This window comes from Streptomyces sp. NPDC052682 (genome assembly GCF_040678435.1).
Classification (GTDB): Bacteria; Actinomycetota; Actinomycetes; order Streptomycetales; family Streptomycetaceae; genus Streptomyces.
Genome location: NZ_JBFATS010000007.1, coordinates 114,781 through 341,350, shown reverse-complemented (window position 1 = coordinate 341,350; position 226,570 = coordinate 114,781). Strand labels below are relative to the sequence as shown.

The 226,570-nt window shown below is 72.5% G+C and carries 195 protein-coding genes, 2 tRNA genes, 6 pseudogenes and 1 riboswitch (2 of these 204 running past the window's edge); of the genes and pseudogenes, 88 read left to right on the top strand and 115 right to left on the bottom strand.

Annotation, left to right across the window (positions count from 1 at the left end; all coding sequences use genetic code 11):
• From AB0K80_RS13860 to AB0K80_RS13850, 3 genes and pseudogenes are all read left to right on the top strand, one after another.
• Positions 1 to 730, top strand: partial view of an SDR family oxidoreductase gene (locus AB0K80_RS13860; RefSeq protein ID WP_365669088.1) — the 3' portion only. 71 nt of this gene lie to the left of the window's left edge; the window shows 730 of its 801 coding nt (coding positions 72-801); its start codon lies off the left edge, out of view; the stop codon is at positions 728 to 730.
• A gap of 44 nt (positions 731 to 774) precedes the next feature.
• Positions 775 to 1,779, top strand: a complete 1,005-nt coding sequence (locus tag AB0K80_RS13855) for a Gfo/Idh/MocA family oxidoreductase (RefSeq protein WP_365669087.1) — start codon at positions 775 to 777, stop codon at positions 1,777 to 1,779.
• Positions 1,776 to 2,698 (top strand): annotated as a pseudogene (locus AB0K80_RS13850) (Gfo/Idh/MocA family oxidoreductase). The gene AB0K80_RS13855 and the pseudogene AB0K80_RS13850 overlap by 4 nt, the downstream one beginning before the upstream one ends.
• A 4-nt stretch (positions 2,699 to 2,702) precedes the next feature.
• Here AB0K80_RS13850 and AB0K80_RS13845 read toward each other — a convergent pair.
• The 6 genes from AB0K80_RS13845 to AB0K80_RS13820 form a co-directional block, all read right to left on the bottom strand.
• The gene (locus tag AB0K80_RS13845) at positions 2,703 to 3,116 is read right to left on the bottom strand and encodes a VOC family protein (RefSeq protein WP_365669085.1); all 414 of its coding nucleotides are present in this window, start codon (positions 3,114 to 3,116) and stop codon (positions 2,703 to 2,705) included.
• Between the two features lie 95 nt (positions 3,117 to 3,211).
• The gene (locus AB0K80_RS13840) at positions 3,212 to 4,231 is read right to left on the bottom strand and encodes a Gfo/Idh/MocA family oxidoreductase (protein WP_365669083.1); all 1,020 of its coding nucleotides are present in this window, start codon (positions 4,229 to 4,231) and stop codon (positions 3,212 to 3,214) included.
• Positions 4,232 to 4,567: 336 nt separating this feature from the next.
• Complete coding sequence (locus AB0K80_RS13835) at positions 4,568 to 5,470, bottom strand: sugar phosphate isomerase/epimerase (protein ID WP_365669081.1); 903 nt, start codon at positions 5,468 to 5,470, stop codon at positions 4,568 to 4,570.
• Position 5,471: 1 nt separating this feature from the next.
• Positions 5,472 to 6,383, bottom strand: a complete 912-nt coding sequence (locus AB0K80_RS13830) for an ATP-binding cassette domain-containing protein (protein WP_365669080.1) — start codon at positions 6,381 to 6,383, stop codon at positions 5,472 to 5,474.
• A gap of 5 nt (positions 6,384 to 6,388) precedes the next feature.
• Positions 6,389 to 7,465 carry an ABC transporter permease gene (locus AB0K80_RS13825; RefSeq protein WP_365669078.1) on the bottom strand — a complete coding sequence of 359 codons (1,077 nt, stop codon included), beginning with the start codon at positions 7,463 to 7,465 and terminating at the stop codon, positions 6,389 to 6,391.
• A complete protein-coding gene (locus AB0K80_RS13820; protein ID WP_365669076.1) occupies positions 7,465 to 8,484 on the bottom strand; it encodes a sugar ABC transporter substrate-binding protein in 1,020 nt (339 codons plus the stop codon). Before AB0K80_RS13820 ends, AB0K80_RS13825 begins: the two co-directional genes overlap by 1 nt.
• A gap of 328 nt (positions 8,485 to 8,812) precedes the next feature.
• On the opposite strand from AB0K80_RS13820, the gene iolC reads away from it, so the two are divergent.
• The 8 genes from iolC (at position 8,813) to AB0K80_RS13780 (ending at position 21,051) form a co-directional block, all read left to right on the top strand.
• Positions 8,813 to 9,790, top strand: coding sequence for a 5-dehydro-2-deoxygluconokinase (iolC, locus tag AB0K80_RS13815; protein ID WP_365669074.1), 978 nt, complete (start codon positions 8,813 to 8,815; stop codon positions 9,788 to 9,790).
• Positions 9,791 to 10,518: 728 nt separating this feature from the next.
• Positions 10,519 to 11,397, top strand: a complete 879-nt coding sequence (locus AB0K80_RS13810) for a deoxyribose-phosphate aldolase (RefSeq protein ID WP_365669073.1) — start codon at positions 10,519 to 10,521, stop codon at positions 11,395 to 11,397.
• Between the two features lie 14 nt (positions 11,398 to 11,411).
• Positions 11,412 to 12,305, top strand: a complete 894-nt coding sequence (iolB, locus tag AB0K80_RS13805; protein WP_365669071.1) for a 5-deoxy-glucuronate isomerase — start codon at positions 11,412 to 11,414, stop codon at positions 12,303 to 12,305.
• On the top strand, positions 12,302 to 14,173 hold the full coding sequence (gene iolD, locus AB0K80_RS13800) for a 3D-(3,5/4)-trihydroxycyclohexane-1,2-dione acylhydrolase (decyclizing) (protein WP_365669069.1): 1,872 nt from the start codon (positions 12,302 to 12,304) through the stop codon (positions 14,171 to 14,173). The genes iolB and iolD overlap by 4 nt, the downstream gene beginning before the upstream one ends.
• A gap of 36 nt (positions 14,174 to 14,209) precedes the next feature.
• Positions 14,210 to 15,703, top strand: coding sequence for a CoA-acylating methylmalonate-semialdehyde dehydrogenase (locus AB0K80_RS13795; protein ID WP_365669068.1), 1,494 nt, complete (start codon positions 14,210 to 14,212; stop codon positions 15,701 to 15,703).
• 29 nt (positions 15,704 to 15,732) lie between these two features.
• Positions 15,733 to 16,518 carry a GntR family transcriptional regulator gene (locus tag AB0K80_RS13790; protein ID WP_365669066.1) on the top strand — a complete coding sequence of 262 codons (786 nt, stop codon included), beginning with the start codon at positions 15,733 to 15,735 and terminating at the stop codon, positions 16,516 to 16,518.
• A 126-nt stretch (positions 16,519 to 16,644) separates the two neighbouring features.
• Positions 16,645 to 17,745, top strand: a complete 1,101-nt coding sequence (gene galE, locus AB0K80_RS13785) for a UDP-glucose 4-epimerase GalE (protein ID WP_365669064.1) — start codon at positions 16,645 to 16,647, stop codon at positions 17,743 to 17,745.
• Between the two features lie 126 nt (positions 17,746 to 17,871).
• Positions 17,872 to 21,051 carry a bifunctional diguanylate cyclase/phosphodiesterase gene (locus AB0K80_RS13780; RefSeq protein ID WP_365669063.1) on the top strand — a complete coding sequence of 1,060 codons (3,180 nt, stop codon included), beginning with the start codon at positions 17,872 to 17,874 and terminating at the stop codon, positions 21,049 to 21,051.
• Positions 21,052 to 21,067: 16 nt separating this feature from the next.
• Here the strand turns inward: AB0K80_RS13780 and AB0K80_RS13775 are convergent, their stop codons facing one another.
• From AB0K80_RS13775 to AB0K80_RS13760, 4 genes are all read right to left on the bottom strand, one after another.
• Positions 21,068 to 21,856, bottom strand: a complete 789-nt coding sequence (locus AB0K80_RS13775; protein WP_365669061.1) for a leucyl/phenylalanyl-tRNA--protein transferase — start codon at positions 21,854 to 21,856, stop codon at positions 21,068 to 21,070.
• A complete protein-coding gene (locus AB0K80_RS13770) occupies positions 21,853 to 25,125 on the bottom strand; it encodes an amino acid adenylation domain-containing protein (RefSeq protein ID WP_365669060.1) in 3,273 nt (1,090 codons plus the stop codon). Before AB0K80_RS13770 ends, AB0K80_RS13775 begins: the two co-directional genes overlap by 4 nt.
• Positions 25,126 to 25,191: 66 nt before the next feature.
• The gene (locus AB0K80_RS13765) at positions 25,192 to 28,368 is read right to left on the bottom strand and encodes an EAL domain-containing protein (RefSeq protein WP_365669057.1); all 3,177 of its coding nucleotides are present in this window, start codon (positions 28,366 to 28,368) and stop codon (positions 25,192 to 25,194) included.
• 259 nt (positions 28,369 to 28,627) lie between these two features.
• Entirely contained in the window at positions 28,628 to 30,451 is a 1,824-nt protein-coding gene (locus tag AB0K80_RS13760; RefSeq protein WP_365669055.1) for a glycoside hydrolase family 15 protein, read from the bottom strand.
• A 238-nt stretch (positions 30,452 to 30,689) separates the two neighbouring features.
• Here AB0K80_RS13760 and AB0K80_RS13755 point away from each other — a divergent pair, with 238 nt between their 5' ends.
• The 5 genes from AB0K80_RS13755 (at position 30,690) to AB0K80_RS13735 (ending at position 36,025) form a co-directional block, all read left to right on the top strand.
• Entirely contained in the window at positions 30,690 to 31,529 is an 840-nt protein-coding gene (locus tag AB0K80_RS13755; protein ID WP_365669054.1) for a glycosyltransferase family 2 protein, read from the top strand.
• Entirely contained in the window at positions 31,526 to 32,833 is a 1,308-nt protein-coding gene (locus AB0K80_RS13750) for a glycosyltransferase (RefSeq protein ID WP_365669052.1), read from the top strand. Before AB0K80_RS13755 ends, AB0K80_RS13750 begins: the two co-directional genes overlap by 4 nt.
• Before the next feature lie 8 nt (positions 32,834 to 32,841).
• Complete coding sequence (locus AB0K80_RS13745; protein WP_365669050.1) at positions 32,842 to 34,191, top strand: hypothetical protein; 1,350 nt, start codon at positions 32,842 to 32,844, stop codon at positions 34,189 to 34,191.
• A gap of 11 nt (positions 34,192 to 34,202) precedes the next feature.
• Positions 34,203 to 35,195, top strand: coding sequence for a glycosyltransferase family 2 protein (locus AB0K80_RS13740; protein WP_365669048.1), 993 nt, complete (start codon positions 34,203 to 34,205; stop codon positions 35,193 to 35,195).
• Positions 35,196 to 35,269: 74 nt separating this feature from the next.
• Positions 35,270 to 36,025, top strand: coding sequence for a polysaccharide deacetylase family protein (locus AB0K80_RS13735; protein WP_365669047.1), 756 nt, complete (start codon positions 35,270 to 35,272; stop codon positions 36,023 to 36,025).
• A gap of 10 nt (positions 36,026 to 36,035) precedes the next feature.
• Here AB0K80_RS13735 and AB0K80_RS13730 read toward each other — a convergent pair whose 3' ends face one another.
• Genes AB0K80_RS13730 through AB0K80_RS13720 form a run of 3 tightly spaced genes read right to left on the bottom strand, consistent with a single transcriptional unit; the run spans position 36,036 to position 40,422 of the window.
• Complete coding sequence (locus AB0K80_RS13730) at positions 36,036 to 36,812, bottom strand: glycoside hydrolase family 16 protein (RefSeq protein ID WP_365669045.1); 777 nt, start codon at positions 36,810 to 36,812, stop codon at positions 36,036 to 36,038.
• A 38-nt stretch (positions 36,813 to 36,850) separates the two neighbouring features.
• Entirely contained in the window at positions 36,851 to 38,533 is a 1,683-nt protein-coding gene (locus AB0K80_RS13725) for an NAD(P)-binding domain-containing protein (RefSeq protein ID WP_365669043.1), read from the bottom strand.
• A gap of 59 nt (positions 38,534 to 38,592) precedes the next feature.
• Positions 38,593 to 40,422, bottom strand: coding sequence for a glycosyltransferase (locus AB0K80_RS13720; protein WP_365669041.1), 1,830 nt, complete (start codon positions 40,420 to 40,422; stop codon positions 38,593 to 38,595).
• A 266-nt stretch (positions 40,423 to 40,688) separates the two neighbouring features.
• On the opposite strand from AB0K80_RS13720, the gene AB0K80_RS13715 reads away from it, so the two are divergent.
• Entirely contained in the window at positions 40,689 to 41,567 is an 879-nt protein-coding gene (locus AB0K80_RS13715) for an alkaline phosphatase family protein (RefSeq protein ID WP_365669040.1), read from the top strand.
• Positions 41,568 to 41,612: 45 nt separating this feature from the next.
• On the opposite strand, the gene AB0K80_RS13710 is transcribed toward AB0K80_RS13715, so the two are convergent.
• Together AB0K80_RS13710 and AB0K80_RS13705 are read right to left on the bottom strand one after the other, a co-directional pair.
• Positions 41,613 to 42,698 (bottom strand): GNAT family N-acetyltransferase, encoded by a 1,086-nt coding sequence (locus AB0K80_RS13710; RefSeq protein WP_365669038.1) that lies wholly within the window; start codon positions 42,696 to 42,698, stop codon positions 41,613 to 41,615.
• A 178-nt stretch (positions 42,699 to 42,876) separates the two neighbouring features.
• A complete protein-coding gene (locus AB0K80_RS13705; RefSeq protein WP_365669036.1) occupies positions 42,877 to 43,758 on the bottom strand; it encodes an aminoglycoside phosphotransferase family protein in 882 nt (293 codons plus the stop codon).
• 386 nt (positions 43,759 to 44,144) lie between these two features.
• Here AB0K80_RS13705 and AB0K80_RS13700 point away from each other — a divergent pair, with 386 nt between their 5' ends.
• Complete coding sequence (locus AB0K80_RS13700; RefSeq protein WP_365669035.1) at positions 44,145 to 44,867, top strand: TetR family transcriptional regulator; 723 nt, start codon at positions 44,145 to 44,147, stop codon at positions 44,865 to 44,867.
• A gap of 256 nt (positions 44,868 to 45,123) precedes the next feature.
• On the opposite strand, the gene AB0K80_RS13695 is transcribed toward AB0K80_RS13700, so the two are convergent.
• A tRNA-Pro gene (locus AB0K80_RS13695) sits at positions 45,124 to 45,197 on the bottom strand.
• Positions 45,198 to 45,298: 101 nt separating this feature from the next.
• Between AB0K80_RS13695 and AB0K80_RS13690 the strand changes: the two genes are divergently transcribed.
• Complete coding sequence (locus AB0K80_RS13690; RefSeq protein ID WP_365669034.1) at positions 45,299 to 45,826, top strand: DUF309 domain-containing protein; 528 nt, start codon at positions 45,299 to 45,301, stop codon at positions 45,824 to 45,826.
• 134 nt (positions 45,827 to 45,960) lie between these two features.
• On the top strand, positions 45,961 to 46,734 hold the full coding sequence (gene cobF / locus AB0K80_RS13685) for a precorrin-6A synthase (deacetylating) (protein WP_365669032.1): 774 nt from the start codon (positions 45,961 to 45,963) through the stop codon (positions 46,732 to 46,734).
• Positions 46,735 to 46,752: 18 nt separating this feature from the next.
• Here the strand turns inward: cobF and AB0K80_RS13680 are convergent, their stop codons facing one another.
• Complete coding sequence (locus AB0K80_RS13680; protein ID WP_365669030.1) at positions 46,753 to 47,505, bottom strand: cobalt-precorrin-6A reductase; 753 nt, start codon at positions 47,503 to 47,505, stop codon at positions 46,753 to 46,755.
• A gap of 140 nt (positions 47,506 to 47,645) precedes the next feature.
• Here AB0K80_RS13680 and AB0K80_RS13675 point away from each other — a divergent pair, with 140 nt between their 5' ends.
• Positions 47,646 to 48,446, top strand: a complete 801-nt coding sequence (locus tag AB0K80_RS13675; protein ID WP_365669170.1) for an HAD-IIA family hydrolase — start codon at positions 47,646 to 47,648, stop codon at positions 48,444 to 48,446.
• Here AB0K80_RS13675 and AB0K80_RS13670 read toward each other — a convergent pair.
• Entirely contained in the window at positions 48,432 to 49,205 is a 774-nt protein-coding gene (locus tag AB0K80_RS13670; RefSeq protein ID WP_365669029.1) for a sulfite exporter TauE/SafE family protein, read from the bottom strand. The genes AB0K80_RS13675 and AB0K80_RS13670 overlap by 15 nt on opposite strands.
• 98 nt (positions 49,206 to 49,303) lie before the next feature.
• Positions 49,304 to 50,491: a thiolase family protein gene (locus AB0K80_RS13665; RefSeq protein WP_365669027.1), complete on the bottom strand. Its 1,188-nt coding sequence runs from the start codon at positions 50,489 to 50,491 to the stop codon at positions 49,304 to 49,306.
• A gap of 137 nt (positions 50,492 to 50,628) precedes the next feature.
• Between AB0K80_RS13665 and AB0K80_RS13660 the strand changes: the two genes are divergently transcribed.
• From AB0K80_RS13660 to AB0K80_RS13610, 11 genes are all read left to right on the top strand, one after another.
• Positions 50,629 to 51,450 carry a lysophospholipase gene (locus AB0K80_RS13660; protein WP_365669026.1) on the top strand — a complete coding sequence of 274 codons (822 nt, stop codon included), beginning with the start codon at positions 50,629 to 50,631 and terminating at the stop codon, positions 51,448 to 51,450.
• A gap of 79 nt (positions 51,451 to 51,529) precedes the next feature.
• Positions 51,530 to 51,802 carry a WhiB family transcriptional regulator gene (locus AB0K80_RS13655; protein ID WP_365669024.1) on the top strand — a complete coding sequence of 91 codons (273 nt, stop codon included), beginning with the start codon at positions 51,530 to 51,532 and terminating at the stop codon, positions 51,800 to 51,802.
• Positions 51,799 to 52,284, top strand: coding sequence for a DNA starvation/stationary phase protection protein (locus AB0K80_RS13650; protein WP_365669023.1), 486 nt, complete (start codon positions 51,799 to 51,801; stop codon positions 52,282 to 52,284). Before AB0K80_RS13655 ends, AB0K80_RS13650 begins: the two co-directional genes overlap by 4 nt.
• Positions 52,285 to 52,354: 70 nt before the next feature.
• Positions 52,355 to 52,699 carry a DUF3140 domain-containing protein gene (locus AB0K80_RS13645; RefSeq protein ID WP_365669021.1) on the top strand — a complete coding sequence of 115 codons (345 nt, stop codon included), beginning with the start codon at positions 52,355 to 52,357 and terminating at the stop codon, positions 52,697 to 52,699.
• Between the two features lie 255 nt (positions 52,700 to 52,954).
• The gene (locus AB0K80_RS13640) at positions 52,955 to 53,602 is read left to right on the top strand and encodes an endonuclease (RefSeq protein ID WP_365669019.1); all 648 of its coding nucleotides are present in this window, start codon (positions 52,955 to 52,957) and stop codon (positions 53,600 to 53,602) included.
• A gap of 71 nt (positions 53,603 to 53,673) precedes the next feature.
• Positions 53,674 to 54,483, top strand: coding sequence for an SAM-dependent methyltransferase (locus AB0K80_RS13635; protein ID WP_365669017.1), 810 nt, complete (start codon positions 53,674 to 53,676; stop codon positions 54,481 to 54,483).
• A gap of 210 nt (positions 54,484 to 54,693) precedes the next feature.
• The gene (locus AB0K80_RS13630) at positions 54,694 to 55,509 is read left to right on the top strand and encodes a hypothetical protein (RefSeq protein WP_365669015.1); all 816 of its coding nucleotides are present in this window, start codon (positions 54,694 to 54,696) and stop codon (positions 55,507 to 55,509) included.
• A 125-nt stretch (positions 55,510 to 55,634) separates the two neighbouring features.
• Positions 55,635 to 56,444: an SAM-dependent methyltransferase gene (locus AB0K80_RS13625; protein WP_365669013.1), complete on the top strand. Its 810-nt coding sequence runs from the start codon at positions 55,635 to 55,637 to the stop codon at positions 56,442 to 56,444.
• A gap of 61 nt (positions 56,445 to 56,505) precedes the next feature.
• Positions 56,506 to 57,906 (top strand): glutamine synthetase family protein, encoded by a 1,401-nt coding sequence (locus tag AB0K80_RS13620; RefSeq protein WP_365669011.1) that lies wholly within the window; start codon positions 56,506 to 56,508, stop codon positions 57,904 to 57,906.
• 1 nt (position 57,907) lies between these two features.
• Positions 57,908 to 59,038 (top strand): amidohydrolase family protein, encoded by a 1,131-nt coding sequence (locus tag AB0K80_RS13615; protein ID WP_365669009.1) that lies wholly within the window; start codon positions 57,908 to 57,910, stop codon positions 59,036 to 59,038.
• 83 nt (positions 59,039 to 59,121) lie between these two features.
• Positions 59,122 to 59,649, top strand: a complete 528-nt coding sequence (locus tag AB0K80_RS13610; protein WP_365669169.1) for an NUDIX hydrolase family protein — start codon at positions 59,122 to 59,124, stop codon at positions 59,647 to 59,649.
• Between the two features lie 111 nt (positions 59,650 to 59,760).
• On the opposite strand, the gene katG is transcribed toward AB0K80_RS13610, so the two are convergent.
• The 4 genes from katG to efeU form a co-directional block, all read right to left on the bottom strand.
• The gene (gene katG, locus AB0K80_RS13605; RefSeq protein ID WP_365669007.1) at positions 59,761 to 61,983 is read right to left on the bottom strand and encodes a catalase/peroxidase HPI; all 2,223 of its coding nucleotides are present in this window, start codon (positions 61,981 to 61,983) and stop codon (positions 59,761 to 59,763) included.
• Positions 61,984 to 62,017: 34 nt separating this feature from the next.
• Complete coding sequence (locus tag AB0K80_RS13600; RefSeq protein ID WP_365669005.1) at positions 62,018 to 62,455, bottom strand: Fur family transcriptional regulator; 438 nt, start codon at positions 62,453 to 62,455, stop codon at positions 62,018 to 62,020.
• Positions 62,456 to 62,671: 216 nt separating this feature from the next.
• Positions 62,672 to 63,964, bottom strand: a complete 1,293-nt coding sequence (efeB, locus tag AB0K80_RS13595) for an iron uptake transporter deferrochelatase/peroxidase subunit (RefSeq protein WP_365669004.1) — start codon at positions 63,962 to 63,964, stop codon at positions 62,672 to 62,674.
• A gap of 70 nt (positions 63,965 to 64,034) precedes the next feature.
• Positions 64,035 to 66,080, bottom strand: a complete 2,046-nt coding sequence (gene efeU, locus AB0K80_RS13590) for an iron uptake transporter permease EfeU (RefSeq protein WP_365669002.1) — start codon at positions 66,078 to 66,080, stop codon at positions 64,035 to 64,037.
• Between the two features lie 295 nt (positions 66,081 to 66,375).
• On the opposite strand from efeU, the gene AB0K80_RS13585 reads away from it, so the two are divergent.
• The 6 genes from AB0K80_RS13585 (at position 66,376) to AB0K80_RS13560 (ending at position 75,126) form a co-directional block, all read left to right on the top strand.
• Positions 66,376 to 68,796, top strand: a complete 2,421-nt coding sequence (locus tag AB0K80_RS13585; protein WP_365669001.1) for a SpoIIE family protein phosphatase — start codon at positions 66,376 to 66,378, stop codon at positions 68,794 to 68,796.
• Between the two features lie 2 nt (positions 68,797 to 68,798).
• Positions 68,799 to 69,743, top strand: a complete 945-nt coding sequence (locus AB0K80_RS13580; RefSeq protein WP_365669000.1) for a substrate-binding domain-containing protein — start codon at positions 68,799 to 68,801, stop codon at positions 69,741 to 69,743.
• A gap of 76 nt (positions 69,744 to 69,819) precedes the next feature.
• Positions 69,820 to 71,076 carry a sugar ABC transporter substrate-binding protein gene (locus AB0K80_RS13575; RefSeq protein ID WP_365668999.1) on the top strand — a complete coding sequence of 419 codons (1,257 nt, stop codon included), beginning with the start codon at positions 69,820 to 69,822 and terminating at the stop codon, positions 71,074 to 71,076.
• Between the two features lie 62 nt (positions 71,077 to 71,138).
• Positions 71,139 to 71,987, top strand: a complete 849-nt coding sequence (locus tag AB0K80_RS13570; RefSeq protein WP_365668997.1) for a sugar ABC transporter permease — start codon at positions 71,139 to 71,141, stop codon at positions 71,985 to 71,987.
• Entirely contained in the window at positions 71,984 to 72,808 is an 825-nt protein-coding gene (locus AB0K80_RS13565) for a carbohydrate ABC transporter permease (protein WP_365668996.1), read from the top strand. The genes AB0K80_RS13570 and AB0K80_RS13565 overlap by 4 nt, the downstream gene beginning before the upstream one ends.
• Before the next feature lie 5 nt (positions 72,809 to 72,813).
• A complete protein-coding gene (locus AB0K80_RS13560; protein ID WP_365668994.1) occupies positions 72,814 to 75,126 on the top strand; it encodes a TIM-barrel domain-containing protein in 2,313 nt (770 codons plus the stop codon).
• Positions 75,127 to 75,227: 101 nt separating this feature from the next.
• Here AB0K80_RS13560 and AB0K80_RS13555 read toward each other — a convergent pair.
• Positions 75,228 to 75,301: transfer RNA gene (locus tag AB0K80_RS13555), tRNA-Pro, on the bottom strand.
• 133 nt (positions 75,302 to 75,434) lie between these two features.
• Here AB0K80_RS13555 and AB0K80_RS13550 point away from each other — a divergent pair.
• A complete protein-coding gene (locus AB0K80_RS13550) occupies positions 75,435 to 76,142 on the top strand; it encodes a transketolase (protein WP_365668992.1) in 708 nt (235 codons plus the stop codon).
• Positions 76,143 to 76,183: 41 nt separating this feature from the next.
• Entirely contained in the window at positions 76,184 to 77,086 is a 903-nt protein-coding gene (locus AB0K80_RS13545; RefSeq protein WP_365668990.1) for a transketolase, read from the top strand.
• Between the two features lie 83 nt (positions 77,087 to 77,169).
• Here the strand turns inward: AB0K80_RS13545 and AB0K80_RS13540 are convergent, their stop codons facing one another.
• The 17 genes from AB0K80_RS13540 to AB0K80_RS13460 all read right to left on the bottom strand — a co-directional run bounded on the left by AB0K80_RS13540 (position 77,170) and on the right by AB0K80_RS13460 (position 94,545).
• A complete protein-coding gene (locus AB0K80_RS13540) occupies positions 77,170 to 77,529 on the bottom strand; it encodes an MmcQ/YjbR family DNA-binding protein (RefSeq protein WP_365668988.1) in 360 nt (119 codons plus the stop codon).
• Positions 77,530 to 77,559: 30 nt separating this feature from the next.
• Complete coding sequence (locus tag AB0K80_RS13535) at positions 77,560 to 78,093, bottom strand: GNAT family N-acetyltransferase (RefSeq protein WP_365668986.1); 534 nt, start codon at positions 78,091 to 78,093, stop codon at positions 77,560 to 77,562.
• Positions 78,090 to 78,668 (bottom strand): XRE family transcriptional regulator, encoded by a 579-nt coding sequence (locus tag AB0K80_RS13530; protein ID WP_365668984.1) that lies wholly within the window; start codon positions 78,666 to 78,668, stop codon positions 78,090 to 78,092. Before AB0K80_RS13530 ends, AB0K80_RS13535 begins: the two co-directional genes overlap by 4 nt.
• 10 nt (positions 78,669 to 78,678) lie before the next feature.
• Positions 78,679 to 79,611 (bottom strand): LysR substrate-binding domain-containing protein, encoded by a 933-nt coding sequence (locus AB0K80_RS13525; RefSeq protein ID WP_365668982.1) that lies wholly within the window; start codon positions 79,609 to 79,611, stop codon positions 78,679 to 78,681.
• A 13-nt stretch (positions 79,612 to 79,624) separates the two neighbouring features.
• Complete coding sequence (locus tag AB0K80_RS13520) at positions 79,625 to 80,836, bottom strand: glycine C-acetyltransferase (protein WP_365668980.1); 1,212 nt, start codon at positions 80,834 to 80,836, stop codon at positions 79,625 to 79,627.
• A 65-nt stretch (positions 80,837 to 80,901) separates the two neighbouring features.
• A complete protein-coding gene (gene tdh / locus AB0K80_RS13515; RefSeq protein ID WP_365668979.1) occupies positions 80,902 to 81,930 on the bottom strand; it encodes an L-threonine 3-dehydrogenase in 1,029 nt (342 codons plus the stop codon).
• Between the two features lie 191 nt (positions 81,931 to 82,121).
• On the bottom strand, positions 82,122 to 82,697 hold the full coding sequence (locus AB0K80_RS13510) for a GAF domain-containing protein (RefSeq protein WP_365668977.1): 576 nt from the start codon (positions 82,695 to 82,697) through the stop codon (positions 82,122 to 82,124).
• A 61-nt stretch (positions 82,698 to 82,758) separates the two neighbouring features.
• Entirely contained in the window at positions 82,759 to 83,376 is a 618-nt protein-coding gene (locus AB0K80_RS13505) for an ATP/GTP-binding protein (RefSeq protein ID WP_365668975.1), read from the bottom strand.
• A complete protein-coding gene (locus AB0K80_RS13500; RefSeq protein ID WP_365668973.1) occupies positions 83,354 to 83,725 on the bottom strand; it encodes a DUF742 domain-containing protein in 372 nt (123 codons plus the stop codon). The genes AB0K80_RS13505 and AB0K80_RS13500 overlap by 23 nt, the downstream gene beginning before the upstream one ends.
• Before the next feature lie 2 nt (positions 83,726 to 83,727).
• Complete coding sequence (locus tag AB0K80_RS13495) at positions 83,728 to 84,162, bottom strand: roadblock/LC7 domain-containing protein (RefSeq protein WP_365668971.1); 435 nt, start codon at positions 84,160 to 84,162, stop codon at positions 83,728 to 83,730.
• An 86-nt stretch (positions 84,163 to 84,248) separates the two neighbouring features.
• Entirely contained in the window at positions 84,249 to 86,240 is a 1,992-nt protein-coding gene (locus AB0K80_RS13490) for an ATP-binding protein (protein ID WP_365668969.1), read from the bottom strand.
• A 591-nt stretch (positions 86,241 to 86,831) separates the two neighbouring features.
• A complete protein-coding gene (locus tag AB0K80_RS13485; RefSeq protein WP_365668967.1) occupies positions 86,832 to 87,509 on the bottom strand; it encodes a hemerythrin domain-containing protein in 678 nt (225 codons plus the stop codon).
• 85 nt (positions 87,510 to 87,594) lie between these two features.
• Complete coding sequence (locus AB0K80_RS13480; RefSeq protein ID WP_365668965.1) at positions 87,595 to 88,821, bottom strand: MBL fold metallo-hydrolase; 1,227 nt, start codon at positions 88,819 to 88,821, stop codon at positions 87,595 to 87,597.
• A 375-nt stretch (positions 88,822 to 89,196) separates the two neighbouring features.
• Positions 89,197 to 89,982: an SGNH/GDSL hydrolase family protein gene (locus tag AB0K80_RS13475; protein WP_365669167.1), complete on the bottom strand. Its 786-nt coding sequence runs from the start codon at positions 89,980 to 89,982 to the stop codon at positions 89,197 to 89,199.
• 145 nt (positions 89,983 to 90,127) lie between these two features.
• Positions 90,128 to 90,856 (bottom strand): DUF6250 domain-containing protein, encoded by a 729-nt coding sequence (locus tag AB0K80_RS13470; protein WP_365668963.1) that lies wholly within the window; start codon positions 90,854 to 90,856, stop codon positions 90,128 to 90,130.
• A gap of 201 nt (positions 90,857 to 91,057) precedes the next feature.
• Entirely contained in the window at positions 91,058 to 91,996 is a 939-nt protein-coding gene (locus AB0K80_RS13465; RefSeq protein ID WP_365668961.1) for a LysM peptidoglycan-binding domain-containing M23 family metallopeptidase, read from the bottom strand.
• A 4-nt stretch (positions 91,997 to 92,000) separates the two neighbouring features.
• Positions 92,001 to 92,162: riboswitch (cyclic di-AMP (ydaO/yuaA leader) on the bottom strand.
• Positions 92,163 to 92,472: 310 nt separating this feature from the next.
• Positions 92,473 to 94,545 carry an alpha-galactosidase gene (locus tag AB0K80_RS13460; protein WP_365668959.1) on the bottom strand — a complete coding sequence of 691 codons (2,073 nt, stop codon included), beginning with the start codon at positions 94,543 to 94,545 and terminating at the stop codon, positions 92,473 to 92,475.
• A gap of 167 nt (positions 94,546 to 94,712) precedes the next feature.
• Here AB0K80_RS13460 and AB0K80_RS13455 point away from each other — a divergent pair, with 167 nt between their 5' ends.
• Positions 94,713 to 95,510, top strand: a complete 798-nt coding sequence (locus AB0K80_RS13455; RefSeq protein ID WP_365668957.1) for a tyrosine-protein phosphatase — start codon at positions 94,713 to 94,715, stop codon at positions 95,508 to 95,510.
• Positions 95,511 to 95,526: 16 nt separating this feature from the next.
• Here the strand turns inward: AB0K80_RS13455 and AB0K80_RS13450 are convergent, their stop codons facing one another.
• The 20 genes from AB0K80_RS13450 to AB0K80_RS13355 form a co-directional block, all read right to left on the bottom strand.
• On the bottom strand, positions 95,527 to 95,646 hold the full coding sequence (locus tag AB0K80_RS13450; protein ID WP_365668955.1) for a DUF6126 family protein: 120 nt from the start codon (positions 95,644 to 95,646) through the stop codon (positions 95,527 to 95,529).
• Positions 95,643 to 96,266 carry an XRE family transcriptional regulator gene (locus tag AB0K80_RS13445; protein WP_365668953.1) on the bottom strand — a complete coding sequence of 208 codons (624 nt, stop codon included), beginning with the start codon at positions 96,264 to 96,266 and terminating at the stop codon, positions 95,643 to 95,645. The genes AB0K80_RS13450 and AB0K80_RS13445 overlap by 4 nt, the downstream gene beginning before the upstream one ends.
• A gap of 64 nt (positions 96,267 to 96,330) precedes the next feature.
• Positions 96,331 to 97,737, bottom strand: coding sequence for an aspartate aminotransferase family protein (locus AB0K80_RS13440; protein WP_365668951.1), 1,407 nt, complete (start codon positions 97,735 to 97,737; stop codon positions 96,331 to 96,333).
• A complete protein-coding gene (gene dxs, locus AB0K80_RS13435) occupies positions 97,734 to 99,629 on the bottom strand; it encodes a 1-deoxy-D-xylulose-5-phosphate synthase (protein WP_365668949.1) in 1,896 nt (631 codons plus the stop codon). The genes AB0K80_RS13440 and dxs overlap by 4 nt, the downstream gene beginning before the upstream one ends.
• Positions 99,630 to 99,657: 28 nt before the next feature.
• Positions 99,658 to 100,815 (bottom strand): flavodoxin-dependent (E)-4-hydroxy-3-methylbut-2-enyl-diphosphate synthase, encoded by a 1,158-nt coding sequence (gene ispG / locus AB0K80_RS13430; RefSeq protein ID WP_365668947.1) that lies wholly within the window; start codon positions 100,813 to 100,815, stop codon positions 99,658 to 99,660.
• A gap of 55 nt (positions 100,816 to 100,870) precedes the next feature.
• Positions 100,871 to 101,896, bottom strand: coding sequence for an adenosyl-hopene transferase HpnH (hpnH, locus tag AB0K80_RS13425; RefSeq protein WP_365668945.1), 1,026 nt, complete (start codon positions 101,894 to 101,896; stop codon positions 100,871 to 100,873).
• A 5-nt stretch (positions 101,897 to 101,901) separates the two neighbouring features.
• Positions 101,902 to 102,591: a 1-hydroxy-2-methyl-2-butenyl 4-diphosphate reductase gene (locus AB0K80_RS13420; protein WP_365668943.1), complete on the bottom strand. Its 690-nt coding sequence runs from the start codon at positions 102,589 to 102,591 to the stop codon at positions 101,902 to 101,904.
• Entirely contained in the window at positions 102,591 to 104,588 is a 1,998-nt protein-coding gene (gene shc / locus AB0K80_RS13415; protein ID WP_365668941.1) for a squalene--hopene cyclase, read from the bottom strand. The genes AB0K80_RS13420 and shc overlap by 1 nt, the downstream gene beginning before the upstream one ends.
• Before the next feature lie 143 nt (positions 104,589 to 104,731).
• The gene (locus tag AB0K80_RS13410; protein ID WP_365669165.1) at positions 104,732 to 105,796 is read right to left on the bottom strand and encodes a polyprenyl synthetase family protein; all 1,065 of its coding nucleotides are present in this window, start codon (positions 105,794 to 105,796) and stop codon (positions 104,732 to 104,734) included.
• Positions 105,797 to 105,870: 74 nt separating this feature from the next.
• On the bottom strand, positions 105,871 to 107,283 hold the full coding sequence (hpnE, locus tag AB0K80_RS13405) for a hydroxysqualene dehydroxylase HpnE (protein WP_365668940.1): 1,413 nt from the start codon (positions 107,281 to 107,283) through the stop codon (positions 105,871 to 105,873).
• Entirely contained in the window at positions 107,280 to 107,429 is a 150-nt protein-coding gene (locus AB0K80_RS13400) for a DUF6380 family protein (protein WP_365668938.1), read from the bottom strand. The genes hpnE and AB0K80_RS13400 overlap by 4 nt, the downstream gene beginning before the upstream one ends.
• Entirely contained in the window at positions 107,429 to 108,379 is a 951-nt protein-coding gene (hpnD, locus tag AB0K80_RS13395; RefSeq protein ID WP_365668936.1) for a presqualene diphosphate synthase HpnD, read from the bottom strand. The genes AB0K80_RS13400 and hpnD overlap by 1 nt, the downstream gene beginning before the upstream one ends.
• Entirely contained in the window at positions 108,376 to 109,278 is a 903-nt protein-coding gene (hpnC, locus tag AB0K80_RS13390; protein ID WP_365668934.1) for a squalene synthase HpnC, read from the bottom strand. The genes hpnD and hpnC overlap by 4 nt, the downstream gene beginning before the upstream one ends.
• A gap of 373 nt (positions 109,279 to 109,651) precedes the next feature.
• Positions 109,652 to 110,431, bottom strand: a complete 780-nt coding sequence (locus AB0K80_RS13385; protein WP_365668932.1) for an ABC transporter ATP-binding protein — start codon at positions 110,429 to 110,431, stop codon at positions 109,652 to 109,654.
• A complete protein-coding gene (locus AB0K80_RS13380) occupies positions 110,424 to 111,353 on the bottom strand; it encodes an ABC transporter permease (RefSeq protein ID WP_365668930.1) in 930 nt (309 codons plus the stop codon). Before AB0K80_RS13380 ends, AB0K80_RS13385 begins: the two co-directional genes overlap by 8 nt.
• A 101-nt stretch (positions 111,354 to 111,454) precedes the next feature.
• A complete protein-coding gene (locus AB0K80_RS13375; RefSeq protein ID WP_365668928.1) occupies positions 111,455 to 112,339 on the bottom strand; it encodes a glycosyltransferase family 2 protein in 885 nt (294 codons plus the stop codon).
• Positions 112,336 to 113,115: a CDP-alcohol phosphatidyltransferase family protein gene (locus AB0K80_RS13370; RefSeq protein WP_365668926.1), complete on the bottom strand. Its 780-nt coding sequence runs from the start codon at positions 113,113 to 113,115 to the stop codon at positions 112,336 to 112,338. The genes AB0K80_RS13375 and AB0K80_RS13370 overlap by 4 nt, the downstream gene beginning before the upstream one ends.
• Complete coding sequence (locus AB0K80_RS13365; RefSeq protein ID WP_365668924.1) at positions 113,093 to 114,154, bottom strand: iron-containing alcohol dehydrogenase family protein; 1,062 nt, start codon at positions 114,152 to 114,154, stop codon at positions 113,093 to 113,095. The genes AB0K80_RS13370 and AB0K80_RS13365 overlap by 23 nt, the downstream gene beginning before the upstream one ends.
• Positions 114,142 to 114,894, bottom strand: coding sequence for a phosphocholine cytidylyltransferase family protein (locus tag AB0K80_RS13360; RefSeq protein ID WP_365668919.1), 753 nt, complete (start codon positions 114,892 to 114,894; stop codon positions 114,142 to 114,144). The genes AB0K80_RS13365 and AB0K80_RS13360 overlap by 13 nt, the downstream gene beginning before the upstream one ends.
• Positions 114,891 to 116,705 carry a DUF5941 domain-containing protein gene (locus tag AB0K80_RS13355; RefSeq protein ID WP_365668917.1) on the bottom strand — a complete coding sequence of 605 codons (1,815 nt, stop codon included), beginning with the start codon at positions 116,703 to 116,705 and terminating at the stop codon, positions 114,891 to 114,893. Before AB0K80_RS13355 ends, AB0K80_RS13360 begins: the two co-directional genes overlap by 4 nt.
• Before the next feature lie 278 nt (positions 116,706 to 116,983).
• Here AB0K80_RS13355 and galE (AB0K80_RS13350) point away from each other — a divergent pair, with 278 nt between their 5' ends.
• The 3 genes from galE (AB0K80_RS13350) to idi all read left to right on the top strand — a co-directional run bounded on the left by galE (AB0K80_RS13350) (position 116,984) and on the right by idi (position 119,920).
• A complete protein-coding gene (gene galE / locus AB0K80_RS13350; RefSeq protein WP_365668915.1) occupies positions 116,984 to 117,955 on the top strand; it encodes a UDP-glucose 4-epimerase GalE in 972 nt (323 codons plus the stop codon).
• Between the two features lie 145 nt (positions 117,956 to 118,100).
• Positions 118,101 to 119,036: a cation diffusion facilitator family transporter gene (locus AB0K80_RS13345; protein WP_365668913.1), complete on the top strand. Its 936-nt coding sequence runs from the start codon at positions 118,101 to 118,103 to the stop codon at positions 119,034 to 119,036.
• 290 nt (positions 119,037 to 119,326) lie between these two features.
• Positions 119,327 to 119,920, top strand: coding sequence for an isopentenyl-diphosphate Delta-isomerase (gene idi / locus AB0K80_RS13340; RefSeq protein WP_365668911.1), 594 nt, complete (start codon positions 119,327 to 119,329; stop codon positions 119,918 to 119,920).
• A 33-nt stretch (positions 119,921 to 119,953) separates the two neighbouring features.
• On the opposite strand, the gene AB0K80_RS13335 is transcribed toward idi, so the two are convergent.
• The gene (locus AB0K80_RS13335) at positions 119,954 to 120,460 is read right to left on the bottom strand and encodes an ATP-binding protein (protein WP_365669164.1); all 507 of its coding nucleotides are present in this window, start codon (positions 120,458 to 120,460) and stop codon (positions 119,954 to 119,956) included.
• A gap of 291 nt (positions 120,461 to 120,751) precedes the next feature.
• Here AB0K80_RS13335 and AB0K80_RS13330 point away from each other — a divergent pair, with 291 nt between their 5' ends.
• Positions 120,752 to 121,501: an enoyl-CoA hydratase-related protein gene (locus AB0K80_RS13330; protein WP_365668909.1), complete on the top strand. Its 750-nt coding sequence runs from the start codon at positions 120,752 to 120,754 to the stop codon at positions 121,499 to 121,501.
• Here the strand turns inward: AB0K80_RS13330 and AB0K80_RS13325 are convergent.
• Together AB0K80_RS13325 and AB0K80_RS13320 are read right to left on the bottom strand one after the other, a co-directional pair.
• Complete coding sequence (locus AB0K80_RS13325) at positions 121,479 to 122,123, bottom strand: DJ-1/PfpI family protein (protein WP_365668907.1); 645 nt, start codon at positions 122,121 to 122,123, stop codon at positions 121,479 to 121,481. The two genes, AB0K80_RS13330 and AB0K80_RS13325, sit on opposite strands and share 23 nt — an antisense overlap.
• 20 nt (positions 122,124 to 122,143) lie before the next feature.
• Complete coding sequence (locus AB0K80_RS13320) at positions 122,144 to 123,103, bottom strand: GlxA family transcriptional regulator (RefSeq protein ID WP_365668905.1); 960 nt, start codon at positions 123,101 to 123,103, stop codon at positions 122,144 to 122,146.
• 159 nt (positions 123,104 to 123,262) lie between these two features.
• Between AB0K80_RS13320 and AB0K80_RS13315 the strand changes: the two genes are divergently transcribed.
• The 4 genes from AB0K80_RS13315 (at position 123,263) to AB0K80_RS13300 (ending at position 127,537) form a co-directional block, all read left to right on the top strand.
• On the top strand, positions 123,263 to 124,132 hold the full coding sequence (locus tag AB0K80_RS13315; RefSeq protein WP_365668903.1) for a hypothetical protein: 870 nt from the start codon (positions 123,263 to 123,265) through the stop codon (positions 124,130 to 124,132).
• Between the two features lie 199 nt (positions 124,133 to 124,331).
• Entirely contained in the window at positions 124,332 to 124,463 is a 132-nt protein-coding gene (locus AB0K80_RS13310; RefSeq protein WP_258958054.1) for an LPFR motif small protein, read from the top strand.
• 68 nt (positions 124,464 to 124,531) lie between these two features.
• Complete coding sequence (locus AB0K80_RS13305; RefSeq protein ID WP_365668902.1) at positions 124,532 to 126,904, top strand: Tex family protein; 2,373 nt, start codon at positions 124,532 to 124,534, stop codon at positions 126,902 to 126,904.
• A gap of 63 nt (positions 126,905 to 126,967) precedes the next feature.
• Positions 126,968 to 127,537 (top strand): putative glycolipid-binding domain-containing protein, encoded by a 570-nt coding sequence (locus AB0K80_RS13300; RefSeq protein WP_365668900.1) that lies wholly within the window; start codon positions 126,968 to 126,970, stop codon positions 127,535 to 127,537.
• On the opposite strand, the gene AB0K80_RS13295 is transcribed toward AB0K80_RS13300, so the two are convergent.
• Both AB0K80_RS13295 and AB0K80_RS13290 read right to left on the bottom strand, forming a co-directional pair.
• The gene (locus AB0K80_RS13295; RefSeq protein WP_365668898.1) at positions 127,534 to 129,171 is read right to left on the bottom strand and encodes an ABC-F family ATP-binding cassette domain-containing protein; all 1,638 of its coding nucleotides are present in this window, start codon (positions 129,169 to 129,171) and stop codon (positions 127,534 to 127,536) included. The genes AB0K80_RS13300 and AB0K80_RS13295 overlap by 4 nt on opposite strands.
• Positions 129,172 to 129,252: 81 nt before the next feature.
• Positions 129,253 to 130,274: pseudogene (locus AB0K80_RS13290) on the bottom strand (oxidoreductase).
• Positions 130,275 to 130,340: 66 nt separating this feature from the next.
• Between AB0K80_RS13290 and AB0K80_RS13285 the strand changes: the two are divergent.
• Positions 130,341 to 131,291 carry an FAD-dependent oxidoreductase gene (locus AB0K80_RS13285; RefSeq protein WP_365668896.1) on the top strand — a complete coding sequence of 317 codons (951 nt, stop codon included), beginning with the start codon at positions 130,341 to 130,343 and terminating at the stop codon, positions 131,289 to 131,291.
• 154 nt (positions 131,292 to 131,445) lie between these two features.
• Here AB0K80_RS13285 and AB0K80_RS13280 read toward each other — a convergent pair whose 3' ends face one another.
• Positions 131,446 to 133,185, bottom strand: a complete 1,740-nt coding sequence (locus tag AB0K80_RS13280) for a BCCT family transporter (protein ID WP_365668894.1) — start codon at positions 133,183 to 133,185, stop codon at positions 131,446 to 131,448.
• A gap of 307 nt (positions 133,186 to 133,492) precedes the next feature.
• The gene (locus AB0K80_RS13275) at positions 133,493 to 135,448 is read right to left on the bottom strand and encodes a Xaa-Pro dipeptidyl-peptidase (protein WP_365668892.1); all 1,956 of its coding nucleotides are present in this window, start codon (positions 135,446 to 135,448) and stop codon (positions 133,493 to 133,495) included.
• 81 nt (positions 135,449 to 135,529) lie between these two features.
• Between AB0K80_RS13275 and AB0K80_RS13270 the strand changes: the two are divergent.
• A pseudogene (locus tag AB0K80_RS13270) lies at positions 135,530 to 135,695 on the top strand (M1 family peptidase); the annotation flags it as partial.
• Positions 135,696 to 135,704: 9 nt separating this feature from the next.
• Here the strand turns inward: AB0K80_RS13270 and AB0K80_RS13265 are convergent.
• Positions 135,705 to 137,171, bottom strand: coding sequence for an amino acid permease (locus AB0K80_RS13265; protein ID WP_365668891.1), 1,467 nt, complete (start codon positions 137,169 to 137,171; stop codon positions 135,705 to 135,707).
• Between the two features lie 268 nt (positions 137,172 to 137,439).
• On the opposite strand from AB0K80_RS13265, the gene AB0K80_RS13260 reads away from it, so the two are divergent.
• A complete protein-coding gene (locus tag AB0K80_RS13260; RefSeq protein ID WP_365668889.1) occupies positions 137,440 to 138,144 on the top strand; it encodes a MerR family transcriptional regulator in 705 nt (234 codons plus the stop codon).
• Here the strand turns inward: AB0K80_RS13260 and AB0K80_RS13255 are convergent.
• The 4 genes from AB0K80_RS13255 to AB0K80_RS13240 all read right to left on the bottom strand — a co-directional run bounded on the left by AB0K80_RS13255 (position 138,130) and on the right by AB0K80_RS13240 (position 143,239).
• Positions 138,130 to 140,316, bottom strand: coding sequence for a 3-hydroxyacyl-CoA dehydrogenase NAD-binding domain-containing protein (locus tag AB0K80_RS13255; protein WP_365668887.1), 2,187 nt, complete (start codon positions 140,314 to 140,316; stop codon positions 138,130 to 138,132). The genes AB0K80_RS13260 and AB0K80_RS13255 overlap by 15 nt on opposite strands.
• Positions 140,317 to 140,351: 35 nt before the next feature.
• A complete protein-coding gene (locus AB0K80_RS13250; protein ID WP_365668885.1) occupies positions 140,352 to 141,566 on the bottom strand; it encodes an acetyl-CoA C-acetyltransferase in 1,215 nt (404 codons plus the stop codon).
• Positions 141,563 to 142,738, bottom strand: coding sequence for a CaiB/BaiF CoA-transferase family protein (locus AB0K80_RS13245; protein ID WP_365668883.1), 1,176 nt, complete (start codon positions 142,736 to 142,738; stop codon positions 141,563 to 141,565). The genes AB0K80_RS13250 and AB0K80_RS13245 overlap by 4 nt, the downstream gene beginning before the upstream one ends.
• A gap of 90 nt (positions 142,739 to 142,828) precedes the next feature.
• Positions 142,829 to 143,239, bottom strand: coding sequence for an MmcQ/YjbR family DNA-binding protein (locus AB0K80_RS13240; RefSeq protein ID WP_365668881.1), 411 nt, complete (start codon positions 143,237 to 143,239; stop codon positions 142,829 to 142,831).
• A gap of 92 nt (positions 143,240 to 143,331) precedes the next feature.
• Between AB0K80_RS13240 and AB0K80_RS13235 the strand changes: the two genes are divergently transcribed.
• A complete protein-coding gene (locus tag AB0K80_RS13235) occupies positions 143,332 to 144,510 on the top strand; it encodes a saccharopine dehydrogenase NADP-binding domain-containing protein (protein WP_365668879.1) in 1,179 nt (392 codons plus the stop codon).
• A 44-nt stretch (positions 144,511 to 144,554) separates the two neighbouring features.
• On the opposite strand, the gene AB0K80_RS13230 is transcribed toward AB0K80_RS13235, so the two are convergent.
• Complete coding sequence (locus AB0K80_RS13230) at positions 144,555 to 144,701, bottom strand: hypothetical protein (protein ID WP_365668877.1); 147 nt, start codon at positions 144,699 to 144,701, stop codon at positions 144,555 to 144,557.
• Positions 144,702 to 144,763: 62 nt separating this feature from the next.
• Positions 144,764 to 145,468 carry an endonuclease V gene (locus tag AB0K80_RS13225; RefSeq protein WP_365668875.1) on the bottom strand — a complete coding sequence of 235 codons (705 nt, stop codon included), beginning with the start codon at positions 145,466 to 145,468 and terminating at the stop codon, positions 144,764 to 144,766.
• Positions 145,469 to 145,501: 33 nt separating this feature from the next.
• Here AB0K80_RS13225 and AB0K80_RS13220 point away from each other — a divergent pair.
• Positions 145,502 to 145,744: pseudogene (locus AB0K80_RS13220) on the top strand (YciI family protein); the annotation flags it as partial.
• A 19-nt stretch (positions 145,745 to 145,763) separates the two neighbouring features.
• Here the strand turns inward: AB0K80_RS13220 and AB0K80_RS13215 are convergent.
• A complete protein-coding gene (locus AB0K80_RS13215; RefSeq protein ID WP_365668873.1) occupies positions 145,764 to 146,090 on the bottom strand; it encodes a plasmid stabilization protein in 327 nt (108 codons plus the stop codon).
• 70 nt (positions 146,091 to 146,160) lie between these two features.
• On the bottom strand, positions 146,161 to 147,348 hold the full coding sequence (locus tag AB0K80_RS13210; protein WP_365668871.1) for an oxidoreductase: 1,188 nt from the start codon (positions 147,346 to 147,348) through the stop codon (positions 146,161 to 146,163).
• A 322-nt stretch (positions 147,349 to 147,670) separates the two neighbouring features.
• Here AB0K80_RS13210 and AB0K80_RS13205 point away from each other — a divergent pair, with 322 nt between their 5' ends.
• The 4 genes from AB0K80_RS13205 (at position 147,671) to AB0K80_RS13190 (ending at position 153,347) form a co-directional block, all read left to right on the top strand.
• Positions 147,671 to 148,087 (top strand): SsgA family sporulation/cell division regulator, encoded by a 417-nt coding sequence (locus tag AB0K80_RS13205; protein WP_365668869.1) that lies wholly within the window; start codon positions 147,671 to 147,673, stop codon positions 148,085 to 148,087.
• A gap of 588 nt (positions 148,088 to 148,675) precedes the next feature.
• The gene (locus AB0K80_RS13200; protein WP_365668867.1) at positions 148,676 to 150,301 is read left to right on the top strand and encodes an ABC-F family ATP-binding cassette domain-containing protein; all 1,626 of its coding nucleotides are present in this window, start codon (positions 148,676 to 148,678) and stop codon (positions 150,299 to 150,301) included.
• 1,078 nt (positions 150,302 to 151,379) lie between these two features.
• Positions 151,380 to 152,156: a dimethylargininase gene (gene ddaH / locus AB0K80_RS13195; protein ID WP_365668865.1), complete on the top strand. Its 777-nt coding sequence runs from the start codon at positions 151,380 to 151,382 to the stop codon at positions 152,154 to 152,156.
• Positions 152,157 to 152,372: 216 nt separating this feature from the next.
• Positions 152,373 to 153,347 carry an acyl-ACP desaturase gene (locus tag AB0K80_RS13190; RefSeq protein ID WP_365668863.1) on the top strand — a complete coding sequence of 325 codons (975 nt, stop codon included), beginning with the start codon at positions 152,373 to 152,375 and terminating at the stop codon, positions 153,345 to 153,347.
• A 93-nt stretch (positions 153,348 to 153,440) separates the two neighbouring features.
• Here AB0K80_RS13190 and AB0K80_RS13185 read toward each other — a convergent pair whose 3' ends face one another.
• The 4 genes from AB0K80_RS13185 to AB0K80_RS13170 all read right to left on the bottom strand — a co-directional run bounded on the left by AB0K80_RS13185 (position 153,441) and on the right by AB0K80_RS13170 (position 156,784).
• Positions 153,441 to 153,686 (bottom strand): WhiB family transcriptional regulator, encoded by a 246-nt coding sequence (locus AB0K80_RS13185; protein ID WP_365668861.1) that lies wholly within the window; start codon positions 153,684 to 153,686, stop codon positions 153,441 to 153,443.
• 115 nt (positions 153,687 to 153,801) lie between these two features.
• Complete coding sequence (locus AB0K80_RS13180) at positions 153,802 to 154,593, bottom strand: VOC family protein (RefSeq protein ID WP_365668859.1); 792 nt, start codon at positions 154,591 to 154,593, stop codon at positions 153,802 to 153,804.
• 121 nt (positions 154,594 to 154,714) lie between these two features.
• Positions 154,715 to 155,752 carry a LacI family DNA-binding transcriptional regulator gene (locus tag AB0K80_RS13175; protein WP_365668857.1) on the bottom strand — a complete coding sequence of 346 codons (1,038 nt, stop codon included), beginning with the start codon at positions 155,750 to 155,752 and terminating at the stop codon, positions 154,715 to 154,717.
• A gap of 87 nt (positions 155,753 to 155,839) precedes the next feature.
• Complete coding sequence (locus tag AB0K80_RS13170) at positions 155,840 to 156,784, bottom strand: multicopper oxidase domain-containing protein (protein ID WP_365668855.1); 945 nt, start codon at positions 156,782 to 156,784, stop codon at positions 155,840 to 155,842.
• Positions 156,785 to 156,947: 163 nt separating this feature from the next.
• On the opposite strand from AB0K80_RS13170, the gene AB0K80_RS13165 reads away from it, so the two are divergent.
• Both AB0K80_RS13165 and AB0K80_RS13160 read left to right on the top strand, forming a co-directional pair.
• A complete protein-coding gene (locus AB0K80_RS13165; RefSeq protein WP_365668853.1) occupies positions 156,948 to 159,425 on the top strand; it encodes a ThuA domain-containing protein in 2,478 nt (825 codons plus the stop codon).
• A 44-nt stretch (positions 159,426 to 159,469) separates the two neighbouring features.
• Positions 159,470 to 161,623 carry a family 16 glycoside hydrolase gene (locus AB0K80_RS13160; protein WP_365669162.1) on the top strand — a complete coding sequence of 718 codons (2,154 nt, stop codon included), beginning with the start codon at positions 159,470 to 159,472 and terminating at the stop codon, positions 161,621 to 161,623.
• Here the strand turns inward: AB0K80_RS13160 and ligD are convergent.
• Entirely contained in the window at positions 161,610 to 162,668 is a 1,059-nt protein-coding gene (gene ligD, locus AB0K80_RS13155) for a non-homologous end-joining DNA ligase (RefSeq protein WP_365668852.1), read from the bottom strand. The two genes, AB0K80_RS13160 and ligD, sit on opposite strands and share 14 nt — an antisense overlap.
• A gap of 74 nt (positions 162,669 to 162,742) precedes the next feature.
• Here ligD and AB0K80_RS13150 point away from each other — a divergent pair, with 74 nt between their 5' ends.
• A complete protein-coding gene (locus AB0K80_RS13150) occupies positions 162,743 to 163,807 on the top strand; it encodes an ATP-dependent DNA ligase (RefSeq protein WP_365668850.1) in 1,065 nt (354 codons plus the stop codon).
• Positions 163,808 to 163,833: 26 nt separating this feature from the next.
• On the opposite strand, the gene AB0K80_RS13145 is transcribed toward AB0K80_RS13150, so the two are convergent.
• A complete protein-coding gene (locus AB0K80_RS13145; RefSeq protein WP_365668849.1) occupies positions 163,834 to 165,024 on the bottom strand; it encodes a zinc-dependent alcohol dehydrogenase in 1,191 nt (396 codons plus the stop codon).
• 204 nt (positions 165,025 to 165,228) lie between these two features.
• Here AB0K80_RS13145 and AB0K80_RS13140 point away from each other — a divergent pair, with 204 nt between their 5' ends.
• A complete protein-coding gene (locus AB0K80_RS13140) occupies positions 165,229 to 166,224 on the top strand; it encodes a DUF3048 domain-containing protein (RefSeq protein ID WP_365668847.1) in 996 nt (331 codons plus the stop codon).
• Between the two features lie 15 nt (positions 166,225 to 166,239).
• Here the strand turns inward: AB0K80_RS13140 and AB0K80_RS13135 are convergent, their stop codons facing one another.
• Entirely contained in the window at positions 166,240 to 166,707 is a 468-nt protein-coding gene (locus AB0K80_RS13135) for a MarR family transcriptional regulator (RefSeq protein WP_365668845.1), read from the bottom strand.
• 208 nt (positions 166,708 to 166,915) lie between these two features.
• On the opposite strand from AB0K80_RS13135, the gene AB0K80_RS13130 reads away from it, so the two are divergent.
• Genes AB0K80_RS13130 through pcaD form a run of 7 tightly spaced genes read left to right on the top strand, consistent with a single transcriptional unit; the run spans position 166,916 to position 173,395 of the window.
• Positions 166,916 to 167,671, top strand: coding sequence for a CoA transferase subunit A (locus tag AB0K80_RS13130; RefSeq protein WP_365668843.1), 756 nt, complete (start codon positions 166,916 to 166,918; stop codon positions 167,669 to 167,671).
• A complete protein-coding gene (locus AB0K80_RS13125; RefSeq protein ID WP_365668841.1) occupies positions 167,671 to 168,315 on the top strand; it encodes a CoA transferase subunit B in 645 nt (214 codons plus the stop codon). Before AB0K80_RS13130 ends, AB0K80_RS13125 begins: the two co-directional genes overlap by 1 nt.
• Positions 168,316 to 168,334: 19 nt before the next feature.
• On the top strand, positions 168,335 to 169,537 hold the full coding sequence (locus AB0K80_RS13120; RefSeq protein WP_365668839.1) for a thiolase family protein: 1,203 nt from the start codon (positions 168,335 to 168,337) through the stop codon (positions 169,535 to 169,537).
• 33 nt (positions 169,538 to 169,570) lie between these two features.
• Positions 169,571 to 170,344, top strand: coding sequence for a protocatechuate 3,4-dioxygenase subunit beta (gene pcaH / locus AB0K80_RS13115; protein ID WP_365668837.1), 774 nt, complete (start codon positions 169,571 to 169,573; stop codon positions 170,342 to 170,344).
• A gap of 5 nt (positions 170,345 to 170,349) precedes the next feature.
• A complete protein-coding gene (gene pcaG / locus AB0K80_RS13110; RefSeq protein WP_365668835.1) occupies positions 170,350 to 170,955 on the top strand; it encodes a protocatechuate 3,4-dioxygenase subunit alpha in 606 nt (201 codons plus the stop codon).
• Complete coding sequence (gene pcaB, locus AB0K80_RS13105) at positions 170,952 to 172,280, top strand: 3-carboxy-cis,cis-muconate cycloisomerase (protein ID WP_365668833.1); 1,329 nt, start codon at positions 170,952 to 170,954, stop codon at positions 172,278 to 172,280. The genes pcaG and pcaB overlap by 4 nt, the downstream gene beginning before the upstream one ends.
• Positions 172,274 to 173,395: a 3-oxoadipate enol-lactonase gene (gene pcaD, locus AB0K80_RS13100; RefSeq protein ID WP_365669161.1), complete on the top strand. Its 1,122-nt coding sequence runs from the start codon at positions 172,274 to 172,276 to the stop codon at positions 173,393 to 173,395. The genes pcaB and pcaD overlap by 7 nt, the downstream gene beginning before the upstream one ends.
• A 270-nt stretch (positions 173,396 to 173,665) precedes the next feature.
• On the opposite strand, the gene AB0K80_RS13095 is transcribed toward pcaD, so the two are convergent.
• Entirely contained in the window at positions 173,666 to 176,344 is a 2,679-nt protein-coding gene (locus tag AB0K80_RS13095; RefSeq protein WP_365668832.1) for an AAA family ATPase, read from the bottom strand.
• Between the two features lie 193 nt (positions 176,345 to 176,537).
• Here AB0K80_RS13095 and AB0K80_RS13090 point away from each other — a divergent pair, with 193 nt between their 5' ends.
• Entirely contained in the window at positions 176,538 to 177,512 is a 975-nt protein-coding gene (locus tag AB0K80_RS13090) for a DUF2510 domain-containing protein (RefSeq protein ID WP_365668830.1), read from the top strand.
• Between the two features lie 189 nt (positions 177,513 to 177,701).
• On the opposite strand, the gene AB0K80_RS13085 is transcribed toward AB0K80_RS13090, so the two are convergent.
• The gene (locus AB0K80_RS13085) at positions 177,702 to 178,316 is read right to left on the bottom strand and encodes a TetR/AcrR family transcriptional regulator (RefSeq protein ID WP_365668828.1); all 615 of its coding nucleotides are present in this window, start codon (positions 178,314 to 178,316) and stop codon (positions 177,702 to 177,704) included.
• A 217-nt stretch (positions 178,317 to 178,533) separates the two neighbouring features.
• Between AB0K80_RS13085 and AB0K80_RS13080 the strand changes: the two genes are divergently transcribed.
• Together AB0K80_RS13080 and AB0K80_RS13075 are read left to right on the top strand one after the other, a co-directional pair.
• Complete coding sequence (locus tag AB0K80_RS13080; RefSeq protein WP_365668826.1) at positions 178,534 to 179,337, top strand: phosphatase PAP2 family protein; 804 nt, start codon at positions 178,534 to 178,536, stop codon at positions 179,335 to 179,337.
• Entirely contained in the window at positions 179,334 to 180,263 is a 930-nt protein-coding gene (locus AB0K80_RS13075) for a hypothetical protein (protein WP_365668824.1), read from the top strand. Before AB0K80_RS13080 ends, AB0K80_RS13075 begins: the two co-directional genes overlap by 4 nt.
• On the opposite strand, the gene AB0K80_RS13070 is transcribed toward AB0K80_RS13075, so the two are convergent.
• A complete protein-coding gene (locus AB0K80_RS13070) occupies positions 180,253 to 182,304 on the bottom strand; it encodes a phosphocholine-specific phospholipase C (protein WP_365668822.1) in 2,052 nt (683 codons plus the stop codon). The two genes, AB0K80_RS13075 and AB0K80_RS13070, sit on opposite strands and share 11 nt — an antisense overlap.
• 170 nt (positions 182,305 to 182,474) lie before the next feature.
• On the opposite strand from AB0K80_RS13070, the gene AB0K80_RS13065 reads away from it, so the two are divergent.
• The gene (locus AB0K80_RS13065) at positions 182,475 to 183,758 is read left to right on the top strand and encodes an MFS transporter (protein ID WP_365668820.1); all 1,284 of its coding nucleotides are present in this window, start codon (positions 182,475 to 182,477) and stop codon (positions 183,756 to 183,758) included.
• A gap of 21 nt (positions 183,759 to 183,779) precedes the next feature.
• Here the strand turns inward: AB0K80_RS13065 and AB0K80_RS13060 are convergent, their stop codons facing one another.
• Complete coding sequence (locus tag AB0K80_RS13060; protein ID WP_365668818.1) at positions 183,780 to 184,823, bottom strand: LacI family DNA-binding transcriptional regulator; 1,044 nt, start codon at positions 184,821 to 184,823, stop codon at positions 183,780 to 183,782.
• 196 nt (positions 184,824 to 185,019) lie between these two features.
• Entirely contained in the window at positions 185,020 to 185,634 is a 615-nt protein-coding gene (locus AB0K80_RS13055) for a TetR/AcrR family transcriptional regulator C-terminal domain-containing protein (RefSeq protein WP_365668816.1), read from the bottom strand.
• A gap of 182 nt (positions 185,635 to 185,816) precedes the next feature.
• Here AB0K80_RS13055 and AB0K80_RS13050 point away from each other — a divergent pair, with 182 nt between their 5' ends.
• Together AB0K80_RS13050 and AB0K80_RS13045 are read left to right on the top strand one after the other, a co-directional pair.
• Positions 185,817 to 187,472 (top strand): amidohydrolase, encoded by a 1,656-nt coding sequence (locus AB0K80_RS13050; RefSeq protein WP_365668814.1) that lies wholly within the window; start codon positions 185,817 to 185,819, stop codon positions 187,470 to 187,472.
• Positions 187,473 to 187,556: 84 nt separating this feature from the next.
• Positions 187,557 to 189,044 (top strand): APC family permease, encoded by a 1,488-nt coding sequence (locus tag AB0K80_RS13045; RefSeq protein WP_365668813.1) that lies wholly within the window; start codon positions 187,557 to 187,559, stop codon positions 189,042 to 189,044.
• A gap of 166 nt (positions 189,045 to 189,210) precedes the next feature.
• Here AB0K80_RS13045 and trpC read toward each other — a convergent pair whose 3' ends face one another.
• The 11 genes from trpC to AB0K80_RS12990 form a co-directional block, all read right to left on the bottom strand.
• Complete coding sequence (gene trpC / locus AB0K80_RS13040) at positions 189,211 to 189,996, bottom strand: indole-3-glycerol phosphate synthase TrpC (protein WP_365668811.1); 786 nt, start codon at positions 189,994 to 189,996, stop codon at positions 189,211 to 189,213.
• A gap of 51 nt (positions 189,997 to 190,047) precedes the next feature.
• Positions 190,048 to 191,373: a ferredoxin reductase family protein gene (locus tag AB0K80_RS13035; protein ID WP_365669160.1), complete on the bottom strand. Its 1,326-nt coding sequence runs from the start codon at positions 191,371 to 191,373 to the stop codon at positions 190,048 to 190,050.
• A gap of 188 nt (positions 191,374 to 191,561) precedes the next feature.
• Positions 191,562 to 192,689, bottom strand: a complete 1,128-nt coding sequence (locus tag AB0K80_RS13030; protein ID WP_365668809.1) for an LLM class flavin-dependent oxidoreductase — start codon at positions 192,687 to 192,689, stop codon at positions 191,562 to 191,564.
• 96 nt (positions 192,690 to 192,785) lie between these two features.
• Positions 192,786 to 194,159 (bottom strand): NtaA/DmoA family FMN-dependent monooxygenase, encoded by a 1,374-nt coding sequence (locus tag AB0K80_RS13025; protein ID WP_365668806.1) that lies wholly within the window; start codon positions 194,157 to 194,159, stop codon positions 192,786 to 192,788.
• Between the two features lie 23 nt (positions 194,160 to 194,182).
• Positions 194,183 to 195,385 (bottom strand): LLM class flavin-dependent oxidoreductase, encoded by a 1,203-nt coding sequence (locus AB0K80_RS13020; RefSeq protein ID WP_365668804.1) that lies wholly within the window; start codon positions 195,383 to 195,385, stop codon positions 194,183 to 194,185.
• Positions 195,386 to 195,450: 65 nt separating this feature from the next.
• Positions 195,451 to 196,434, bottom strand: a complete 984-nt coding sequence (locus AB0K80_RS13015; RefSeq protein WP_365668802.1) for an ABC transporter substrate-binding protein — start codon at positions 196,432 to 196,434, stop codon at positions 195,451 to 195,453.
• A 50-nt stretch (positions 196,435 to 196,484) separates the two neighbouring features.
• Positions 196,485 to 197,291, bottom strand: coding sequence for an amino acid ABC transporter ATP-binding protein (locus AB0K80_RS13010; RefSeq protein ID WP_365668800.1), 807 nt, complete (start codon positions 197,289 to 197,291; stop codon positions 196,485 to 196,487).
• A complete protein-coding gene (locus tag AB0K80_RS13005) occupies positions 197,288 to 198,313 on the bottom strand; it encodes an amino acid ABC transporter permease (RefSeq protein WP_365668799.1) in 1,026 nt (341 codons plus the stop codon). The genes AB0K80_RS13010 and AB0K80_RS13005 overlap by 4 nt, the downstream gene beginning before the upstream one ends.
• Before the next feature lie 21 nt (positions 198,314 to 198,334).
• Positions 198,335 to 199,282 (bottom strand): ABC transporter substrate-binding protein, encoded by a 948-nt coding sequence (locus AB0K80_RS13000; protein ID WP_365669158.1) that lies wholly within the window; start codon positions 199,280 to 199,282, stop codon positions 198,335 to 198,337.
• 2 nt (positions 199,283 to 199,284) lie between these two features.
• Positions 199,285 to 199,800 carry a GNAT family N-acetyltransferase gene (locus AB0K80_RS12995; RefSeq protein ID WP_365668797.1) on the bottom strand — a complete coding sequence of 172 codons (516 nt, stop codon included), beginning with the start codon at positions 199,798 to 199,800 and terminating at the stop codon, positions 199,285 to 199,287.
• Positions 199,797 to 199,940, bottom strand: coding sequence for a hypothetical protein (locus tag AB0K80_RS12990; protein ID WP_365668795.1), 144 nt, complete (start codon positions 199,938 to 199,940; stop codon positions 199,797 to 199,799). The genes AB0K80_RS12995 and AB0K80_RS12990 overlap by 4 nt, the downstream gene beginning before the upstream one ends.
• 556 nt (positions 199,941 to 200,496) lie before the next feature.
• Here AB0K80_RS12990 and AB0K80_RS12985 point away from each other — a divergent pair.
• Genes AB0K80_RS12985 through AB0K80_RS12975 form a run of 3 tightly spaced genes read left to right on the top strand, consistent with a single transcriptional unit; the run spans position 200,497 to position 202,693 of the window.
• Positions 200,497 to 201,567, top strand: a complete 1,071-nt coding sequence (locus tag AB0K80_RS12985) for an aromatic ring-hydroxylating dioxygenase subunit alpha (RefSeq protein ID WP_365668793.1) — start codon at positions 200,497 to 200,499, stop codon at positions 201,565 to 201,567.
• Positions 201,564 to 201,761 carry a hypothetical protein gene (locus AB0K80_RS12980; protein ID WP_365668792.1) on the top strand — a complete coding sequence of 66 codons (198 nt, stop codon included), beginning with the start codon at positions 201,564 to 201,566 and terminating at the stop codon, positions 201,759 to 201,761. The genes AB0K80_RS12985 and AB0K80_RS12980 overlap by 4 nt, the downstream gene beginning before the upstream one ends.
• A complete protein-coding gene (locus AB0K80_RS12975; RefSeq protein WP_365668790.1) occupies positions 201,758 to 202,693 on the top strand; it encodes a PDR/VanB family oxidoreductase in 936 nt (311 codons plus the stop codon). Before AB0K80_RS12980 ends, AB0K80_RS12975 begins: the two co-directional genes overlap by 4 nt.
• Here AB0K80_RS12975 and AB0K80_RS12970 read toward each other — a convergent pair.
• Positions 202,608 to 203,459, bottom strand: a complete 852-nt coding sequence (locus tag AB0K80_RS12970; RefSeq protein WP_365668788.1) for an IclR family transcriptional regulator C-terminal domain-containing protein — start codon at positions 203,457 to 203,459, stop codon at positions 202,608 to 202,610. The genes AB0K80_RS12975 and AB0K80_RS12970 overlap by 86 nt on opposite strands.
• Before the next feature lie 213 nt (positions 203,460 to 203,672).
• On the opposite strand from AB0K80_RS12970, the gene AB0K80_RS12965 reads away from it, so the two are divergent.
• The 4 genes from AB0K80_RS12965 to AB0K80_RS12950 are packed head-to-tail and all read left to right on the top strand — an operon-like array spanning position 203,673 to position 207,002.
• Positions 203,673 to 204,647, top strand: a complete 975-nt coding sequence (locus AB0K80_RS12965) for an ABC transporter substrate-binding protein (protein WP_365668786.1) — start codon at positions 203,673 to 203,675, stop codon at positions 204,645 to 204,647.
• Complete coding sequence (locus AB0K80_RS12960; protein WP_365668785.1) at positions 204,644 to 205,417, top strand: ABC transporter permease; 774 nt, start codon at positions 204,644 to 204,646, stop codon at positions 205,415 to 205,417. The genes AB0K80_RS12965 and AB0K80_RS12960 overlap by 4 nt, the downstream gene beginning before the upstream one ends.
• Positions 205,414 to 206,193 (top strand): ABC transporter permease subunit, encoded by a 780-nt coding sequence (locus tag AB0K80_RS12955; protein ID WP_365668783.1) that lies wholly within the window; start codon positions 205,414 to 205,416, stop codon positions 206,191 to 206,193. Before AB0K80_RS12960 ends, AB0K80_RS12955 begins: the two co-directional genes overlap by 4 nt.
• Complete coding sequence (locus AB0K80_RS12950) at positions 206,190 to 207,002, top strand: ABC transporter ATP-binding protein (protein ID WP_365668781.1); 813 nt, start codon at positions 206,190 to 206,192, stop codon at positions 207,000 to 207,002. Before AB0K80_RS12955 ends, AB0K80_RS12950 begins: the two co-directional genes overlap by 4 nt.
• Here the strand turns inward: AB0K80_RS12950 and AB0K80_RS12945 are convergent.
• The 7 genes from AB0K80_RS12945 to AB0K80_RS12915 form a co-directional block, all read right to left on the bottom strand.
• Complete coding sequence (locus AB0K80_RS12945) at positions 206,996 to 207,667, bottom strand: GntR family transcriptional regulator (RefSeq protein ID WP_365668779.1); 672 nt, start codon at positions 207,665 to 207,667, stop codon at positions 206,996 to 206,998. The two genes, AB0K80_RS12950 and AB0K80_RS12945, sit on opposite strands and share 7 nt — an antisense overlap.
• 30 nt (positions 207,668 to 207,697) lie before the next feature.
• Entirely contained in the window at positions 207,698 to 208,699 is a 1,002-nt protein-coding gene (locus AB0K80_RS12940; RefSeq protein ID WP_365668778.1) for a proline racemase family protein, read from the bottom strand.
• Between the two features lie 13 nt (positions 208,700 to 208,712).
• Positions 208,713 to 209,603, bottom strand: a complete 891-nt coding sequence (locus AB0K80_RS12935) for a dihydrodipicolinate synthase family protein (RefSeq protein WP_365668776.1) — start codon at positions 209,601 to 209,603, stop codon at positions 208,713 to 208,715.
• Positions 209,600 to 211,018 (bottom strand): NAD(P)/FAD-dependent oxidoreductase, encoded by a 1,419-nt coding sequence (locus AB0K80_RS12930; RefSeq protein ID WP_365668775.1) that lies wholly within the window; start codon positions 211,016 to 211,018, stop codon positions 209,600 to 209,602. Before AB0K80_RS12930 ends, AB0K80_RS12935 begins: the two co-directional genes overlap by 4 nt.
• Positions 211,008 to 211,307, bottom strand: a complete 300-nt coding sequence (locus AB0K80_RS12925) for a (2Fe-2S)-binding protein (protein ID WP_365668774.1) — start codon at positions 211,305 to 211,307, stop codon at positions 211,008 to 211,010. The genes AB0K80_RS12930 and AB0K80_RS12925 overlap by 11 nt, the downstream gene beginning before the upstream one ends.
• Entirely contained in the window at positions 211,304 to 212,455 is a 1,152-nt protein-coding gene (locus tag AB0K80_RS12920; RefSeq protein ID WP_365668773.1) for an FAD-binding oxidoreductase, read from the bottom strand. Before AB0K80_RS12920 ends, AB0K80_RS12925 begins: the two co-directional genes overlap by 4 nt.
• 87 nt (positions 212,456 to 212,542) lie before the next feature.
• Positions 212,543 to 213,202 (bottom strand): hypothetical protein, encoded by a 660-nt coding sequence (locus AB0K80_RS12915; protein ID WP_365668771.1) that lies wholly within the window; start codon positions 213,200 to 213,202, stop codon positions 212,543 to 212,545.
• Positions 213,203 to 213,439: 237 nt separating this feature from the next.
• On the opposite strand from AB0K80_RS12915, the gene AB0K80_RS12910 reads away from it, so the two are divergent.
• The 3 genes from AB0K80_RS12910 (at position 213,440) to AB0K80_RS12900 (ending at position 215,104) form a co-directional block, all read left to right on the top strand.
• A complete protein-coding gene (locus AB0K80_RS12910) occupies positions 213,440 to 214,096 on the top strand; it encodes a helix-turn-helix transcriptional regulator (protein ID WP_365668770.1) in 657 nt (218 codons plus the stop codon).
• 32 nt (positions 214,097 to 214,128) lie between these two features.
• Positions 214,129 to 214,659 carry a toxin-antitoxin system, toxin component gene (locus tag AB0K80_RS12905; RefSeq protein ID WP_365669156.1) on the top strand — a complete coding sequence of 177 codons (531 nt, stop codon included), beginning with the start codon at positions 214,129 to 214,131 and terminating at the stop codon, positions 214,657 to 214,659.
• A gap of 208 nt (positions 214,660 to 214,867) precedes the next feature.
• Positions 214,868 to 215,104 carry a hypothetical protein gene (locus tag AB0K80_RS12900; protein WP_365668769.1) on the top strand — a complete coding sequence of 79 codons (237 nt, stop codon included), beginning with the start codon at positions 214,868 to 214,870 and terminating at the stop codon, positions 215,102 to 215,104.
• A 431-nt stretch (positions 215,105 to 215,535) separates the two neighbouring features.
• On the opposite strand, the gene AB0K80_RS12895 is transcribed toward AB0K80_RS12900, so the two are convergent.
• The gene (locus tag AB0K80_RS12895) at positions 215,536 to 216,213 is read right to left on the bottom strand and encodes a 4'-phosphopantetheinyl transferase superfamily protein (protein ID WP_365668767.1); all 678 of its coding nucleotides are present in this window, start codon (positions 216,211 to 216,213) and stop codon (positions 215,536 to 215,538) included.
• A complete protein-coding gene (locus tag AB0K80_RS12890; protein ID WP_365668765.1) occupies positions 216,210 to 217,067 on the bottom strand; it encodes a metallophosphoesterase in 858 nt (285 codons plus the stop codon). The genes AB0K80_RS12895 and AB0K80_RS12890 overlap by 4 nt, the downstream gene beginning before the upstream one ends.
• Before the next feature lie 266 nt (positions 217,068 to 217,333).
• Between AB0K80_RS12890 and AB0K80_RS12885 the strand changes: the two genes are divergently transcribed.
• Positions 217,334 to 218,476 carry an ATP-grasp domain-containing protein gene (locus AB0K80_RS12885; RefSeq protein WP_365668763.1) on the top strand — a complete coding sequence of 381 codons (1,143 nt, stop codon included), beginning with the start codon at positions 217,334 to 217,336 and terminating at the stop codon, positions 218,474 to 218,476.
• A 15-nt stretch (positions 218,477 to 218,491) separates the two neighbouring features.
• On the opposite strand, the gene AB0K80_RS12880 is transcribed toward AB0K80_RS12885, so the two are convergent.
• The 4 genes from AB0K80_RS12880 to AB0K80_RS12865 all read right to left on the bottom strand — a co-directional run bounded on the left by AB0K80_RS12880 (position 218,492) and on the right by AB0K80_RS12865 (position 224,265).
• Positions 218,492 to 219,010: a cupin domain-containing protein gene (locus AB0K80_RS12880; protein WP_365668761.1), complete on the bottom strand. Its 519-nt coding sequence runs from the start codon at positions 219,008 to 219,010 to the stop codon at positions 218,492 to 218,494.
• Between the two features lie 85 nt (positions 219,011 to 219,095).
• A complete protein-coding gene (locus tag AB0K80_RS12875; protein ID WP_365668759.1) occupies positions 219,096 to 222,143 on the bottom strand; it encodes a glycoside hydrolase family 38 C-terminal domain-containing protein in 3,048 nt (1,015 codons plus the stop codon).
• A gap of 20 nt (positions 222,144 to 222,163) precedes the next feature.
• Positions 222,164 to 223,504: a 6-phospho-beta-glucosidase gene (locus tag AB0K80_RS12870; protein WP_365668758.1), complete on the bottom strand. Its 1,341-nt coding sequence runs from the start codon at positions 223,502 to 223,504 to the stop codon at positions 222,164 to 222,166.
• Entirely contained in the window at positions 223,501 to 224,265 is a 765-nt protein-coding gene (locus tag AB0K80_RS12865) for a DeoR/GlpR family DNA-binding transcription regulator (RefSeq protein WP_365669154.1), read from the bottom strand. The genes AB0K80_RS12870 and AB0K80_RS12865 overlap by 4 nt, the downstream gene beginning before the upstream one ends.
• A 224-nt stretch (positions 224,266 to 224,489) precedes the next feature.
• On the opposite strand from AB0K80_RS12865, the pseudogene AB0K80_RS12860 reads away from it, so the two are divergent.
• A pseudogene (locus tag AB0K80_RS12860) lies at positions 224,490 to 225,542 on the top strand (transposase).
• Positions 225,543 to 225,562: 20 nt separating this feature from the next.
• On the opposite strand, the gene AB0K80_RS12855 reads toward AB0K80_RS12860, so the two are convergent.
• Positions 225,563 to 225,970, bottom strand: coding sequence for a HEAT repeat domain-containing protein (locus AB0K80_RS12855; RefSeq protein ID WP_365669152.1), 408 nt, complete (start codon positions 225,968 to 225,970; stop codon positions 225,563 to 225,565).
• A gap of 109 nt (positions 225,971 to 226,079) precedes the next feature.
• On the opposite strand from AB0K80_RS12855, the pseudogene AB0K80_RS12850 reads away from it, so the two are divergent.
• Positions 226,080 to 226,570 (top strand): annotated as a pseudogene (locus tag AB0K80_RS12850) (transposase) (its annotated part continues 85 nt past the right edge of the window); the annotation flags it as partial.

The following is a 226,570-nucleotide window of genomic DNA, read 5'->3' as shown; positions in this document are numbered from 1 at the left end:
GGGCGTCGGCGCCGCCATCGCCCGGGCCGCCGTCCGCGAGGGCGCGGTCGTCGCCGTCACCGGGCGGCGCCCGGAGCCCGGCGAGGCACTGGTGGCGGAGCTGGCCGCCGCGGGCGGCAAGGCGCTGTTCGTACGGGCCGACCTCGCGGACGCCGAGCAGGCGAAGGGCAGCGTGGCCCGGGTCGTGGAGGCGTACGGCCGGATCGACTGCCTGGTGAACTCGGCCGGGCTGACCTCGCGCGGCACGCTGCTGGACACCACGCCCGAGCTGTTCGACCAGCACATCGCGATCAACCTCAAGGGACCGTTCTTCGCGATGCAGGCGGCGGTCGCGGACATGGTGGCGCGGCAGGCGCCCGGCACGATCGTCAACATCATCACCTCGTCGGCGCACGGCGGGCAGCCGTTCCTCGCGCCGTACGTGGCGGCGAAGGCCGGGCTCGCCGGGCTGACCCGCAACGCCGCGCACGCCCACCGCTGGGACCGGATCCGGATCAACGGCCTGAACATCGGCTGGACCGCGACCGAGGGCGAGGACGCCACCCAGAAGACCTTCCACGGCGCCGGGGACGACTGGCGCGAGCAGGCCGCCGCGAAGCTGCCGATGGGCCGGCTCGGCCAGCCGGACGAGATCGCCGACTTCGTGGTCTTCCTGCTGTCGGACCGGTCCGGGGTGGTCACCGGCTCCGTGATCGACTGGGACCAGAACGTGCTCGGCGGACTCGACTAGACCTCCTCCCCCCGCAAACCGCACTTCAAGGAGCAAGCACCCCCATGCGTATCGGAATCCTCGGCCTCGGCCGTATCGGCGCGTTCCACGCCGAGACCCTGTCCGGGCTCGACGCCGTCGAGTCCCTCGTCGTCTCCGACCCGTTCGCGAGCGCCGCGAAGGCCGCCGCCGAGCGGTTCGGTGCCGAGGTCGCGGACTCCCCCGAGGCCCTGCTGGCCTCCGGGGTGGACGGCCTCGTCGTCGCCGCGGCCACCGACGCCCACCCCGCCCTGATCCTCGCCGGGGTCGAGGCGGGTGTGCCGGTCTTCTGCGAGAAGCCCGTCGCCAGGACCATGAGCGAGGGCGTCCAGGTGCTCAAGGCCGTCCAGGGCAGGGACGTGCCCATCCAGATCGGCTACAACCGGCGCTTCGACGCCGGGTTCGTCGCCGCCCGGGCCGCCGTGCAGGCCGGTGAGCTGGGGCAGCTGCACACCGTACGGTCCACCACCCTGGACCCGGCGCCGCCGCCCGCCGCGTACATCGCCGCCTCCGGCGGCATCTTCCGCGACTGCTCGGTGCACGACTTCGACATCATCCGCTGGGTGACCGGCCGCGAGGTGCGCGAGGTGTACGCCGTCGGCGGCAACAAGGGCGCCGGCTACATCAAGGAGGCGGGCGACGCCGACACCACCGGAGCCGTCCTCACCCTGGACGACGGCACCATCGCGGTGGTCTCCAACAGCCGTCACAACGCCCGCGGTTACGACGTCCGCATGGAGCTGCACGGCTTCAAGGACTCCATCGCCGTCGGCCTGGAGGACAAGCTGCCGCTGCGCTCGGTGGAGCCGGGCGTGACCTTCCCCGCCGGCACCCCGCACGACTTCTTCATGGACCGCTTCACGGAGGCCTACCGCGCCGAACTCACCGCGTTCACCGAGGTCGTGGCCGGCACCCGGCCCTCCCCCTGCACGATCGAGGACGCCCTGGAGGCCGGCTGGATCGCGGAGGCGTGCACACTGTCCCTCCACGAGCACCGCCCCGTGACGATCGAGGAGGTACGGCAGGCATGAGCGGACCGGGCCGGGAACCCCTGCGCATCGGTGTGCTGGGAGCAGCACGGATCACCGAGCGCGCCCTGATCGGCCCGGCCCGGGCGACGGGCCACCGCGTCGTCGCGGTGGCCGCCCGCGACCGCGCCCGGGCGGAGGCGTTCGCCGCCGCGCACACCTGGCCGCCCTCGCGGCGGGCAAGCATGTGCTGAGCGAGAAGCCGTCGGCGAGCAACGCCGAGGAGGCGGCCGAGGTGCTGGGGGCCGCCGAGAAGGCCGGGACGGTGTTCATGGAGGCCTTCCACTACCTGTTCCACCCGGTCACCCGCCGTCTGCACGCGCTGCTGGAGTCGGGTGAGCTGGGCGAGCTGCGGCACGTCGAGGCCCTGGTCGCCATCCCCGCGCCCGAGGACTGCGACCCGCGCTGGTCGCTGCCGCTGGCCGGCGGCGCCCTGATGGACCTGGGCTGCTACAGCCTGCACGCGCTGCGGATGCTCGCGCCCTGGACGGGCGGCGCACCCCGGCTGGTGGCCGCCCGGGGCGGGGAGCGTACGGGCGCGCCCGGCGTCGACGAGTGGCTGGACGCCGACCTGGAGTTCCCCGGCGGCGCCACCGGCTCCGCCCGCTGCCACATGGCGTACGGCGGGCTGGAGATGAGCATCCGGCTGGTCGGTTCCCGGGGCGAGGCGAGCGCGCCGAACTTCGTGCTGCCGCAGCTGGACGACCGGGTCGTCGTCCGCACGCCCGAGGGCGAGCGCACCGAACACCTGGGCACCCGGTCGTCGTACACGTACCAGCTGGAGGCGTTCGCCGCCCGGGTGCGTGACGGTGCCGCGCTGCCGCTGGACGCGCGGGACGCGGTGACGACCATGGAGCTGATCGACGCCTGCTACCGCGCGGCCGGCTTCGCCCCCCGGCCGCGCACCACGCTCCCCGGCTGAGCGGTCAGGCCTCGCCCGCGCTGATGTTGACCATCCAGGGGACGCCGAAGCGGTCCGTGCACATGCCGAAGACGTCGCCCCACATCTGCTTCTCCATCGGCACGGTCACCGAGCCGCCGTCGGACAGCTTCTCCCAGTAGCCGCGCAGTTCGGCGTCGTCGTCGCCGCTGAGGCTCACGGCGAAGTTGCTGCCGCGCTGGTACTCCATGCCGGGCGGGGTGTCGGAGGCCATGAGCGTGAAGCCGTTTTGGGTCTCCAGCATGGCGTGCATGATCTTGTCGCCGCCGGGGGTGTCCTCGTGGCCGAACTCGCCGAAGGTGCTGAGGGTCAGGGTGCCGCCGAAGACGTCCTTGTAGAACTCCATCGCCTGGCGGGCGTCGCCGTCGAAGCTGAGGTAGGGGTTGAGACGCGAAGCCATGAGGAACCTCCCGGAGACGGGATGAGGAGCCGATGCTGTGCACGCTAGCGCGCGGCACTGACATCGGCCTGCCGAGTCCGTGCGGGGCAGGTCTCTCAGCGGTACAGCGCCGGCTTGTCCACCAGCTCGACCGTCACGCGTCCGCCCTCTTCCAGCGCCCGCACTCCCGCCTCGCACACGGCGGCCGCGGCGTAGCCGTCCCAGGTGCCCGGGCCGGTGACCTCGCCGCGACGGGTGGCGTCGACCCAGGCCTGGACCTCCCGGTCGTAGGCGTCGGCGAAGCGCTCGGTGTAGTCCTGGGCGATGGTGCCGCCCCAGCGGGCGGCCATGTGGGTGACCAGGGCGTGGCCGTCGCCGATGCGGGCGGTGCCGCGTTCGCAGACCACCTCGGCCTGCACCTGGTAGCCGAAGCCGCAGTTGACGAAGATCTCGACGTCGGACAGGGCGCCGCCGTCGGTCTCCAGGACGACGAACTGGGGGTCCAGGAGGTGGTCGGGGGCGTTGGCGGACGGGGCGGGGCGCAGCACGGTGACGGCGGTGATCTCGTGCCCGAGGAGCCAGCGGGTGGCGTCCACCTCGTGCGCGACCGAGTCGCTGATCAGCATGGCGCTGGTGAAGAAGGGCGGGCTCGCCACGTTGCGGTGCCGGTTGTGCACCATCAGCGGGCGGCCCAGCTGCCCGGTCCGGAGCAGCGCCTTCAGCCTGACGTACTCGGCGTCGTAGCGGCGCATGAAGCCGACCTGGATGCGGCGGTGGCCGAGGGCCTGTTCGGCTTCGAGGACGCGCAGGGCGGAGGCCGCGTCGGGGGTGAGCGGCTTCTCGCACAGCACGGGCAGGTCACGCTCGAGCGCGGCGAGCAGCGTGGCCTCGTGGGCCGGGCCTGGAGAGGCGATGAGCACGGCGTCGACGTCGTCCGCCGCCAGCGCGGCGAGCGGGTCGGTGGAGACCGTACAGCCGTCGATGGGGGCGGCCACGCGCTTGGCGCGTTCGGCGTCCACGTCCACGACGGCCGTCACCCGGGCGCCCTTGATCGTCTGCTGGATGCGGCGTACGTGGTCGGCGCCCATCCGGCCGCTGCCGATGACGGCAACCCGCAGGTCCGCCCGCTGCGTCATGGCTGTGCCCTCCCCTTGCCTCGTCCGGCCCTCGTTCACGTCTCGCGTAGGCAGCGCGCGGATCGTTGCCGCTGCCCGGCGCCGACGGGGCGCCGTCCGCGCCCGGCCCGGACACGCGTGCGCAGCGGTGGCGGAACCGTCCGCGGCCGGTCGCATGACGGCGTCGGTGCCGAGGCCGACGCAGCCGTCGGCCGGCACACCCCGATCCGCCCGGGCCACCGGCTCCGCGGACGCGACCGGCCCTGGCGACAGGCGTCGCCCCCGGCCGAGGCGCCGGCGGCACGGCACGGGACGGGCGGTGCCGCCCGGGTCGGCGAGCGGCATGGCCCGTACGGTTCAGGCTCCGCAGCTCCTGAGGAACTTGCGGGTGCGCACCGCGATGGGCAGCGGCTTGTCCGGCTCGCAGGGGTACATGTCCTGCTCGACGATCGCGAACAGGTCCACGCCCAGCTTCTGCGCGGCCTCCAGCACGGGCCCCAGTTCGGGGACTCCCGCCGGGGGCTCGCACATCACACCGCGCTGCACGGCCGGGCCGAACGGGATGCCGTTTGCCTGCACGTCGGCGAGGATCTCCGGGTCGACCTGCTTGAGGTGCAGGTAGCCGATGCGCTCGCCGTAGGTCTCGATCAGCTTGACGCTGTCGCCGCCGCAGTAGGCGTAGTGCCCGGTGTCCAGGCACAGGTTGACCAGGCTGGAGTCGGTGGAGTCGAGGAACTGCTCGACGTGCTCCTCGGTGTCGATGTGGGTGTCGGCGTGCGGGTGGACGACGATGTCCAGGCCGTACGTCTCCTTCACCTGCCTGCCGAGCCGCTCCATGCCCGAGGTGAGGTGGCCCCACTGTTCGCGGGTGAGCTCCGGCGGCTCGAGGATCTCGGCGGTCTTGTCGTCCCGCCAGAAGGACGGGATGACCACCAGGTGCCCCGCGTCCATCGCCTGAGTCAGGGCGGCGACCCGGCTGACCTGCTCCCAGGTGGAGTCCCACTCGGACGGGCCGCGGTGCAGGCCGCAGAAGATCGTGCCGGCGGAGACCTTGAGGCCCCGCTTGGTCACCTCGTCGGTGAGCCGGGCCGGGTCGGTCGGCAGGTAGCCGTACGGGCCGAGTTCGATCCAGGAGTAGCCGGCCTCGGCGACCTCGTCGAGGAAGCGTTCCCAGGGCACCTGCAGCGGGTCGTCGGCGAACCAGACGCCCCAGGAGTCGGGGGCGGAGCCGACCCGGATGCGGTCGAGCACGGGGGCCATGTCAGGACTTTCCTTCCTCAGATGCCGCTACGGAGGCGGTGAGGTCCCCCTCCTCGGGGAGCTCCTCGACGTCGACGCCGCGGACCTGCGCCAACTCGTGCTTCAGGGCGGCCAGTTCGGCGCCGCCGGCCATGTGGTTGGTCAGCTCTTCGAGGCTGACCCGGTCGCGCGAGGCGGACAGTTCCATGGTGCCCAGGCGCAGCACGCTGAAGTGGTCGCCGACCATGTAGGCGTGGTGCGGGTTGTGGGTGATGAAGATGACGCCGAGGCCGCGGTCGCGGGCGGCGGCGATGTACTTCAGCACCACGCCGGACTGCTTGACGCCGAGTGCGGCGGTCGGCTCGTCCAGGATGAGGACGCGGGCGCCGAAGTAGACGGCGCGGGCGATGGCGACACACTGGCGCTGGCCGCCGGAGAGCGTGCCGATGGGCTGCTCCAGGTCGTCCAGGACGATGCCCATGTTGCGCAGTTCCTCGTCCGCGGTCTCCTTCATCCGCTCGATGTCGAGGCGGCGGACCGGCCAGGGCCCCTTGGTCATCTCGGAGCCGAGGAAGAAGTTCCGCCACACCGGCATCAGCGGGACGACCGCCAGGTCCTGGTAGACGGTGGCGATGCCCTTGTCCAGGGCTTCACGCGGGGTGGAGAAGCGCACCGGTTCGCCGTCGACGAGGAACTCGCCCTCGGTGTGCTGGTGCAGCCCGGAAATGATCTTGATGAGGGTGGACTTGCCGGCGCCGTTGTCGCCGAGCACACAGGTCACCTTGCCGGGGTGCACGGCCAGGTCGACGCCGTGCAGGGCGCGGATGTTGCCGTAGGACTTGCCCGCCCCGCGCAGCTCGACCAGGGGCCGGTCGCCGGCCGCGGGCCGGTCTTCGAGCACGGCCCCGTGGGTGCCGGTTTCCTTGCTTGTCATGTCGGTCACCTCCGGGTCGCGGTGCGCTGGACCCACAGATTGATCAGGACGGCGCCGAGCAGCATCACGCCGAGGAAGGCCTTGAACCAGTCGGGGTTCCAGCCGGCGTACACGATGCCCTGCTGGACCATGCCGAACATGAAGGCACCGAAGACCGGGCCGATCGCGGAGCCGTAGCCGCCGGTCAGCAGGCAGCCGCCGATGACCGCCGCGGCGATGTAGATCAGCTCCTGGCCGACGCCCTCGCCGGACTGCACCGTGTTGAAGGAGAACAGCTGGTGCATGCCGACGAACCAGGCGCCGAAGCCGACCAGCATGAACAGCGAGATCTTGGTGAAGGTCACCGGGACACCGACCGCGCGGGCGCTGTCCTTGTTGCCGCCGACCGCGAAGATCCAGTTGCCGTACCGGGTGCGCAGCAGCACCCAGGTGGCCAGGGCCGCGAAGACCAGCCACCACACGACGGTGATCTTCACGGAGACCCCGCCGACCTCGAAGGTCGAGGCGAAGAGCGCCTTGGCCTGGCTGAAGCCGTCCATGTCGCTGATGTCGTCGGTCGCCACGTTGCCGGTGACCAGCTTGGTGACGGCCAGGTTCACGCCCTGGAGGATCAGGAAGGTGCCGAGGGTGACCAGGAAGCTCGGCAGGCCGGTCTTGATCAGCATCCAGCCGTTGAACGCGCCGATGCCGAGCGACACGATCAGGGCGATGATCACGCCGACCCACACGTTCAGGGTCAGCTGGTAGCTGAGCATCGACGCGGTGAGCGCCGAGGTGATCACGGCGACACCGGACGACAGGTCGAACTCGCCGCCGATCATCAGCAGGGCCACGGGCAGGGCCATGATCCCGATGGTCGACGACTGGTACAGGATGTTGGCCATCGAGCTGCCGTCGCGCACGGGCGGCGCGGCGAACAGGAAGAAGACCAGAACCGCGACGGCGCCGAGGAAGACGCCGACCTCCGGCCGGGCCAGCAGGCGCAGCGCCAGGGGGCGCTGCCGGGTCCGGCCGTCGGTCTGCCTCGGGCCGGAGGCCGGCGGTGAGGTCACCGCCGGCGCAGCCTGTTGGGTCATGCTCATCACCGGGTTCCGTTGGCGGCGAACTTGGCGATCTGCTCGACATTGGACTTGTCGACGAAGGCCGGGCCGGTCAGCACCGGCTGCTCACCGCCGCCGCTGTAGTTGCCGTTGTTCTTGTACAGCCACAGGCCGTCGACGGCCAGGTAGCCCTGGAGGTAGGGCTGCTGGTCGACGGCGAACTGGATGCTGTTGTTCTGGATGGCCTTGATCAGGTCCTTGTTGAGGTCGAAGGTGGCGACCTTCGCCTTGCTGCCGGCGTCGCCGACCGACTGCACCGCGGTCAGCGCGAAGGGGGCGCCGAGCGTGACGACGTAGTCGATGGACGGGTCCTGCTTCAGCTTGGCGGTGATCGTCGACTTCACCGACGGCATGTCGGTGCCGTTGACGTTCTGGACGTCGAGCTTGCCGTCGAAGGTCTTGTCCACACCGTCGCAGCGCTGGGTCAGGCCGATGTTGCCCTGCTCCTGGATGACACACAGGGCGTGCTTGGCGCCGACCTGGTTCAGCTTCTTGCCGAACGCCTCACCGGCCACGTTCTCGTCCTGGCCGAAGAACTCCATGAGGTTGAGCTTCTTCCAGTCGCTCAGGCCGGAGTTCAGGCCCACGACGGGTATCCCGGCCTGCTCGGCCTTGCCGATGACGCTCTTGAGGGCGTCCGGCTTGGCGAGGGTGACCGCGATGCCGTCGACCTTCTGGTCGATCGCGTTCTGCACGAGGTTGGCCTGGTTGCCCGCGTTCGGGTCGGCCGAGTAGATCAGCTTGATGTTGTCCTTGGCGGCCGCGGCCTCGGCACCCTTGCGGACGGTGTCCCAGAAGGTGTCGCCGGGCGCCTGGTGGGTGACGAGCGCGACCGTCATACGCGGGGTGGTCGCCTTGCCGGCGGAGGCGTTCGCTCCGCCTTCCTCCGACTTCTTGCCCCCGGAGCTGCTGGAGCAGCCGGCAAGGGTCAGGGCAGCTGCCGCGGCCACGGCGACGACGGGCGCGAGTCTGCGGGAGCGGGCGTGAGAAGAGCGGTCCATCTTTCCTGGCACCTCACTGTGCTACTGCGGGGGAAAGGAGAGGGGATCACGAGGATCTGAGATCTGTGGTCCCGGAGCCTTATGGAGTCCGGATCATGATGCCGCACGACGTCTGTTGCGATGCCACGGGATCCAAGTCCGTGACGGGCCCGCTGTCAATACTTTGTTAAGACATCATTTCACTCTCAGGTCCGAATGTAAGTACAAAGTATTGACAGGGCCGCCCTCCGAGACCTACACCTGAGAGGCGGCAGACCCGGAGAGTCCCCGCCCCCACCGTGGCAGGGCGTCCCGGCACCCGCATCCCGAGCCCCGAGGAGCATCGCGCATGGCCGAGTCAGCCCAGTATTTCGACTTGATCACGATGGGCCGTATCGGGGTCGACCTGTACCCCCTGCAGACCGGTGTCCCCCTGCCCCAGGTGGAGACGTTCGGGAAGTTCCTCGGCGGTTCGGCCGCGAACGTGGCGGTGGCGGCCGCCCGCCTCGGCCGCTCCACCGCGGTGATCACCCGCACCGGCAACGACCCGTTCGGGACCTTCCTGCACGAGGCGCTGAAGGACTTCGGCGTGGACGACCGCTGGGTCACCCCCGTCGACGCCTACGCCACCCCCATCACGTTCTGCGAGATCTTCCCGCCGGACGACTTCCCGCTGTACTTCTACCGCCGCCCCAAGGCCCCCGACCTGGAGATCCACACCGACGAGCTGGACTTCTTCGCGATCCGCGGGGCGCGCATCTTCTGGATCACCGGCACGGGCCTGAGCGAGGAGCCGAGCCGCTCCGCGACGCTGGCCGCGCTCAAGGCCCGCGACAAGGCGGGCATCACGGTCTTCGACCTCGACTGGCGCCCGATGTTCTGGCGCGACCCGGAGGAGGCCCGCCCGTACTACCGCGAGGCCCTGCGGCACGCCACCGTCGCGGTCGGCAACCTCGAGGAGTGCGAGGTCGCCACCGGTGTCCGCGAACCGCAGGCGTGCGCCGAGGCCCTGCTGGAGGCGGGCGTGGAACTGGCCGTCGTCAAGCAGGGGCCCAAGGGCGTCCTGGCCGTGCACCGCGACGGCACCCGGGCCGAGGTGCCGCCGGTGCCGGTCGAGGTGGTCAACGGCCTCGGCGCCGGCGACGCCTTCGGCGGCTCCCTCTGCCACGGGCTGCTGGCCGGCTGGGAGCTGGAGAGGACCATGCGGTACGCCAACGCCGCCGGCGCCCTCGTCGCCTCCCGCCTCGCCTGCTCTTCGGCGATGCCGACGGAGCCGGAGGTCGAGGACCTCCTGGCACGGGCGTCGTCACCGAGCGCTGCGAGCTGACATGAACGGGTCCTGTACCCGGGGAGGCGCCCGGGCGTGTGAGGTGGTTCAGGCCTGTGTCTCGGGCGAGGCGAGCCGGGTCTGCACCCGGGCTGAGGCGAGCTGGGGCCGTACCCGAGGCGAGGTGGGCCGGGCCCACGCCCGGTGGGGCAAGGCGGGCGAGGCACACACCTGGGGCCCGGCGAGTCAGGCCCGTCCCCGAGCCGACGCGAGCTGGGCCCACGCCCGGAGCGAGGCAAGCCGGGCCGGTGCCATAGGTGAGGCGAGCCGGGCCCATGCGCGGGCCGAGGCAAGCCGGGCCTGCGCCCGAGCCGACGGGAGCTGGGCTCCCAGCCTGGCCGAGATGAGCTGGGCCCGTCCCCGAGCCGACGTGAGCTGGGCCCACACCGGGAGCCAGGCAAGCCGGGCCCATGCCCGGGGCGAGGTGAGCCGGACCCCTGCGCGCGGCCAGGCGAGCCGGCCCCGTACCCCGGTCGAGGTGACCGGGCCCCCCGCGCCCAACGCCCCGGTCCTGGGCCGGTGCGGCGCGCGGACCCGCTGCCGGGGCCACCGCCACCCGCTGCGCCCCCAGGCCGGCGCGCCCACCCGCCCCGCTGCCGGTCCGGCGCGGACCGATCCGCCCCGGGCCGACGTGATCCGTCGCCGTGCCGGGGCCGCCGAGTGCCACGGGCCGACGCCGGTCCGCCCCGCACCCGGGCCGACGAAGCCAATCCCGAACGGAGCCTGACTTGAACCTCAGCATCCCCGACCTGACCACGGTCCGGGCCCGCACCCCCGAGGCGATCGCCGAGGCGGCCGCGCGCCGGGCGCGCCGGCCGCTGCTCGGCGACAGCGGGCGCCTGATGATCGTGGCCGCCGACCACCCGGCCCGCGGCGCCCTCGGCGTCGGCGACCGGCGTCTGGCGATGGCCAACCGCGCCGATCTGCTGGAGCGGCTGTGCGTGGCGCTGTCCCGGCCCGGCGTGGACGGGGTGCTCGCCACCGCCGACATCCTGGAGGACCTGCTCCTGCTCGGCGTGCTGGACGGCAAGGTCGTCATGGGGTCGATGAACCGCGGGGGCCTGGCCGGTGCGGCCTTCGAGATGGACGACCGCTTCACCGGCCACCGCGCCGAGGACATCGAACGGCTCGGCTTCGACGCGGGCAAACTGCTGCTGCGCATCGACTACGACGACCCGGGCTCGCTGACCACCCTGGAGTCCACCGCCCGGGCGATCGACGACATGGCGGCGCGCCGGCTGCCGGTGTTCGTCGAGCCGTTCATCTCCCGCCGCGTCGACGGCCGGGTCCGCAACGACCTGTCCGCCGAGGCCGTCACCCGCTCCATAGCGATCGCCTCGGGACTCGGCGGCACCTCCGCCTACACCTGGCTCAAGCTCCCCGTCACCGACGACCCGGACGACATGGCCGAGGTCCTGGAGACCTCCACGCTGCCGGTCGTCCTGCTGGGCGGCGAGGTCGGCGAGGACCAGGAGGGCGCGTACGAACGCTGGCGCAAGGCGCTGCGGCTGCCCACCGTGCAGGGCATGGTGGTCGGCCGGTCGCTGCTCTACCCGGCCGAGGGCAGCGTGGAGCAGGCAGTGGACACGGCCGTCGGCCTGTTGTGACCGAAAGGCAGACCATGACGTATCACCTCCCCCGGGGCAAGGCTCTCGGCGGCCCCTACCTCGTCGACGTCACGCCGGAGAAGGCCGGCTGGGGCTACTCCAGCCTGCGTGTCCTGGAGCTGCCGCCGGGCGGCACGCACTCCTTCGACACCGGCGACAGCGAGTGGATCGTCCTGTCCCTCAGCGGGGCGTGCACGGTCGGCGCCGCCGACGACTTCGGCCAGAAGACCTTCGAGCTGCACGGCCGCCCGGACGTCTTCAGCGCCGTCAGCGACTTCGCGTACGTACCCCGTGACGCCCGCGCGACCGTGACCTCCGCCGGCGGCGGCCGGTTCGCGCTCACCGGCGCCCGCTGCACCCGCCGTCTGCCGGCCCGCTACGGCCCGGCCTCCTCCGTCCCGGTGGAACTGCGCGGCACCGGCACCTGCTCCCGCCAGGTCAACAACTTCGGCGCGGCCGGGGTGTTCGAGTGCGACAAGCTCATCGCCGTGGAGGTGATCACGCCCGGCGGCAACTGGTCGTCGTTCCCGCCGCACAAGCACGACGAGCACCGCCCGGGCGAGGAGTCGGTCCTGGAGGAGATCTACTACTTCGAGTTCGCCGCGCACGACGGCACCCCCGGCCTCGGCTACCAGCGGGTCTCCCCCTCCGGCCCCGGCCGGGACACGGACGTGCTGGCCGAGGTCCGCGACGGCGACGTGGTGCTGATCCCCGACGGCTGGCACGGTCCGTCCATGGCCACGCCCGGCCACCACATGTACTACCTCAACGTCATGGCGGGCCCGGAGGCCGAGCGGGCCTGGCTGATCTGCGACCACCCCGACCACGCCTGGATCCGCGACACCTGGCCGGACCAGCCCGTCGACCCCCGACTCCCCCTCTACACCGCCCCGGAGACCTCCGTATGACCGCCACGACCCGCCGACTGACGACCGCCCAGGCGCTGGTGCGGTTCCTGTCCGCCCAGTACACCGAGCGGGACGGCGTACGGCACCGGCTGATCTCCGGCACCTGGGGCATCTTCGGCCACGGCAACGTGGCGGGGATCGGCCAGGCGCTGGTCGAGCACGCCGACGTGATGCCGTACCACCAGGGCCGCAACGAGCAGTCCATGGTGCACGCGGCGGTCGGCTACGCCCGCCAGCTCAACCGCCTGTCCGCGCAGGCCGTGACGACCTCCATCGGCCCGGGCGCCACCAACCTGGTCACCGGCGCGGCGCTGGCCACCATCAACCGCCTGCCGGTGCTGCTGCTGCCCGGCGACTACTTCGCCACCCACTGCGCCGACCCGCTGCTGCAGCAGCTGGAGCACCCGGTGGAGGCGGACGTCTCCGTCAACGACACCCTGCGCCCGGTCTCCCGCTACTTCGACCGGATCACCCGCCCCGAGGCCCTGATCCCCTCGGCGCTCAACGCCATGCGCGTGCTGGCCGACCCGGCGGAGACCGGCGCCGTCACCCTCGCCCTGCCGCAGGACGTGCAGGCGGAGGCGTACGACTGGCCGGAGGAGTTCTTCGCCGAGCGCGTCTGGTACGTACGGCGTCCCGCGCCGGACCCGGTGGAACTGGCCGCGGCCGTGGAGGCCATCAGGTCCGCCGAACGGCCCCTGATCATCGCGGGCGGGGGCGTCCATCACAGCGAGGCCGAGCAGGCCCTGCGGGCGTTCGTGGAGGCCACCGGCATCCCGGTCTCCTCCACCCAGGCCGGCAAGGGCGCGCTGCGCCACGACCACCCCGCCGACCTCGGCGGCATCGGCCACACCGGCACGGCGGTCAGCGACGGCATCGCCCGCACCGCCGACCTGGTCATCGGCGTCGGCACCCGCTACACCGACTTCACCACCGCCTCCGGCACCCTGTTCCAGAACCCGGACGTGCGGTTCCTGAACCTCAACATCACCTCCTTCGACGCGCACAAGCTGTCCGCGCGGACCCTGGTGTGCGACGCGAGGGCCGGCCTGGAGCAGCTCACCGAGGCCCTGGCGGGGCACCGGGTGGCGGAGGCGTACGAGGCCGAGTACCGCGTCGGCAAGGAGCGCTGGGAGCGGGTCGTCGAGGCCGCCTACCGCGCCGCGGACGAGAACGCGGTGCCCACCCAGACCCAGGTGCTCGGCGCGCTCGACGCGGTCGTGGGCGAGACGGACGTGGTGATCAACGCGGCCGGTTCGCTCCCGGGCGACCTGCACAAACTGTGGCGCTCCCGCTCGCCGCGCCAGTACCACCTGGAGTACGGCTACTCCTGCATGGGCTACGAGATCCCGGCCGGGATCGGCGTGCAGCAGGCGGCGCCCGGCACCACCGTGTGGTCCCTGGTCGGCGACGGCACGTACCTGATGATGCCGACGGAGATCGTCACCGCCGTGCAGGAGGGCCTGCCGCTGAAGATCGTGCTGATCCAGAACCACGGCTACGCCTCCATCGGCGGCCTGTCCGAGGAGACCGGCGGCGAGCGGTTCGGCACGGCCTACCGCTACCGGGCCGCCGACGGCACCTTCACCGGCGCCCCGCTCCCCGTCGACCTGGCCGCCAACGCGGCCAGCCTCGGCATGGACGTGCTGCGCGCCAAGACGGTGCGCGAGCTGCGCGAGGCGCTGGCCACCGCCCGGGCCTCGGACCGCCCGACGTGCGTGTACGTCGAGACCGACCCGACGCCCACCGCTCCCCCGGCCGAGGCCTGGTGGGACGTGCCGGTGGCCGAGGTCGCCTCCCGCGAGGCGGCCGTCGAGGCCCGCCTGCGCTACGACCGGCAGGTCGCCGGCCGCCGCCGCCACCTCTGAGACCCCCGCTCCTTCTCCGAAAGGCCCTTGCACCCCATGAAGACCATCAACCACTGGATCGGCGGCAAGCCCGTCGAGGGCACCTCCGGCCGCTTCGGCCCGGTCTACAACCCGGCCACCGGCGCCCAGGAGAAGCAGGTCGCGTTCGCCACCGTCGACGAGGTGGACGCCGCCGTCGCCGCCGCGAAGCAGGCGTTCGAGAGCTGGGGCGAGTCCTCGCTGGCCAAGCGCACGGCGATCCTGTTCAAGTACCGCGAGCTGCTGGACGCCCACCGCGACGAGATCGCGGAGCTGATCACCGCCGAGCACGGCAAGGTGCACTCCGACGCGCTCGGCGAGGTCGCGCGCGGCATGGAGATCGTGGAGCTGGCCTGCGGCATCTCCGTCCAGCTCAAGGGCGAGCTGTCCACCCAGGTCTCCACCCGGGTCGACGTCGCCTCGATCCGCCAGCCGCTGGGCGTGGTCGCGGGCATCACGCCGTTCAACTTCCCGGCGATGGTGCCGATGTGGATGTTCCCGCTGGCCATCGCGTGCGGCAACACCTTCGTCCTCAAGCCCAGCGAGAAGGATCCGTCGGCTTCCTTCCGCCTGGCGGAGCTGGCCGCCGAGGCCGGTCTGCCGGACGGTGTCCTGAACATCGTGCAGGGCGACAAGGTGGCCGTGGACCGCATCCTGGAGCACCCGGACATCGAGGCGGTCTCCTTCGTCGGCTCCACCCCGATCGCCAAGTACATCCAGCTCAAGGCGGTCGAGCACGGCAAGCGCGTGCAGGCTCTGGGCGGCGCCAAGAACCACATGCTGGTGCTGCCCGACGCCGACCTGGACTTCGCCGCGGACCAGGCGATCAACGCGGCGTACGGCTCGGCCGGCGAGCGCTGCATGGCCGTGTCGGTCGTGGTCGCGGTCGGCGACACCGGCGACGAGCTGGTCGCCAAGATCGCCGAGCGGGCGAAGAACCTGAGGATCGGCCCCGGCAACGACCCGTCCTCCGAGATGGGCCCGCTGATCACCCGCGAGCACCGCGACAAGGTGGCCTCCTACGTCCACTCGGCGGCCGAGCAGGGCGCCCAGGTCGTCGTCGACGGCACCGGCTACACGGTGGAGGGCCACGAGGACGGCTTCTACCTCGGTGTCTCGCTGCTCGACAAGGTGCCGGTCACGGCGGACGCGTACCGGGACGAGATCTTCGGCCCGGTGCTGTGCGTGGTCCGCGCGGACACCTACGACGACGCGATCCAGCTGATCAACTCCTCCCGCTGGGGCAACGGCACCGCGATCTTCACGCGCGACGGCGGCGCCGCCCGCCGCTTCCAGCTGGAGGTCAAGGCCGGCATGGTCGGCGTCAACGTCCCGATCCCGGTCCCCGTCGGCTACCACTCCTTCGGCGGCTGGAAGGACTCCCTCTTCGGCGACCTGCACATCTACGGCAACGACGGCATCGCCTTCTACACGCAGGGCAAGGTCATCACCACCCGCTGGCCGGACCCGGCCGACGCGGGCATCAACCTCGGTTTCCCGAGCAACTCCTGACGCCCGCGTCCCCAAAGGGAGGTACGTCCATGGCGAAGACCGGTGACCGGGCCCGCACCGCGACCGCCCCCGCGCTCAGCGCGCTGGACTTCGCCCTGGACCGGGGCAGCCCGGTGCCGCTGTACTACCAGCTCGCCCAGCAGCTGGAGGCGGCGATCGAGCAGGGCGTGCTCGCGCCGGGCAACCTCCTGGGCAACGAGGTGGACCTGTCGGTCCGCCTCGGCCTGTCCCGTCCCACCGTCCGCCAGGCCATCCAGTCCCTCGTCGACAAGGGGCTGCTGGTCCGGCGGCGCGGGGTGGGCACCCAGGTGGTGCACAGCCAGGTCAAGCGCCCCCTGGAGCTGAGCAGCCTCTACGACGACCTGGAGGCGGCCGGGCAGGGACCGACCACGCAGGTGGTGCGCAACGAGGTGGTCCCGGCGGCCGCGGACGTCGCGGCGGCGCTGGGCGTGGCGAAGGGCGGCGAGGTGGTCGTCCTGGAGCGGCTGCGCCGCACCCACGGCCAGCCGGTCGCCCTGCTGTGCAACTACCTGCCGGCGGGCCTGCTGGACCTCGACACCGCCCGCCTGGAGTCGACGGGCCTGTACCGCATGATGCGTGCGGCCGGCATCACCCTGCACAGCGCCCGCCAGACGGTGGGCGCCCGCTCGGCCACCGCCGAGGAGGCGGCCCGCCTGGACGAGCAGGCGGGCGCGGCACTGCTGACCATGCAGCGCACGGCGTACGACGACACGGGCCGGGCGGTGGAGTACGGAACGCACATCTACCGGGGCTCGCGGTACGCGTTCGACTTCCAGCTGCTGGTCAGGCCGTGACGAGCGCGGCCGCCGCAGGGAGCCGCCCACGCACTTGACCAGCGGCGGACCGACGACCCATAGTGGTACATATACGGCGTAAACGTACGACGTTCGGGCATGTGACGGTGGGGCGGGTGAGGCGCGGTGGAGACAGAGCGGCGCCCGCGTGCGGCCGCCCGGACAGCGCCCGGGTGGCCTCCGTCGACCGTTCTCCTCACGGGCGGAGCCGGGTTCCTCGGCAGCCACACCTGCGTGGAACTCCTCGATCACGGCTACGAGGTGATCGCGGTCGACAACTACGTCAACAGCAGCCCGCAGGTCTTCGCCCGTGTGGAACGGATCGCAGGCCGGTTCGTCGGCGCCGTGTACGAGCTGGACATCCGTGACCGGCACGCCCTGTCGGCCGTCTTCGACCGGCACTCCGTGGACGCCGTCGTGCACTTTGCCGCGCACAAGGCCGCAGGGACGTCGGCACGGATGCCCGTAGAGCTGCACGACACCAACGTCGGCGGGACGACGACCCTGCTGCGGACCATGGGTGAGCACGGGGTGCACCGGCTCGTGTTCCCGTCGTCCTGCTCCGTCTACGGCGACGCCGGGCGCGGGCCGCTCGACGAGGCCACACCCGTCCGGCCCGCCACCTCGTACGCGACCTCCAAGTGGATCGGCGAACAGATCCTCAGGGACGTCTGCCGCTGGGAGGCCGAGTACACCGTGGTGTGTCTGCGCTACTCCAGCCCGGCGGGGGCCCACCCCAGCGGACTGCTCGGTGAGGCCCCCCGTTCCATGTCCGGCAATCTGATGCAGCGCGTGGCGGAGGTGGCCGCGGGCCGCGCCGAGCGGCTCGGGGTCTTCGGTGACGACTACCCGACCCGGGACGGCACCCCCGTACGGGACTACCTCCACGTCATGGACGCCGTCGAGGCGCACCGCCTGGCCCTCGACCACCTTGCCGACGGACCGGGCATGCACGTCTACAACCTGGGCACCGGCCGGGGCAGCTCGGTCCTCGACGTCATCGCCGCCTTCTCCAGCGCCAGCGGCCGGCCCATCCCGTACGACATCGAGCCCCGCCGCCCCGGCGATGCCGCCGAACTCGTCACCGACCCGTCCGCCATGCGGCGCGCCTGGGGCTGGCGGCCCGTCCGGGATCTCGCCGACATGTGCGCGGACGCCTGGCGCTTCCACCGGCTGAACCCCGACGGCTACGCCCACTCCGCCCGGCGACCGACGGCGAAGGACTAGCGGTCGCCGCCCACGGCCCCGCGACAACATGCGGCGCGGCAACGGTCGTGCCTACGATCGAACGAGATTCCCATCGGCGCGTACCGCGCATTTCGGTGTCCACCGCTTTCGGGGTGTTTGCCCTTGTTGCCGGTCCATCGCCTGAGGGCCGCCCTGGTCGCCCTGGCGGCAGCCCTCACCGGCGTCTACCTCGCCGTCCCCGGCCTGCGTGGGCCGGTGTGGGCCGTGATCGGCCTGGCGGGCGCCGCCGCCGTCCTGGCCGGTGTGCGGCTCCACCGGCCCGCGCACCGCCGGCCCTGGTGGGTGATCGCCGCGGGGCTGCTCGCCTTCGCGGCGGGCGACACCGGCTACCTGGTGCAGGAGACGTACTTCCACGCCTCTGGCCCGATGTGGTCCCTGACCTGCGCCTGGTACCTCGCTGCCTACCCGCTCCTGGCCGCAGGGCTGTTCGGTCTGGTGCGGCAGCGCTGGACGGGCCGTGATCCCTCCGGGGTGCTGGACGCGCTGATCGTCACGGCGGGCCTGGCCCTGCCGGTGTGGATCTATCTGGTGCGTCCTCTGGCCCGGCTCGAGGGCCCCTCCTGGCAGGGCACCATCAGCGCGGCCTACGTGCTGGGTGACCTGCTGGTGCTGGCGATGCTGGTGCCGCTGCTCATCTCCCGGCCCCAGATCCGGCCGAACCGGGCCGTCCAGCTGCTCGCCCTGGGCACGGGTGCGCTGGTCTGCTTCGACTTCGCCTACGGAGTCCTGGAACTCAACGACCTGGAACGAGCCGGCACCCTGCTGTACTGCGGCGGCATCGTCTTCTACACGGCCTGGGGGCTGGCCGCGCTGCACCCCTCCATGGCCGGGCTCACCGCCGCGCAGTCCCCGTCGCAGTCCCTGCTGCCGCCCTGGCGCCGGCTCCTGCTGCTCACCCTGGCCACCCTGGTACCGCCGGCCGTGCTGGTCCACCAGGAGATCACGGGAGTGGTCCACGACGCGACCGTGCTGGGCATCTTCTCCGGTGTGCTGTTCGTGCTGGTCATCCTGCGACTCGCGGTCCTGGTCGCGGCGTACCGCAAGGCCCTGACGCGGGAGCAGGCCCTGCGCACGGCGGCCGCCGCGCTGGTGCGGGCCTTCTGGCCGGAGGAGGTCGCTCAGGCCTGCAGGACGGCGGTAACGGCGCTGTGCGGACCGAATGTGCGGCACGCGACCCTGGTGCTGCGGGACCGGACCGCCCAGGACCTGTACGTCCGTCTGAACAGCGAGGGGGCCGCCCACAGCGGCCGGGAGGGCGTCGCCCGGCACCGCGCCCTGATGGTGCCCGTCGATGCGCTGGGGCCGGACATCACCGCGCAGCTCGCGGACATGCCGACGGCCCTGGTCTGCCCCATCGTTCCCCCCGACCGTCCGGCCGGCGGCGCGGCCTCGGGGCTGCTGGTGGCGGCGGGCCCCGAGCAGCGACTCGCCGAGATACGCGGCTCGCTCGAGATCCTGGCCTCGCACGCGGGGCTGGCGTCGGAACGGATCGCGCTGCGCCAGGAGGTCACCCGCCGGGAGAGCGAGGCGTATTTCCGCACTCTGGTGCACAACGCCTCGGACGTCACCCTGATCGTCGACGACGACATGACCGTCCGGTACGCCAGCCCGTCCGCGCGTGCCGTCTTCGGCAGCTCCGACCTGGCCGGATATCAACTCCAGGCACTGGTGGACCCACGGGACCGGGTGATCCGGACCCTGACGACCCTGCTGAAGGACGGGCGGGGAGATGCGCACGACCACTGGTGGGTGGTACGCGACTCGGACCGTATCGAAGTGGAGGTGCGCTGTCGCGATCTGCGGCAGGACCGGACCGTGAACGGTCTGGTCGTCACCCTGCGCGACGTCACGGAGCAGCGCCGGCTGGAGCACGAGCTGACGCAGCGCGCCTTCCACGACTCCCTGACCGGCCTGCCCAACCGGACGCTGCTGCTGGAGAGGACGCAGCGCGCGCTGCTGCGTGGCCGGCGCGAGTCGTCGATCACCTGTCTGCTCTTCATCGACCTGGACGACTTCAAGATCGTCAACGATACGCGCGGGCACGCCGTCGGTGACCAGTTGCTGCGTGCCGTGGCGGAACGGCTGTCGGGGGCGCTGCGCCGCACCGACACGGCGGCGCGGCTCGGCGGCGACGAGTTCGCCGTGCTCATGGAGGACGCCAAGCAGCCCCTCGACGCGGAGTTGCTGGCCGCGCAGGTGATCCAGACTCTGAACCGGCCCTTCCAGCTGTCGGAGGACTCGGTGAGCGTCTCCGCCAGTGTGGGGGTGGCCACGGCCCGGGACACCACGGACGCCGAGGAACTCCTGGCCCTCGCCGATCTGGCTCTGTACGCCGCGAAGGCCGCCGGAAAGCGGCAGTGGCGGCGCTTCCAGCCCCAGCAGCGCGTCCGTCTCGCCGAACGCCACGACCTTCAGGCGCAGTTGGACGGAGCCCTCGCCAGAGAGGAGTTCTCCCTGCGCTACCAGCCGGTCGTGGGCATCGCCGCGGGCGAGGTCGTGGGCTTCGAGGCACTGGCCCGCTGGCCCCGCCTGTCCAACGGACCGGTCCCGCCCGGGCAGTTCATCCCGCCGGGGCAGTTCATCCCGCCGGGGCAGTTCATCCCGCTGGCCGAGGAGTCCGGGCACATCTCCGTGCTGGGAGCGTGGGTGCTGCGCCGCGCCACGGCCGACATGGCCCGGCTGCAGCGATGTGCCCGCCTGCGGACGCCGCCGTACCTGAGCGTCAACGTCTCCGCCCGGCAGTGGCAGGACATGGCCTTCCTCGACGAGGTGCGCGCGGCCCTCGACGCCACCGGCCTGGCTCCGGGCACGCTGCAGCTGGAACTCACCGAGTCCGTGCTCATGAAGCGGACCGACCAGATCGACGCGCTGATCCGTGAGCTGAAGGACACCGGCGTGCGGATAGCGATCGACGACTTCGGCACCGGCTACGCCTCGCTGCGCTATCTGAGGGACTTCCCCATCGACGTGCTCAAGATCGACAAGACGTTCATCGACGGTATCCCGCGGGACACGCAGAAGCTGGCCCTGGTCGAGGGCATCGTACGGCTCGCCGACACCCTCGGGCTCGACGTGATCGCCGAGGGGATCGAGGAGCGGGAGCAGCGGGAGTTGCTGGCGAGCATCGGCTGCCGGTTCGGGCAGGGCTACCTGTTCGCCCGGCCGATGACGGCGGAGCAGGGCGAAAGGCTCCTGCTGCAGACGTTCCGGTACCGCACCGATGGGGCCGGCTCACCGGACACCCCTGACCGGTACCGCGGCCGCCCCTCCGGCGAGAGCTCCTGAAGGCCGCGGTCCGGGGTCAGTGCGCTCGCGCGGGCGGGGCGAGGCGGTGAGCGGGCAGGGTGCCGGTGGGCATCGGGGCGCTGTCGCCCGCGGCGCGGCGCAGATGTCGTACGTACTGCTCCCGTGGCAGGAGAACGGCACCCAGGCCGCGCACGTGCGGGCTGTCGCGCTGTGCGTCGAGCAGCTCGCCGGCGGCCTCGGCGAAGCGCGCCGCGAGGTCGGCCACCGCGACCTTCGAGGCGCCGGGACGGCGGAAGAACATCGAGTCCATGCTGAACACCGGCCCGACCCGCAGGCCGAAGACCCCGCCGATCAGCTCGCCGTCCTCCCACACCTCGACACTGTGCGCCTGTCCCTGTTCATGGAGGTGGACCAGGCTCGCGATCAGCTCTTCGGTGAGCCACAGGGGGGTGCGGCCGGCCCGGCACGCGCGGACGACCTGTTCGAACCGCCGGTCCATGCTGGTGGACCAGGGCAGCCGGTTGCGCAGCCGCCGGGCGAGGCTCCGGCCGAGGCGCACGCCCGTGACTGGCAGCACCGGTCTGGGGTCGGGCGACCACCAGGACACGCTGTAGGGATCGGCCGATTCCCCGCCCATGAGCCGGATTCGGCCCTTCTGCACCTGGTCGGCGAAGATCACTTCGTTGAGGGCGGCGGTGTACTCGTCGGACGCCGGGAACGGATAGGCCCCGGCGCGGTACGCCGCCAGCAGGCCGGCCGGACTGAGGTCGGGGCAGAAGGCCACCGGACCGTCGGGCGGCGCCCGAAGCACATCCAGCTCCTCCCAGCCGGCGCCGCGGCTCACCACCGTGCCGCTCCGGGCTCGCGGCTGCCTGCGGGCCGGTCGCATCCGCCTTGCTGGAGGAAATCGATCTGACGATCCATCATATCCGTGTCCACCGGCGGGACAAAGATCCCGGCGTCCCTCAGCGCCCGTTGGGCGTTGTCGCGGGTGAACTCGGGAAAGACGCCCTGGAAGTACATCTCGCTCACGGTCATGTCGGCGCCGCTGCACCGGTCGACGAAGAGCGGGACGAACGGGGTGATCGGGTCGGTGGGATGTCCGGCCGCGTACGCCACCAGCGCGGTGATCCACTCGGGGTAGGGGATCTCGCGCACCGGGTGGCCCCGCTCGCGCAGGCGCTCGGCGAGCGCGTGCAGCAGCGCGGGACGAGGATTGGTGAGGTGATAGACCTCGCCGCGAGCGGGACGGCGCGTGGAGAGGTGACCGATCACGCGGACGAGACAGTCGGCCGGCAGGAAGTCCAGCGGCAGCGGGACGTCGGGGCACAGCCCGGTGCGCATGATGAAGCGGAGCAGGGCGGCCATCTCGCTGCCGGGATTCATCCCGCCCGTCCCGCTCTCACCCGAGACGTCCATCAGCCGGTAGACGGCGACCGGCAGCCCCGCGTCGGACGCCTTCTTCAACAGCGCCTCGGCGACCCACTTGGTCTCCACGTAGCCCACCGAGAGGTACTCCGCGAAATCCAGCGGCATGGTCTCCGTCACCTCACGCACGCCGGCCGGCCCGAATCCGGCGAGCACCGCCATGCTCGACGTGAAGTGGACGGGCACGGCCCGTCCCGCGGCGAGGCGGATGATCTCGTAGGTGCCGTCGACGTTGGCCTGGCACAGCTCGTGGTACGGGTAGACGAAGTTGACCTGGCTGCCGAAGTGGTAGACGGCGTCGATGGCCGATCCCAGTTCCTCGAACCGCTCGGGAGTCAGCCCCAGGCGGGGCTCGGCCAGATCACCGACGACCGGCTGGACACGGGCGCTGGACAGAGGGCCGCCGACGTGGCGCTGGTGGCCCGCCTGGATCCGTTCCATGGCCTCCTGCTCCCCGGAGGCCCTGACCAGACACAGGATCCGCCCCGTCGTCCTGCGCAGCAGCTCGTCGAGCATGTACGCGCCGCAGTATCCCGTCGCTCCGGTGAGGAGGACGTCACCGGGATTCCGGGGGTCCGGAGCCGGTGCCCGCCGGCCCACCGCCGGGACGGGCCGGTCGGTCTCGGCGGCGAAGTCGACACGTGCGCCGTCGTGCCGGGACAGCTGGCCGGCCCGTGCCTGCAGCACCGCCTCGGCGAACGCGGCGAGCGTCGGGTGCCGCAGCAGGGAACGGGTCAGTTCGCGGATCTCGGACACGCCGATGCCGAAGATGACGCGGGTGCGGGCGAGCATCTCCATGGCCAGCAGCGAGTTGCCGCCCAGCTCGAAGAAGTCGTCGTCCGGACGGACGCGCTGCACGCCCAGGATCTGGCACCACAGCTGGGCTATGCCCTGCGGCACCGGACGGGCGTCGGCGTCGGCCGCCGGCGCCCCCTCCGTGGGGTCCGGCACGGCCTTGCGGTCGAGCTTTCCGCTCGGTGCGACGGGCAGCTGCTCCACCGCGTGGAAGGCCACCGGGATCATGTGGCCCGGCAGGTTCTCGGCGAGCGCCGACCGCAGCCGGTCACGCAGCGCCCTCTCGCCGTCCTGCGGCGGTGCGGCCGGGGTGTAGTACGCGACGAGGTCCCGGTCGGCGTCGGCACGGGGCCGGGCCACCACCATCGCCTGGCCGACCTCCGGGTGTGAGACGAGCGCGGCCTCGACCTCGGCCGGGTCGACCCGGAACCCGTGGATCTTCATCTGGTCGTCGACCCGGCCGAGGATCTCTAGGTTGCCGTCCGGACGCAGACGGCCGAGATCCCCGGTGCGGTACATCCGGTCCCCCGGCGCGGCGCCGTGCGGGTCGGGCAAGAACTGCCGGGCGGTCAGCGCGGGTTGCCGCCAGATGCCGCGTGCCACGCCCGGGCCGCCGATGTAGATCTCGCCCCGCTCCCCCGGTGGTACCGGGCGCAGCCGGGCGTCGAGCACGTGCACCCGCGTCCCTTCCAGGGGCCGTCCGACCGGGGCGACCGCGGTGTCGGGAGCGGCGAGCACTTGCTCGTTCAGGTCACACAGGGTGGAGGTGATGGTGGTCTCGGTGAGCCCGTAGGCGTTGACGAGCCGCGCGCCCGGTATCCGGCGCAGCAGGGCGCGGCAGTCCTTCGCGGTGACGATCTCGCCGCCGACGATGGCCAGTCGCAGCGAGGCGAACTCGTCGCGGTCCGCGATGGAGACGAGCCGCTGCCAGTAGGCGGGGGTCAGGTCGGCGACGGTGATGCCGTACTCCGGCAGGCGCCGCAGCAGGTCGGTGGGGGCCCATGTCCGGGTGCCCGCGAGGACGAGGGTGGCGCCGTGGATCAGCGTGGCGAAGATCTGCTCCAGTGAGGTGTCGAAGCCGAGGGCCGCGGCGTGCAGCACCCGGTCGCCGGGCGTCAGCCCGTACGCCCGGGCCACCGCGGTCAGGGAGTGCGACAGCGACCGATGGGTGATCATCACGCCCTTGGGCGGTCCGGTGGACCCGGAGGTGTACAGGACGTAGGCGAGGTCGTCCGGCCGGGGGCCGCGCCCCGGGCCCGCTCCCGTCGGCGGCGCCTGGGGGGACTCCTCCCCGGCATGGATGATGCGCGCCCCGGACTCGGCGAACACCGGCGCGTGCTCACGGCTGGAGACGACGACGACGGAACCGGTCTCCTCGACCAGAGCGGCCATGCGCTGCTGCGGGGTCGCCGGGTCGAGCGGCAGGAAGGCACCGCCGGAGTTCAGCACCGCCAGCAGCGCGACCACCAGTTCGGGTACGCGGTCGAGGCACACGGTGACGACGGACTCCGCCCCGACGCCCGAGGCCCGTAGCCGGTCCGCGAGCCGGTCGGCTCGGCCGGTCAACTCGGCGTAGGTCAGCCGGTCCCGGTCCGTCAGGACCGCCAGGGCGGACGGCGCACGGCGCGCCCGCTCGCGGACCAGCTCCGGCACGGTGCTCGGCCCGGGGCGCGGCGGGTGCCGTTCGGCGCGAGCGCTGGCGGGCCGCATGTCGGTCCACAGGCGCTCGACCAGGCCGTCGCACCGATCGGGGGCCGCCGGTCCGCCGATGTGCCACCACCCGGCCGGAACCGGGCTGTCGGCCGGCCACAGCGCGTACTGCTCCTCGGAGTTGCGCAGCACCACACGCGACGCGGCCGGCTCCGCCGGACGTTGCTCACGTTCCGTCACTTCGTCTCCTGCCTCAGCCGGCCCCTGAGCGCGCACTGTGCCTCCCGCCCGACGCGGCCGCCGCCCTCACCGGTTCCCGGCCCCCGGTACCCCGGGCAACCCGGACAGGGGTCCGAGCGGCGGGGCGAGGACGAGCTGCTTCGCCTCTTCGGCGCTGACCGGTTCGGCGAAGAGGTATCCCTGGCCGAACCGGCATCCCATGGAGAGCAGCAGCTGCTGCTGCCGCACGTCCTCCACTCCTTCGGCGATCACTGTCAGGCCGAGCGTGTCCGCGAGGTGCGTGATGCCCTCGACCAGAGCGTACTGCTGGGTGGAACGCCCGAGTTCGTCGACGAACGACTTGTCGATCTTGAGGATCGAGATCGGGAACTCGCGCAGATAGCTCAGAGACGAATACCCCGTTCCGAAGTCGTCAATGGCGATACGGATGCCCAGGTCCGTGAGGGAGCTCATCTCGGCCCGGACCCGTTCGTCGTTGTACATCAGCACACTCTCGGTCAGTTCGAGCACGAGAGACGACGCTTCGATACCGGACAGGTCCAGGGCGCGCCGGACCATCCGGTAGAACCCCTCGTCCCGGAACTGACGCGGCGACACGTTGACGCTGACGTACGGTGCGGAGCGGCCGGCCGCCGCGTCGCCCGCCACCGCGCCGTGCCACCCGACGGCCTCGTCCGCGGCCCGGTCGAGCACCCAGGCACCGAGGGGCACGATCTGCCCGCTCTCCTCGGCGAGCGTGATGAACTGCTCCGGCAGCACCATGCCGCGCGTGGAGTGGGGCCAGCGAACGAGTGCCTCGAACCCGGCGATCCGCCCGCTGGCGAGCTCCACGATGGGCTGGTACAGGACCAGGAAGGACGTCTCGATCGGCGAACTGTCCAGGCCCTCCTGCAAAGCGGCGCGCTCGGCCATGCCGCTCTGCAACTCCGGGTGGTAACGGCGCCACTGGCGTTTGCCCCCGCTCTTCGCCGCGTACAGCGCGAGGTCGGCATGGGTCAGCAGTTCCACCGAGTCGACACTGTCCTCCGTCGTCGCCACGCCGATGCTGGCGTACATGCTCATCAGTCCGGCGCTGAGCCGGAACGGCTCGGAGAACACCCCCATCAGGTGTTCGGTGAACCGCTCGACACCCTCCGGTGAGACGGCGCCCTCCACCAGCAGGGCGAACTCGTCACCGCCGATGCGGGCGGCGGTGTCGGAGGCACGGGCGGCGGTCTTCAGCCGCAGGGCCAGCGCGACCAGGAGTTCGTCGCCCACGGCGTGCCCGTGCATGTCGTTGACGACCTTGAAGTCGTCCACGTCCAGGAAGAGGACGCCGACCACCGTACCGTCGCGCTGAGCCTGCACCAAGGCGTGGCTGACCCGGTCCTGGAAGAGCACGCGGTTGGCCAGGCCGGTGAGCGAGTCGTGGAACGCCTGGTGAGTGAGTTCCCGTTCGAGCTTGCGCTGTTCGGTCACGTCCCGCAGGGTGAGGACCACGCCGCCGACGGTGGCCTCCTCACGCAGGTCGCTCCACCTCACCTCCACCTCGATGGTCGCCCGGTCCGCGCGGACCATGCGCCAGTGGTCGCTGCCGCCGGACTGGTCGCCGCCGCGTATCCGGCCGAGTGTCCCGACCACCGTGCGGCTGTCCTGCGGCGGCACCAGGTCGATCAGCTGGACGCCCTCCAGGTCCGCGAAGCCGAGCACCTGGTAGGCGGAGGGGCTGGCGTACCGGACCCGGTCGTCGTCGTCGAGGATCAGGATGACGTCGGAGGCGTTCTGCACCAGCGTGCGGAAGTACGCCTCGCTGTTGCGCCGGTTGACCTCCTCGGCGAGGACGACCCGCGCCACGGCGAGGGCGGTCTGCGCGGCGAGCGTCTCCAGCGTGGAGCGGAGCACGAGCAGGTCCTGCTCCTCCCCCGCCACGATCAGTGCCCCGATCAGCGGATCGCCCGAGGGGTGGTCCTGCGAGGTGAGCGGGCAGACCAGCGCGCGACGGGCACGGCCCTTGTCCTGCGGGCCGGTGAGGCGGGCGGCGACGTCGGGCCCCACATCGTCGATCGCCACCAGGTGGGCACCGCCGGACGCCGCCAGTTCCATGACAGCCGCGGTTCCCTTCGGGGACAGGGGCCCGCGTACGCGGCCGTGCGCGCCGTTCACCCACAGGGCGTTGTCCGGAACGGTGAGCAGGGCGGAGTGCGACGGGCCGTGCGCCATGAGATCCGTGACCGCGGAGTGGACGGCGGTGGCCACGTCCCGCAGATCGCTCGCTCCGCCCAGGGCCGACACCGCGATGCGCACCACCTTCTCGCGGGCGACCGCCTGCCGGTGGGTCGCCACGACGCCCGCCAGGCGGTAGAGCACGAGGAGGAAGAGCACCGCGGAGAAGACGCCGATGACGCCGACGTTGGCACGCACGCCGCGTACCGCCTCCACCAGGAGGATGGCCGGCGCGATCAGCGACGCCAGGGTGAGCAGGCTCAGCCGGCCCATGCCGCTGTCGGCACGCCATTCGGCCGGCTGGGTCATCGTCCGCATGGACGGGTGGAGAGCGGCGCCCGCCCAGGCGCCGTACAGGACGGCCCAGCCCAGATCGACCAAGGTGCCCGTGCTCCAGGTCCCGTTCAGCTGGATGAGGCCGTAGGCCACGTCGGCGGTGAGAAGGCCGAGGGTGCCCACGGTGAGCAGCATGAGCGAGGGGCTCTTGCCGCCCCGGCCGGCGAGCAGCCGCAGCAGCATCGCCAGGACGAGGATGTCGCCCAGCGGATAGGCGATGGAGAACGCCTTCTGCACCCAGGTGAGGCCCCCGACACGGGCGTAGGGCTCGATGAGGAAGAGCCAGGCCAGCAGCGCCACGCCGACGGTCAGTGTCAGCGCGTCGACGAGGCTCGCGCGGTCGCGCCCGCTCGTGCGCCACCGGACGAATCCCAGCAGCCCGGCCGCGTAGAGCGGATAGGCCGCCAGATAGAAGCCGTCGGCCACGGACGGAAAGGGAACCTGCCGGCCCAGCAGCTCGATGAGGACGATCTGGGCGGCCTGGCCCGCGGCGAAGGCGAGGTTTCCCGCCGCGAGCAGCAGCCAGGGGAGTCGATACGCCGGGCGATGGACAAGCACGCCCAGACCGATGCCGATGACGCCGACCACTCCGATGGCGACGAAGAGGAGCCGCTGGTCCGAGAAGGCGTAGTAGAAGGCGGTCAGCGCGACGATGAACACGGGGATGGCGACCATCACGGTCCGGGTCAGCAGTCGCGCGTTCACCAAGTCACCTCCTGGCAGGGAGCGCTTCCCGAGCGGACCGAGCACGAGCTGGACGAAGGCACCGGCGAGCCCGCGGGACGTGACACGTCCGGAGGTACACCCGTCACCGGTTGAGCGGGCTTGTGCGGGCTTGTTCTCACCGGAACGTCGAGCGTCTTCCAAGACCAGATTACTCAGATGGTCATGTGCCGCATCCGGACGGAGACCGCCGGCTCTTGCCGGGGATGCGAACGGAGAGTCAGGCCGGTGCGCGCAGCCCTTACGGGACGGCTCGGATCGCCCCTGCCGGATCGGGCCCCGGCGCCGGTGACAGGGCGAAGGCGGTCTCCACCAGGGCGATGTGGCTGATGGCCTGCGGAGCGTTGCCCAGTTGACGGCCCGCGTCCGGGTCCCACTGCTCCGCGAGCAACCCGACGTCGTTGCGGACGGCGAGGACCCGTTCGAAGGCTTCCCTGGCCTGCCGCGGATGACCGGTCGCCGCGAGGGCGTCGGCGTACCACAGGGAGCAGGCCACGAACGCGCCCTCGCGACCGGGCAGGTCGTCGAGTCCATACGGGCCGGCGCCGCTCGGCGCGTACCGCCGCACGAACCCGTGCCGGGTCAGGTGCCGCATCGCCCGCACCGTGTCACGGACCCGCTCGTCCCAGGCGGGCAGGAAGCCGAGCCGGGGAATCAGCAGGGACGAGGCGTCCAGGGCGGAGGAGCCGTAGGACTGCACGAAGGAGCGCAGCCGCGGATCCCAGCCCTCCTGGCACACCTCACGGTGCACGTCGTCCCGCAGGGCCCGCCACTCGCCGCAGGGCCCGTTCCTGCCGAGCAGCCGGGCCATGCGCAGGGCGCGATCGGCGGCCACCCACACCATGACCTTCGAATGGACGAACTGCCGCCCCTGGCCACGCACTTGCCACAGCCCGTGGTCCGGCTCGCGCCGGTGCCGCTGGAGATAGCCCATCAGCGATTCCACCAGGCTCCACACGTGGCCGGGAAGAGGGATCCCGGCCCGCAACGACCGCCACAGCGTGTCCAGGATCTCCCCGTAGACGTCCAGCTGGAACTGGCCCACCGCGGAGTTGCCGAACCGCACCGGCTGGGATCCCTCGTAGCCGGACAGCCACGGCGCCTCCGTCTCCGGGAGGAGCCGCTGCCCCCCGACCCCGTACACGGTCTGCAGCTGCGCGGGGTCGCCGGCGATGGCGCGCACCAGCCAGTCCAGCCATGCCGCGGCCTCGTCGCGGTACCCGCTGCGCAGCAGACAGGACAGGGTGCGGGCGGAGTCGCGCAGCCAGCAGTACCGGTGGTCCCAGTTGCGCTCGCCGCCGATGCATCCGGGCAGTGAGGTGGTCGGAGCGGCGACGATGCCACCGGTGGGGGCGTAGGTGAGGGCCTTGAGGGTGATCAGGGACCGTACGACGGCCTCCCGCCACGGCCCCTCGTAGCGGCACTGGGCGGTCCAGTGGTGCCAGAAGTCGGCGGTTTCCTTGAGCACCGTCTCCGCGGGGACGGACAGCGCCGCCGGCTCCCCCGGCCGGTGCGACGGCGTCCACGCCAGCGTCAGGGCCAGGCGCCGGCCGGCCGGAACGGTGAAGTCCAGGACGGTCGGGTCCTGCCGGCAGGTCAGCGGCGGCAGCCCGTCGGCGTGCAGCCAGACGGCGTCCGGACCGGCGACCGCGACCGTCCCGAAATTCCCGGCACGGATCCAGGGAACGACCCTCCCCTGGTGGAAGCGCAGCCGCAGCTCGCTGCGCATGGGGGTCGAGCCCGACAGTCCTTCGACGACACGGACCACGCACGGCGCCTGCGTACGCGGCGGCATGAAGTCGATGACGCGCACCGCGCCGGCCCCGCTCTCCCACTCCGTCTCCAGCAGCAGCGTGTCGGGCCGGTAGCGGCGACGGGTACAACGGCCGCCGGGCAGGGGAGCCACCCGCCAGAATCCGTTGTCCTGCGTGCCGAGCAGCGCCGCGAGGCAGGCCGGCGAGTCGAACCGAGGCAGGCAGAGCCAGTCGATCGACCCGTCGCTGCCGACCATCGCGGCGGTCTCCAGGTCGCTGATGAGGGCGTAGTCCTCGATGCGTGGGCTCATGATCTCAACTACGCCGTTGTGCACTGTGCCGTAGGTCGATCGTACCCCTCTTGACCTCTGCACAAAATGCGCAAAGATGTACGTATACGCCATAAACATATGGTGTTCGGGCGAGTCGGCGCCGGGCGCACTCCCTGATGCGACCGACCCCGCTCGCCTCCGCACAGCGGCGATGTGTCCGGTCGCTCATGGCTCGACCGGGCACCCGCCCGTCACACTTCTCGGAGACGGCGAGAACATGAACAGCGACGCTCATGCGACCGGGCATCCCGCTCTCGTCGCGCACACTCGCGATGCCGACCGCGCACAACTCCCGGCCCGCCGGTCCACGGACCGCCCCGCCCAGCCCTGGCGACGTGCGCAGGACCCGCCCCGGGCCACCGTCAGCCTCGTCGTGCCCGCCCGCAACGAGGCCCGCAACATCCCCTGGGTCTTCGAGCAGATCCCGGACTGCGTCGACGAAGTCATCCTGGTCGACGGTGACTCCAGTGACGCCACGGTGCACATGGCCACGTTGTGTCTGCCCACCGTCCGCCACGTCCGGCAGAGCGGCCCGGGCAAGGGCAACGCCCTGCGCACCGGTTTTCTTGCCGCGACCGGCGACTACATCGTGATGATGGACGCGGACGGCAGCATGACACCCGGGGAGATACCGCACTACCTGCACTTCCTCGACAACGGCTACGACTTCGTGAAGGGGTCGAGGTTCATCGCCGGCGGCGGCTCGCTGGACATCACGCGCCTCAGGCGACTGGGCAACCGTGTCCTGCTGGCTGCCGTGAACCTCCTGTATCATGCGTCGCTGACGGATCTGTGCTACGGGTTCTGCGCCTTCCGCCGCAGCTTCCTGGACGATCTCGACCTGCATTCCTCCGGTTTCGAGATCGAGACCGAGATGGTCGCCCACGCGCTGCGTTCCGGCCTGCGGATCGCCGAGGTCCCGAGCCTGGAGCTGCCCCGCCGCAGCGGCCGTTCGAACCTGCACGCCATATCCGACGGCCGCCGGGTGCTGCGGACGTTGCTGTCCGAGCGGCCTGGCGCGGGGTCGGCGGCCCGGTCTCCACGGAGCGCTGGATGACAACCGCTTCCCAGCCGGTCACCGGTGCCCGTTCGGAGACAGGCCGGGCACCCTTCGGCAGCTGGCACGTCCCGGTCGATGTCGTCGACATGGATCTTTCTCGGCCGTGCGAGTTCCGCGCGCCAGGCGGCGACGGCCCCATCCGCCCGCGACGGCCCGTGCTGGCCTTGGTGCGGCTGCGCGGTCACCCACTCGGCATGGTCGCGGCACTCGGTGACCCGGTCCCGGGCGATTCCGCCGCACTGTGGCGGTACCTGGCCGACTCGGCCGGCCGGCTGTCCGCCCCGTCCCCCGCCCACCGTCCCGCAGCCGAGGAACCGCCCGGCCCGCCTCGGGCACCCGTCTGCGCACCTCCGGTCAGCGTGATCGTCGCCACGCACAACAGGCCGCAGATGCTGCGGCAGTGCCTGGATTCCCTGCTGCGGCTGGACTACCCGTCGTTCGAGGTGATCGTCGTCGACAACGCCCCGGCCGATGACGCTGCCGAGCGGCTGGTCCTGGACGAGTACGCAGGACGGGTCCGTTATCTCCGGGAGCCTGTGGCCGGCCTGGCCCACGCGCACAATCGCGGACTGTCCGCCGCCTGCGGCCGCATCGCCGCCTTCACCGACGACGACACGGTCGTCGATCCGGGATGGCTGTCCGCCATCGCCGAGAGCTTTGCCCAGGACTCCGGCGTCAGCTGTGTCACCGGCCTCATCGTCCCGGCCGAACTGCAGACCGCGGCGCAGGCGGCCCTGGAGCACCACGGTCAATTCGCCAAGGGTTTCGCGCCTCGGAGATGGTCCCTGCACGAACCACAGGAAGACCCGTTGTTCCCCTTCACCGCAGGGCGCTTCGGATCCGGCACCAACATGGCCTTCCGCATCACGTCACTGCGCGCACTGGGCGGATTCGATCCGGCCACGGGGACCGGGACCCCGGCACACGGCGGAGACGACCTGCTCGCCTTCTTCCGCGTACTGGCGGCCGGCCACGCCCTTGCCTACCAGCCGGACGCAATCGTCTGGCACCGCCATCGCCGCACACCGGACGCACTGGACAGCCAGGCGTTCGGCTACGGCGCGGGGCTCGGCGCATACCTCACCGGCGCCCTGTTCCACGAGCCCAGGATGATCCCGGGCCTGGTGCGCAGGCTGCCCCGGGGCATCGGGTACGCCGCGCGCCGGGCCCGCGATCAGGCGAGTGCGGGCACCGAAGGGTCCCGGCGTCTGGCGTTGCTGGAGCTGTGCGGGCTGCTGTACGGGCCGTACGGGTATCTGCGCAGCCGCCGTCTGAACCGTGTCGGCAAAGGCTGGGGGTGAGGGCAGACGTGTACGTCCCGCCCGAGATCGGTGACTCCAGGACGGCCGACCCGGCGAACCCGTCGATCGGCTTCGGCTGGCGGCGGCACCTGGCCACCGCCCTGCGGACGGGGATCGCCCGTGTGCTGCCGAGCGAACCCCTGGTGCGCAACGGCCATCTGCTGGCGGTGAGCTCACTCGTCAACGCGGGTGTCGGCTCGGTCTTCTGGCTGCTGGCCACACACTGGTACGAGGACGAGGTCGTGGGAGTGAGCTACTCGGCTCTCTCCGCCTCTCTGCTGCTGGCCAACATCGGCCAGCTCAACCTCAACGACTTCCTGATCCGCTTCCTGCCGTGTTCCGGACGGCACACCCGCAAATTGGTCCTCACCTGCTACGCCGTCAGCGCCTCATGGAGCGCCCTGGTCGCTGTCGCCTTCCTCGCCCTGATTCCCGTACTCGTGCCCAGTCTCGGCTTTCTGCGCAACCCCGCGGTCGGCGTCTGGTTCGTCGTGGCGACCGCCGCGTACACCGTCTTCGTGCTGCAGGACGGTGGTCTGACCGCGCTGCGCCGCCCAGGCTGGGTGGTGGCGGAGAACATGGTCTTCGCCGTGTCGAAGATCCTTCTGCTCGCGGGCGGGGCCGTCCTCGCGCTCCGCTCCGGAATCCTGCTGTCGTGGGCCGGGGCTCTTCTCGTTTCCCTCCTCGTCGCCAACTACCTCCTGTTGCGGAGGGCGGTGCCACCCCACGAGCGCGAGAACCGGGAGACTGCACGCCCGCCACGTCTGCTCAGCTACGCCGCGGCCGACTACGTCGGCTCGCTGTTCCGCATGGCCGCGTACACGCTCCTGCCACTGCTCGTGCTGAACACTCTCGGAGCAGAGCAGAGCGCCTACTTCTCACTCGCCTGGATCATCGGCTACATGCTGTTCCTCGTGGTGCGCAACATGGGCAGCTCGCTGGTCGTCGAGACAGTGCGCCGTCCCGACCGTCTCGTCGAGCAGGGGCTGCGGGTGATCCGTCACTCGGGGATGCTGCTGCTGGTCGGCGTCGGTGTGATCGTGGCGGGCGCCCCCTGGATACTCGCCCTGTTCGGAGCCGGTTACTCCGAGCACGGCACCACGCTGCTTCGCCTGCTGGCCCTGTCCGCGCTGCCCAACCTGGTCTTCAGCCTGGCCGTGGACGTGTTGCGGGCACGCAGGCACATGCGTCTGGTGGTCGCGCTTCAGGTCACCCTGTGCGTCCTGGTATTGGGGATCGCGGGACTCCTTGTGCCGGTGCTCGGCGTGACAGGGGCCGGTGTCGCCTGGCTCATGGCGGAGTGCCTCATCGCCGTGCCTCTGCTGGTCTGGCGTTCTCGATGGCTGGTTCCCACCTGAGGGAGGACAGCATGACCACGACACCCCGCCTGTCGGTGATCGTATGCGCCTACACACTCGATCGCTGGAGCGACCTGCAGGCCGCCATCTCATCGGTACGGTCCCAGCGCCTCCCGGCGGACGACATCGTGCTGGTCGTCGACCACTGCCCGGAGCTCTACCGGATCGCCGGCAGCCGGCTGTCCGGAGTCCGTGTCATCCCCAACGTGGAGCGCAAGGGCCTGTCCGGCGCACGCAACACGGGTGTGGCCGCGGCCGTCGGTGAGGTGGTGGCGTTCCTCGACGATGACGCAACCGCTCATCCCACGTGGACCGACCGCCTGCTGACCCGCTATGACGACCCCCAGGTCGTGGGCGTGGGAGGGCTCGTCCTTCCGCGGTGGCACACCGGCCGGCCGGACTGGTTCCCCCCGGAACTCGACTGGGTGGTCGGCTGCTCGTACCGCGGGCTGCCCGAGGAGCCCGCGCCGGTGCGCAACTTCATCGGAGCCAACATGTCCTTCCGCAGGGCAGAGCTCCTGGCGGCCGGCGGCTTCCGTACCGACCTGGGGCGGGTGGGGACCCGGCCGCTCGGCTGTGAGGAGACGGAGCTGTGCATGCGGATCGCCGCCCGCAACCCTGACGCCGTACTGCTGTACGACCCGTCGGCAGCGGTCCTGCACCGTGTTCCCGCATCACGTGCCAGCTGGTCGTACCTCAGGTCCCGCTGCTACGCAGAAGGGCTGTCCAAGGCTCTGGTCACCCGGCACAGCAATGGAATCGCCGCCCTGTCCAGCGAGCGCACGTATCTCAGGTCCACCATCCCCCGTGCCTTCCTGCGGGCTCTGCGGCCGGGAGGGTCCGCGGCGCCTGTGCGCACCGTCGCGGCGCTGTCCCTGGGTGTCGGGGCCACCGTCACGGGATACGCCGTCGGCCGTGTGCGCGTCCGGTACCCCGCCGGTCCTGCGCTGGGCACGCACACGGAGCCCGGCGACACCACACCGGCGATGGGAAGCCGGACATGACACCTCAGGCCGTCCCCGTCTTCCTCTATCACTCGGTGTGTACGGACCCGCCTTCGTGGATCGCACCGTTCACGGTGCCCCCTCGAGTCTTCGCCGAGCAGCTCGCTCTTCTGGACGCCGGTGGGCTGACGGTCGTTCCCCTGCGGCGCCTCGTGGCGGCGCTGCACGGCGGGCCACCCCTGCCGCCCAGGGCCGCCGCGCTGACCTTCGACGACGGCTTCGCCGACTTCTCCTCCACCGTGGCTCCCCTGCTGGCCGCACGGGCACTGCCGGCGACCTTGTACGTCACCACGGGTGCCCTGCAGGAGCAGGACCGTGCGGCGGGCGGCGGAAGCCGCCTCCCACCCGCCGCCATGCTCACGTGGCGTCAGGTGCAGGAACTGGACACCATGGGCGTCGAGATCGGCGGGCACTCCCGTACCCATCCGCAGCTGGACGCGCTGCCCCGGCGCCGCGCCCGGGAGGAGATCGAGGGCTGCAAGGAGCAGCTCCAGGAGGCACTCGGGCATCGCGTCGACTCCTTCGCCTATCCGCACGGGTACTCCAGCCCGTCGGTCCGCCGCGCGGTGCGTGAGGCCGGCTGGACCTCGGCGGCGGCCGTTCGCCATGGGTTCAGCTCGGCCGCGGACGAGCCCCTGCGCATCGCCAGGCTGATGGTGCGGGCCGACACCAGCCGGGAGCGGTTCCGGTCGTGGACGCTCGGTGCGGGAGCCCCGGTGGCACCGTTCCACGAGGGAATGGGCACGAGAGCCTGGCGGACCTACCGGCACCTGCGGGCCGCCATCGACCGGCCCTACGCGGCGCTGCCCCCGCTGCCCGGAGCGCATTGAGGTCCGCCCCTCACCTCTGCCAGACGCGCACCCAGTCCACCTTCATCTCGGCCGAGTCCACGGACGGGGGCGGGGAGTTCGGCACCCCGACAGCGAGATTGACCAGGACCTCCATGGGGACATGGGGGATTCGCTCCGCGTCAGTCACCCGGAACCGCCGCACACCGTCCACGTACCAGCTCAGCTCGTCGGGGGTCCACAGCAGGGCGAACACGTGGTACTTGGCCGGGAAAGCCTCGGGGCCGTAGGTCCCACGCTCGCTGCGGTCGCCCTCAGGTGTCCGCCAGTGCGTGTACATGAGGACCTGCCGAGTGTTTCCCAAGAACTCCATGATGTCCAGCTCGGGTGGCGTGAAGCGGGACGCCGGCATCATCCAGAACGCCGGGAACATGCCGGCCTGCGGGGGAATCCTGATGGCCGCCTCGAAATACCCGTAGGTGAACGTCCGTCGTGGACGGGCGTCCCAGTAGTCGCGACCGGTCGAGATCATGCCGGACCGCCATGGGTACTTCTCGCCGTCGCTGCCCCGTGTGGTACGTCGCTCGGCCGCCAGGGTCAGGGCCCCACGCCCCACGGACGCCTGGCTGGGCAGGTACCACTGGTCCTCGTCGTTGCCGTTGTTGGTGCACCCTTCCCGATTCCAGTCATAACAGGTGGCCCACCGCTCTGTGTTGAGTTCGGAGCCGTGGAACTCGTCATGGAAGGCCAGGTTCCAGCGGCCCGGAACCGGCGGCTGAGGAACCGTCGGACCACCGCCGCCGCAGGCCGTCGCCAAGGCCAGCGCCATGGCCGCCAGTGCCGGTCCCAGCCGACGGAGAAACACGGCTACCCCCTGTTCCGGGCCACGATCGCGCCGGTGAGGCGGGGGGCGGCGAACCCGGTGCCACCGACGAAACCGAGGAGCGGGCCGAACGTGGGGCCGGCTGCGAGACCGGTGAAGTACAGGCCGGGCACCGAGGACTCGAAACCGGACGAGAGCAGCGGTGCACCGGCAAAGGTCCGCAACGCCTTCCTGAGGTCCGGCTCCAGCAGCCTCAGCCGTTGCACATTGACCCGGTAGCCGGTGGCTGCCAGGACGTGGTCCGCCACGAGTGTCTGCGACAAGCCGTGTGCGTCCGCCAGTCGCAGACGCACCGCCCCGCCTTCCGGCAGCGCGGACAGAAGCGTACGGCCGCGCAGGACGGGAAACCGGCCCTGCGCGCGTTCCCTCAGCCACCAGGCGCCGGCGGGCCCCGGCACACTGCGCAGCAGCTGCAGGCGCACGGGTGCCGGTAGATGGCGGTAGCCCGTCCCGTGGCGGCATGCCAGCTGCAGCCAGCCGCGCCCCAGGGGCGAGTCCGGTTTCAGGCCGCGACGAACGTGGTCGCTGGTTCCGTTCAACGGCGGGGGGTGGTCGAAGCGCACGGTCGCGCTGCGGACGATCACCGTCGGGTGGGCTCCCGCCTCGTGCAGCAGCGTCGCGCTCTCCAGTGCGGACTGCCCCGCGCCCAGGACGGCCACCCGCTGGCCCGCGAAAGCACCGAGATCCCGGTATGCGCTCGAGTGCGAGGCCATGCCCGCCTTGACGCACTCGTGGAGCTCCCCCGGGACGTAGGCGAAGGGAACGGCGCCGGTGGCAAGCACCACGGAGGCGGCGAGCAGTTCCTCACCGGAGTCGAGAAGGAGGCTGAAGCCGCCGTCGGCTGCATGGATCCGCCGTACCCGCCACGGCTCCAGTTCGGGTACCAGGTTCTCCTGGAACCACCGTCCGTAATCGACGTACTCCGCCAAGGGCACCGGACAGCGGTCGCTCACCTGGGGCGTACCCCGTGCCGCACGGAAGTCGGCGAACGTGTACCCGGGCTCGGGCGCCGCGATCGCCGACGCGGCTGCGGCGGTCTTCAGGAGCATGCCCCCGGGCATGTGGACCCGCCAGGACTCCATGGCCTCGCCGAAGATTCTCATCGGTATCCGGGCGGCGCGCAGATGACAGGCGGTCGCCAGGCCGTACGGGCCGGCTCCGACGACGGCGACGGGAAGGCGGCCACCGGACGCCTTGGAACTCCTCGGCGCAGGCCCCCGCGACGGCACGGAGGCACTCCCCGAAACCGCCTCAGCGGCGGCTTGCGCCCGGTCCGTATCGGGCTCGCGCTCCGGATCGGTGACGGGCGCGGTGGGTCCCTCGTTGTCGGCGTGCGGCGCCTGCGGCCGGGCGCTCGCGGGCTTGGGCAACAGAGCCAGGGCGGAGGTGACGGCTGTCAGGGCGATCAGCGCTCGCGTCGGGGTGAACGAACCGCTGAGGTAGAACGGCTCCACGGCGAGGACCGTCAGGCAGCTGCTGAGGACCAGGGCCAGCAACGCGGTCTCCAGGACAGCCGGCCGGCCCTGGTCACCCCACAGTGCCGGCCGGACCCACCGCATGGCCGCCAGCCCCGGGCACAGGACCAGGAACGCCACGGTGATCAGCACCCGCAGGAAGGCCGCGTCCGGCAGGGTGGCCATCACGGTCAGGGCGAGCCAGCCGGACAAGGCCAGAGCGATGCGAAGCGGCCATCTCCAGTGGGGCCTCAGCGGTGTGCGCAGCGTACTCACGGCTCCTGCCTCGCGTCCGGGTTCTGGTACCGGTAGACCACGGCGTCCTTGTTGTCGTAGACACGCACGAATCCCCATGTCTGCGCCATCGCGGACTCCAGCCGCCGCATGGTGTCCGCGGGCAGGGTGCCATTGAGATAGCACGCTGCGGCCTGGGCGCGGCTGAGGACGATGTAGGCCGGCTGGCGCACGGTGGCCCCTTCGATGAACGGTTCCAATCCCTCGAGCGGGTTGCGGACCAGCCGTCGCCTGTCCTTGATGTCCTGTTCGTCGAGTTGGATCCGCGGATGCTTGTCGTAGTTCATCTCCAGACCGGGAACGTCCGCGGTGAGTGAAACGATCAATGAACCAGGCGGCGTCGTGGCCGTGATGAAGCGAGCGGCGGCCACCTCGTCCCTGGTGAAGTAGTTCGCGGCCTCCTTCCCGTAGTAGCCGAAGAGCAGCCCGCCGAGCATCGCCAGGAGCAGCGGGAGGAGAACCACGGCCCGCAGTCGCGGGCGCCTGCCCCACCGGAACAACAGCGCGGAGACCAGGAAGGCGGCCGCGGGCAGCGCGAACAGATAGGCACGGAAGATCATCTCGCCGCCGTAGGAGTTGGCCACCAGGATCGGCAGCGGCGCCAGGACGAGCAGCCACATTCCGGTTCGGCGGATCCAGGGCCGGAGGAGGACCGCGAGGGCCGCCATGAGGAACACGGCAGCGGACAGGCCGCGGTCGATCCAGGAGACCTGCACCTGCCCCGGGGCGGCGGAACCGAGTGCCGCCAGCCCGGAGACGACATTGGCGTCCGGCTCCCTCAGTGCGCCGATGAAGTCGTTCAGGTGGACGGAGACGTACGGCCGCGCGATCGTCGCGTCCCACACCACGGTCAACAGCACCGCCGACCCCAGGACCGGCAGCGCCACACGTCTGTTGCGGCGCACAAGCGACAGCGCGGCGAGCGCGCTGATCATCATCAGCGGTGTGAGCGGGTGCGAACAGACGATCACCGCCTGGATCAGCACGACCGTCACGAGTCTGCCCGCGGGCCAGCCCCTGGACGCCTCTGCCGGGGCTCTCCGCTTCGACGACGGCAACTGATCCATGACGACGGCGATCACCGTGACGAAGAGCAGGAACGCGAACGCCTGCGGCGCGAAGTAGTCCTGCCCCACCCAGGAGCAGGAGTAATAGACCCAGGCAGCTCCCCAGATGAGCCTCCGGTCACGGGTCACGGACCGGAAGAGCAGCAGCAGGGGAGCGAGCAGCAGCGCGTTCAGGACGGGCGGGACCCAGACCGCGTAGCCGAGGGACGACTCCAGGCCCGTGACCTGAACCAGGAAGGCGTTGAGATGGAAGAAGCCCGGCCACTGATCGTAGACGTCGAGTTTCTCCACGCCTGGCACATTGCCGCCGTTGCGCACCATCGCGTCGACGACCGCGACGTGCTTCCACGCCCAGCCGTACCGCAGTGTCGGGTACAGCAGCGTGGGGGTGGCGTGGAGGACCGCGATCAGGCCGAGAACGTAGGCGGCGAACCAGCCTGTCGAGGTGCGCCGGTCGGACAGGGCAGCGCAGAACCCCACTGCGAGCAGGCCCAGGCCGATCCAGAAGAGCACCGGCAGCACCTGCAGCAGGCCGTAGTCGTTCATTCCGGCGAGGTTCACGCTGCGCAAGGACGCCAGCCACAGGATGAGCGCGAGGGGCAGGGCGCCCCGGGCCGCCCACTGGCGCGCTGTGGTGCGGCGCGGCGACTGCGAGGTGGCGGCGGATGCACTGGGGCGCAGCGTCTCGACGCTGGTGTCCGGCGCGCTCCGGCCTTTCGTCAGCGTCGAGCGCTTGTCCATGGGGATGCCTCCCGCACGACGGGTGCGACGACCGCGCAGGGCGCCGGGGTCCAGCGGCGGCCCTTCCGCCGTCGGTCCACGCGCGCTCCCGTTCGGTGCACCAGCAAGCCACGTCGACTCATTCTGGGCATATCCTGCTAAAAGGTAGGTTACTGCCGTTCGATATGCCTGGCAGCGTGGGCAGCGGTCAGGCGCAGGGAGACGCGAGCCGGGTCGGTCCTCAACGGGACGGACCGATCGTCAGAGGGAGAGCAGTGAGACCACGAGTGACGCGCTGCCGTCGGCTGCGGCACCGCACCGGGAAGGCCCTCATCGCCGCGTCGGCGGCCCTGGCGGCGCTTCTGCCGGCCGTGGGGTGCGGTGCGTCGGACAAGAGCGGCGGGGTCCCCAGGCCGGACCATGTCGTGGTGGTCGTCGAGGAGAACCGGAGCTATGAGGACATCATCGGTGCGCCTCAGGCCCCGTACCTCAACCAACTGGCACGGCAGGGCGCCAACCTCACTCAGTTCTACGCCATCACGTATCCGAGCCAGCCCAACTACCTCGCGCTGTTCTCGGGCTCGACGCAGGGTGTGAAGGGAAACGACTGTCCCAACGACTTCACCGGGCGCAATCTGGCCACGGAACTGCTTCAGGCGGACCTGACGTTCGTCGGCTACGCGGAGAGCCTGCCGGCAGCCGGCTACACCGGCTGCACCAGCGGCCCGTATGTGCGGCGGCACAACCCCTGGGTCAACTTCACCCAGTTGCCGACCTCGATCAACCGCCCCTGGACCGACTTTCCACGGGACTTCTCCGACCTGCCGACCGTGTCTTTCGTGGTGCCGAACCTCGACAACGACATGCATGACGGCAGCGTCCGCCGGGCCGACACGTGGTTGCGGGAGAACCTCGGGAACTACGCCCGCTGGGCGATGACGCACAACAGTCTCCTGGTGGTCACCTGGGACGAGGACGAGGGCGGAGAGGACGAGGACAACCAGATCCCGACCATCCTGGTCGGCGAGCAGGTCGAACCCGGCGACTACTCCCAGCCGAACAACTTGTACGGACTGCTGCGCACCCTGCTGGACGCCTACGACCTCGATCCCCTGGGGCACAGCGCCGAGGCCAAGCCACTCGACGTCTGGAAGGACGGCGGATGACCGGGTGCGGCGCTCCCGGGTTTCGCGCGCGCAGACAGCGGCGCGTCACGCATCCTGGAACCGCAGTACGGTCTTGACGAACCTCCGCAGATTGCGCTGGGCCGCGGAGACCGGGAGCCGCTCACGGACATAGCGGGGAGAGGAGTGACTCTCCGCCCCGAAACCCGCCTTGAAGGAAGCGAGAGAGGATCCGGGGCTCGACTCGCCCATGTCGTAGTGCCGGTAACCGGCGGCGCAGGCATCCTCGATCGCCAGCTTCTGCAGCAAAGGATTGACCCGCAGCGGATGGGCCAGGTCGCGGTTCATGGCGGCGCGCCACAGCCGGGCGTGACCGCCATGGCTCAGCACGACGATGGCGGCGGCCGGCTCCCCATCGCACGAGGCCATCCAGATGGTGCACGACTCGCCGAAGCGAGCGGCCACCGCTTCCAGCCGGTTCCTGGGAAACGCCCGCCTCCTGCGCCACCGCGCCAGAGCCAGGGGCTCATGCTGCTGCGCGGCCCAGCGCTCGATCGACTGCTCGTACAAGCTGTAGAACTGCGGAACGAGCCGGCCGGTACGATCGACGTCGACCTCGGCCTTCGAGCGTTCCGCCTTGCGGACCTCGCGCCGAACGTGCCGGTGGAAGCGACGCTCCCAGACGGTGGCGAATCCGCCGTCGAGATCCAGTCTCTGTGTCATGTGGGGCTCCCGCCAGAAGCCCGCAGGCACGGTGCCCTCCCAGACATCGCTGCCTTCCGGCCGGAACCGCACACCGACCCGCAGAGCCGCCAGCCGAGCGAGGTCCTCGAAGACGGCCCTCGCTTCCGCTGGAGCGACCGCGCCGGAGGACAGGGGCCCGCCGATGCCCCAGTCGGCCGGCCAGGACTCCTCCGCATCCAGCCACGCCGCACCCGACCTCCTGCGGACGAGGGGAACGACAATGCGGCTCCCGCTGTCGAACTCGTACAGTCGGCTCGCGTCCCGGTACGGCCCCGTGCCGCACAGGCAGTCGAGCCAGGTGGGTGTCTGGCTGACATGTGCGTCCGCGTCCTGCCTGCTGAGCTGCCACCAGGCTTCTCGTGGTGCCGGAGACGTGATGCGGGCGGCGCCGCCCGGGGTACGGGTCAGGAGTTCAGCAGGTGTGCTCACGGCTTCTCCCACGGGGCGTGGGTTCCGCAAAGCGGCGCTCGCGGTCGAAGGCCCACGTGCCCATGGATCGAGCGTAGACAGGGCGGCGGGGCCGGGCATCTCGAGCGAGGTCCCTGGACCGTACGCTGCCGGGCTTTCCATCCGGTCATGGCATCGCCGTCACTCTCCAACCTGCGGGTCACAGTGGTGCGCGCGCGGCCACCTCGCTGAGCACGGGGACGACGTTGCCGGCGACCCAGCGGTGACTGCGCCCGTACCGCGCCGATTTGGCCACGTTCCCGGCGACATGCCACAGCCACGCCAACAACGTCAGGACGGTCCCGCCCTGGTCATCGGAAGGCAGCGCCCCCGCCTCTGCGAGCAGTCTCCGGTCCTCGGGCAGGAGGGCAGCGTTCCGCACCACATCGGCGACAACCCGGCCGAGCTGCCGCCCTTCGAGCTGATGCCGCACGGTCAGGACGAAGGTGTGACAGTCGAGTGGGGACGGACCGTCGGCGATGGCGCCTCCCCAGTCGATCACTCCGCTCAGTTCCCCCGGCGCACCCCCCAGCAGTACGTTTCCAGGATGAAAATCGCCGTGTGTCCAGGCCACCAGCAGACTTCGCCCGGCCAGGGCACGGACCATCTGTTCGCGCAGTACGGTCATGGCCTCCGCGCCCTTGCCCCGGCGACACCAACGCACTTCCTCGGCCAGGACCGCCAGCCGGGGGTCGATCCAGTCGCCCACCCGAGCCGTCACCTCTTCGGTCCGCCCGGTGGCCTGGTGCAGCTCGCGGATCACCCGGAGAGCGGACCGCGTGACCGGGCGGGCCAGCTGCGGGGAACGCTGCAGCAGCGCGTCGGCTTCGATGCCCGGCAGGCAGGTCTCCACCACCATGGGCAAGGGCTCGCCCAGACGGCACTGCTCCACCACCGGCAGCAGGTGCCGCCACGATCCCAGGCGCTCGTCACACCGCAACTCCCGCACGGCGTCGCACTCGCGCGCCAGCGACGCGGACGCGCGTGTGCTGCGGGGGTGTTTGACCACCACGGGCCGCGTCCCCGCATCGAGGCGGAACACCAGGAGATCGGAGACGGTCCGCCGCGGCGCCTGAGGCTCTCCGTGGCCCACACCCTCGGGGACGAGGGAGTCCGCCAGGCGGCGGGCCACCCCGGCATCCGCAGGACGGGTCAGGAGACCGGCCTGCCGCAGGGGCACCAGACCGCGCAGCTCCGCTGTGAAGAGCATCCGGATCTCCCTTCAGCCCTGTGGATGAAACAGGAGAAAACTGGTTATTTCATCATCCACGCTGCTCGGACCGGGTGCGATTCGACGTGGCGCACCCGGCGGCTGTGACGGTCCGCACGCCGCACACCGGAGTGGCAGAGCAGACCAGCCACGTCCGATCGTGTTTGCATACGCCGCAGAGGGGGAGCGCCCCGATGGCGCACCCTGAGGAGGCAGCAATGGTGAACGGCCCTGAGGCAGGCCAGGCCAGGCGGGCCAGCGACCGCGGCCGCTACGGCCGGCTGAGCCGCGAGCGGGTGCTGGCCTCCGCGCTGGATCTGGTGGACCGGGACGGCCTGAGCGCGCTGAGCATGCGCCGCCTCGGCGCGGAGCTCGGCGTGGAGGCGATGGCGCTCTACCGGTACGCGTCGAGCAAGGACGCCCTGCTGGACGGCCTGGTCGAGGCGCTGTACCTCGAACTGGAGGAACGACTGGCCTCCGAGCCGGAGATCTCCGCCGCGGTTGATTCCCCCGCGTGGCGCAGGGAACTCCATCGCATCGCCCGGACGATGTACGCCGTCTGTCTCGCCCATCCCCAGGCGGTGCCGCTGCTCGCCACGCGCATGCTGGCGGTTCCGCTGACGCGTCGGCCGGCAGCGATCCTCAGGGATCATGAGCGCGTGTTCGTCCTGCTCAGGGAAGCAGGCTTCGACGAGGCCGCCGCCTCCGCCGTCTTCCGGGCCTATACCGCCTGGCTCCTGGGCTATGTGTCCGTCGAGTTGCAGCCCATGGTGGACAACCCGGAGGAGCCCGATCCAGCCTTCCGGCTCGGCCTGCACCGTCTGTCGGTCCAGGAACTTCCCAGACTCCGGCAGACGGCCACCGCGCTCGCCGAGCGGGGCGGACCCGACGGCCTGACGGCCGGACTGGACGCTCTGCTCGACCGCTTCTCATCGGAGTAGGCGGACGTGACGCGGCCGGCAGTTCACCAGCGCGCCGTGCCCGTGTACGGGCAGGTGGACCATGCCGCCCGGAGGAGGCCTGGGCGACCTGCTCCACGCCGAGCGAGCCAAGCCGGTGCCGGCGGGCGGCCGGGTCCGCGCGTGCGATTCCGGAGCGGACCGCGAGGTCACGGCCCGCGCAGTTCACTTCGGACGATGGCCGTCACGCTGAAGGGGACCCCCAGGCTGCTGCCCGCGGAGTCCCCTTCGCGTCGTGTCGGGACGACAGGATTTGAACCTGCGACCCCTTGACCCCCAGTCAAGTGCGCTACCAAGCTGCGCCACGTCCCGATGCGCGGGGCACGCGGTGAGCCGCGTGATCGCGCAGACAGCACTTTACCCCACACTCCCGCCCGGGCCGAAAGCGGATCCCGGCGCGCGACAATCGGCGTATGAGCAGTAGGGGCAGCGAGAGGTTCTCGTCGGGTCGGCCGGTCGAGGCGCGGGACCGTGACAGTGAGGGGCGGGCACGCAACGCCAGGCCGCGGGACGGGCTGGGGCGCCCCCTGCCCTACGGCGCGGACGGTGTGCCCCGGCAGCCCGAGGGTGTCGTACGGACGCCGGAGGAGACCGTCGCCGAGGCGCAGCGACTGCTGGACGAGGGGAAGCCGTTCCACGCGCACGAGGTGTTCGAGGACGCCTGGAAGTCGGGGCCCGAGGAGGAGCGGGAGCTGTGGCGGGGGCTCGCCCAGCTCGCCGTGGGGCTCACTCACGCGGCCCGGGGGAACGTCACGGGCGGTGCGCGGCTGCTTCGGCGCGGCGCGGGCGCGGTGGAGGGGTGGGCCTCGGGGACCCGGCGGTCGCGTCCGTACGGGATCCGGCTAGTGGAGGTTGCCGCCTGGGCACGGGACCTGGCGGAGGACGTGGAGCGAGGCGGGCCCGTCGACGCTGCGGTGCGAGCGCCGCGACTGCGGGCGTAGCGGCCGGTGAGGGGGCCGATCCGCACCGGGCCGTCTCCGGGCCGGTCCGCGGTCCCGGCGGGCGGACTCTCGGCTGTTCCGCCCGCGTGGGACGCGGTGCGCGCGTGGCCGGTGGCGTGCGGCAGACTCGGGTCGTGCGAAAGATTCATGTCATCGGTATCGGCGCGGGCGACCCCGACCAGCTCACCCTCCAGGCGGTCAAGGCGCTGCAGAGCACGGACGTGTTCTTCCTCCTCGACAAGGGCGAGGTGAAGGCGGACCTCACCCGGCTCCGCCGGGACATGCTCGACGCGCACATACCGGATCGGTCCTACCGGGTGGTGGAGGCGCGCGACCCGGAGCGGGACCGCAGTGCCGGCGGTGCGGCCTACTCCCCCGCCGTCGGGGACTGGCGCAGCGCCCGCGCGGACATCTACGAGCGGCTGATCGCCGAGGAACTGGGCGAGGAGGAGCGCGGCGCGTTCCTGGTGTGGGGGGATCCGTCGCTGTACGACAGCACCCTCGGGATTCTGGAGGAGGTGCTGGCCCGGGGCACGGTGGCCTTCGAGTACGACGTCGTGCCGGGGATCAGCAGCGTCTCCGCGCTGGTCGCCCGGCATCGGACGGGGCTGAACCGGGTCGCCCGGCCCGTGCAGATCACCACCGGACGGCGGCTGGCCGAGGGCTTCCCGGACGGGGTCGACGACGTCGTCGTGATGCTCGACGCGCACCAGACGTTCCGGAAGTACGCCGACCAGGACATCGACATCTACTGGGGCGCCTACATAGGCACCCCGGACGAGATCCTCGTCTCCGGGCCGATCGCCGAGGCCGCGCCCCGCATCGAGCGGCTGCGGGCCGAGGCGCGGGAGCGCAAGGGCTGGATCATGGACACGTACCTGCTGCGCCGGAAGCCGACGCAGGAGTAGCCGGGCACCAGGGGGACTTCAGCTCACCGCAAGGTCCAGCCACCTCAGCGCCTGCGCGACACCGGCCACCACGGGCACCCCCTCCGGCACGGCCGGCCGCCGTACCACCACGACCGGCAGGCCGAGGTCCCGGGCCGCCGTGAGCTTCGCGGCCGTGGCCTCTCCCCCGCTGTCCTTGGTCACCAGGACGTCGACGCGGTGTTCGCGCAGCAGGGACGTCTCGCCGGCGACGGTGAACGGTCCGCGCGCCAGCAGAACCTCAGTGCGCGGCGGCATGGGAGGGTCGGGGGGTTCCACGGACCGTACGACGAAGTGGAGGTCCGCGAGGTGCGCGAAGGCGGCCAGGCCCAGGCGGCCGGTGGTGAGGAACACCCGGCGGCCGAGGCTCGGCAGCAGGCCGGCCGCCGCGGCCAGGGAGGGGACGGGGTGCCAGCGGTCGCCCGGGCCCGGCTGCCATCCGGGACGGCGCAGCACCACCGCCGGTACACCGGTCGCGGCCGCGGCCCGCGCGGCGTTCGCGGTGATGGCCGCGGCGAAGGGGTGGGTGGCGTCGACCAGGGCGTCCACGTGCTGCCGGCGCAGCCAGTCGGCCAGTTTGTCCGCGCCGCCGAAGCCGCCGACGCGTACGTCTCCGGGGAGCGCCCCGGGCCGTGCCACGCGGCCCGCGAGGGAGGTGGTGACGCGTACGCCGGGGCGGCCGGCCAGGGCCTCGGCCAGTTCGCGGGCCTCGGTGGTGCCGCCGAGGACGAGGACGTGCGGGGTCGGGGGCATGGCGTCGAGGCTACGGACCTGCGCCGCCCCGCGATACGCGGGGTCGCCCCGGGACACGGACGGGCCGGCTCCACCTGCCCCAGAGGTACGGTTCGTGCGCGGTTCCCGGGCGGGACGGCTATCGTCCGGACATGGGGTCCATGACGTCCGTGCGGGGCGTGCTGATCGACATCGACGGGGTGCTGACCGTCTCGTGGCAGCCGCTGCCCGGGGCGGTGGAGGCGTTGCGTGAGATCCGGTCGGCCGGGCTCGGTGTCGCCCTGGTGACCAACACCACGTCCCGCACCCGGGCGTCGATCGCGGCGGCCCTCGCCGAGGCGGGCTTCCTGGTGTCGGCCGAGGAGATCCTGACCGCGCCCGCCGCCACGGCCGCGTACCTGGCCCAGCGGTACCCGGACGCCCGGTGTGCCCTGCTGAACAGCGGCGACATCGCGGAGGACCTCACCGGGGTGACCGTCCTCGACCCGGCGGACAGCGGTACCGTCCCCGATGTCGTCCTCGTCGGCGGCGCCGGGCCGGAGTTCGACTACGCGGCGCTGGACCGGGCCTTCGGCCATCTCCAGCGCGGCGCCCGGCTGGTGGCCATGCACCGCAACCTGTACTGGCGTACGGACGAGGGGCTGCGGCTCGACTCGGGCGCGTTCCTCGTAGGGCTCGAGCAGGCGGCCCGTACCGAGGCCGAGATCACCGGGAAGCCGTCGCCGGCGTTCTTCCGGGCGGCGCTGGACCGGCTGGGTGTGGCGGCGGAGCAGGCGCTGATGATCGGGGACGACATCGAGTCCGACGTGCTCGCGGCGCAGCGGGCCGGGCTCACCGGCGTGCTCGTCAAGACCGGCAAGTACCTGCCGGAGACCCACCGCGCCGCCAGTGGGACGCCCGATCACGTGATCGAGTCCTTCGCGGAGCTCCCGGCCCTGCTACGGACGTCAGCGCAGGAGTAGCTGGAGGGCGCCCACCACGGTCGCCGCGATCACGAGCTGTTCGAAGAGCCGCTGGTTGACCCTGTTCACGGCCCACTTGCCGAACAACGCGCCGGGCACCACGAACACCGCGAGCGCCGCGTCGAGGAGCAGGGAGCGGCCGTCGATCAGGCCGAGACCGGCGCTGAAGGGCAGCTTGGAGATGTTGACGATGAGGAAGAAGAAGGCAGAGGTGCCGAGGAAGCCGAGTTTGCGGAAGCCCGCCGAGAGCAGGTACATCGACATCACCGGGCCGCCCGCGTTGGCGACCATGGTGGTGAAACCGCCCAGGACTCCGTAGGAGCGGGCCTTGACGCGGCCCGCCCGGGTGACGACCGCGTCCGGTTCCTCCTCGGTCGCGGCCCGGCGCCGGCGCCACAGCGTCACTCCCGCCATCAGCAGCAGGATCGCGCCGATGGAGGTCCGTACGATCCCGTCGTCGGCCCACATCAGGAACAGCGTGCCGACCACCACCCCGGCCGCGACCGCGGGGAACAGCCGCCACAGCGTGGGCCAGTGGGCGTGCCGACGGTAGGTGAGGACGGCGAGGACGTCCCCGGCGATCAGGACCGGCAGCAGGACGCCGGTGGAGGCCCGGGCCGGCAGCACGGCGGCGAAGATGGCGAGGCTGACCGTGTTGGCGCCGCTCACCGCGGTCTTGGAGAAGCCGACGAGCAGGGCCGCGAAGGCGAGTGCGGCGAACTCCCAGCCGGTGAGGTGCCAGAGCGTCATCGTGTTCATGCGGACACCGATGCTATGTCCGGACAACCGGTGCCCGTAAGGACCGTCTCGCCAGATGGCCCCGCAAGCCGCCCGTCGTACGCGGCAGGGCAGGGTGCCTAGTGACGTTCCACCAGCACCGCGCTGCCCTGTCCGACGCCCACGCACATCGTCGCCAGCCCCCGCGCCGCCCCCGTACGCCGCATCCGGTGCAGCAGCGTCGTCAGGATCCGGGCGCCCGAGCAGCCGAGCGGATGGCCCAGCGCGATCGCGCCGCCGCTCGGGTTGACCCGTTCCGGGTCGATGCCGAGCTGGTCCACGCACGCCAGCGCCTGCGCCGCGAACGCCTCGTTGAACTCCGCCTCCTCGATGTCGGCGATCGTCCACTCGGCGCGGGCCAGGGCCTTGCGGGTGGCGGGGACCGGGCCGATGCCCATCACGTCGGGGTGGACACCGGCCGAGGCGCCGGCGACGTAGCGGCCCAGGGACTCCAGGCCGAGGTCGTTGAGGGCCTCCTCGCTGACCAGGAGCAGGCCGGCGGCGCCGTCGTTCATCGGGGAGGCGTTGCCCGCGGTGACCGTGCCGCCCACGCGGAAGACCGGCTTGAGCCGTGCCAGCTTCTCCAGCGAGGTGTCCTCGCGGACGCATTCGTCGCGGTCGACGACCACGCCGTCGGGGCGTTCCACCGGCAGCAGCTCGTCGTCGAAGTGGCCGTCCTCGCGGGCCCGGGCGGCCAGCCGGTGGCTGCGCAGGGCGAACTCGTCCTGCCGCTCGCGCGCGATGCCGTACCGCTCGGCGACCTCCTCCGCCGTCTCGCCCATGGACAGCAGGCCGTGCAGGTCCTCCATCGCCGGGTTGACCAGGCGCCAGCCCAGCCGGGTGTCGTAGGTCTCGACGCGGTGCGGCAGGGCCTCGTCGGGGCGGGGCAGGACGAACGGGGCGCGGCTCATCGACTCCGAGCCGCCGGCGACGACGATGTCGGCCTCGCCCGCGGCGATCGTACGGGCGGCCGCCGTCACGGCCTCCAGACCGGAGGCGCACAGCCGGTTGACCGTCGCGCCGGGCACCGACTCGGGCAGGCCGGCCAGCAGCGCGGCCATGCGGGCCACGTTGCGGTTGTCCTCGCCGGCCTGGTTGGCGGCGCCCCAGTAGACATCGTCGATGCGGGCCGGGTCGAGGGCGGGCACGTCGGTGACGAGGGCGCGGATCACGGCCGCCGCGAGGTCGTCGGGCCGGACCGTGGACAGGGCTCCGCGCAGCTTGCCGATGGGGGTGCGGCGGGCGGCCGCGAAGTGGACGGGACGCACGAGGGAACTCCTGACCGTCATCGCTCAGTCATGGCGGCACCACCAATTAATTAGCACCGCTAGTTTCGGACTATAGACGGCGCACCGGCTCGCTGGGAAGATCCGCCGGGAGTTCACCCCGTCATCCCGGAGGAGCCATGGCCGACGCCCGCGAGCACGTCCTGACCGGCACCCGGGGCGCAATCCACGTCCGGGAGTGGCCGTGCCCCCGGCCACGGTACGTCGCCCTCGTCGTGCACGGGTACGGGGAGCACGCCGGCCGGTACGAGGAGCTCGCGCGGGTGCTCACCGGACACGGCGCCGCGGTGTACGGCCCCGACCACATGGGCCACGGAAAGTCGGCGGGCGAGCGGGTGCTGATCGACGACTTCGAGGAGGTCGTCACGGACGTACGGGCCGTGGCCCAGCTGGCCGCGGGCGCCCACGCCGGACTGCCGGTCGTGATGATCGGGCACTCCATGGGCGGCCTGATCGCCGCCCGCTACGCCCAGCGGTACGGCGCCGGACTGGCCGCCCTGGTGCTGTCCGGGCCGGTGATCGGCCGGTGGGAGACGCCCGGGCGGCTGCTCGCCCACGCCGACACCCACGGCGCGATGCCGGACGTCGCGGTCGGCCCGGCCGCGCTCTCCCGCGATCCCGCGGTGGGCGCCGCGTACGCCGCGGACCCACTGGTGTGGCACGGGCCGATGAAGCGGCCGACGGCCGAGGCGTTCGCGCGGACGCTGGAGACGGTCGCCGAGGCCGGTGCGGTGCGGGGCCTGCCGGTGCTGTGGCTGCACGGGGACGACGACCGGCTGGTGCCGCTGCCCGGGAGCAGGACGGGGGTCGAGGAGCTGAGCGCCGGCGGGGCGACCGTGCGGATCTTTTCCGGCGCCCGGCACGAGGTGTTCAACGAGATCGGCAGGGAACTCGTCTTCGCGGACCTGAAAGATTTCCTGGACACCGTTCTCGGGGGCTGAGTGACGCCTGGCACCGCCGCGACGCCTGGCATCGCCGCGTTCGCGTTTGCACCGGTTCGCCGGGGGCACCCGCGCCCGCATGGACTGGTTGCGGAGAGCCGCGTGCGTGGGCGAGGACCCCGAGTTGTTCTTCCCCGTGGGCACCAGCGGCCCGGCGCTGCGCGACATCGCCGCCGCAAAGAGCGTCTGCTCCCGCTGCGAGGTGGTGACCGACTGCCTGTCCTACGCGCTGGGCAGCGGCCAGGCCTCGGGCGTGTGGGGCGGGACCTGCGAAGAGGAACGCGTGGAGCTGCTCCGCACCTGTAGAGCCGGCACGTCCAGGGACGACACGAGAAGGAGAAGCGCTCGATGACATCGGTCGTGAGGAGCACCCTGCCCGAGGAGGCCCGCCGGGTCACCTGCGAGGCGCTCCAGGACACCCTGGTCGACCTGCTCGGCCTCTCCCTCATCGGGAAGCAGGCGCACTGGAACATCGTCGGACCGAGGTTCCGCTCGATCCACCTCCAGCTCGACGAGGTCGTCTCCACGGCCCGGACGTACGCCGACACGGTCGCGGAGCGCTCCTCCGCGCTCGGCGTCCCGGTGGACGGCCGCCCGGAGACGATCGCCAAGGCCTTCAGCCTGCCCGCCCCCAAGGAAGGCTGGGTGCGCGACGGGGAGGTCGTGCAGGTGATGGTGGAGTCGCTGGAAGCCGCGATCAGGCGGCTGCGCGAGCGGATCGACGCCACGGAGAAGTCCGACCCGGTCACGCAGGACCTGCTGATCGGTATCACCGCCGAGCTGGAGAAGCAGCGGTGGATGTTCGACGCCGAGAACTTCCCGCGCGAGGGCTGACGGGCTGACGGACCCCTGCGGGTCCGGCGCCGACGGCCTCGTGAGCACGTACGTACGGAAGGGGCACCCGATGACCGACGCCCTCGAACTCGACGCGCTGTGGGAGGACTTCCACCGCGTGGTGAACATGACCTCGGCCGAGCTGGCGGCCTGGCTGCGGGTCCGGGACGCCAAGGAGCAGGCCGAGCCGCTGCCGCAGGAGGCGGGCACGCCCACCGGGCAGCACGTCCTGGCCATCCTGCAGAAGCGGCGCACCGACCTCACCGCGGACGACATCCGCGTGATGCGGAAGGTCGTGGACACGGTCACCGCGCAGGCGGACCTGGAGAACGAGCCGGAGACGGAGACGACGGACGAGGACACCCGCCGCCGGCACCGGCTGATGACACTCGGCCACGATCCGCTCAAGCCGTAGCGCGTGAGCCGGTCGGGGCGCGTGCATCTGAACCGGTCGGTCGGGATGCGGGTCCGTGTGCCGTTCGCGGCGCAGGGCCCGCACCGTGCCGTTCATGGCGCAGGGCCCGCACCGGCTGGTCACGGCGCAGGGCCGTCAGCCGGTCAAGGCGCAGGACCGGGAACCGGTCAGGGCGGCAAGGCCGTCAGCCGGTCAGGGTGGCAGGGCCGTGAATCCGTCACACCGCAGGACCGTGAACCGCTCAGGGGGCACGCCGTGAACCGCGACGAGCGTGTCGTGCGCGCACTCGTCGGCGCGCACGGACAGACGTACGCCCAGGAAGCGGGCATCCGGCTGAAGGACAGCCCGCAGCCGCTGTACCGGCTGCTGGTGCTGGCGCATCTGCTCAGTGCCCGCATCCGCGGATCGGTCGCGGTGGCCACCGCCCGTGAGCTGTACGAGGCGGGGCTGCGCGATCCGCGCCGGATGGCGGGGGCAGCCTGGCGAGAGCGCGTGGACGCACTCGGCCGGGGCGGCTACCGGCGCTACGACGAGCGCACCGCCACCCAGCTCGGTGACGCCGCCGCGCTGCTGCTGGAGCGGTGGGGCGGCGACCTGCGGCGGCTGCGCGCGGACGCCGGCGGCGAGGTCCGCGAACTGCGGCGGCTGCTGCAGGAGTTCCCGGGCGTGGGCCCGGCCGGCGCGGACATCTTCCTGCGTGAGGCGCAGCTGGTGTGGCGGGAAGCCGCCCCGTACCTGGACCGCAAGGCCCTCCAGGGGGCGGAGCGCCTGAGGCTGCCGGTGGACGCGGAACGGCTGGTGAAGCTCGCGAAGGACACCGAACCGGCCTCGCTCGCCGCCGCGTTGGTACGGGCGGCGATCGACAAGGAGGTGGCCGAAGACGCCCTCCGCCGCGCCGGATGATGGTGTCAGACTGCTGACAGCCCCGTCGGCGCGCAGTCCGCCGGCCCCCACCGGCGAGCGAAGGAGACCGCGTGACCGGCACCGAACCGGCCACCCACCGCATCGACACGACCAAGCCGCACTCGGCGCGGGTGTACGACTGGTTCCTCGGCGGCAAGGACAACTACCCCGTCGACGAGGAACTGGGCCGCCGGATCACGGCGATCAACGGCGAGGCACCGCGTCAGGCCCGCGCCAACCGCCGGTTCATGCAGCGAGCCACGCGCCTGCTGGCGGGCGAACACGGGATCCGCCAGTTCCTCGACATCGGCACCGGCATCCCGACCGAGCCCAACCTCCACCAGATCGCCCAGTCCGTGGCCCCGGACGCCCGCGTGGTCTACGTCGACAACGACCCGATCGTCCTCGCCCACGCCGCGGCGCTGCTGCACGGTACGCCGCAGGGTGTGACGCAGTACGTCCAGGCCGACGCACGCGAACCGCACACCATCCTCGAACGGGCCGCCGCCGTCCTCGACTTCGGCCGTCCCGTCGTCCTGTCCCTGATCGCCCTGCTGCACTTCATCGCCGACGAGGACGGCGCCCACGACCTGGTGGACACCCTCGTCGGCGCGCTGGCGCCGGGCAGTTGCCTGGTGCTGTCCGCGATGACCGCCGACTTCGAGCCGGAGAACGTACGGCGGGGCATCGCCGCGTACGCGGCGGGCGGCGTGACGCTGGTGGCCCGCTCACAGACCGAGACGGCCCGCTTCTTCCAGGGCCTGGAACTGCTCGAGCCGGGCATCGTGTCCGTGAAGGACTGGCGTCCCGGGGCGGACGAGGAGGCGGAGGACGGGGAGCGTCCGGTGTCGCTGTACGGCGCAGTGGGCGTCAAGCGCTGACGCCTGCACCGCTCCTGGACGAGCGAGGCTGGTGCCACGTCCAGGGCGGAGCACCCCGCGAGCCCCCACCCGGGCGGGTACGGGTACGCGCGGGGCGACGCGTGAGGCGGTGGCCTGGCGTCCTCACCCGAACAGGTCGCGTGCGCTGGTGACCGGACCGGGCCGGTGATGCCCTGGGGGCACGGACCCCGCTCCCAGGAGGCAGCCACGATGACCCGTACCCCAGGCGCCCGTGTCCTCGCCGCGGCTCTGGCGGCGGGCGCGCTGCTGGCCACGGCGGCCTGCTCGGCCAACGGTGACGGTGGTGCGCGGACGGCCTCGGACGCCCCCGCGTCGCCGGTCGCCGGAACCGGCCGCGCCCCCAGCCCGGGCCGCACCCTCACCGCGGCGGGCGCCCGGGCGGCGCTGGTCACCGAGGCCGACCTGGAGGACGACTGGTCACAGGTCAAGGGGGCCGAGCGCTGGCGCGACCGCCTGCTGGTCGGCACCGTCGACGTTGCCGCCTTCCTCTCCGGGAAGTCCGCGGCCTCCCGGTGCCAGCGGCTGATCGACGCCCTCTACGACAACGACCTGCTCGGAAAACCCGAGGGCGCCTCGGCGCTGGCCGGCTTCCAGCAGGGCGACTCCCGGCTGCTGTACCAGGTGGCCGCGTACGACCGGGGCCGGCTGGACGACTCCCTGGCCTGGCTGAAGTCCATGCCCGTCGAGTGCGACGAGTTCACCGTCATCGACCCCTCCGGTGCCCGGCGCACGATCCAGGTGACCGAGACGGCCCTGCCCAAGGCCGGCGACGCCCGGCAGGGCCTCCATGTGACGGTGCAGGGCAGGGCCGCCGGTGACCCCGCCACCGTCTCCCTGGGCGTCGCCGCCGTCCGTGTCGGAACCGACGCGATCACCGTGACGGCCGGCGGCCTGGACGGCTTCGAGGACGACACCGTGAACACGGCGGTGGGCCAGGGTGCGAAGCGCCTGAAGGACGTCCAGGCGGGCCGTACCCCGCCCGCGACGCCCGGCGAGGTGGGGTGACACCGGCTCGCGACGCGCGCGGCACGGGCCGCCGTCGCCGTGGGTGTGCCGATTTCCGGGACAGCGATGATCACCCGGCGGCACAATGAGCGGGCGAGGGCCGCACGTGTGAGAAGGAGCAGGACGTGAGCGAGAGCCACACCCCGACGAGCGGGGCCGCGAGGCTGAACACCGGTGTGGCGCACAACGCGCGCGTGTGGAACTACTGGATCGGCGGCAAGGACAACTACGAGGTCGACCAGAAGGTCGGCGAGCACGTCGCCGGCATGTTCCCGGTCATCCGGGACATCGCCCGCGCGGACCGTGAGTTCCTGGGCAGGGCGGTGACGTTCCTCGCCGGTGAGCGCGGGGTGCGGCAGTTCCTCGACATCGGCACCGGGCTGCCGACCGGGGACAACACCCACGAGATCGCCCAGCGCATCGCGCCCGACGCCCGGATCGTCTACGTCGACAACGACCCGATCGTGCTGGCGCACGCCCGCACGCTGCTGACCGGCACCGGCGAGGGCGTCACCGACTACATCGACGCGGACGTGCACCGCCCGCAGACGATCCTCGAACGGGCCGGGCGGACCCTGGACTTCACCCAGCCGGTCGCGGTCATGATGCTGGGGATCCTCAACTTCGTGCTCGACACCGGCAAGGCCCGGGACATCGTGCGCGAGGTGATGGCCGTCGTCCCCTCCGGCAGCTTTCTGGTCCTGACGCACCCCACCTTCGACGCCGACCTCGGCGGCGAGGGCCAGATCCCCGCCATGACGTTCTGGAACGAGAACGCCACCCCGCCGATCACCGCCCGCAGCGGTGCGGACATCGCCGCGTTCTTCGAGGGCCTCGAACTGCTCGAGCCGGGCCTTGTGTCGTGTTCGCAGTGGCGCGCGCAGCAGGCGCAGACGCCGGTGCCGCAGTACGGCGCGGTGGCCGTCAAGCCCTGACCGGCCGTCAGACCCTGACCGGAACCGGACGCGACCGGCCCGGCCCTCGAGGAGGAACCGCATGACCACCCTGGCCGACCCGGTGCCCGGGGGCCGTCCCGGTGACGTGGAGCGGGCCACCGCGCTGAGCGGCGAACTGGCCGGCCGGGGCGTGCACGGCGTGGTCCTGGCCTACGTCGACACCGCGGGCATCGCCCGGATCAAAACGGTGCCGACGGCCCGGCTCCCTGCGGCCGCGGCCTGGGGCGTCGGGATGTCCCCGGTGTTCGACACGTTCCTGGCGCACGACACGATCGTCTCCACCGACGTCCTCGGCTCACCGGACGGCGACCTGCGGCTGTACCCGGACCTCGACCAGCTGGTGGTGCTGTCCGCGCAGCCGGGCTGGGCGTGGGCGCCGGTGGACCGGATCACCCAGGAGGGCGAACGGCACCCCGCGTGCGGCCGCACCCTGCTGCGCCGGATCGTCGCCGACGCCGCCGAGCGGCACGGCCTGAGCTTCCGGGCGGCCGTCGAGATCGAGTGGGCGATCGGCCGGGACACTCCCGACGGCGCGTTCGTCCCGGCCACGACCGGACCGGCGTACGGCGCCACCCGGCAGGTGGACCTCAGCGACTACACCGCCGACCTGCTGGCGGCCTGCGCGGCGCAGGGCGTGGACGTCGACCAGCTGCATCCCGAGTACGCGGCCGGGCAGTTCGAGCTGTCGGTGGGGGCGCTGGACCCGGTGGCCGCGGCCGACCGGAGCGTGCTGGTGCGGCAGACGATCCGGGCGGTGGCGCTGCGCCACGGGCTGCGGGTGTCCTTCGCCCCGGCAGTCCTCGCGCAGGGCGTCGGCAACGGTGGCCACCTCCACCTCTCCGCCTGGCGTGACGGCGTCAACCTGCACGCGGGCGGGGCGGGCCGGTACGGCATGACGGCCGAGGCCGAGTCGTTCACGGCCGGTGTCCTCGCCCACCTGCCCGCCCTGACGGCCGTCACCGCGCCCAGCCCGGCCAGCTACCTGCGGCTGAAGCCGTCCCGGTGGGCCGGGGTGTTCACCGCCTGGGGCCGGGAGACGCGGGAGGCCGCGCTGCGGGTCGTCACCGGCACCGCCGGGGTGCGCGACCAGGCCGCGAACCTGGAGATCAAGCCCGTCGACCTGGCCGCCAACCCGTACCTCGCGCTGGCCTGCCTGATCGACGCCGGACTGGACGGGCTGGAGTCGGCCGCGGCCCTGCCCGGTGAGATCACCGGGGATCCGGCGCGGCTCGCCCCGGCCGAGGCGGCGGCCCGGGGCGTGCACCGGCTGCCGACGTCGCTGGAGCAGGCCGTCGCCGCGTTCCGCGAGGACACCCGGCTGCGGGATGCGCTGGGCCCCGTGCTCGCCGACGCGGTGATCGCCGTACGGCGGGGGGAGAGCGAGGCGGTGGCCGGGCTGGACGACGAGCAGGTGGCGGCGGCGTACCGGTGGACGTACTGAGATGAGCGCCGTGCGCGAGGCGCTGGACGCCCTCCGGCTGGTCGACCACCACTGCCACGGGGTCGTCACCGCGGAACTGGACCGGCCGGGGTTCGAGTCGCTGATCACCGAGGGCGAGGCGTGGCCCGGCGTCTCGCCGTTCGACAGCCCGGCCGGTGTGGCCATCCGCCGCCACTGCGCTCCCCTGCTGGACCTGCCGCGGCACGCCCCGGCCGAGGAGTACCTGGCCCGGCGGGCCGAGCTGGGCGGGACGGAAGTGACCCGGCGCTTCCTGACCGCCGCCGGGACGGACGTGTTGTGCGTGGACACCGGGTACGCCCCGCACCCGCTCACCCCGCCCGCCGAGCTGGCCGCGGCCGCCGGCGGCACCGCGTACGAGGTGGTCCGGCTGGAGGGCGTCGCCGAGTCGGTGGCGGCCGCGGGCGTCGAACCGGAGGCGTACGCGGAGGCCTTCCGCTCGGCGGCCGAGGAGGCGGTACGGCGGCCGGGGGTGGTGGCGGTGAAGTCGGTGGCGGCCTACCGCACCGGTTTCGACCTGGACCCGGCCCGGCCGGCCGAGGCACTGGTGACCGGGGCGGCCCGGCACTGGCTGGCGCGCGGCGGGCGGCTGGACGACCCGGTGTTGATGCGGCACCTGCTGTGGACCGCCGTCGACCTCGGGCTGCCGTTGCAGCTGCACACCGGGTTCGGGGACAGCGACCTCCGCCTGCACCGGGCGGACCCCGCCCTGCTGACCGACTGGCTGCGGCTGACCGCCGGCACGATCCCCGTCCTGCTGCTGCACTGCTGGCCCTACCAGCGGCAGGCCGCCTACCTGGCGGCGGTCTTCGAGCAGGTGTACCTCGACGTCGGTCTCACCCTGCACTACGTGGGTCCCGGCCGGGCGCGGGCGGTGCTGGCGGAGGCCCTGGAGATCACCCCGTTCCGCAAGCTGCTGTACAGCTCCGACGCCTACGGGGTGGCCGAGTTCTACCACCTGGGCGCGCTGGCCTTCCGGCGTGGCCTGGCCGAGCTGCTCCAGGAGCGGGTGGACGCCGACGAGCTGGCGCCGGCGGACGCGCTGCGGATCGCCGAGTGGGCCGGGCGCGACAACGCCCGCCGGGTGTACCGGCTCGCCGGCGGCGCAGGATAGAAGCGTGGGGCCGGTCACAGTTGTTCCGGAGCGGCTACCCAGACAGCCCGAACCCTTGAAAGTATGATCAAGCGATGTCTGACATGACCGAAACCACGCCCGGTTGGCTGAGTCCCGACGAGCTGGAGCTGGCGCGCGCCCGCATGCCGATCCTGTACGTCGAGGCCGTCCCCGTCCGCGTCGACGACAGCGGCGAAGTCACCAGCGTCGGGTTGCTGCTGCGCATCGGGCCCGACGGTACGGTCAGCCGGACGTTGGTCTCCGGCCGCGTGCTGCACCACGAACGCGTCCGGGACGCCCTGCTGCGCCACCTGGAGAAGGACCTCGGCCCGGTGGCCCTCCCCCGCGTACCGGCCTCGCTCCAGCCCTTCACGATCGCGGAGTACTTCCCGACGCAGGGCATCACGCCGTACCACGACCCGCGTCAGCACGCCGTGTCCCTCGCCTACATCGTGCCGGTGACCGGCGACTGCCGGCCCCGGCAGGACGCGCTGGATCTGGTGTGGTTCAGCCCGCAGGAGGCGCTGTCACCGGCGGTGCAGAGCGAGATGCCGGGCGGCCACGGCGTGCTGCTGAAGCAGGCGCTGGCCCACGCGGGCTGGGCGGTCTGACACACCGGTCACCGGCCCCGGCGCACGGGAAGGGCCCCGAGGGCGTCGCCCTCGGGGCCCTTCTTCGGTGTCCGGGCGGGCCGGACACCCGCACCGGACTGACCGGACTGATCAGACCAGGTCGAACCGGTCGAGGTTCATGACCTTGTCCCACGCCGCGACGAAGTCCTGCACGAACTTCTCCTTGGCGTCGTCGCTCGCGTAGACCTCCGCGAGGGCGCGCAGCTCGGAGTTCGAGCCGAAGACCAGGTCGGCGCGGGTGCCGGCCCACTTCAGCTCGCCCGTGGCGGCGTCACGGCCCTCGAAGGTGGTCTGGTCCTCGCTGGTCGCCTTCCACGTCGTGCCCAGGTCGAGCAGGTTGACGAAGAAGTCGTTGGTCAGCGCACCCGGGGTGGTGGTGAACACGCCCAGCTGGGACTGCTGGTGGTTGGCGCCCAGGACGCGCAGGCCACCGACCAGGACGGTCATCTCCGGGGCGCTCAGGGTGAGCAGGTTGGCGCGGTCCAGCAGCAGGTACTCGGCCGGCAGGCGGTTGGCCTTGCCGAGGTAGTTGCGGAACCCGTCGGCCTTCGGCTCGAGCGCGGCGAACGACTCGGCGTCGGTGTGCTCCTCGGTGGCGTCCACACGGCCCGGGGTGAAGGGCACCTGGACGTCGAAGCCGCCGTCCTTGGCGGCCTTCTCCACCGCCGCGCAGCCGCCGAGCACGATCAGGTCGGCCAGCGAGACCTTCTTGGCACCGGAGTTGGCGTTGAACTCCTGCTGGATGCCCTCGAGGGTGCGCAGCACCAGCGCCAGCTGGTCGGGGTCGTTGACCTCCCAGCCGCGCTGCGGCTCCAGGCGGATGCGGGCACCGTTGGCGCCGCCGCGCTTGTCGCTGCCGCGGAAGGTGGAGGCCGACGCCCACGCGGTGCTGACCAGCTGCGACACGGACAGGCCCGAGTCGAGGAGCTTGGTCTTGAGGACCGCGATGTCCTCGGCGTCGATGAGCTCGCCCTCACGCTCCGGCAGCGGGTCCTGCCACAGCAGCGTCTCCTGCGGGACCTCCGGGCCGAGGTACAGCGACTTCGGGCCCATGTCACGGTGGGTCAGCTTGAACCAGGCGCGGGCGAAGGCGTCCGCGAACTCGTCGGGGTTCTCGTAGAAGCGGCGGGAGATCTGCTCGTAGACCGGGTCAAAGCGCAGCGCCAGGTCGGTGGTGAGCATCGTCGGCTTGTGCTTCTTCGACGGGTCGTGCGCGTCGGGGATGATCTCCGGGGCGTCCTTGGCGACCCACTGGTGGGCGCCGGCCGGGCTCTTGGTGAGCTCGTACTCGAACTCGAAGAGGTTTTTGAAGAACCCGTTGCTCCACTGGGTCGGGGTGGCGGTCCAGGTGACCTCCAGGCCGGAGGTGATGGTGTCCGCGCCCTTGCCGGTGCCGTAGGTGTTCTTCCAGCCGAGGCCCTGCTCCTCCATGGAGGCGGCCTCGGGGTCGGCGCCGACGTGGTCGGCGGGGCCGGCACCGTGGGTCTTGCCGAAGGTGTGGCCACCGGCGATGAGGGCGACCGTCTCCTCGTCGTTCATCGCCATGCGGCGGAACGTCTCACGGATGTCGCGGGCCGCGGCCAGCGGGTCCGGGTTGCCGTTGGGGCCTTCGGGGTTGACGTAGATCAGGCCCATCTGGACCGCGCCGAGCGGGTCCTCCAGCTCGCGGTCGCCGCTGTAGCGCTGGTCGTCGAGCCAGGTGGTCTCGGGGCCCCAGTACACGTCCTCCTCGGGCTCCCACACGTCCTCGCGGCCACCGGCGAAGCCGAAGGTCTCGAAGCCCATGGTCTCCAGGGCGACGTTGCCGGCGAGGATCATCAGGTCGGCCCAGGACAGGCTCTGGCCGTACTTCTTCTTCACCGGCCACAGCAGGCGGCGGGCCTTGTCGAGGTTGGCGTTGTCGGGCCAGCTGTTGAGCGGCGCGAAGCGCTGCTGGCCGGCGCCGGCGCCGCCGCGGCCGTCGCTGATCCGGTAGGTGCCGGCGCTGTGCCAGGCCATCCGGACGATGAGCGGGCCGTAGTGCCCGAAGTCGGCGGGCCACCAGTCCTGCGAGGTCGTCAGCACCTCCGCGATGTCCCGTTTGACCGCCGCGAGGTCCAGGCTCTGGAAGGCCTCGGCGTAGTCGAACTCCTCACCGAGCGGGTTCGCCACGGGCGGGTTCTTGGCGAGGATCTTCAGGTTGAGCCGCTCCGGCCACCACTGGCGGTTTCCGCCGCCCTGGGTGGGGTGCAGGGCACGTCCGTGCGCGACCGGGCAGCCTCCGGTGCCTTCCGCCTTCGGGTCGGTGACGATCGCATCGGGGTTCTCAGACATGGATGTCCTTCCGAACTAGGTGAATCACGGGTGCTCAGGCAGTGCTGGCGGTGGAACATGCGGGGCACAGGCCCCAGTAGATGACCTCGGCCTCGTCGATCGAGAAGCCTCGGTCGTCGGAGGCGGTCAGGCAAGGGGCCTCGCCGACCGCGCAGTCGACATCGGCGACGACACCGCACGACCGGCACACCAGGTGGTGGTGGTTGTCCCCGACGCGTCCCTCGAACAGGGCAGGGCTGCCGGGCGGCTCGATCCGCCGTATGAGCCCGGCCGCGGTGAGCGCGTGGAGGCCTTCGTACACAGCCTGGAGGGAGACGTGCCCCACCCGCTCACGCACCCCGGAGGCGATCGCCTCGACGCCGAGGTGGTCACCGTCCCGGACGGTCTCGAGCAGCGCGACACGCGCGGCCGTCACCCGCAGGCCGGCACCGCGCAGCTCCTCGGCGGGGGTCGGAGTCTGGGATGCGGTCATGCCCCGAACCTACCCTGCTAAACACGAACGGTTCAAGAAAACGAGCGGTTAAATTTTCTGTCGGCGAGTCGTGGGCCGGACGGGGAGGCCGGCACCGGGCGGCGGGACGCCCGGCTGGAGGCCGGGTGCGCGGCCCGGCGAGACGGAGTTCGCCGGCGGAGCGCATGTCCGGGCACGGGCACGCCCGGGTGGGCAGGACACCGCCGGCCGGCCGGATCAGGTCCCGAGCAATCCCCGTCCAAGCCAGTCCGAGGAGTCCCGGACGCCGGGCAGGGCGAAGAAGTAACCACCGCCGGTCGGAGAGATGTAGTCGACCAGGGGTTCGTCGACGAGGCGGGTCTGGGTGGCCTCGAACTGCCGCCGCACGTCCTGCTGGTAGCAGCAGAAGACCAGGCCCATGTCGAGGTTGCCGACCGCGTCGACGCCCCGGTCGTAGTTGTAGCCGCGGCGCAGGATGCGGGAGTCGTCGGTCGCCGGGGTGCGCGGGTTGGCGAGGCGGATGTGCGCGTCGAGCGGAACGGCGTTGCCGTGCGGGTCCTTGGCGTAGTCGGGGACGTCGGTCTCCCGCGCGCCGTCGAGCGGGGCGCCGGTGTCCTTGCGCCGGCCGAACATCTTCTCCTGCTCGGTCAGCGACACCCGGTCCCAGAACTCGACGAGCATGCGGATGATCCGGATGACCTGGTAGCTGCCGCCGGTCGCCCAGGCGGGTTCGTCCTGGCCCGCCTGGACCCAGACGAGCCGGTTCATCTCGCGGGCGGAGCGCACGTCCGGGTTGGCGATGCCGTCCTTGAAGCCGAGCAGGTTGCGCTGGGCGCCGCTCGGCCGGGGCACGTTCTGGAAGCCGTCGACCCGCCACCTGATCTGCAGGGCGCCGCGGGTGTGCTTGGCGATGTCGCGCAGGGCGTGCAGCACCGTGTCCTGACGTGCGGCGCACAGCTGCAGCGACAGGTCGCCGTGGCACTCGGCGGGGTTCAGGTCGTCGTTGGGGAACGTCCGCATGGGCGTCAGCCGGCGCGGCTTGGCCTTCGCCAGCCCGTAGCGGTCGTCGAACAGGGAGGCGCCGACACCGACGGTCACGGTGAGCGCGTCCGCGGGGACGACCGGTCCGAGGATGCCGTTGTCGGAGGGCGGCGCGCCGACCCCCAGGTCGGTGGGCGTACCGCCGAAGGTGAGGAACCGGGCGCGCGCGGTGAGGGTGCGCAGCAGCTCGGCCAGCTCCCGGCGGTCGTCGGCGATGACGTCGAAGGAGACGAAGGCCGCGGCGGCCGGTGCCGGGGTGAGGATGCCGGCCTGGTGGGGGCCGTGGAAGGGCACCCTGGCGGCGGTGGCGGGACTCCCGTAGCCGACCGCCTGTACCCCGGAGGCGTTCGTGTCGCGCCCGAGCGCGAACCCTCCCCCGGCCAGGGCCGCTGAGGCGGCGCCGGCGCCGAGCGCTCTCCTCATGAAGGCCCGGCGGTCGGCTCCGGCGGGGCAGCCGCCCCGCGGGGCCGGTTCTTCGGCGGACGTCATCGGGTGGGTCCCTTCGCGAGTCGGGTGAGGGGCGATGCGGTCGCGGTCGTCGTGGCGGTCCGGTCGGCCCTCACGCCGACCTCCGGATCTCCAGCAGGTCCGGGACCGGTGCCAGGTCCTCCAGCAGCTGCCCGGTGGCCCCGTCGATACGGGCCCGGGCCGTGGCGTCGAGCCGGTCGAGCGGGGTCCAGATGCCGCCGTGGTGCGCCGCGTCGAGCAGGCGCTGCAGCCGGGCGATGCCGGCGTCCACGGTGGGCAGCAGCCGCGGGGACCGGCTGGTCAGCAACGGCCTGAGGACGGTGAGCAGTTCGCGGGTGCCCGCCAGGTCGGCGTCGGCGGTGGCCAGTTCCGTACCGCTGCCCTGGTCTGCGTCGCCGGTCAGTTCGAACTGGAGGGTGTTCTCCAGGATTTCGTGGGTGCGCAGGGGCAGGTCGCCGGGGTCGAAGTCCTGGGAGGGGAACGCCTTGCGCAGACCGGCCGCGTCGGCGGCGAGTCGCCGCGCCGGGCCCGCCAGCTCACGCGCCGGCTGCCCGTGCCACAGGCCGTACTCGACGCGGTGGAAACCGGTGAAGTCCTTGTCGCGCACGCCCCCTGGCAGCCCGTCGGGCCGCCCGTTGATCTTCTGGTCGAAGTCCTGGAACGTACCGTAGGCGGCGCCGAGCGAGGCGTACGTGCGGTGTGCGGTCAGCCAGTCGGCGCGGGCCCGGCCGAGGTGCCCTGCGGTGATGTCGTCGCTGAGGCGGCGAGTCTGTACGACGAGGCCGGCCAGGCCCCGCTCGACGTACGCCTTGTACGCGGCGAGCGGCCCGGCCAGGTCCTTCGCCGACACGGGCACGACGGCCCGGGCACCGGCGCCCGCTGCGCCGCTGACCCGGACGGCCTTGGACGTGGCGGCCCTGCCGCTCGCGGGTACGCAGCGCCAGGCGTAGCTGCCGGCGGTGACCGTGGCGACGAGGTCGCGGGTGGTGCCGGGGGCCAGCCCCTCGATCTCCCCGTAGACGGCGCCGGTCCCCGGGTCGATGAGGTACACCTCGGAGGTCTGGTTGCCGGTGTTGCGCATCTGGAAGGTCCGGCGCCCGGGCCGTGGCGCGGTGAAGCCCTTGCCGCACTCCGTCGGCGAGACGGCCACGGTCTGCGCCCCGCCCGGCTCGGGACGGCTCAGGGCGACGACGGCGCCGGCCAGGACCGCCGGGACGGCGACCACGGCGACCGGGATCACCCAGGCCGGCCGGCGCCGTACAGAGGACGGCCCGGGCCTCTTCTCCTTCCGTACCGGGGCCGCGGCCGGCTCCCCGGGCCGCGCGGGGCGGCGGGCCCCGCGCACGAACAGGGTCATGACGATGCCGAGATAGCCGGCGTACCCGGCCACCTGGAGCCATGTCATGACCGGGGTCAGATTGAACACGCCCTGGGCCAGGGAGGCGTACCAGGAGCCGCCGTCGACGCTGCCGGTCAGGTCGAAGGCGTACGCCGTCCCGCCGGGCAGCACCCCGCCCTCCTGGAGGTCGCGCAGCCCGTAGCCGAGGACCCCGGCGGCGATGATCACGAGGACGGCCCCGGTGGCGGTGAAGAACCGGGTCAGGTCGATCTTCAGCACGCGGCGGTACAGACCCCAGCACAGGCCCGCCGCCAGCACCAGGCCCAGGCCCGCGCCGGTCAGGGGCCCCGCTGACTCGCCGGCCGCGCGGGCCGTGGTCCACAGGAACAGGGCGGTCTCCAAGCCCTCGCGGCCGACGGCGAGGAACGAGGTCGCCATCAAGGTGCCCGCGCCCATGGCGAGCGCCCCGGTGACCTTCTCCTTGATCTCACCCGACAGGCTCCGCGCCGAGCGGCGCATCCAGAACACCATCGCGGTGACGAACGCGACGGCCACGACGCTGAGCGTGCCCCCGAACGCCTCCTGCGCCGCCGTGGACAGGGAGGCCGCGGTGAAGGTGAGCACCGCGCCGAAGCTCAGCGCGAGGGCGAGGGCGGCCAGGACTCCGGTCCACACCTGGGGCAGCCGGGCCCTGGCCCCGGCCCGCACCAGGGTGGCGACGAGCAGCGAGACGATGAGCCCGGCCTCGAGTCCCTCCCGCAGCCCGATGAGAAAACTCGGAAACGCGTCGTCCCACATCTCTGGCGCACCCTCCGGCCTCACTCCCGGCCTCGGCGACGGCCGGTCAGCGCAGGCATGCCTTACCTGCCGCGACCATGATGACCACCGGTGCGTCGGCAACCGGTCATGGCGAGGCAGACATCCGGTCATCCCCGGGCAAGGGCACCGCAAAGCCCGTCGGCGGGGACACCGGGAGGACCGCTCTCCCCCGCGCGTGCGGAACCCCGGCCGGCCCGGCACACGACTTGTCCGATACCTGCCCGGCGCGCACGCTGGGACTGTCAGTCACCTCATCCGTGCGAATTGAGCGAGAATGGCCAGTCTTGCCCAGGAACATGGTCACACCTTGCGGTCAACGGATGCCGCGACAGCCACGGTCACCCCGCAGGGCATCGTCACGGGGTGGAGCGAGGGCGCGCGGCGGCTGCTGGGCCACGACGCCGCCGAGGTGGTGGGACGCGCGGCGGCCGACCTCCTCTTCGGTCCCCGGGCTCCCCGAGCCGCCGGGCTCTCGCTGATCACCTCCCAGGAGTGGAGCGGTACGGTGGCGCTCCGGCACCGGGACGGTCACCGGGTCGAGCTGACCCTGCACGCCCATCCCTCGCTGGGCGGGGACGGCACGCCCCGGGAGTTCCTCGTCGTCGCCACCACGGACCGGTCCGCAGCGGAGCACGACCGGAGGATGGTGGAGTGGGCGTTCGACCAGTCCTCGATCGCCCTGTCCGCCTACAGCACCTCGTCACGCTCATGGCGGCTGAACGCGGTCGCGGAGGGCGGGAGGGAGCCGGCGTCCGCGAAGCGCCCGTCGCCGTATCCGGATCTCCTGGCCGAGGCGCGGGCCGACGAAGGGTTCCTGCGCTGCGTCCGCCGGGTCGCCGAAGAGGGCCGGCCGATGCGCTACGAGCGCTTCGCCCCGGCGCCGGTCCCCGCCCGTCAGCATGCCTGGATCATCGAGCTGTGGCCGGTGCGCGATCCCGCCACCGGCGAGGTGGCCGGTGTCGGCACCGCGACGTTCGACAGCAGCGAGCAGCACTCGGCCCGTCAGCGGCTCGCCCTGCTGAACGAGGCGGGCACGCGGATCGGCGCCACCCTGAACGTGGCGCGCACCGCACAGGAACTCGCCGACCTGGCCGTCCCTCGGCTGGCCGACTTCGTCAGCGTGGATCTGCTCGACTGTGTGGTGCACGGCGAGGAGCCGGGCCCCGGACCGGTCGACGCCGCCGTGGCGCTGCGCCGGGTCGCGCACCAGTCCTCGGCGCCCGAGGGCGTGCCCGAGGCAGCCGTCGACCTCGGCGCCCTCGACACCTACCCCGCCTTCGCGCCTCCGGCGCGTGCCCTGACCAGCGGGCGACCGGTACTCAGCGGGGCGGGCGACCCCGACTTCTCGCGCTGGGTCGCCGGGCACGCCACTCGCAGTGCGCGCGTGCGGGAGTACGGGTTCCACTCCGTCATGGCCACTCCCCTGCGGGCCCGCGGCACCACCCTCGGTGTGGCGGTCTTCGCCCGCGGGGCGGGTTCGACGCCCTTCCAGCAGGACGACCTGGTCCTGGCCGAGGAGCTCGCGGGCCGGGCGGCCGTCGGGGTGGACAACGCGCGCCGCTACACCCGGGAGCGCACCCACGCGCTCACCCTCCAGCGCAGCCTGCTCCCCCGCGATCTGCCCAGACAGGCGGCCGTCGATGTGGCGTACCGCTATCTGCCGGCCGGTACGGGCGCCGGGGTGGGCGGCGACTGGTTCGACGTCATTCCGCTGTCCGGCACCCGGGTGGCGCTCGTCGTCGGCGACGTGGTCGGCCACGGCATTCACGCCTCCGCCACCATGGGGCGGCTGCGCACCGCCGTACGCACCCTCGCCGATGTGGACCTGCCCCCGGACGAACTCCTCACCCACCTCGACGACCTGGTCATCCACCTCACCTCGGACGACCCGGGCTCCTTCCAGGACGAGCCGTACACCGGCGGGATCGGTGCCACCTGCCTGTACGCCGTCTACGACCCGGTCTCCCGGGTCTGCACCCTCGCCAGCGCCGGTCACGTGCCGCCCGCCGTGCTGCTTCCCGACGGCTCGGTCAGCGTGGCCCGCCTGACCCCCGGGCCGCTGCTGGGCATCGGCGGCCTGCCCTTCGAGTCCACCGAGCTGGAACTGCCCGAAGGGAGCCTGCTGGCCTTCTACACCGACGGCCTGATCGAGGCGCGCGATCACGACCTGAACCTCGGCCTGGAACGCCTCTGCGAAGCCCTTGCCTCCTCTTTCCCCTCGCTGGACGTCACCTGCGACGCGATCCTCAAGGCGCTGCTGCCGCACCGTCCCGCCGACGACGTGGCCCTGCTGCTGGCACGCACCCGGGCCCTGCACGCCGACCAGGTGGCCGCCTGGGCCCTGCCGTCCGACCCCGCGGTCGTGGCCGACGCCCGGGGCCAGGCGGCCCGTCAGCTCGCGCTGTGGGGGCTGGAGGAGGTGTCGTTCGTCACCGAGCTGGTGGTGAGCGAGCTCGTCACCAACGCCATCCGCTACGGAGCCGTACCGATCGGCCTGCGGCTGATCAGGGACCGCACGCTGATCTGCGAGGTGTCCGACGCCAGCAGTACCGCCCCCCACCTGCGCCGGGCCCGCGTCTACGACGAGGGCGGGCGGGGTCTGCACATGGTGGCCCAGCTCACCCAGGGCTGGGGCACCCGGCAGACCCCGACCGGCAAGACCATCTGGGCGGAACAAGCCCTCCCGGTCGGCTGACCATGACAGGGCGCACGGGTGGGACGACGGGAGAACCTGCCGGGGCAGGCACGTACACGCTCGGGCTGCTCTACCCTCCGGCGGGCCGCAACCGGACGTACACCTCGATGCAGCTCGCCTTCATCGGCGGGGTGGCCGAGGCCGCCGCCGCGTTCGGCTACGACGTGCTGCTCTCCCCCGCCGCCACCGCGGAGGACCCCTCGCTGCGGCGGATGGTCGCGCAGCAGCGGGTGGACGGCGTGATCGTCATGGAGATCCGCCGGGAGGACGACCGCGTCGAGTACCTGACGAAGGCTGCCTTTCCCTTCGTCGCCATCGGCCGCAACGACGGCACGGAGGGGACCGGCTGGGTGGATCTGGACTTCGCCGGTCTCGCCGCCGGCTGCGTCCATCACCTCGCCGACCTGGGTCACCGCCGGATCGCCTTCGTGAACAGATCGGAACACCTGTTCAACAGCGGGTACGGGTTCGCGCGGCTCGGCCACGAGGGCTACACCCGGGCGATGACGCAGCTGGGCCTGACGCCCCACGCCTACCTGTGCGGCGACGACCTGGCCTCGGGCGAGAAGGTCGTGGAGCGCATCCTGCACGACGATCCGGCGACGACCTCCCTGGTCACCATGAACGAGGCGGCTCTGGAGGGCATCTACCGCGGCCTGACCCGGCAGGGCCGCAGCGTGCCACGCGACTTCTCGGTCGTGGGCGTCGCGGCCAGCCCCTGGGCCGAACAGGTCACCCCGCAGCTCACCGCTGCCGAGATTCCCGCCAAGGAGATGAGCCGGGCAGGCGTCGAGCTGATGATGGAGCGCCTGCGGTCACTCGACGCGCCTCCCCGGCACGTCCTGCTCAAGCCCCTGATCACGCTGCGCGCCAGCACCGGCCCCTGCCGAGCGGCACCCGGTATGGAACAGGGGGTGGAATTCCCGGATTTCGAGATCGATTTCTGATAAGTCCAGTAATGACGTTTTGATCCGTATCCTTTCTTTCGACTCCTTATCGACGCCGACCTCCTGGGAGGGCAGCATGGCGTACCCGGTCGACCGTCGTGGCTTCCTGCGGGCCGCGGGCGCCGGAGCGGCCGCCCTCGGCCTCGGCGGTGCCCTGGCCGCCTGCTCCGACGCGGCGGGCGAGCCGGGCCGGCGGGCGAGTCCCGTGACGCTGACCTGGTGGGACTACTTCACCCTGGACAACTTCCGGCCCGGCATGAACCGCCTCATCAGGCAGATCGAGTCCGGTGTCCGGAACGTACGGATCGAGCGGCGGACCTTCCCGTTCGCGGACCTCGAACGGCAGATCACCCTGGGCGCGATCTCCGGCGACCTGCCGGACATCGCCATCGTCGACAACGTCTCGATGAACTCCCTCGGCGGCAGCGGTCTGCTGGCCGACCTGACCGACAGGGTCGAGGAGTGGGGCCAGGCCGACCAGTACTACCGGGGCCCGTGGAACGGTTGCCAGGTCGGCGGGAAGACCCTGGGCATCCCGAACAACAGCAACTGCCTCGCCCTCTACTGCAACACCCGGATGCTTCAGTCCGCCGGCGTGGCGCCTCCCACCACCTGGGACGAGCTGGCCTCCGCGGCCGAGCGGCTGACCCGCGGTGACCGGTTCGGACTGGCCCTGAGCGCGATCAGGACCGAGGAGGGCGTCTTCCAGTTCCTGCCGTTCCTGTGGCAGGCCGGCGGCGACCTGGACACCTTCGCCACCCACGGCGCGACAGCGCTGTCCTTCCTCGACGACCTGGTCGCCAAGGGCTCACTGTCCGAGCAGTGTGTGGGCTGGACCCAGCAGGACGCCAACACGCGGTTCGTGAACCAGCGCGCCGCCCTGCAGATCAACGGCCCGTGGCAGATCCCCACGCTGCGGAAGGCGCGCTTCGACTGGAACGTCGTCGCCCTGCCCCGGGACAAGGAGGCCGCCACCTGTCTGGGCGGGGAGAACTGGGTCGTGATGGCCGGCAGCGAGCACGTGGACAAGGCGTGGGAGGTGCTGCGGTTCACCCAGCGCCCCTCGGTCCTGGTGCCCTACCTGGAGTCGTTCGGCAACCTCCCCGCGCGCAGGGACCTCGCGGACCGCGGCCCCTGGGCGTCCGATCCGGCCCTGCGGCTCTTCCTCAGCCAGCTGCCCCTCGCCCGTCCGCGTCAGTACGGGCCGCACTACGCCGACGCCTCGCAGGCCGTCGCGGAGGCGGAGCAGGCCGTGCTCACGGGTTCGGCGTCCCCGTCCGCCGCGGCGCGGACGGCGGCCACGAAGATCGACAAGGCGCTGGGCGGGAGATGAGCGGTCCGCGCTCGCCCTCTGTCCGCCGTCGTCGCGCGGGCTGCCTGTTCTGCCTGCCGGGCATGGTCTTTCTCGCCCTCTTCCTGGCCTACCCCCTGCTGTACAACGCGTGGACGTCCGTCCATGACGTGGAACTGGGCGTCCTGCTCGGCGGACCGGGGCCGTTCAACGGCCTCGACAACTACCGGGCCGTGACCGAGGATCCCGCCTTCTGGCACTCCGTACGCCTCTCGGTGCTCTTCACCCTGGCATCGCTGGTGTTCCAGTTCACCCTCGGCTTCGCCCTGGCCCTGCTCTTCGCCCGCCCCTTTCCGCTCAACGGTCTGCTGCGCTCCCTGCTGCTGGTGGCCTGGCTGCTGCCCCAGGTGGTCAGCGGCACCCTCTTCCGCTGGCTGCTGGACGCGGAGTCCGGGGCCTACAACGCCCTGCTGGAGGCGGTGGGCCTGGGCACCTGGTCCCACAACTGGCTCACCGATCCCGCCACCTCGCTGGCGGGGGTGGTCCTCGCCAACATCTGGATCGGCGTGCCCTTCCACATGCTGCTGCTCCTGGTGGGGCTGTACACCATCGACCCCGAGCTGCACGAGGCGGCGGCCATCGACGGCGCGGGGGCCTGGCAGCGCTTCTGGCGGATCACCCTCCCGCTGATGCGGCCGGTGTCGGTGACGGTGCTGCTGCTCGGCCTCGTGTACACCTTCAAGGTCTTCGACGTCGTCTTCGTGATGACGGGCGGCGGCCCCGTCGACGCCACTCGCGTGCTCTCGCTCTACGTCTACGAGGTCTTCTTCACGTCCTTCCGGTTCGGCCAGGGGGCCGCGGCGGGCCTGCTGCTGCTCGTCGTACCCCTGCTGGCGGGCGTGTTCTACGTACGACGTCTGCGCCACGAGGAACGGGCGGGGGGCGCCGTATGAAACCACCGCGCCGCCCCTGGCTGCTCACCACGACCGCCGTGGTGGTCACCGCCGTCTTCCTCCTGCCGGTCTACTGGATGGTCAAGACCGGTCTCACCGAGCCGGACCGGATCCAGGCGCCGTCCCCGCAGTGGGTGCCCGCACCGCTCACCACCGAGAACTACCGCGCGGCGCTGGGTTACGAAGAGCTGCCCCGGGCTCTGGTCAACAGTGTGGTGATCTCCTGCGGAGTGGTGGCGCTCACCCTGCTCCTCGGCGTCCCGCTCGCCTACGCGCTCGCCCGGGTCCGGATGCGGGGCTCGGGCACCATGGTGCTCGCGCTGCTCGTCGCCCAGCTGCCGCCCGCCATCGTGCTGGCGGCGCCGCTGTTCATCCTGGAACGCCGGGCCGGTCTCGACGACACCTACCTCGGACTGATCGCGGCCGACACGACGCTCACCCTGCCGTTCACGGTGATCGTGCTGCGCCCCGTGCTGCGCGGCGTCCCGCCCGAGCTGGAGGAGGCCGCCCTCGTCGACGGCTGCGGACTGCCCGGCGTGCTGCTGCGTGTCGTCCTGCCGCTCATGGTCCCCGGCCTGGTCGCCGCGGCCGGGCTGTCCTTCCTGCTCGGCTGGGGCGAGTTCCTCTTCGGCCTCACGCTCGCCCAAGGGCCCGACGTCCAGCCCGTCACCGTCCTGCTCAACGCCTTCATCGGGCAGCACGGCGCGGCGTGGGGGACGCTGATGGCCACGGCCACCCTCGTCACCCTCCCGGTGGTGTGTGTCTTCGCGCTCTTCCAGCGCTTCATCGTCGGCGGGCTGACCGCCGGCAGCGGAAGGTGATGACCATGTCCTCGCCGCACCCCCGTGACCAGGCGGCCTACGTGGCACCGCCCCCGCCCCTGACGGCGGCCCGTCCCGCCGATCCGGTCGTGGCCGCCTCCGTCGCGCGGGCCGCGGCCGAGGGCGTGGTTCTCGACGTGCGCACCGCGTCCGGACGCGCGGGCACGCTCCGGCTGCGCCCCGCGAGGGGCGGTTGCGTACGAATCACCCTGCGTATGACGGACGCGCCGGCAGCACCGCGCGTGCGCGTCGTGCCCGGGTCGCAGGAGCGCTGTGCCGTGGAGCAGTCGTCCGGCACGGTCACCCTGCGTCTGGCCACCCTGCGCGTCGAGGTCCGTCTGTCGCCCCTCACGCTGGCGCTGACCGACCGCCACTGCCGGACCCTGCACCAGGCCACCGACGTGAGCGACCCGGCCGACCGCCCCACCGTGCTGCCGCTCGGCGTCACGGACCTCACCGACGGCCGCCTCGCCCACCACGACAGCTGGGTCACCGAACCCGACGAGCACTTCTACGGCCTCGGCGAACGCTTCACCGGCCTGGACCTGCGAGGACAGCAGGTCGAGTGCTGGGTCCAGGATGCCCTCGGCTCCACCGGCACCCGCTCCTACAAGGCGGTGCCCTTCCTGCTCTCCAGCCGCGGGTACGCCGTCCTGGTGGACACCACCACGCCCGCGGTCTTCGACCTCGCGCACCGCAACACCGGTGCCTGGACGATGACCGTCCCCGACGAGGTGCTCGACTACTACCTGATCACCGGCTCCCCCGCCGAGTGCCTGGCCGCCTACCGCGCCCTCACCGGACCCGCGCTGCTGCCCCCGAAGTGGGCCTTCGGCCCCTGGATCTCCGGGGGCTTCCGCCGGGAGGACGCCGAGGAGGTGCGCGAGCGCGCCCGCCGGATCCGCGCACGCGGGTTTCCCTGCGACGTGCTGCACCTCGACACCTACTGGCAGCCGCACGGCTCCTGGTCCGACATGCGCTGGGACACCGAGGCGTTCCCGGACCCGCCCGGGCTGATGGCGGAACTGGCCGCACAGCGCTTCCACGTCTCGCTCTGGATGAACCCGTACATCGGAGTCGGCAGCCCGTACTTCGAGGAGGTGGAGCGGAACGGATGGTTTCTGCGCACCGGGTCGGGCCCGGGCGCGACCTGGGTCGGCCGGCCCTGGGGTGAGGCCCATCCGGCCACGGCCCTGCTGGATCTCACCCACCCGGGGGCCCTCGACTGGTTCCGGAGCCGCATGCGGGAGGCGCTCGCCGGCGGCGCGTCCGTGCTGAAGACCGACTTCGGCGAGGCGGTGCCCGCCGACGCCGTCGCCCACAACGGCCTGACCGGCGACCGCCTGCACAACCTCTACCCCCTGCTGTACAACGACCTGGCCGCCGAGGTCACCCGCGAGATCGCGGGTCACGGTCTGACCTGGGGCCGCTCGTCCTGGACCGGCGGCCAGCGCCACGGCGCCAAGTGGACGGGAGACCCCAACGCGAGCTGGCAGGACCTGGCCTCCACGCTCCGCGCCGGCCTGTCTCTGTCCTTGTCCGGCCACCCTTTCTGGAGCCACGACATCGGCGGCTTCCACGGCACCCCGGACAGCGAACTGTTCGTCCGCTGGGCCCAGTACGGCCTGCTGTCGCCGCTGAGCCGCTTCCACGGGATGACCTCCCGCCTGCCCTGGGACTTCGGCGAGGAAGCGTACGCGGCGGTCCTGCACGCCGCGCGCCTGCGGATGCGTCTGCTGCCGTATCTCTACGGGGCCGCGGTGGAGGCGGTCCGCACGGGAGAGCCACTGGCCCGCCCCATGCCGTTGGATCATCCCGCCCGCCCCGACGCCCACGCCGCCGACCTCCAGTACCTGCTGGGCCGCGACCTCCTGGTCGCCCCGCTGTACACGCCCGGGGGACGGCGGCAGGTCTGGTTCCCGCCCGGGGAGTGGGTGCCGTACCGGGGCGGCGCACCCGTCGGCGGCCCCGCCTGGCACGCCGTCGAACTACCGCTCGAGGCGGTGCCGCTGTGGCTGCGCGCCGGAAGCCTGCTGCTCACCAGCGCCCCCGCCGATCACGCGGGCGGCGCTCCCTTCCGGGAGGTGACCGCCGTCTGGGTGCGCCCGGCCGTCTCTCGTCCGAGCCGGAGCGTGCTGCACGAGCCGGACGGCACGCGGACGACCGTCTCCGCACGCCTCTCCGACGCCGGCGATCTGTCCGTCCGCACCGATGTGCCGGGGCTCCGGCTGCGCCTCGCCGTCGCCGACGCCCGGCGCACCTTCGCGACCGCCGAGGTGGACGGCGTGCCGACCACGGTGGAGACGTGGTCGGTCTGACCGTAGGACGAGGTGAGGGGCGCCCCAGGCTGAGAACGATCAAGGGCCTTGCCTCACCGAAGTGAGCCAAGGCCCTGTCCGGGCGCCAGCCCGTGTGTACGTCGGGACGACAGGATTTGAACCTGCGACCCCTTGACCCCCAGTCAAGTGCGCTACCAAGCTGCGCCACGTCCCGTTACCCGTCTGACCTGGGGTTTCCCCTGGCCGAACGCGCAGGGAAACAATACCGCACTCGGGCCGGTGATCGCGCACCGGTTTTATCCGGCCGGGCTTGACCTCAAGTTCGCTTGAGGTCGCACGATCACCGCATGACGACCATCGACGCACGCGGACGCACGTACGACTACACCGATCTGCCGGGCCTGATGGGCCTGATGACCGGGGACGAGAAGCACGGTCCGGCGGCCACGTCCACGCTGGACGTGCTGTGGGTGCTCTACGACCGGGTGCTGCGGGTGGGGCCGGAGCGGATGGACGACCCCGCGCGGGACCGGTTCCTGCTGTCGAAGGGGCACGGGCCGATGGCGTACTACGCGGTGCTGGCCGCCAAGGGGTTCGTGCCGGTGGAGTGGCTGCCGGGCTTCGGTTCGTACGACTCCCCGCTCGGGCACCACCCCGACCGCACGCTCGTGCCGGGCGCCGAGATCGGCAGTGGCTCGCTCGGGCACGGCCTGCCGATCGCCGTCGGTACGGCGCTGGGGCTGCGCGCCCAGGGGCTCGACGAGCCGCGGGTGTGGGTGCTGATCGGGGACGCCGAACTGGACGAGGGCAGCAACCACGAGGCCATCGCCTTCGCGGGGCCCGCCGGGCTGGAGAACCTGCACACCGTCGTCGTCGACAACGCCTCCGCCAGCCATGCCCGCCCCGGCGGCATCGCCGCGCGGTTCGAGGCGGCGGGCTGGTCGGCGGTGACCGTGGACGGCCGTGACCACGAGGCCCTGTACGCCGCCTTCACCGCACCGCACCCGGGCCGCCCGCACCTGGTGGTGGCCAGGGTCGAGCCGAAGAACGCCTGAACGCCCCGCACATCGCCGACTTCTGGAGAGGACCGACTTCCGTGGACACCATGAGGGACCGTTTCGCCCCTGTCGTCTCCCGGCTGCTCGACGAGGATCCGCGGGTCGCCGTGGTGCTCGCCGAGATCGGCAACGACGGCTTCGCCGAGGCGCAGCGGCGCCACCCGGACCGGGTGATCAACGTCGGCATCCGCGAACAGCTGCTCGTGGGGGCGGCCGCGGGGCTCGCCCTGACCGGGCTGCGACCCGTCGTGCACACCTTCGCCAGCTTTCTCGTCGAGCGGCCCTTCGAGCAGGTCAAGCTGGACCTGGGGCATCAGGACGCGGGCGCGGTGCTGGTGAGCGCCGCCGCCTCCTTCGACTGGCCGGCCGGCGGGTACACGCACATGGCCCCGGGTGACGTGGCGCTGCTGGACACCCTGGACGGCTGGGCCGTGCATGTGCCGGGGCATCCGGACGAGGCGGAGACGCTGCTGCGGCACGCGGTCGCCGCCGGCGACGACAAGGTGTACGTGCGGCTGTCCGTGCAGGCGAACGCGGTGGCACGGCCGGTCGACGGGCAGGGGTTCCTGACCGTGCGCGAGGGACGGTCCGGTGTCGTGCTCGCCGTCGGGCCGATGCTGGACGCGGTGCTCGAGGCGACGGACGGCCTGGACGTCACCGTCCTGTACGGGACGACGGTCCGCCCCTTCGACGCGGCCGCCCTGCGGCGGGCCACGGAGCGGGCCGGCACCGACGTCGTGCTGGTCGAGCCGTACCTGGCGGGCACATCGACGGCGGCCGCGAACGACGCCCTGTCCGACGTGCCCCACCGGGTCCTGGGCCTGGGGGTGGGCCGCCGCGAGCTGCGCCGGTACGGGCGCGTCGAGGAGCACGCCACCGCGCACGGCCTCGACGCGCGATCCCTGCGGGCGTCGGTCACCCGGTTCCTGAGCGGCCGGTGAGGCGGCAGCCGGATCCCCTCCATCCCCGGCTGCCGCCCGGTCCTCCGGATCATGCCACGGGGCACTGACAACGCCCCGTGCCGTCAGTCCACGGCCGGCAGGCCCAGCGCCGGGTGGGCCTCCCGCAGCTGAGGCGGGGCCGCCTGTCTCCAGGAGTCGGCGAGGATGTCCCGCAGTTCCCCCTCGTCCTCCAGGGCGGCGAGCCGGACCCTCACCCAGGCGAACTGCGCCTCGTGGCCGGCGATCCAGAACTTCCCCGGCTCGGCGAGCACGAGTTCGTCACGCTCCTCCTTGGGGCAGCGCACGGCGAGGGACGTCTCGTCCTCGGGCAGCGTGGCGAACATCCTGCCCGCCACCCGGAAGGTGGGCATGCTCCAGGCGGTCTTCTCCGTCGTGTCCGGCAGGGACAGGGCGATCCGTCGTACGTCTTCGGCATCCGGCATGCCACGCACCGTAGCCCCCGCCACTGACAATCACCTGGCCGGTGCGGCTTCCCCCAGGCGCTTGTAGTAGATCGTCGTGGGCCGCAGGACGCCGCCCGGGTCGGCCGCGTAGTCGGGGATCGACCCGATCGGCATCCAGCCGGCGGAGCGGTACAGGTGTTCCGCGGGGCTGTCCGTCTCGGTGTCGAGGTGGAGCAGGGTGATGCCGGCCGCGGCGGCGGCCTGCTCCGCGGTGGCCAGGAGGGCTCGGCCGAGGCCCTGCCCGCGGGCGTCCCGGTGCACCATGAGCTTCACCAGCTCGGCGCGGTGGCGGCTGTTGGGCTTGTCGGGGAAGACGAGGCTCACCGTGCCCAGCACCCTGCCCTCCCCGTACGCCGCCCACACCGCGAGCTGTCCGGCGGCCACGGCCGCGGCCCTCCCCCGCCACCAGGCCACCGCCTGCGGCCGGCCGAGCGGTGCGAGGAAACCGACCGAGGCGCCGCCGTCCACCGTGTCGGCCAGCAGTGCGGCCAACTCCTCGGCGCGCTGCAGCACCTGGCTTTCGTCCAGCCGGCTGACGGTCATGGCCGTACCACCGCCAGCACGTACCGCACGTCGTCCGGCCCGGCGCAGCGGAACCGGGTCGGCCCCCACACCCTCACCCGCAGGCAGTCGCCGGCGCCGAGGGTGTGCGTGACGTCCTGGGCCGTCACCTCCAGCGCGCCCTGGAGCACCCAGATGTGCTGTTCGAGGCCGGGCACGGGCGGGCGGTCGTAGGCGATGTCGGCGCCCGCGGCGAGCCGGCCCTCGACGAGTTCGCCGCGCAGACCGGGGTGCGCCGGGGACACGGACCGGCGCACGAAGCCGGAGGCGCGGTCCTGCCACACCGGCTGGTCGGCGGCCCGGACCAGAGGGGCGGGCTCCGCCTCCACCTCGCTGAGCAGCTGGGACATGGTCCGCCCGTGGACGGCGCACAGGCGGTTCAGCAGGGCGGCCGTGGGACTGATCTCCGCCCGCTCGGCACGGGAGAGCGTGGAGCGGCTCACCCCGCTGCGCTCCGCCAGCTCCCCCAGCGACCAGCCGTGCGCCGCCCGCAACTCGGCCAGGCGCGCGGCCAGCCGGGCGTCGACGTCGTCCGTCACCTCAGCGGCTTGTCTCATATTCGAGATGTTATCCCGGATGCGAGACGACATAGGTGTCCTGCCGCCGGGCGGCCGCCGCGAGCGCGTCCAGTACCGGACGGATCAGGGGATGGCCCTCCGCGCCCCGCCGTACGGCCGCGAAGACCCGGCGGGTCGGGGCCACCCCGTCGACCGGGCGGACCACCACCCCCGCCAGGTCCATGCCGCGCAGCGCCGAGCGCGGCACGAGGGCCACACCCGCACCGGCCGAGGCGAGGGACACCACCGCACGGAAGTCGTCCGAGGAGTGCTCCAAGGACGGCTGGAATCCGGCGTTCTCGCAGGCCAGCACCACCACGTCATGGCAGGGGTTGCCGGGGTACGGACCGATCCACACGTCCTTGGCCAGCTCGGCGAGCGGCACCTGGGCGGCGTCGGCCAGGCGGTGGGTGACGGGGACGACCGCGTCGAACGGCTCGGCGTACAGCGGTACGTGGGTCAGCCGCGGGTCGTCGGCGGGCGGCGCCCCGCGGTACTCGACGGCGACGGCGACGTCCACCTGCCGGTCCAGCACCATCGGCAGACTGGCGTCACCCTCGGCGTCCTGGACGCGGATGCGGATGCCGGGCGCCGACTCGGCCAGCCGGGCCACCGCGGGGGCGACCACGAGGGCGATGCCGGTCGCGAAGGAGGCGACGGTGACGGTGCCGGCCTGCCCGGAGCGGTACGCGGCGAGCTCGGCCTCGGCCCGTTCGAGCTGGGCGAGGATGGCGTTGGTGTGACTGAGCAGGATCTCACCGGCGGGGGTCAGCCGTACGCCCTTGGCGCCCCGCTCGACCAGGCGGTGGCCGGTCTCCTGCTCCAGGGCGGTGAGCTGCTGGGAGACCGCGGACGGCGTGAGGTACAGCGCCGCGGCGGCCGCCGTCACCGTGCCGTGGTCGGCCACGGCACGGAGGATGTGGAGCCGCCGCGCTTCGATCATGTGAACGATTCTCTCAGGTCACCGGCGTGTTTGAGCCATCCAGCTCCGCCCGCGCCGCCACGAACGCGTCCACCGCGCGGTGCACGTCCTCGGTCGAGTGCGCGGCCGACAGCTGCACCCGGATCCGGGCCTGCCCCTGCGGCACGACCGGGTAGGAGAAGCCGATCACGTACACGCCGCGTTCCAGCAGCAGTTCCGCCATGCGTCCCGCGCGCGCCGCGTCGCCGATCATCACCGGCGCGATGGGGTGGTCGCCGGGCAGGATGTCGAAGCCCTCCTCGGTCATCCGGCGGCGGAACAGGGCGGTGTTCTCGGTCAGCCGGACGCGCAGGTCGTCGGCCGACTCCAGCAGGTCGAGCACCTTCAGCGAGGCCGCCGCGATCACCGGGGCGAGCGTGTTGGAGAAGAGGTACGGCCGGGAGCGCTGGCGCAGCAGGGCGACGATCTCGGCGCGGGCGGCGACGTAGCCGCCGGAGGCGCCGCCGAGCGCCTTGCCGAGGGTGCCGGTGACGATGTCGACGCGGTCCATGACGCCGTGCAGTTCGGGCGTGCCGCGACCGCCCGGGCCGACGAAGCCGACGGCGTGCGAGTCGTCGACCATGACCATCGCGTCGTAGCGGTCGGCCAGGTCGCAGATCTCGCGCAGCGGGGCCACGTAGCCGTCCATGGAGAAGACGCCGTCGGTGACGATCAGGCGGCGGCGGGCGTCCGACGCCTCCTTCAGCCGCGCCTCCAGCTCCGCCAGGTCGCGGTTGGCGTACCGGAAGCGGCGGGCCTTGCTCAGCCGGATGCCGTCGATGATCGAGGCGTGGTTGAGGGCGTCGGAGATGACCGCGTCCTCGGGGCCGAGCAGGGTTTCGAAGACACCGCCGTTGGCGTCGAAGCAGGAGGAGTACAGGATCGTGTCCTCCTGGCCGAGGAACGCGGACAGGCGTGCCTCGAGTTCCTTGTGCACCTCCTGCGTGCCGCAGATGAAGCGGACGGAGGCCATGCCGTAGCCCCAGCGGTCCAGGGCGGCGTGGGCGGCGGCGATGACCTCGGGGTGGTCGGCGAGGCCGAGGTAGTTGTTGGCGCAGAAGTTGAGCACCTCGCCGGGGCGGCCGCCCGCGGTGACGTGGACCGCGGCCGACTGCGGGGTGCCGATCACACGCTCGGGCTTGTGCAGTCCGGCGGCGCGGATCTCGTCGAGGGTGGCGCGCAGGTCGTCGCGCACGGAGTCGAACATCGGAGAGCTCCTAGGAAGGCGGGGCACGGAAGGGCCGGGAGGCCCGGGTACGAAAGGCGGCCGGCTCACGCGGTCCAGTCGAGGATGACCTTGCCGCCGCGGCCGCTCGCCGCGTCCTCGAACGCCGCCTCGAAGTCGCGGTAGCCGTACCGGCCGGTGATCACGGGGGCGAGGTCGAGGCCGCCCTCCAGCAGCACCGACATCGCGTACCAGGTCTCGAACATCTCCCGGCCGTAGATGCCCTTGATCGTGATCATCGAGGTGACGATCCGGGCCCAGTCGACCGGGAACTCCTCGGACGGCAGGCCGAGCATGGCGATCCGGCCGCCGTGCGTCATGTTGGCGATCATGTCGCGCAGCGCCTCGGGGCGGCCGGACATCTCCAGGCCGATGTCGAAGCCCTCGCGCAGACCGAGCGCGCGCTGCCCGTCGGCGATGCCGGTGCCGGAGACGTTCAGCGCGAGGCTGACGCCGATCTTGCGGGCCAGCTCCAGCCGTTCCTCGCTGACGTCGGTGATGACGACGTGGCGCGCCCCGGCGTGCCGGGCCACCGCCGCGGCCATCAGGCCGATGGGTCCGGCGCCGGTGATCAGCACGTCCTCGCCGACGAGCGGGAAGGACAGGGCGGTGTGCACGGCGTTGCCGAACGGGTCGAAGATCGCGGCGACGTCGAGGTCCACGGGCACGCGGTGCACCCAGACGTTGCCGGCGGGCAGGGCGACGTACTCGGCGAACGCCCCGTCCCGGCCCACGCCGAGTCCGACCGTGGCGCGGCACAGGTGCCGGCGCCCCGCCAGGCAGTTGCGGCACTTGCCGCACACCAGGTGGCCTTCGCCGCTCACCCGGTCGCCGGCCTTGATGTCGGTGACGTCGCGCCCGGTCTCGACGACCTCCCCGACGAACTCGTGGCCGAGGACGAGCGGCGTACGGACGGCCTGCCGCGCCCAGCCGTCCCAGGACCGGATGTGCAGGTCGGTGCCGCAGATACCGGTACGCAGCACCTTGATCAGTACGTCGCCGGGTCCGACGGCGGGCTCGGGGACGTCCGTGAGCCACAGCCCCGGCTCCGCCTTCTCCTTGACCAGCGCCTTCAACTACGGCTCCTGTGAGTGAGGTCCGGCCGCGGGCATGCCGAAGCAGCCCGGCGCCGGGGGAAGGAGTGGAATCGCACAGCAATCTGCCGCACTCCGGCCCCACCGGTCCATCGAGCTTTTCTTAAGCGCGGCCACAGGTTTCCTTCACACCCCGGCCGCTCAGCTGGACACCCTGCCCGGTCACCGGGTCCTCACGGCAGGAACCCGTCGCCCTCCCACCGCTCCAGCCGTACGGCGAGATCCGCGGCCTGCTGTTTGATGGCCGCGAGACCGGACTTCCCCCAGGGGCGGGGCTCCAGGTCGGCGACGCACACGGTGCCCAGCACCATGCCGGTGCTGTCGATGAGGGGCGCGCCCAGGTAGGAGTGGATGCCGAACTCGTCGACGATCGGGTTGCCCGCGAAGCGCGGGTAGTCGCGGACGTCCTCCAGCACCAGCGCCTTGCGCCGGACGACCACATGGGGGCAGAAGCCGTGGTCGCGGGGCAGCACGCGGTCCAGCCGGGCCCGGGTGCCGTCGGCGCGCACCACCGGGGCGATCAGGGGCGTGTGCAGGCCCGCGAAGAACTGCCCGTGCTCGGCAAGGAAGTTGACCATGGCGTACGGCGCGCCGGTGTGCCCGGCGAGGCGGTCCGCGAAGGCGTCGAGCGCGGGCTCGGGGCGCTGCCCCAGGCCGAGGTCGCGCAGCCGCCGGGTGCGGGCGGGGGCCTCTTTGTCGTCGGGGGTGAGCAGCAGACGGCCGGCCGGGCGGGGCGGGTCGTAGCTCATGGGCGGGCTCCCGGACGGTGGGCGTACCTCATATGCGGCTCCGGTGACGAGTGTGCGGGGATCACATGTGGGCGCCGTACCCCGTGGTGGGGGCCGGTGCGTGGGCGAGGAGGTGGCGTACGAGGGTGAGCAGGGTCTGGACGCCGGAGCTGGAGATCCGGGCGTCGCAGCGCACGACGGGGATCTCCGCGGGGAGATCGAGGGCGGCGCGTACCTCCTCGGGGTCGTAGCGGTAGGCGCCGTCGAACTCGTTGACGGCGACGATGAAGGCGAGGCCGCGCTGTTCGAAGAAGTCGACGGCCGCGAAGCAGTCCTCCAGGCGGCGGGTGTCGACGAGGATGACCGCGCCGAGCGCGCCCTCGCACAGTTCGTCCCACATGAACCAGAACCGCTCCTGGCCGGGCGTGCCGAACAGGTACAGCACGTGCTGCGGGCTGAGGGTGATGCGGCCGAAGTCCATGGCCACGGTCGTCTCGAGTTTGTTCTCGACGCCGTCGAGGTTGTCGGTCCCCTCGCTGACCGTGGTGAGCAACTCCTCGGTGCTCAGCGGGGCGATCTCGCTGACCGCACCGACGAAGGTCGTCTTGCCCACGCCGAACCCACCCGCCACGAGGATCTTCAGCGCGGTGGGAAAGGGGTCGGTGCCGTCGTCGTAGTCAGAGCTGTCGTCGTAGTCCATCGAGCACTGCCTCCAGAAGGGCCCGGTCCGTCGGGTTGTGGTGGAACGCGGGGGGCTTGGTGGTCAGCGCCCCGCAGTCGACGAGGTCCGCCAGCAGCACCTTGGTGACGGCCACCGGCAGCTTGAGATGGGCGGCGACCTCGGCCACCGGGACGGGCGCGCGGCACAGGTCGAGCGCCTGCGCGTGTTCGGGGCCGAGGTAGCCGAGGGGGGTCGTCCCGGTGGCCATCACCTGCGACATCAGGTCGAGAGCGACGGTGGGACGGGTGCGGCCGTTGCTGACGGTGAAGGGGCGCACCAGCCGACCGGCCGCGTCGTCGAGCCAGGGCCCGTCACCGGCCGCCGCCACGCTCAAGGCCTCATCGCCTGGGAACCGACGGTCTGCTGACGGGGAGCGGTCACGAGGTAGGGGCGGACGCTCTTGACCAGCATCGCCATCTCGTAGCCGAGCACCGCCGCGTCGGCCTCCCGGCCGGCGAGCACGGCGAGGCAGGTGCCGGAGCCGGCGGTGGTGACGAAAAGCAGGGTCGAGTCGAGTTCGACGACGACCTGCCGTACGTCGCCGCCGTCGCCGAACCGGACGCCGGCGCTGCGGCCGAGGGAGTACAGTCCGGAGGCCAGGGCGGCCATGTGGTCGGCGCTGTCCGGGTCGAGGCCGTGCACGGACTTCACGAGCCCGTCGCAGGACAGCAGCACTGCGGCGGTGGTGTGCGGCACGCGCTGGACGAGGCCGCTCATCAGCCAGTCGAGATCGGATACCTGGGCGGTCGGCGCTTCGCTCGCCATGCTGGATCGACTCCTTGGGGTATGTAGGTATGCGGGGCGCGGGGTCCCGGACGCGGCCGGGAGACGGGGCCGGACGAGGGGGGTGGTCATCCGGCGGGTGCGCTCCCGTCGTGCCGGGTGGTGTGGTCGGTGCGGGATGCGTGCGCGGGGGGCGGCTGTGCGGGGGCCGGCTCCTCGCTGCCCTGCTCCATGCGCTGCTGGGTCTCGGCGAGTCCGATGCCGCGCTGGAAGGCCGCCATCAGGCCGGGGTCGTGGCCGGCGAGGTACTCGGTGTCCTGCCGCGGGGCGGGGCCGCCGCGCAGCTGGGGGACGAGGTGCTCCTGGGCGCGGCGGCGGGGCAGTTGCGGCTTGCCCATGGTGCCCCGCACGGCACCGTTGCGGGGCACCGGGGGCGTCACCGCGTTCTCGGCGAGGGTCCGCCGGTCTGCGGACCTGATGCCGGGCGCGGCGTCGGCCGGGGTGGACCGCTCCTGCCGGGCACCGCGCACGGGCAGGGGCGGTGCTCCGCCGTCGGTCCGGCTGCCGGGCTGCCGCCGGGACGGTGAGCCGGTGGAGCCGCCCGGCCGGGATTCCCGCACCTCAGCGGTGTGGTGCGCGGGGGCGGACTCGGGTGCGGCTTCCCGCAGGGAGGGCGATTCCGATGCGGTGCCGGGGCCGTACGCGAGCACCGGCTCGTCGGCGTGCCGGGGGGCCACCCCCGACACCGGCCCGGAGGCGGCGGCAGCCCCGGGCGCCGGGGTGGCCGGGTGCGGCGCGCCCTGCCCCTGCGTGTGCGGCGCCTGCTGCCGGGATGCGCCGGCCGCGGGTCGGGCCGCCGCTTCCGTACCGTCGTGCGCCTGTGTCGCGGCGTCGGCGGTGGCGGCCCCCGGCGCCGGGCCGAGCAGTGCCTGCGGTACGACGAGTACGGCTTGGACCCCGCCGTAGATGTTGGTCTGCAACCGGACGGTGATGCCGTGCCGCCGGGCGAGTTGGGAGACCACGAACAGTCCGATGCGTCCGTCGTCCAGGAGCCGGGCGACGTTCACCTGGTCCGGGTCGGCGAGCAGGGCGTTCATCCGTTCCTGTTCCTCGACGGGCATGCCGAGTCCGCGGTCCTCGACCTCGACGGCGAGCCCGGAGGTGACGAGGTTGGCGCGCAGCAGCACCTGGGTGTGCGGGGCGGAGAACACCGTGGCGTTCTCGACGAGTTCGGCCAGCAGGTGGATCACGTCGGCGACGGCGTGGCCGCGCAGCTCGCCGTCGATCGGCGGGACCAGCTTGACCCGGGAGTACTGCTCGACCTCCGCGATGGCCGAGCGCAGCACCTCGGTCATGGAGACCGGGTTGCTCCACTGCCGCCGGGAGACGGCCCCGCCGAGCACGGCGAGGTTCTCGGCGTGGCGGCGGATCCGGGTGGCGAGGTGGTCGACGTGGAAGAGCCCCTTGAGCAGGTCGGGGTCCTCCATCTCGTTCTCGAGCTCGTCGAGGAGGGAGATCTCGCGGTGCACCAGCGACTGCAGGCGCCGGGCGAGGTTGACGAACACCTCGAGCTTCTGCTCGCTGCCCGCCTGGCTGGACAGCTGGGACGCCTGGACGACGGCCGTGACGGCACTGTCGTGCGCGCGGGCCAGGTCGGCGGCGAGCAGGTCGAAGTCGTCGGCGTCGTCGGGCGCGCCGTCGCGCGGCTCCCGCTGCTGGGGCGGACCGTCGCCGCGGCGCAGCGTCTCCACCAGGGCGCGCAGGTCGGCCTCGCGCCGTGCGGTGCCGCGGCGCAGGACGCCGATGCGGTCGTGCACGGCCCGGGCGGTACGGTTCGCGGCCACGGCGGCGATGACGATGCCGGCCAGGGTCACCGAGACCGCACCGCCGAGGACCGCCCACAGGGTGTGGCTCGGCCGCGCCCCGGTGGAGCGGACGGTGAACAGCACGGCCGCGCAGCCGCTGAGGGCGACCGCGACGGGCGGCAGCACGGCGATCCGCAGCAGTTGGGGCCGTATGTGGGTCTCGGGCAGCGCGGGAGCGGTACGGATGACCGGCCGTCCGTGCCGCCCGCCCTCACGGCGTTCTGCACGGGCGGCCGGAGCGCGGTGGTGAGACATCGGTGTCCTCGTACGGGTCCGTCGGGCCTGGTTGCCGTTGCCGGGGAAGCTCGTGGGGGTGCGGCCGGGCTCACGCGGCCGGACGCGCGCTGTCCGGGGCTCCGGGGCGCGGGCGTGCCTCGCGGGGTCCACGCCGGCCTCCCCGTCGCGCCGACCGCCTCGTCCGCGTTGCCCCTGCACGTACCGACCCCGCTCCCCTGCTCGACGGCCACTCACGGTAGTCGCCAGCGCATCATGTGCGGTGGGCAGTTGACAAACTCATACGGAGAGCATCCCGCCCTGGTATGAGGCTTCGCACGCCTGAGCGACGCACGCCTGGAACGCTCAGGCGCGAGGGAGAAGAAATCGATCCGAGCTGCTCAGAAGCGGTCACAGGCAGTCGGGCGGGCTGAAGAGACCCCTCGGCCGCCCGCCCCACGGGGCGCACCCATCCCACGCGCGACGGGGCGGTCGGCAGGCGCTCGACCCCGCACCGCCGCTTCCCTCAGATACTCACTCTGCGTAGCGCCCTGGCCAGTGACGGACCCCGCCAGACCGGCCGAGCGCCCCCCACGCCACCAGCGGGCGCAGCACGAAGGGCACCGGTTCCGCTCAGCGCCGCCGGCGCCGCAGCACCGCCGTGACCGCGACGGACACCACGAGCCCGGCCAGCCCGGCGAGGACCTTCCTCACCACGGCCCTGGGCACGCGCATGCCGACGGCGTCGCGCATCCGGTCGTACAGACTCAGCGGGACGCCCAGGACCGCGTTGCCGGGCGGGCGGCGGGGGACGACGGGGTGCGGATGCGTGGGCGCGCTCCTTCGGACCGTCTCCCATGCCGTGCCGAGCCGGCGCAGCCGGCCGGTGGGCAGGGCCGCCTGCAGCCGGGGCAGCACGAGGTCCTCCTCGTCCCGGATGTCCTGCCGTATCAGGGCGAAGACCCGCCGCACCCTGTCCGCGCGCTCGGGATCGCCGGGCCGGAGGCGTTCGATCTCGCCGACGAGATCGTTGATCTGCTGGTGTTCCTCCTCGACCCGGGAGGTTAGCTCCTCGCCGCCCTCGACCGAGCGCCGTACGGCCGGCCACAGCACGGTCTCCTCCGCGAAGGCGTGGCTGAAGACCAGCTGGACCGTCTGCTTCAGGACGGCCTCACGCTCCGGACCGTCCTGAAGGGCCTGGTACCTCTCCATCAGCCGGTCCATCTCGGCGTGGTCGCGCCGCTGCCGCGCCAGGACACTGCGCGGACCGCCGAGCTGCTGCACCGTCTGCTCTTCCAGGGTCCGGGCCATGGACCTCTCCCTTCGGCAGACCGGCCATGAGCCGGCGACAGGCCGGGTACCCCGGTGCGGCGGGGCGCACGCGGCTCGTCCGTGGTCAGTCCTCGCCCACCAGGTCGAGGTCGTCACGGGACGTTTCGGAAGCCAGGGCCGGGACGGGCCACCTGCGGTTCAGCGGCCGGGAGACATCCCGCCACCAGGGGCGCGTGGGCAGCGCTCCGGCGGGCTCGAAGGGCTGGCCCGGAACGGGGAGGGCGACGGCCTGTCCGACCGCGCGGGCGGCGGCCAGCGTCCACTCGCCGGGCTCGGCCCACGGATGCAGGGAGAGGTTGAAGGTCCCCCAGTGGATGGGCAGCAGGGCACCGTCCGGCCGGCCCCGCTGCAGGTCGAGGTGGCTCTGGACGCCTTGCGCGGGGTTCATGTGGATGTCCGGCCAGGCGCCGGGCAGCGGCGCGACCTCCGGGTCGTTCCCGGGCCAGTAGTCGGAGTAGGCCCCGATCTGGATCATCGTGGCGTCGAACGGGCCGTGGTCGGCGCCGATGTCCTTGAAGCCCTCGAAGTAGCCGGTGTCGCCGCTGTGGTAGATCCGGTGCTCTTCCCCGGCGACGACCCAGGAGGCCCACAGGGTGTGCTGAGTGTTGCGCAGGCCGCGGCCACAGAAGTGGCGGGCCGGGGCGGCGGTCAGGGCGAGACCGCCGACCCCGGTCGTCTCGTGCCAGTCCAGTTCGCGCAGCCGGCCGGCGGACACGCCCCAGTGCTCCAGGTGGGCGCCGACGCCGAGCGGCACGGCGAAGAGGGTGTCCGTGCCGGCCAGCGCCTTGATGGTGGGCAGGTCGAGGTGGTCGTAGTGGTCGTGCGAGATGACGACGACGTCGACGGGGCCGAGCGCGGCCAGCGGCAGGGGCACCGGGTGCAGCCGCCGGGGCCCGGCGAATGGGAACGGGGAGCAGCGCTCGCCCCACACCGGGTCGAACAGGACGCGTTGTCCGTCGATCTCCGCGAGCACGCTGGAGTGGCCCATCCAGGTCAGCCGCAGTCCACTGGCGGGCGGCTTGGCGAGGTCGGCGAGCGTGGTGGCGTGGACCGGCATCGCCCCCTGGGGGGCGCGGCGTCCGCGGGCCTCCTTGTCGAAGTACAGCTTCGCGAACTCCCGGCCCGAGGCCGAGGGCCGGGTCCGGGCGGGGCCGCCCGGGTTCTGGAAGACGCCGTCCTTGAAGTGGGGCGATCTACGGATCCGCGCCATGCGCTCCCCGCTCGGATCCGCACCGAAGGCCGGGGGCCGCAGCGCGCGGAATCCGGAGCTGAGAGAACGGAAACCGGCCACGGTACCTCCAGGTGGAGTCGGTGAGGCATCCCATTATGGTCGGGCCACCGACAAGGCCGGGGGTCAGTCCCGCGACCGACGGGAGCCACCGCCCACGCTGACGCCCGGGCCGGACCCACGGTGGTCACCGACGGCGCCGGAACCGGACCTGCGAGCTGCAGAAGCACCGACCCCGAGACCGAGCGCCCGCGGCGCACAGAAGCCCCGAAAACCCGGGACCGCCGCAGCCCACAACAGCCACCGACAATCCGGGACCGAACCCGCAGCCCGCACGAGACCCCCCGGGCGGGCCGGAACCCGCAGCCCACAGAAGGACCGACCACACCGGAACCGGCCCGCGGCCCACGAAGGGCGCCGCGAGCCCGGCCCCCGCGCTCAGGCCACCGCCGCGATCCGCATCTTGATGTCGTGCGGCGACAACGCTCCCTTGGCCGTCACATGGTCCCCGGAGGACTCCCCGCGCAGCCGTCGCCCGATCCACGGCACCAGGTACTCGCGTGCCCACTGGACGTCGTCCCGCCGGACCTCCAGGGTGCCGCGCGGCGGCAGCGGCGGCCACGGCTGTTCCGGGTCGGCCGGGACCTGAAGGCCGAGGACCTGGCCCGCCCGCAGCGCCACGCGCGTGTGCCCCTCGGGCGACAGGTGCAGCCGGTCGGCGTCCCAGGCCCGGCGGTCCTGGACGCTCCTGAGCGACCACAGGTCGAGCACCGGGCACCCGTACCGGTCGGCGATGGCCCGCACATGCCCGTTGTACGTGGCGATCTTGCCGCGCAGGTGCTTGAGCACGGGCATGCCCCGGGTGTCGAACCCGGTCGTCACCAGGACGGTGCCGGCCGCGGCGGCCAGCGCCGCCACCGCCCGCTCGAACCGCTCGGCCACGTCGTCCGGGTCGGTGCCGGGGCGGAGGATGTCGTTGCCGCCCGCGCAGAACGAGACCAGGTCGGGGGCGAGCTCGACGGCCCTCGGCACCTGCTCCGCCACGATCTGGTCGAGCAGTCTGCCGCGCACCGCGAGGTTGGTGTACTGGAAGTCGCCTTCGGGCCGGCGGTCCGCGAGCAGCACCGCGAACCGGTCGGCCCAGCCGACGAACGCCCCGTCGGGGCCGGGGTCGCCGACGCCCTCGGTGAAGCTGTCCCCCACCGCAACGTACGACCCGATCACTGATCTGCTGTCACTCTTCGAATCGTCTGCCACAGCAGGACATGATTCACCTTCGAATGTGACCTACGCGACCGTAGGCAAGGCTTGACGCGCGGTGAGATAAGCCACTCTCCAAGTGTTCGTCAAGTCCGGAATACGCCCTGTGTCAGGGGTGTTGAGGGCTGGGCCGCCACACCCGGAACCCGGTGACCCGCAAGTGGCTCCACACGGTACGGAAGGCGAAGTGGCCGCCCGTGTAGGGCTGCGGGTCGGTGTAGTCGAAGACGAGCCGGCCGTTGTTCCACCACTGGACCGTCGGCCCGGCGGAGACGATCCGGACCCGGTTGGGCTGGTTCGGCACCAGCAGGGGTTCGGTGTAGTCGAGGAGCAGGGGACGGACACCGGGCTCGCCGACGTACCGGCGCAGCCGGGTGGTGGTGTTGTAGTTCGCCCCGTAGCCGGCGTAGTAGCAGGTCAGCTGGTCGTACTCGGCGAGCGCGCCGCCGCGCGGTGTGGCGAGGAGGTCGTCCGGGGAGCGGACGTCGGTGGCGTTCCAGAAGGTGTTGAGGTCCGAGACGCGGTCGTTGGGCCCGCCCTCGGACACCGCGGTGGCGGTGTACTCCAGGACGTACGGTCCCTCCAGCCGCTCCCGGAACCAGACCGTGGCCCCGCTGGGGACGTCGATGTCGAGGACGCCTCGGGAGGCGGAGACGGTGCCGCCGTCCTGGAGTTCGGTGACCCACTGGCCCAGTCCGTGGCAGAAGTCGTCGTGGGCGAGGAGGCGGCGGGGCCGCGGCCGTCCGTGCGGTGCGGCGTGCGCGGTGCCCGCCGGGGCGAGGGCCCCCAGGGCGGCACCGGCGGCGAGGGCTGCGAACGCTCTGCGGGTGGTCGGCACGGGACACGGCTCCTTCTGGTCGAGGGAGAGGAAGGGAAGCGGGCGGAAAGCAAGCGGACGGAAAGCGCTTGCTCTCGTCGCACCGATCACTGTGTCCCAACCACCCTCGCCTGTCGAGGCGTTCGCGCCCACACACCGAAGGCCGGACCCGGGGATCGGGGTCCGGCCTTCGGCGGCGTGTCAGGCAAGTGGTCGTGCGGGTCAGCCCACGGAGACGCCGTGCGTACGGAGGTAGGCGACCGGGTCCACGTCCGAGCCGTAGTCGGGCGTGGTGCGGATCTCGAAGTGCAGGTGCGGACCCGTGGAGTTGCCGGTGGAGCCCGACAGGCCGACCTGCTGTCCGGCGGTGACGGTCTGGCCGGCCGACACCGAGAGCGAGGACAGGTGGGCGTACTGGGCGTAGTAGCCGTCGTTCAGCTTGATGACGACCTGGTTGCCGTACGCGCCGGCCCAGCCGGCGGAGACGACCGTGCCCGCGCCCACGGCCTTCACGGAGGTGCCGGTCGGGACGACGAAGTCGACGCCGGTGTGGTAACCGCTGGACCACATGCTGCCCGCCACCTTGTAGCCGGTGCCGACCGGGCCGGTCACCGGGGCGGTGAAGCCGGCGGCGCTGGTCGCGGCCTGGACGGCCCGGTCGGCGGTGGTGGTCTTCGCGGCGGCGGGCTTCGCGGCCGACGTCTTCGAGGACGACGCCTTGGAGGACGACGGCTTCGACGACGTGGTCTTGGGCTTGGCCGGGACGGCCGGCTTGCCGGTGCCCGTCGCGGCCTTCTTGCCTATCGACAGCTTCAGGCCGGGGTGGATCAGCGACGGGTCGTCGCCGACGGCCTCGCGGTTGTCGGCGTAGAGCTTCTTCCAGCCACCGCTGACGTGCTGCTCTTCGGCGATCTTGACGAGGTAGTCACCGGCCTTCACGGTGTACGTCCGCACGCCCCCGTCCTTCTTTCCGGCAGCGTTCTGCTGCGCCGCCGGAAGGGACGCGACGGCCTGGTCCGGAGCGGACTGCGGGGTGGCCGCGTGGGCGCCGGCGGCGCCCAGCAGCGGAAGGGCGAGTGCGGCGCCACCGGTTCCGGCGGCGGCGAGGGAACGAGTGAAACGCTGGCTCTTGGGACGGCGGTGCTTACCCTTCGCGGGCATGGCGAATTCCTCTCCGGCGCCTGCGAGGTGAGCTGTCGGGTGCGGACTGGAGATGCCCGGCCGCGCCGAGGCGCGGCTTAACCCCAAGCCTGTTCCGGAGACCGGAACAGGCGTCTTGCCTGTGGGTCCCCCGCTCCTGCCGTACACGGGTCAGTGTGTGCGGGCTCCGGGCGGCGGCAGGATTCGGCGTCCGTCCGGATCGGTGGCGAACGTAAGCGAACAAGATGCGCGGGGACAAGCGTGCGGTTGCCCGTGACGGCGATTCAGGAGAATTCCGCCGCCTTTTGTGGTGACCGTCGGTCGATTAAGGATCTTTTGCTTTCCTCGAATTCCCTTGGAAAGGGCCTTTATTACGTGCACATGGCAACCACACATCGTCACGATTATGACGCTGCTCACGTGCCCCGAGCATTCTGACTCCTTTTCGGGGCACGTCAGGAAGAAGCGGCCTATTCAGACAGTCGACTCGAATCAGGTCATCGCCGTCGCAGCCGGACCACGGTGGCGTCCAGGTCCCCGCGCAGCCCGACCCGCAGCCCGTGGTGCGTCAGCACCGCCCCTCGGTGAATTTCGCCCGTTTCAAGGCATTCGTACGTCGCCGACGGGTCGAGGCCGCGCAGCCGGAGCGCCGGCATCGGCTCGCCGAAGTGCTGTGCCTGGAGCCAGGCCAGGACGACGGTGTCGTCGCCGAGGACGTACTGCACGGCGCTCAGCCCGCCCGCCGGCGGGCGCAGCCGGTACAGGTCGCCGCGCTGCACCACGGGCCGGATCTCCTTGTAGAGCGTCACCCACTCGCGCGCCTCGTCGAGCTCCTCCTGCGACCACTTCGTGAGGTCGCCGCCGACGCCGAGCACCCCGGCCATGGCGCTGACGAACCGGAAGCGCAGCGAGCTCGCCCGGTGGTTGAGCATGGCGTTGGGGCTGTCGGTGACCCAGGCCGCCATGACCCGCGCGGGGTGGATCTGGCTGAAGCCGTGCTGGATGGCGAGCCGGTCGAGCGGGTCGGTGTTGTCCGAGGTCCACACCTGGTCCGTCCGGCCGAGCACCCCGAGGTCGATCCGTCCGCCACCGCCCGAGCAGGACTCGAAGGCGACACCCGGATGCGCCTCGCGCAGCCGGTCCAGCAGGGCGTACAGGGCGCGCACATGGTCCACCCACAGCCGCTGCGGATACGCGTCCTCCGGCCAGCCGGCGTCCGAGAAGCAGCGGTTGAAGTCCCACTTCACATAGTCGATGGGGGCGCTGGACAGCAGCCCGTGGAGCTGGTCCCAGAGGTACTCCTGGACGTCCTCGCGGGCCAGGTTGAGCACCAGCTGGTTGCGGAACTCCGTACGCGCGCGGCCCGGCTGGAACTGCACCCAGTCCGGGTGCGCCCGGTACAGCTCGCTGTCCGGGTTGACCATCTCCGGCTCGACCCAGATGCCGAACTGCATCCCCAGGCCGTGCACATGGTCCGCGAGCGGCTTCAGGCCCTGCGGGAAGCGGTCGGGGTTGGGGGTCCAGTCACCGAGCCCGGCCCGGTCGCTGGTGCGCGCGCCGAACCAGCCGTCGTCGACCACGAACAGCTCCACGCCCATCGCCGCGGCCCGCTCGGCGAGCGCCCGCTGCTGCTCCTCGGAGATGTCGAACTCGGTCGCCTCCCAGGAGTTGAACAGCACCGGCCGGTCCCGGTCGGCGTCCGGGACGACGTACGCCCGCTGGTAGGCGTGCCAGGCGCGGCTGGCCCCGCCGAAGCCCCCGTCGCTCCACAGCCCCGCGAAGACGGGGGTGGTGTACGACTCGCCGGTACGCAGCATCAGCAGGCCCGAGTCGTCGTGCCCGGCGCCGCCGGTGATCTGCACGCGCGCGTCCGGGAGCTGGGCGACGGCGATGCGCCAGGAGCCGGACCAGCCGAGGGCGCAGCCGTAGACCTCGCCGCGCTCCTCGGTGGCGTCGGTTTCGAGGGCGACCCAGGGCAGGTGCTGGTGGCCGGTGTGGCCGCGCCGGCTGCCGATGACCTTCTCGCCGTAGGTCAGCTCGGCGCGGGTCAGCCGGGACTCCGCGCCCCAGCGGCCGTGCAGCTGGGACAGCCGCCAGCCGTCGCGGTCGGGCAGGGTCCAGGTGGCGGAGTCGGCGCGCAGCACCTCGACGTCCTGCCCCTCGTTGGCGAGGGTCACCCAGCGCTCGACCACGTCGTGCCGCATCCGGTAGTGCAGCGTGACGGCGAGGCCGCCGTCCCGGAAGCGGAGCCGCAGCTCCCCGTCGTCGGCACGCTCGTGCCCGTCGTACGTCCACTGGGTGCCGCGCCGTTCGGCCGTGCGCACGGACAGGGCGGGCCGGACGAACCGCGGGCCGCCCTCGACCGGGTACTCCTCGCGCCCGTCGAGCGGGGCCTCGAACGGCCAGTACGCGGGCAGCGGGCGCACGGCGAGCGCCTCGGCGTCGGCCAGCGCGATCCTGGGCCCCCAGTACAGGTGCAGCAGCTCGTCGCGGTCGGTGAGGTGGACGGCGTAACTGCTGGTGGGCCCGGACAGAAGCCAGGTACGCGCGTTTTCGGAGATCTCCAGCATCAGGCCCTCACAGCTTCCAACAGGTCCGATCAAACCCCCACATCATGAGCGGTCACCGGGCCTGGATCAACGTCTGTGAAGAACTCATTGCCCCTGGCAGCCATGTCGTATGGTCGGAAGGTGCCCGCCGGCGAGCCGCGCGGCGGGGTGAGTGGGAGGGAGTCCCCGTGACGCAGCAGGTCCCGTCGACCGAACCCGAGCTGGCAGGAGTGCGCAACTTCCGTGATGTGGGCGGGCTGCCGACCGTGGACGGACGGCGGGTGCGGCACGGGGTGCTGTTCCGCAGCGGCCACCTGGCGCACGCGACCGCCGAGGACGCGGCCTTCCTGGCCTCCCTGGGCCTGCACACGGTCTTCGACTTCCGCAACGCGGCCGACCAGAAGCTCGAGGGCCCGGACGTGGAGCTGCCGGGGGTGCGCAACGTGAACCTGCCGCTCACCGATCCGGCGGACGGCGCCGAGTTCTGGAAGATGGTCCGCGACGGCGACATCGACGAGCTGCGCGCGATCCTCGCGGACGGCAAGGCCGCGGGCCGGATGATCGCCTCCTACCGCACGATCATCAAGGAGCGCACCGCCGAGCACTCCCGGGTACTGCACGCGCTGGCCGAGGGCAGTGTCCCGGCGCTGATGCACTGCGCGGCGGGCAAGGACCGCGCCGGGCTGTCCGTCGCGGTGACGCTGCTCGCCCTGGGCGTGGAGCGGGAGGCGATCCTGGCGGACTACCTGAAGTCCAACGCCAAGCACCGCCGCTACAAGGTGCACCGCAGCAGCAGCTCCGCCTCGGCCTACTCCCCCGAGATCATGGAGCTGCTCAGCCCCCTGTTCGACGCCCGCGCCGAGTACCTGAACGCGGCCTTCGAGACGATCGAGGAGACCTGGGGCGGCGTCGACGCCTACCTGGAGTCCGGCCTCGGGCTCACCCCGCAGACCCGGGAGCGGCTGCGCGAGCGGCTCCTGGACTGAGGCGCCGCGCGGCGGCCTACTTGGCCCCCACCTCGAACAGCAGGTAGACGAAGGCCGCGAACAGGTGGCCGACCGCGATGTACACGATCAGTCGCACCCACAGGCCGCGCGGGAACTTCTCCTCCATGTCCCTCATCGGGCATCTCCAGGGGTCGGGCCCAGGCACAGGGTGGCCGTGGGGCTCTGCAGCAGGGTGTGGACGAACAGCAGCTCGACCCCGTCGGGGTCCTGGGCGGCGATGCGGTGCGGGGTCAGCGAGTCGAAGTGCGCGCTGTCGCCCGGGCCGAGCCGGTGCGCGGTGTCCCCGAGGCGCAGCCGCAACCGCCCCTTGAGCACGTGGAGCCACTCCTCGCCGGGGTGCACGCGCACGATGTCGCCCTGCGAGCCGTACGGGACGTGGACGCGCAGTGCCTGCATCCCGCGCCCGGATGCCCCGGCCTGCCAGTACGTCCAGCCGCCGGCCGTGGTGGGTTCCATGTCGGCGGCGCGCACGACGGCGTCCCGGTCGGTGACCGTCTCGCCGAGCAGCTCGGAGACGGTCGTACCGTAGACGCGGGCGAGCGTGAGCAGCATCGGCAGCGAGGGCTGGCGCTGCCCGGTCTCCAGGCGGGAGAGGTGGGCGGGGGACAGCCCGGCGGCCCGCGCCGCTGCCTCCAGGGTGAGGGAGGCCCTGCGGCGCAGGCCGCGCAGCTGCGGCGCGACGGCGGGCAGGTCGGCGACCGGCTCGCCGGGCGGCTCGGTTCCGGGAGGGGTCATGCCCTCCATTCAGCCCGAGCCTTGCCTCAACGGCAAATTTGTTGCCTGTGAGGCAAAAAAACGGTCAGCGGTTGGCCACCGCCTGCTTGACCAGGGTCTTGCCGAAGTCCCACACCAGCCCGCCGTCGTGGGCGTCGTCCATCACGGCGGTGAAGGCGTCGACGAACCGCTCCACCTCGCGTTCGCCGATGATCAGCGGCGGGATCAGTTTGATCACCTCCATGTGGTCGCCGGAGACCTGGGTGAGGATCCGGTGCCGCTGGAGCAGCGGTACGACCACCATCTGCGCGAACAGTCCCTTGCGCGCGGCCTGGAGCATGGCCCACCGGCTGCGCAGCTTCAGCGACTTCGGCCTGCCGAACTCGATCCCGATCATCAGGCCCCGGCCGCGGACGTCGGCGAGCAGCTCGTACTTCTCGGTGAGCGCCGTCAGCCGGGACTTGAGCAGCTCACCGGTGGCGCGCACACCCGCGACGATCTGCTCGTTCTCCATCACCGACAGCACCGCGAGACCGGCCGCCATGGCCTGCGCGTTGGCGCCGAAGCTCGCCGAGTGCACCAGCACCCGGTCCATCGAGGAGTAGACCTTCTTGAAGATCCAGTCCCGGCCGAGGGTGGCGCCCACCGGCACATAGCCACCGGAGAGGGCCTTGGCCACGCACACCAGGTCGGGCTCGACCCCGTCCTCGTGCTGGTAGGCGTAGAAGTCGCCGGTGCGGCCGAGCCCGGTCTGCACCTCGTCGGCGATGAGCAGCGCCTTGTGCCGGCGCAGCAGCTCCTGGGCGGCACGCAGATAGCCGGGCGGGGCCTCGTGGACGCCCTTGCCCTGGATCGGCTCCACGATCAGGGCGGCCACGTCGCCCTTCCTCAGCTCCCGCTCCAGCGCGTCGAGATCGCCGAGCGGGACGGGGGTGTCGGGCAGCAGCGGGGCGAAGCCGTCGCGGAAGCCGGGCTCGCCGTTGACGGACAGCGAGCCGGTGGTCAGGCCGTGGAAGGCGTGCGCGCAGTAGAGGATCCTGGGCTTGCCGGTGGCGTACCGGGCGAACTTCAGGGCGCCCTCGACGGCCTCCGTGCCGCTGTTGCCGAAGAACACCCGGTCCAGGTGGGGGCTGTGCGCGAGCAGTTTCTCGGCGAGCAGGCCGGGCAGCGGCGGGCAGTCGAACCGGGTGAGGTCGGCGAGCGAGGCGTCCAGGACGTCGTGCAGCGCCTTGCGGACGACGGGGTGGTGGCGGCCCAGCCCCATCACCCCGAACCCGGCGAGCATGTCGAGGTAGTCGTTGCCGTCCGCGTCGAAGAAGTAAGCGCCCTCGGCGTGCTCGTAGACCTTGTCGAAGCCGATGGTGTGCAGCATCCGGGGCAGCTGGTGGTTGAGGTACCGGGCGTGCAGCGCGTAGCGTTCGCCGCCACGCTCGGCCAGCAGCGTGCCGAGGTCGAACTCCCCGGTCCCGGCTGCGGGTTCGGCGGTGGTCATCCCTGGTTCTCCTTGGACAGCTCTTCCTTGACGGCCAGGCTCGCGCTGATCCGTCCGGCGACCTCCACGGGGGTGAGGCCGATGTCGGCGAGCACCTCGGCGCGCTTGGCGTGCGCGAGGAACTGTTCCGGTATGCCGAACCGCCGTACGGGCACGTCCACGTCGGCGTCGCCCAGGGCGAGCGCCACCGCCGAACCGACGCCGGCGGCGCGGCTGTTGTCCTCGACGACGGCGACCATCCGGTGCTCGGCGGCCAGGCCCGGCAGCGCCGGGTCGACGGGCTTGACCCAGCGCGGGTCGACGACGGTGCAGCCGACGCCGCGGGCCGCGAGCAGTTCGGCGGCCCGGAGGCAGACCGGCGCCATGACACCGACGGCGACGAGCAGCACGTCCGGCTGCCCGGACCGGGACAGCACGTCCATACCGCCCACCCGGTCGACGGCCGGTACCGACGGCCCGACGGACTCCTTGGGGAACCGCACCAGGGTCGGCGCGTCGTCCACGGCGACCGCCTCCCGCAGCTGGGCACGGAGCTGGTCGGCGTCGCGCGGCGCGGCGATCCTGAGGCCGGGCACGACCTGCAGGACGGACATGTCCCACATGCCGTTGTGGGAGGCGCCGTCGACGCCGGTGACACCGGCCCGGTCCAGGACGAAGGTCACCCCGCAGCGGTGCAGGGCGACGTCCATCAGCAGTTGGTCGAAGGCGCGGTTGAGGAAGGTGGCGTAGACGGCGACGACCGGGTGCAGTCCGCCGGTCGCCAGGCCCGCCGCGGACACGGCCGCGTGCTGCTCGGCGATGCCGACGTCCCACACCCGGTCCGGGAAGCGTTCCGCGAACTTTCCGAGGCCGACCGGATGCAGCATGGCGGCGGTTATCGCCACCACGTCCTCGCGCTCCTCACCGATCCGCACGATCTCGTCGCCGAACACGGAGGTCCACGACGGGGCGCCCGCGGGCGTGAGGGGCGCGCAGGTCAGCGGGTCCATCACCCCCACGGTGTGGAAGTGGTCCTCCTCGTGGGCGAGGGCAGGCTCGTAGCCCCGGCCCTTGACCGTCAGGCAGTGCACGAGCACGGGTCCGTGGAAGCGCTTGGCGCGCCGCAGCGCCGACTCCACGGCCCCGATGTCGTGGCCGTCGATCGGCCCGAGGTACTTCAGGCCCAGGTCCTCGAACAGGCCCTGCGGGGCGAAGGCGTCCTTGAAGCCCTTCTTGGCGCCGTGCAGTGCCTCGTAGACGGTGGTGCCGATGACGGGGGTGCGCTGGAGCACCTCCTTGCCCCAGGCCAGCACCCGCTCGTAGCCGTCGGTGGTGCGCAGGGTCGCGAGGTGGTTGGCGAGGCCGCCGATGGTCGGGGCGTAGGAGCGTTCGTTGTCGTTGACGACGATGATCAGCGGCCGGTCCTTGGCGGCCGCGATGTTGTTCAGCGCCTCCCAGGCCATGCCGCCGGTCAGGGCCCCGTCGCCGACGACCGCGACGACGTGGCCCCTGTCCCCCTGCACCTGGCGGGCCTTGGCGAGCCCGTCGGCCCAGCCGAGGGCGGTGGAGGCGTGGCTGTTCTCGATGACGTCGTGCTCGGACTCCTCACGGGAGGGGTAGCCGGACAGGCCTCCCTTGCCGCGCAGTTTGGAGAAGTCCTGCCGGCCGGTCAGCAGTTTGTGGACGTAGCTCTGGTGGCCGGTGTCCCACAGGATGCGGTCGACCGGCGACTCGAAGACCCGGTGCAGGGCGATGGTGAGCTCGACCACCCCCAGGTTCGGACCGAGATGGCCGCCGGTTCTGGCGACCGCGTGCACCAGGAACTCCCTGATCTCGTCGGACAGTTCACCGAGTTCCGCCTCGGACAGCGCCTTCAGGTCGCGTGGTTGCCGAATGGTCTCCAGGATCGTCACGCTCGGGCCCCCTTCCAATCCGTGCTGTTCAGCTCACGGTGACGGCCGGCTCCCCCGACGCGACGCCGTCCTGCTCCATCTGCTCGGCGAGCTTCATCGCCTCGTCGATCAGCGTCTCGACGATTTTCGACTCGGGTACGGTCCTGATGACCTCGCCCTTGACGAAGATCTGTCCCTTGCCGTTGCCGGAGGCGACGCCGAGGTCGGCCTCGCGGGCCTCGCCGGGGCCGTTCACCACGCATCCCATCACGGCGACGCGCAACGGCACCTGCATGCCGTCGAGCCCGGCCGTGACCTCCTCGGCGAGCTTGTACACATCCACCTGGGCCCGCCCGCACGACGGGCACGAGACGATCTCCAGCCGCCGCTGCCGCAGCCCCAGCGCCTGGAGGATCTGGATGCCGACCTTGACCTCCTCGACGGGCGGCGCGGACAGCGAGACGCGGATGGTGTCGCCGATGCCCTGGGAGAGCAGCGCGCCGAAGGCGACGGCCGACTTGATGGTGCCCTGGAAGGCCGGGCCGGCCTCGGTGACGCCGAGGTGCAGCGGGTAGTCGCACTGCTCGGCGAGCTGCCGGTAGGCCTCGATCATGACGACCGGGTCGTTGTGCTTGACGGAGATCTTGATGTCGCGGAAGTCGTGCTCCTCGAACAGCGACGCCTCCCACAGGGCGCTCTCCACCAGCGCCTCGGGGGTCGCCTTGCCGTACTTCTGGAGCAGGCGCTTGTCGAGGGAGCCGGCGTTGACGCCGATGCGGATCGGGGTGCCGTGGTCCTTGGCAGCCCTGGCGATCTCCTTGACCTGGTCGTCGAACTTCTTGATGTTGCCGGGGTTGACGCGGACCGCCGCGCAGCCGGCCTCGATGGCAGCGAAGACGTACTTCGGCTGGAAGTGGATGTCGGCGATGACCGGGATCTGCGACTTCCTGGCGATGACCGGCAGCGCGTCGGCGTCGTCCTGCGTGGGGCAGGCGACGCGCACGATCTGGCAGCCGGAGGCGGTCAATTCGGCGATTTGCTGGAGGGTGGCGCCGATGTCGGAGGTCCGGGTCGTCGTCATCGACTGCACCGAGACGGGGGCGTCTCCGCCGACCGCCACGGATCCGACCTGGATCTGCCGGGACGCGCGCCGCTCGGCGACCGGCCGGGCCGGCACCTCGGGGACGCCCAGGGGAACGGCGGTCATGGCCTCACCTCTTGTTCTGCGCACCTGGGGCGCCCCAACACGGCCGTCACGACGGTCAGCCCTTGCTTCCGCCGGCGACGGTCTCGCGCATCGCACGCAGGGACTCCTTCAGCGACCCCATGGTGGCCAGGACGGCGGTCGGTTCGTACCCGCAGTGCGCCATGCAGTTGGCGCAGCGCGGGTCCTTGCCGCGGCCGTACTTGTCCCAGTCGGTCTCCTCGATGAGCTCCCGGTAGGTCGGCACGTAGCCGTCGCTCATCAGGTAGCAGGGGCGCTGCCAGCCGAACAGGGAGTAGTTCGGGATCGCCCACGCCGTGCACGGGAAGTCGACCTTGCCCTCGAGGAAGTCGAGGAACAGCGGGGAGTGGTTCAGCCGCCACTTCCTGCGGTTGCCGCCCGCGAAGGCCTTCTTGAACAGCTCCCGGGTCTGCTCCACGCCCAGGAAGTGCTCCTGGTCGGGGGCCTTCTCGTAGGCGTAGGCGGGCGAGATCATCATCTCGTCGACCTCGAGCTCGTCGTTGAGGTAGTTCAGCACCTCGATGACGGTCTGCGGGGTGTCGGTGTTGAAGAAGGTCGAGTTGGTGGTGACCCGGAAGCCGCGCCGCTTGGCCTCCTTGATGGCCTCCACCGCCTCGTCGAAGACGCCCTCCTTCGCCACCGACGCGTCGTGCCGCTCGCGCAGCCCGTCGATGTGCACGGCGAAGGCGAAGTAGGGGGACGGCGTGAACTTGTCGATCTTCTTGCGCAGCAGCATGGCGTTGGTGCACAGGAAGACGTACTTCCGCCTGGCCACCAACTGCCGGACGATCTCGTCGATCTGAGGGTGCATCAAAGGCTCGCCCCCGGCGATCGACACCATCGGCGCGCCGGACTCGAGCACCGCGCCGACGGCCTGCGCGACGGGCATGCGCTGCTTGAGCACCCCCGCCGGGTGCTGGATCTTGCCGCAGCCCTCGCACTTGAGGTTGCAGGCGAAGAGCGGTTCCAGCTCGACGATCAGGGGAAACTTGTCCCGCCTGCGGAGCTTTTGTTCAGCCAAGTACGTAGCGACCTTGATGGACTGGCGCAGCGGCATGGCCATCTGGCTCACCTCCTGGGGAGCAGCAAAGAACGGTGCCATTCGAAGAAAGCGGGCAGGACCGAACAAAGAACACGGAAAGCCGATATTCCACCGCGCACCGTGCCGATCCGGACTAGTTCATGTTCTGGAGCGTCCACGACCACCCGGACGGCCGCAACCGGGCGCTCGCCCTGGCGCACGGCGGTCAGCAGCGTGGCCGCCGACTCCATGTCGACCGCGATCGCGCCGGTCGCGCGCAGCTTCGCGCGTTCGTGACCGCGTACGACGTGGTCGGAGCCGGTGAGCGGCCCGGTGTGCACGGTGCGCCCGGGCACGGCCCGGCCCAGCTCCTTGACGAGCAGCTCGGTCCCCACGCACGGGACGCTGCCGCGCGGGTCGCGGGTCTCCTCGGCGACGACGAGGTCACCGGGGTGCATGCCGGGGGCGAGCCCCGCGCAGAAGCCGGTGGCCAGCACCGCGGCGTCGTGCAGTTCCGGGGCGGCCAGCAGCCGGGTGACGGAGCGCTCGGCCGCCGCCGGGCCCATGCCCGTGCGCAGGACGGTGACCGGCCCGGCCGCGCCGTGCGGGGCGGGTGCGCCGCAGGGGTGCACCGGCGCGCCCCGCCGCACGCCCCGGTCGCCGGCGCGCAGGGCGAACTGCTCGATGCCGAGCGCGCAGGCGATCAGCAGGGGGGCCGGGGCGGGCCGGGTGCTCATCAGCTCCCCTTGCGCCGGTCGGCGAAGGGCTCCCCGTGGACGTACCGGCCGAGAGCGGTGAGCGGGAACACGTGCCGGTAGAGGTGGTAGTTGATGGAGAAGTCCCAGGGGAAGCCGGTCCCCGTGAAGTAGGGCTCGTCCCAGGAGCCGTCCTCCCGCTGGGTGGTGGTGAGCCACTCGACGCCGCGTTCGACGGCCTTGGAGTCCCGCTCCCCCGCCGCGAGCAGGGCCATCAGGGCCCAGGCCGTCTGCGAGGCGGTGGAGGCACCCCGGCCACTCCATTTCTCGACGTGCTGGTAGGAGCGCAGGTCCTCGCCCCAGCCGCCGTCGTCGTTCTGCACGGACTCCAGCCAGGCCACGGCCCGCCGGATCGCCGGGTGGGAGCCGGGCAGGCCGGCCGCGACCAGGGCGGGGACGACGGAGCCGGTGCCGTAGACGTAGTTGACGCCCCAGCGTCCGAACCACGAGCCGTCCGGCTCCTGTTCGGCCAGCAGCCACGCGATGCCGCGCCGGGTGCGCGGGTCGTGGGCGAGACCCTCGACCGCGAGCATCTCCACCACGTGCGCGGTGACGTCGGCGGACGGCGGGTCGATGACCTCGCCGAAGTCGCAGAACGGCAGCCGGTTGGGCAAGCGGCTGGTGTTGTCGACGTCGAAGGCGCCCCATGCGCCGTTCTTCGACTGCATGCCGAGGTTCCAGCGCACCCCGCGCGCGATGGCGTTGTCCACGCGCTCCGGGTCGTGGTGCCTGACGCGGCGCAGGGCGAGGACGACCTCGGCGGTGTCGTCGATGTCGGGGTAGTTGTCGTTGTGGAACTCGAACGCCCAGCCGCCCGGGGGCAGTTCGGGCCTGCGCACCGACCAGTCGCCGGGGCGTACGACCTGCTCGCCCAGCATCCAGTCGGCGGCCTTGACGAGCTGCGGGTGGTCGGCCGGGAGCCCGGCGTCGGCCAGCGCGATGGTGGCGAGGCAGGTGTCCCACACCGGCGACTGGCAGGCCTCGATCATCCGGGCCCCGTCCTCGCGCCACACGGCGAACCGGTCGAGGGACTCCAGGCCGGCCCGCATCACGGGGTGCTTCAGGTCGTAGCCGAGCAGGTGGAGGGCGATGATCGAGTACACGGCCGGGGGCTGGATGCCGCCCCAGCAGCCGTCGTTCTCCTGCCGTTCGATGATCCAGCGGGCGGCGGTGTTCATGGCCGCCCTGCGCAGCCGGCGGGGCGCGACCTTGCGGTAGGCGTGCAGCGCCTTGTCCAGCCGCTGGAAGACGCCGTCCCAACTGGCCGCCGGGGCGAGGGGTCTGGGCGGGCTGGGGTTGCCCGGATCGGTGTGCAGTTCGTCGAGGGGGAAGGGCGCGGGCCTGACCGGCCGCTTCGCGGAGACGATCGTCAGCGGGACGATGGTCTGCCGGGCCCAGCACCCGAAGTCGTAGATGTTGAGCGGCACCCACGTGGGGACGTAGATCAGCTCGGGCGGGAGTTCGGGCAGGTCCTCCCACTTCCACCAGCCAAACAGGGCGAGCCAGATCCGGGTGAAGACGCGGGCGGCGGCGATCCCGCCGTGCGCGCGGATCCAGGCGGCGGCCTTCGCCATGTGCGGGGCGTCGGGCGCGTCGCCGGCCAGGCGGAGCGCGACATAGGCCTCGATGGTGGTGGACAGTTCGCCGGGGCCGCCGTGGAAGGTGGCCCAGGTGCCGTCCTCGCGCTGCTCGCCGCGGATGAAGAGGGCGGCCGCCTCGGTGGTCCGCTCGTCGCGGATGCCCAGGAACTGGCGGAGCAGCAGGTCCTCCGCGTCCATCGTGACGTTGGTCTGGAGGTCGCCCTTCCACCAGCCTTCGGGGTCCTGCCGTGCCAGCAGGAAGTCGGTGGCGCGTCGCACCGCGTGCACGGCGGCTTCGTGGACCCCGGCCGCCCCGGGGATCTGGGTCTGTGTGTCACTGGCCGCGGTGGCGCGGGGCGGAAGGGTCGCCCCGGTGCTTCCGTCGGTCGTCGCTGTCATGGCTTCCCCTTCGTGCAGTGCTGCAAGGAGTGCGTCTGCTGTGGGTCCGCCGTCGGCCGGCGGGCGCTGACGCGCCACACCGGCCGGCGACTACGCGAGGACTATTCGACCGATAAGGATCATCTCTTTTCGCCTGGTGGGGATCATCTCTTGCGTACGACGACGAAGTCGGCGAGTGCCCTGAACCGGTCGCGCACCCGGTCGGGCATGTCGACGGCGTCGAGCGCCTCGATCGCGACGGTGTGCTGACGGCGTGCCTCTTCGGCGGTCCACTCGCGGCCGCCCGCCTCCTCGATGAGGGCGGCGCGGACCGCGAACTCCTCCTCGGAGAAGTTCTCGAAGTCACTGGCCTTGGCGTCGGCGGCGAGCAGTTCGCCGAGCCGCTCGGAGGCGGAGCCGCCCGCCGCGAGCGCGGCGACCACCGGCAGCGACTTCTTGCGCTGGCGCAGGTCGCTCCAGGTCTGCTTGCCGGTGGAGACCGGGTCGCCCCAGATGCCGAGCAGGTCGTCGATCGCCTGGAACGCCAGGCCCAGGTGGTAGCCGTACCTCTCCAGGCTGTCGGCGGTGCGGTCGTCGGCGCCGCCGAGCACCGCGCCGATGGAGGAGGCGCAGGCCAGCAGGGCGCCGGTCTTGTTGCCCTCCATCTCCAGGCACTCCTCGACGCTGACGCGGTCGCGGTGCTCGTAGGAGATGTCCTGGGCCTGGCCGTCGATCAGGGCCCGGGTGGCGGTGGTCAGACGGCGGGTGGCCCGGCCCGCCTCGACGGTGCCGAGTTCCAGCAGCACCTCGTTGGCGAGGGCGAACAGGGCGTCGCCGACGAGGATGGCCTGGGCGGGGCCGTGCACCTTCCAGACGGTGTCGCGGTGGCGGCGCTGTTCGTCGCCGTCCATCAGGTCGTCGTGCAGGAGCGAGAAGTTGTGGACGAGTTCGACGGCGACCGCGCCGGGGACGCCGGTCTCGGGCGCGGCTCCGGTGACCTCGGCGGACAGCATCGCCAGGGCGGGGCGTACGGCCTTGCCGCCGTCGCCCGTCGCGGGCCTGCCCTGGGCGTCGATCCAGCCGAAGTGGTAGGCGGCAACAGTGTCCATGGGAGGTGCCAGGCGGTCGACGGCCGCCCGCAGTACCGGGGTGGCCAGGGTCCTACCGCGCTCCAGGAGCGCGGTGACGTCCACCGCGGTCTCTCGAGCGGCCTTCGAGGCCGGGGGCACAGTGGGCACAGTCTCTCCTCTTGTTGCGGTACCGGGGGTGCGGGGGCCGCCTGCCGCGCTGCGCTGGTCGAGCATCAGGCCGCCTCCTCGACGTCGAAGAGGTGGCGCGGGCGGGGCCGGCCCAGGGCGCTGAGCGCGGCGTCCGCCGCGCTCACGCCACTGCGGACCGCACTCTCCATGGTCGCGGGCCACCCTGTGGCGGTCCACGCTCCGGCCAGGTAGAGGCCGGGTGCCTTGGTGCGGGCGCCGGGCCGCAGACGCCCGACGCCGGGGGTGGGAGCGAAGGTCGCGGTGCGCTCCCTGGTCACGAAGAAGTCCTTCACCTCTGCGCCGCGGGTACGGGGCAGCAGCCGCTCGAGCTCCGGCAGGTACCGCTCGCGCAGCACGGCCACCGGTGCGTCGATCTCGTCGTGCACGGCCGACTGCGACAGGGCGAGGTACTGCCCCTGCCGCAGCCCGGAGGCCTCGGTGCGGTCGAACACCCACTGCACCGGCGTGCCGAGCGCGGCGAAGAACGGCCTGCTCAGCACCGTGCGGTCGTAGACGACATGGATGTTGAGGATGGGCGCGGTGCCGATCCGCAGGAGGTTCTCGGGCGCCTGAAGCGCACCGGCGGGCAGCAGGTCGTGCGTCTCGCGCTGCGGCACGGCGAGCACCACCGCGTCCGCCTGCAGCGTCTCGCCGGGAACCTGGACGCGCCACGTCCCGGTCACGTCCCGCGAGACGGAGGTGACCCGGGCCCGCAGCTCGGTCCGCACGCCCGCGGCGTCGAGCGCCTTGCGCGCCAGCCGGTCGTGCAGGTCGCCCAGCGGGACGCGGGCCCAGCCGATGTCGGCCGCGCCCGGGCCGGACAGCAGACCGGTCTTGAACACCATTGCGGCGAGCCCCAGCGAGGCGTCGGAGGCGACCGCGTTGAGGGTGGCGACCCCGACCAGGTCCCACAGGGCCTCGACGGCACGCGCCGACTGGCCGTGCGCGGCCAGCCAGCTGCCGAAGTCCTGGGTGTCGAGGGCCGGATCGGCGAGGTCGAGCCCGCTCAGCGCGAGCGCGGCCCGCCCCACCCTGGCGCGGTCGGCCAGTGACAGGTGCGGATAGGTGGCGAGGCTGCGCCCCAGGTGCAGGGGCACGGGCAGCGCGTCGCGCCGCAGCCGGCCGAGCCGCCGCCCCGCGGGGCGCGTGACGTCCAGGACGGGTACGTCGAGACGGTCCTGCAGCGGTGCCAGCGCCGCTGCGTCGATACGGTCGAGGAACCAGCGGTAGGCGGTGCAGCAGCGCAGGTACACGTGCTGCCCGTTGTCGACGGTCAGCTCGCCGCGCTGGAAGGAGAACGCCAGGCCGCCCAGGCGCGGCCTGCCCTCCAGCAGGGTGACGCGCACCCCGGCGTCGGCGAGCGTGAGCGCGGCGGTGACGCCGGCCAGCCCGCCGCCGACCACGACGGCGTGCCGCCCGCCGGCGAGCGGTTCACCGGACCGCGTGCCGTGGGTCATCGCGCACCCTCCCCTGCCCGGCCGCCGTGCCGCGTGCCGCGTGCGCGCCCGGCCGTCGTGGTCAGGGACGCCGCTCGGCGCCGGAGGGTTGCCTGCCGCTTCGCGCCGACGGCCCGGCTGTGGTGTCCTGCGACCGGCCGGCCCATCAGGCGCGCCTCCTGACGGTCCGTCGCGACACGTGCCGCGTGTCCAGGCCGGACAGCCCGCGCACGGCGACGTACGCCTTCTCGCGCCCGGGCAGCGAGACCCGGCCGCGCAGCACGGCCTCCGGGTCCCGTTCGATGCGGTCGAGCAGGCGGCGGTAGATGCCGGCCATGGCGGCGACACAGGCGCCGCTGCGCCGGTCGAGCATGGGCAGCAGCCGGTAGCCCTCGGCGAACAGGGCGCGGGCCCGTCGCACTTCGAAGTGCACGAGGCCCGCGAAGTCGGAGCCCTCCGGTGGCCTCGGCCCGCTGAACCCGGCCGAACAGCCGAACTTCGCCAGGTCGTCGGCGGGCAGGTAGGTGCGTCCGCCCGCGGCGTCCTCGCGGACGTCCCGGAGGATGTTGGTGAGCTGGAGCGCCAGTCCGAGCGTGTCGGCGTACTCGGGTGCGCGCTCGGCGCCGCGCGCGCCCGGTTCCGTGCCGAACACGCCGAGCGAGAGGCGTCCGATGGCGCCGGCCACGCAGCGGCAGTACACCTTCAGGTCGTCCCACGTCTCGTAGGTCTCGCCCCGCACGTCCATCAGGACGCCGTCGATGAGCTCGTCGAGCCCGCCCAGCGGGATCGGGAAGTGCTCGGCTGCATGGGTGAGGGCGACCGCGACCGGGTCGGTGTCGTCCTGCGCGACCTCACCCGCGCGGACCCGGGTGAGCAGGGCGCGGGTGTCCTCCAGCCGGGCGACCTTGACGTCGTCGGCCAGCGGGCCGTCGCCGATGTCGTCGACGCGCCGGGAGAACGCGTACAGCGCCGACATCGCGCGGCGCTTGGGCGCCGGCAGCAGTCTGATGCCGTAGGCGAAGTTACGGGCCTGCTGTCCGGTGACGGCCTCGCAGTAGCGGTAGGCGGCGAGTACCGGTGCGGACGCGTGTGGTTCCGACTCCACGGTCCGGATCACCCCTCTCCTCGCAGAGTCACGCCCACCTCACGCAGCAACTGGACCTTGCCGGGCTTGGGCGGGCCGGGAAGTACGTCATAGTCGGCGGCGGCGATCGCGCGGATCGCCGCCCTTCCCCCCGCCACGAACCCTGCGAGCAGCAGCTTGAGTCTGCCGTGGACGCTACCCACGAGAGGGGCGCCTTCATTCAGCAGATCGCCGGCCCTTCGCGCTTCGTACGCAATCAGCGCACGCACCGACGCGCCGGCGCTCTTCGTGGCGAGATCCGCCTCCTGGACGTGAAAGCGTTTCATGTCCGCGGCGGGCAGGTAGATGCGGTCGCGGCCGAGGTCCTCGGCGACGTCCTGGAGGTGCTCGACGATCTGCAGGGCCGTGCAGATCAGGTCGGAGCGGCGGACCCGCTCCGGGGTGGAGGCGCCGGTGACGGCGAGGACGAGACGGCCTACGGGGTTGGCGGACAGCTCGCAGTAGGCGAGCAGGTCGTCGTAGGTCTCGTAGCGCCGGACGAGCTGGTCCTGGCGGTTGGCGGCGATCAGGCCGAGGAAGGGCTCGGGGGTCAGCGAGCGGCGGCGCACGGTGGTCTGCAGCCTGCGCAGCAGGGGGTGGCGGGGCGTGCCGTCGAAGACCCGGCGCAGGTCGGCCTCGAAGGCGTCGAGCAGGACGAGGCGGTCCTCGGCCTCCTGGGCGCGGACGCCGAGCAGGCGGGCGTCGGCGCCGCCGGGGGCCAGGTCGCCGTCGCCGATGTCGTCGACCAGACGGGCGAAGCCGTAGACGGCCATCAGGTCCGCGCGCCAGGCCCGGGGCAGGAAGAAGGGGGCCACGGGGAAGTTCTCGCCCGCGGCCTTGCCGAGCGTGCCGCGCTCCGGGTCGGCGGCGCGTGCCGTGCCGGTTGCCGTCACCGCGGACTGCCCGGGGCGGGGACGGCGCACGCTGCGTGGAGCTGGGGAGTTTCCGTAGCCATTGCCGTCACATCTCCCGTTCTACACTGCTGACCCAATACAGACTATTTCGGACACGCCGCCCGGCTGTTCGTGCAGCAGCCCTCACGGAAGGTCCTGGGTGAGGGTGTCGCGCATTATCGCCCGACTTGCCGGGTTTCGGGACCCGTACAGCTTACGTTGTACAGCGCGGTGCGCCTCCCCTGGGTGTCCTGCGGATCACGACAACGCGCCGATCGGGTCCAAGATTCCTGTGTTGCCCGGGAGTTGACGCTTCCTTTGCAGACGCGGGGCCCCGCCGGAACAGTTCCGGCAGGGCCCGGGGCATATCGGGTTACTTGCCCGTGAACTTCTCGTACTCCTTGAGCACCTCGTCGGTCGGACCGTCCATGCGCAGTTCGCCGCGCTCCAGCCACAGGACCCGGTTGCAGGTGTCGCGGATCGACTTGTTGTTGTGGCTGACCAGGAACACGGTGCCGGCCTCCTTGCGCAGCTCGCGGATGCGGTCCTCGGAGCGCTTCTGGAACTTGCGGTCACCGGTGGCCAGGGCCTCGTCGATCATCAGGACGTCGTGGTCCTTGGCCGCCGCGATGGAGAAGCGCAGGCGGGCCGCCATGCCGGAGGAGTAGGTGCGCATCGGCAGCGTGATGAAGTCGCCCTTCTCGTTGATGCCGGAGAAGTCGACGATGTCCTGGTAGCGGGCCTTTATCTCCTCGCGGGACATGCCCATGGCGAGGCCGCCCAATATGACGTTGCGTTCGCCGGTCAGGTCGTTCATCAGGGCCGCGTTGACGCCGAGCAGCGAGGGCTGGCCGTCGGTGTACACCTTGCCCTTCTCGGCGGGCAGCAGGCCGGCGATGGCACGCAGCAGGGTGGACTTGCCGGAGCCGTTGGAGCCGATCAGGCCGATGGCCTCGCCGCGGTAGGCGACGAAGGAGACCCCGCGCACGGCGTGCACCTTGCGCACCCCGCGCTCCTCGCCGCGCCTGAGGATGCGGCTGAGGGCCGCCGTCGCGCTGCCCTTGCCGGTCTTGGCGCCGTTGACGCGGTAGACGATGTGCAGGTCGTCCGCGATGACGGTGGGAATCCTCTCCCGCTGTTCCTGCTCAGCCACGGCCGTACCTCTCCTCCGCCTTCCAGAAGTACACGAAGCCGCCGGCGGCGAGCAGCACGGCCCAGCCGAGGGCGACCGCCCACACGTGGTCGGGCAGGTTCTGTGAGCCGTAGCCGTCGATGAGGGCGAAGCGCATGAGGTCCATGTAGATGGCGGCCGGGTTCCACTGCAGGACCGTGGCGATCCAGGCCGGCTTGTCCTGGAGCATGATCGGGATGGAGAACATCACGCCGGAGGCGTACATCCAGGTCCGCATCACGAACGGCATGAGCTGGGCCAGGTCCGGGGTCTTGGCACCGGCCCGGGCCATGATCAGCGCCAGTCCGGTGTTGAAGAGGAACTGGAGCACCAGCACGGGGACGATCAGCGCCCAGGACAGGTCCGGGTAGCTGCCGAAACCGATGGACACCGCGAACAGCACGATCATCGAGAACAGCAGCTGCTGGAGCTGCTGCAGCGCGAAGGAGATCGGCAGGGAGGCGCGCGGGAAGTGCAGGGCGCGCACCAGGCCGAGGTTCCCGGAGATCGCGCGCACGCCCGCCATCACCGAGCTCTGCGTGAAGGTGAAGACGAACACGCCCGTGACCAGGAAGGGGATGTACACCTCCCGGGACATGCCCCGGTCGGCCTCCAGGATCAGGCCGAAGATGAAGAAGTACACGGCCGCGTTCAGCAGCGGCGTGACGACCTGCCACAGCTGGCCGAGCTTGGCCTGGCTGTACTGGGCGGTCAGCTTCGCCTGGGAGAAGGCGATGATGAAGTGCCGCCGTCCCCACAGCTGGCGGACGTACTCGGGCAGGGACGGCCGGGCGCCGCTCACGGACAGCCCGTACTTGGCGGCGAGCTGTGCCGCCGTGAGGCCCTCGTCGGGCGACGCGGGCGCGCTCACCGCGACCGTGCCGTCGTGCGTTGTCTCACTCACCAGTTGGACACTTTCGTCTTCGAGATGCGCAGCCTGTGCGGGCCTGGCATGAGCCTGCTGGGGCGTGGGTGCGGCCCCGGATGCTCCTGGACAAGAGCTTGTCAGATGACGGGGGGCCGGCCCAGTCGGGTCAGCCGCCACACCGTACGCCACTTCATGGGGCGGCGCGGTCCGCACGGGGTCGTCCAGCCTTCCCGGAATCCGCCGAACCATGCCTTCAGCGCGGGGCGCGAGGGGCGGCGGACGAGGGTGAGCAGCAGCCACACGCCGAGGTAGACGGGAACGAGGGGCGCGGGGAGGTTGCGGCGCGCGAGCCAGACGCGGTTGCGGGCGACCATGCGGTGGTAGACCGCGTGGCGCGAGGGCGCGGTGGCCGGGTGGTACAGCACCATGTCGGACCGGTAGTCGATCATCCAGCCCGCGTCGAGGGCGCGCCACGCGAGGTCGGTCTCCTCGTGGGCGTAGAAGAACGCGTCGGGCAGTGCGCCGACGTCGGCGAAGACCCGGGTGCGCACGGCGTTGGCGCCGCCGAGGAAGGTGGTGACCCGGGAGGAGCGCATCGGGTCGGACGCCCGCAGCCGGGGCACATGGCGGCGCTGGGTGAGGCCGGTGTCGGGGTCGGCGATGCGGAAGCTGATGATGCCGAGCTGCGGGTCGGCCTCGAACGCCTTGCGGCACAGCTCGGCGGTGTCGTGGCGGGCGAGCAGGCCGTCGTCGTCGAGGAACATCAACACGTCGACATCACGGCCGCCGGGGCCGAAGGCCTCTATGCCGACGTTGCGGCCCCCGGGGATGCCGAGGTTCTCCGGCAGCTCGATCGTACGGACGCCGTCGGGGACGTCGGGGACCGGGGAACCGTTGCCGACCACGACGACCTCGACCGGGTCGCCGTCCTGCTCGGCGATCGAGTCGAGCAGGGCGCGCAGCTCGTCCGGCCGGTTGCCCATGGTGATGATCACCGCGCCGACCTTCATGCCGGCGCTCACCGCAGCCTGCTGGAGGCGAGGATGGACACCAGGTGCAGCAGGGTCTGCAGCAGCGCGATCCCGGCGAGTACGGCGGTGCCGAGCCGGGTGAAGAACAGGTCGCCCCTGCTCGCGTCGACGAGGGCGAGGACGAGGATCAGCAGGGACGCCTCGATGCCGAGGATGAGCCGGTGGAACTTCAGCGCGGCGGCGGCCCGGCGGGCCAGCGCCATGCCCGAGGAGCGCGGCTCGGACGCGGACTCCTTGACCGGCGGCATCCCGGCCTGGTGGCGGGCGACGCCGACGAGGTCGGTCTCGGCCTTGATCAGGATCGCGCCGAGCGCGGCGAGGGTGCCCAGGAACGCCCAGAGCCAGTCGATGCGCCCCGGGCCCCACAGGTCGGCGGCGCGCAGGCCGAGGCCGACCAGGACGGCGGCGTCGGTGAGGTAGGCGCCGACCCGGTCCAGGTAGACGCCGCCGAGGGAGTACTGCTTCTTCCAGCGGGCGATCTCGCCGTCGACGCAGTCCAGCAGCAGGTACAGCTGGGTGGCGACGACGCCGAGGACGGCGCCCGGGATCCCCGGCACCAGGAGTGCCGGGGCCGCGAGCACGCCGCAGACGGTCATCAGGTACGTGAGCTGGTTGGGGGTGACCCTGGTGTTCACCAGGTAGCGGTCGACCCGCAGGGACACCTCGCGCATGTAGAGGCGTCCTGCCCAGTGCTCACCGCTGCGCCGGTCCTTCACCCCTGCGGGGTGAACGACGGGGCGGAGTTCAGCTACCGATGGCCTTGACATAGTCGGCGTAGGTGTCCTTGATCTTTTCGGTCGTCAGGTCGAGGTGTTCGAGGATGGTGTAGCGGCCGGGCCGGGTCTCCGGGGCGAACTCCACGACCTTGACGAACTCCTCGGTCGTGAAGCCGATCTCGTCCGGCAGCACGGGCAGGCCGTGCCGGCGCAGCACCTGGGCCATGTACGCCGACTCCTCGTGGGCGCCGCGCAGCCACATGGCGAAGGCCGCGCCCAGACCGCACTGCTCGCCGTGGGCGGCGGCCCGCTTGGGATACAGCAGGTCGAAGGCGTGGTTGATCTCGTGGCAGGCCCCGGAGGAGGGCCGCGAGTCGCCGGAGACGGACATGGCGATACCGCTGAGGACGAGGGCCTCCGCCAGCACCTGGAGGAAGTCGTTGTCCCCGATGCCGCCGGGGTGGCGCAGCACCGCCTCGCCGGCCTGCCGGGCCATCGCGGCGGCCAGGCCGTCGATGCGCTCGCCCTTGACGCGGTTGGCCAGCTCCCAGTCCGCGATGGCGGAGATGTTGGAGACGGCGTCGCCGATGCCGGCCCGGACGAAGCGGACCGGGGCCTCGCGGATGACGTCCAGGTCGATGACGACGGCGATCGGGTTGGGCACGCCGTACGAGCCGCGGCCCGCGTCGTTGTCGAGGGTGGCGACCGGGGAGCACAGACCGTCGTGCGCGAGGTTCGTCGGCACGGCGACCAGGGGCAGCCCGACGCGTGCCGCGGCGAACTTGGCGCAGTCGATGATCTTGCCGCCGCCGAGGCCGACGACGGCGTCGTAGTGGCCGGCCTTTATGTCGCTCGCCAGCCGGACCGCGTCGTCGAGGGTGCCGCCGCCGACCTCGTACCAGGTGGCGCCGGGCATGCCGGGTGCGATGCGCTCGCGCAGCTTCGCGCCGGAGCCGCCGCTGACGGCGACGGCGAGGCGGCCGGAGTGCGAGATGCGCTCGTCGGCGAGGACGCACGCCAGGTCGTCGAGGGCACCCGGGCGGATGTCCACGACCAGCGGCGAGGGGATGAGCCGGGTCAGTACTGGCACGCGATCTCCCGTCCGCGGGCGAGATCGTCGTGGTTGTCGATCTCCACCCACTTGACGTCGCCGATGGGCGCCACGTCGATGCGGAAGCCGCGGTTGACCAGCTCCTGGTAGCCGTGCTCGTAGAACTGCTGCGGGTCCGTCTCCCAGACCGTCTTCAGCGCGTCGGCGAGCTCCGGGGCCGCGTCGCCCTCGATGAGGGTCACGCCGATGTACTCGCCCGAGGCCTCGGCGGGGTCCATCAGCTTGGTGATCTTCGTCATGCCCCTGGCGGGGTCGACGACGACCTTCATCTCCTCGTCGGCGAGCTGCTTGACCGTGTCGACGGCGAGGATGATCTTCCTGCCCTCGCCGCGGGCGGCGAGCAGCGTCTTCTCGACGGAGACCGGGTGCACGGTGTCGCCGTTGGCGAGGATCACCCCGTCCTTGAGGGCGTCACGGCCGCACCACAGGGAGTAGGCGTTGTTCCACTCCTCGGCCTTGTCGTTGTCGATGAGGGTGAGCTTGAGGCCGTACTTCTCCTCCAGCGCGTCCTTGCGCGCGTACACGGCCTCCTTGCGGTAGCCGACGATGATCGCGGCCTCGGTGAGGCCGACCTCGGCGAAGTTGCCGAGGGTCAGGTCGAGAACCGTCGGTTCGCCCTCTATGCCCGCGGGCCCCACCGGCACCAGCGCCTTGGGAAGGCTGTCGGTGTAGGGGCGCAGACGCCGTCCGGCGCCGGCCGCCAGCACGAGGCCGATCATGCGGGTTCTCCTTCATCGTGTACGGCAGGTGCCCCGACCCGGTGGGCGGACACCCAGAAGCGGATGCTCTCGGCGAGCACCACCAGGGCCACGGCCACGGCGAGGACCGTGAGCGCGACCGTGAACTGTGAGGCGGTGAGCAGCGCGGCGAGGACGGTGACGAGCAGCGTCCGCCCTTCGTGCCCCCCGATGACGCGCACCAGCCAGGCCGGGGGCGCTCCGGCGTCGCCGCGGATGCGGTACACCGTGTCGTAGTGATGGTAGGCGACCGCGGCCACCAGCCCGAAGGCCGCGGGAAGGGCTCCGGGCACGTCCGCCCGGGCGGCCAGGACCAGGACGGTGCCGTACTCGGCGGCCCGCAGGACAGGGGGCACCAGCCAGTCGAGGGGGCCCTTGAGGGGCAGGGCGACGGCGGCGCCCGAGGTCAGCGCGTACAGGACGGCCGCGGCGACCGGCAGGGCGCTGCCGTACGGCTCCACGGCCGCCGCGAGCACCAGCACGGCCGCGCCGGGCAGGGCGACGAGGAACCGGGCACCGAACGGCGGCTTGGCGGGCAGCTTGCGCAGCAGCTGCCCGAGGATCTCGGCGAGCGGCCCGCTGTCCGCCAGGTCCGCCAGCGCCCGCGCCGCCCGGTCCGTGCGCCGGGCCTTGCGCGTCAGCGACCGCAGCACCCGCCCCGCCGTCGTGTACGTCGCCGCGAAGGCGCAGCCGATGAGCAGCGCGCAGAACGTGATCCTCGGAGTCGTCGCCGCGGTCAGCACCGCGATCATCGCCCAGCGCTCACCGATCGGCAGGACGATCATGCGGCGCACCCAGACCGTCCAGCCGACGCTGTCGAGCTTGTCGGAGAGGGCGGCGGTGGGGCTGGTGTTGGCGGTGGCGTCGTGGTTGGCCTCGTTGAACGAGAAGTCCACGACGTGCCGGCAGGTCTGCAGGATCATCGCCCCGAGGGCGAGGGCCCACACGTCGTCGCCGGCGCGGGCGGCGCCCAGGGCGAGACCGGCGTAGTAGGCGTACTCCTTGGCCCGGTCGAAGGTGGCGTCCAGCCAGGCGCCGAGGGTGGAGTACTGCAGGGAGTAGCGGGCGAGCTGGCCGTCGGTGCAGTCCAGCACGAAGGACGCGATGAGCAGGACGCCCGCGGCTATGAACCCGCCGCGGGTGCCGGTGGCGGCGCATCCCGCCGCGATCAGCGCGGTGAGCAGCGAGGCGGTGGTGACCTGGTTGGGGGTCAGGCCGCGCCGGGCGCACCAGCGGGCGATGTAGCGCGAGTAGGGGCTGATGAAGAACGTGGTGAAGAAGCCGTCGCGGGCCTTGACGGCCGACTTCAGGCGCACGGCCTCGTCGTCGACGGCGGCGACGGCCTGCCGGGCCTCGTTGCGGGCCTGCGGGTCGGCGGGGACGGCGGCGACCAGGCTGCCGAGCTCGGGGCGGTGCACGGCGGCGCCGTCGGCGTCGAGGGCGGCGGCGATGCGGTCGGCGAGGCTGCCGACCATCGTGGTGCCGCCGCCCGCCGTGTTCTCCCGGGCCATCGCGCGGGTCAGGGCCTGGCGGCCGGCGGGCTGGGCGGTGACGGCGCCGGCGATCGCCGCGAGCGGGAAGCGCGGGTCGGTCAGGCCGAGGCGCAGGGCGTGTACGTGCCCCACGAAACGGGAGTCGACCACGGCGACCCGCTCCCCCGTCGGCACGGCGGCGAGCAGGGTCTCGGCCTCCGCGGCGTCGGACGCGATCCGCACGTCGAAGCCGAGGGACCGCAGATCGTCCTCGAGCGACGAACCGGGGACCGGCTGACCGGTGAGGATGGCGGTCGGCAACCGAACTCACTCCCTGTGTACCGACGCGGTGCGACGGTGGTGTACATCGTGGGGGCGCCCGTGCCGGCGGCTGCCGGGCGGCATGTCGGCAGAGGCTATCGGATGCCGGGAAGCCCGCGTTCACCGCCCGTTCGACGGCCCGATCAACGTGGTTCGCCATGAGCCCGTGCCGCGATCATCATCGGGGATCGGGGGCCCGGCCCACAAACCGCGCATCCCAGATCCGGCATAGAGGACATCGCGGAGCCTCCGGCCGGTTCCGCATAGGGTGGCCCACCATGACATGGCTGATCACAGGCGGGGCGGGCTACATCGGGGCGCACGTGGCGCGGGCCATGCTAGGGGCCGGGCAGCGGGTCGTCGCGCTGGACGACCTGTCGGCCGGGGTGCCCGCGCGGCTGCCGGCCGGCATCCCGCTGGTCGAGGGCTCGGCGTACGACGCGGAGCTGCTGAAGTGGGTGTGCGCCGAGCACCGGGTGTCGGGGGTGGTGCACCTGGCCGCGCGCAAGCAGGTCGCCGAGTCCGTGGCCCAGCCGACGCGGTACTACCGGGAGAACGTCGGGGGCCTGGCGACGCTGCTGGACACGGTCGCCGAGGCGGGGGTGCGCGGCTTCGTGTTCTCCTCGTCGGCGGCGGTGTACGGCGACCCCGGCGTGGACCTCGTCACGGAGGAGGCGCCCTGCGCGCCGGTGAACCCGTACGGCGAGACCAAGCTGGCCGGGGAGTGGCTGGTGCGGGCGGCGGGCCGGGCGCACGGCATGGCCACGGTGTGCCTGCGCTACTTCAACGTGGCCGGGGCGGCCGCGCCGGAGCTGGCGGACACGGGGGTCTTCAACATCGTGCCGATGGTGTTCGACCGGCTCAGCCGCGCCGAGGCCCCGCTGATCTTCGGCGACGACTATCCGACCCCGGACGGCACGTGCGTACGGGACTACATCCACGTCGCCGACCTGGCCGAGGCGCATCTGGCGGCGGCCCGGAGGATCGCCGAGGGGGGCGTCGAGGGCGATCTGACGGTGAACATCGGCCGGGGCGAGGGTGTCTCGGTGCGCGAGCTGATCACGGTCATCGGCGAGGTCACCGGCGACCGGCGGCCCCCGCTGGTGGAGCCGCGCCGCCCCGGCGACGCCCCGCGCGCGGTGGCCTCGGCGGCCAGGGCGGCCAGGACGCTCGGCTGGAGCGCGCGGTACGGGGTACGGGAGATGGTCGAGTCGGCGTGGCAGGGGTGGCTGCTGCACCGCGGCGCCTGACCGGCGGGACTGCCCTGACCTGCGGTTCGTTTCCGCAGGTCAGGGCAGATGACAACGGTGTTCACTGCCGCGTTGCGGATACCCCCCACCCGTAGTTCACTGGGGTGCCGGGCATGATCCGGACGGACGCGGGAGGACGGCTTTCATGGGCGCTGGGCACGATCACGGGCACGCGCACGGCGCGGGCGGCGGTACGGCGGCCTCCGCGTACCGCGGCCGGCTGCGGGCCGCGCTGTCGATCACGCTCGGCGTGGTGGTCGTCTATGTCGTCGGCGGGGTGCTCGCCGACTCCCTCGCGCTGGTGGCGGACGCGGCGCACATGGCGACGGACGCGCTGGGCCTGGGCATGGCGCTGCTGGCGATCCACTTCGCGAACCGCCCGCCGAGCGAGCGCCGCACCTTCGGCTACGCCCGCGCGGAGATACTCGCAGCCCTGGCCAACTGCCTGCTGCTGCTCGGGGTCGGCGGGTACGTCGTGTACGAGGCGGTCCAGCGGTTCGTCACCCCGGCCGGCACCGAGGGCGCTCTGACGCTCGCGTTCGGCCTGGTCGGCCTGGTCGCCAACGTGGTGTCGCTGACGCTGCTGATGCGCGGGCAGAAGGAGAGCCTGAACGTGCGCGGCGCGTTCCTGGAGGTGGCGGCGGACACACTGGGCTCGGTCGCGGTGATCGTGTCGGCGCTGGTGATCCTCGGCACCGGCTGGCAGGCCGCCGACCCGATCGCCTCGCTCGTCATCGCGCTGATGATCGTGCCGCGGACCTGGAAGCTGCTGCGCGAGACGCTGGACGTGCTGCTGGAGGCGGCCCCGAAGGACGTCGACATGGCCGAGGTGCGCTCCCACATCCTCGCCCTCGACGGGGTGGAGGACGTGCACGACCTGCACGCCTGGACCATCACCTCCGGCATGCCGGTGCTCTCGGCGCACGTGGTGGTCAGCTCGGAGGTGCTGACCGCGCTGGGCCACGAGAAGCTGCTGCACGAGCTGCAGGGCTGCCTGGGCGACCACTTCGACGTGGAGCACTGCACTTTCCAGCTGGAGCCGGGCGGGCACGCCGAGCACGAGGCGCGGCTGTGCCACTGAGCCCCGCACCGGGGCGGGTGCGCGCGGGCGCGCCCGGGGCGCACCCGGTGACCGACGCGCCGGGGCACGCGGCGCTGTGCCGCGCGTCCGCGCCCTGACCTTCCCGGCCGGAGGGCGGACGGTTCCCCGTCCGCCGCGCCGGGCACGATCACCTACCGGGCCCTGCTTCCCGGTGTCCGGGGATCGGCCGCGGGCCGCGTCGCCGTGCGGGACATGCGGGCGCCCGCGAATGCCGGGTGTGCCGGTTTCGTACGGCACACTGGGCGCGAAGACCGATGCGAAGGATGGGTATGCCGATCACACCTGCCACCGCGACGCACAGTCCGTCGAACGGCACCGCTGACGCGATCCTGCTGGAACTGGTCGACGAGGACGGCGTGACGATCGGCACCGCGGAGAAGCTGGCGGCCCACCAGCCGCCGGGGCAGTTGCACCGCGCCTTCTCCGTCTTCCTCTTCGACGAGCGCGGCCGGCTGCTGCTCCAGCAGCGGGCGCTGGGCAAGTACCACTCCCCCGGGGTGTGGTCCAACACCTGCTGCGGCCACCCCTACCCGGGTGAGGCCCCCTTCGCGGCGGCGGCCCGGCGGACGTACGAGGAGCTCGGGGTGTCCCCCTCGTTGCTGGCCGAGGCGGGCACGGTGCGCTACAACCACCCGGACCCGGACTCGGGCCTGGTGGAGCAGGAGTTCAACCACCTCTTCGTCGGGCTGGTGCAGTCCCCGCCGCGGCCGGACGCCCAGGAGGTGGCGGCGACGGCCTTCGTGACGCCCGCCGAACTGGCCGAGCGGCACGCCAGGGACACCTTCTCGTCCTGGTTCATGACGGTCCTGGACGCGGCCCGTCCGGCGATCAGGGAACTGACGGGCCCGTCCGCCGCCTGGTGACGGCGCGGCCGGCGGCGGCTGCGGAGGGATTGACTACAGGACGTGTACGGGCTTGAGCGGCAGGGTGGCCCAGATCACCTTGCCGCCGCTCGTCGTGTGCTCGACGTCGCACATGCCGCCCGCCTCCACGGTGATCTCGCGCACCAGGAGCAGGCCCCGCCCGCCCGTCTCGCTGTGGGCGGCCTCCAGGGCGGTGGGGCGGTAGGGGTGGTTGTCCTCCACCGACACCCGGATCCACTCGGCACCGACGGCCACCTCGACGGCGAGCACGGGTGAGAGCACGGCCGCGTGCCGGACCGCGTTCGTGACCAGCTCCGAGACGATCAGCAGCAGGCTGTGCACCAGGTCCTCGGAGACGGGCACGCCCTGACGCAGCAGCAGATCCCGTACCGCGTGCCGGGCCTGCGGGACGGAGGCGTCGACGGCGGGAGCGGTGAACCGCCACACCCCCTCGTACGGCAGTGGGTCCGCGGGCTCCGGGTCGTACGCCGCGCCCTGGCCCTCGGGGCGTGGGCCGGGCCCGCGCCCATGATCGTCCATCGTCCGGTCGCCACCCTCGCGCTCGATTGTCACCACGTGTCGAGTGTTGGTAACGATCCGCTCCGGACACCGGACCTGAACAGAAGTCAGCAACTATCGAGCGCTTCTGATCGTCGGCGTATGACACGGTCAGTTGTGGGACTGTTCCTGCCCCTGTTGTGCCGCCTCGGCGAACTATTCGGGTTGTACGGGTTTGGCGGCGACCGCGTCCGGCTCACGGCGGGGCCGAGCGGCAGGGGCGGCCCGGGTGGCACGGCGTGACCGGGTGGTGCGGCGGATAGCATCCGGCGTATGGAGCCGCAGCTGCTGCACCGTGTCGCCGACGCGGTGGCCACCGTCGTGATCAGTCATCCGGCCAAGCGCAACGCCATGACGGCGGCGATGTGGCGGGCCCTTCCGCCGTTGCTTCAGGAGCTGGCGGGTGATCCGGCGGTGCGGGCCCTGGTGCTGACCGGCGAGGGCGGCACGTTCTGCGCCGGGGCCGACATCTCGACACTGCGGGGATCGTCCGAGGAGGCGCAGCGGCTGGCGGTGCGGGCCGAGGAGGCGCTCGCCGCGTTCCCCAAGCCGACCTTGGCGGCGGTCCGCGGACACTGTGTGGGCGGCGGGGTGCAGCTGGCGGCGGCATGCGATCTGCGGTTCGCCGGGCAGGGGGCGTTGTTCGGGGTGACGGCGGCCCGGCTGGGCATCGTCTACCCGGCCTCCGCCACCCGCCGCCTGGTGTCGCTGGTCGGGCCGGCCACCGCCAAGTACCTGCTGTTCTCCGGCGAGTTGATCGACGCGGAGCGGGCGTTGCGCACCGGGTTCGTCGACGAGGTGCTGCCGGAGGACGATCTCGACCAGCGCGTCACGGAGTTCACGCGGATCCTGGTCTCCCGGTCGCAGCTGACGCAGGCCGCGGCGAAGGAGTTCGCCGACGGGCGTACCGACCGCGACGCCCACTGGGCCGAGCAGGCGCGCGGCAGCGGCGACACCGCCGAGGGTGTCGCCGCGTTCCTGGAGCGCAGGCCGTCGCGCTTCAGCTGGACTGCGTCAGGATGAAGCGGCTCCTGGCGCGCAGCGTGTCGACGAGGTGCGCGGGCGCCTTGTGCGGGGACCCGGCGTCGTAGGGAGGCTGCGGGTCGTACTCGGTGCCCAGCTGGACGGCCCGGGCGAGGTCGTCTCCGCCGATCCGGCCGAGCAGGGCCAGCGCCATGTCGATCCCGGCGGAGACGCCGGCGGCGGTGACGTACTTGCCGTCGAAGACGACGCGTTCGCCGGTGGGTTCGGCGCCGAACCGCCGCAGCTCGTCCAGGGCCAGCCAGTGGGAGGTGGCGCGGCGGCCCGCGAGGAGGCCGGCGGCGGCCAGCAGCAGGGAGCCGGTGCACACGGAGGTCGTCCAGGTGCTGGTGGCGTCAGCGGCCCGCAGCCAGTCCAGGAGGGGCCCGTGGTCCATCAGCGCGCTCTGGCCGGGGCCGCCGGAGACGACCACGACGTCGGGGCTCGGCACCTCGGACAGCGCCTGGTCGGCGGTGAGCGCCAGCGCCCCGGTCTCGGTGCGCAGCGGACCGGGCCGCTCGGCCACGAAGACGGTCTGCGCGCCGGGGGCGCGGGAGAGGATCTCGTAGGGGCCGACGACGTCGAGGGCGGTGAAGCGGTCGTAGACGACCAGGGCGATCTGCACGGGGCTGCCTCTCGGTGGGTTCAGGGGGCGGGCGCGGGACGGAAGCGGCGCCGGTATTCGGCCGGGGCGGCTCCGAGCGCTCTGACGAAGGCGCGGCGCATGGCCTCGGGAGTGCCGTAGCCGCTGGCGCGGGAGATCTCCTCGATGCCGTCGGCCGTGTCCTCCAGCAGGCGGCGGGCGTGTTCGAGGCGGACCCGGTCGACGTAGCGGCCCGGGGTCATGCCGGTCTCGGCGCGGAACGCGCGGGCGAAGTGACGGGGTGAGAGGCGGGCGCGGGCGGCCAGGGTCTCGACGGCCAGGTCGGCGCCGGGGTGCTCGGTGATCCACTGCTGGACCTCGCGCAGCGGCTCGCGGCGGGCGGTCTGGGCGGCGAGCTGGGCGCTGAACTGGGCCTGGTTGCCCGGACGGCGCAGGAAGACGACCAGGTGCCGGGCGAGGGTGAGGGCCACGTCCCGGCCCAGGTCCTCCTCGACCAGGGCGAGGGCGAGGTCGATGCCCGCGGTGACGCCGGCGGAGGTGGCGACGGGGCCGTCGCGCACGTAGATCGGGTCGGGGTCGACCTCGACGGCCGGGTGGTCGCGGGCGAGCTCGGCGCAGTACGCCCAGTGGGTGGTGGCCCGGCGGCCGTCCAGCAGACCGGCCTCGGCGAGCACGATCGCGCCGGTGCAGACGGAGACCAGGCGGGTGGCGCGCGGCCCGTGCTCGCGCACCCAGTCGACCAGGCCCGGGTCGGGCCGCCGGGTGCCCTGGCCCCCGGGGACCAGGAGGGTGTGCGGGCCGGTGGCCTCGGCGAGGGACGAGTCGGGGACGAGGGTCAGCCCGCTGGTGGTCCGTACGGGGCCGCCGTCCAGGGACGCGGTGCGGATCAGGTACGTGCCCGGGGAGTGCCTTTCCGCCCCGGCGAACACCTCCACCGGGCCGGAGACATCGAGGCTCTGCACGCCGTCGAAGAGGACGACGAGAACGGTTCGCTGCGCCATGCCGCCGATTCTTCGCCGGGCCCGATCATGGCCGCAATGACGAGTTCCCCACCTTTTCTGCCCTCCGGCAGGCACCCCTGCGGCACACACCCCTGCGGCACACCCCCTTGCGGCACACACCCCTGGAGGACATACCAAGCGGTTGGTAATGTGCCCGGCATGACGACTGCCGTCCTCGAGCCGCGCGCCGGCCGCCGCTGCCACAACGCCCTCAACACGCTGCACGCGACGCACTACTTCTCGCCCGACCTGGGCCGGGAACTGGGAGCCGTCGGTGTCACCGACCCGCGTGCCGTCAACCTCGCGGTGCGCTCGGCGGCGCTCGGGCCGGTGGGGGCGGGCACGGTCGCGGCGGCGTTCTACAACTACAAGTACGAGCTGGTGGCCCGGCATGTGCCCGCCGTCTGGCAGACCGCCTCTCCGCAGCGGGTCCTGGCGGCACGCGCGCGTGCCGTCGACGCGACGCTGCGCCGGCTGCTGGGTGAGCAGGCCCTGACGTCGGCGGAGATGGCCGAGGCGGCCCGCCTCGCGCTGCGCGCCTGCGAGGCCTGCACGCGCGGCGCCCGGCCGCTGTACGCCGCGCACGCCGACCTGCCCGTCCCCGACGAGCCGCACCTGGCGTTCTGGCACGCGGCGACGCTGCTGCGCGAGCACCGGGGCGACGGACATCTGACGGTGCTGGTGTCCGCCGGGCTCGACGGTCTTGAGGCGCTGGTGACCCACACCGCGACCGGCAAGGGCATGACCCCCAAGTGGGTGTTCGGCACACGCGGGTGGACCGAGCAGGAGTGGGACGCCGCGGTGGCACGACTGCGGGACCGCGGGCTGCTGGACGGCGACGCCGAGCTGACCGAGAAGGGCGCCGCCCTGCGCGAGGAGATCGAGCAGGAGACCGACCGGCTGGACCGGGCCCCCTACGAGCACCTCGGCCCCGACGGCGTCGCCCGACTGACCGAGCTGGCCTCGACGTTCGCCCGCGTGGCCCTGACGGCGGGGGCGTTCCCCGCCGACCTGCTCGGCAAGCGGTGACCGGGCCGCCGGACCGGGCTGGCTCCGGTCCGGCGGCGAACGCGCGCGGGAGCGACCAAGGGGCGGGCCGGCCCCGCCGGCAGGTGCGCGGGTGCCGGCGGCGCCCGGCCCGGCCCGGGCGCGGTACGCATGACGGACCGTCCTCGCGGTACCCGGCACCTCCCGGCCGGTGCGGCCGGGAGAGGAAAGGGGAGAATCCGTGTTCCGTGCAATCGCTGATGTGCTGCGCCAGATCGGTGGGGCCATCGCCACCGTCGTGACGCTGCCGTTCCGCGCGCTGGCCCGGCTGTTCGGCGGGGCCTCGTCCACCACGCGCAGCCGCAGGGCCTGAGCCACGATTGTCGGTGCCGCCTGCCACAATTGCCGCGCACCCCGAAGTGGAGAAGGCGGTACGGCATCGTGACGACACCCGGGTCCCTCGCAGCAGGGTCCATCGAAGGCAGGATCGCCGAGGAGCTCGGCGTAACGGAGCGGCAGGTCAAGGCCGCCGTGGAACTGCTCGACGGCGGTTCGACGGTGCCCTTCATCGCCCGGTACCGCAAGGAAGCGACCGGGATGCTCGACGACGCGCAACTGCGCACGATCGAGGAGCGGCTGCGTTATCTGCGGGAGCTGGAAGAGCGGCGGACCGCGATCCTGGAGTCAGTGCGCGAGCAGGGCAAGCTCACCGAGGAGCTCGAGGCGCAGATCCGGGCCGCGGAGACCAAGGCGCGCCTGGAGGACATCTACCTGCCCTACAAGCCCAAGCGGCGCACCAAGGCACAGATCGCCCGCGAGGCGGGCCTGGAGCCGCTGGCCGAGGGGCTGCTCGGCGACCCGGGCGTCGAGCCCCTGGCCGCGGCGGCCGCGTTCGTCGACGCCGGCAAGGGCGTACCCGACCCGCAGGCCGCCCTCGACGGCGCCCGGGCGATCCTGACCGAGCGGTTCTCCGAGGACGCCGACCTGATCGGCGAGCTGCGCGAGCGCATGTGGGCGCGCGGGCGGCTCGCCGCCAAGGTCCGCGAGGGCAAGGAGGAGGCGGGCGCCAAGTTCGCCGACTACTTCGACTTCGCCGAGCCGTTCACCCAACTGCCCTCGCACCGCGTCCTGGCGATGCTGCGCGGCGAGAAGGAGGAGGTCCTCGACCTCGTCCTGGAGCCCGAGGAGCCGGCCGACGGCCCGTCGTCGTACGAGGGGATCATCGCGCACCGCTTCGGGATCGCCGACCGGGGCCGCCCGGCCGACAAGTGGCTGGTGGACACGGTCCGCTGGGCCTGGCGGACCCGCATCCTGGTGCACCTGGGCATCGACATCCGCACCCGGCTGCGCACGGCCGCCGAGGACGAGGCCGTGAAGGTGTTCGCGGCCAACCTGCGCGACCTGCTGCTCGCCGCCCCGGCCGGCACCCGCGCCACGCTCGGCCTGGACCCGGGCTACCGGACGGGCGTGAAGGTCGCCGTGGTCGACGCGACCGGCAAGGTGGTGGCGACCGACGTCGTCTACCCGCACGTCCCGGCGAACAAGTGGGACGAGGCCCTCGCCAAGCTGGCGCGGCTGGCGAAGGAGCACGCGGTCGAGCTGGTCGCGATCGGCAACGGCACCGCGTCCCGCGAGACCGACAAGCTCGCCGGGGAACTGATCGCCAAGCACCCGGAGTTGAAGCTCACCAAGGTGATGGTGTCCGAGGCGGGCGCCTCGGTGTACTCGGCCTCCGCGTTCGCCTCGCAGGAGCTGCCGGACCTGGACGTGTCGCTGCGCGGCGCGGTCTCCATCGCCCGCCGGCTCCAGGACCCGCTGGCCGAGCTGGTGAAGATCGACCCGAAGTCGATCGGTGTCGGCCAGTACCAGCACGACCTGTCCGAGGTGAAGCTGTCGCGGTCGCTGGACGCGGTGGTCGAGGACTGTGTGAACGGCGTGGGCGTGGACGTCAACACGGCCTCCGCCCCGCTGCTGGCCCGGGTCTCCGGCATCACCTCCGGGCTCGCGGAGAACATCGTGGCGCACCGGGACGCCAACGGGCCGTTCCGGTCCCGCTCCGAGCTGAAGAAGGTGCCGCGGCTGGGCCCGAAGGCGTACGAGCAGTGCGCGGGCTTCCTGCGGATCCGGGGCGGCGACGACCCGCTGGACGCCTCCAGCGTCCACCCGGAGGCGTACCCGGTGGTGCGCCGGATGGTGAAGACCACCGGCCAGGAGGTCGCCGCGCTGATCGGCAACACCGCGGTGCTGCGCTCGCTGCGGCCGCAGGACTTCGTGGACGAGACGTTCGGTCTGCCGACCGTCACCGACATCCTCAAGGAGCTGGAGAAGCCCGGCCGTGACCCGCGCCCGGCCTTTAGGACGGCCGCTTTCAAGGAGGGCGTCGAGAAGATCTCCGACCTGTCGGCCGGGATGGTCCTGGAGGGCGTCGTGACGAACGTGGCGGCCTTCGGCGCGTTCGTCGACGTCGGTGTCCACCAGGACGGTCTGGTGCACGTCTCCGCGATGTCGAAGACGTTCGTCAAGGACCCGCGGGACGTCGTCAAGCCCGGCGACATCGTCAAGGTGAAGGTCCTCGACGTGGACATCCCGCGCAAGCGGATCTCCCTGACGCTGCGGCTGGACGACGAGGCCGCGCCCCAGGGCCAGGCCCCTGGTGAGCGGCGGCAGCGCGGTGGGCGTCCGCCGCAGCAGCGGCAGGGCGGCCGGGGCGGCGGTGGCGGTGGCGGCGGTGCGCGCCAGGCGGCGCCGCCCGCCAACAGCGCGATGGCCGACGCCCTGCGCCGGGCGGGCCTGCTCGACCCGAAGCGGCGCTGAGGAACCCCAGGCCCGGGCCCCGCACGGCAGCGGAAGCCCCGGGCCCGCTCGTAGGGTGGCGGTATGACCACGTCGCGTGTACTGACCTGGGACGTCACGGCGAGCCGGGGCTACGAGACCGCCTGGGTGGACATCGAGGGCGACAGCCTGCGGGCGCGGGGCCGGGCGGTCGGGGTGACGCCCGAGCCCTACTGGGTGTCGTACGAGCTGGACACCGGGGAGGGGTTCGTGACGCGCCGGCTGCTGGTGACGGCCGAGACGGCGGGCCGTACCCGCACGCTCGATCTGCGGCACGACGGCCGGGGCGGGTGGACGGCCGACGGGGAACGGCTGCCGGGCATGGACGGCGCCCTCGACTGCGATCTGGGCCTGTGCCCGCTCACCAACACCATGCCCGTGCTGCGCCACGGCCTGCACCGGGCGCCGGGCGAGCAGGAGTTCCTGATGGCCTGGGTGTCGGTGCCCGGGCTGACGGTCCGGCGGTCCCGGCAGACCTACCGCCATCTGGGGCGGACCGAGGGCGGCGCCCGGGTGCGCTTCGTGTCGGGCGGGTTCCGTGCCGACCTGGCCTTCGACGCGGACGGTCTCGTGCTGGACTACCCCGGTCTGGCGCGGCGCCTGACCCCCCGTTAGCGCTCCGTCACCTTGCCGTCGGCCACCTCCAGGCGGCGGGTCACCCGTACGGCGTCCAGCATCCGCCGGTCGTGGGTGACCAGCAGGAGCGTGCCCTCGTAGGCGTCGAGGGCCTGCTCCAGCTGCTCGATGGCGGGCAGGTCGAGGTGGTTGGTCGGCTCGTCGAGGACCAGGAGGTTGACGCCGCGGCCCTGCAGCAGGGCGAGGGCCGCGCGGGTGCGTTCGCCCGGGGAGAGTGTCACGGCCGGACGCACGACGTGGTCCGACTTGAGGCCGAACTTGGCCAGCAGGGTGCGGACTTCGACCGGTTCGGTGTCGGGGACGGCGGCGCAGAAGGCGTCGAGGAGGGTCTCCGGGCCGTAGAAGAGGCCTCGGGCCTGGTCGACCTCGCCGAGCCGGACGCCGGAGCCGAGCGAGGCGTGCCCGGCGTCGAGCGGGACGCGGCCGAGCAGGGCGGCCAGCAGCGTGGACTTGCCGGCGCCGTTCGCGCCCGTCACCGCCACCCGGTCCGCCCAGTCGATCTGCAGGGAGACCGGCCCGAGCACGAAGCCGCCGCGCCGCACCTCGGCGTCCCGGAGCGTGGCGACCACGGCTCCCGAGCGCGGGGCCGCCGCGATCTCCATGCGCAGCTCCCACTCCTTGCGGGGCTCTTCGACGGTCTCCAGCCGCTCGATCATGCGCTGGGTCTGGCGGGCCTTGGCGGCCTGCTTCTCGCTGGCCTCGCTGCGGAACTTGCGGCCGATCTTGTCGTTGTCGCCCGCCTTGCGGCGGGCGTTCTTCACGCCCTTGTCCATCCAGGTCCGCTGCATCTGCGCCCGCTCCTGGAGCGCCGCCTTCTTGTCGGCGTACTCCTCGTACTCCTCGCGGGCGTGCCGGCGGGCCACTTCGCGCTCCTCCAGGTAGGCCTCGTAGCCGCCGCCGTAGAGGGTGATGCGCTGCTGGGCGAGGTCGAGTTCGAGGACCTTGGTGACGGTGCGGGCGAGGAACTCGCGGTCGTGGCTGACGACGACGGTCCCGGCGCGCAGGCCGCCGACGAAGCGCTCCAGGCGCTCCAGGCCGTCCAGGTCCAGGTCGTTGGTGGGCTCGTCGAGGAGGAAGACGTCGTAGCGGGACAGCAGCAGGGAGGCGAGGCCCGCGCGGGCGGCCTGGCCGCCGGACAGGGAGGTCATCGGCTGGTCGAGGTCGACGGCCAGGCCGAGCGAGTCGGCGACCTCCTCGGCGCGTTCGTCGAGGTCGGCACCGCCGAGGGCCAGCCAGCGCTCCAGGCTCGTCGCGTACGCGTCGTCCGCGCCGGGCGCGCCGTCGACCAAGGCCTGGGTGGCCTCGTCCATCGCGTGCTGCGCGTCGGCGACACCGGTGCGGCGGGCCAGGAACGCCCGTACGGTCTCGCCGGGCCGGCGCTCCGGCTCCTGCGGCAGGTGGCCGACGGTCGCGGCCGGCGGGGACAGCCGCACCTTGCCCTGCTCGGGTGCGGTCAGCCCGGCGAGCATCCTGAGCAGCGTGGACTTGCCCGCTCCGTTGGCTCCGACGAGACCGATCACGTCCCCGGGGGCGACGACGAGGTCCAGCCCGGTGAACAGGGAGCGGTCGCCGTGCCCGGCGGCGAGGTTCTTGGCGACGAGGGTGGCAGTCATCAGAGAGCAGATCCTAGTGGTGGGCCCGGGCCGTGCGCGTCCCCGTTCCCGGCGGCCCGCGGCCATGTCCTTCCGGGGGGCTCAGTGCGCCACGGCCGCCACCAGCACGCTTCCCGAGGTCCGCGCGACGACGAAGGACCGGTCCTTCACCGCCTTGGCCTCCAGCGGGATGCGGTGGCGGCCCGGTTCGAGGATGCCGTCGAAGACCTCGTGGGTGTGGGTGCGGTACAGACGGTCGAGGCGGTACGCGGTGAGCCGTACGCGGCACGGGGAGGTGACCTCGACCTCCGCTGCGGCGCCGGCGGCGGTCAGGGCGGTGAGGCGGCGCCGGGCGACCGGGCTGCGGTCGAGGGCGTGTTCGATCTGCGCGACCAGGAGGGGGATGATCGGGGCGAGGCCGTCGACGTAGGCCACGTCGATGCCGGCGCGTGCGAAGGCGCGGCGCACGGCGGTGCGTTCCTCCTCGCCGACGGCGCGGCCGAAGGCGACGGCGCCGTAGCCGCGCAGTTCCTCGGCGGGGACGTCGCGGGCGTCCTGGGTGATGTCGGCGCCGATGCGGAGGGTGCGCAGCGCGGCGGCGAGTCTGGCCAGGACGGCGGCGCGGGCGCCGATGAGCAGGACCCGCCTGCGTGCGCCCGTGGCGGAGCCGTCGAGCAGGGCGCCCAGGGCTGCGCGGTACTCGGCGCCGCGGAAGCGGAACGGGCCGATGCCGTGGTAGCCGTTGAGCTCGAGATCGGCGTGTTCGCCGGTCTGCCAGGCGAAGTCCCGCCAGACGACGTCGTCGCCGTCGCGTTCGATGGCCGCGGTGACGGCGCCGCACGCCAGGTCCTCGCACTCGGGGCAGCCGTAGATGACGTACCGGCCGCCGGGCAGCGGGGGTCCGTCTCCAGCAGCAGACTGCGGACCTGCGCGGTGAAGATCGCGGGTGGCACGTCGGAGGCCAGCGGGGAGACGGCGTCCAGGTCGCAGAGCCGGAACAGCAGCGGGCGTCCGTCGACGACGAAGTCCACGAACTCACGGTGGACCTGGTAGTCACCGCCTGCGAGGACTTCACCGGCCCGCGTCGCCGGGGCCAGGCCGAAGGTCGCGTACTCGGCACACATGCGGTGAGTATCCCCACACAGCGCGTGATATGAGCACGGCATGACATATTCCGCTACCGTCCCGGCATGGCGAGCGGGCAGCGGGCGGACATCGTGGTGGTGGGCGGCGGGGTCGTCGGGCTGACGACGGCGATCGTTCTCGCCGAGCGCGGCAGGCGGGTACGGCTGTGGACGCGGGACCCGGTCGAGGGGACCACCTCGGCTGTCGCCGGGGCCCTGTGGTGGCCGTACCACATCGAGCCGCCGGCGTCGGCGCGCAGGTGGGCGCTGGGGTCGCTGGACGTGTACCAGGAGCTGGCGGCGCGGCCCGAGGTGACCGGCGTGCGCCTGGTCGACGGGGTGCTGGGTGCCGGTGCCCTGGACGGGGCGGACACGTGGGTGGCCGACCGGGTGCCGTCCCTGCGCGCGGCGCCGGCCGAGGAGTACGGCGTGACGGGCCTGCGGGCGCGGCTGCCGCTCATCGACATGCCGGTGCATCTGGCGTTCCTGCGGGAGCGGTTGCTGGCGGCGGGCGGGGTGGTGGAGAGCCGTACGGTGTCCCGCGGGTTTCCGGAGGTGGACGCGCCGGTCGTCGTCAACTGCACGGGGCTGGGGGCGCGGGACCTCGTGCCGGACGCGTCCGTACGGCCCGTGCGCGGGCAGTTGGTGGTCGTGGAGAACCCGGGGATCGACACGTGGGTCGTCTCCGCCACCGCCGGCGGGGAGATGACGTACTTCTTCCCGCAGCCCGGGCGGCTGGTGCTGGGCGGCACGGCCGAGGAGGGCGTGTGGTCGACCGAGCCGGATCCGGCGGTGGCCGAGGCGATCGTCGCGCGGTGCGCGGCGCTGCGGCCGGAGATCGCCGGGGCGCGGGTGCTGGCCCACCGGGTGGGCCTGCGGCCCGCGCGGGACACGGTCCGGCTGGAACGGGAAGCGCTGCCGGACGGGCGGCTGCTGGTGCACCACTACGGCCATGGCGGCGCGGGGGTGACCGTGGCCTGGGGGTGTGCGCGGGAGGCGGCCGGGCTGGTGCCCTGAGGGAGCACCTCCGGCTCGCTGAGCCGCTGCCCGCCGCGCTCCCCCGCCGCCACCCGTCCGGCGCGGCCGGAGCGCACCACCGGTGGTGACGTCGGTCCTTTCGCCGCTGTGCGCCCCGCCCTTCGCCGCTGTGCGCCCCGCCCGGGTCAGCCGCTCAGTGCTTGCCGATCGGGTCGCCCTCCACCTCGGGGCCGGGCCCCGGGCCCACGCGGATCTGGAACTCCCCGTCGTACTTCTCGTGGCCCTCGATCACGGCCAGTTCGACCACCTCGGAGCCCATCTGCTCGCGGACGATGAGCGGGTCCCCGCGCAGGTCCCGCATGAGGGCGACGCACATCAGGATCATCACGACGACGAACGGTGCCGCCGCGAGGATCGTGAGGTTCTGCAGGCCCGTCAGCGCGTCGCCCTGGCCGCTGCCGACCAGCAGCATCACGGCGGCCACCGCGCCGGTGACCACGCCCCAGAACACCACGACCAGGCGGCCGGGTTCGAGCGCGCCGCGCTGGGAGAGGGTGCCCATCACGATCGAGGCCGCGTCGGCGCCGGAGACGAAGAAGATGCCGACGAGGATCATCACCAGCAGGCTGGAGACGGTGGCGAGGGGGAACTCGCGCAGCACGGCGAAGAGCTGGCCCTCGGGGGTCGACTCGTCGGCGAGGTGCCCCTGCTGCTTCATCTTCATCGCCGAGCCGCCGAACACCGCGAACCAGACCAGGCTGACCGTACTGGGCACGAGGATGACGCCGCCGATGAACTGCCGGATCGTCCGGCCCCGGCTGATCCGGGCGATGAACATGCCGACGAACGGCGTCCAGGAGATCCACCACGCCCAGTAGAAGACGGTCCAGTTGCTCAGCCAGTCCGCGACCCCCTCGCCGCCACTGGCCTCGGTGCGCCCGGCGAGCTGGGGAAGGTCGCCGAGGTAAGCGAAGACGGAGGTGGGCAGCAGATCGAGGACGATGATGGTCGGGCCGGCCACGAACACGAACAGCGCGAGCACCAGGGCCAGCACCATGTTCGTGTTGGACAGCCACTGGATGCCCCGCTCCACGCCCGAGACGGCGGAGGCGACGAAGGCCGCGGTCAGCACGGCGATGATCGTGACGAGCAGCCCGGTGCTCACCTTGTCCATCCAGTGCAGTTCCTCGACGCCGGAGCCTATCTGGAGCGCGCCGAGACCGAGGGAGGCCGCGGAGCCGAAGACGGTCGCCACGATGGCGAGGATGTCGATGACCCGGCCGGCGGCGCCGTTGGCGTGCTGCTCGCCGAGCAGCGGGGTGAAGACGGCGCTGATGGTCTGGCGGCGGCGCCGGCGGAAGGTGCTGTACGCGATGCCGAGGCCGACCACCGCGTAGATCGCCCACGGGTGCAGCGTCCAGTGGAACAGGGTGGTGGCCATGGCCGTTTCCATGCGGTCGCCGGAGTCGGCCGGGTCGGTGCCCGGCGGTGCCGTCGCGTAGTGCGCGAGCGGCTCGCTCACGCCGTAGAACATCAGGCCGATGCCCATGCCGGCGCTGAACATCATCGCGACCCACGACACCGTGCGGAACTCGGGTTCCTCGCCCTCAGCGCCGAGGCGGATCCGGCCGTAGCGGCTGGCCGCGAGCCAGAGGGCGAAGACGACGAAGCCGGAGGCGGCCAGCATGAACGCCCAGCCGCCGTTGTGCATCAGCCCGCCGAGCATGCTGCTGGAGACGTCCGTCAGCGAGTCGGTCGCGGCGGCGCCCCAGATGACGAAGGCGAGGGTGAGGACGGCCGTGACACCGAACACGATCCGGTCGGTGCGGGGCCGTGCCGGATCGGGGAGGCCCGCTTCCGAGCCCGGCAGCGAGCCTCCCGCGGGGCGGTCCGTGCCACCGTGTCGTTCCTGCGGCTGCTGGTCCTGTGTCACAGGCGCCACCTTTCTCTGGGACAGGGGAGGCGGACGTTCTTCCTCCGCTACGCCCCTACCACGAGTGGCGCGAACTCATCCCTGCGCAGTCCGGATCGGAACGACGAGGCCCTGGTGCGCGACCTGGCGGCCAAGTCCGGCGTACTGGTCGTCGCGCCAGGCCGTCGAGACCGACGCGGACTGGGTACCTCAGCCCGGCCGCCGAGTTCGGCTTCTTGAGGGCGACGTGCTGCCGACCGACGCCGACGGGAAGTCGTTCATCTCCGGCGCCGACTACGCCATCGCCTTCGTCGACGAGTTCCGCGGATCACCGGCCCCCCTCCGGGATGCGGTGGGCGGTACGCGGCTGGCGTACGCCGTCCAGTTCGGCCGCCGGGGGCGTCGCGGTGGGCGCGCCCGCGGTGGCGCGGGCGAACGCGGCCGGGCCGCCGGTGAACGGGACGCGCGCCGAGGTGCGGGCCAGGTCGAGGGTGAGCGTCGGGGTGTCGGCGGGAGGCTCGATGAGGCCCCTGTCGGTGCCCGCGACGATCAGCGCGAGGCGGTGGCCCTTGGGCACGACGTGGTCGGTGGCCGCCAGGTCGAGGGTGATCGTGTACGCCCTGCCCGGGGTGAGCGGGGCGCCCTTGCGGCCGGAGGCGTGGGTGCCGAGGTCGGCCCAGCCCCGGCTGACGATCGTGTAGTCGACGCCGGTGGTCTTGGCCCGGGTCTCCTTGAAGCAGGCGCTGTCGCCCGGCGTGCTCGCGCCCCAGCAGGTGCGGTCGGTGAGGGTGGTGATGCCCTCGGCGTCGTCGGCGTAGTCGCGGATGGTGGCGGGGCCGAGGTCGACCAGGACGGCGGAGAGGTGGGCCGTCGCGGTGGTGGGGGTCGCGGTCACGGTGACCTTGGAGGAGCCGGCCAGGCGCAGGTCGCGGGTGAGCGGCCGGGTGGTGAAGCCCGCCTTGTCGGGGGTCGGTGTGTCGATGCGGGCGGCCCAGTCGGTCTCGCTCAGCCGCCGGTCGTCGGTGAAGGCGGCGGTGCCGCGGCCGGGGGTCAGGCCAAGGGTGCCGACGCCGTTCCCCGCGCCCCGCCCGGGCCTGAGGACCGTGGGAGCGGTGCCCCGGGGCGGCCAGACGGAGGAGGTGACCCACTGGTCGGGCCGGCGCTCGACGTCGGCCATCGGCTCGCGGTCGATGCCGTTGTCGTAGCCGAGGAGTTCGTGGTCGAACCAGCGGTGCAGGGTCCTGACCCACGCGGCCCGGCGGAAGTCGAACGGGTCGACGTGGCCGGTCTGGGAGAGCCAGATCTTGCGCTCCACGCCGTGCCGGGCGAGGGCGTCCCACCACTGGCCGAAGTGCTTGGCGCGGACGTTCAGGTCCTGCATGCCGTGCACCACGAAGACACTGGCCTTCACCCGGGCGGCGTCCTTGACGTAGTCGCGCTCGGTCCACAGCGGGGTCCAGTCGCCGGTGCGCGGGGCGCCGTCGACGAGTTTGCGCTGGACGGGACCGCACTGTTCGCGGGCCGCGGGGCTCTCGATCGCGTCGGACAGCCAGTCGGGGCCGGAGTCGTACAGGGGGGCGCCATGCTGGAAGTAGTAGTCGTACCAGGAGGAGATGGCGCCGATCGGGACGATGGTCCGCAGGCCCTTGACGCCGGTGGCGGCGACGCCGTTGGCGACCGTGCCGTCGTAGCTCTTGCCGATCATGCCGGTGCGGCCGTTGGTCCAGCCGGCCTTGGCGCGGGTCGTGCCGGTGCGGGTGGTGTACGCCGTGGCGCGGCCGTTGAGCCAGTCCACGACGGCCTTCGCGGAGAGGATGTCGGAGCGGCCGCCGACGTCGACACAGCCGTCCGAGCGGTTGGTTCCGGCCAGGTCGACACCGACGACGGCGTAGCCGCGCGGCACGAAGTAGTTGTCGTAGAACAGCGGCATCTGCACGACGCGGCCGTCGGCGTCGTACGTCTTCTTCTGGCTCTCGTTGCCGCGCCCGCAGCAGGAGTAGTACGGGCTGGCGTCCATGATGACGGGAACCTTCCGGCCCCGCTGGGCGGGTTCGCGGGGGCGGACGATGTCGACGGCGACCCGGTCGGTGCGGCCGTCGCGGTCCTCGTCGAGTCCGGTGTCCACCCAGACGGCCTCGCGGATGGCGTGGGTGTAGGAGTAGACGGGCCGGCTCTCCCGCGGGGCGGCGCCGGCCACGGCGGGGGTGAGCAGCGTGGCCGTCAGGGCGGCCGTCGCCACGGCCGCCAGCGGTCTCAAGGTCGTCAAGCGCGTGCGTTTCGGCATGCGGCGGACGGTACATCGGGCAACTGCCGTACAGAAGAGGGCACCTGACGGCCAGAAGGGTTGTGTGTGGCCGAGAAGTGGTGGTGGTTCCCCAGCAACGACCACCTCGCTCGACAAGGCGACCTACGACGTGTCGGTGCTGGTGCCGGACGGCACGCAGGCCCTCTCCAACGGCCGTCTGCTCAGCACCCGTTCACAGCTGTGCCGGACCCGCTGGAACTGGCGCTCCGCCAAGCCGCAGGCCACCTGTGGTCCGCTACCTCGTGAGGTCCGACAGCTCCTGGTCGGCGGTCTGTGACACCCGGCGGCGGATGCCGAACCAGCCCGCGACCAGCATGGCCGCGATCAGCGGGATCAGCAGCAGCGTCTTGCGGCCGACCTCGGGGTCGTTCCACATCATGCCGAGGCAGGCCAGCAGGAAGGCGATCGTGGCGATCTCGGTGACCGGGCTGCCGGACAGCCGGAAGTGCGGCCGGGCGACCAGGCCTGCCTTGGCCCGGCGAACGAAGATCAGGTGGCAGATCATGATGATCACCCAGGTGCTGATGATGCCGAGGGAGGCGACGTTCAGCACGATCTCGAAGGCCTGGCTGGGCACCAGGTAGTTCAGGCCGACGCCGAGCACGCACACCGCGCAGGTCAGCAGGATGCCGCCGTAGGGAACCTGGCTGCGGTTCATGCGGGCGGTGAACTTCGGGGCGGAGCCGGCCGTCGCCATGGAGCGCAGGATGCGGCCGGTGGAGTACAGGCCCGAGTTCAGAGACGACATCGCGGCCGTGAGGACGACCAGGTTCATCACGTCGCCCGCCGCCGGGACACCGATCTTGGACAGCACCGTCACGAAGGGGCTCTGGTCGGCCGAGTAGACCGAGCCGGGCAGCAGCAGGGCGAGCAGGACGACCGAGCCCACGTAGAACAGGCCGACCCGCCACATGATCGAGTTCACCGCGCGCGGGACGACCTTCTCCGGCTGTGCGGTCTCCCCCGCGGCGACACCGACCAGCTCCAGAGCGGCGTACGCGAAGATCACGCCCTGCATGACCAGCACGACGGGCATCAGGCCGTGCGGGAACACCCCGCCGTTGTCCGTGATCACGCTCAGGCCCGGCGTCTGCCCGCCCACCTCGTGCCGGGTGGCGAGCAGGAAGACGCCGATGAGCATGAAGCCGACGAGCGTGGCGACCTTGATGATCGCGAACCAGAACTCCATCTCGCCGAAGATCTTCACCGAGATGAGGTTGACGGCCAGCACCACCGCGAGGGCGGCCAGGGCGAGCACCCACTGCGGGATGTCGGTGAACAGGCTCCAGTAGTGCGTGTACAGCGCGATCGCGGTGATGTCGGCGATACCGGTCGTGGACCAGTTCAGGAAGTACATCCAGCCGGCGACGTACGCGCCCTTCTCGCCGAGGAACTCGCGCGCGTACGACACGAAGGACCCGGACGACGGCCGGTACAGGACCAGCTCGCCTAGCGCGCGGACGACGAAGAAGGCGAAGACGCCACAGACCAGGTAGGCCAGCGCCAGTGCCGGGCCCGCGTTGTGCAGGCGGCCGCCGGCCCCCAGGAAGAGGCCGGTGCCGATGGCGCCGCCGATGGCGATCATGTTGACGTGGCGGGCCTTGAGGTCCTTGCTGTAACCGGCGTCGCCCGCGTCCGCGGGCACTCGGGCCGCATCGGTGCGCGGTGCGACCGCAGCCGTGTTCACGGCGTCCTTGCTCACGGGTGGTTCCACTCTCTGGTGCGCCCGGACGTCGTGGGCCCGGGTGTCCGTACGGTGACTTGGCCCGCACCACCCTTGTGACGCGGCACAGACCAAGGCAGCACTTTCCCATACGCCGCGCCCGCATTCGGTGGTCCGCGTCACAGAGCGTTACTTCTCACACGATCCACGGCGGGTGTCCACAGCGGCCACCGGCCGTTCACGCCGTGGCCACAGCGGTGTGCGCGTGAGGTGTCACAGCACTGGTGGGACAGCGATACTGCTGCCCATGACGACCGACACCGAGCAGCCGACGCTGACGATCGACGAACTGGCGGCCCGGGCCGGCGTCACGGTGCGCACGGTCCGCTTCTACGGCACGAAGGGGCTGCTGCCGCCCCCGGTGATCGGCCCCCGGCGCGTGGGGCACTACGGCCGGGAGCACCTGGCCCGGCTGGCGCTGATCGAGGAGCTGCAGCAGCAGGGCATGACACTGGCGGCCATCGAGCGCTACCTGCGGCAGCTGCCGCCGGGGCTGAGCGCGCACGACCTGGCGGTCCACCGGGCGGTGGTGGCGTCCTGGGCGCCGGACACGGTGCAGACCATGCCGCGCGCGGAGCTGGAACGGCGGGCCGGGCGGCCGCTCACCGACGAGGAGGTGGAGCGGCTCGCCGCGATGGACGTGGTGCGTCCCGCGAACGGCGCGTTCGACGTCGACCTCGGGCTGCTCCGGCTCGGTGTGCGGCTCCTGGACGTACCGCTGTCCCAGGAGGCGATCCTCGCGGCGCGCACGGTCCTCATCGACCACTCACGCGCCGCGGCTCACGAGCTCTCCCAGCTCCTGCGCGGCGAGGTCTCCCAGCGGGATGCGCGGGATGTGAAGTCCCTATCCGCCCACATGCAGCCGCTGGTGGTGCAGGCGCTGCTCACCACCTTCCAGCGGTCGCTGAAGGAGGAGCTGGGTCAGTGGCTCACCGGGTCAGACACCGGCTGAGTCGCTGAACCGCTCCCCCTTCTCGGCCTTCTCCACCAGCAGCGCGGGCGGCAGGAAGCGGTCCCCGTAGCGCTCGGCGAGTGCACGCGCGCGGGCCACGAAGCCCGGCAGGCCACCGTCGTATCCGTTGATGTACTGCAGCACGCCCCCGGTCCAGCCGGGGAAGCCGATGCCGAGGATCGAGCCGATGTTGGCGTCGGCGACGGAGGTCAGCACGCCCTCTTCCAGGAGCCGGACGGTGTCCAGCGCCTCGGCGAACAGCATGCGTTCCTGCATGTCCCGGAACGGGATGCGGGCGCCCTCGCGCGTGAAGTGCTCCCGCAGGCCCGGCCACAGGCCCAGGCGCCTGCCGTCGTCCCCGTAGTCGTAGAAGCCGGCGCCGCCGCTGCGGCCGGTGCGGCCGAACTCCTCGACCATGCGGTCGATGACGGCCTCGGCGGGGTGCGGGGTCCAGGTGCCGCCCGCCTCCTCCACCGCCCGCCGCGTCTCCTGGCGGATCTTGCGGGGCAGGGTCAGAGTCAGGTCGTCCATCAGGGACAGCACCTTGGCGGGGTAACCGGCCTGGGCCGCCGCCTGCTCGATGGACGCGGGCTCGATGCCCTCGCCGACCATGGCCACGCCCTCGTTGATGAAGTGCCCGATGACCCGGGAGGTGAAGAAGCCGCGCGAGTCGTTGACGACGATCGGCGTCTTGTTGATCTGCCGGACCAGGTCGAAGGCGCGGGCGAGCGCCTCCTCGCCGGTACGCCGGCCCTTGATGATCTCGACGAGCGGCATCTTGTCGACCGGCGAGAAGAAGTGCAGCCCGATGAAGTCGGCCTGCCGCTCCACCCCCTCGGCGAGGGTGGTGATGGGCAGGGTGGAGGTGTTGGAGCACAGCAGCGCGTCCGGCGCGACGACCTCCTGCACCTCCTGAAACACCTTGTGCTTCAGCGCGGTGTCCTCGAAGACGGCCTCGATCACCGCGTCGCAGCCCGCGAGGTCGGCGACCTCGGCGGTGGGGGTGATGCGGGCCAGCAGGGCGTCGGCCTTCTGCTGGGTCGTACGGCCCTTGGCGACGGCCTTGGCGCACAGTTTCTCCGAGTAGCCCTTGCCCTTGACGGCCGCTTCCGGCGAGACGTCCTTCAGGACGACGTCGATGCCCGCGCGGGCGCAGGCGTAGGCGATGCCCGCGCCCATCATCCCGGCGCCGAGGACGGCGACCTTGCGGACCTGGCGCGGCTCGACGCCCCGGGGGCGGCTGGCGCCGGAGTTGACGGCCTGGAGGTCGAAGAAGAAGGCCTGGATCATGTTCTTCGCGGTCTGCCCGACGGCGAGCTCCACGAAGTAGCGGGCCTCGATGACCTGAGCGGTGTCGAAGTCGACTTGGGCGCCCTCGACGGCGGCGGCCAGGATGGCGCGCGGGGCCGGGTAGGGGGCGCCGCCCGTCTGCTTGCGCAGGGTGGCCGGGAACGCGGGCAGGTTGGCCGCGAACTTGGGGTGGGAGGGCGTGCCGCCGGGGATGCGGTAGCCCGGCCGGTCCCAGGGCTGCTGCGACTCGGGGGTGGCGTCGATGAAGGCGCGGGCCTTGGCGAGCAGCTCGTCGTGGGTACCGGCGAGGTCGTGGATCAGGCCGTTGTCCAGGGCGCGCCGGGGGCTGTACTGGGTGCCCTGGAGCAGCACCTTCAGCAGGGCGTCCGCGATGCCGAGCAGACGGACCGTACGGACCACACCGCCGCCTCCGGGGAGCAGGCCGAGGGTGACCTCCGGGCAGCCGATCTTCGAGCCGGGCGCGTCGAGGGCGACGCGGTGGTGGCAGGCGAGGGCGAGCTCGTACCCGCCGCCCAGGGCCGCGCCGTTGATCGCCGCGACGACGGGCTTGCCCAGGGTCTCGATGCGGCGCAGGTTCCGCTTGATTGCCATGCCGCCGTCGAACAGCTCCTGCGCGGTCTCGGGCGTGACCCGGATCAGGTCGCGTAGGTCGCCGCCCGCGAAGAAGGTCTTCTTGGCGGAGGTGACGATGATGCCCCGGATGCTGTCCTTCTCGGCCTCCAGGCGGTCGGTGACGGCGGCCAGCGAGTCGCGGAACGCCTGGTTCATGGTGTTCGCCGACTGGTTCGGGTCGTCGAGGACGAGGGTGACGACACCGGTGTCGTCCTGTTCCCAGCGGATCGTGGTGGGCTCAGTGCTCATGGGGAGGTGCTCCGTAGGTATCCGTCGGGAAGGGGTCAGAGACGCTCGATGATCGTGGCGATGCCCATGCCGCCGCCCACGCACAGCGTGGCCAGGCCGTAGCGCTTGTCCTGGCGCTCGAGTTCGTCGACGAGCGTGCCGAGGATCATCGCGCCGGTCGCGCCGAGCGGGTGGCCCAGCGCGATGGCGCCGCCGTTGACGTTGACCTTGTCCAGCGGCAGGTCCATGTCCTTGGCGAAGCGGAGCACGACGGCCGCGAACGCCTCGTTGATCTCGACCAGGTCGATGTCGTCGATGGTCAGTCCGGCCCGGGCGAGCGCCTTGCGGGTGGCGGGGGCGGGACCGGTGAGCATGATGGTCGGCTCGGAGCCGGAGACGGCGGCGGAGACGATCCGCGCGCGCGGGGTGAGCCCGTAGCGCTCGCCGGCCTCCTTCGAGCCGATCGCGACGAGCGCGGCGCCGTCGACGATTCCGGAGGAGTTCCCCGCGTGGTGGACGTGGTCGATCTTCTCGACCCAGTGGTACTGCTGGAGCGCGACCGCGTCGAAGCCGCCGAGTTCGCCGATGTCCGCGAAGGACGGCTTGAGCCTGGCGAGGGAGTCGGCGGTGGTGCCGGGCCGCATGTGCTCGTCGTGGTCGAGGACGACCAGGCCGCTGCGGTCCTTCACCGGGACGACGGACCGGTCGAAACGGCCCTCCTTCCAGGCGGTGGCGGCCCGCTCCTGCGACAGGGCGGCGTACTCGTCGACGTCGCGGCGGGAGAAGCCCTCGACGGTGGCGATGAGGTCGGCGCTGATGCCCTGCGGCACGAAGTGGACGGCGAGGTTGGTCATCGGGTCGTTGAACCAGGCGCCGCCGTCGGAGGCCATCGGCACGCGGGACATCGACTCGACGCCGCCCGCGAGGACGAGGTCCTCCCAGCCGGAGCGGACCTTGGCGGCGGCCATGTTGACGGCCTCCAGACCCGAGGCGCAGAAGCGGTTCTCCTGCACGCCGGCGACCGTGTCGGGCAGCCCGGCGGCGAGCGCGGCGATCCGGGCGATGTCGGAGCCCTGGTCGCCGACGGGGCTGACGACACCGAGCACGATGTCGTCGACGGCGGCCGGGTCCAGGCCCGGGAAGCGGGCGCGGATCTCGTGGATGAGTCCGACCACCAGGTCGACGGGCTTCGTGCCGTGCAGGGCGCCGTTGGCCTTGCCGCGTCCGCGCGGGGTGCGGATCGCGTCGTACACGTACGCTTCGGTGCTCACGAGGAGGCCTTTCGCTGAAGGTGTGCAGGGGCGCTTCGGGGTTCGCGAAGGAGTCGGGGGACGTCCCAGTCCCGCGCCACGTCCTGTGTGCCGGCGCCCGGCCGGGCCGGCCCGGAGCGGACGGCCGTGGGGGTCGCGGAGAAGCGCGGAGCGGGGGCGGGCTGGGTGAGGCCGCCGTGGTCGGTGAAGGTGCCGCGGGCGGCGAGGTGCGGGTGGTGCGGGGCCTCCGCCAGGGACAGGACGGGCGCCACGCACGCGTCGGTGCCCTCGAAGACGGCCGTCCACTCGTCCCTTGTGCGGGTCCTGAAGCGGGCCTCGATGCGCGCGCGCAGTTCGCCCCATCGGGCGATGTCGGTGCGGGGCGGTGTCTGGTCCGGGAGGCCGAGGAGGTGCAGGAACTCGTCGTAGAACCGCTCCTCCAGGGCGCCGACCGCCATGTAGCGGCCGTCGGCCGTCTCGTACGTGCCGTAGTAGGGGCAGCCGCCGTCGAGGAGGTTGGCGGCGCGCCGGTCCTGCCAGGCGCCGGCGGCGAACATGCCGTGGATCATCGCGGCGAGGTGACTGGCGCCGTCGACGATGGCGGCGTCGACGACCTGCCCGGTGCCGGTGACCCGTGCGTGGTGCAGGGCGGCGAGCACGCCGACGACCAGGTACAGGGAGCCGCCCGCGTAGTCGCCGAGCAGGTTGGCCGGGGGCGGGGGCGGCTCGCCGGGGCGGCCGATCATGCCCAGGGTGCCGGTGACGGCGAGGTAGGTGAGGTCGTGGCCGGCGCGCCGGGCCAGCGGTCCGTCCTGGCCCCAGCCGGTCATACGGCCGTAGACCAGCCGCGGGTTGCGGGCGTGACAGGCCTCGGGGCCGACGCCGAGGCGTTCGGCGACGCCGGGGCGGTAGCCCTCCAGCAGGACGTCGGCGCGGGCGGCCAGGTCGAGGACCCGGTCCGGCCCGTCCGGGGCCTTCAGGTCGACGAGCACCGAGCGCTTGTTGCGCAGGGTGATGTCGTACGCCGGGTCGATGGCCAGGCCCGGTCCGCCGGGCCGGTCGACGCGGACGACGTCGGCGCCGAGGTCGGCCAGCAGCATCGCGGCGAACGGGCCGGGGCCGATGCCGGCCAGCTCGACCACGCGCACGCCGGACAGCGGGCCGTGCCCGGGCGTCCTCGCCTCTGCTGCCATCGGGCCCCCAGCTCTGTGACACAACCGGTGTTACACCGGTGATGTTAGGAACGTGTTTCCCCCGGCACAAGGTTCCGGGCGAGCAAGCGCTTAGCCATGTCGTCCGTCGCTGGTGCCGCTCCGGCGGCCGTCCAGTTCGGCCGTCAGCCGTCTGGGGGCGATCACGCGATAGCTCTCCTCCACCCAGTCGCACAGCAGCTCCGCGCCCGGGGCACCCGCCGCCTCCAGCGGGATGCTCACCCAGCCGGACCTGCCGAGCCCGTACCCGGCCGGTGCCGCGCCGGGGCAGGCCAGCGCGTGGGCGTGGGCGGTCTCGTCCGTCAGTTTGACCGTCACGCCCACGGGGTGACCGCCGTCCTCGACGCCGAGGAAGACGAACACCTTCTTGCTGACCTTCACGACGGACTCGCCCCATGGGAACTCCTCCACGGCACCGGGCAGTCCCAGGGCGAACTCGCGCACTTTCTCCCGCTTCCGCAGGGCGTTCGTGGGTACCGCCATCGCGTTCCTCCGGGCTCGTCGTCGGGCTGCGCACTCCTCACGCTAGCCTCGGCCACCGACAGCGGCGCGGGCTGCAGCGAGCGAGGGGTGTCATGAGCAGGCTGAACAGGACGGACCGTCCGTACGACATCGTGCTCTTCGGGGCGTCCGGGTTCGTCGGGAGGCTCACCGCGCAGTACCTCGCGGCCCACGCGCCCGAGGGGCTGCGCTGGGCGATCGCCGGCCGGAACACGCTGAAGCTGGAGCGGCTGCGGGAGGGCCTGCCCGGCGGCGCGGACATCGGTGTGCTGCGGGCGGACGTGTCCGAGCCGGACTCGCTGCGCGAACTCGCCCGGCACGCGCGCGTGGTGGCCACGACGGTGGGCCCGTACGTGACGTACGGCGAGGAGCTGGTCGCCGCCTGCGCGGACGCCGGCACGGACTACCTCGACCTGACGGGTGAACCCGAGTTCGTGGACCTGATGTACGTCCGGCACGACGCACGCGCGCGTGAGACCGGTGCGCGGCTGGTGCACGCCTGCGGTTTCGACTCGGTCCCGCACGACCTGGGCGTGTACTTCACGGTGCGGCAGCTGCCGGAGGGCGTGCCGCTGACCGTGGACGGTTTCGTGTCGGTCGACGCGTCGTTCTCGGGCGGGACCTTCGCCTCCGCCCTCACCCAGGTCGCCCGGCAGCGTCAGATGCGGGCGGCGGCCCGGGACCGGGGGCGCCACGAGCCGCGGCTGGTGGGCCGCCGGGTGTCGGCGCCGACGGGCGCTCCCCGGTTCGCGAAGGAGGCCGGCGCCTGGGCGTTGCCGATGCCGACCATCGACCCGCAGATCGTGCGCCGGTCGGCGAAGGCGCTGGAGCGGTACGGCCCCGACTTCCGCTACCGCCAGTACGCGGCCGTGCGGCACCTGCCGGTCGCGGTGGGCTCGGTGGCGGCCGTCGGCGCGCTGGTCGCGGCGGCCCAGCTGCCGCCCGCCCGGCGCTGGCTGTCCGGCCGGCTGCGGCCCGGCGAGGGGCCGGGCCCCGAGAAGCGCGCGAGGAGCTGGTTCTCCGTGCGCTTCGTCGGCGAGGGCGGCGGCCGGCGGGTGTACACGGAGGTCGCGGGCGGCGACCCGGGGTACGACGAGACGGCGAAGATGTTCGCCGAGTCGGCGCTGTGCCTGGCTCTGGACGACCTCCCGGCAACGGCCGGTCAGGTCACGACGGCGGTCGCGATGGGCGACGCGCTCATCGGCCGGCTGCGCGCGGCGGGCATCCGCTTCCGCGTGGCCATGACCCGCTGAGGGGCCAGAGCCCCTGAGGCACCGCGACCCGCTGGGCCCGCGCCCTACAGGGGCCAGGCCGTCAGGGTGTAGATCATCCCGGCGATCCAGGCGAGTCCCGCCAGCAGGGCGAGGACCAGCCCGACGATCACGGCCCGCTCGACGGGCTGGCTGGGGTGGGCGGCGGGCTTGGGGGCACGGTGGGTCGGCATGCGGCCCAGCCTGCCGACCGGGGCGGCGGCCCGGCATCCGTACAGGTACTCAGAGTCCGTACTCAGACGGCCGGGCCCGAACCCGTCGCCTCGCGCAGCGCCCCGCGGCACAGGGCGTCGGCCCTGCGCGTGGTCTCGGGCAGGCGGTAGGCGGGGGTCAGGGCGAGCGTGTGGGCGCAGGCGTTGGCGAGGCTCACGCGGTGCCCGACGGAGACGAAGACCGGCTTGACGGCGTCGCGGGTGCGCAGCGCGCGGCCGACCTCCTCGGTCCCGGCCCGCAGCGCGGACCAACTGCCGCGCGGCTCGGGCGGATCGTCGTAGGTGAAGGTGAAGGGGTTCTTGGCGACGCCGATGGTGGGCAGGCCGGTGAGCACTCCGAGGTGGCTGGCCAGGCCGAACCGGCGGGGGTGGGCGAGGCCGTAGCCGTCGCACACGACCAGGCCGGGCTCGCACGGCAGCGCGTCGAGCGCGGCGAGGACGGCGGGGATCTCGCGGAAGGCGAGCAGGCCGGGGACGTACGGGAAGGAGACCCGGCCCACGGCGGTGGCCTCGGCGACCACGTCGAGGCTCGACGCGTCCAGGACGACGGCCGCCGCCGCGACGAGGTCACGGTCGTCGTCGTACGCCACGTCGACCCCGGTCACCCGGCCCGTGCCCGGCGGCGGGCCGGGCTCGTCGAGCACGACGCGGGCCTTGAGTTCGTCCTGGACGACGCGGGCCTGCTCCTCGGTGGCGGGCCAGCCGGCGGGAGTGCGTACGGTCGTCATGGTGGCCCCGAGCCTACGGGCCCGGTAAGCGCCGTGCCGTCGCCGGGGTGGGCTCCCTGGCTGGACGAGCCGTACGACAGGGGGGTGTTCCTCGCCTCCGGGGCAAGAACCCCCGCGACGGCGGGGTGACCATCGCCGTCGCGGGGGACCGCGCGCCCGTCGAGGAGCTCACCGCGCAGGACCCGTTCGTGGTGGCGGGCCGTGTGCGCGTGCCGCGACGTGGAGTTCACCGCGACGAAGACGGCACCCGCGCCGGAGCGCTACAGGGAGACGCTTCGAGCGGTCATTCGAGCGGTCACTTGCCGCCCAGCGCGCGCTGCAGCTCGCTCTTGTTCATGCTGGAACGGCCCTGCACGCCGCGGCGCTTGGCCTCCTCGTACAGCTGCTCGTAGGTGGGCCCCTGGGAGCCCTGCCCGGACCGCCGGCCGCCGCGCTCGGCGGAGGACATGTCCTGCTTCGAGGTGCGGCTGGCGGTCTTCGACTCGCCGGAGCGGGCGCGTTCCTTGTTCACCGTCCGCGCGGCGATCTCCTTGGCGCGCCCGGTGCTCTCGCCCCGGTCCTGCGCGCTCTTCTTGATGTGCTCGTACTGACGCTCCCTCTTGGGGCTCGAACCGCGTGGCATCTGCGCTCACTTCCTCTCTCTCGCAGTGAACGGGTACCCACACTGCCGACAAACAGGGCACAGCGCGCGCTCAGTGCTCCAGACGTGCCACCCGGCCCTTCTCGCCGGCGGCCCAGCATCCCTGCTGCCGGGTGCAGTCGACGGTGTCGTACGAACCGGTGTCGACCGTCCGCCAGGTGCGGCCGGCGTCCATGGTCAGGTCGGTGCCGGTGGGGCCGACCGCGAGGGCGGCGGTGCGGCTGTGCGGGAGCCAGGCGACGCCGGAGCGGTAGGCGGGCGGCGGTGCGGCGGCGGGGCGCCAGGTGCGGCCGCCGTCGGCGGTGTGCGCGGCGGCCGCCGGCGAGCTCTGGTCGGGGCGGTGGTCGCCGCCGACGGCGAGGCCGTGGCTGCGGTCGCGGAAGGCGAGGGCGAAGACGCCGCGGGCCGGATCGCCCGCCGGCAGCGGGGTGTCGGCGGCCGTCCAGGTGCGTCCGCGGTCGGCGGAGTGCAGTACGCGCGCGCGTGCCGCCCCGCCGGTCGCCAGCCAGACGTCCTTCGGCCCGGAGGCCACCAGGCACTGGCCGCCGGCGGCGAAGCCGGCCTCGCCCTCCAGCGCGGCCGGCATGCCCGTGCTCGGCAGCACCGTCCAGGTGCGGCCGCCGTCACCGGTCGACAGGATGCGGAACCTGCCGTCCACCGGGTCGCTCATGGCCAGGCCGTGCCGGTGGTCGAAGAAGGTGAGGCAGTCGTAGAAGGCCCGCGGGTCGGTGTTGCGGAAGGTCTCCGACCAGGTCGCTCCGCCGTCGTCGGTGCGGTACACCCGGGACGCCTCGCCCTCGCCGATGGCCAGGACGACGGCCCGGCGCGCGTCGAACGCCTCGACGTCCCGGAACTGCACATCGCCCGCGCCCGGCGGTGAGACGTTCCGCCACGTGGCTCCGCCGTCCGTGGTGCGCAGGACGGTGCCCTTGGTGCCGGCCACCCAGGCGGTGCTCGGGCTGACGGCCGCGAGGCCGCGGAACCGTACGTCCGCGGTGCCGGTGTCCTTCAGCCGCCAGTGCGGCGTGCCGTGCGGCCGCTCGTGCGGCGGGGCGACTTGGACCGGCGCGGCGGTCTGGACAGGTGCGGCGGCGGCGACCGGGGCAACGTGGGCCGATGCGGCAGCTTGGAGTGGTGCGGCAGCCGGAACAGGTGCGGCAGCGTGGACCGGTGCGGCGGTCAGTGTGGTCAGGGCCGCCGCGCACGCCGCCGCCAGGGTCGCGCCGCTCCGGGTCCGCACCCTCTGCCGTGTGCCGCTCCCCCGCGCCCTCGCCCCGGGTGTGCTCCTGCGTCGCGTGCTCCCCAAGCGCCTCATGGCGGGCGAAGCTAACCCACCGCCCCGGTGCCGTCCAGAGGGCCTCCCACCGGCCCGTCGCCGCCCGGCGCACGCCACCGGTCCCCGCCCCGGCACGTAAGACGAGCCACGCCACGCGCGTGTGCATGAAGGCGGTGATGGAGGTCACTCGCCTCTCGTGTGCACGGATTGGCTGATTCCGTCGTCTCTTCCAGTGCCCGGCCCGACCGCCCGGAAGTCCGTCCAGCCGTCACGAGGGAGCAAGGCGTTGTCCACCGTCATCGAGCAGCCCGTCGAGGCACGCCTCGTCGCCGCCGCGCCGCGTATGCCGAGCATTCCCGCCACGCTGCACTACGACCGGCGCGATCCGTTCGCCGTCCGCATGACCTTCCCGGCCCCCGCCACCCTGGAGGGCGTCGAGGTGTGCTGGACCTTCGCCCGGGAGCTGCTCGCCGCGGGCCTGCACGGCCCCGAGGGCCACGGCGACGTACGGGTGCGGCCGTACGGGTACGACCGGACCGTCCTGGAGTTCCACGCGCCCGAGGGCACGGCGGTCGTGCACATCCGCTCCGCTGAGGTGCGCCGGTTCCTGGAGGCCACCAGCGAGCTCGTGCCGGTGGGCCTGGAGCACCTCCAGCTCGACCTGGACCACGATCTGGCGGAGCTGATGCGGGACGCCTGCTGACGGGACGCGCCCAGCAGGCCGTTGAGCACGCCGTGGTCGAGACCGCCGGCGAGTGACGCGTACGTCCCGTCCGCCAGCGGCTGCCGTGCGGCACGGCGGACGAGCGCGTGCGCGGCCCGCTGCGGCGCCCGCGTCCTCGACCAGGCGGGCGCCGGCGATGTCCCGGGCGTTCGGCGGGACGAGCGGGCGGCCGGGCAGGTGCAGGGCGTGGAGGGCGCGGGGGCGTGATCGCGCAGGGCGGTGGCGTCGGTCATGCGGACCACTCAACTCGCCGGGCACCCGGTGGGGCTGGCAGGCGCGTTAATGCGTTGACAGCCTTCCAGGCCCCTCGTACGTTGAAGAAGGTCCTGTTGCCGCCGATTGGAGAAGGACGTTGCTCGTCTGAGGTCCTGAGACACCGCGTCACACCGGTGAGGTGTGTGCGTCATGGTGTGCGACCTCGGCGTTCGAGCCGTCCTCGCGGAGCAGGGCTTCTCTCATGCCCGGCATGCCCAGGACCCGGCCCTCCGGCCCGTCGTCGCCCTCGCGCGGTGTCTCGACACGCGTTGCCCCCTGACCGCGTCAAGCAACCGCGAGGCCCGCATGCCTATGTCCACGTCCCTCAGCTGTACCTCCCTGTCCTTCACCTGGCCCGACGGCACCACCGTCTTCGACGGCCTCGACGTCTCCTTCGGTCCCGGACGGACCGGACTCGTCGGCGTCAACGGCTCAGGTAAATCAACCTTGTTGAAGCTCCTCGCCGGAGAGCTCGCCCCCTCCGGCGGCACCGTCCGCGTCACCGGTGAGGTCGGGTACCTCCCGCAGAACGTCACGCTCGACACCGCCCTGCGGGTGGATCAGGCCCTCGGCATCGCCGCGCAGCGGGCCGCCCTGCACGCCATCGAGGCGGGCGAGGTCGCCGAGGAACACTTCGAGACCGTCGGCGACGACTGGGACGTGGAGGAGCGCGCCCTGGCCACGCTCGGCGAACTCGGGCTCGGGCACGTCGGCCTGGACCGCACCGTGGGCGAGGTCTCGGGCGGCGAGTCCGTGCTGCTCCGGCTGGCCGCGCTGCTGCTGCGCCGCCCGGACGTGCTGCTGCTCGACGAACCCACCAACAACCTCGACGTGTACGCCCGCAGGCGGCTGTACGCGGCCGTCGAGTCCTGGCCGGGCGTGCTGGTCGTGGTCAGCCACGACCGTGAACTGCTGGAACGCGTCGACCAGATCGCCGACCTGCGTGCCGGGGAGATCACCTGGTACGGCGGCAACTACTCGGCGTACGAGGAGGCGCTCGCCGTCGAGCAGGAGGCGGCCGAGCGGATGGTGCGGGTCGCCGAGGCCGACCTGCGCAGGCAGAAACGCGAACTGTCCGACGCGCAGGTGAAGTTGGCGCGCCGCAAGCGGTACGGGCAGAAGATGTGGGACAACAAGCGTGAGCCCAAGGTCGTCATGGGTGAGCGCAAGCGCCAGGCCCAGGTCGCCGCCGGCAAGCACCGCATCATGCACGAGGAGAAGCTCGCCGAGGCCAGGGAGCGGCTCGACGAGGCGGTGGAGGCGGTCCGGGACGACGACGAGATCCGTGTCGACCTGCCGTACACGGCCGTACCGGCGGGCCGCGCCGTGCTCACCCTGCGGGACCTGCGCCTGGCGTACGGCGCCCGCGTCGAGCGCGGTTTCGATCTGCACGGCCCCGAGCGCATCGCCCTCATCGGGCGCAACGGCGCGGGCAAGACGACGTTGCTGCGCACCATCGCCGGGGAGCTCCAGCCGGTGGCGGGTGAGGCGACGGCGCATGTCCCGCTGCGGTTCCTGCCGCAGCGGCTGGACGTCCTCGACGGTGAGCTGAGCGTCGCCGAGAACGTGGCCCGGTTCGCGCCGGACGCCACGCAGAACCGGATCCGGGCCCGGCTGGCCCGCTTCCTGTTCCGGGGCGCCCGGGCCGACCAGAAGGCGGCGACCCTGTCCGGCGGCGAACGCTTCCGGGCCACGCTGGCCGCCCTGATGCTGGCCGAGCCCGCACCGCAGCTGCTGATGCTGGACGAGCCGACGAACAACCTCGACCTGGCCAGTGTCCGGCAGCTCACCACCGCGCTGGAGTCCTACGAGGGTGCGCTGATCGTGGCCAGTCACGACCTGCCCTTCCTGGAGTCCGTCGGCATCACGCGCTGGCTGCTGCTGGAGGACGGGGAGTTGAAGGAGGTCACGCCGGAGGCTGTCGGGTTTCCCGCGTAGCGTGTGGGTGGCTCGGGTGGCATGGCTGCCGTCGCCGGGCTGGACGGGGGTGTGTGCCGGAAGCGGAGGCACGTACGCACCGGCGAGCAGCTGCGGCGCATGGCGGCTCTGCCCGTGCCGGCCGCCGACCGGTGCGACCGCGTGGCGCGGCCCGCGCACCGGTATACCCCTGCCGGCGTGCGGGCCGGGCCACGTGCCGTGCCGCCGACCCGGGGTAGGCCTCGACCACCCGGCGGGCACGACCGGCAGCCCCGGCCGTGGGCCGGTGGGCGCGGCAGGCGGGCGGGCCTAGCCCAGACCAGCGGGCGTGCCCCGGACCGGCAGGCCCGGCTGGCCGGCGCGGCCGAGGGCCGGTGGCTGCTCCCCTGGGCCGGGCGCGGCACGGACCGGCGAGCACGACCGGCTAACCCGGCCGCGGGGCTCCGGAGCGGTGGGCGCGGCACGGTCCGGTGAGCGCGGCCCCGGACGCGCAGCCCAGACCAGCGGGCGCAGCCCACACCGGTAGGCGTGCCCCGGGCCGGCGGGCGTAGCCCAGACCGGTAGGCGTGCCCCGGCCGGCGGGCGTAGCCCAGATCAGCGGGCCTGCCCCGAACCGGCGGGCACGACCGGCAGGCGCGGCAGGCTGGCGCGGCCGCGGGCCGGTGGGCGCAGCCCAGACCAGCCAGCACGACCGGCAGGCATGGCCACGGGTCCCCGGGCCGGTGGCGCGGCACGGACCGGCAAGCGCGCCCCGGGGGGCCGATGGGCACAGCCCAGACTGGCGGGCGCGCCACGGATCGGCGGGGCGCAGCCCCGGGCCGATGGACGCAGCCCAGACCGGCGGGCGCAGCCCAGACCGGCAGGCGGAGCCCGGGACGGTGGGCGCGGCCGGGGTGGTGGGGTGATGTGTGGGTTTTTGTGTGGCCGGGTGCGGCACTCGGAGTCGGGAGCCTGCCTCGGAGCCGGAGCCTGGCCCGGAAGTGGCCTCGCCCGGGGCGGCCCTGCATGATGGTCCGCCGACGCCCGTCGGGTTCCGGCCGATCCCGGAGGTCCCGCCGGTGCGGTCCCGACACGTCCCATCCGATACGGAGTCACGCTCGTGCCCAGCAAGAAGGCCCTCGTCCGCCGTCCCAGCCCCCGCCTGGCCGAAGGCCTGGTGACGCACATCGAGCGGGAGAAGGTCGATGCCGGTCTCGCGGTCGAGCAGTGGGAGGCCTACGTCAAGGCCCTGCGCACGCACGGCTGGGAGACCATCGAGGTGGACCCGGCCGACGACTGCCCCGACTCGGTGTTCGTCGAGGACACCGTGGTGATGTACAAGAACGTGGCGTTGATCACGCGCCCCGGCGCCGAGTCCCGCCGGGCCGAGACCGCCGGGGTCGAGGAGGCGGTGGCCGCCCTCGGCTGCTCGGTGAACTGGATCTGGGAGCCCGGCACGCTGGACGGCGGCGACGTGCTCAAGATCGGCGAGACGGTCTACGTCGGCCGGGGCGGGCGCACCAACGCGGCCGGGGTGCAGCAGCTGCGGGCCGCCTTCGAGCCGCTGGGCGCCCGGGTGGTCTCCGTGCCCGTGAGCAAGGTGCTGCACCTGAAGTCGGCCGTGACGGCGCTGCCGGACGGCACGGTCATCGGGCACATCCCGAAGATGGACGCGCCGTCGCTGTTCGGCCGTTTCCTGCACGTGCCCGAGGAGTCCGGGGCCCATGTCGTCCTGCTCGGCGGCGACAAGCTGCTGATGGCGGCCAGCGCGCCGAAGACCGCGGAGCTGTTCGCGGACCTCGGGTACGAACCGGTCGTCGTGGACATCAGCGAGTTCGAGAAGCTCGAAGGGTGTGTGACATGCCTCTCGGTGCGCCTGCGGGAGCTGTACACCTGACCGTGTGACCCTCTCTCCCGTTCAGCCCCTGGACCTGCGGGTCCCGGGGCTGTCGTGCGTCCAGCGCGCTCGCACGGGAACACCGGCTGATCAGCGGTCTTTACAGCACCCTTAACCTACGGACTCGTAACCTACGGATTCGTAGCCTACGATCCCGTAGGTTCCCGGCGCCCGCGCCGGACCGTAGTCCGTAGTCAGCTGTTCCCTGGAGTTCCCGTGACGATCACTTCCCCGCACCTCGGCAGCCCCGCCGTCTGGACCGATGCCCGGCTGCTGTACGCCCTGGAGGAAGTGGTCGAGAAGGAACTCAACCGGCATCTGAAGGTCGCCAAGGACTGGATGCCGCACGAGTACGTGCCGTGGAGCGACGGCCGCAACTTCCCCGGCCTCTTCGAGGACGGCGAGGCCTGGGACAAGGAGCAGTCCAAGGTCACCGAGATCGGCCGGATAGCGCTGGTGGTCAACCTCCTGACGGAGGACAACCTCCCCAGCTACCACCACGAGATCGCCTCGCTCTTCGGCCGGGACGGCGCGTGGGGCACCTGGGTGCACCGCTGGACCGCGGAGGAGGGCCGGCACGGCATCGTGATGCGGGACTACCTGCTCACCTCGCGCGCGGTGGACCCGGACAAGCTGGAGCAGTTCCGCATGTCCCACATGAGCGAGGGCTTCGAGTCGGACAACCGCCACTCGATGCTGCACTCGGTCGCCTACGTCGCCTTCCAGGAGCTCGCCACCCGTATCTCGCACCGCAACACGGGCCACCAGTCCGGCGACCCGGTCTGCGACCGCATGCTCGCCCGCATCGCGACCGACGAGAACCTGCACATGGTCTTCTACCGCAACCTGCTCAAGGCGGCCTTCGAGCTCGCCCCGGACCTGACCATGCAGGCCGTACGGGACGTCGTCGTGAACTTCCGGATGCCCGGCCACGGCATCCCCGGCTTCGAGCGCGCCGCCGCGCAGATGGCCATCGGCGAGGTCTACAACCTGCGCATCCATCACGACGACGTGCTCCAGCCCGTGCTGCGCTTCCTGAAGGTCCTGGAGATCGACGGGCTGGGCCCGCAGGGCCGTCAGGCGCAGGAGGAACTGGGCCTGTTCATGGGCGGACTGGACGCGGAGGCCAGCAAGTTCGACGAGAAGCTGGCCGCCCGCAAGGCCCGGCTGGCAGCACGCCTGGGCAACTGACCCCGCCTGGCCGTCCACCTGCTCCCCCGGCCGGCCGGCTCAGCCGCTCGGCCCGGGGAGGGGGGATCGCACCCCGCTGTGCGGGCCCGTCCGTCAGTGCGAGGTACGCCGCAGGCGCAGTCGTTCCTTCTCGGACAGGCCGCCCCAGACACCGAACCGCTCGTCGTGGTGCAGCGCGTACTCCAGGCACGCGGAGCGGATGGGGCACATACCGCAGATCCGCTTGGCCTCCCGCACGGAACTGCCCGGCTCGGGAAAGAAGAAGTCCGCCCCGGTCTGCGCGCACAGCGCCTTCTCCTGCCAGGCCAGCTCGGGTGAGGTGATCGTGTCGATGTGCATGGCCAGCAATGTGCCGGGCGGCGCGAAACGTTCGATCAACGCGGGATCAACGCCTCGGAGGCGAGGCGTCGTCCGACCGCACGATGATGGCGCCGCCGCTGCCCGGGGTGGGCCCTCAGCCCTGTCCCGGCCGCCCCGCGAGGATCCCGAAGTGGGCCCCCTGCGGGTCCTCCAGCCGGGCCATGCGGCCGACTCCTGGCACGGCCGCGGCGGGCATACGGACCGTGCCGCCCAGCTCCTCGGCCCGGGCGGCCGTGGCGTCCGGGTCGTCGACCGCGAAGCAGGGCAGCCAGTGCGGCCCGGACCCGGCCTTCGCGGGATCGTCGGCCAGGGGCACCAGACCGCCGAACAGGGCGTCCTCGCCCGTGCCCGCGGGGTTGAGGCCGGTGTAGCCGCCGCCGGGGAAGGGGACGGCGGAGGTCTCCCAGCCGAGGACGGCGTGGTAGAACGCGGCGGCGCGGGCGATGTCGAGCGTGTACAGCTCCACCCAGCACAGCGCCCCCGGCTCACCGGCCAGGTCGACGCCCTGCCGCCGGGCCGGCTGCCAGATGCCGAAGGGCACGCCCGTCTGGTCGGCGAGGACCGCCATCCGGCCCTGGTCCAGCACGTCCAGTGGCGCCACGGGCACACCGCCGCGGGCCTGCTCGGCCGCCCGGGCCGTGGCATCCGCGTCGGGGCTGCGGAAGTACACGGTCCATGAGGCCGGAGCCGGTGCGGACTCGGTGCGCTGGCCACCCGCGACGGTCCGGCCGGCGAGCTGGAAGAAGCCGTAGCCGCCGGCTTCCGGGCCCGCGGAGCGGAACTGCCAGCCGAACAGGCCTTCGTAGAAGGCGGTGGCGCCCTCCAGATCGGCGGTCGCGAGGTCGACCCAGTTCGGGGCGCCGTCGGCGGATCGGGTGGTGAGCATGTGTGCCCTCCTGCCAGAGGTCCCGGGTGCCTGCCCTGCCGAGTCTCGCACCGCCCTTCGACGGTCGCCGCCGGACATGCTGGAAACCGAGGAGAAGACCCCGCGCGTCAGACCCGGCGCATCACGCCGAAGCCCGCCGCACCAGGGTCGTCGGCAGGACCACGCTGGACGGGGCGCCGTCGGCCGGCTCCTGGTGGGCGGGGCGGTCCAGGTCGCGCAGCAGCAGGCGGGCCATCAGCCGGCCCATCGTCTCGATGTCCTGCCGGACCGTGGTCAGCGGGGGGTCCGTCTGTTCGGCGACGGGCGGCATGTCGTCGAAGCCGACCACGGCGACGTCGTCCGGGACGCGCCGCCCGTGCTCGCGCAGCACCCGCAGCGCGCCCGCGGCCATCAGGTCGTTGGCGGCGAACACGGCGTCCAGTCCGGGGCGGCGGCCGAGGAGTTCCCGCATGGCGCGCTCGCCGCCGGCCGGGGTGAAGTCGCCCTCGGCGACCAGGCCCGGGTCGGCGTCCACCATGACGTCCCGGTAGCCGTCGAGGCGGTCCACCGCCGAGGTCTGGTCCAGGGGGCCGGTGATGTGCGCGATCCGGGTGCGCCCGAGGCCGGCCAGGTGCCGCACGGCCTGACGGGCGCCGCCGCGGTTGTCGCTGTCCACGTACAGCGGGGTGCGACCGCCGTCGGCCCACCCCGGCCGTCCGCCGAACACGGTCGGCACACCCGCGCTGTGGATCAGCCCGGGGAGCGGGTCGTCCAGGTGCAGGGAGAACACCAGCGCGCCGTCGACATGGCCGCCGGCGAGATAGCGGGCCACCCGCGCGTGGTCGTCACGGCCCTCGGTGAGCAGCAGCACGAGCTGGTTGTCGTGCGCCGTCAGCTCCTTGCTGATGCCGCGCAACTGCTGGGCGAAGAAGGGGTCGGCGAAGACGCGGGTCTCCGGCTCGGCGATGATGACCGCGACGGCGTCGTGCCGCTTGGTCACCAGGCTGCGGGCGGCCTGGTTGGGGACGTACCCGAGTTCCTCCACGGCCCGCCGCACCCGCTCCACGAGGGGTTCGCGCACCCCGTCCGCGCCGTTGACGACGCGGGAGACGGTGGCCCGTGACACACCGGCCCGCGCGGCCACGGCCTCCAGCGTGGGGCGGGGCGCTGTCTCGGTCACCTGGGCTCCTCCTGGGCGGTTGCCGATCAGGATAGCCCCGGTCGTACGCAGTGGTGAGAGCGCTCTTTCTCCCCCGCGCCCGGCCCGTCAGTGCGCGTGCGGGTCGTACCCCGGGATCGTCCCGTCCGGCTTGCGCACCAGGAACAGCCCCACCATCCCCATGTCGGAGTGGCTCTGGACGTGGCAGTGGTACATCCAGGCCCCCGCGCCGACCCCCTCCCCCGCGATCACCTGGAAGCCGAAGGAGTCGGCCGGGCCCACGATCTTGTTGTCGATGACCTGGCTCGGGTCGTCCGGCCCGGTGAGCATGCCGGTGCGGTTGTCGGCCCAGCGGTGCCCGTGCAGATGGAAGGTGTGGTAGTACTCGCCGTGCGTGATCACGACGAACTCCACGCGGTCGCCCACCGTGGCCTCGAAGTGCGGGCCGCTGTGCGCCGGCTTGTTGTTGATGAGCATGTCGTTGAAGACGATCGTGTGGGTGCGGTCCGGCAGCACGTCGCCCCTGCGGCGGACGATCACCGGGCCGTACAGGCCCTTGCGGATCCCGCCGGTGCCGTGATCCGTGCCCACGACGTGGTCGTGGTAGTGCCAGTAGCCGGCGCTGCCCGCCCGCCAGGTGCCGTCCGCGCGGCGGCCCGGGGCGTGGGTGCGCCAGGTGTAGGTGCGGGTGCCGCCCGGCTCGACATGGCTGCCGTTGAGCCGGGTGCCGTCGCTGCTGATCTCGTAGTCCAGGCCGTGGACGTGCAGGCTCACGGGCACGTCCAGGGTGTTCTCGAACTCGATGTGCAGGGTGTCGCCCTCGTTGAGCTCGATGAGCGGGCCGGGGACGGTGGCCTTGCCCTTCTCGAAGCCGTAGCCCAGCTGCCCGTCGGCGAGCTTCTCCGCGTACAGCCTGACGCGTCTGACCTCGCCCCCGGCCGCTGCCGTGCGCGCCGGTCCGCCGGCGCCCACGGCCTCGGGCGCCAGGGACAGCGAGGTCGCCACGGCCGCGCCGCCGAGCAGGACGCGCCGGTTGAAGCTGCGTCTGTCCATGCCGAACTCCCCACTGAGGTCGCGGAGTTCGAGACGGTAGCCGGGCATCGCGGGTTTATCCACACCCGGGACAAAGTTCGTCAGATCTGGTCCATACCTCTTGGCGGCTGACACAAAGGCGTCTAGGTTCCTTGGCGCTGTTGCTGTGACCGAGGAGGTGCCCATGCACTTACGAGGGTTGAGCACGAGAAGACATCTCTGGGCGGTCACCGCGACCGCCGGAGTCGTCGCCGGGCTGCTGTCCGCTCCCGCGGCCGGCGCGCGCCCGGCGCCCGAGCCGCTGACAACGATGTCGATCAAGGCGCCGCCGGGCGGCGCGGACGTACGGGTGCTGATCTTCCACGGCTCCGCGGCGGCCGGGGAGGAGTCGCCGGTCGTCGACGCCGGGATCGCGGCTATCGAGAGGATCGGGCTGTCCGGGCCGGCCGGTGAGCGGTTCGAGGCCGAGGCCACCGACGACGCCGCGGTGTTCACGAACGCCGCCGAACTCGGGCGCTACAACGCGGTGGTGTTCCTGACGGGCGGCGGAGACGTCCTGGATGCCGAGCAGGAGGCGGGCCTGGAGGCCTACATGGAGGCCGGCGGCGGTTTCGTCGGCATCCATGACGCGGCCCGCGCGGAGCCGTACTCCGACTGGTTCACCGGCCTGGTCGGCGCCCGCCCGGCCGCCTCCTCCCCGGCGGCCGTGCAGCGCGCCACCGTCGAGGTCGGCGACCGGAGGCACCCGGCAACCAAGGACCTGCCGGTGCAGTGGAAGCGCCCCGACAAGTGGCTGAACTGGGTGAGGAACCCGTCGGGCGAGGTGCACACCGTCGCCCGGGTGCGGGAGTCGACCTACCAGCCGGGTGCGGGCGGCAACGGCTCGGACCATCCGGTGAGCTGGTGCCGCGACTACGACGGCGGCCGCTCCTTCTACACGGCCATGGGCGGCACGGCGGCGTCGTACGACGAGACGGACTTCCGCACCCATCTGCGCGGCGCCCTGCTGTGGGCGACGCGGCTGGTGCGCGCCGACTGCAAGGCGACCATCGCGGGCAACTACAAGGCCGAACGGCTGACCCGCCCCAACCAGCCGGGGCGCAGCGACCAGATCGGCGAGCCGCACGGCCTGGTCACGGCGCCCGACGGCCGGGTGTTCTCCATCGGCCGCGGCGGCGCGGACTCCTCCCAGCCCGTGATCACGGACTGGAACAACCCCGACATCGGCAAGGGCAAGGGGCAGGTCCACGTCTGGAATCCGAGGACCAGGCAGGTCACCCTCGCCGGCGAGCTGACCGTCTTCGGCAACAAGGGCGGCGGGGACGAGCTGACCAAGGTCGAGGAGGGGCTGCTCGGCATCGAACTGGACCCGCGCTTCGAGCAGAACGGCTGGGTGTACCTGCACTACACGCCGCACTCCCGCATCGACCGGGAGACGCACATGGCCGAGCGGCGCGTCTCCCGTTTCACCCTCGACCTCGCCACCGACAAGCTGGACCTGGGCAGCGAGAAGGTGCTGCTGGCCTGGCCGGTGCAGATCCACAGCTGCTGCCACGCGGGCGGCGGGATGGCCTGGGACTCCCGGGGCAACCTGTACATCGCCACCGGCGACAACAACTCCAGCGGCTTCAGCGGCGGTTACTCGGGCAACAACCCGCAGCCGAACTTCAAGGGTGTCTCCTTCGCGGACGCGCGCCGCACCGCGGGCAACACCAACAACCTCAACGGCAAGATCCTGCGCATCCATCCGGAACCGGACGGCACGTACACCCTCCCCGAGGGCAACCTCTTCACCGGCAGGGAGACCGACGAGGGCGGCGGCAAGACGCGCGGCGAGATCTACGTGATGGGCGTACGCAACCCGGCGCGCATCTTCGTCGACAAGTCGACCGACATCCTGTACGCGGGCTGGGTGGGCCCCGACGCCTCCGCGCCCTCCCCGACCTGGGGCCCGGCCAAGTACGACACGTTCGCCGTCATCACGAAGGCGGGCAACCGGGGCTGGCCGTACTGCATGGGCGACCAGCAGCCCTACCGGGACCGCAACCTGCCGGACCCGTCGAAGCCGCTGGGCTGGTACGACTGCGACCACCCGAAGAACGAGTCGCCGAACAACGACGGCCTGGTGAACCTGCCGCCGGTCACCGGCAACAACATCTGGTACTCCCCGCAGGGCGGCGCGCCGGACTACCCGCGCGACGCGAACGGCGTCCCGTCGTACCGGCCGGAGGAGGCCACGTACCGCCTGCCGTGGCTCAAGGGCGGCGGGCAGGCCGCGATGAACGGGCCGGTCTACCGGCACGGCCTGGTCGCGGCCTCCAGTGACGTCAAGTGGCCGGAGTACTGGGACGGCAAGTGGTTCGTCGGCGACTTCTACGACGGTGACCAGCCGCGCCACGCGGTGCTCATGGACCCGAGGACACAGGGCGACGGCGGGCTGCCCGTCCACGCGGAGTCGCTGAAGAAGATCGTGCCGGCCGGCAACGACGGCATCCGCAACCTCATGGACTGGAAGTTCGGCCCGGACGGCGCGCTGTACGTCCTCGACTACGGCCGCGGCTTCTTCACCTCCGACTCCCGGTCGGCGCTGTGGCGGGTGACCTACACGGGCGGCGGTCCGACACCGGCCGCCGATCAGCTGGCGAGGGGGACACAGCGGTGAGACGGCACAGGAGAATCCGGACGGCCCTGCTGGCCGCCGTGCTGATGGTGCTCGGACTGCCACCGGCCGTCGCCGCCGGACAGGACGTGCCCCCGGCCGCCGCCGCGGCCCAGGTCCTCACCTGGACCGCCGGCGACGACATCACCACGTACACCTCGGCACCGGCGACGGCGGTGGCCGGTGCGGCGACCATCGTCTTCGAGAACAGCGCGGCGACCGGCAACACCACCGGCATGCCGCACACGCTGACGTTCGTCACCAGCGACCCCGAGTACAACGACGACGTCCAGCTCAACATCCTGGCCAATCCGAACGACGACCAGGGCGGCCGCCACACCGCCGAGGTCACGCTCACCCCGGGCCGCTACCTCTACCACTGCACGATCCCCGGGCACGGGCAGATGCAGGGCGTCCTGGTGGTGACCGGGCCCGGCGGCGGGGACACCACGGCGCCCGAGGCGTCGGCGCACGTCGCCGGGACGCAGAACCCGCAGGGCCAGTACGTCGGTTCGGCCTCCGTGGCGATCCACGCCACCGACGAGGGCGGCTCGGGCGTCGACCGGATCGAGTACGCCCTCGGCGCGTCGGGCCCCTGGCAGCCGTACACCGCCCCGGTCGTCGTGGACCAGGCCGGCAGCCACACGGTCCGCTACCGGGCGCTGGACAAGGCGGGCAACGTCTCCGCCGAGAAGAGCGTCACGTTCACGGTCGTCGCCGCGCCGTCGGACGACACCACCCCGCCGGAGACGTCGGCGACGGTCGGCGGCGAGCGGAACGCGGACGGCGCGTACCTCGACATGGCGACGGTGACGGTCTTTGCCTCCGACCTGGGGACGGGGGTCGACCGGATCGAGTACGCCCTCGGCGCGTCGGGCGCCTGGCAGCCGTACACCGCGCCCGTCATGGTGCACCAGCCCGGCACCCACACGGTGCGCTACCGGGCCGCCGACAAGGCGGGCAACGTGTCGGCGGAGAAGAGCGTCACGTTCATGGTCGTGACGGCGCCCGCGCAGGACACCACCCCGCCGGTGACGGGCGTGAGCGTCGAGGGCACGAAGAACTCCGACGGGGCCTACATCGGCACCGCGAAGGTGACGGTCGCGGCCACCGACACGGGCGGCACGGGCGTGGACCGCATCGAGTACGCGCTGGACGGCGGGCCCTACCTGGCGTACACCGGGCCGGTGGTCGTGGACCGCGCGGGCGCGCACACCCTCGCCTACCGGGCCACCGACAAGGCCGGCAACACCTCCCCGGCCCGCACGGTGAGCCTCACGGTGGTCGCCGGCCAGGTCCCGGCCCCGCCCTGCCCGGAGTTCGACGAGCGGTCGACGGTGATCGTCGGCACGGTCGACTCGGGGGTGCCCAACCGGATCACCGACAGCCGCTGCCGGATCAACGAGCTGATCGAGGACGAGAAGGAGTGGACGTCCCACGCGCTGTTCCTCAAGCACGTGAAGTCGGTGCTGGACCGGCTGCTGAAGCACGGGGTCGTCGACCAGCGCGAGTACGACGCCGTGCACCGGGCCGCCCGTGAGTCGGGGATCGGCAGGCCCGGCCGGCAGGAGGGCTACCGCACGATCCTCGACGGCACCGCGGAGTCCTTCGCCCGGTGGCAGCAGGTGGGCGGCGGTTCGTTCGCGCTGAACCCCGACGGTTCCCTCACCTCCGGCACCACCCGGCCGGGCATGGGCATGCTGTGGTTCCCGCAGCGCACGTACGGCGACTTCTCGCTGCGCCTGCAGTGGCGTGACGACGCGCCGGGCACCGGCAACGCCAACTCGGGCGTGTTCGTGCGCTTCCCGTGGGTCCACGACCACCCGGAGGAGCCGCGGCCGGAGTGGGTCGCCATCAAGTACGGCCACGAGGTGCAGGTGCTCGACCGGCCCGACGGCGACCAGTACAAGACGGGCTCGGTCTACGGCTTCGACCGGGTCGGCCTCGCCGGTGCCGGCGTCACCCAGAAGGGGACCTGGAACGACTACGAGATCCGGGTGGTCGGCCAGCACTACTCCGTCTACCGCAACGGTGTGCTGATCAACGAGTTCGACAATATCGGCGGCCAGGAATTCTCCCCGCCCCGCTCGGACGACCCGGGCACGGACGGGCGGCGGTTCGCCTCCGGCTACATCGGGCTCCAGGTGCACGGGACCACGGATGTGATCTCGTTCCGGGACATCCGGATCAAGGAGCTGTAGGAGGCCGGGCCGCCGGGGGCTCGGTCGTCGCCGGCTTCTGCTTCTTCGCCCGGCTCGGCTGTACCCGCTTGGGTTCCCCCGGCATCTTCGGATACTCGGGCGGGTACGGCAGGTCGCCCAGCCCGTGGTCGTGTTCGTCACGGCGGGCGAGGTCGAGCAGGGCCTCCAGGGAGAAGCGGTGGTCGTCCATGTCCGCGTGGACGTCGCCGAGTTCGGCGAACCGCGCGGGCATGGTCGCCAGGTCGAAGTCCCGGGGATGGGCGACGCCGACCTCCTCCCAGCGCAGCGGGGCGGAGACGGGGGCGTGCGGGCGGGGCCGTACGGAGTAGGCGGAGGCGATGGTGCGGTCGCGGGCGGTCTGGTTGTAGTCCAGGAAGATCCGCTTGCCGCGCTCCTCCTTCCACCACTTGATGGTCACGTGCCGCGGCATCCGCCGCTCCATCTCCCGCCCGACGGCGATGGCGGCGCGCCGCACCTGGGTGAACGTCCAGCGCGGCTCGATCGGCACGAAGACGTGCAGGCCGCGGCCTCCGGAGGTCTTGGGCCAGCCGCGCAGCCCGCCGAACTCGTCGAGGACCGCCCGCAGTTCGTGGGCGGCGCGCACGGCGTCGCCGTAGTCGGTGCCGGGCTGCGGGTCGAGGTCGATGCGCAGTTCGTCGGGGCGGTCGACGTCGCCGCGGCGCACCGGCCAGGGGTGGAAGGTGAGGGTGCCGTACTGGGCGGCCCACACCACGGCGCCGACCTCGGTCGGGCACATCTCGTCCGCGCTGCGGCCGCTGGGGAAGGTGATGTGCGCGGTCGGGATCCACCCGGGCATGTTCTTCGGCGCCCGCTTCTGGAAGAACCACTCGCCGCCCAGGCCCTCCGGGTAGCGCTCCAGGGTGGTGGGACGGTCGCGCAGGGCGCGCAGGATCCCGGGGCCCACGGCCAGGTAGTAGCGGGCGAGGTCCAGCTTGGTGAAACCGCGCTCCGGGAAGAAGACCTTGTCCGGGCTGGACAGCCGCACGGTACGGCCGCCGACCTCCAGTTCCACCGCGTCACCCATGCGAGCCACGGTAGGCGTACCGGGCGTACCTCGCACACCGGGCGATACCTGGCGTGAGCGCGCAGAATCGGAACATGGATCTGCCGGTCATGCCCCCCGTCAAGCCGATGCTCGCCAAGCTGGTGGCGAAGATCCCGCCCGGGATGCAGTACGAGGCCAAGTGGGACGGGTTCCGGGCGATCGTGTTCCGCGACGGGCCCGAGGTGGAGCTCGGCAGCCGCACCGGCAAGCCGCTGACCAGGTACTTTCCGGAGCTGGTGACGGCCGTGCGGGAGCGGCTGCCCGAGCGGTGCGTGGTGGACGGGGAGATCGTGATCGCGCGGGAGGGGCGGCTGGACTTCGACGCGCTCACCGAGCGGATCCACCCGGCGGACTCCCGGGTGCGGATGCTGGCGGAAAGGACCCCGGCGTCGTTCGTGGCCTTCGACCTGCTGGCGCTGGCGGACGAGTCGGTGATGGACCTTCCTCTCACCGACCGGCGCCACCTCCTCGGCATCGCGCTGTCGGACGTCACGGCCCCCGTGCACCTGGCTCCGGCGACCACCGAGGTGGAGGTGGCCGAGGAGTGGTTCGAGCAGTACGAGGGGGCCGGACTGGACGGGGTCGTCGCCAAGCCGCTGGACCTGCGGTACCTGCCGGACGAGCGCGCCATGTACAAGATCAAGCACGAGCGCACGGCGGACGTCGTGGTCGCGGGCTACCGCCTGCACAAGACGGGGCCCGTGGTGGGGTCCCTGCTGCTGGGCCTGTACGACGACCGGGGCACGCTGCAGCACGTGGGCGTGTGCGCGGCCTTCTCCATGAAGCGGCGGGCGCAGCTGGTGGAAGAGCTCGAGCCGCTGCGGATGGACGACGTCCGGGGACATCCGTGGGCGGCCTGGTCCGACGAGGCGGCGCACGAGACGGCCCGGCTGCCCGGTGCGCCGAGCCGCTGGTCGGCCAAGAAGGACCTGTCGTGGGTGCCGCTGCGGCCGGAGCGGGTCGCCGAGGTCGCCTACGACCACATGGAGAACGGGCAGCGGTTCCGCCACACGGCCCAGTTCCGCCGCTGGCGCCCGGACCGGACACCGGAGAGCTGCACCTACGAGCAGCTGCAGGAGCCGGTCCGCTACGACCTGGCGGAGATCTTCGGCCCGTAGCCGCTCTGCGCCGCTCCGGTGTGCTGCTACGGCTGCATGAGCACCTTGACGGCGCCGTCCTGCTTGCGCTGGAACATCTGGTAGGCGTGCGGGGCGTCGGACAGCGGGACGCGGTGGGTGGCGAAGTCCTCCACGCCGAGGGGGTCCTCGTCGGTGAGGTACGGCAGGATCTCGTCGGTCCAGCGGCGGACGTTGGCCTGGCCCATCCGGATCTGGATCTGCTTGTCGAACAGGGTGAGCATGGGCATCGGGTCGGCCATCCCGCCGTACACCCCGGACAGGGAGATGGTGCCGCCGCGCCGTACCAGGTCGATGGCGGTGTAGAGGGCGGCGAGCCGGTCGACGCTGAAGCGCTCGGCGAGCGGGCCGCCCAGTTTGCGGGGCAGCAGGGCGGAGGCCTGCTGGGCGAGCTTGGCCGCCGCGCTGCCGTGGGCCTCGGTGCCGACCGCGTCGATCACGGCGTCGGGGCCGCGCCCGTCGGTCTCGTCACGGATCGCGGCGACGAGTTCCTTCTCGTTGTCGAAGGCCCGCAGGTCGTACGTCTCCACGCCCCGCTCGCGGGCCCGGCGCAGCCGCTCCGGGACCAGGTCCACGCCGAACACCCGCCCCGCGCCGCGGATCTGCGCCACCCGGCAGGCCATGTCGCCGATGGGGCCGAGGCCCAGGACGGCGATGCTGCCGCCCTGCGGGACGCCGGCGTAGGCGACCGCCTGCCAGGCGGTGGGCAGGACGTCGGAGAGGTAGACGAAGCGGTCGTCGGGCGGGCCCTCGGGGACCTTGATCGGACCGTACTGCGCCTGCGGGACGCGCAGGTACTCGGCCTGGGCGCCCGGCACCGAGCCGTACAGGCGGGTGTAGCCGAACAGCGCCGCGCCCATGCCCTCGCCGTGCACCTGGGTGGTCTCGCACTGGGTCTGGAGCCCGGTCAGGCACATCCAGCAGTTGCCGCAGGCGATCTGGAACGGCACCACGACCCGGTCCCCGGCCTGCAGGTCCGGCACGCCCGCGCCGACCTCCTCGACGATGCCGATCGGCTCGTGCCCGAGGATGTCCCCCGGCGTCATGAACGGGGTGAGCACCTCGTACAGGTGCAGGTCGGACCCGCACAGTCCGGTGGAGGTCACGCGGATGATCGCGTCCGTCGGTTCCTGCAGTGTCGGGTCGGGCACGTTCTCCACCCGCACATCCCGCTTGCCCTGCCAGGTCACTGCCCTCATGCCTCGCGCTCCCTCCGTCGTGCGCGCGTCGGTCGTACGGCGTCGCCCGGGTACCCGGGCGGGTCCCCCGTGAACCGTGCGCCGCGTCGACCGACGGCGGAAACGCCACCGCCGACCGAATCCGGTCGTTTGTGGCCAGCAATGGCCCTATAAGCGCACAATCGAGAAAAATGGATGATCTGAAACGCGGGGGCGACGGTGGGCATGAGACGAAGGGCGCGCACACGGCGCGCCGCGGCGACGACGGCGCTGCTGGCCGCCGCACTGACCGCCTCCCTGGCGGCGGGCTGTACGGGTGCGGACGGCCCGGGCGACGACGGCCGGGGCTCGCCGCGGGAGTCGCCGCGCGGCTCCGCGCACCCACCGTCGCCCCGTCAGAAGCGTGCCGCTCCGCCCGTACTGGCCGTGAAGCTCGACAACGCCCGGGGCGCCCGCCCCCACACGGGCCTCGGCGCCGCCGACGTGGTGTACGTGGAGCAGGTCGAGGGCGGGATGAGCCGGCTGATGGCGCTGTACGCGACCAGGCTGCCGCGGGCGGTCGGACCGGTGCGCAGCGCACGCGAGTCCGACCTGGAGCTGCTGCGCCAGTTCCACCGGCCGGTGCTCGCCTTCTCCGGGGCGCAGAGCAAGCTCCTGCCGGTGATCGACAAGGCGCCGCTGGAGGCCAGGTCGCCCGCCGACGCCTCCGGCGCCTACTTCCGCGGCACCGCCAGGGCCGCCCCGCACAACCTCTACCTGCGGCCCGGCCGGCTGATGCGCTCCGCGCCCGGCGAGGCGGCGCTGACCACCGGCTTCCACGACGGCCCCGCCCCCGAGGGCGGCACGGCCACGGCCTCGCGCACGGTGCGCTATCCGGCGGCCCGGTTCACCTTCACCTGGTCCCCCGCCCGCGACCGCTGGCTGGTCGCCATGGACGGCAGCCCCGCGACGGCGGACGGCCGGCAACTGACGGCCGCGACCGTGGTCGTGCAGTACGTGACCATCCGCGCGTCAGCCTACCGGGACTTCCGCGGCAGCAACTCGCCGTACACCGAGACGGTGGGCTCCGGGAAGGCGACGGTGCTGCGCGACGGGCGGGCCCACGAGGTGCGGTGGCAGCGGGAACACGCCGAGGACGGCACCACGTTCACCACCGGCGACGGCGCCCCGGTGCACATGGCCCGGGGCCAGGTGTGGATCCTGTACGTCAAGGCGCCCTGAGCCGAAGGGCGCCGCTCAGCGCGGGGCCGCCAGGGTCTCCGCCGGGTTGCGCAGGCCCTCGGCCGCGTCCGCGACGCGCCGGATGAGGTCGAAGAAGACGGTCTGCTCCTCGGCGGTCAGCGGGGCGAGGAAGACCTGGTTCATCCGGGCCGTGCGCACGGTCAGCTTGCGGTGGGTGCGCACCCCCTCGTCGGTGAGCCGCAGCAGGAACCGGCGGCCGTCCTGGGGATCGCGGACCTTCTCCAGCAGCCCGCGGCGGATGAGCCGGCCGATCACCTCGGCGATGGTCGACCGGTCCAGGCCCACGCGCTCGCCGACGGTGCGCTGGTCCAGGCGGTCGGGCTCGTCGACCAGCGTGTTCAGGACCGCGAACTGCGGTGAGGTGATCTCCTCGGAGACCATCGTGTTCCACAGCAGGTAGTGCGCCTGCTGGAGCCGCCGGGCCAGGTGCCCGGGATGGGTGGTCAGGTCCACCGCGGCCATGTGCGCTCCCACGGTCGTTTTCGTTGGTGCACGGAACGATACCCGGCACGACAGCGCCCTGTCTGCGCCCGGCGGTCGTGACCGTGCCTATGCTTGCTGGGGTCTTGACGGTCCGGCCCTGCGATGGCAGCGTGAGGATCACCTCGCTGAAATACTCAGTGCCCTGATTAATCTGGTCGGGGCGCTTGGAAGAGATGGGGCCTGTCGGATGGACAAGGTGGTCGCTTCGGCCGCGGAGGCGGTGGCCGACGTGCCGGAGGGCGCGTCGCTGGCGGTGGGCGGTTTCGGGCTGTCCGGTGTGCCGAACGTGCTGATCCAGGCGCTGTACGAGCGCGGGGTGGGCGGGCTGTCGGTGGTCTCGAACAACTGCGGGGCGATGGAGTCCGGGCTGGCGGTACTGCTGGCGGCGGGGCGGATCGCGCGGGTGACCGGCTCGTACATCGGGGCGAACAAGGAGTTCGCCCGGCAGTACCTGGCCGGCGAGCTGGAGGTGGAGCTGATCCCGCAGGGCACGCTGGCGGAGCGGCTGCGCGCCGGCGGGGCCGGGATCCCCGCCTTCTACACCCCGGCCGGAGTGGGCACGCAGGTCGCCGAGGGCGGACTGCCGTGGCGGTACGACGGCTCCGGCGGGGTGGCGGTGGCGTCCCCGCCGAAGGAGGTGCGGGAGTTCGACGGGGTGGAGTACGTCCTGGAACGCGGGATCCGGACCGACTTCGCGCTGGTGCGGGCGGCCAGGGGCGACCGGCACGGGAACCTGGTGTTCAACAAGTCCGCCCGGAACTTCAACCCGCTGGCGGCGATGGCCGGGCGGATCACGATCGCCGAGGTGGAAGAGCTGGCCGAGCCGGGGGACATCGATCCGGACGCGGTGCACCTGCCGGGCATCTTCGTGCAGCGGGTCGTCGCCCTCACCCCCGAGCAGGCGGCGGACAAGAGGATCGAGCAGCGGACGGTGAGCAGCTGATGGCCTGGACGCGTCAGGAGATGGCCGCGCGGGCGGCGCGGGAGCTGCGGGACGGACAGTACGTCAATCTCGGGATCGGCCTGCCGACCCTCATCCCCAACCACCTGCCCGAGGGCGTGGAGGTGGTGCTGGAGAGCGAGAACGGCATCCTCGGCACCGGGCCCTACCCGACGGAGGACCAGGTCGACCCGGATCTGATCAACGCCGGCAAGGAGACGGTCACCGTCCTGCCCGGGGCGTCCTTCTTCGACTCGGCGCTGTCGTTCTCGATGATCCGGGGCGGGCACATCGACGTGGCGGTGCTGGGGGCCATGCAGGTCTCCGCCTGCGGCGACCTGGCCAACTGGGCCGTCCCGGGGAGGCTGGTCACCGGGATCGGCGGAGCGATGGACCTGGTCCACGGCGCCCGGACGGTCATCGTGGTCATGACGCACACCGCCAAGGACGGCTCCCCGAAGATCGTCCGGGAGTGCACGCTGCCGCTCACCGGCAGGCGGTGCGTGAACCGGATCATCACCGACCTCGGCGTCCTCGACGTCACCGGCGACGGGCTGGTGCTGGTGGAGTGCGCGCCCGGGGTGACCGCCGAGGAGATCACCGCGCGGACCGGCGCGGACGTGACCGTGGTGGAGGCCGTGAAGTGAAGGATCTGGAGGTCATGCGGTGAAGGACGTCTACCTCGTCGACGCGGTGCGCACGCCGATCGGCCGCTACAACGGCGCCCTGGCCCGGGTCCGGCCGGACGACCTGGCCGCCCACGCCCTGCGCGAACTCCTCGCCCGCACACCGGGGTTGGACCCGTCCCGCATCGAGGACGTCTACGTCGGCAACGCCAACGGCGCCGGTGAGGAGAACCGCAACGTCGCCCGCATGGCCGCCCTGCTGGCCGGGCTGCCCACCTCCGTGCCCGGCGTGACCGTCAACCGGCTGTGCGCCTCGGGCCTGGAGGCCGTCGTCCAGGCCGCCCGCGCCATCGCCTGCGGCGATGCCTCCGTCGTGGTGGCGGGCGGAGTGGAGTCGATGACCCGCGCGCCGTACGTGCTCCCCAAGAGCGAGAGCCCCTTCCCGGCCGGGCACACCGAGCTGTACTCGACCACGCTCGGCTGGCGCATGGTCAACCCGAGGATGGACCCGCAGTGGACCGTCCCGCTCGGCGAGAGCGCCGAACTGATCGCCGACAAGCACAAGATCAGCCGCGAGCAGCAGGACGAGTTCGCCCTGCACAGCCATCAGAAGGCGGCGCGCGCCCAGGCGCAGGGCCTGTTCGACGCCGAGCTCGTCCCCGTGACCGTTCCCCGCCGCAAGGGCGATGCGGTCGTCGTCGCCGCCGACGAGTGCGTACGCCCCGACGCCTCCCTCGAGGCGATGGCCCGGCTCAGGCCGTCCTTCCGGCCCGAGGGGGGCACGGTCACCGCGGGCAACGCCTCCCCCCTCAACGACGGCGCCGCCGCGCTGCTGCTCACCGACGAGGAGGGCCTGAGGGCCACCGGCCGCGAACCGCTGGCCAGGGTGTGCGCCACGGGCGTCTTCGCGACCGACCCGCACTGGTTCGGGCTCGCCCCCGTCGAGGCCGTGCACCGCGCCCTCGCCAAGGCCGGCAAGCGCTTCGCCGACCTGGACGTGCTGGAGCTGAACGAGGCCTTCGCCGCCCAGGTGCTGGGCTGCCTCGCCGAATGGCCCGAGTTCGACCCGGCGATCCTCAACCCGCAGGGCGGTGCCCTCGCCCTCGGCCACCCGCTCGGCGCGTCCGGGGCCCGGCTCGCCGGGACCGTCGCCCACCAGCTCGCCCGCAAGGGCTCCGGAACCGGCGTCGCCGCCCTGTGCATCGGCGTCGGCCAGGGCCTCGCCCTCGTCCTCGAACGCTGACCGCCCCGTCCGCCGCAGAACGCTAGGACCCCCATGACTCTCACACAGCACGACATCGACCAGGAGATCGCGGCCCAGCACGCCGCGTACGAGAAGGCCGTGGCCGACGGCGCGCCCGTCGAGCACCATCCCCGCCGCGACTACGCCCCGTACCGCTCCTCGGTGCTGCGGCACCCCAAGCAACCGCCGATCACCATCGACGTCACCCGGGACCCGGAACTGGTGGAGCTGTCCTCCCCCGCGTTCGGGGAGCGGGACATCACCGAGATCGACAACGACCTCACCCGCCAGCACCCCGGCGAGCCGATCGGCGAGCGGATCACCGTCTCCGGACGGGTCCTGGACCGCGCCGGACGTCCGGTGCGCGGCCAGCTCGTGGAGATCTGGCAGGCCAACTCGGCGGGCCGCTACGCCCACCGGCGCGAGCAGCACGACGCCCCGCTCGACCCGAACTTCACCGGTGTCGGCCGCACCCTCACCGACGACGACGGCTGGTACCGCTTCACCACCATCCAGCCCGGCCCGTACCCGTGGCGCAACCACGTCAACGCCTGGCGGCCGGCGCACATCCACTTCTCGTTCTTCGGCACGGCGTTCACCCAGCGGCTCGTGACGCAGATGTACTTCCCGAACGACCCGCTCTTCGCCTACGACCCGATCCTGCAGTCGGTCACGGACGACGCCGCACGGCAGCGCCTGGTCGCCACGTACGACCACAGCCTGTCGGTGCCGGAGTTCTCCCTCGGCTATCGCTGGGACGTGGTGCTGGACGGCCCGAACGCCACCTGGATCGAGGAAGGACGCTGACCGCCATGACGAAGATCGACCCGAGCAGCCCGGAGCAGGTGCTGCCCACCCCGTCGCACACGGTCGGCCCCTTCTACGGCTACGCGCTGCCGTTCCGCGGCGGCGAGGACATCGCCCCGGCAGGCCATCCCGACACGGTCACCGTGCACGGGTACGTGTACGACGGCGAGGGCAGGCCGCTGCCGGACGCCCTGATCGAGCTGTGGGGGCCAAACCCGCAGGGCACCCTGCCCGCCGTCGACGGCTCTATGCGGCGGGATCCGGCGAGCGGCGGCTTCCTGGGGCGCAACGGGGTGGAGTTCACCGGCTTCGGCCGGATCCAGACCGACGCCAACGGCCACTGGTACGCGCGCACCCTGCGGCCCGGGGCGCGCGGGGACAACGCCCCGTACCTCAGCGTGTGCGTCTTCGCGCGCGGCCTGCTGGTGCACCTGTTCACCCGGATCTACCTGCCGGGCGACCCGGCCGCGCTGGCGGCGGACCCGCTGCTGTCCCGGGTGCCCGGCGAGCGGCGCGACACGCTGATCGCCGGGGACGAGGGGCACGGCACGTACCGTTTCGACATCCGCCTTCAGGGCGAAGGCGAGACGGTCTTCCTGGAGTTCCAGTGACATCAGCCGTACCCGACGCGGACCTGCTCGCCCCGGGGTGGGCGGGTTCCCCCGCCGCGGCCGCGACCGGCGACACCGCCTACCTGCGCGCGCTGCTCGACGCGGAGGCCGCGCTGACCCGCGCCCAGGCCGCCCTGGGGCTCGCCCCGGCCGAGGCGGCGGGGGCCGTGACGCAGGCGGCCTCGGACCCGGGCCGCTTCGACGCGCGCTCCCTCGCCGAGCGGGCCCGCCGCGGCGGGAACCCGGTCATCCCGCTGGTCGCGGACCTGACCGAGGCGGTGGGCGAGGAGTACGGCCCGTACGTCCACCGGGGCGCCACCAGCCAGGACATCCTGGACACGGCGACGATGCTGGTGGCCGTCCGCGCGCTGGACCTGATCCTCACCGACCTGGCGCGCACGGAGCGGGCGCTGGCCCGGCACGCCGCCGAGCACCGCGACACCGCGATGCCGGGCCGGACCCTCACGCAGCACGCCGTACCGACGACGTTCGGGCTGAAGGCGGCCGGCTGGCGGTCGCTGGTGCTCGACGCCCGCGACCGGGTGACGGCCGTACGGGACTGTCTCCCGGCCCAACTGGGGGGCGCCGCCGGGACGCTGGCCGCCTTCACCGCGTACGGCGCCCCGGACGCGACCGCGCTGCCGGCCGCCTACGCCCGCGAACTCGGGTTGAAGGAACCGCTGTTGCCGTGGCACACGCTGCGCACGCCGATCGCCGACCTCGCCGGGTGCCTGGCGTTCACGGCGGGCGCGCTGGGCAAGCTCGCGGCGGACGTGCTGGTGCTGTCCCGGACGGAGATCGCGGAGGTGGCGGAGGGCAGCGGCGGCGGCTCGTCGGCCATGCCGCACAAGGCCAACCCGGTACGGGCCACGCTGATCGCCGCCGCGGCCCGGCGGGCTCCGCAGCTCGCGGCCACGCTGTACGGGTCGCTGGCAGCGGAGGACGAGCGGCCGGCCGGTGCCTGGCACGCCGAGTGGGAGCCGCTGCGGGACCTGCTGCGGCTGACCGGCGGGGCCGCCCGGGACGCCGCCGGACTCGCCGAGGGGCTGCGGGTGCGGCCCGACGTCATGCGGGATCACCTCGGCGCCACCCACGGGCTGATCGTCTCCGAGCGGCTGTCCGCCGAACTGGCCCCCGTCCTCGGGCGGGCCCGCGCCAAGGCCCTGCTCACCGAGCTGGCCCGGCGCACGTACGCCGAGGGCCGCCCGCTGGCCGGACTCCTCGCCGAGCAGCCCGAGTTGCAGGACGTCCCCGTGGACGCCGACCCCGCCCGCTACACGGGCTCCGCCGGAGCCCTCACCGACCGTGCCCTGGAGCGATCTTGACCCTGCATCACCTCGCCGAAGGGCCCGCCTGCGCTCCCCCGCTGCTGCTCGGCCCGTCGCTGGGCACGTCCTGCGCCCTGTGGGACCAGGTGGCGCCCGAGCTGTCGATCACCCACCGGGTGATCCGCTGGGACCTGCCCGGGCACGGGGGTTCGGCGGCCGGGCTGATCGGCCCGGGCGCGACCGTCGGCGACCTCGCGCGGCTGGTGCTGGAACTCGCCGACGCGCTCGGCGTCGAGCGGTTCGCGTACGCGGGCGTGTCGCTGGGCGGGGCGGTCGGGCTGCACCTGGCCGTCCACCACCCTCAGCGGGTGTCGTCCCTGGCCGTGATCTGCTCCTCCGCGCACTTCAACGGGGCGCGGCCGTGGCAGGAACGCGCCGCGCTGGTACGGCGGGAGGGGCTGGCCTCGCTCGCCGAGAGCGCGGACGCCCGCTGGTTCACGCCCGGGTTCACCGTGCCGCGGCTCGTGCAGGACCACCGGGACGCCGACCCGGAGGCGTACGCGGCCTGCTGTGACGCGCTGGCCGCGTTCGACCTGCGGGACCGGCTCGCGGACATCGCCGTGCCGACGCTGCTGGTCGCCGGGCGGGACGACCCGGCGACACCGCCGGCGCACCTGCGGGAGATCGCCGACGCGGTGCCCGGCGCCGCCCTCGTGGAGATCCCGGGCGCCTCGCACCTGGCGCCCGCGCAGTGCCCCGAGGCCGTCCTGACCGCGCTGCGGTCCCACTTCGGCGGGCACGCGGCGCGGGGCATGGAGGTGCGGCGCCAGGTGCTGGGCGAGGCGCACGTGGACCGGGCCCAGGCCCGGCAGACCCCCTTCACGGCCCGCTTCCAGCACTTCATCTCGCGCTACGCCTGGGGTGAGATCTGGACCGATCCGACGCTCACCCGCCGGGAGCGCAGCATGATCACGCTGACGGCGCTGGTCGCGCACGGCCATTACGACGAGCTGGCCCTGCACGTCCGGGCGGCGCGGCGCAACGGGCTCACGCCCGAGGAGATCGGCGCGGTGCTGCTCCAGACGGCCGTGTACTGCGGGGTGCCGGCGGCGAACTCGGCGTTCGCGACGGCCCAGCGGGTGCTGGCGGAGGAAGACGGCGCGGCGGGGTGACCCCGCCTGGGCAGCCCCGGCGGGAGCTGGCCGCCGCCTGCTCGGCGTGCCTGCGGTGGGCCCGTGTCCACGTTCGTGATCACCGGCGCCACCCCGGGGCTGGGCCGGTCCTTCGCCTGCGAGCCGTTCCGCGCCGGGCACGTCGTGCTCACCCTCGGCCGGGACAGCGAACGCACCCGGCGCCTCGCGGGTGAACGTGCTGCGCCGGGCCCACCGGACCGCCTACGCCCCCGCGGTCCGCGTACGACCGGAGGTCGCCGGCCGGGTGACCTACCGCAGGCCCACGCCCGTGGCCAGTTCGGCCTCCGCCCTCGCCGCGAGCCCGTCCGCGCCGCACGAACGGGCCAGCTCCAAGCCTCGGTTGAGCTCGGACACCGAGCGGGAGGCGATGCCGTACTCGACGCGGGCGGCGGCGTGCTCGTACTGGCAGGGCGAGGCCTCCAGGTAGGCGACCGCCTGGGAGGCGAGGTGGACCGCGCGCCGGCCGGTCTCCAGGGCGGCGGCGCAGCGCAGGGCCTCACCGATGGCGGTGTCCGTGCCGAACCGCTCGGCCCGCCGGCGGACGTCCACGGCGAGCCGGGCGGCCCGGGCCGGATCCTCGGTGGCCAGGGCGCGGGCCAGGTCGGCCGCCCAGGGCACCAGCACCGGGTTGTGGTGGCCGCGGAGGTCGGCGGCCTTCTCCGCGGCCTCCAGTTCGTTGACGCCCTCCTTGGTCCGGCCGACGGCGAGCAGCAGCCGGCCGCGTACGGAGCGGGGGTCCGGCAGCACGATGGTGGACGGGTAGGGCGGTGCGAAGCCGTACTGGCCGGCCACCTGCCAGGCCTCCTCGACGTGCCCGCGGGCGAGCAGGGTGTCCACCAGGGCGCAGGTCGCGGTCCAGTACAGGGGCAGGCCCCGGCCGACGCGTTCGGCCAGGCGCAGCGACTCGCGCAGGGAGGCCTCCGCGTCCCTCAGGCGGCCGCGCCGGCGGTGGCCGAGTCCGACGTAGGCGTGGGCCAGGGCCAGGTGGCCGCCGCTCCAGCCGGCGCTCTCGTAGGCGCGCAGGGCCTCGTTGTACAGGCTCTCGGCGCGGTCGAGGCGGTCGGTGAAGCCGTAGCAGTTGGCGAGCATCAGCAGCAGCTCTATGCCCCACTCGCTGTCGGTCCAGCCGAGGCCGGGTGCGAGGCGGCCGTTGACGAGGGCCCGGTCGCACACCTCGACGACCTCCTCGGCGTTCTCGCCGCGCATCAGGGCGTCGAAGCCGCGCAGGATGAGCAGCGCCCGTTCGGCGTTGTCCCGGCCGGTGCAGCGGCGGGCGAGGTCGGCCAGCCGCTCGGAGCGGTTCGGTGAGATGGCCTCGCCGGCGTGGACGCCCTCCCACATGAACTGCACGGCCTCCAGCCGCATCCGGGCCGGGCCCTCCGCCAGCCGGGCGGCCTCGGCCTCGACCGTGCGGACGGCCTCCTCCATCTGGTTGTTGTGCAGCAGCGCCTGGGAGAGCCGCACCACGGCGTCGATCCGCTGGGCGCCGTCCAGGCCGGGCAGGGCGAGCGCGGCCCTCAGGTGCCCTATGGTCCGGGCGGGCGCGGTCAGCAAGGTGGCGCAGCCCAGCTCGTACAGGACGTGCGGATGGACCTCGGGGGTGGGCGGTTCCTCCAGGGCGCGTTCCAGGCAGCGGCGGGCCGCGTCGGGAGCGCCGACGGCGAGGTGTTCGCGGGCGGCCTCGCGCAGCTGCTCGACGAGTTCCTCGTCGGCGTCCGGGTGGACCTCCAGCAGGTGCCGCGCGGCCGCCGCGGCGCCGCGGCCGGAGTCGGTGACGACGCGGGCGGCGATGCCGTGCATGGCGGTGCGCAGCGCGTCGGGGATGGAGTTGTAGACGGCGGTGGCGATCAGCGGGTGGACGAACTCCAGGTCGTCGGAGCCGCCGGTGGCGGGGTCGGGGACGGTCAGTATGCGGGCGCTGCGCAGCAGTTCGGCGCAGCGGGCGGCCTGGCCGGGTTTGAGGGTGGCGAGCCGGGCGACCAGGTCGACGGATATGCCGGTGCCGAGGATGGCCGCGGCCCAGGCGAACCGGGTGGCGTCGATGCCGAGTTCCTCCAGGCGGGCCACGAGGCCGCCGCCGCGCGCGGAGCGGTTCAGCTCGCGCAGCTCCCCGGCCCGCGCCTCGACCGGCTCCAGTTCGCTGTCCTGCACCTTGGCCAGCAGTTCGACGGTGTCGTAGGGGTTGCCGGCGGTGACGGCCCACACCTCCCGGCAGAAGGCGGCGTCGGCGTGCTCGCCGAGGGTGGCGCGGGTCAGCCCGGCCGTCGCGTCCGGAGTGAGGGCGCTGAGGGTGGCGACGGGCCGGTCGGAGGCGGCGGCGACCGTGTCGAGGTGGCGGGCACCGGCGCCGCTGACCTCGCCGGGCCGGCGGGCCACCACGACCAGCACGGGCAGGGCCTCGAGGCGTTCGGCGAACGCGGCGAGCCAGTGCAGGGTCTCCTGGTCGGCCCAGTGCGCGTCGTCGATGAGCAGCACCAGCGGCCATTCGCGCCGGGCCAGGCGCCGTACGGCGGCGACGAGTCCGTCGCACACGCCCTGCGGGTCGGCGTGCCGGTCGCCGGGCTCGGCGATGCCGAGGGCGGGGCCGGCGATGTCGTACCAGTCGCCGAGGTACTCGCGGGCCTCCTCCGGGTGCAGGGACATCAGCGCGGGCTGGAGCAACTGCCGTACGACGTGGAAGGGGACGGAGCGCAGGGTCTCGGCGCCGCGGGCCGACCAGACGGTGCAGCCGCGGGCCTCCGCGATGCGGCGCGCCTCGGCCAGCAGGGCGGTCTTGCCGAGGCCGGCCTCGCCGCGGAAGACCAGTAAGCTGCCCGGCGCGTCGTGGTCGGCGCACAGGGTGTCCACCGCCTGCGCGAGGGCGGCGACTTCCTCGTCGCGCTCCCACAGGGAAGCCGAGGCGCCGGCCGTGGGCCGTACCTCCGTCATCCCGCTACCTCCCCACGTCGCACGAACGGCCTGCAGGTGTCGAGCGTAGTCCTCCGGGCGCCTCGGCGGAGGAGGGTCCGGGCAGGTGGTGTCCGTGACGGGTGACACGGGGGTGCGGGCGGGTGGCGTCCAGTGGCCGGCCGGGACGCGGCTCTCTCATCCCTCTTTCACCGACGCCTCATACGGTGGGGGCATGACGCAGGTGACTCCTCCCGGGTGGTACCCCGACCCCGGGCAGACAAGTGACGGGCCCGCCACCGAGCGCTGGTGGGACGGCAGGGCGTGGACGGACCGGGTCCGTCCCGCGGGGCCGGCCGCCGGGTGGGGTCCGCCGGCGCCCCACGGGAACACCGGTACCGGGCCGAAGTCCGGGGTGCGGACGGGGACAGCCGTGGCGGTGGCGGCCGTGGTCCTGGCGAGCATCGGGGTCGGCGTGTACGCGCTGACCAAGAGCGACGGGGCGAGCGGCCCGTCCGCCACCTCGCAGCAACCGGGCGGCCAGGGCGGGCCGTTCGGAGGCCAGGGCGGATCGGGCGGCTCCGGCGGCTCCGGCGGCTCCGGCGGGTCGGGTGGCTCCGGCGGCGACGGGGCACCCGGCGGGCCCAGTCCCTCGCCGGACCGGTCCGCGCCGCCGAAGATCGAGAGCGGCGCGGTGACCGATCCGGTCAGCGGCATCAGCCTGCCCATCCCGCGGGGCTGGTACGGGCAGCAGATCGACGGCGGTGCGCAGGTGTCGTCCCACGACTCCTACCCGTGCCCCGGCGACACCTCCGCCACCTGCACCAAGGGCGGGGCGTACTCGGCTCCCGCCGTGCTGCTCGGCAGCCGGGGCGGGACCGCCGAGGAGGTCGCCAAGGCGGACATCGCCGCCAACGCCAAGCAGTCCTACGGCGGCAAGAGCTACGGCGGGATCACCTCGCACGACGTCCTGGCCTCCGAGTCCGTGACCGTGGCCGGGCAGAAGGGCTACCTGGTCCGCTGGAAGGCCGTCACCAGCAAGGGCGCCGACGGCTACGTCGAGTCGCTCGCCTTCCCCTCCCCCGCCCGGCCCCAGCAGATCGTGGTCGTCCGCTTCGGGGTGGACACCGACCAGTCGCCGTCGGTCATCGACGACATCACCAAGGGCATCAAGGTGTCGGCGGGCGGCGGCGACGGGCAGGACGTCTGACCGTCCCGGTGCACAGCCGGCCGGGTGGGGTGCCCCTCCGCTCAAGAGGAACCCCACCCGGCCGGGGGGTGCGCGCCGCCCCCGTCCCCACGGTGCGGCGCGGCGCAGACCGCCGTCCCGTCATCCCGCGGACGGCCGCCTGGGTCTCAGGTGCCCCTCATGCGCCGGCCTCGTCCGGCTCACCCGGCCTCATGTGAGGCCGAGCGCCGGCAGCACGGCGGCGTCGACGAAGCGGACCAGGTAGTCGGGATCGGCGTCCCGGCCCTCCAGGACCGGGCGGATGCGCAGCACGCCGAACATCTGCGCCGGAATGTACTCGAGCGCCGGATGGTCGGCGCGCACCTCCCCGCGCTCGACCCCGCGCCGAAGGATCTCGCGCAGCGCGGCGATCTCCGGGTCGACGAGCGCCTCGCGCAGCGCGCACCTCAGCTCCGGGTCCTGGGTGAGGGCGTGCCCCAGCGCCTGGAGGAGGGTGGTGTCCTGGCCGGACCACGCGCCCGCGGCGCGCGCCGCCTCGCGCAGGTCCCCGGCGAGCGAGCCGGTGTCGATGCCGGCGAAGCGCACCGTGCGGTGGGAGCGCAGCGCGGCCGCCACGAACTGGGGCTTGGTCTTCCACTGCCGGTACAGCGTGGACTTGCTGCACCGGGTGCTGGCGGCGATCCCCTCCATGGTCACGGCGTCGTAGCCGCACTCGCGGATCTGGTCGAGCACGGCGTCGAAGAACTCCTGCTCACGCTCGCGCGTGAGTTTGGAGCGGCGCGAGGCGGCGACCGTCTCCGGTCCGTCCGCGGCCTGCGACGTCATGGGCTGCGCTCCTCGCTCGGGTCGGGCGGTCGACTGGACTGCCACCAGTGTGTCGTACGTCTACCGATACGCCACTGTACCGGTACGCGACCGTATCGGTACAGTGGCGTATCGGTACACTCGCGTTTCGGTACGTACCCGTATCGATGAGTTCCGGCCACACGCCCGGTCTCATCCGCATCACCGCACGCACCACCGTCACCGAAGGGGCCGGGGGATGAATGCCCGCACCGAGCCTGACCCGGCGGGGGCCGACGCCGTAGCGCGGCCGCCGCTCGTCCGTGAGCTCCTGCTCGTCACAGGGCTCTTCCTCGTCTACAAGCTGGGCCGGCAGCTCGCGGCGGGCCACACCGGCGAGGCGTTCCGCGACGCGCACCGCGTGTGGGACCTGGAGCGCGCGGTCCGGCTGCCCGGTGAGGGCACCGTGCAGTCCCTGCTGCTGCACGGCGACACCGTGGCGCACCTGGCGAACCTCTACTACGCCACGGTCCACTTCCCGGCCACCGCCGCCTTCCTGGTCTGGCTCTACCTCAGGCGCCCGGCGCACTACGTGTGGGCCCGCCGGGTGCTGGCCGCCGTGACCGCGGCGGCGCTGGTGCTGCACCTCGCGTTCCCCCTCGCCCCGCCGCGCATGCTGGCGGCGACCGGTCTGGTGGACACCGGGCGGGTGTACGGGCCGTCGGTGTACGGGCCGCCCGCCACCGACACCCTGTCGAACCAGTTCGCGGCCATGCCGTCGCTGCACTTCGGCTGGGCGCTGATGGTGGGGGTCGGGCTGATCGCGGCGACCCGGGCGCGGTGGCGGTGGCTGTGGCTGCTGCACCCGCTGGTGACGCTGCTGGTGATCGTGGGCACCGCCAACCACTACTGGCTGGACGCGGTCGCGGCGACGGCTCTGCTGGGTCTCGCGCTGGCGGTCGTGCACCGGCCGCGCCGGACCCTGACCACGGCGGGCCGCGCCCAGCGGAAGCCGGTGCCGGCCCGCGCGCAGGACATGACGCTCGCGGGAGCCGGCCGATGAGCACCGTCCTGCCGGCCGTCGCCCTCTCCCTGGTCTCCGCGGTGGCCTACGCGGCCGCGGCCGTCGCCCAGGAGCGGCTGGCCTCCCGGGCTTCCGGGACGGGCGCCCTGCGGCTGCTGGGCAGCGGTGCGTGGTGGTGGTCGGTGGCTCTGAACGCCGCCGCCGCACTCCTGCACGTCGTGGCCCTGGCCTACGGCCCGCTCACCGTGGTCCAGCCGCTCGGCGCCCTCACCCTGGTCGCGGCCGTGCCGCTGGGGGCGCGGACGGCGGGGCGGCGGGTGAGCCCGGCGGAGTGGCGGGGCACCGCCCTGACGCTGCTGGGGCTGGCCGCGATCCTGGTCACCGCCTCCGGTCCCGCGCCGGGCGAGGTGCTGAGCGTGCCGCAGGCGCTGGCCGTCGCGGGCGCCACGGCGGCCCTGATCGGCATGCTGTCGCGGCCGGGCGCGCGGCCCGGGCTGCGGCACGCGACCGCCTCGGGCGTCGCCTCCGGGGTGGCCTCGGCGCTCACCCAGACCGTGACGGTGGCGGCGACGGACCGGACCGGGCCCCTGCTGAGCGTCCAGGTGATCGGCGTGGCGCTGCTGGTGGCCGCCTTCGCGGCGGGCGGGCTGCTGCTGTCCCAGACGGCCTACCGGGGCGGCCTGGGCGCACCACTGGCCGTGGTGACACTGGCCAACCCGACGGCCGCCGCGGTGATCGGCCTGGCCCTGCTCGGCGAACGCCTCCAGGGCGGCCCGGCGGGCGTCCTGCTCGCCCTGGCCGGGGCGGGGCTGGCGTCCTGGGGCGTGGTGCTGCTCAGCCGTGCCGCCCACCGGGACGACGACCACCCGGTGGCCGCCGTCCTGGCCCTGCAGCCCGGATCGGCGGCGCCCGAGCGGGTGCCCCGCCAGCCCGCCCCGGGGCACCTGACCACCGTCACTCGGTGAGGATCGCCGGGTCGCTCACCCCGGGCCGCCCGTTCTCGACGTGCCCGGCGAAGCGCCGCAGGAAGCCCGGGTCGGACTCGGAGGTGACGGTCAGGTCGTACCAGCGGCGGCTCGCCCCGAGGTCGACGGTGTGCCGCACGGTGCTGCCGGGCCGCACGGTGACGGTCGTCGTACGGCCCCGGTAGGCGTTGGCGACCCTCAGCCGTACGGTGGCGGAGCCCTTGCCGGTGAAGGTCAGCTGGAGATCGCTGCCGCAGGGCCGGGCGGTGACCTCGGGCCCGGGCGCCGCGGCGGACCCCTTGAAGGCCCGTACGAAGCCGTTCGGGCCGTGCACGGTCAGGTCGTGGGCCCCCTGCGAGGACGCCGGGTCCCACGTCCCGGTGACGGTCCGGCCGGCCTCGGTGGTGAAGGTCCACGGGCCGTCGGCGCGGTTGCCGGACGTGACGTGGAAGGCGGCACCGGCGTGGGCGCCGGAGGCGAAGGTGAGCGTGAGGCGGCCCGCCGCGTCCAGGGAGGCGTCCACGTACGGGGCGTACTTCAACGGCCGTGTGGGGCGCGCACCGCGCTCCTGCCGGGGCATGCGCGGGTCCACCGGCGGCGTCGGCCGGTAGTCGGGGTGGCGCTCGCGGTCCTGCGGCTCGTAGGCGCCGGTGTCCGGCAGCGCGGCCGGGCGGGCGTCCTTGCGGGAGAAGTCGAACGCGGAGGTCAGGTCGCCGCAGACGGCCCGGCGCCACGGCGAGATGTGGGGCTCGCGCACCCCGAAGCGGCGCTCCATGAACCGCAGGATCGAGGTGTGGTCGAAGGTCTCGGAGCAGACGTAGCCGCCCTTGCTCCACGGCGAGACGACCAGCATCGGCACGCGCGGGCCGAGGCCGTACGGTCCGGCCGGCCGCTTGCCGTCGCCGGGGTAGAGGTCGAGGGAGACGTCGGCGGTGGACCTGCCCCGGGCCTCGGAGGCCGGCGGCAGCGGCGGCACCACGTGGTCGAAGAACCCGTCGTTCTCGTCGTAGGTGAGGAACAGGGCGGTCTTCGCCCACACCCCGGGGTCGGCGGTGAGGGCGTCCAGGACCTGCGCGATGTACCAGGCGCCGTAGTTGGAGGGCCAGTTGGAGTGCTCGGAGAAGGCCTCCGGCGCGGCGATCCAGGAAATCTGCGGCAGCCGGCCGGCCAGCACGTCGGCCTTGAGCCGGTCGACGTAGCCGTCGCCGGCCTTGGCGTTCGTGCCGGTGCGGGCCTTGTCGTACAGCGGGTCGCCCGGCCGGGCGTCGCGGTAGGCGGTGAAGTACAGCAGCGAGTTGTCGCCGTAGTTGCCCCGGTAGGCGTCCTCGATCCAGCCCCAGGAGCCCTTCGCGTCGAGGCCGTCGCCGATGTCCTGGTAGACCTTCCAGGAGATGCCGGCCTTCTCCAGGCGCTCGGGGTAGGTGGTCCAGCCGTAGCCGAGCTCGTCGTTGCCGAGGACCGGGCCGCCGCCGGTGCCGTCGTTGCCCGTGTACCCGGTCCACAGGTAGTAGCGGTTGGGGTCGGTGGAGCCGATGAACGAGCAGTGGTAGGCGTCGCAGAGGGTGAAGGCGTCGGCGAGCGCGTAGTGGAAGGGGATGTCCTCGCGGGTCAGGTACGCCATCGTGGTGGTGCCCTTCGCCGGCACCCACCGGTCGTACCGGCCGCCGTGGTAGGCCTGCTGGCCGTCGGTCCAGCCGTGCGGCAGGCCCTCCAGGAACTGCATGCCGAGGTCGTCGGCGTCCGGGTGGAAGGGCAGGATCTCCGTGCCGTTCGCGTCCTGCTGGTGCCAGACCGGCTTGCCGCTGTCCAGCGTGACGGGACGCGGGTCGCCGAAGCCGCGGACGCCCCTCAGCGTGCCGAAGTAGTGGTCGAAGGAGCGATTCTCCTGCATGAGGACGACGATGTGCTCGACGTCCTCGAGGGAACCGGTGCGGTGGTTGGCCGGGAGCGCGGCGGCGCGCTCGATGCTGGCGGACAGCGCGCTGAACGCCGCGGTGGCGCCCGCGAACTGCAGGAATCTGCGCCGGTTGACTTCGGGCATGGCTGAGGGACCTCTCGTCCTGTCGGCGGTGTCCGGCCGGAACGTGACGGATCGTGCGCGCAGCGAGTGTTCCAAGCGCACCGAACGGCAGGGAAGGGTGCGATGGCGCCGCTGTGAAGGTCCGCGGTACGTGTGGTGTGCCGGGCCGCCGGGCGGGGGAGGTCGCGATCATGACAGAAGCACAGACGGCCACCCCACCGGCGCACCGGCCCGTACGCCAGCTCCTCGCCGCCTCCGTCGGCAACGCCGTGGAGTGGTACGACTGGTACGCCTACACGTTCCTGGCCACCTACCTCGCCGCCGAGGTGTTCCCCACGAGCGCGGACAACTCCCTGGTGCCGCTGCTGTCGACGTTCGCGGTGTTCGCGGTGGGTTTCTTCATGCGCCCGGTGGGCGGGCTGCTGATGGGCGCGGTCGCCGACCGGCACGGCCGGCGGGCCGCGCTCACGGTCACCATCCTGCTGATGGGCGGCAGCAGCCTGCTGGTCGGCCTGACCCCGACGTACGCGGCGGCCGGCGTCCTGGCCCCGGTGATCCTGGTCGCCGCACGGCTGCTGCAAGGACTGTCCGTGGGCGGCGAGTTCGCGGCCTCGACGACGTTCCTGGTGGAGTCGGCGGGCCCCGGCCGGCGCGGGCTGTTCTCCAGCTTCCAGTACGTCTCGACGACGATCGGCCAGCTCCTCGCCTCGGGCATCGCCACCCTGCTCGTGGACACCCTGTCCGAGCGGTCGATGAACGGCTGGGGCTGGCGCGTGCCGTTCCTGCTCGGCGCGCTGCTCAGCCTGGTCGGCTTCTGGATCCGGCGCGGTGCCGAGGAGACCCGCGGCCCGGAGCAGTTCCGCGGCCCGCGCCCGGGCCTGTTCGAGGCCCTGCGCCGCCACCCGCGCGAGTCCCTCCTCATCGCCGGCATCACGGCGGGCGGCACCCTCGCCTACTACACCTGGACGTCGTACCTGCCGACGTACGCCGAACTCGACGCGGGCGTCGACAAGTCCGACGCGCTGCTGGCCGGCACCGTCTCACTCGCCTTCTTCGCCCTGCTCCAGCCGCTCGGCGGACTGCTGTCCGACCGCTACGGCCGTCGTCCCCTCCTGCTCTTCTTCGGCCTGGGCTTCGCGCTGCTGTGCGTGCCGCTGCTGCACGCGCTGCGGGACTCCTTCACGGTGCTGCTGCTGGTGCAGTGCGCGGGCATGGTGCTGCTGACCGGGTTCACCTCGGTCAGCGCGGCCGTCAACGCCGAGGTCTTCCCGCCCCGGGTGCGCGCGGCCGGCATCGGGTTCCCCTACTCGCTGACGGTGGCGCTGTTCGGCGGGACGGCCCCGTACGTGGGCACCCTGTTCAAGGAGCTCGGGCACAGCGGGCTGTTCCCGTGGTACGTCGCGGCGCTGTGCCTGCTGTCGTCGGTGGTGTACCTGCGCCTGCCGGAGACGGCGCACGGGGAGTTGCGGCGCTGACCGCCGCTGCTGGAAGCCTGGTCAACTCCCGCCAGGGCCGTCCGAGGGCGTGCGCTCAGCCACACCGTTCCTCGCGCGCACCGCGCGCCGTGTGGACCGGCGGGGGATGAGCGCCGGTCGCACGAGCCGACGCCGGTCCGCGCCGCTGCGGCCGTTGATGACAGCGATCAGCAGGTCGACCGCTTCGGCGCCCACCCGGTCCGGGCGGAGACTGACGGTGGTGACGGGCGGGGCGGTCGTCGCGTAGTCCGGATCCTCGCTGACGCACGCCACCAGCAGGTCCCGCGGCACCCGAAGGCCGCGGCGGCGCGCCGCGGCGAGGATGTGGTGACCGGAGTCGGAGTAGACGCCGACCACGGCGTCCGGTCTCGGCTCGCGGTCGAGCAGCCGGGCTACCGCGTCCTGTTCGGCCGTGAAGTAGTCGGGCAGTGCGGCGTACTCCTCCACGAGTGCGGGCACGCGGTGTTCGTCGCACCAGGACCGGTAGGCGTGTGCGATCAGGTGCGGGTACGTGTCGTCGTGGAGGGGGAGGGAGAGCCCGACGCGGCGGGCGCCGGACTGTTCGAGGTGGTCGAGCAGGAGGCGCAGGCCTGTTTCGTGGTCGGCATCCACCCACGCGTCGCACCGGCGCGGTTGCGGCGGCCTGCCTTCGCTGATCATCGGGATGCCGCGCTGCCGGAGCAGGGCACGCACCGGGTCCTCGGCGCGCGGTCCGACGTGGATGACGCCGTCCATCGGCGTGGTGAGCCACGTCCGAGGCGACATCGAACCGGGCATCACCAGCAGCAGATGGCCGCGCTCGTGGGCGGCCGCCATGGCGCCCAGTGTCAACTGTGCGTAGTACGGGATCTCCATGTACGGGACGGGCAGGTCGCCGTACGTCGTCATGGTCAGGCCGAGCACTCCGGTGCCGCCTTTGGACAGGGCGCGGGCCGTGCCGGCAGGGGCGTAACCGACTGCGCGTGCCGCGGCGAGCACCCGCTGTCTGGTCGCCTCGGAGAGTCGTCCGGTGCCGTTGAGCGCGTTCGACACCGTGGCGGTGGACACGCCTGCCCGTGCGGCCACGGCGTCGAGCGTGGGACGCCGCCAGGCAGGTGAGCTCTTGGTGGGCATCCCGAACTTCCGCATGAGTGCTTACGGTTGGAGAACGTGACCACTCAGCGTACCGGGCGACGGCGGCCGGGACAGGCGGCCGGGTGGACCGGTGATCACCGGCGTCCCGCCGCCGACGAGCAGGGTGACGATGGCGGCCGCCCGCCGGTCACCGGGGAAGGAGCGCCCGGAAACCGGTGAGCAGGGCTCGCAGACCGGTGTCGAACGCGAGCTCGGCCCGGCGCCGGTCGGTCGGGGTGTCGTCGAGTACGGCGCTGAGGTGGGGGGCGGTTCCCCGTGGCACATCGGAGACCATCACCGGCGGCGCGACCAGATCGAGGGCCGAGCCGAGGACGAAGCTCTCCACGGCGGTGATCAGCGGCATGACCTGACGGGTGGTGAAGCCGGCGGCCAGCAGGAGTGCGGCGACCTTCTCGTACATCGCGTGCATGAAGGGCTCGGCCAGCGGGGCCGTCGCGAGCAGCGGCACCGCCCCGGGGTGGGATGCGAAGGCTGCGAGGTAGGAACGGGCCCATGCCTCCAGGGCCTGCTCCCAGGGCTGTGACGCGTCCCAGTCGTCGGAGCCTGCCTCCAGGGCCAGCTCCTCCCGCATGAGCGAGATGATCTCGTCACGGCCGGACACGTGGTGGTAGAGAGCGGAGGGGGCGACGCCGAGCTTCCGGGCCAGGGCGGGAATGGTGAGGGCACCCTGCTCGTCGGCGATGCTCAGGGCTGCCGCGCCGATGCGCCGGCGGTCCAGCAGAGGGGTGCGCGGCCTGGGCACGTGGGCTCCTTATGGTTCGTGGCTCACTGCCGGGCGGGGCACGGCCGCCCGCGGTGCGTCACCCGAACTTTACCGAACGTCTTTCAGTGAAAGGTCTTCCCCGCCGCCCGGGTCCGCTCTACATTACCGAAACCGAATCGGTTTCAGTTCGGTTGCCGTACGCAGGGAAGGGTGCCGCTGCCATGCAGGCCGACATCGTGTTCACCGGAGGGACCGTCAGGACCGGGGCCGCCGAACGCCCGGTGACCGACGCCCTCGCCGTCACCTGCGGCAGGATCAGCGCCCTCGGCGCTGAGGCACGCGCCGCCCGCGGCCCGCGTACCGCCGTGGTCGACCTGCGCGGAGGCGCCCTGCTGCCCGCGTTCGGCGACGGGCACGTGCACCCGGTGATGGGCGGCCTGGGCCTGCTCGGAGCGCCCGTGCGCGCGTGCACCTCCGTGGCGGACGTCGTCGAGGCCGTACGGCACTGGGCCGACGAGCACCCCGAGGCCGAGTGGATCACCGGCGACGGCTTCGACGCCTGGCTCGCCGAGGACGGCCGGTTCGACGCCCGCTGGCTGGACGCGGCCGTCCCCGACCGGCCCGTGGTGCTGCGCACGATGGACCACCACACGGCGTGGGTGAACACCGAAGCCCTGCGCCGGGCCGGGTTCACCGCCGCCACGCCCGACCCGGAGGGCGGACAGATCGTGCGCCGGGAAGGCTCCAGCGAACCGCTGGGCACGCTGCGCGAGTTCGGCGCCGTACTGCCCGTCCTCGACCTCGTCCCCCAGCCGTCCCACGAGGCTCAGGTGGCGGCGCTGCGCGAGACCGCCGCCCGGTTCGCCGCCGCCGGGGTGACCTGGCTGCAGGACGCCTGGGTGGAACCGCACCACGCGGACGTCTGGATCACCGCGGCGACCAGTGGCCCAGGGCTGCCGGTCCGTGCCGACCTCGGTTTCTTCCTGGGGCCGGAGCACTGGCGTGACCAGCTCCCCCGGCTCGCCGCCGAGCGTGAACGCGTGGAGGGCACCGCCCGGGGGCTGCTCACCGCGCACACCGTGAAGTTCTTCGCCGACGGGGTCATCGAGTCCGGCACGGCCGCCCTCCTGGAACCGTACGCCGACTGCCCGCACTCCCACGGCATCGCCCACTGGACTCCGGCGGAACTGGCCCGGGCCGTCACCGCGGTCGACGCCCTGGGTTTCCAGCCGCACATCCACGCGCTGGGCGACGGCGGCGTCCGAGTCGCCCTCGACGCGATCGAGGACGCGGCCCGCACCAACGGACCCCGCGACCGCCGCCCGGTCATCGCCCACGCCCAGTTGATCGACCCCAGCGACCTGCCCCGCTTCGCCGAGCTCGGGGTGATCGCCAATCTCCAGCCGCTGTGGGCCCAGCCCGACCGGCTGATGACCGACCTCGTCCTGCCGAAGATCGGCCCGGAGCGCGGCGCGCGGCAGTACCAGATCGCCGCGCTGCTGGCTTCCGGCGCCCGCGTGTCGTTCGGCAGCGACTGGCCGGTCACCGACCACGAACCGTTGCGGGGCATCGCCACCGCCGTGACGCGCCAGACGCCCGCGGGATTCCCCGAGGGCGGCTGGCTCCCCCAGGAGCGGATCGACACCGCGACCGCCCTGGCCGCCTACTCCGCCGGCTGCGCCTACCAGGCCTTCCAGGAGCAGGAGTGGGGCGTCCTGCGCCCCGGGATGCGCGCCGACCTGGTGCATCTCGCCGCCGACCCGGTGGGGACGGCACCCCACGACCTCGCACACCTGCCCGTTGTGGGCACCTGGCTCGCCGGCCGGCGCACCCACGGCTCCGGCACCCCCGCTCCCCTGCCGGCCGGACGGCCCTAGCCTCTCGGCGTCGTCACGGCCGGGCCCGCGTACCAGGAACAGGCACCCTTCCCCGTCGACCTCCAGCATCACGCGGAGACCTCCATGACCGAGCCCCACACCTCAACCGCTCCCCACCAGCCCCCGGCCGCCACCGGGGCGGACCCGGCGGGCCGTCTGCAACGCGCCACGCTCGGCGTCGCGGACATCGTCTTCTTCGTCGTCGCGGCCGCCGCCCCGCTCACCGTCATGGCGGGCATCGCCCCGCTCGCGATCCTCTTCGGCGGCATCGGCGCCCCTGTCGCCTACCTGACGGTCGGCGTCGTGCTGTGCCTGTTCGCGGTCGGTTTCACCGCCATGACGCCTTACATCCGCAACGCGGGCGCCTTCTACTCGTACGTCTCCCGGGGCCTTGGCCGCCCTGCCGGGCTGGGGGCCGCGCTGCTCGCGGTGTTCTCGTACAACGCCCTGCAGATCGGCACCTACGGTGCCTTCGGCTTCTTCGCCGCCGGCACCGCGAACGCGCTGCTGGGCGTCGACCTGCCGTGGCCGGTCTACGCCTTCGCCGCGATCGCCGTGGTGTGGTTCCTCGGCTTCCGGTCCATCCGCCTCGGTGCCAAAGTCCTCGCCGCGCTGCTGATCGCGGAGACCGCCGTCCTGGTGCTGCTCGCCGGCGCGATCCTGGTCAAGGGCGGCGCCCACGGTCTGAGCCTGGCCTCCTTCACCCCCTCGCACGTCTTCACCTCGCAGATGAGCGCGCCACTCGGCCTCGCCATCGCCGCCTTCATCGGCTTCGAAGCCACCGCCCTGTACCGCGAAGAGGCCCGCGACCCCGACCGCACCATCCCCCGCGCCACCTACCTGGCCGTCGCCTTCCTCGGCCTCTTCTACACGTTCGTCGTCTGGATCATCGTCCAGGCCTTCGGCGACGACAAGGCGGTCGGGACCGCGGCACAGAACCCCGCGGAGATGTTCTTCACCGCCATGACCAGATACGTGGGCGGCTGGGCCACCGACCTCCAGCGCGTCCTGATCGTCAGCAGCCTCCTGGCCTCCCTGCTCGCCTTCCACAACGCCATCACCCGCTACGGCTACGCGCTGTCCGTCGAGGGCGCCGCCCCGGCCCCCCTGAGCCGTATCCACCCCCGGCACGGCTCGCCGTGGGTCTCCGGCATCGCGCAGACCGTGCTGGCGGTGGTCGTCACCGCCGTCTTCGCCGCGATCGGCGCACACCCGTACAACCAGTTCCTGCTGTGGGTGAACACCCCGGGCGTGGTGGGCATCCTGGTTCTCCAGACGCTCGCGGCCTGCGCCGTGGCCGTCTTCTTCCGCCGCGGTCCCGGCGCCCACGCGGCGGGACGCCTGCGCACCACCGCCGCACCGGCGGCCGCCGCGCTGCTGCTGGCGGTGATCACGGGGCTGGTCTGCACGCGCCTCAATCTCTTCACCGGTGCCGGCCCCGCCGTCAACTGGACGCTGATCGCGCTCACTCCGGCGGTCTTCGCCGCCGGAGCGGTACTCGCCCTGCGGATCAGGCACAACCGGCCCGAGGTCTACGCCAGGCTCGCCACCACCGACGCCGACTCCGTGTGACCAGGCCCGGTGCCCCGCCGGGGGACGGAAGTCACCGCGGCGGGGCGGCCGGGGCCGTTCCCCGAGCACGGGGTCGTCCCCGGGCGAGCGGGGCGTGCCTCGCGGCTGTGTGCAGGCCGCCTCGTGACCGGCCGGACCGCGGCCCGGCTGACCGAGCCGGACACCGTCACGCCCCGGCGACCTCGATGAACTCCCGCACCGCGCCGCTCGGATCCCCCGAGCGGACCAGTGCCTCCCCGACCAGGACCACGTCGGCTCCCCAAGCGCGGTACTCCGCCACGTCCTTCGGGCCCGTCACACCCGATTCCGCGACCTTGACCGCACCCTCCGGGACGGCCGTCACGAGGTCGGCGAACACCCTGCGGTCCACCTCCAGCGTGGTCAGGTCGCGTGCGTTGATGCCGATGAGCTCGGCTCCCGCGGCAGCGGCCCGCCGCACTTCCTCGGCCGTGTGGGCCTCCACGAGCGGCGTGAGACCCAACTCCGTGCACAGTCCCATCAGGTCGGCGAGCCGGCCGTCGTCCAGCGACACGACCATGAGCAGCGCGAGATCGGCACCGTACGCGCGGGCCTCCCACACCTGGTAGGGGTCGACGATGAAGTCCTTGCGCAGGACGGGCACGTCGACCCGGGCACGTACGGCCGCCAGATCGGCGAGCGAGCCGCCGAAACGCCGGCTCTCGGTCAGCACGCTGATCGCGGCGGCACCGCCGGCCGCGTACTGGGCCGCGAGCGACGCGGGGTCGGGGATGTCCGCCAGCGCGCCCTTGCTGGGGCTTGCGCGCTTGACCTCGGCGATGACGGACACCCCGGGCTCACGGAACGCGGGCAGCGGGTCGAGGGCGGGTGCCGCGTCCGCTGCCCGGGAGCGCAGCTCCGCCAACGGCGTGGCACGCTTGCGCTCGTCCAGATCTTCGCGGACTCCCGCGAGGATCCCGTCAAGAACGCTCATGGTCCTCTCCTTGTCGAATGAAGGCGGCGGGGACACCGCCGCCGGCCGGGCTCAGGCCAGGCCGAACCGCTCGGCGTGTACCTGCCGGTGGGGCACGTTCAGCCTGCGCAGGGCGGTGAGCACGGCCGAGGTCATCGCGGGAGGGCCGCAGACGTACACGTCGCGTTCGGTGAGGTCGGGAACCAGGGCGCGTATCCGGTCCGGCTCGAAGGGCCGGTTCCCCTCCGCCGTGCGGCCGGTGAGCAGGTGCAGCCGCCCACCGCGCTCCGCGACCAGCTCGCGTACCTCGTCGACCAGCACGGCATCCCTCTCGCTCCGCACCCGGTAGAGCACGACGAGGTCGCCGGCCGGTTCCTCCTCCAGCAGGGCGCGGACCGGCGTGATCCCCACCCCGCCGGCGATCAGCAGTGCGCCGGGCCGCGTGCGGTGCAACGCGGTGAAGGCTCCGTACGGCCCCTCGACGAACGCGCGGGTCCCGACCGGGATGTGCCGCAGGCCGGCGCTGGTGCTGCCCACCGCCTTGGCGGTCAGGCGCAACGTGCGGCCGTCGGGTGCCGCCGACAGCGAGAACGGATTCGCCTGCCACCAGTGGTGGTGCCCGGGGAACCGCCAGATGCAGAACTGGCCGGCCCGGGCCGGCAGCCTGTCGAGGTGGCGGCCGGTGACGTGCACCGACACGACGTCGTCCGACTCCGGCACCACCGCCGCGACCTCGAACCGGTGATAGGCGTTGCGCCACACGGGCAGGACGATCCGGCCCGTGACCAGGGCACCGAACGCGAACAGCCACAGGGCCCACCAGTAGATCTTCGCGGGTGCGGAGGAGCTGAAGGTCGTGGTCTCCTGCAACTGGTGGACGAACGCCAGCCCCAACGCCAGGTACAGCAGCAGGTGCAGGCCGTGCCACGTCTCGTACCGCAGCCGCTGCCTCACGTACCGGGCGGAGATCGCGGCGACCACGACGACGATCGCCGCGGCCAGCATCCCGAGCAGGGACGCCGGCACTCCGGCCAGCGCGAAGAACGTTGTCGTCATCGACGCGTCATCGAGCCTCGCGTAGCCCAGCACCACCAGCACGGCGTGGGTGAGGAGGGTCCACAGCAGGGTGAAGCCGACCCACCGGTGCCACACCGTCAGCCGGTCCATGCCGATACGGCGGTCGAGCCACGGCAGCCGGGCCACCAGCAGCAACTGCAGCAGCATCAGCACGGCCGTGTGCAGACCGAAGAACTTGGCGACCGTGAGCACCCCGTTCTTGCCGGTCCCGGCGGTGAGGAACAGGATCTCGACGATCACCAGGTTGACGATGACAAACGTCCACAGCGCGCACCGCGCAGCAACGACCGGTGGGATGGTGCGTTGCCGCACCCGTGACATCGTCGCCTCCACCACTTCCCCTTCTTCCCCTCTTGTCCACAACTCGGACCGCGGACACCACGCCGTACGAGGCGGTCTGCGGGGTCGCCCGGTCGCCGTCGCTGGGTACGCTGAATGATTAAGGCCTTAACCACAAGCCTTCACAGGGGTGTTGAGGTCCACGTGCGCGCCACGGCCGGTCGTCGAAGTCACCGCCGGCGGCGCCATTCCTCCGCGAGCAGTTCGTACGAGCGGACCCGGTCGGCGTGGTCGTGAGTGATCGTCGTGATGAGCAACTCGTCCGCACCGGTGGCTTCCTGCAGTTGTTCCAGCTGGTCGGCCACTCGGGTCGGTGAGCCGACGAACTGCGTGTCGACGCGGTCCTGTACGAGGGCCCGGTCCGCGTCGCTCCATGCGTGGGCGCGCGCTTCGTCCGGCGTCGGGAACGCGATGGCGCCTTCGGCGGTGCGGATGCTGCGGACCCACAGGCCGTAGCCGGTGGCGAGTTCCCGGGCGGTCGCGTCGTCCTCGGCGACGACGACGTCGGCGGAGACACTGACGTACGGCTTGTCGAGGAACTCGGAGGGTTGGAAGAAGGAGCGGTAGCCCTCCACCGCCTCCAGCACCGTGGCCGGGCTGACGTGGTAGTTCGCGGCGAAGCGCAGGCCCCGGGCGCCCGCGACCTCGGCGCTCTGGCCGCCGCTGCTGCCCAGGATCCACACCTGTACGCCGGCGCCCTCCCCCGGCACGACGTGCACCTCGATGCCCTCCGGTGAGCGGTAGGTGCCGGCCAGCAGCGCGAGGATGTCGTCGATCTGCTCGGTGTAGTCCTGCGACTGGGCACCCGGGAGCAGGAGCAGCTTGCGCTGCAGGGCCACGCGAGGTGAGCCGAGCAGGTGCTCGAAGGAGAAGCGGGGCGGAATGAGCAGGCCGTTCGGGGCACGGCCGTCGACGACCGGGGTGGCCGTCGGCACGGTCGTCCTCTCCCCCGGCGGACGGCCGCCCGAGCGCCCCAGGCCAAGGTCGAGGCGGCCGGGGTGCAGGGCGTCGATCAGGCCGAACTCCTCGACCGTGGACAGCGCGGTGCGGTGTCCGAGCTGTACCGCACCTGAGCCGAGCCGGATCGTGGAGGTCGCGGCGGCGGTCAGGGCGAGGACGACCGCGGGGGACGTGCCCGCCACGCCCGGGTTGAGGTGGTGCTCGGCGAACCAGTAGCGGGCGTAGCCGAGCCGTTCGGCGTGCTGGGCGAGGTCGATGGAGTTGCGCAGGGCGTCCGCGGCCGTCGATCCGGACGAGATCGGGACGAGGTCGAGGACGCCGAGGGGGATGTCAGACACGGGCGGACTCCTGGGTGAGGGGCGGCGCCGGAAACACGGGTCCCCATGCGAACGGCGGGTCCGGGCGGTGCACGATCAGGGGGACGGCGAGGAACTTCACGACGCCACCCGCTCCACGCGTGGGTCGTCGGGATGTGCGAGGCCGAGGTGGTCGCGCAGGGTCGTGCCGTCGTAGTCGGTGCGGAAGACGCCCTGTTCCTGGAGCAGCGGGACCACCTGGTCGGCGAACTCGTCCAGGCCGCCCGGGGTGATGTGGGGGACGAGGATGAAGCCGTCGGCGGCGTCGGACTGCACGAAGTCGTTGATGGTCCTGGCGACGGTGGCCGGGGAGCCGACGAAGTTCTGCCGGTTGCCGGTGTTGATGACCAGGTCGCGGATGGACCAGTTGTTCGCCGCGGCGAGTGCGCGCCACTCGCGGGCGGTGGCCAGCCGATCGCGGTACATGCGGACCTGGGCCCGGCCCTTGGCGATGTGGTCGTCGCCGACGTCCGGGTCGATGTCGGGCAGCGGCCCTTCCGGGTCGTACGCCGACAGGTCCCGGTTCCACACGAACTCCAGGTGCTTGAGGGCGGTGGCCCCGCTGACCTGCTGCCGGCGCACCTCGCGGGCCAGTTCCTCGGCCTCGGCGTCGGTGTCGGCCAGGACGAAGGTGGCGGCGGGCAGGATCAGCAGCTGGCCGGGGTGGCGGCCGTACTTGGCGAGGCGCTTCTTGACGTCCGTGTAGAAGGCCTGCCCGGCCTCGAGGGTGGCGTGCCGGCTGAAGATGGCGTCGGCGTCGGCGGCGGCGAACTCGCGGCCCTCCTCGGAGTCGCCGGCCTGGAAGATGACCGGGCGGCCCTGCGGGGAGCGGGGGACGTTGAACTGCCCGTGGATGTCGAAGTGCTGTCCGGTGTGGACGAAGGCGCCTGCCTTGGCGTCCCGGAGGAACACACCTGTCGCCTGGTCGGCGAGGATCTCGTCACCGCGCCAGGAGTCGAAGAGTTCGTTCGCCGTGGCGAGGAACTCCTTGGCGCGGGAGTAGCGCTCCTCCTGGGGCAGGAAGCCGCCGCGGCGGAAGTTCTCGCCGGTGAAGGCGTCCCAGGAGGTGACGACGTTCCACGCGGAGCGGCCGCCGGAGAGATGGTCGAGGCTGGCGAACTGGCGGGCCACCTCGTACGGCTCGTTGAAGGTGGAGTTGATGGTGCCGGTCAGGCCGAGGTGCTCGGTGACGGCGGCCAGTGCGGCGAGCACGGTGAAGGTGTCGGGGCGGCCGACGACGTCCAGGTCGTAGATCTTCCCGCCCTGTTCCCGGAGCCTGAGGCCCTCGGCGAGGAACAGGAAGTCGAACTTGGCGCGTTCGGCGGTGCGCGCGAAGTGCGCGAAGGAGCTGAACTCGATGTGGCTGCCGGCCCGCGGGTCGCTCCACACGGTGGTGTTGTTGACGCCGGGGAAGTGGGCGGCCAGGTGGATCTGCTTCAGCGGCTTGCTCATGGGTCGGTGCGGTCCCTTCCGGCTCAGGCTGCGGCGTAGCGGTTGGCGGGGCGGGGCAGACCCAGCAGGCCACGCAGGGTGCCGGCCTCGTAGGCGGTGCGGAAGGCGCCCCGGCGCTGGAGTTCGGGGACCAGGCGGCGGGTGACGGCCGGGAGGTCGTGGCCGGCGACGGCGGGCCGCAGCCGGAAGCCGCTCAAACCCGCTTCGGCCCACTCCTGCAGCAGATCGGCAAGTTGACCGGGCGTGCCGGTGAAGATGCGTGCGTCGCTGGTGTACGGCTGTCCCGCGAGGGTGTCGAGCCGTGCGCGGCGGTCCTCCGCGGCGGTCTGGTCGTCGTCCAGGAAGACCACCAGGTCGCCGAAGACATGCAGGGGTTCACCGGCCCGTCCGGCCGTCTCCTGCTCGGCGCGTATCTGGGCGACGATCGAGCGGGCCTCGTCGGCGTCGTGCGGGGTGACGTAGCCGAGGTCGGCGGCGCGGGCCACGAGCCGGTACGGGACGGTGTCGTGGGCGAGGGCGGTGACGAGCGGCTGGCCCTGCGGCGGGCGGGGTGTGATGGCGGGCCCCTTGACGCTGAAGAACCTGCCCTCGAAGTCGATGTAGTGCAGCTTGTCCCGGTCGATGAATCGGCCCGTGGCGGCGTCCCGGATCTCGGCGTCGTCCTCCCAGCTGTCCCAGAGCCGGCGCACCACCTCCACGTAGTCGGCGGCCTCGTCGAAGAGGTCGGCGACCACCTCCCGGGTGTCCGGGTGGTCGTAGGCCTGGATGCGCGGGATGGTGCGCCGGCCGAAGTGCGCGGCCTCGTTGGGGCGGGCGGTGATCTGCACGCGCAGGCCGGCGCGGCCGGTGCTGACGTAGTCGAGGGTGGCGATCGCCTTGGAGATGTGGAACGGCTCCGTGTGGGTGGCGACCACCGTCGGCACCAGTCCTATGTGCCGGGTCAGGGGGGCGACGCGGGAGGCGATGAGGACGGCGTCGAGGCGTCCGCGGACCTGGTCGGTGCGCTCGTCGGGGTCCAGGAAGTGGGACGACTGCGGGCCGAGGCCGTCCTCGAGGGTGACGAAGTCGAGCAGGCCGCGCTCGGCCTCCGCGACCAGGGCGGCCCAGTATCCGGCGGTGAACAGCTCACGGGGGCGGGCCACCGGCTCACGCCAGGAGGCGGGATGCCAGCCGGTGCCGTCCAGGGCGACGGCGAGGTGCAGTTCGGGAGGGGGTGTCGAGGACACGAGTGGGTGCCTTTCTGGAACCCCGCGAGCGCGCAGGCCACGCGGGCCTGCGCGCCCCGGGTCGGCTACTTGTTGGTCCTGGGCAGGCCGGGCGGGTTGATCTGCGACTTGGTCACCGCCTCGTCGGACAGGCCCCAGCGCTTCAGCACTTTCGCGTACGTGCCCTTCTCGATGACGTGGTCGAGGGCGTCGGCGAGCGGCTTGACCAGGCCGCTGTCCTTCTTGGTGGTGGCGGCGATGAGGCCCTGGAGAGTGGCGCCGGCGCCGGAGTAGGTGCCGACGACCTCGGTCTTGCCGGTGGTGGCGGCGTGGTAGGCGGCGGTCGGGTTGGGGCCGAGGTAGAGGTCGATGCGGCCGGACTGGAGGGCGAGGTAGGTGTCGCTGTCGTTCTGGTAGTACTTGATGTGCACCGGCTTGCGGCCGGCCTTCTCGTTCTCCTTGCTCCACTCGATGAGCAGCTTCTCCTGGTTGGTGCCGCTGCCCACCGCGACCGTCCTGCCCGCCACGTCCGCGGGTCCGGTGACCTTCAGACCGCTGCCCTTCTTCGCCTCGAAGCCCAGGTTGTCCTCGCGGTAGGTGGCGAAGTCGTACTTCTCCTTGCGTTCCTCGGTGACCGTGATGTTGCTGAAGCCGACGTCGTACTTGGCACTGTCGAGGCCGACGAAGATGTTCTCCCAGGAGACCGTGTTGATGTGCGGCTTCAGCCCGAGTACGTCGGCGACCAGGTGGGCGAGGTCGGGCTCGACGCCGATGACGGTCTTGTTGTCGGTGGCGAAGAAGGTCAGCGGCGCCGCGGAGCCGGACGAGTCGACGATCTCCAGGGTGCCTCTCTTGCGGATCCTCTCCGGGACCTCGGCGGCTATGGAGTCGACCTTGCCGGTGGTCACGCGGTTCTGGTCGGGACTGGTGTTGATTTTCGTCTTGCCGTCCGACGTGGCCGCGACCTCGGTCGTGCCGCCGTCGTCGGGGTTGCTGCACGCGGCGAGGACGAGGGCGGTGGCGAGTCCGAGCGCGGCTGCGGCGGTGCGGCGGGTGGTCGAGGTGGACATGGCCGGGCTCCTTGCGTACGGAAGGGCTTGTGGAAGGGGATGAGGGTCGGTCAGAGGACCTTGGAGAGGAAGGCGCGGGTGCGCTCGTGTCGCGGGGCGTCCAGGACGGCCGCGGGCGGGCCCTGCTCCACGACGACACCGCCGTCCATGAACACCACGGTGTCGGCGACCTCGCGGGCGAAGCCGATCTCGTGGGTCACGACGATCATGGTGGTTCCGGTACGGGCCAGGTCCTTGATGACGTCGAGGACTTCGCCGACCAGTTCCGGGTCGAGCGCCGAGGTGGGCTCGTCGAAGAGCAGCACCTTGGGTTCGAGGGCGAGTGCGCGGGCGATGGCCACGCGCTGCTGCTGGCCGCCGGAGAGCTGCCGGGGGTAGGCGCCGGCCTTGTCGGCGAGGCCGACCCTGTCGAGGAGCCGGCGGGCCGTCTCCTCCGCTGCCCTGCGCGGGCGGCGCAGAGCGGAGACGGGCGCCTCGATCAGGTTCTCCAGCACGGTCAGATGGGGGAAGAGGTTGAAGTTCTGGAAGACGAACCCGATGTGGGTGCGCTGCTTCAGGACGTCCCTCTCCTTCAGTTCGTGCAGCTTGCTTCCGGAGCGGCGGTAGCCGATGAGTTCGCCGTCGATGCTGATCCAGCCGCGGTCGACCTTCTCCAGGTGGTTGATGGTGCGCAGCAGCGTGGACTTGCCGGAGCCGGACGGGCCGAGGATCACGGTGACCTCGCCGGCGCGGACCTGCAGGTCGACGCCGCGCAGCACCTCCAGGGGGCCGAAGCTCTTGTGGACGCCGTGGACGTCCACCATCACGTCGCCCGCCGTCGGCGTCGCGTCCTCGACGGCCACCGTCACGCCACTCATCGGCTGTCTCCCAAGGGCTTCAGGGGTACGACGGGCTGGTTGCGCTGGGCGGCGGCCGCGCGCAGGGTGCGCACGAAGCGCCGGGCGCGCTGCAGCGGGGTGGGCGGCGGGGTGCGGTCGGCTCCCCGGGCGTAGCGGCGCTCCACGTAGTACTGCGCGACCGACAGCAGGGAGGTCAGCACCACGTACCAGGCGGTGGCGACCAGCAGCAGCGGGATCACCCGGCCGTTGCGGCCGTAGATCACCTGCACCTGGTAGAAGAGTTCGCCGATGGACATCACGTAGACCACCGAGGTGCCCTTGAGCAGGCCGATGATCTCGTTGCCGGCCGTGGGCAGGATGGCGCGCATGGCCTGCGGCAGCACGATCCGGCGGATCTGCCGCAGCCGGGGAAGGCCCAGCGCGGCGGCCGCCTCCAGCTGCCCGTGGTCGACGGCGATGACACCGCCGCGCACGATCTCGGCGGCATAGGCGGCCTGGTGCAGCGTCAGCCCGATGACGGCGGCGCCCATGGTGCCGATGATGCTGTTGGAGTCGACGGACCAGAACACCGGGCCGAAGGGGATGCCGAAGCCCAACTCCTCGTACAGCGCGCTCAGGTTGAACCAGAACACCAGCTGGACGATCATCGGGATGGACCGGAAGATCCAGATGTAGGTCCAGGCGACGGTCTGCAGCACCGGGCTGCGCGACAGCCGCATGAAGGCCAGGACGGTGCCCAGGAGGAAGCCCAGCACGGTGGCGTACGCGGTGAGCTGGAGGGTCACGGAGACCGCCTGCACGATCGTCTCGGACAGCACGTAGTCGCGGAAGACGCCCCACTCCCACACGGGGTTGGTGGCCAGGCCGTGCACGAACTGGGCGACCAGCACGATCACGGCGACGGCCGCCACCCAGCGGGCGTGATGGCGGGCGGGTACGACCTTGAGGGCGGCCGGGTCGTCCGGGGCGGGCAGGGCTCTGGGGCCGGTGCCCGGGATGGCCGCGCCGGGCGGCGCGGTGGTGTCGGTGGTGGATGCCATCGTGGTGTTCCTGCTCGACTCTCAGGTGTGCTCGGGCGGGTTGATCCGCGAGGTGTCGATCGCGGAGGCGGTCGTGCCCCACTTGGCGAGGATCCGGGCGTACGTGCCGTCCTTGATCAGCTCGTTGACGGCGGCCTGGAACGCCTTGGTGAGCGGGGAGCCCTTCTTGAAGGCGAAGCCCACGTCGAGGCGGTGGAACTCGCCGAGGAAGGTGGTCCGGGAGGCGGGCTGGGCCGCTTGGTGGCGCAGGCCGTTGATGGTCGACATGATCACGTCGATGCGGCCCTGCTGGAGTGCGGTGAGGGTGGCCGCGTTCTCCGAGTAGACCTTCACGTCGTACGGCTTCTTGCCCGCCTTGGCGCACACCCCCTTCCGCGCGGTGAGGGTCGCTTCGAAGGTGGTGCCGGCGCCGGTGCCGATGGTCAGCCCGCACAGCTGGGTCAGGTCGGTGATCTTCTTGCCGAGGGCGGTGTTGCCCGTCTTCACCGCGAAGCCCTGGCCGTCGTTGATGTAGGTGACGAAGTCGATGGTCTTCAGGCGTTCGGTGGTGACGCCGAAGTTGCCGGTGCCGACGTCGTACTTGCCGCTTCCGAGGGCGGGCAGGATCGTCTCGAAGGAGGCGTCCTGGCGCTCCAGCTTGACGCCGAGGACCTTGGCGACGGCGTCGGCGAGGTCGATGTCCTGGCCGGCGGGCGGTTTGTCCGTGCCGTTCGGGTAATAGGCCCCTGGCGGGAACCCGATCGAGCTTCCGACCCGCAGCGTGCCCGCCTTGCGGACGTCCGGGGGCAGCAGGGCGGCGACGGAGTCCACCGTGCGTACGGCGGCGACCGGGTCGTCGGTCGGCGCGGGAGAGGCCTGCGCGCCCGCCGCGGTGCCGCCGGTGTCGCCGGATCCGCAGGCGGTCAGCGCCAGCAGGGGCAGCAGAGCGAGGACGGCGACGCCACGCGGGCGGATGGTGGGGGTTCGGATGGTCACTGGTCGGGAGCCTTTCGGTTGTGTTCCCGGTCGGCGAGGTGCTTCTCGAAGGGCAGCGGGCCGATGGTCTCCGGGTCGGCCTCCGTGTCGAACAGCGGTGTGTAGCCGGTGGCCAGGTACAGGCCCCGGGCCTCGGGCTGGCGTGGCCCGGTGGTCAGGTAGATCCGCCGGTAGCCGCGTGCGCCCGCCTCGCGCTCCAGCTCGGCGATGACGCGCCGGGCGAGACCGCGGCGGCGGTGGGCGGAGTGGGTCCAGATCCGCTTCAGCTCGGCCGTGGTGGCGTCGTAGCGGCGGAAGGCACCGCCCGCGACGGGCTCATCGCGCTCCAGCAGCAACAGCAGCAGTCCGCCGTGCGGCTCGGTGAACTCCTCGTCGGGGTAGCGGGCGATCTCGGCGTGGGCGTCCTTGCCGTAGCGCCGGGAGTACTCCTCGCCGAGTTCGGTCAGCAGCGGCCGTACTCTCGGGTCGGACATCACGACATGACGGACCGTCAGCTCGGAGGCGAACGTCATGCGCCCACCACCGTGCGGGTCCGCGTGCCTCGGGCCGCGTGCTCGGCGTCGCGCTTGGCGGCCTCCTCGCGGACGATCGGGAGCGGGAGTGTGTACTCCTTGTCGAAGGCGGCGCCGGAGCGCGGGAACTCCACAGGCATGGCGGATGGCCTTTCAGGGTGCGGCGACACGCAGGCATGACGGAACTGCCTCGAGCGCAGGCATGAGCGCACAGCCCGTCAGGCGGACGGGTCGGTGCGGTCGTGACGACGTCGGGCGTCGGGAAACGCAGGGGGAGATGCAGAGCTGCGGCAGCGCGCGTAAGGAGAGAACTCGGCCCGCGACGGGGTCACCGAGGGAGGGAAGGGCCGGTCAGACGGCCCGCTGCCGAGTCAGGCGCAACACGCGGCCGACCACACCCGACCGAAGTCGATGTGATCGCGCGAGACCAAGCGCTGCTGGGCATTCATGTGACCAATTGAGCAGTACATCGTGGCGCCCGTCAAGCAGCGCCCGGATGCCGGACCGCCCAGACCGGCCCCGCCCAGGGCGCCGTTGACACATCGATGCCCTGGGCAGCCGCTCCGACCAGCCCTTTCGCGGCAGCGCTTCCGTCTGGCAGAAGCCGCCTTGCGCGGCGGTCGCCGCCGTCACGACCCTGATGCCAACCACGGCACGCGGGGCGGCGACGCCCCGCCGACAGGGACGGGAACCTTCATGCCTCACATGACCGCCTTCGCCAGGAACCAGTGGTACGTCGCCGCCTACAGCCACGAGGTCGGGCGCGAGCTGCTCAGCCGGACGATCCTCGGCGAGCCGCTCGTGCTGTACCGGACGGAGCAGGAGGGAACGCCGGTCGTGCTCAACGACCGCTGCGTGCACCGCCGTTACCCGCTGTCCGAGGCCCCGACCCGCCTGGACGGCGACCGGATCGTGTGCGGGTACCACGGGTTCACGTACGACACCACCGGCACCTGCGTGTACGTGCCCGGCCAGAAGCGCGTCCCGCGGACCGCGCGCGTCGCCTCCTACCCGGTCGTGGAGCAGGACTCGCTGATCTGGGTGTGGATCGGCGACCCGGCGCTCGCCGACCCGCAGGTCATCCCGCGGGCCCGGCACCTGGACTCCCCGGGCTGGGTCACCGTGCGCGGCATGGAGCCCATCGACTGCGACTACGGCCTGCTCGTCGACAACCTCCTGGACCTGTCCCACGAGACGTACCTGCACGGCGGTTACATCGGCACCCCCGAGGTCGCCGAGACGCCGATCACCACGGAGGTCGACGAGGGCGCGGGCATCGTACGGGTCAGCCGGCACATGGACGACGCCGAGTGCCCGCCGTTCTACGCGAAGTCGACCGGCATCGAGGGCCGCATCACCCGCTGGCAGGACATCGAGTACTTCGCCCCCTGCCTGTACCTGCTGCACAGCCGGGTCGCCCCCGTCGGCGTGCTGCCCGAGCCGGACGGCAGCGACCCGAACGGCTTCCACACCGAGGTGACGTACTGCATCACCCCCTCCAGTGACGGCAAGGTGTACGACTTCTGGGCGGTCTCCCGGGACTGGGCGACGGACGACGATGAGGTCACCGAGTTCCTGCGCGGCAACAACCACACGGTCGTCATGCAGGACGTCACCGCGCTCAACCTGCTGCAGAAGACGCTCGGCACCGAGCGCACCGGCTACCAGGAGCTGAGCATCAACATCGACACCGGCGGTCTGGCCGCCCGCCGTATCCTCGCCCGGCTGGTGGAGGAGGGCGCCAAGCCCGTGGAGCAGGTCCAGTGAGCGGCGCGCCCACGGGTGAGATCTACCGCATCGACTGGCTGCCGGGCACCGACGTCCTGCACGGCACCTGTCACTGCGGCCGCGAGCACACCTGTCAGGACCCGGTCGAGATGTGGGAGTGGATGCTCGCCCATCCACAAGGACACCAGCCCCACCAGCCGCAAGGGCACGAGCCGCGAGGAACCCGCTCATGAGCCTGTACGAAGCCGAACTCGTCGTCGCGCGCAGGGAGCAGGTGGCCGACGGCGTGCTCGCCCTGACCCTGCGTCACCCGCTGGGCGAGGAACTGCCTTTGTGGGAGCCGGGCGCCCACATCGACGTCGTGCTCGGGCCAGGCCTGGAGCGGCAGTACTCGCTGTGCGGCGACCCGGCGGACCGGTCCGCCTGGCGGATCGCGGTGCTGCGCGAGCCGGCGGGGCGCGGCGGATCGGCGTATGTGCACGAGCAGGTGGGCCAGGGTGACAAGGTACGGGTGCGCGGGCCGCGCAACCACTTCCGGCTGGAGCCCGCCCCCCGCTACCGGTTCGTCGCGGGCGGGATCGGCATCACCCCGATCCTGCCGATGCTGGCGGCGGCCGAGGCGGCGGGCGCGCAGTGGACGCTGCTGTACGGCGGGCGCACCCGCCGGTCGATGGCCTTCACCGGGGAACTGGCCCGCTACGGCGACCGGGTGACGATCGCGCCGCAGGACGAGACCGGGCTGCTGGAGCTCGGCCCGGTCCTGGACGACGTCCCGGACGGCACGCTCGTGTACTGCTGCGGCCCCGGCCCGCTGCTCGACGCGGTGGAGGGACGCTGCCGGGCCGGGGCGCTGCGGGTGGAGCGGTTCCAGCCGAAGGAGCAACCGGCGGGGCAGGACACGCAGTTCGAGGTCGAGCTGGCGCGCAGCGGCAGGACCGTCACCGTCCCGCCCGGCGTCTCGGTGCTCGACGCGGTGCTCGGCGCCGGGGTCGAGGTGCTGTACTCCTGCACGGAGGGCACCTGCGGCACCTGTGAGACCGATGTCCTCCAGGGCGATCCGGACCACCGGGACGCGGTGCTCACGCCGGAGGAGCGGGAGTCCGGGGAGACGATGATGATCTGTGTGTCCCGGTGCAGGGGGAAGCGGCTCGTACTGGACCTGTGACGCGCAGGTCCGCCTCGATCCGGGCCACGGTCGCCACCAGGTGGGGCAGCAGGTCGCGGCGGACGGACTCCACCGAGGTGCGGCCGGCGTGCACGGCGATGTTCACACCGGCCACCACGTCGCCGTCCCGGTCCCGTACCGGGGCGGCGACCGAGCGCAGGCCCTCCTCCAGTTCCTGGTCGACCAGGGCGTGGCCCTGGCGGCGGACCCGGCGCAGCTCGGCCCGCAGGGCGTGCTCGGAGGTGATCGTGCGGGGGGTCAGCGGGCGCAGCTCGGTGCGGGCGAGCCGGGCGTCGAGCTCCTGCGGCGGCAGGTGCGCGAGCATGATGCGGCCCACGGACGTGACGTGTGCCGGGAAGCGGGTGCCCACGGTGACGGACACCGTCATGATGCGGCGGGTCGGCACGCGGGCCACGTACACGATGTCGTCGCCGTCCAGGACGCACAGCGACGACGACTCCCCCACCTGCGCCACCAGCCGCTCCAGATGCGGTTCGGCGATCTCCGGCAGGGTCAGGGAGGCGAGGTAGGAGTAGCCGAGCTCCAGCACGCGCGGGGTGAGGCGGAACAGCCGGCCGTCGCTGTGGACGTAGCCCAGGTCGGCGAGGGTCAGCAGGAAGCGGCGGGCCGCGGCCCGGGTCAGGTCGCAGGCGCGGGCCACCTCGCTGAGCGTCAGCGCCGGATGGTCGGCGTCGAAGGCACGGATGACCGCGAGGCCCCGCTCGAAGGACCGGACGAAGTGGGTGGCGCGAACGGCGTCGGTCATCGGCGGCCTCCGTCGGGACGTACGGACGTACGCGGAGCGCACGCTATGAGCGCGCCCGAACCGGTGTCAACGGACCGGAATGCCCAACTACCCCATTCGTTAAGGGGATTGACCATGTACGGGTCAGGGCCGTACGTTCCCGCTGAGCACGAGTGTGCTGTGCGCGCACAGCTGTCCGCCAGTCCCGGGAACGTCCCCTAGGGAGTCGGAGTCATGCGTCGTCGTCTGCTCGTCGGCCTCACGGCCGTGTCCGTCCTGGCCGCCACCACGGCGTGCGGCTCGTCCGGCGACGGGGGCGCCCCGGCCGGGAACGGCTCGTCCGGCGGCACCACCACCGTCAAGGTCGGCATCATCCCCATCCTGGACGTCGCCCCCCTGTACCTGGGCCAGAAGAAGGGCTTCTACGCCCAACGCGGCCTGAAGCTGGAGCTGCTGCCCGCGCAGGGCGGCGCGGCGATCGTGCCCGGTGTCGTCTCCGGCCAGTTCCAGTTCGGCTTCAGCAACACCACCTCCCTGCTGATCGCCCGGTCGAAGAACGTGCCCGTGAAGGCCGTCGCCAACGGCGTGGCCTCCACCGGGAAGGACGGCGCCGACATGGCCGCCGTCACCGTCGCCAAGGACTCGCCCGTCAAGTCCGCCAAGCAGTTGGAGGGCAAGAAGGCGGCGGTCAACACGCTCAACAACATCTGCGACACCTCCATCAAGGAGTCGGTCCGCAAGGACGGCGGCGACCCCTCCCGGGTCGAGTTCGTCGAGATGCCCTTCGACCAGATGCCCGCCGCGCTGGAGGCCGGCCGGGTCGACGCGGCCTGCACCCCGGAACCGGCGCTGTCCACGGTCGAGGCCGCGGGCGGCCGGCAGATCGCCTCCAACTTCTACGACGTCTCCCCCGACCTCACCGTCGCGCTGTACTTCACCTCCCAGCGGTACGCGCAGAAGAACCCCGAGGTGGTGAAGAAGTTCCAGGAGGCCACCGCCGAGTCCCTGAAGTACGCCGACGGCCACCCCGACGAGGTCCGCCGGATCCTCACCACGTACACCAAGATCCCCGGCACCCTGGTGGAGAAGCTGACGCTGCCCCGCTGGCCCGCCGAGCCGGACCGCGCCTCCATCGAGCGGCTCGCCGAACTCGGGCAGCGCGACGGCCTGTTCCAGCAGCGCCCCGACCTGGACAAGCTGCTGCCGTGAGGGGCGAGAACGCCGCCCTCGGCGCGGCCGGGCTCGCGGCCTTCCTCGCCCTGGCCGAGGCGGTGCCGCGGCTCGGTCTGGTGAAGGAGGACTACTTCCCGCCCGCCGGCCGGATCGCCGGCGCGCTGACCGACGAGCTGTCCGACCCGGCGTTCTGGACGGCCCTCGGCGACACCCTCACCGGCTGGGCGCTGGGCCTGGCGATCGCGGTGGGCGCGGGGGTCGTCACCGGCGTGCTGATCTCCGTCGTGCCGTACCTGCGGCAGGCGACGGCCTCCACGATCGAGTTCCTGCGCCCCATCCCGTCGGTGGCGCTGATCCCGCTGGCGGTACTGCTGTACGGCACCGAACTGCGGTCGGTGCTGCTGCTGGTGGTGTACGCCTCGTTCTGGCAGGTGCTGGTCCAGGTTCTGTACGGGGTGCGGGACGTGGACCCGGTCGCGGAGGAGACGGCCCGGTCGTACGGCCTGGGTCCCTGGGCCCGCGTCCGGTACGTGCTGTGGCCGACGGCGCTGCCGTACGTCATGACGGGCGTACGGCTGGCCGCCGCGGTCGCGCTGATCCTGGCCGTGACCGCCGAACTGGTCATCGGCGCCCCGGGGTTGGGGGCGCGGATCGCGGTGGCGCAGACCTCTCAGGCGGTGCCCGACCTGTACGCGCTGATCGTGGTGACGGGCCTGCTCGGGCTGCTGATCAACGTCGGTGCCCGGGCCGTGGAGCGGCGGGCGCTGGCCTGGCACCAGTCGGTGCGCGGGGAGGTGGCGGTGTGAGGGCCGCGCTGCTGCGACTGGGCTTCGCCCTGGGGTTGCCCGCGCTGCTGCTGGCCGTGTGGTGGGTGGCCTCGGACGACAGCACCGACGTGTACTGGCCGCCGCTGCGTACGGTCCTCGGCGCGTTCCCGGACGTGTGGACCGGCGAGCGGCTGCGCGGGGACGTCCTGCCGAGCCTGCTGCGGCTCGCGGCGGGCTACGCCCTGGCGGCCGTCGCCGGGGTCGCGCTGGGCACGGTCATCGGCTCCTTCCGGCGGGTGCGGGCGGTGTGCGAGCCGGTCCTGGAGTTCCTGCGGGCGGTGCCGCCGCCGGTGCTGGTGCCGGTCATCATGCTGTTCGCGGGCATCGGCGACGCGATGAAGATCCTGGTGATCGCGGCGGGCTGTGTGTGGCCGGTGCTGCTGAACACCGTGGAGGGAGTGCGGGCGGTCGACCCGGTGCTGGCGGAGACGGCCCGCTCCTACGGCATCACGGGCCCGGCACGCCTGCGGGACCTGGTGCTGCGCTCGGCGAGCCCGCAGATCTTCGCCGGTCTGCGGCAGGCGCTGTCGATCGGCATCATCCTCATGGTCATCAGCGAGATGTTCGCGGCCAGCAACGGACTGGGCTTCACCGTCGTCCAGTTCCAGCGCTCCTTCGCCATCCCCGACATGTGGACCGGCATCCTCCTGCTCGGCCTGCTCGGTTTCGTCCTGTCGGTCCTCTTCCAGCTCGTCGAACGGCGGGTGCTCGGCTGGTACCACGGCCTGCGCGCCGCCACCCGGAGGTCCCGGTGAAACGCGTGAATGGGCGGTCCGTGCTGGACGTACGCGGCCTGAGCAAGGTCTACGACGGCTCCGGGCGGCGCGTGGCGGCGCTGCGCGAGGTGACCTTCACCGTTCAGGCCGGTGAACTGGTGTGTGTCGTCGGCCCGTCGGGCTGCGGCAAGACGACCCTGCTGAAGTGCGTGAGCGGGCTGCTCACCCCGACGGCGGGCGAGGTGACCCTGGCGGGGCGGCGGGTGGACGGGCCGCCGCCCGGGATGGCGTTCGTCTTCCAGGAGTACGGGCGCAGCCTGTTCCCGTGGCTGCGGGTCGGCGCGAACGTCGAGCTGCCCCTGAAACAGAAGGGCCTGCCCAAGGCGCGGCGCCGCGCGCTGGTCGCGGACGCGCTGGAGTCGGTGGGCCTCGCGGACGCGGCCGGGGCGTACCCGTGGCAGCTGTCGGGCGGCATGCAGCAGCGGGTGGCGATCGCCCGGGCGCTGGCGTACGAACCCGGCGTGCTGCTGATGGACGAGCCGTTCGCGGCGGTCGACGCGCAGACCCGGGCGGACCTGGAGGACCTGGTACGCCGGCTGTGGCGGGAGCGCGGCATGACGATCCTGTTCGTCACGCACGACATCGACGAGGCCGTGTACCTGGGCGAGCGGGTGATCGTGCTGTCCGCCTCCCCGACCGTCGTCCGGGAGCAGCTGACGGTCGACCTGCCGGACGACCGGGACCAGGTGCACACGCGCGTGGCGCCGCGCTTCGCCGCGTTGCGCACGCAGGTGTACGAGCAGATCCAGGCGGCCAAGCGCTCCGGGGCGGCGAAGACCCCTCAGTGAGCGGCCCACAGTCCGCGGACGTGCCCGAGGTGCCGGGTCATCACCGCCCGCACCCGCTCGGGGTCGCGGGCCAGGAGCGCGTCCAGGAGTTCCAGGTGCTCCTCGGCGGAGGCCTCCAGCCGTCCTGCCTCGGCCAGCGCGGTCAGTCCGTACAGCCGGGAGCGGCGTCTGAGGTCCCGTACGACCTCCACCAGGTGGCCGTTCCCGGCCAGGGCCAGCAGGCCCAGGTGGAAGCGAAGGTCGGCCTCGACGTAGGCGATGAGGTCGCCGGCCGCCGCCGAGGTGACGATCTCCTGGGCGACCGGGCGCAGTGCCCGCAGGGCGACGGGGTCGGCGGTGGCGGCGAGGCCGGCGGTCGTGGGGATCTCGATGAGGGACCGGATGTGGGTGTACTCGTCGAGTTGCTGGTCGGAGACGGCGGTGACGCGGAAGCCCTTGTTGGGCACGGTGGCCACCAGGCCCTCCCGGACCAGGTCGAGCATGGCCTCGCGCACCGGGGTGGCGGAGACGCCGAAGCGGGCGGCGAGGCCGGGCGCCGAGTAGACCTCGCCGGGGCGCAGTTCCCCGGCGATCAGCGCGGCCCGCAGCGCGTCCGCGACCCGCTCGCGGTAGCTGGGCTTGCGGCCGCCCAGCGAGGGCAGGGCGGGGCTGTGCCGCGGGGGCATGACGGTGGTCCTTCCTCGGGGGTGGGGGTCTTACAGGACGAAGCCGGCCGGGAACGGGTCGTCCGGGTCCAGCAGGTACTGGGCGGTGCCGGTGATCCAGGCGCGGCCGGTGAAGCTGGGCAGCACGGCGGGGACGCCCGCCACCTCGGTGGTGCCGAGGAGGCGGCCGGTGAAGCGCGTGCCGATGAAGGACTCGTTGACGAACTCGGTGTGCAGCGGGAGCTCGCCGCGCGCGTGCAGCTGCGCCATGCGGGCGCTGGTGCCGGTGCCGCAGGGCGAGCGGTCCAACCAGCCCGGGTGGATCGCCATCGCGTGGCGTGAGTGGCGGGCGGTGGAGCCGGGGGCCGCCAGGTAGACGTGGTGGCAGCCTTGGACGGAGGGGTCCTCGGGGTGCACGGGCGGGTCCTCGGCGTTGATGGCGTCCATCAGGGCCAGCCCCGCCGTGAGGATGTCGTCCTTGCGGGAGCGGTCGAAGGGCAGGCCGAACCGCTCCAGCGGCACGATGGCGTAGAAGTTCCCGCCGAAGGCGAGGTCGTACCTCACCGTCCGCCCGTCGGCGAGCGTGGCCTCACGGTCCAGGGCGACGGCGAAGGACGGGACGTTGCGCAGGGTGACGGCCCGGGCGGCACCGTCCGCCACGGCGACCTCGGCGACCACGAGCCCGGCCGGGGTGTCCAGGCGGATGGTGGTGACCGGCTCGGTGACCTCCACCATGCCGGTCTCCACCAGGACGGTCGCGACGCCGATGGTGCCGTGCCCGCACATCGGCAGATAACCGGAGACCTCGATGTAGACGACGCCCCAGTCGCAGTCGGGCCGGGCCGGCGGCTGGAGGATCGCGCCGCTCATGGCGGAGTGCCCGCGCGGCTCGTTCATCAGCAACTGCTTGATGTCGTCGCAGTGGTCACGGAAGTACAGCCGCCGCTCGTTCATCGTCGCGCCGGGGATGGTGCCGACACCGCCGGTGATCACCCGGGTCGGCATGCCCTCGGTGTGCGAGTCGACGGCGTGCAGGACGAGCTTGCTGCGCATGGTCGGTCCTTTGCTAGGCGAGTCCGGCGGCCACGGCCTTCTCGGTGGCCGCGCGGACGGCGGCCTCCTGCTCGGGCAGCAGCGGCATGCGCGGCGGGCGGCACGGGCCGCCGTACCGGCCGACGACGTCCATGGACAGCTTGATGGCCTGTACGAACTCCACCCGCGAGTCCCAGCGCAGCAGCGGGTGCAGCTGCCGGTACAGCGGCAGCGCGGTGGCGAGGTCACCGGCGACCGCCGCGCGGTACAGCGCCACGCTCGCCTTCGGCAGCGCGTTCGGGTAGCCCGCGACCCAGCCCTGGGCACCGGCGACGGCGAGCTCCAGCAGCACGTCGTCGGCGCCCACCAGCAGGTCGAGGTCCGGGGCGAGTTCGGCGATCCGGTAGGCGCGGCGCACGTCCCCCGAGAACTCCTTCACGCCGTGGATGTACCCCTCGCCGTGCAGCCGGGCGAGCAGCTCCGGCACCAGGTCCACCTTGGTGTCGACGGGGTTGTTGTACGCCACCACCGGCAGGCCGGCCTTGGCGACCTCGGCGTAGTGGGCGAGGACGGAGCGCTCGTCGGCACGGTAGGCGTTCGGGGGCAGCAGCATCACCGCCGCGCAGCCCGCCTCCCGGGCCTGCTCGGCCCAGCGCCGGGCCTCGGCGGCCCCGTAGGCGGCGACCCCGGGCATGACCCGCTCGCCGCCGACCGCGGCCACGGCCGTCTCGACGACCCGGGCGCGTTCGGCGGGGGTGAGGACCTGGTACTCGCCGAGGGAACCGTTGGGGACTACGCCGTCGCAGCCGTTGGCGACGAGCCACGCGCAGTGCTCGGCGTACCGGTCGTGGTCCACGGACAGGTCGTCGTCCAGCGGCAGCGCGGTGGCGACGAGGACGCCGCGCCAGGGGCGGTGGCCGGTCATGAGGGTTCCTCCTCGGGGTGGTGCCCGGTTTCGGGGTCGGGCCCGGGTTCGGGATGCTGCCCGGCCAGGACGCCGAGCGGTACGGGGTGGGCGAACGGCCGCCTGGACGGGGTGGGCGGGCATCCGGTGAGGCCGGCCACGGCGGGCCCGCACATCCGGCCCTGGCACCAGCCCATCCCGGCCCGGGTCAGCAGCTTCACCGTGCGGACGTCACCCGCGCCCAGAGCGAGGGCCTCCCGGACGGTGCCCGCGGTGACCTCCTCGCAGCGGCACACCACGGTGTCGTCGGTGACCTGGCCGGTCCAGTGCGGGGGCGGCGCGAAGGCGGCCGCCAGGGCGGCCGCGGCCCTCCTGAGCCGCTTGCGGGACGTCACCACGGTGGGCGCCGGGTGGGGCGTGGTGCCCCTCAGGCGCGCGGCGATCGAGTGCCCGGCGATGTGCCCCTCCGCCAGCGCCAGGGCCGCACCGCCGACGCCGGTGGCCTCGCCCGCCGCCCACACGCCGGGCACGTCCGTGCGCTGCTCGTCGTCGACGGCCACGGCGGTCCCGTCGAGGCGGCAGCCGAGGCTCTCGGCGAGGTCGGTGTGCGGGAGCATGCCGTGGCCGACCGCGAGGGTGTCGCAGGGCAGGTGCCGCTCGGTGCCGGGCCGGACGCGTCCGCCGCCGTCCAGGGCGGCGACGGTGACGCCGGTCAGCCGGTCGTCGCCGTGCGCCCGGATCACCGTACGGCGGGCGAGGAGCGGCACGCGGTGGCGCAGCAGCCGGACCGCGTATCCGGCGCCCTCCGGGAGCTTGCCCGCCAGGGCCGGGCCGTGGCGCAGCAGGCGCCGCGGGTGAGCCGACTCGACGAGCGCGGCGACCTCGACGCCCGCCGCGGCCAGTCCGGTGGCGACGGGCAGCAGCAGCGGACCGGTCCCGGCGACGACCGCGCGGCGGCCGGGGACCACGAGCCCGCCCTTGAGCATGGCCTGCGCCCCTCCGGCGGTGACGACCCCGGGGAGCGTCCAGCCGGGGAAGGGCAGCACCGTCTCGTAACCGCCGGTGGCCAGGAGCACGGCACGGGCCCGCACCTCGGCCGGGCGTTCCTGCTCGGGGCCGAGCAGGGCGTGCACGGTGAACCCGCCCGGCTCGCGCTCGACGCACCACACAGGGTGGTCGGCCAGCACCTGGACGCCGGTGGCGGCGAGTTTGTCGCGCAGCCGTTCCCAGCTGCGCCACCGGTGGTGCAGCGCCTCGGGCCTGGTCGCCCCGAGCGCGGCGGCGGGCTGCCGGTAGAACTGCCCGCCCGGCTGCGGGGCCGCGTCGAGAAGGGTGGCCCGTACGCCCTGTCCAGCCGCCGCCAGCGCCGCGGCGAGCCCCGCCGGGCCCGCGCCGATCACCGCGAGCTCGGTGCGCGTGCCCCGCTCAGTCCCCATGGCCGGTCCCCTCCTGCGTGCGGATCACGTCCCCCGGCCGGGCCGGGACCAGGCACGCCCGCTGGTTCGGGCGGTCGTTGACCGTCACCAGGCAGTCGAAGCAGACGCCGATGCCGCAGAAGATCCCGCGCGGGCGGCCCGTGCCCCGGGTGGAGCGCCAGGAGGTGACACCCGCGGCCCACAGCGCGGCGGCGACGGTCTGGCCGGGCAGCGCCTCAACGGGCCGGCCGTCGAAGGTGACGGTGAACGCGGGCCCGGGCCGGGCACCCGCCAGCTGAAGCGGATTCACGCGGCCTCCTCGCGGAAGCGGTCCGGCCGGAAGGGCCGAAGTCGGATGTCCGGTGCGCGGCCGGTCAGCGCCTGCGCGATCAGGTGCCCGGTGCCGGTGGCCAGGCCGATGCCGGCCCCCTCGTGCCCGCAGGCATGGAAGAGGCCGGGTGCCCGGGGGTCGGGGCCGATCGCCGGGAGGTGGTCCGGCAGGTACGGCCGGAAGCCCGCGTAGGCGCGCAGGGCCCGGACCCCGGCCAGGAACGGGAACAGCCGCGTCGCCCCCGCCGCCAGCGCCCGCAGCGCCGGGAGGGACAACGACCGGTCGAAGCCGACCCGTTCCCGGCTGGCGCCGATCAGGACGGGCCCGGCGGCGGTGCCCTCCACCACCGGGGAGGTCTGCAGCTCCGCCGCGTCGCTGGCGACGTCGGCGACGTAGCCGGCGGCGTACACCTTGTGCCGGATGCGCGGCGGCAGCGGCTCGGTGACCAGCACGAAGCCGCGCCGCGGCAGGACGGGCAGGGACACTCCGGCGCGGGCGGCCAGTTCGCCGCCCCAGGTGCCGGCCGCGTTGACCACGGCGGGGGCGTGCACCTCCCCCCGGTCCGTACGCACCCCGCGCACGGCGCCGTCCGGCCCGCGCAGCACCTCGGTCACCTCCCGGCCGGTGAGCAGCCGGGCGCCGGAGACCCGCAGCAGGTGCGCCGCGGCGAGCGCGGGCATCACCTGGGCGTCCTGCGGATAGCGCACCCCGCCCGCGAGGCCGTGCGCCAGGTGCGGCTCCACGTCACGCAGGTGACCGGCGGGTACCTCGACGGCCGCCACTCCGGCCTGCCGCTGCGCGGCGGCGAAGGCGGCCAGCCCGGTCCACGCCTCGGGTGTGGCGACGACGAGGCCGCCCTTGGCCTCGTACTCGACCGCCTCGCCGAGGCCCTCGTCGGCCAGGTCGGCCCACAACCGGGCGGAGAGCAGGGCCAGTTCGAGCTCCGGGCCGGGTTCCTTGTCGGAGACCAGGAGGTTGCCCTCACCGGCCCCGGTCGTCCCGCCGGCCACACAGCCGCGGTCCAGCACGGTGACGTCGAGCCCGGCGCGGGCCGCGTACAGGGCGCAGGCGGCGCCCACCACGCCGGCTCCGACGACCACGACATCGCAGGTCAGTCGCTGACGCACGCCAGTACTATGTCACATGGTCCTGCTCCGGAAAATGGCGCCTGACCAGCGGAAATGCCCCCGTCGGGGCCGCGTGCGCCGCCGTGCTCAGCCGCTCGCGCGCACCACCCGCAGATGCGAGGCGGCCCGGCGCGCCCGGCGCTCCCTGGACGGGCCGCGACGCGCGTCACGCAGGACCAGGGTCAGCCGTGTGCAGCCCAGGTCCCGGAGTGTGCCGGGCGCCTCGACGACGACGCGGCAGTCGGTGGCTCCCCAGCGCGGGTCCGGGTGCAGCAGCGGCCGTACGGCGCCGTCGTGCTCCACGGCCTCCTCGCCGACCGCGCGGATCCAGTGCGGCAGGCCGTGCCGGTAGGCGGCCTCCATGATCGGGTCCTGCGCGATGTCCCGGCGCACCCCCTGGAGGACGGGGTCGTGGCCGAACCGCTCCAGGGCGGCGGCGAAGTGCGCCAGCATCGGCAGGCACCAGCTCGGCTCGTGCTCGCCGAGGACCGCGGGCGCCTCCGGGTGGAACAGCACGAACCGCAGGAAGTTCTCCTCCGGCATGGCCGTCGGCTGCGGTCCGACGCCGCCGAAAAGTGACCGGAACGCGCTGTTGGCGAGGAGCACGTCCCAGCGGTGGTCGACGACGAAGGAGGGGAAGGGGACGGCTTCCATGAGGGCCGCGTAGTCCTGGAGGTAGGCCTGGGCCTCGGAACGGTCGGGGACGGGCCGCGGTGCCGGCCGCCGCCCTCCTGCCTGATGTGCCATCGGGAGGTCACCCCTCTTGCCTGTACGGCCCTGCGCGGCCGCCCCGATCCTGCTGCCCGGGTGCGAGGCGTGTCAACTATCGTGGCATTTCACGGCTGTTGACGGCTGAAATTGGCCACAGTTGTGGCGAGACCTGGATGTGAGTTCGAAGCCCCGCTAGTCTCCGGAAAGTTCACGGCAACCGCTTGTGATGAGCCTGCTTGTGAGAAGCCTGTGAGAGACGTAGGAGATCTGTCGGTGACGGGTGGCTTCGAGGGACCGGGCACCACGCCGACGGCCGCGCTGCCGGCCGTCGTCGCCCGCGTCACCGCACTCGCCGACCGGCTCGGCGTGCCGCACGGCGAGGTCTTCGACGTCCCCCGCCTGTCCTTCGCCTCCGGGGTCCCCGAGCCCGTGGTCAGGGCCCTGCTGAGCGGCCGGCCCGCGGGCGAGCCCGATGTGCAGGCGCGGTTCGTGCAGCGCCTGGACCTGCTGCGCCGTACCCGGCTCAAGCCGAACGGGCGCCGGTACACCCAGCAGGAGATCGCGGACGGCGCGGGCATGTCGCGCCAGCAGGCCGGTGCCCTGATCAACGGCGACCGGCGGCCCACCATGGAGCACTGCGACGCCATCCAGCGCTTCTTCCGGGTGCACGCCGGGTTCCTGACGGCCGAGGACCCCGAAGCGCTGGCGATCGCCCTGCAGCACACCGAGCAGGAGCTGCTCCAGCGGCTCGCCGACCGGGAGCGGGAGGCCGCCGCGGCCGCCGACGACCCCCTGGAGCGGCTGCTGCAGGACCACGGGGTGCGGGGGATCGCCTGGCGGGCCGCGCAGCTGCCCACCGACCAGCACCGCGACAAGGTCGCGGAGTGGCTGGACATGCTCCTGGAGAGCGTCAAGCGGCCCGAGTCGTGAACGTGGGGAGACACGTGGGCATCGGTAGGGACATGCGCCGCCTGTGCGGCGAGTTGGTCGCACAGATCGGGCTCGACGCCCCGGCCCGGCCCGCCGAGCTGTACGGCGCGCTGTGCGACGCGATGAGCAGACGCCGCGGCCGTCCCGTCCTGTTCCGCACGGCCGCCTTCCCGCCCGGCACCGCCAGCGGTCTGTGGCTCGACATGGCCGACCAGGACCTGGTGGTGATCGAGGAGCGTACGGCGCCCGACCACCAGCTGGTGATCCTGGGCCACGAGTTGTGGCACATGGAGGCCGGGCACTGCAGCCATCACGTGGCGGGCGCCGCGGTCGCGGCCCGGCTGCTCGACGACACCGCCGACCTGCGGGCCACCGTCCTGCAGGTCGCCGCGCGCACCCGGTTCGACCAGGACGACGAGCAGCAGGCCGAGCGTTTCGGGCTCCTGCTGGCCAGCAAGTGCCGTACGTGGCTGGCCGGCTCGTCGCTGCGGGGGCCGGTGCAGCGGGACGGGCTGGCGGGGCGGATCGAGGCCTCGCTGGGGTATCTGGGCCCGCAGGGCTGAACCGGCCTTCCTCCGGCGGTTGCGCCGCCGGTGCGGGCTCCGCCGGGCGGGCGAAGGCGGGTGGGCAGCGGCCCGATTGTCAGTGCCGGGCGGCAAGCTGGTGGTGCGCCGCCGCGTGCGGGGGCGTACGCGTTGCGGGCCTCGCCGCCGTGGGGCGGCCCGGGCCCGGGCGCGTCGACCGATGACGCCGACAGGGGGGAGCCGACCGATGCCCACCGCCGTACTCACCGACCGGGAACGCACTGCCGTCCAGGCCTATCTGCGCCTGCTCCACACGGTCCGGGCCGCGTTCGACACGGCGTCGGGCCCGGAGGGGACCGACCGGCCTGCGCGCGTCCCGCCCTCCGTCCTCGCCGAGGCGGAACGGGCCCTGGCCGAGGCGGGCCTGACCGGCAACGAGGAGGAACTGTTCCGGCTGGTACGCACCTGGTGCCCGGAAGGCTGAGACGCCCCCCGGCCCGCGGCTGCCCGACCCGGCACCTGCGGGCCGGGGCGGCCGACCACGGGGCCGGGTCCCGTCGGCACGGGCACGTGCCCGGTCCGTGATGCGGAGCCGGTATCCCGGGGGCGAGGACGCCCCGGCACGAGCGGCCAGACACCAGCAGACACGAAGCCGGGCCCCCGCCTGCACGGGCCATCTTCCAGCAGCCACATGCCGGGTCCGTGATGCCGAGCCGGTGTCCAGGGGGACGAGGACGCCCGGGCGAGCCTGTGCCGACGCCCGGCACTTGCGGCCAGACGCCGTCCGTCATGAGGCCGGGCGCCGTCCGCCAAGGGTCGGCGGCCGGCGGCCACCGGCCGGGCTTGTGACCACGCCCGGGCCTGTGGCCGCGAGCCGGGCCCCCTCGGCCCGAGGTCAGCCGGTCTGTGAAACGGTCAGGTGTGCGGGACCGCGACCGCTGTCGTGAGGAGGCCGTGGGCGGCTGTCCAGCGGCCCTGGAAGTGGTCGAGGCGGCGGTCGGCCACCCAGGGGCCCGGGACCAGGAGGGCCGCGTGGAAGTCGCCGCGGTGCGGCGCGCCGGGGTCCACGGAGATCTCGATGTCGGCCTCCATGAAGTCCAGCCACTTCCCGGTGAGGGGGAACCAGGCCTTGTACACCGACTCCTTCGCGCTGAACAGCAGCCGGTCCCAGTGCACGCCGGGCCGGTCCGCGGTGAGCAGGCCCAGCCGTCGTACCTCCGCCGGGAGGGCCACGGAGGGCAGCACGCCCTCGGGCAGCGGCCCGTCGGGCTCCGCGTCGATGCCGACCGAGGCCAGATCGGCCTGCCGCACCAGCGCCGCGGCGCAGTAGCCGTCGCAGTGGGTCATGCTGCCGGTCAGACCCGCCGGCCAGCGCGGGGCACCGCGGTCACCGGGCAGCACCGGCTGCGGCGGCACCCCGAGCTTCTCCATGGCGCGGCGGGCGCAGGCGCGCACGGCGGCGAACTCCCGGCGCCGCTTGTCCACCGCCCCCTCCACGAGGGCCGCCTCCTGCGGGTACAGCGGCGCGTCGCCCGCGTCATGGCCGTAGGCCTCCACGGCCACGACCGTCTCCGGCAGCAGTTCCTCGATCAACGGGCCTCGTCTTCCCTCGGCAGGATGCGGCGCAGCCGGCCCGGCGGCTGTGCCCTCTTGCGCCACTCACGCGGATAGCCCACCGACACCTCCTCGAAGCGCACGCCCTCGTGCCAGGTGGTGCGCGGGATGTGGAGATGGCCGTAGACCATGGTGTGGACCCGGAACCGGCGGTGCCAGTCGGCGGTCAGCTCCGTGCCGCACCACATCGCGAACTCCGGATGCCACAGCACGTCCGTGGGGTGCCGGTGCAGCGGGTAGTGGTTGACGGGGATCACCGGCAGGTCGCCGGGCAGCTCGGCGAGTCGGCGCGCCGTCCCCTCGACCCGGGCCCGGCACCACGCCTCCCGGCTCGGGTACGGGTCGGGGTGCAGCAGGTACTCGTCATTGCACACGATCCCGGTGCCGTGCGCGTACGCCAGCCCCTCTTCCTTCGTGGCGCACCCGGCCGGCAGGAACGAGTAGTCGTACAGCAGGAACAGCGGTGCGACGGCGACCGGGCCGCCGGGGCCGTCCCAGACGGGGTAGGGGTCCTCGGGCGTCAGGACGCCGAGCTCCCGGCACATCTCGACCAGGTGGTCGTAACGGGCGACGCCGCGCAGGGTGACGGAGTCCCTCGGATGGGTCCACAGTTCGTGGTTGCCGGGCGCCCACACGACCCGGGCGAAGCGGCCGGCCAGGGTCTTCAGGGCCCAGCGGATGTCGGCGACGGTCTCCGCCACGTCCCCGGCGACGAGCAGCCAGTCCTCGTCCGTCTCCGGCCGCATGCCCTCGACCAGGGCGCGGTTCTCCGGGTAGCCGATGTGCAGGTCGCTGATCGCCAGCAGCCGTCCGCTCCCACCGGCCGTCGCCATGACGTCTCCCCCCTGCGCGCACACGACGGCACCACGAGATCACATCCGCGCGCCGGGGACAAGACTCCCCGGCCCGGACGGGACGGTCATGATCGGGTAATCCGTAACACTCACGTTGCACGACTCGGCCCGCCGAAGCCGTATGATCTGCCCCAACACCACCGCGATGCACGTCCCTTCAGCAGGGGCGGTTTGGTGTCCCTCCATTCGTCCTGCCCGGGCACGGGCTGCTCAGCCCTGCCCGCGAACCGTGAAAGGCGGCCTGCATGGTCTCTCGCGTACGCGTCTGGCTCAACCGCACGTACGCGGAGAACGTGTTCTTCATGGATCAGCTGCGGAGAAATCCCAGCGACCGGGCCGTCGAGATCCATGCCACGCACGGCGACCCCGACTCCCCCGTGCTGGCCGCCGCCGACACCGCCGAACTGGAGCCGGAGGGCCTGTCGCCGGCCGCGTACGTCGAGTACGCCCTGGACCAGTGCGCGCGGCGCGGCATCGACGTGTTCGTGCCCCGGCTGCACCAGGCGGCGGTCGTGGCGCACCGCGCCGACTTCGAGGCGGCCGGCACGGCGCTGCTGGCGCCGCCGCCCGAGGCGGTGGCCGTCTTCGAGGACAAGGTGATCGCCTACGAGGCGGTCCAGGGGATCGGCGTGCCCGTGCCGCCGTGGTGGCGGGTCCGGTCGGCCGACGAACTTCTCGCCGCCGTCGAGAAGTTGGAGGCGGACGGTCACCGGGCGTGCTTCAAGCCGGCCTCCGGAGCGGGCGGGGTGGGCTTCCGTGTGATCACCCGCTCCCCCTTCTCACTGGTGCACCTGAACGGCTTCCCGAGCCCGTACGTGCCGCTCGACCTGGTGCTGGAGGCGCTGCACCGGGCCGAGGAGCCGGTCGACTGGCTGGTGATGCCGCGCCTGGAGCAGCCCGAGGTGTCGGTGGACTGCCTGACGGGCCCCGACAACCGGATCCGCCTGGCGGTGGGCCGCACGAAGAACGGCCGGCGCCGGGGCTTCACGCTGGACGAGCGGTGGCTGGAGCCGGCCCGGCGGATCGCGGAGGGTTTCGGCCTGCACTACCTGTCCAACATCCAGTTCCGGATGTTCGGCGAGGAGCCGGTCCTGATGGACGTCAACACCCGCCCGGCCGGAGGGCTGCACCAGCTGTCCCTGTGCGGTGTCAACGCCCCTTGGGCGGCGGTGCAGTTGGCGCTCGGCGAGGACCCGGGCGAGATCGTCCCGCCGTTCCTGGGGCAGGACTACACGGTGGTGTCCGGGCCGCGCCCCCTGCGGCCGGTGCCGGTGCCGCAGCGGGCACAGGCGCCGGAGCCGCTGCTGCCGGCGGTGCCGTCGCCGGCCCCGGCCGGCTCCCTCCCGGCCGCGGTGGCCCAGGAACAGGCCCAGGCACTGCCGCTGTAGGTCCCGGGCACCGGTTCAGGCCCGGGCGGCGAGGGCCTCGCGCCAGGCGGGGCTGTCGACGTAGTGGTTGTCGAACCGCTCGGAGGAGTCCTTGATCTCCTGCGGGTCGGCCTCCCCGCGCATCACCCGGCCCAGCAGCCGCAGGTAGTCGAAGCGGCCGGCCCCCGGAGTGAAGACGAACAGCACGTCCGCCGTCGCGCCGGGCGCGGCGGCGAAGGCGTGCGGGGTGTGCGGCGGCACCACCAGGAAGTCGCCGGCCTCCAGGACGGTGACCTCCTCGCCCACCAGGACCTGGAGCGCTCCGTCGATCACGAAGAACAGCTCGGCCGCTTTGGTGTGCAGGTGGGCGGGCGCGCCCACCGCGCCCTCGGCGAACGTCGAACGGTAGCTGGTGAGCCGCCCGCCGGTGTCACCGGAGTCGGCGAGGAGCGTCATCACGCTGCTGGGGTCGCGGGTCGTCTCGGCGTCCGCGGCGCGCGTGAGGACCGGGGCGAAGCCGGTGGCGGGGGTCGTCTCGTTCTGCTTCGTGGTCATGACCACAACCCTATGGAGCCCAGTGACCGGCCGTGGGGTGCATTCGGCGGCCGGATCGTCGGGTCAATCCGGCCGCCTTCGTCCCTCAGGCCCGCGTCAGGCGCAGCGTCAGGATCTGGAACGGCCGCAGGGAGACCTGCACCCCGCCGTCGCCTGTGACGTCCGCGTCCTCGAGCGGCCGTTCGAGGAGGTCGGTGACCCGCGCGCCCGCGAGCGGGAAGCCGGTGCGCAGCACCCCCCGGGCGCGTCCGCCGCGCGACTCGTAGAGCCGTACGACGACATCGCCCGAGGCGTCGTCCGCGAGCTTGACGGCCTCCACGGTCACGCCCTCGCCGGACACCGAGACGACCGGTTCCGGCTCGCCCGCCGATTCGGCCACCCGCAGCGGCAGGTTGAGGGCGTACCCCTCCGCGACGGCGTCCGCGATGCGCGCGCCGGGCAGCAGGGAGTACGTGAAGTGGTGCCTGCCCTGGTCGGCCTCGGGGTCGGGGATGCGCGGGGCGCGGACCAGGCTGAGGCGGACGGTGGTGGTCGTGCCGCCGTCCTCGCGGACCGTGCGGGTGACGTCGTGGCCGTAGGTGGAGTCGTTGAGGACGGCGACGCCGTAGCCGGGTTCGCCGATGTGCACCCAGCGGTGTCCGGAGACCTCGAAGCGGGCCGCCTCCCAGCTGGTGTTGGTGTGGGTGGGGCGCTGGATGTGGCCGAACTGGATCTCGGCTGAGGAGTGCGCGGCCCGGATGTCCACCGGGAAGCCCGCCTTGAGGATCTTCTCGGTCTCGTGCCAGTCGATCTCGGTCTCGAAGTCGATCCGGGGGCTGCCGGCCCGCACGGTGATCGTCTGGGTGAGGCGCGAGCCCTTGCCGAAGGCCCGCTCGACCCGGATCGCTCCGACCAGCGGGTCCTGCTCGACGACGGTGACGGACTCGGCCTGAAGCAGGTCCGTGTAGCGGTTGCGGTAGTGCTGGTCGATGTCCCAGGCGTCCCAGTAGTTGGGCAGGTCCGTGTGGAGGCGCAGCAGGTTGCCCGGGCCGGCGAGGACTTCGCGGTCGGCCCGCAGGTCGCGGACGGAGGAGAGGGTGCCGTCCTCGGCGACCTCGACGCGGACCAGCCCGTTGTCCAGGACCCGGCCGGTGACCGTGACGGGGGCGGGGGCCTGCGGGGCAGGGCTCAGGAGCGCGCTGCCGCTCGCGGGCACCTCCACGTACACCGGTGCGCCGTCGGGGGTGCGGACCACCTCGGCTCGGGCGTAAGGGCTGGTGTTGAAGACGCGGGGGGCGCCGCCGCCCAGCGCGGTGATCGCCTCGGCCGTCAGCTGCTGCAGTTCCCGCGCCACCCGGGCGTACTCGGCCTCGGCCTCGCGGTGCACCCAGGCGATGGAGGAACCGGGCAGGATGTCGTGGAACTGGTGCAGCAGCACCGTCTTCCACAGCCGGTCGAGCTTGTCGTACGGGTAGCGGTAGCCCGGCGCGTGCAGGGCCGCCGTCGTCGCCCACAGCTCGGCCTCGCGCAGCAGGTGTTCGGAGCGGCGGTTGCCCTGCTTGGTGCGGGCCTGGGAGGTGTAGGTGGCGCGGTGCAGCTCCAGGTAGAGCTCGCCGTTCCAGACGGGGGCGTCCGGGTACTCCTCGCGGGCCTTGGCGAAGAAGGTGTCGGGGTGCTCGATGACGACCTTGGGCGAGCCCTCCAGGTCGGCGAGCCGGCGGGCCCGTTCCATGATCTCGCGGGTGGGGCCGCCCCCGCCGTCGCCCCAGCCGAACGGGGCGAGGGAGCGCGTGCCGGCGCCCTTCTCGGAGTAGTTGCGCACCGCGCGGTCCATCTCCTCGCCGCTGAACCGGGCGTTGTAGGTGTCGACCGGCGGGAAGTGCGTGAAGATGCGGGTGCCGTCGATGCCCTCCCACCAGAAGGTGTGGTGGGGGAACTTGTTGGTCTGGTTCCAGGAGATCTTCTGGGTGAGGAACCACTCGTTGCCGGCGAGCTTGGCCAGCTGGGGGTAGGCGGCGGTGTAGCCGAAGGAGTCCGGCAGCCAGACGCCCCTGGTCTCGATGCCGAAGTGCTCCATGAAGAAGCGCTTGCCGTGGACGAGCTGGCGGGCGAGGGCCTCGCCGCCGGGCAGGTTGCCGTCGGCCTCCACCCACATGCCGCCGACCGGGGCCCACTGGCCCTTCTTCACCGACTCCTGGATGCGGGCCCACACGTGCGGGTAGGTGTCGCGGACCCACTCGTACTGCTGCGCCTGGGAGCAGGCGAAGATGAAGTCGTCGTACTCGTCGGCGAGCGAGGTGACGTTGGAGAAGGTGCGGGACGTCTTGCGCTTGGTCTCGCGGATCGGCCACAGCCAGGCCGAGTCGATGTGCGCGTGCCCGACCCCGGAGATGGTGTGGGCGCTGGCGTGTGCGGGCTTGGCCAGCACCGGCGCGAGCACCTCGCGCACGGCTGGGGCGCTGCCGGAGACGTCGTCGAGGTCGAGGGCGTCCATGGCCCGGTCCAGGGCGTGCAGGATCTCGTGCCGGCGCGGCTCGTGACCACCGAGGTGGACCATGAGCTCGCGCAGCACCTGCAGGTCCAGGTCGAGGTGCCAGACCTGCTCGTCGAGGACGGCGAGGTCGGCGCGCCGGAAGACGTACAGCGGCTTGTCGCCGGCAGTGAGGACGTCGCCCAGCGGTGTCGGCGCGGCGAAGCCGTTCGCCAGGATGTCGGGGTTGGAGGCCGCCTCGACCAGGTAGTCCACCTGCTCGCCGCCGGTTGCCGGGCGGGCGACGGGGACGTACTGGTTGAGCGGGTTGACGGCCTTCAGCGGGGTCCCGTCCGGGCGGTGGACGAGGGCCTCGGCCTGGTTGCCCGGCCAGTCGTCGGTGAAGCCGAGGTCGATGACCGCCTCGACGCGCCGGCCGGCCCACCCGGCGGGCACCTGGCCGCGCATCCGGAACCAGGTCGTGCCCCAGGGCGGGCCCCACGGGGTGTCCATGGCGAAGGGCGTGTAGGGCGCGGCGGCGGCCTCCTCGAAGGGGACCGGCTCGCCCGGTGCCTGCCAGGCCTCGACGGTGAGGGGGACGGTGGCCGAGTAGATCGCGGGCTTGATGCGCTGGTCGTGAAGGCGCTGGACGCGTTGCTCGATCCGGCGGCGTTCGTCGTGCATGGACAGCTCTCCTGACAGGGCTACGTGAGGTAGGCGAGAGAGGGGTGGACGGCGGTGTAGCCGTCGACGAGCCGGCGGGCCACGTGCACGGAGTCGACGAGCGGGTGCAGCGCGAAGGCCTTCACCGCCGTGGTGCGGGAGCCGGACTCGGCGGCGGCGAGCACCTCGCGCTCGACCGCCTTCACCGCGCAGACCAGGCCGGTGGCGTGGCCGGGCAGCGGGTCCACGGTGACCGGGTGGGCACCGTTGGCGTCCACGAGGCAGGGGACCTCGATGACGGCGTCCGTGTCCAGGACCGACAGCGTGCCCTGGTTGCGGACGTTGAGGATCAGGGTGGTGCGCTCGTCGCGGGCGATGGCCCGCATCAGGGCGAGGGCGACCTTCTCGTAGCCGCCGGACAGGTCGTCCTCGTCGCGCTCGCCGGCGCCGGCCGTCTCGCGGTTCTCGGCCATGTAGGTGGCCTCGCGCTCGGCGCGGGTGCGGTTCCACAGGTCCAGGGCGGGGACGCCGGGGTCCTCGACCTGCTCGTAGAAGCGGGCCTGCTGGTCGCGCAGGAACGCGCCGCGGGTCTTCTCGGCCCGCTGGCAGGCGCGGACGGCTTCCCGGTTGAAGTAGTAGTAGTGCAGGTACTCGTTGGGGATCGCGCCGAGCGACCGCAGCCAGTCGGCGCCGAACAGCTTGCCCTCCTCGAAGGAGCCGAGCAGGTCGGGGTCGGCGAGCAGGCGCGGGAGTTCGTCGCGGCCGTCGACGCGCAGGCCGCGCACCCAGCCGAGGTGGTTCAGGCCGACGTAGTCGATGAACGCCTCACGCGGGTCGGCGACCCCGAGCGCGCGGGCGATGCGGCGGCCGAGGCCGACCGGCGAGTCGCAGATGCCGATGACGCGGTCGCCGAGGTGGCGGGACATGGCCTCGGTGACCAGTCCGGCCGGGTTGGTGAAGTTGATGACCCAGGCGTCGGGCGACAGGCGGGCCACCCGGCGGGCGATGTCCACGGCGACCGGGACGGTCCGCAGGCCGTAGGCGATGCCTCCGGCGCCGACCGTCTCCTGGCCGAGGACACCCTCCGCCAGGGCCACCCGCTCGTCGTGGGCCCGGCCTTCCAGGCCGCCGACGCGGATCGCGGAGAACACGAAGTCGGCGTCCGTGAGCGCCTCGTCCAGGTCGGTGGTGGCGGTCACCTCGGGCGCGTCGGGCACCCCGGCGGCCTGTTCGGCCAGGACGCGGGTGACCGCGGAGAGTCTGCGCGCGTCCAGGTCGTGCAGCACGACCCGGGTCACGCGGCCCTCGGCGCGGTCCCCGAGGAGCGCCCCGTACACGAGCGGCACCCGGAACCCGCCGCCGCCCAGAATCGTCAGTTTCACGCCTGCACCTTTCCCACCACGACGACCTCGACACCGGCTTCCTCCAGGGAGGACCGGGTGACCGTGTCGACCGGCTCGTTCGTCACCACCGCGTCCAGGTCCTCGGGACCGCAGACCTTCGCCATGCCCGTGCCCGGGAACTTCGCCGCGTCGGCGAGCAGCACCACCCGGTCGCTCGCCCGGATCATGGCCCGCTTGACCGGCACCTCGACGACCGTGGTGTCCATGACCTGCCCGCCGGGCCGCACCCCGCTGGTGCCGAGGAAGAGCCAGTCGGCGTGCAGCTGGCGCAGGTTGTCCTCGGTGAGGAAGCCGACCAGGGAGCGGTACGCGCGGCGGACCATGCCGCCGAGCAGCACCAGTTCGATGTCCTCGTCGTCGGCGAGTTCCTCGTACACCGCCAGGTTGCTGGTGATCACGGTGAGCCGGCGGCCGTGCAGCCGCCGGGCCAGGCGGTAGGCGGTGGTGCCGATGTCCAGCAGCACCGACTGACCGTCCCTGATCATCTCGGCGGCGCGCTCGGCTAGGGCGTCCTTCTCGGCCACGCGCACCTCGGCGACCTCGGCGAAGGGCTGGTCGCCCTCCTCCACCACGGCCCCGCCGTGCACCCGGGTGAGCAGGCCGTCCTCCTCCAGCCTGACCAGGTCGCGCCGGACGGTGGCCGGACTCACCCCCAGCTGCTCCGACAGATCGGTCACGGACGCGGAACCGCCGGAGCGCAGGACCCGCAGGATGAGTTGGTGTCGCCGTTCTGCCAGCACGACGCGCACACTACTCGTCATCTTCGCTCATGACCATGCGCACTTCTGCGCGACCGTTGACCAATCTCGTCGCGGGGCGCACCGGTGGGTGACCCGCCCGCGGGGCGTACCGCCCTGGTGCACCTGGAGCGCAGCCCCGCCGACTCCCCCCCGTTACCGTTTTTCATGGCTCCGCAATGGGGCCTCCGGTCTTCGGGTCCGGCATGGCTCCATGTGGGGACACGGTGATCGACATCGACGAGACGGGCGTCTTCCTCGGCCTGGACGTCGGCAAGAGCAACCACCACGGCCACGGACTCACCCCGGCCGGGAAGAGAGTCTTCGACAAGGCCCTGCCCAACAGCGAACTCCAACTGCGGGCCGTCTTCGACAAGCTCAGGGCCAAGTTCGGCACCGTCCTGGTGATCGTGGACCAGCCCGCCTCCATCGGTGCCCTGCCGCTGACCGTCGCCCGCGACGCCGGCTGCAAGGTCGCCTACCTGCCCGGACTCGCGATGCGCCGGATCGCCGACCTCTACCCCGGCGAGGCCAAGACCGACGCACGCGACGCGGCCGTCATCGCGGACGCCGCCCGCACCATGCCCCACACCCTGCGCTCTCTCGAACTCGCCGACGAGATCACCGCCGAACTCACCATGCTGGTCGGCTTCGACCAAGACCTGGCCGGCGAGGCCAACCGCACCTCCAACCGCATCCGCGGCCTGCTCACCCAGTTCCACCCCAGCCTCGAACGCGTCCTGGGCCCCCACCTGGACCACCCCGCCATCACCTGGCTGCTGGAGCGCTACGGCTCCCCGGCCGCCCTGCGCAAGGCCGGCCGCCGCAAACTCATCGAGGTCGTCCGGCCCAAAGCGCCCCGCATGGCTCAGCGGCTCGTCGACGACATCTTCGATGCCCTCGAGACGAACAGACCGTAGTCGTTCCCGGCACCAACACCCTGGACATGATCGTTCCGTCGCTGGCCAAGTCGCTGGCCGCCGTCCACGAACAACGCCGGATACTGGAAGCCCAGATCGAGGCCCTGCTGGCAGTCGGGAACCTCGATCCACGGCGAACACGCTCCACGCGGCGGGAACCGACAGCTCAAACGCGCGATGTTCCTCTCCGCGTTCGCAGCCCTCCACGATCCCGCCTCCCGCGACTACTACGACCGCTGCCGAGCCAGAGGCAAAACCCACACCCAGGCCCTCCTCCGCCTGGCCAGACAACGGATCAACGTGCTGTTCGCCGTGCTCAGAGACGGAACCTTCTACGCCCCCCAAGCGACGGTTGCATGAACCAGGCAGGTCAATACAGGTCAGCGCCTTGTGTCGTCTGTCCACGCCGAGATATCTGCGGCAGCCCGCCGGACAGCTTCTTCCTGGTCCCGGGCGAGCTTCGCGCAAGCCGCTGCGACGTCCGGCACACCGTCCGGTCCCACGAGCGCGTCATGCACCCCGGTCTGCAGCCAGTCAGCCTGGTTGTCGTCAGCCTCGGCAACCGCGAGAGCGATGAGCCTTACGGCGGCCACCGACCCCACCCGGGCCAGGGCCTCTGCCGTCTGTCGAGTCACCGCCGTGTCCTCGATGTCCAGCAGCAGCCCCACCAGCGCTTCCGCAGCTTCAGGAACATCAGCGAACGAAGCAAGGTCGCGCCCGGCCCGAACACGTTGCTCCCACGAAGGAGACGACGCCTCAGCCAAGGCCGCCTCCAGCCCACTCATCATCTCTGGCACGACCAGACAGTCTCATGTCCCACGAAGAAGATCGAACCCCGGGTCGAAGCTGCCCACACGCTTGACGAAGAACATAGAGGCACCCCCCGTGTTGTTCGTGATCCGGCGGGTGGCCCCGAGGATGGCCGAGCGGCTGGTCGAGGAGATCTTCGCAGCGTTGGACGAGCAGACGGTCACCGTTCCGGGCACCGAGGCAGCCGGGCTGATCGTCCCGAGCCTGGCCGGATCGCTGACGGCCGTGCTTGACCAGCGCAAGCTCATGGCCGGGTGGATCGAGGAACTCCTGGAGGCACACCCTCTTTCGAAGGTCCTGACGTCCATGCCGGGAATCGGCGTCAGGATCCTGATCGAGGTTGGCGACGGCAGCACTTTCCCGGCCGCCGGCCACCTCGCCGCCTACGCAGGACGCGCGCCGGCGACCCGCAGTTCTGGGTCTTCGATCCGAGGCGAGCAGCCCTCCCGGAGGGGAAACAAGCAGCTCAAACGGGCCTTCTTCCTCTCCGCGTTCGCCGCCTTGGGCGACCCGGCATCGCGGGCCTACTACGACAAGAAGATCGCCCAAGGGAAGCACCACACCCAGGCCCTGCTCTG

What these genes read in the sequence shown, in the direction of transcription:
- AB0K80_RS13485 (WP_365668967.1), bottom strand. Translation starts at nt 87,509, where the DNA reads ATGGCCCGGACCCTGGAAGAGCAGACGGTGCAGCAGCTCGGCGGTCCG.
- AB0K80_RS13125 (WP_365668841.1), top strand. Translation starts at nt 167,671, where the DNA reads ATGGCCTGGACGCGTCAGGAGATGGCCGCGCGGGCGGCGCGGGAGCTG.
- AB0K80_RS12880 (WP_365668761.1), bottom strand. Translation starts at nt 219,010, where the DNA reads ATGACCACGAAGCAGAACGAGACGACCCCCGCCACCGGCTTCGCCCCG.
- AB0K80_RS13335 (WP_365669164.1), bottom strand. Translation starts at nt 120,460, where the DNA reads ATGGACGATCATGGGCGCGGGCCCGGCCCACGCCCCGAGGGCCAGGGC.
- AB0K80_RS13575 (WP_365668999.1), top strand. Translation starts at nt 69,820, where the DNA reads ATGGCGTACCCGGTCGACCGTCGTGGCTTCCTGCGGGCCGCGGGCGCC.
- AB0K80_RS13600 (WP_365669005.1), bottom strand. Translation starts at nt 62,455, where the DNA reads ATGACCGCATCCCAGACTCCGACCCCCGCCGAGGAGCTGCGCGGTGCC.
- AB0K80_RS13655 (WP_365669024.1), top strand. Translation starts at nt 51,530, where the DNA reads ATGGACTGGTTGCGGAGAGCCGCGTGCGTGGGCGAGGACCCCGAGTTG.
- AB0K80_RS13845 (WP_365669085.1), bottom strand. Translation starts at nt 3,116, where the DNA reads ATGGCTTCGCGTCTCAACCCCTACCTCAGCTTCGACGGCGACGCCCGC.
- AB0K80_RS12990 (WP_365668795.1), bottom strand. Translation starts at nt 199,940, where the DNA reads ATGCCTGTGGAGTTCCCGCGCTCCGGCGCCGCCTTCGACAAGGAGTAC.
- AB0K80_RS13330 (WP_365668909.1), top strand. Translation starts at nt 120,752, where the DNA reads ATGGAGCCGCAGCTGCTGCACCGTGTCGCCGACGCGGTGGCCACCGTC.
- AB0K80_RS13660 (WP_365669026.1), top strand. Translation starts at nt 50,629, where the DNA reads ATGGCCGACGCCCGCGAGCACGTCCTGACCGGCACCCGGGGCGCAATC.
- AB0K80_RS13090 (WP_365668830.1), top strand. Translation starts at nt 176,538, where the DNA reads ATGACGCAGGTGACTCCTCCCGGGTGGTACCCCGACCCCGGGCAGACA.
- AB0K80_RS13170 (WP_365668855.1), bottom strand. Translation starts at nt 156,784, where the DNA reads ATGGACAGACGCAGCTTCAACCGGCGCGTCCTGCTCGGCGGCGCGGCC.
- shc (WP_365668941.1), bottom strand. Translation starts at nt 104,588, where the DNA reads ATGACAGCGACGACCGACGGAAGCACCGGGGCGACCCTTCCGCCCCGC.
- iolB (WP_365669071.1), top strand. Translation starts at nt 11,412, where the DNA reads ATGACGTATCACCTCCCCCGGGGCAAGGCTCTCGGCGGCCCCTACCTC.
- hpnH (WP_365668945.1), bottom strand. Translation starts at nt 101,896, where the DNA reads ATGGCCATGCCGCTGCGCCAGTCCATCAAGGTCGCTACGTACTTGGCT.
- AB0K80_RS13530 (WP_365668984.1), bottom strand. Translation starts at nt 78,668, where the DNA reads ATGAGACAAGCCGCTGAGGTGACGGACGACGTCGACGCCCGGCTGGCC.
- AB0K80_RS13440 (WP_365668951.1), bottom strand. Translation starts at nt 97,737, where the DNA reads ATGACCACCGCCGAACCCGCAGCCGGGACCGGGGAGTTCGACCTCGGC.
- AB0K80_RS13755 (WP_365669054.1), top strand. Translation starts at nt 30,690, where the DNA reads ATGAACAGCGACGCTCATGCGACCGGGCATCCCGCTCTCGTCGCGCAC.
- AB0K80_RS13420 (WP_365668943.1), bottom strand. Translation starts at nt 102,591, where the DNA reads ATGAGCACCCGGCCCGCCCCGGCCCCCCTGCTGATCGCCTGCGCGCTC.
- AB0K80_RS13700 (WP_365669035.1), top strand. Translation starts at nt 44,145, where the DNA reads ATGGTGAACGGCCCTGAGGCAGGCCAGGCCAGGCGGGCCAGCGACCGC.
- AB0K80_RS13505 (WP_365668975.1), bottom strand. Translation starts at nt 83,376, where the DNA reads ATGGACTACGACGACAGCTCTGACTACGACGACGGCACCGACCCCTTT.
- AB0K80_RS13135 (WP_365668845.1), bottom strand. Translation starts at nt 166,707, where the DNA reads ATGGCCGCGGTGGACCTGACCACCCATCCCGGGCACCTGGCCCGGCGG.
- AB0K80_RS12995 (WP_365668797.1), bottom strand. Translation starts at nt 199,800, where the DNA reads ATGACGTTCGCCTCCGAGCTGACGGTCCGTCATGTCGTGATGTCCGAC.
- AB0K80_RS13225 (WP_365668875.1), bottom strand. Translation starts at nt 145,468, where the DNA reads ATGACGACCGTACGCACTCCCGCCGGCTGGCCCGCCACCGAGGAGCAG.
- AB0K80_RS13680 (WP_365669030.1), bottom strand. Translation starts at nt 47,505, where the DNA reads ATGCCCCCGACCCCGCACGTCCTCGTCCTCGGCGGCACCACCGAGGCC.
- AB0K80_RS13275 (WP_365668892.1), bottom strand. Translation starts at nt 135,448, where the DNA reads ATGCCGAAACGCACGCGCTTGACGACCTTGAGACCGCTGGCGGCCGTG.
- AB0K80_RS12965 (WP_365668786.1), top strand. Translation starts at nt 203,673, where the DNA reads ATGCGTCGTCGTCTGCTCGTCGGCCTCACGGCCGTGTCCGTCCTGGCC.
- AB0K80_RS12945 (WP_365668779.1), bottom strand. Translation starts at nt 207,667, where the DNA reads ATGCCCCCGCGGCACAGCCCCGCCCTGCCCTCGCTGGGCGGCCGCAAG.
- AB0K80_RS13160 (WP_365669162.1), top strand. Translation starts at nt 159,470, where the DNA reads ATGGTGCTCGGACTGCCACCGGCCGTCGCCGCCGGACAGGACGTGCCC.
- trpC (WP_365668811.1), bottom strand. Translation starts at nt 189,996, where the DNA reads ATGAGCGTTCTTGACGGGATCCTCGCGGGAGTCCGCGAAGATCTGGAC.
- AB0K80_RS13320 (WP_365668905.1), bottom strand. Translation starts at nt 123,103, where the DNA reads ATGGCGCAGCGAACCGTTCTCGTCGTCCTCTTCGACGGCGTGCAGAGC.
- AB0K80_RS13645 (WP_365669021.1), top strand. Translation starts at nt 52,355, where the DNA reads ATGACCGACGCCCTCGAACTCGACGCGCTGTGGGAGGACTTCCACCGC.
- AB0K80_RS13150 (WP_365668850.1), top strand. Translation starts at nt 162,743, where the DNA reads ATGGATCTGCCGGTCATGCCCCCCGTCAAGCCGATGCTCGCCAAGCTG.
- AB0K80_RS13585 (WP_365669001.1), top strand. Translation starts at nt 66,376, where the DNA reads ATGGCCAGTCTTGCCCAGGAACATGGTCACACCTTGCGGTCAACGGAT.
- AB0K80_RS13075 (WP_365668824.1), top strand. Translation starts at nt 179,334, where the DNA reads ATGAGCACCGTCCTGCCGGCCGTCGCCCTCTCCCTGGTCTCCGCGGTG.
- AB0K80_RS13315 (WP_365668903.1), top strand. Translation starts at nt 123,263, where the DNA reads ATGACGACTGCCGTCCTCGAGCCGCGCGCCGGCCGCCGCTGCCACAAC.
- AB0K80_RS13835 (WP_365669081.1), bottom strand. Translation starts at nt 5,470, where the DNA reads ATGGCCCCCGTGCTCGACCGCATCCGGGTCGGCTCCGCCCCCGACTCC.
- AB0K80_RS13580 (WP_365669000.1), top strand. Translation starts at nt 68,799, where the DNA reads ATGACAGGGCGCACGGGTGGGACGACGGGAGAACCTGCCGGGGCAGGC.
- AB0K80_RS12915 (WP_365668771.1), bottom strand. Translation starts at nt 213,202, where the DNA reads ATGGCACATCAGGCAGGAGGGCGGCGGCCGGCACCGCGGCCCGTCCCC.
- AB0K80_RS13825 (WP_365669078.1), bottom strand. Translation starts at nt 7,465, where the DNA reads ATGAGCATGACCCAACAGGCTGCGCCGGCGGTGACCTCACCGCCGGCC.
- AB0K80_RS13620 (WP_365669011.1), top strand. Translation starts at nt 56,506, where the DNA reads ATGACCACCCTGGCCGACCCGGTGCCCGGGGGCCGTCCCGGTGACGTG.
- AB0K80_RS13670 (WP_365669029.1), bottom strand. Translation starts at nt 49,205, where the DNA reads ATGAACACGATGACGCTCTGGCACCTCACCGGCTGGGAGTTCGCCGCA.
- AB0K80_RS13285 (WP_365668896.1), top strand. Translation starts at nt 130,341, where the DNA reads ATGGCGAGCGGGCAGCGGGCGGACATCGTGGTGGTGGGCGGCGGGGTC.
- AB0K80_RS13565 (WP_365668996.1), top strand. Translation starts at nt 71,984, where the DNA reads ATGAAACCACCGCGCCGCCCCTGGCTGCTCACCACGACCGCCGTGGTG.
- AB0K80_RS13495 (WP_365668971.1), bottom strand. Translation starts at nt 84,162, where the DNA reads ATGGCGAGCGAAGCGCCGACCGCCCAGGTATCCGATCTCGACTGGCTG.
- AB0K80_RS13200 (WP_365668867.1), top strand. Translation starts at nt 148,676, where the DNA reads ATGTCCACGTCCCTCAGCTGTACCTCCCTGTCCTTCACCTGGCCCGAC.
- AB0K80_RS13465 (WP_365668961.1), bottom strand. Translation starts at nt 91,996, where the DNA reads ATGCCCGCGAAGGGTAAGCACCGCCGTCCCAAGAGCCAGCGTTTCACT.
- AB0K80_RS13025 (WP_365668806.1), bottom strand. Translation starts at nt 194,159, where the DNA reads ATGAGCAAGCCGCTGAAGCAGATCCACCTGGCCGCCCACTTCCCCGGC.
- AB0K80_RS13795 (WP_365669068.1), top strand. Translation starts at nt 14,210, where the DNA reads ATGAAGACCATCAACCACTGGATCGGCGGCAAGCCCGTCGAGGGCACC.
- AB0K80_RS13235 (WP_365668879.1), top strand. Translation starts at nt 143,332, where the DNA reads ATGAGCAGGCTGAACAGGACGGACCGTCCGTACGACATCGTGCTCTTC.
- efeU (WP_365669002.1), bottom strand. Translation starts at nt 66,080, where the DNA reads ATGTGGGACGACGCGTTTCCGAGTTTTCTCATCGGGCTGCGGGAGGGA.
- AB0K80_RS13045 (WP_365668813.1), top strand. Translation starts at nt 187,557, where the DNA reads ATGACCGAGCCCCACACCTCAACCGCTCCCCACCAGCCCCCGGCCGCC.
- AB0K80_RS13085 (WP_365668828.1), bottom strand. Translation starts at nt 178,316, where the DNA reads ATGACGTCGCAGGCCGCGGACGGACCGGAGACGGTCGCCGCCTCGCGC.
- AB0K80_RS13010 (WP_365668800.1), bottom strand. Translation starts at nt 197,291, where the DNA reads ATGAGTGGCGTGACGGTGGCCGTCGAGGACGCGACGCCGACGGCGGGC.
- AB0K80_RS13450 (WP_365668955.1), bottom strand. Translation starts at nt 95,646, where the DNA reads ATGAGGGACATGGAGGAGAAGTTCCCGCGCGGCCTGTGGGTGCGACTG.
- AB0K80_RS13540 (WP_365668988.1), bottom strand. Translation starts at nt 77,529, where the DNA reads ATGCCGGATGCCGAAGACGTACGACGGATCGCCCTGTCCCTGCCGGAC.
- AB0K80_RS13300 (WP_365668900.1), top strand. Translation starts at nt 126,968, where the DNA reads ATGACCACGTCGCGTGTACTGACCTGGGACGTCACGGCGAGCCGGGGC.
- AB0K80_RS13130 (WP_365668843.1), top strand. Translation starts at nt 166,916, where the DNA reads ATGGACAAGGTGGTCGCTTCGGCCGCGGAGGCGGTGGCCGACGTGCCG.
- AB0K80_RS13510 (WP_365668977.1), bottom strand. Translation starts at nt 82,697, where the DNA reads ATGAGCTACGACCCGCCCCGCCCGGCCGGCCGTCTGCTGCTCACCCCC.
- AB0K80_RS13615 (WP_365669009.1), top strand. Translation starts at nt 57,908, where the DNA reads ATGAGCGCCGTGCGCGAGGCGCTGGACGCCCTCCGGCTGGTCGACCAC.
- katG (WP_365669007.1), bottom strand. Translation starts at nt 61,983, where the DNA reads ATGTCTGAGAACCCCGATGCGATCGTCACCGACCCGAAGGCGGAAGGC.
- AB0K80_RS12855 (WP_365669152.1), bottom strand. Translation starts at nt 225,970, where the DNA reads ATGATGAGTGGGCTGGAGGCGGCCTTGGCTGAGGCGTCGTCTCCTTCG.
- AB0K80_RS13005 (WP_365668799.1), bottom strand. Translation starts at nt 198,313, where the DNA reads ATGGCATCCACCACCGACACCACCGCGCCGCCCGGCGCGGCCATCCCG.
- AB0K80_RS13820 (WP_365669076.1), bottom strand. Translation starts at nt 8,484, where the DNA reads ATGGACCGCTCTTCTCACGCCCGCTCCCGCAGACTCGCGCCCGTCGTC.
- AB0K80_RS13630 (WP_365669015.1), top strand. Translation starts at nt 54,694, where the DNA reads ATGACCCGTACCCCAGGCGCCCGTGTCCTCGCCGCGGCTCTGGCGGCG.
- AB0K80_RS12890 (WP_365668765.1), bottom strand. Translation starts at nt 217,067, where the DNA reads ATGGCGACGGCCGGTGGGAGCGGACGGCTGCTGGCGATCAGCGACCTG.
- AB0K80_RS12905 (WP_365669156.1), top strand. Translation starts at nt 214,129, where the DNA reads ATGCGCCGCCTGTGCGGCGAGTTGGTCGCACAGATCGGGCTCGACGCC.
- AB0K80_RS13760 (WP_365669055.1), bottom strand. Translation starts at nt 30,451, where the DNA reads ATGAGCCCACGCATCGAGGACTACGCCCTCATCAGCGACCTGGAGACC.
- AB0K80_RS13260 (WP_365668889.1), top strand. Translation starts at nt 137,440, where the DNA reads ATGACGACCGACACCGAGCAGCCGACGCTGACGATCGACGAACTGGCG.
- AB0K80_RS13035 (WP_365669160.1), bottom strand. Translation starts at nt 191,373, where the DNA reads ATGTCACGGGTGCGGCAACGCACCATCCCACCGGTCGTTGCTGCGCGG.
- AB0K80_RS13245 (WP_365668883.1), bottom strand. Translation starts at nt 142,738, where the DNA reads ATGGCAGCAGAGGCGAGGACGCCCGGGCACGGCCCGCTGTCCGGCGTG.
- ligD (WP_365668852.1), bottom strand. Translation starts at nt 162,668, where the DNA reads ATGGGTGACGCGGTGGAACTGGAGGTCGGCGGCCGTACCGTGCGGCTG.
- AB0K80_RS13070 (WP_365668822.1), bottom strand. Translation starts at nt 182,304, where the DNA reads ATGCCCGAAGTCAACCGGCGCAGATTCCTGCAGTTCGCGGGCGCCACC.
- AB0K80_RS13050 (WP_365668814.1), top strand. Translation starts at nt 185,817, where the DNA reads ATGCAGGCCGACATCGTGTTCACCGGAGGGACCGTCAGGACCGGGGCC.
- AB0K80_RS13520 (WP_365668980.1), bottom strand. Translation starts at nt 80,836, where the DNA reads ATGTTCGACTCCGTGCGCGACGACCTGCGCGCCACCCTCGACGAGATC.
- AB0K80_RS13215 (WP_365668873.1), bottom strand. Translation starts at nt 146,090, where the DNA reads ATGCCACGCGGTTCGAGCCCCAAGAGGGAGCGTCAGTACGAGCACATC.
- AB0K80_RS13570 (WP_365668997.1), top strand. Translation starts at nt 71,139, where the DNA reads ATGGTCTTTCTCGCCCTCTTCCTGGCCTACCCCCTGCTGTACAACGCG.
- AB0K80_RS13855 (WP_365669087.1), top strand. Translation starts at nt 775, where the DNA reads ATGCGTATCGGAATCCTCGGCCTCGGCCGTATCGGCGCGTTCCACGCC.
- AB0K80_RS13080 (WP_365668826.1), top strand. Translation starts at nt 178,534, where the DNA reads ATGAATGCCCGCACCGAGCCTGACCCGGCGGGGGCCGACGCCGTAGCG.
- AB0K80_RS13230 (WP_365668877.1), bottom strand. Translation starts at nt 144,701, where the DNA reads ATGCCGACCCACCGTGCCCCCAAGCCCGCCGCCCACCCCAGCCAGCCC.
- AB0K80_RS13840 (WP_365669083.1), bottom strand. Translation starts at nt 4,231, where the DNA reads ATGACGCAGCGGGCGGACCTGCGGGTTGCCGTCATCGGCAGCGGCCGG.
- AB0K80_RS13065 (WP_365668820.1), top strand. Translation starts at nt 182,475, where the DNA reads ATGACAGAAGCACAGACGGCCACCCCACCGGCGCACCGGCCCGTACGC.
- AB0K80_RS13180 (WP_365668859.1), bottom strand. Translation starts at nt 154,593, where the DNA reads ATGCTCACCACCCGATCCGCCGACGGCGCCCCGAACTGGGTCGACCTC.
- AB0K80_RS12940 (WP_365668778.1), bottom strand. Translation starts at nt 208,699, where the DNA reads ATGCGCAGCAAGCTCGTCCTGCACGCCGTCGACTCGCACACCGAGGGC.
- AB0K80_RS13345 (WP_365668913.1), top strand. Translation starts at nt 118,101, where the DNA reads ATGGGCGCTGGGCACGATCACGGGCACGCGCACGGCGCGGGCGGCGGT.
- AB0K80_RS12975 (WP_365668790.1), top strand. Translation starts at nt 201,758, where the DNA reads ATGAGCCTGTACGAAGCCGAACTCGTCGTCGCGCGCAGGGAGCAGGTG.
- AB0K80_RS13750 (WP_365669052.1), top strand. Translation starts at nt 31,526, where the DNA reads ATGACAACCGCTTCCCAGCCGGTCACCGGTGCCCGTTCGGAGACAGGC.
- AB0K80_RS13675 (WP_365669170.1), top strand. Translation starts at nt 47,646, where the DNA reads ATGACGTCCGTGCGGGGCGTGCTGATCGACATCGACGGGGTGCTGACC.
- AB0K80_RS13295 (WP_365668898.1), bottom strand. Translation starts at nt 129,171, where the DNA reads ATGACTGCCACCCTCGTCGCCAAGAACCTCGCCGCCGGGCACGGCGAC.
- AB0K80_RS13830 (WP_365669080.1), bottom strand. Translation starts at nt 6,383, where the DNA reads ATGACAAGCAAGGAAACCGGCACCCACGGGGCCGTGCTCGAAGACCGG.
- AB0K80_RS13185 (WP_365668861.1), bottom strand. Translation starts at nt 153,686, where the DNA reads ATGCACATCGACACGATCACCTCACCCGAGCTGGCCTGGCAGGAGAAG.
- ispG (WP_365668947.1), bottom strand. Translation starts at nt 100,815, where the DNA reads ATGACCGCCGTTCCCCTGGGCGTCCCCGAGGTGCCGGCCCGGCCGGTC.
- AB0K80_RS12935 (WP_365668776.1), bottom strand. Translation starts at nt 209,603, where the DNA reads ATGACCGGCCACCGCCCCTGGCGCGGCGTCCTCGTCGCCACCGCGCTG.
- AB0K80_RS13445 (WP_365668953.1), bottom strand. Translation starts at nt 96,266, where the DNA reads ATGACCCCTCCCGGAACCGAGCCGCCCGGCGAGCCGGTCGCCGACCTG.
- AB0K80_RS12970 (WP_365668788.1), bottom strand. Translation starts at nt 203,459, where the DNA reads ATGACCGACGCCGTTCGCGCCACCCACTTCGTCCGGTCCTTCGAGCGG.
- AB0K80_RS13015 (WP_365668802.1), bottom strand. Translation starts at nt 196,434, where the DNA reads ATGTCCACCTCGACCACCCGCCGCACCGCCGCAGCCGCGCTCGGACTC.
- AB0K80_RS13720 (WP_365669041.1), bottom strand. Translation starts at nt 40,422, where the DNA reads ATGGACAAGCGCTCGACGCTGACGAAAGGCCGGAGCGCGCCGGACACC.
- AB0K80_RS13255 (WP_365668887.1), bottom strand. Translation starts at nt 140,316, where the DNA reads ATGAGCACTGAGCCCACCACGATCCGCTGGGAACAGGACGACACCGGT.
- AB0K80_RS13550 (WP_365668992.1), top strand. Translation starts at nt 75,435, where the DNA reads ATGACGACCATCGACGCACGCGGACGCACGTACGACTACACCGATCTG.
- iolD (WP_365669069.1), top strand. Translation starts at nt 12,302, where the DNA reads ATGACCGCCACGACCCGCCGACTGACGACCGCCCAGGCGCTGGTGCGG.
- AB0K80_RS12875 (WP_365668759.1), bottom strand. Translation starts at nt 222,143, where the DNA reads ATGCACGACGAACGCCGCCGGATCGAGCAACGCGTCCAGCGCCTTCAC.
- AB0K80_RS12900 (WP_365668769.1), top strand. Translation starts at nt 214,868, where the DNA reads ATGCCCACCGCCGTACTCACCGACCGGGAACGCACTGCCGTCCAGGCC.
- hpnE (WP_365668940.1), bottom strand. Translation starts at nt 107,283, where the DNA reads ATGACCCACGGCACGCGGTCCGGTGAACCGCTCGCCGGCGGGCGGCAC.
- AB0K80_RS13370 (WP_365668926.1), bottom strand. Translation starts at nt 113,115, where the DNA reads ATGTCAAGGCCATCGGTAGCTGAACTCCGCCCCGTCGTTCACCCCGCA.
- AB0K80_RS13650 (WP_365669023.1), top strand. Translation starts at nt 51,799, where the DNA reads ATGACATCGGTCGTGAGGAGCACCCTGCCCGAGGAGGCCCGCCGGGTC.
- AB0K80_RS13360 (WP_365668919.1), bottom strand. Translation starts at nt 114,894, where the DNA reads ATGATCGGCCTCGTGCTGGCGGCCGGCGCCGGACGGCGTCTGCGCCCC.
- AB0K80_RS13140 (WP_365668847.1), top strand. Translation starts at nt 165,229, where the DNA reads ATGAGACGAAGGGCGCGCACACGGCGCGCCGCGGCGACGACGGCGCTG.
- AB0K80_RS13690 (WP_365669034.1), top strand. Translation starts at nt 45,299, where the DNA reads ATGAGCAGTAGGGGCAGCGAGAGGTTCTCGTCGGGTCGGCCGGTCGAG.
- efeB (WP_365669004.1), bottom strand. Translation starts at nt 63,964, where the DNA reads ATGACGTCCGCCGAAGAACCGGCCCCGCGGGGCGGCTGCCCCGCCGGA.
- AB0K80_RS13610 (WP_365669169.1), top strand. Translation starts at nt 59,122, where the DNA reads ATGACCGAAACCACGCCCGGTTGGCTGAGTCCCGACGAGCTGGAGCTG.
- AB0K80_RS13490 (WP_365668969.1), bottom strand. Translation starts at nt 86,240, where the DNA reads ATGTCTCACCACCGCGCTCCGGCCGCCCGTGCAGAACGCCGTGAGGGC.
- AB0K80_RS13400 (WP_365668938.1), bottom strand. Translation starts at nt 107,429, where the DNA reads ATGGGCCGGCCGGTCGCAGGACACCACAGCCGGGCCGTCGGCGCGAAG.
- AB0K80_RS13535 (WP_365668986.1), bottom strand. Translation starts at nt 78,093, where the DNA reads ATGACCGTCAGCCGGCTGGACGAAAGCCAGGTGCTGCAGCGCGCCGAG.
- AB0K80_RS13165 (WP_365668853.1), top strand. Translation starts at nt 156,948, where the DNA reads ATGCACTTACGAGGGTTGAGCACGAGAAGACATCTCTGGGCGGTCACC.
- AB0K80_RS13095 (WP_365668832.1), bottom strand. Translation starts at nt 176,344, where the DNA reads ATGACGGAGGTACGGCCCACGGCCGGCGCCTCGGCTTCCCTGTGGGAG.
- iolC (WP_365669074.1), top strand. Translation starts at nt 8,813, where the DNA reads ATGGCCGAGTCAGCCCAGTATTTCGACTTGATCACGATGGGCCGTATC.
- AB0K80_RS13460 (WP_365668959.1), bottom strand. Translation starts at nt 94,545, where the DNA reads ATGCTGGAGATCTCCGAAAACGCGCGTACCTGGCTTCTGTCCGGGCCC.
- AB0K80_RS13525 (WP_365668982.1), bottom strand. Translation starts at nt 79,611, where the DNA reads ATGATCGAAGCGCGGCGGCTCCACATCCTCCGTGCCGTGGCCGACCAC.
- AB0K80_RS13560 (WP_365668994.1), top strand. Translation starts at nt 72,814, where the DNA reads ATGTCCTCGCCGCACCCCCGTGACCAGGCGGCCTACGTGGCACCGCCC.
- idi (WP_365668911.1), top strand. Translation starts at nt 119,327, where the DNA reads ATGCCGATCACACCTGCCACCGCGACGCACAGTCCGTCGAACGGCACC.
- AB0K80_RS13730 (WP_365669045.1), bottom strand. Translation starts at nt 36,812, where the DNA reads ATGGCGCTGGCCTTGGCGACGGCCTGCGGCGGCGGTGGTCCGACGGTT.
- AB0K80_RS12930 (WP_365668775.1), bottom strand. Translation starts at nt 211,018, where the DNA reads ATGGGGACTGAGCGGGGCACGCGCACCGAGCTCGCGGTGATCGGCGCG.
- AB0K80_RS12885 (WP_365668763.1), top strand. Translation starts at nt 217,334, where the DNA reads ATGGTCTCTCGCGTACGCGTCTGGCTCAACCGCACGTACGCGGAGAAC.
- AB0K80_RS13240 (WP_365668881.1), bottom strand. Translation starts at nt 143,239, where the DNA reads ATGGCGGTACCCACGAACGCCCTGCGGAAGCGGGAGAAAGTGCGCGAG.
- AB0K80_RS13790 (WP_365669066.1), top strand. Translation starts at nt 15,733, where the DNA reads ATGGCGAAGACCGGTGACCGGGCCCGCACCGCGACCGCCCCCGCGCTC.
- AB0K80_RS13740 (WP_365669048.1), top strand. Translation starts at nt 34,203, where the DNA reads ATGACCACGACACCCCGCCTGTCGGTGATCGTATGCGCCTACACACTC.
- AB0K80_RS13145 (WP_365668849.1), bottom strand. Translation starts at nt 165,024, where the DNA reads ATGAGGGCAGTGACCTGGCAGGGCAAGCGGGATGTGCGGGTGGAGAAC.
- galE (WP_365668915.1), top strand. Translation starts at nt 116,984, where the DNA reads ATGACATGGCTGATCACAGGCGGGGCGGGCTACATCGGGGCGCACGTG.
- pcaH (WP_365668837.1), top strand. Translation starts at nt 169,571, where the DNA reads ATGACTCTCACACAGCACGACATCGACCAGGAGATCGCGGCCCAGCAC.
- AB0K80_RS12985 (WP_365668793.1), top strand. Translation starts at nt 200,497, where the DNA reads ATGCCTCACATGACCGCCTTCGCCAGGAACCAGTGGTACGTCGCCGCC.
- pcaG (WP_365668835.1), top strand. Translation starts at nt 170,350, where the DNA reads ATGACGAAGATCGACCCGAGCAGCCCGGAGCAGGTGCTGCCCACCCCG.